We start from the raw sequence: 223675 nt of genomic DNA on the forward strand, positions 1-223675 counted from the left end.
TGTCGGAAACGGCATCGAGGGTCCGCAGTACGTAGGCAACACGCCCACCGTCCGGAGAGAGTGCCGGCTGTTCAGGAACCGCAAGATCCAGCAGATCGTCAACGCAAAGCCTCCGGGTCACAGCAGTCCCGCCTTCCCAGCCATCAGCGATCCATCAGCGAAGTGGCATGCAGCTGCCTGGCTGTGGCCCTCCGGCTCAGGATCGGCTTCCCGGCAGACGTCTCGGCCCGGGAGCACCAGTGGCCCTATGGGGCAGCGCAGATGGTACCGGCATCCGGTGGGTGGATGATGCGGGTCCGCCGGCTCGGCGTCGCTGACAGCCTGCACCGCCGGGTCGGACATCCCAGGACTCAGGCCGGTGCTGCCGTTTCCGGGCACTGCAGCCAACAAAGCCTTGGTGTACGGATGCTGGGGATTCGAAAGGATCTGCTCGGCGGGACCTTGTTCGACGATCCTGCCCAGATACATCACAGCGATGGCATCGGCCACGTATCGGACCACCGCCAGATTGTGCGAAATAAACAGCATGGACAAGTTCAGTTCCCGTTGCAGGTCCCTCACCAGGTTCAGGACTGTTCCTTGGACAGAAACGTCCAACGCAGAGGTGATCTCGTCGGCGATGATGACCTCCGGCTGCCCAGCCAAGGCCCTGGCCAGGGCCACGCGCTGAAGCTGGCCCCCGGACATCTGCCCGGGGTAGCTGGAGGCACGCTGGGGATCCAGGCCCACCAAACCGAGCAACCGTTCTACCTCTGCGCGTCGGCTTGCGGCGTCTCCCCTGCCGGCGCGTGGGATGCCTTCCGCTATGGAGTCACCGATGCTCATTCGCGGATTCAGTGACGAGTGCGGGTCTTGGAACACCATCTGCAAAGGTCTGTGCTCGCCCCTTTTGGGCCGGAGGGGCCGGCCATTGAAAAGTATCTGGCCAGCGGACAAGGGGGTGAGGCTTGCCGCAGCCCTGGCCAGCGTGGACTTGCCGGACCCCGACTCGCCCACCAAGCCCACCACTTGTCCCTTGGGCACTGTGAGGTCAACGCCATCCACTGCCGTCATCCCGCGGCGGCCACCGAATCGTACTGATACCTGCTCAAAGCGAAGTTCGCTCATGATGCCTCTCCTTGCAGTGCCGCAGCGGGTAGTTTGAGTTCCACCGAGACCCGCTGGCCCGTCCCACGCGACGGGTGCCAGCACGCCACCCGATGCCCGTCCTCCTGCTGGACGAGCTGCGGATCCTCGCGGGTGCAGTGGTCGTCCGCCTTCGGGCAGCGGGACGCGAACGCGCAGCCTGCGGGAACATTGGAGGGGTCTGCGGGGCGTCCCGGGACCACCGCCAGGGGCTGGTTGCGATCCGTTTCCATGTCGGGGACGGCGGCCAGGAGGGCCTGTGTGTAGGGGTGCAGTGACCTTTCAGCCAAGTCGGTTGCCGGCAGGTCCTCCACGATCCGCCCGGCGTACATGACCAGGACGCGCTCGCAAACCTCGCCCACCAACGTGAGGTCATGGCTGATCAGGAGGATCGCCACGTTGTTCTCTTCCTTGATGGTCGACAACAGCCGAAGTACTTGTTGCTGGACTGTCACATCCAACGCGGTGGTGGGCTCGTCAGCCACAATCAGTGCCGGGTTTCCCATGATTCCCATTCCGATCATGGCCCTTTGCCGCATGCCGCCGGAGAATTCATGGGGATATTGCCGGAGGCGCCGTTCCGCGGCAGGGACCCGGACTGCCCGCAACCGGTCAGCTGCGCGGGCGAGTGCTTGCCGACGGTTCATTCCTTGGTGCCGCTGCGCTACTTCAGCGAGCTGGGTGCCGATCCGCATGGTGGGGTTGAAAGATTTCATGGGGTCCTGGAACACCATTGCGAAGGACGTGCCCAACAGCTGACGCTTGGCAGGCGAGGGGCTGGACAGTTGGTCCTGGCCGAGGAACTCCAGGCGTGATGCCGTGACGCTTCCCGGGTACTCCACCAGTTGGGCAAGGGCAAGGGCGGTCTGGGTCTTGCCGGAGCCAGACTCCCCCACCACGCCTACGGCTTCCCCCTGAGCCAGGCTGAAACTGACACCGCGGACGGGAGTGATGGGTCCGGCAGGTCCAGGGAAGCTCACAAAAAGGTCGCTGACGGTCAGCACGGCGCTGCTTTCGCGGCTGCTGGTGGAAGGTTCGACGGCGGCGGAGGACTCGACGGCGGTTGGCCGCACCCGCTGAGGTGCTGCGCCCTTGCCGGCGAAGGGTGTGGGTGCGCCCAAGGTCTTGGCAACGGCTTCACCGAAGAGGTTGAAGGCCAGGCCCGCAATGACAACTGCAAGGCCAGGTGCCAGCGCCGCCATGGGGTGAAGGTAAATATCGTTGAGACCCTCGTTCAGGAGCCGACCCCAGTCATACGCAGGTGGTTGGACGCCCAGTCCCAGGAAGGACAGTCCGGCGAAGGCCAACAGCGAACTGCCCGCCCCAATCGTGGCGGTAACCACCAACGGTTCGGCGATGTTGGGAAGGATATGGCGGATCAATCGCTGCAGCCGGCCAACACCGGCCAGTTTCGCCGCGGCGATGAAGTCCCGTTCCGACTGCGTGGCAATCAGGGTCTGGGTCAACCGGGCAAAGGATGGGGCGGTGGCAAAGCCTATGGCCAGCACAGCGCCGGTCTGGCCGACTCCGAAGATGACCGCGAAGAACATGGCCAGCAGCAGCCCCGGAAATGCCACTGCGATATTCACGAAAGCGGTGACCAGCCTGCCAATCCTCCGGCTCAGGAGAGAAGGGACAGCACCAAGCACCAAGCCCACGCAAACACCGATGCCGGTGGCTGCAAGGGCCAGTTTGACCGAAAGGCCGGTAGCCACCAGCAGCCGGAAGAAGAGGTCGCGTCCCAGGCTGTCTGTACCAACCGGATGTTCGGGCGAAGGTCCTTGGAGAATGGCGCGTGTGTTGATCTCCTCAGCCTGTCCTGACCACAGGATGGGTGCCAGAACGGCCAAGGTAAGGACTGAAAGGAGCATGGCGGCAGACACAGCCCCGACGGGTGTCTTCAGCGCCGCCAGCCATCGTGCCGCCATCCCTGCTGTGGCAGCCGTCTTTGAAGTGCTCATATTCAGCTCTCTTTAATCGTTGAACGGGGATCGAGCATGCCCAGTGCGATGTCCACCAAGAGGTTCACCAGAAGCACTCCCAGCCCGTACACCAGCACGACGCCCTGCACTACCGGGTAGTCCTTGGCCAGGATGGAGGAGACGATGGTGCTTCCCAGCCCGGGCCAGGCGAAGACATTTTCCACGAGGACCGTGCCTGCAACCATGGCGCTCAGCATCAGTCCACCGATGGTCAGGGTGGCGGTCAGCGCGTTTGGCAGGGCGTGCCGGAAATAGATCATCCAGTTGGGAAGACGTTTGGCGCGGGCGGTCCGGACGTAGTCCGCGCCGAGTACTGAAAGCATCTCCACCCGAACAATGCGCGACAGTATGGCAGCTGAGCCAAGGGCCATGGACACCACGGGAAGGACATACGAGCCCGCGTCGGAACGACCCGCCACGGGAAACCATCCCAGTTGCACGGCGAAGAAGTACACCAAGCCAACCGCAAGGAGGAACTCCGGAATGGCGGCCACAACAATGGAGGTGGAAGTGAAGGCAAGTTCGGTTCGGCGCCGACGACCGCCTCGGGTGAGGACGCCCATCAGCGCGCCCACCGGCACGGAGATCAGGACTGCGAGCAGGAACGCGAGTCCGGCCAGCTCGAAGGTGGCAGGAAGGCGGTCCCCGATGACCTGCGCCACCGGCAGGTCCGAAGTCATGGACGTTCCGAGGTTCCCGCCCACCAGGCCTTGGAGGTAATGGAGGTATTGAAGCCAGAGGGGATCGTTGAGGCCCAGGGCCTCGCGGCGCGCCTCGATCAGGGCACCCGGAGCGGAGTTGCCCAGTGCGGCCCTGACCGGGTCGCCCGGGATGAGGTGGATCATGAGGAAGGACGCCGTGACCAGCACCCAGAGGGAGACCACCAGACGGCCAATTCTTCGCGCTACAAAGCCGGCCCACGGGCTTTCCGATGCATCCGTGACTGCATCCGCGACGAAACGTGTTGCAATGCTCAAAGTTCTACTCCTGCTTCTTGGGAGACCACACTGGACCTCCACGAGACCGGCGTCATCTATTATCTGGCTCACACCCTTCTCAATGCTTTGTCCGTTCCAATCACTCATGGAGCCCGGCATGGTCGAATCGGACAATGCACGGAAGAATGACTGAGATTGTCCGCTCCGCCGCATCGGACGGCCTTGTCGTAATGGACCACAGCGTTGGAAGGACGTCGTCGTGATCGACAAAATCGCTCCGCTGCGGGCGCCGTAGCATTGCCGCATGACGAACATGAATGAACTCCGCACGTGGCTGGAAGGCCGTCTCCCATCCCTGCTGGCCGAGCATCAGGTGCCCGGTGCCGCAGTAGCTGTTTCCGTCAGGGGTGAAGTGGTCGACGCCGCGGCAGGCATCCTCAGCAAGAACACCGGCGTCGAGGCTACCGTTGACTCCCTGTTCCAGGTGGGTTCAATCACCAAGCTGTGGACTGCCACCCTGATCATGCAGTTGGTGGACGAAGGCACCTTGGACCTGGATGTCCCGGTTCGGAGGTACCTGCCGGAGTTCCGCCTCATGGACGAGTCCGCCGCGGCCTCCATTACCACTCGCCAGTTACTGAGCCACACCGCTGGCTTCGAGGGGGATATTTTCACCGACACCGGCCAGGGAGACGACGCCATCGCCAAGCTGGTGGACCTCTTCGCGGACGTTCCCCAGCTGTTCGCCCCGGGAGAGATGTTCTCCTACAACAATGCCGGATACGTCGTCCTGGGACGGATAGTGGAAGTGTTGCGGGGCAAGTCCTATGACGAATGCATGCGGGAATACCTGTTCACACCACTGCAACTGACCCACGCGGCCAACGGGCCATACGAGGCGATCCTCTACCGGACCGCGGTGGGGCACATTCTGAACGAGGATGGCGGAGAACCCGAACCCAGCCCCATCTGGGCATTGAGCCGCTCAACCGCCCCTGTAGGCTCGATGCTCAACATGCGGCCCCGAGACCTTCTCAAGTTCGCGCAAATGCACATGGATGCAGGGCGCGGTCCCGCGGGCCAGCAGATTCTCAGCGCCAAGTCGGCGGCGGCCATGCTGGAACCGCAGGTGAAGCTCCCGGACCTGGGCTGGATGGGTGAGTCCTGGGGCCTGGGCTTCTCGCTCTTCGATTACGACGGCGGCACGGTAGTCGGTCACGACGGCGGCACTATCGGCCAAACGGCTTTCCTGCGGATATGCCCCGAAAAGGATGTCTCCATTGCTCTCTTCTGCAATGGTGGAGATCCGCTTGCTGTCTTCACCGAGATAGCAAAACATGCGCTCGGCGAGTTCGCCGGCATCACGTTGCCGCAGCTTCCCGTCCCGGCCGGCTCACCCCCGCCCGTGGATGCTTCTCGGTACGTGGGCGAGTACTCCTCGCGTGTTGCCAGCGTGGTGGTGAGCCAGGATGCCGAGGGCCGGATCTGGCTGGAGCGGACTCCCATGGGAGTCTACGCCGAGGTCGGCGACAGGCCCGAGAAGATCGAGCTGGTGGCCATGGACGGGGATACGTTGTTGCCCGCGCAAAAGCAATTCGGAATGCATCTGCCGCATGCCTTCGTTGGTGACGATGGCCAGGGCCGGGCCTTGTTCGTCCACACAGGCCGTGCAGATCGTCGCGTCAGCCCATGAGCATGGGATCTGAGGAACTCGCCGAAATCTTCGCGGCGGTGGGTGCTACGGGCTACGTGCATGCCCGCGAGGTGGGAGTCGTCGGTGGCCGCGAGGTGTCCCTGAATCCTGACGAGGCTGTTGTCCTGGCCTCCGTTTTCAAGGTGCCCTTTGCCGTCGCCTATTCGCGGGAAGTTTCCGCGGGCCGGTTGAAGGAAAGCGAAAGGACCACAGTGACCTCCCGGTACCGGGTGGGAGGCCTGGGAACAGCAGGCTGCGCGGACGACGTCGAAATGAGTTGGCGGGACCTTGCAAAATTCATGATGACCATGAGCGACAACGCCGCCACTGACGTCATTTTCCATCGCATAGGCCAGGCCGCAGTGGACGCCGTCCTTGACGATCTGGGCTTACAGAGGACACGAATCATCGGCTGCGGCGAGGATATGGATCATCAGATGGCGGCCGACCTCGGCCTTGATCCAAGCGCTGCGACCACCGACGTGGAAGCCATGCTGGCTGCGGCTGCTCCAGAGCAGGTCTGGGCGCTCGGAATCATGGATCCTGCACGGACACCCTCTTCCACTCCCCGGGACATCGTTTCACTGCTTGACGCCATCTGGACCAACTCAGCAGGCTCTCCTGAGACGTGCGAGCGTGTGCGCTCCATGATGGAGCAACAAATTTGGCGGCACCGGATGGCGACGGGTTTCGATGACGGCGTGGTGGTGGCAGGCAAGACGGGAACCCTTCCTGCCATACGCAACGAGGTCGGCGTGGTCACGTACCCCGACGGCCGTCGCTACGCCGTCGCGGTCTTCACACGGGCCACGACGCTTTCCGATACGCAACCAGGCATCGACGCATCCATTGGCAAGGCGGCACGCTTGGCCGTTGACCTGCTGCGCGGGGCATAGTCGGACCCGCCAAACCTTGATCCCTGCAGTTGTCCGCCAAGCCAATGGCACGGGTCACATTTGCCGAAAGAATAACACCATGAAGACACAAGGCACGATCAAGGCGGCGCTCGGCGTCGCCACCGTGGGCGCGCTCTCACTGACGATGGCCGCCTGCTCCGGTTCTGCACCGAAGACCGGGGGCGAGCTGGCAAACGGCAAGACGTTCACCATGAGGCTGAGCGTGGACCCCGGATCACTGGACCCTCTTTTCGCATCGAACTCCATCACCCAGCAAGCCACCAAATTCCTTTACGACTCGCTGATCAACCTTGATCCGGACAGCAAAGTGGTGTCGGGTTTGGCGGAGTCCTGGGAAGGTACTACCACCGAGGCCACCTTTACCCTGCGCAAGGGCGTCACGTGTTCGGACGGCACTGCCCTGACCCCGGACATCGTGGCAGCCAACATCAACTTCGTTGGCGACCCCGGCAACAACTCCACCCGAACAGGTGTCTTTGTTGCTCCCGGAGCCACCGCCGTTGCGGACAACGACAAAGGAACGGTCACGGTGACCACGGTCTCGCCGGAACCGTTCCTGGTCCGGAACGTGGGCAGCCTGCCGATCGTCTGCGCCGCAGGCACCAAGGACAGGAGCCTCCTTGCCCAAGGCGCCGACGGCACGGGCATGTACACAGTTGCAGAGGTAGCTGCGGGCGACCACTACACCCTCACCCGGCGCAAGGACTACGCCTGGGGTCCCGGTGACTGGAAAACCGAACAGGAGGGCTTGCCGGACAAAGTGGTCCTGAAGGTGATCTCCAATGAGACCACTGCGGCTAACCTGCTCCTTTCCGGTGACGTGAACGCTGCCACCATCGTGGGGCCAGACAAGCAGAGACTGGAGGCCAAGAAGTCGTTCCAACGGGACCTGGTCACGGCGCTGGGACAAATCTGGTTCAACCAGAAACCGGGCTTGCCCGGCGCGGACGAAAACGTTCGCCGCGCATTGACACAGGCAATGAAGCTCGACGAACTCGGTCAAGTGATGACGAGCGGCAGTGGCAAGCCTCCCACCAGCCTGATTGCACCGGTACTCAGCCCCTGCAAGCAGGACACACTGAGCGGCAACCTCCCCCAGCACGATCTTGAGGCCGCAAAGAACGCCTTGGATACCGCCGGATGGAAGGTGGGCCCCAACGGTGTTCGAAGCAAGGACGGCGCTCCGCTCAAAATAGAGTTCTTCTACCCAAGCACCATGGGGCCGACGTTCGCAGCAGGCGCAGAGCTGATCAAGGAAGTTTGGTCCGGGATTGGGGTTGACGTTCTCCTTCGGCCCGTCACGGATGCAGAAGGCAGCTCACTCATCCTGGGTGGTGAAGGCGGGTGGCATGCAGCATTCGTGCCCATCGGCGTTGCCTTGCCCAACGAGCTCGTACCATTGGTGTCCGGCCCGACGCCCCCCAACGGCAACAACTTCGCCTACATCAACAATGCCGGCTATCTGGAAAACGTCCAGAAAGCCGCCGCCGCCACTGGTGAAGCAGGATGCGAGCACTGGGCAGCCGCTGAAAAGCAGATCATCGAGCACGTCGATGTGGTGCCTTTCGTCAATTCTGCAACGCCGACCTTCGCCGAAGGGGCCACCTTTGAACTGGCCGACGGACAATTGGCCCCGTCTTCCGTTCGCATGCTTCGCTAACCGTCCTCTCAGAGGAATGCTCCGTCCTGCTCATGGCAGGGCGGAGCATTTCTCATTTGGGCTGGTTCTCCCGGACAAAGCCGGACGGTAAGGCTTCGTCCTGGCCGACAAAGCCAAGAGCACCTAATCGAACCAAGATTGAATCATGTCACTCAATCTCGATGCCCTCTCCCTTGCTGAGCGGGCCCAATTTACAGCCGTATCTGCGGCCGCCAAGGCCAATGTCCGAGTAGTCGACGAACACCGCCGTGAGAGTCTCAAGGATATTGAAGGGCTGCTGGTGGCTATCTGGGGGATGTCTCCGCAAGGAGCTCCCATTCCGTTTGACCTGCTGCGCAGCATTTCCCACGCCGGGTGCAATGTTTCTGCGGCCTACACCTCGGAGGGAGTCCTGTGCGGGGCCGCGGTGGCCATCGTCTCTCCGGACGGATCGACGTATTCGCTGATTGCCGGAGTCCTGCCCGGCGTTGCGGACAAGGGCGTGGGATTCGCCCTCAAACAACACCAAAGGGCTTGGTCCCTGGCACGTGGCATAGAAACCATGACATGGACCTTCGACCCCCTGGTCAGCCGGAACGCCCGCTTCAACCTGTCCAAACTCGGTGCCGTGACGTCCGAGTATGAGAGGAACTTCTACGGCGCGATGCAGGACTCCATTAACGCCAATGATGAATCGGACCGGCTAGTGGTGTTGTGGCCGCTTTCCTCAACCCGAAGCAGCAAATGCAGCGAGGGCTCGGTGCATGAGGTGAGCCTGCCACCGGGTGCGCTGAACAATGCCCGTGAATATGGACCTGACGGCCAACCTGCACTCCTCGAATCGGCAGGCTCCCTCTGGTGCCGGGCGCCGCAGGACATCGTCGCGCTGAGGAAATCCAACCCCCAGGAAGCGGCCATGTGGCGGTTGCAGCTCCGCGACATCATGGAAGGCGCGTTTGCGTCCGGGTTCATCGCTTCCGGCGTCACCCGGACCGGCTGGTACAAGCTCACCCCGGCTGCAAGCCTCACGAAGGAGACAGCATGAAGGTCTACATATCCGTTGACATGGAGGGTATCTCCGGAGTAGCCACCTACGACCAAATCATCCGGGGTGGCAGCGGTTATCCCCGGGCGCAGGCCCTCATGACAGCTGAGACCAACGCAGCCGTGGAAGGGGCCTTCGAAGGTGGCGCCACCGAGGTCCTGGTCAATGACAGCCACGGAACAATGAACAACCTCCTGCACGAGGACCTTGACCCCCGCGCCCGAGTTATCTTCGGTACTCCCACGGCGTTTTGCATGGCCGAGGGCCTGACGTCGGACTTCGACGTCGCCTTCTACATCGGATATCACGCCCCAGCGGGTGTGGAGGGCCTGCTGGCCCATAGCTTCTCCGGCCTCTTTACGAGCTTCAAGCTCAACGGCGAGATCGCATCGGAAGCGTCCATCAATGCCCTTTTCGCGGCCACTCGCGGCGTACCAGTAGGCCTGGTAACGGGCGACGACGTCATCTGCGACATCGCCGAACGTGAATTCCCAGGCGTGCTGACAGTGCCCGTCAAGGTCGCCCACGGATTCCAGGCAGCCAACAGCCTCTCCCCCACGTTTGCCCGTGCGGCCATTCGCAAGAGTGCCCGTGCTGCTGTCCAGGGCGTAGAGAAGACCCGGCTGCTGCCCGTACCGGACAGGCTCAGGCTCGAGATCGGCTTCCAGAACCCCCTGGCGGCAGAGCTCCTGGAAGCCGTCCCAGGGGTATCCCGGGTCAGCAACATGGTGATCGCCCGGGAAGTCGAAACCGCCGAGGATCTTTTGGGGATGGTCGGAACCACGTACGAGTTGGCAGCAGTCGCTGCCAAGACAATGTTCCTCCGCGAGTCCCTCAGGTAATTTCCTTGCCGGCATTAAGCAACAACCCTGCAGGAGCCTGGACGGGCTCCTGCAGAGTTGTTTAAAGGGTGCTCGACCGGTTGAATGCTCGACCGGGTTGAACTAGTAACGGATCCGCGGAATCGACTGCAGAAGCGTCTGGGTGTACTGGTCCTTGGGTTCAGTAAAGAGACTTTCAGTTTCCCCGTCTTCGACGATGTTGCCGTGGTACATCACGGCGACGTTCTCACAAAGATTCCGGACCACGGCCAAGTCATGGGCTATGAACACCACAGAAAGGCCCAGTTGGTCCCTCAGGTCTGCCAAGAGGTTGACAATGCCGGCCTGCACCGAAACATCCAAGGCACTCACTGCTTCGTCCGCGACCAACAATGAAGGCTCCAGTGCAAGGGCCTTCGCAATGGCCACCCTCTGGCGCTGCCCTCCGGACATGGAAATCGGATAGCTGTCCAGGGCCCTGGCCGGCAGCTGGACTTGTTCCATCAGTTCAAGACACCTTCCACCTACATCCCGTGGTTCCACGATTCGGTGGACCCGCAGCAGCTCGGCCAAGGATTGACGAATGGTCATCCTTGGATCCAAGGACGAATACGGGTCTTGGAACACCATCTGGATATGGCGCCGCTGCTCTTTGGTGCGTCGGACAGGCAACTCTTCACCGTTGAACACCACGGTTCCCGTGAATGATCGCTCCAAAGCCGTGAGAACACGGGCCAACGTGGACTTACCGGATCCTGATTCACCCACCAGTCCATGGATCGTGCCCCTGCGGACGCTCAAGTTGACGTCGTTCAAGGCTACGACTTTGCGGCGATTCCGGCCCTTGCCCGCGGAGAATTCGACTCGTATGTCCCGCATCTCGAGGATGTTCTCGGACGCCGGCTGAGTCGGCTGGGTGTTGGACATCGTTAGAGCTCCTGAAGGATCGAAGGCGAGTCCGGTGCGTGGTCCGCAACCCGCATCGCGAATGAATACCCGGCCGGCCTGTCCCGAAGAGCCGGTGTGGTCCCCGGTATCGATCGAAGTCGTTGGCCGGGTTCGTCGATACGCGGAGTAGCGGCCAGAAGTGCACGAGTGTAGTCCTCCCGCGGGTTTCCCAACACTTCTGCAGCGGTGCCGGATTCCACCAGCCGGCCTGCGTACAGGACGCTGATGGTGCTGCAGAGTTCGGAAACCACAGCCAGGTCATGCGTTACGTACAGGATGCCGGCGTTCAGTTCGGCCCGCAGCCCGTCAAACAGCGCCAGGACCTGCGCCTGCACGGTCACATCGAGCGCGGTGGTGGGTTCGTCGCAGAGAATCAGCTCAGGTTCGCAGGCCACACTGGCGGCGATCATGACACGCTGCCGCATTCCTCCGGACAATTGGAACGGATAAGCGTCCACCCGCAGCTCCGGGCTTGGTATTCCTACCAAACCCATCATATGAATGGCGTAATCCCTGGCCTGCTTTCTGCTCAGGCCTTTCCGTTGGGCGATACCGTCCGTGATCTGGGTACCAACGCGGGCAATTGGATTCAATGCCACCGCAGGTTCCTGGAACACCATTGAGATACCAGCGCCCCGGATCCTGCGGAAATTGCGGCCGCTGTTGGCAAAGAGATCCGCGCCGTTGAAGTATGCGCTCCCCGAGCTGACGCGGGCGTTGGCCGGCAGCAAACCCATGAGGGACCGCAGGGCCAGGCTCTTTCCGGAGCCCGACTCCCCTACCAGTCCATGGGCTTCAGCCCGCTGGACCGTAAAGGAAACGTCCTTGAGCGCGGCATAGTCGCGGCCCTGGATGGTCACGTCGACGCACAATCCCTCCACCTTCAGGAGTGGCTGCTCCTCTGATGCCGCGTTCATCGCTTTGCTCGCAGGGCATTGGCGATTCCGTCGCCCAGGAACGTGAGCGAGAGGCTGGCGAGAATAACGGCTGCGCCCGGAATCAACACCAGCGTGTAGTTTCCGGAGGCCAGGAACTGCTGGCCGTCACTGATCATCTGTCCCCAATCAGGAGTCGGCGGGACGATGCCCAACCCGAAGTAGCTCAGCGTGACGATCACGCCGATGTTGGATACGACGTCGCTCATGGCGAACACAACTGCTTGCGTCATGGTGTTTGGCAAGACGTGCCGGACCACGATCCGGGCTTTGCCCAGCCCACCCGTCTCACAGGATTGAATGAAATCCCTGTCCCTGACCACGAGCGTTTCGGCGCGCACTATCCTTGCGTAGGAAACCCAGCTCACAATGCTGATCGCCAGGAAAATACTCATGGGACCGTTGCCGAAAACGAAGACCAGCGTGATGACCAGGACGAAGAACGGGAAAGCGGAAACGACGTCCGCAATGCGCATGATGAGGGTGTCGAACCAGCCCCCGAAATATCCGCACAATGCGCCCACAATCGTCCCCAGGACAAAGGGGAAAAGGACAGCCAGGACCGCTATTCCCAAGTCGCTGCGGGCACCGAAAAGAAGGCGGCTCCACGTGTCCCGGCCCAGGTTATCTGTTCCGAGCGGGTGCGCGGCCGTTGGCCCCGACAAGGCATTGGCCAGGTCCTGGGCTGTTGGATCGTAGGGGGTAAGGATCGGGGCAAACACTGCCGCCAGGACCATCGCACCGAAGACGACACCCCCGATGAGGAGCTCGATGTTTGATCCACGGCCCCATGGCCTTATCCGCGAGCGCCACGGAGGTTTGCTGCCACCGAGTCCGGTTGCGGGTGCAGTTGGGGGAAGAAGCGTCTGTGTCATGCCAGTCTCGCTCTCGGATCAAGCAGTGCATAGGAAAGATCAGTGACCAGGTAGACCACAACCACGATGCCGGCAAAGACAAGGGTGGTTGCTTGGACCACTGGGAAGTCCCTTCCGAGGATGCCGGCCAGCATAAGGCTTCCCATTCCCGGAATGGCAAAGACCTTCTCCACCACCAGCGCCCCTCCAGCCAGGACACCGGCTTGGATCCCCAGGATGGTTACCCCGGAGATGCTGCCGTTGCGGATGGCGTAGGCGGCCAGCACGGTAGCTGGCTTCAGGCCCTTGGAGTGGCCAAAAGCCACAAAGTCACTCTGCAATGCGTCCGTCAGCGACGCCCGGAGGCTGTTGACCAGCATGGGCACAATTCCCAAGGCGATCGTCAGGGACGGCAGGACGAGTGAGTGCAGGTGTTCCGCCGTCGTCCTTCCGTAGCCCCCCACGGGAAACCAGTGCAGCTTGAGGCCGAAGACAATGACCAAGAGAGTTCCGGTCAGGAACGCAGGAGTTCCCTGCGCAACGGCTCCGAAGATCCGCACCCCGATGTCGGCGCCTCCGCGGCCGCGGACTGCGACCCACGTTGCGAGCGGGAGGGAGATGACGACGGCGAAAGTCACCGCCATCAGCATGAGCAGGAGCGTGGTGGGCAGCCGATCGGCGAGCAGCGACACTATGGGCGACCGGTACTGGAACGATGTTCCCAAGTTGCCGCTGATCAGGTCAGTCAGGAAATGCCAATACTGTACGGTCAGGGGCTGGTCCAGTCCCCACTCGGCTCGAAGGGCTTGAACGGCCGATTCGGAGGCTTTGTCGCCCAGGGTTGTGCGGGCTGGATCTCCAGGGGTGGCATGGACAAGCACGAACGTCGCCGTGACGACGCCCCAGACCACCAGGACGAGCAGGCCCAGCCGGCGGGCCAGGAACCGGATCATCTGTCCTCACCCCATTCCCGGAGGTTCTCGGCTTCCGGCTGGGTTCCCGGGACTACTTCGACAGCCACGTGTTGACCAGGTTGTAGTTACCGGTGATGGACGGCTGGAAGCCGTGGACCCTGTCGCTGTAACTGTAGAGGCTGGGCAGGTAGAACAGCGGCACCAGTGGTTGGTCGTCGTCAACCTTCGCCTGGATGGTGGAGTAGACCTTTTTCCTCTCAGCCTGGTCACTAAGGCCTGCCGCCTGGCTTATCAAGGCGTCGACGTCCTGGTTTTCATATCCTGTGTACAAGGAGTTGGAGCCACCGGCTTTCGACACGATGAACCGCACCATTTCGTCGGGGTCCGTGATGTCGGTGGTGGCCACACTGATCGCCATGTCGTAGTCCATCGACTTCCGGGCGGCCCGCTGCGCTGCCGGCTCCATCTGGTTGATGGTCAGCGTGATACCTATTTCGGCAAGCTCACCCTGCAGGATCTGGGCAATGGTCAATTGGGTTGCGTTGCCACTGCTCACCAGGATGCTCGCATTGAAGCCCTGCGGCTGGGACGACAACGTCATCTCCTTCTTCGCTTCGTCGAGGTTGTACTGCCGGCCCTTCACGTTTGCGTCGTACGCCCAGTACGCGGGGCTGAGGAATGACCCGGCCGGGGCCCCCTTTCCGAAGTAGGCGGCTTTGAGTATCGCCTCGCGGTCAATGGCATAAGCGATGGCCCGCCGCACGTGGAGATCCGAGAAGGGAGTCCTGGTGTTGTTGAGCGTGAGGAAACTGGTGAGGCTGCTCTCAAATGCCGACGCCTTCAATCCCGGAGTCGACGACAAAGCATCGAAGCTGCTCGCGGCAGGCGTCTCATTGATGCTGATCTGACCACCCTGCAGTTGGGTTGCCCGGGTATTGGCATCTGCCACGGCAACGAAGGTCACGGCGTCAAGGTACGGCTTGTCTTTCCCCCAGTAGGACGTGTTCTTGACGAGCTCCAACTGTTGCCCCTTGGTCCAGCTCTTGACTTTGAAAGGCCCCGATCCCACCGGGTCCTTGGCGAACTCTTCCTTGGACTTGCCGCCATAGTTCTCGGGAACTATGGAGTTTGCGAACAGGGCAAGCACCGACGGCAGGGGTGTCCATGCAGCTTTCGTCTTCACCACTACGGTCTCCGGCGACGGAGCTTCGATCACGGCGATCTGCTCATTCAGGAAACCGGACGGGAGATCCGGGTCCGAGGCGGTGTCCAGGGAGAACTTCACGTCCGCAGACGTGAGCGGGGTGCCGTCCGAAAAAGTGATTCCGGGTCGCAGCGTGAAAGTCCAGGCCAGCTTGTCTTCGGACTGGACCCAGTCCGTCGCGAGGGCGGGCTGGACGCTTTCGCCGTCCACCGAAGGAACAAGAAGGGTGTCGTAGATTTCCTCAACTGTCCAAATGGACTCGTTGTCGGTGGCGTCCGTCGGCATCAGCGTCGCAACGTCCGCCTCCCGGGCCATGACAAGGTGCCCACCCGGCTGCGGGGTTCCTGGATCATCCGAGGATGAAGAAGGACCCGGGGAACACCCCACCAGTAGCAGTGACGAGATGACAGTCGAGGCGGCCAACGCTGGCAGCCATTTCTTTTGAATCATTGTTTGTCCTCTTAAATGCGGGCCTCGGCCCGAGGGTGATGTACTGCAGCAGTGCTGCGGGTTCAGGTCCGGTTGACCAGCGAGTACACAGTGCGGGCCGCGACGCCCGCCAGGTTGTAACTGGTTGCGATCATGCCGAGCAGCTCATCCGCCGATTCCACTTCCCGCGAAATCGACAGGTTGCTGGTGCGGCGCACCCCAGGCACTGCCTCCACGAGTTCTGCCGCCAGAGCTGTTTGGAATCCGATTTCCAGGTGAAGACGGTCCGGGACGGGCAGGAGGCGGGTGCCGCCCACCCCACGCACGGCAGCAGTGGCGGTCTCACGGATCCGCCGTCGTGCCTCTTGCGGGGACAAGCTGTTGGCAGCCATGACGCCTCTGGCGTCCTTGACCTGAACGGTCCGGACACCGGGGAAAGTGCTTTGGGCCAGTCCGCAGATCACGTTGTCCCCTGTCACGAGGCCAACGGGCACTCCCCTGGTGGCAGCAAACATGGCATTGACTGATGCCTCGGATGCCACTGCACCGTTGACGTGGAAGCTTGCGAAGTACCCTGAAAACGAATGCGCCAGCACGCCCTCGGAGCCGGCCGGCGCGTGGTATCCGACATACAGCGCCACATCAAAATCCGGGGTGAGTCCTTCGGCCATACAGAACGCTTTGGGCGAACCGAAGATGACGCGGGCGCGCGGGTCCAGCTGCTCGTGAAGGAGATTGTCCATGGTGCCGTGGCTGTCGTTGACCAGAACCTCGGTGGCGCCGCCGTGGAAAGCACCCTCAATGGCGGCATTGGTTTCTGCAGTCATGAGCTGTTGGGCACGGGGGTACCCGCTGCCGCCGCGAATGACTTGGTCATATGTCGCGATTCCGGCAATTCCCTCCATGTCCACTGAGATATAAACCCGCATAATGAATCTCCTTAAGATCGGCCGTAGTGCCGTTGGTGTCAGCCGATCCTTCGACTGTTCCGCCCAGAGTGGACGGTTCTAGAAATAGGTCCTGATGGCATTCATGACTCTGTAGGAGTCATCGACAAGTGGAATGAGAGTCCACCTGTCGAAGGCGGAGCACGGGTGGGATATCCCGAGGCAGACCAGGTCGCCCACTCCGATGCGGTCCTGGGCGGAAAAAGACAGGAAGAGGTGCTGGTCATTGAGGGAGGTGACTTGGGCGTTGATGGGAGGCCGATCGACGCCGCCGCTCCTCACCAGCAAGGGAATCGGCATGCCGGCGTCGTACGGAACGTCCCGCCGCCCACAGCCAACAATGGCCAAGCCTGGAGAGGGGACAGACAGGACAGTCGCCCAAACCTCCAACGCAGGAATGAAAGGCTCCGCTTCGTCGCGGAACGGCGAGGTCAGTTGATAGAGGCCATGATCGTGCGTGATGTAGCAACCGCTGCGCAGAACCACCCGGATGGACGGCCCCTCCCAGTCGCCGATGAATACCCGGACCACTTCGTCAAAGTAGGAGCTGCCGCCACACGTCACTATCGCGTTCGTGGGCAGCAAGGCAGCGCTGTGGAGGTCCCTGACTGTCGCAGCAAGGTGGGCAAGGAATGTCCGTGCGGCGATGAGCCGGTGAAGGGCGGTTTCCCCGGGGACAAGTCCCTCGAATCCTTCAACTCCCACCAAATCCAGATGGGAGGAGCCGTCGATGGCATGAGCGACCGCCAGAGCCTCCTCTGTGGTCCTGCATCCGGCCCGTCCCTGGTGGTAGCCAAGCTCCAGCAGCACGGGAAGGGGCCGTTCCACATCGCCAACAATTTTCAGTTCTGCGTCCATCAGTTGCACGCCTGCATGGGAATCCACCAGCACGTACACTTCCCTGGCTTCATCTTCCCGCCGGAAAGCGCAGATCCACTCGAGGTCACTCCTGGCAAGAACCTGATTGGCGATGATCATCCGCTCCACGCCGAACTCCGCCAGGACCCGCGCTTGCGAGACAGTGGCGACGGTGACGGCCCATGCTCCCGCCTCCAGCTGCCTGTGAACGAGTTGTGGGCTCATGGTGGTCTTCGCGTGCGGGGCAAGGAAGACGCCGCGTTTTTTGCACCAGCCGGCCATCCGCTCAATGTTGTGGGCCAGCTCTTTTTCTTTGAGCACCATCACCGGCAAAGAAAAATCACCATTAAGCGCATTCCATTGGCGCTCCGGGATTTCAGCCAGGGACATTCCGGAAATGCCTGCGGGAAATGCCTTGAAATGGTAGTCCACGGGGTTGGTGGGAATTGTTCGCTCTGCTGATGCGGGCAGGGTTTCTGTTGCCATGAAAGAAGTTCTCCTCGATGTCACTTCGAAGATTACGCGGTGCTGAATGCGATCCCTTAGTGCCACAGGCAGAGCCGAAGGCCGTTGTTTCGTCCTTTTGGACAATGAGTTTTGGCCGGGGTGCGCCTCGCTCCGGGTGTTCGGCGGCGCGCTCTTGACGATCGTCACATGACTGATACGTTTGCCGTCATGGCCAACGCGGATCCCCGAGCACTCCAGAACTTCGACGGAACAGACAAAGCCGTTTTCAGGGCGCTCGACGACGACCCTCGGGTTCCCGTCCTCTTCCTCGCCCAAAGGCTGGGGTTGGCACGGGGAACTGTCCAGGCACGACTCGAAAGGAAGATGGCAGCCAACTGCCTTCGGCCGAACAGCACCCGGATTACCCCTGATTCACTGGGACTGCCCATATCGGCACTCGTCACGGCGGAGGTGGAGCAATCGTCACTTGCCGCAGCCGTTGAGGCCCTGAGCGGAATCCCGGAAATCATCGAGGTGTACGGGATGGCAGGAGAAGCCGACCTCGCCATACGGGTCGTGGCGAAGGACACCGAAGACCTCTTCCGGCTCGGACAACAGATCACCGATTGCGCGGGAATTCGGCGAACCACCACGTCACTTCTGCTGAAAAAGCTGGTCCCGTACCGAATCAGCCAGCTGCTCCACGACTAACACCCCGCACGGTGAACAATTTCCGGCCTCCGGACCATGGCGAATGAATCACCGTGTTCACCCGGATGACGCTGCATTGTCCACATTGACTCGGCTGCGTAGCGTCCTTCGCAACTATTCCTGTGCGCTCAAATATGCGCTCTGGAAAAAGCAAGGAGTTGTTCAATGAAGATCATCGTGCTCGTGAAGCAGGTTCCAGATACATCGGAAGAAAGAACGCTGGACACTGAATCAGGATTCCTTGAGAGGGATCCGCAAGGAAATGTACTGGACGAAATCAGCGAACGCGCGTTGGAAGTGGCACTTCGCCATAAGGACTCGCACAAAGGCACGGAAGTCGTGGCCCTCACCATTGGCCCTTCGGATGCGTTGAAAGCCCTCCGGAAGGCCCTGTCCATGGGAGCGGACTCCGGGGTGCATGTGGCTGATGATGCGTTGGCAGGGGCCGACGCGATGTGGACATCCCGGGTGCTTGCGGCGGCCGCCAGCGCCGAGGGATTCGATCTTGTCATTACCGGCAATGAATCCACCGACGGCAAGTGCGGGGTTGTGCCGGCAATGCTTGCCGAGCACCTGCGCCTGCCGCTTGTTGGCTCCCTCGACTCCCCCGGTATCAGCGCCGAGTCGGTCAGCGGGCGGCGTGAGTGCGGGACGGGAACCATGACCGTCCGCGCTGGGCTCCCGGCGGTAATGAGCGTCACTGAACGTTCCGCAGAGGCACGTTTCCCCACCTTCAAAGGCATTCTGACGGCAAAGAAGAAGTCAGTGAAGAACGTGGCCTTGGCCGAGCTTGGACTCTCTGGGGCCACGGTATCGACGGCGGGACGGTCAGTCATCCTCTCCGTCGCCCGGGTGGAGGGCCGTTCAGGCGGCAGAAAGATTGTTGACCACAATGGCTCGGCCGCCACGGAGCTCATGGAGTTCCTCGCCGACCGCCAACTGCTGTAGGAGGAATCACCCATGTCGAACATCGTGGCATTCATAGAATTGTCCCAGGACGGCGGGCCTGGTCCCGGAGCCCGCGAAGTCCTCAAGGCGGCTTCACAGCTGGGCGATCCCATTGCTGTCTTGGCAACCAGTTCCCTTAACGGCTCTACCGTTCGGCAATTGGCCGCACTTGGAGCCAAAGGCGTCTTCGCCGGTGAAACGGAACTGACGTCGTCGTGTCTCCAGGAACCGGAGGTGGAAACACTCGCCAAGGCAGTCCAGGCGCTCGACCCCGCGGCCGTGCTGGTTGTGAACACCACTTCAGGACGCGAGATCGCGGCCCGGTTAGCGGTCCGGGCCAGCGGAGGACTCACTGCCGATGCGGTGGCCGTCCGAAAGCAGGACGGGATGGTGGTTGCCACACGGCTCGTCCTCGGCGGCACTTACTCAGTGGATTCGACGGTCGAGGATGGACTCCCGGTCATCACTCTCCGGCCAGGCGCCTTCGAAGGCCATGCGCGTCCTGCGGAGCCTGTGGTGACCAGCCTTGGACTGAAGGTTGACACGCGGGCGGCGGCCGCCGTCGAAGCGTTCACTCCGGGTGCCGATTCGCACCGTCCTGACCTCCGGACGGCGGAACGGGTGGTGGCGGGCGGACGAGGGTTGCTCTCCAAGGAGAACTTCGTCCTGGTCGAGCAGCTCGCCGACGCCCTCGGCGCAGCCGTAGGTGCTTCCCGCGCTGCAGTGGACAGCGGCTTCATCGCTTCCGGAGCACAAGTGGGCCAGACGGGAGTCAGCGTTTCACCCGAGCTGTATGTGGCGCTCGGTATCTCCGGAGCCGTTCAGCACCGGGCGGGAATGCAATCGTCAAAGACCATTGTGGCGATCAATAAGGACGCGGATGCTCCGATCTTTGATATCGCGGATTTCGGCATAGTGGGCGATGCCACCACCGTGGTGCCGCAGCTGCTTCATGCGATGGCAGTCCGCACGCCCTGACGGTCAAGTGCCAGCTGTCCCGGACCGGGGCATAACAACGGCGGGCCGCTCCGGGTTTCGGAGCGGCCCGCCTTCCGTCGACCCATAAGGCTCGCGGTTTCCTGCGTTAGGTCATGGCAATGGCCATGCTGGGGTCCGAGACGATGGAACCCACGTCCGCCAGGAACTTCGAGCCCTGCTCGCCGTCCACCAACCGGTGGTCGAAGGAAAGGCTAAGGGTCATCACGCTGCGCAGCGCCACCTGGCCTTGGTGCACCCAAGGCATCTGCCGGACTGATCCGATGGCCAAAATGGCCGCTTCCCCGGGGTTGAGGATGGGCGTTCCAGCATCAATTCCAAAGACACCAATGTTGGTGATGGAAAGAGTACCGCCGGAGAGCTCAGCCGGGCTCGTCTTGCCTGCTCGGGCAACCTCCGTCAGTTCGCTGAGGGCGGCGGACAGCTCTTTGAAGGACATCGCATCAGCGTCTTTGATGTTCGGGACCGTGAGACCCCGGGGAGTCGCAGCGGCAATTCCGAGATTGACGTAGTTGAACTGCACGATCTCCTGCCTCGCCTCATCCCAGGTGGTATTCAGCGAAGGGTTGCGGCGCAGGGAGATGAGTACTGCTTTCGCCACCAAGGTCAGTGGCGTCAACTTGTACCCGGCGTATGCACGATTCCCCTTCAACCTCGCCAGCAGGTCCATCCCGTTCGTAACATCCACCGTGAGGAATTCCGTGACGTGGGGAGCCGTGAACGCACTCGCAACCATCGCGGAGGCCGTGTGCTTCCGCACACCCCTGATGGGTGTCCTGGTTTCGCGAGGGGCAGCAGTCTGCTGTGTCCCGGCGCCCACGGGATGCAGCAACGGCTGCCGGCTTCCGGCTGACTTCGCGGCGGCCGCCTGAACGTCGTCGCGAGTGACCAAGCCACTCCGACCTGTCCCCTGGATGGAACCCAAGTCCACGCCCAAGTCACGTGCCAGCTTGCGGACCGGCGGGGTTGATCGTGGTCGCTCCGGAACGCCACGAAGGGCAGCGGGGAGCGAACCATCCTGCGTGCCAGGATTGGCTTTCCGCGCCTTCCGCGTGGGCCGGCTGCTTCTTTCCACCTCCGCCCCGTATCCAACCAGGGTGGGCACGCGCTTGCCCTCGCCGCCATCGGGGGTTCCATCGGAGGGAAGCCCGCCGGGAAGCTCGAACGAAACAATGGGGGTACCCACCTCCACCACCGTGCCCGGCTGTTCGTGGAGGACGGCAATAGTGCCTGCATAGGGAGATGGAAGCTCCACCACTGCCTTGGCTGTTTCCACCTCTGCGATCACCTGATTCAGCGTGACGATGTCCCCCACGGATACTCTCCAGTGGAGAATTTCGGATTCTGTGAGGCCTTCCCCCAAGTCCGGCAGCCTGAATTCCTTCAACATTCCGTTCACGCTCCCAGACCGGACAGGGAGTTCCGGCGGCCCAGTGCCCGGTCCACACCGTCCAGGATCCTGTCCAGGTCCGGCAGGTGGTGCGCTTCCAACTTCGACGGTGGGTAGGGAATGTCGAAGCCGGCGATCCGCACCGGAGCGGCTTCCAGGAAGTGAAAACATCTCTCCGTAATGGTGGTGGCGATTTCCGCACCCAGACCGCCCGACTGGGAGGCTTCGTGTGCGACCACCAGGCGACCCGTCTTCCGGACCGAGGCTTCCACTATGGAGTAGTCAATGGGAGACAGGCTCCGGAGGTCAATGACTTCCACCGACACGCCGTCGTCGGCGGCAGCTGTCGCTGCGTCCAAAGCCGTCCGAACCAGCGGTCCGTAGGCTACCAAGGTCACGTCCCTGCCCTCGGTGACCACCTGTGCACTGCCCATCGGCAGGCTTGGTTCGGCGTGTTCCTTCACCTCGCCCTTGATGTGATAGCGGCGTTTCGGCTCGAAATAGAGCACCGGATCATCTGAAGAAATAGCCTGCCGCAGCATGGAGTAGGCGTCCTGTGGGTTGGAAACAGCCACCACGCGCAGACCTGACGTGTGCGTGAAGTACGCCTCGGGCGACTCGGAGTGGTGTTCGGGGGAACCGATGCCACCGCCGAACGGCACCCGAATGGTAATTGGCATGGTGACCTTGCCTTGGGTCCTGTAATGCAGCTTTGCCACCTGGCAAACGATCTGGTCGAACGCAGGGTAGATGAATCCATCAAATTGGATCTCCACCACCGGCCGGTAGCCGCGGTACGCGAGGCCAACGGCGCAGCCCATGATTCCGGCTTCGGCCAGCGGTGTGTCCACCACCCGATGGCTTCCGAAATCCTTCTGGAGTCCGTCCGTTACTCGAAAGACGCCACCGAGCTTGCCGATGTCCTCTCCCAGGAGGATGACTTTCGGATCATCCTCCAACGACTTGCGCAAGCCGGCGTTGATCGCCCGGCCGAAGGTCATGGTGCTCATTGGGTGATCCCTTCAACGCTGTCCGCTGGGAACGATTGGAGGTAGCGGGCGTAGTTTTCCTTCTGTGTGTCCAATGTTGAATTCGGCTCGCTGTAGACGTGGGAAAAGACATCCATGGGGGCTGGGGGCGGCATGGTGATGCAGGCGTGGCGCATCTCCTTGGCGACAACGTCCGCTGCTGCGGTGACCGACGATTCAAGGGCCTCAGTGAGGACTCCCCGACTCTTCAGCAGCGCACCAAGCCTGGAGATGGGGTCCTTCGCCGCCCACTCTCCCATCTCTGCCTCGTCACGGTAGCGGGTGGGATCGTCAGCGGTGGTATGCGGACCCATGCGGTAGGTAACGGCTTCTATGAAGGTCGGTCCTCCGCCTGTTCTGGCTCGGTGCAGGGCAACCCGGGTGGCCGCGAGGACGGCGAGGACATCGTTTCCGTCCACGCGCATGGAGGGGATGCCAAAGCCCGGAGCGCGGGAAGAGATGGGCACCCGGGCCTGCAGGCCCACGGGCTCGGAGATAGCCCACTGGTTGTTCTGGCAGAAGAAGATGACCGGCACTTGAAAACTGGCGGCAAATATCATGGCTTCGTTGACGTCGCCCTGGCTTGTTGCGCCATCACCGAAATACGTCAGGGCCACAGCTTCGCTGTCGTCGTTCTTGAGTCCCATGGCATAGCCGGTGGCGTGCAGGGACTGTGCGCCGATGATGACCTGGGGTGTGGCCATGTTCAGCTCGTACGGGTCCCATCCTGAATGCGCATTGCCGCGCCAAACGCGAACGATGTCCCCGAGGTCCACGCCGCGGCAATATGCCACGCCGTTCTCCCGGTAGCTGGGGAACACGAAGTCGTCTTCACGAAGGGCCCGACCGGATCCGATCTGGGCGGCTTCCTGCCCCAGGAGCGGCGGCCAGAGTGCGAGTTCACCTTGACGCTGAAGGTAGGTGGCCTCCGTGTCGATCCTCCTGATGACCACCATGTCCTCATACAGCGAGGCAAGCTGCTCATCGGTAACGTCCAGCACCCAGTCGTCGAACTCCGGACTCTCCCGTCGCTTGCCGTCAGGGGTAATTAACTGGATGAGGCCTTCTCCCCCCGTCCTTGGAAGAACCTCATGTTCTGTTGAAGGGCATAGCTCATCTACAAACAAACTCCACACACCTTTGTCATGTCGTCTCCAGCGGCGGTTGGGGCTGGTCCCCTGAACCGCGAAATGGGCAAGGAGGCCCCTTTTTGTGTGACCGTACTCACGCCCCTCGAAGCAGCACAACCTCGCCGTTTCGTCTTGGGCACCGTGCGCATTTGGGTGGCCGATTCCTCGGAAATGCTGGGCATGGTGCCGCACCGCCGTAGTCACCGGTGTCCGATGCGGCCCGTTGCCCACCCGCGGCACGGATGACAGGATGGGCGGCATGGGAATCGAAGTTCGCCCCGCCACGGTGTTCGATGACGTGAAGACCATGGTTGGTCCTAAAAGCCCCGACGCCAATGTGTGCTGGTGCTTGAGTTATCGAATCCCGTCGAAGCTGAACAACGAGCTCCAGAGGCAGGAGCGTGGGAAGTTCGTGAAGAAACTGGTGGCGGAGGAGCCGCCTCCCGGGGTTTTGGCGTACGACGGCGACGAAGTAGTTGGGTGGGCAGCGGTGCACCCGCGCGCGGACACCAGTTTCGCGAAGAACCGGAAGATCCCCCATGTGGACGACTCCGAGGTGTGGTCCGTGTGGTGCCTACGTGTGCGGCCGGGGCATCGTGGAAAAGGCATCTCGCATGAGCTGTTACGCGGGGCCATCGAGTTCGCGAAGAGCCACGGTGCCCCGGCGCTCGAGGGGTACCCCGTAGACAACAAGGGCGGCAAGGTGGACCTGACCATGGCGTACGTGGGCACGCGCAGGCTCTTTGAGAAGGCCGGGTTCAAGAAGGTCGCCGAGACGACGTCCGTACTCAACGGTTTCCCCCGGGTGCTCATGCGCCTGGACCTGCGCTGAACACCACCCAACTAGGCGCCCTGCAACCGCGCCGTCATCCGGTGCGCTTCCTCGAGCAACAGCTTGCCCAGGAACTCCTGACGGTCCGGCCGGAACCGAGGCTCAATACCGGTCAGGGATAGAGCCCACGCAGGCCTTGCCTGTTGGTCAAACACTGCAGCACCCATCCCCCAACTGCCCTCAAGAATCAGTCCGGGATTCACGGAGTAGCCGGTCAAACGGGTCTGCTCCAGGTTGTCCCGCACCACGTCCGCAGGATGTCCCGCAGCAAAATCGGCTGCGTGCGCCGACCAATCGGCCAACAGGGATTCCTGCTCCTTGGGAGGCAGGAACGCCATGATGGCCGTGCCCGCGGAAGCCACCCCCAGCGGGAAGCGAACGCCCTCGTGCAGCACGAATGACCTCACCGGGAATGACCCTTCTTCGCGCAGCACGCACACGGTCTCGTTGCCCCGTCGAATCGAAAAGAACGCGCTCTCGCCGGTCTCGGCAGCCAACCTTCGCAGGGACGGCCGGGCAATGTCCTCCATGGGGAATCGAGCCGCCGCTACCGACCCCAACAGAAAGACCTCGGGCCCCAGCACCCATTTACCGGAACTCATATCGTGTTCCAGCAGCCCCTCCGCAGCCAGCGAGGTCAGTAGCCGGTGCACAGTTGGCCTGGTCAGCCCGGATTCACGAACCAAACCCGCCAACGAGGTGCCCTCGGGCTTCCGTCCCACCAGCCGAAGCAGCAGCGCTACGCGCCCCACCACTTGCGCTCCCTGTACCGCCATAGTGGCCTCCCGAAGATTTCATCCACAATATGGACACCATCCACCATAGCGTCCATAGCGTGAGTAGCCAACGGGATGGCCCGTTGACCCACACCCTGAAGAAATCTAGGCTCCAAGGAAAGAACGGATCGTCCACAAAGTGGATGCCACTCACTAACACTCAACGAGGAGTCCACCATGTCCAAGATCCACGCGAGCGCAGCCCAAGCGCTCCATGACCTGATGGCAGACGGTTTGACCATCGCCGTCGGAGGTTTTGGCTTGAGCGGCATCCCCGCCGACCTGATCGACGCCGTCCGCGAGTCGGGCGCCAAGGACCTCACCATCGTCTCGAACAACATGGGTGTGGATGGCAAGGGCCTGGGCGTGCTGATCGAGGCGGGCCAGGTCCGCAAAGTCATTGCTTCCTACGTGGGCGAGAACAAGCTCTTCGCTGAGCAATACCTGGCTGGCCAACTCGAAGTCGAGTTCACCCCGCAGGGCACGCTGGCCGAACGCCTCCGCGCCGGCGGCGCGGGTATCCCGGCCTTCTACACCCGGACCGGCGTGGGCACCCTGGTTGCCGATGGCAAGCCGCTGGAAGAGTTCGACGGCGTCACGTACGTCCGCGAGCGCGCCATCACCGCCGACGTCGCACTGGTCCACGCCCACACCGCGGACACGGACGGTAACTTGCTCTACCGCTACACCGCACGGAACTTCAACCCCGTGGTGGCTACCGCAGGCAACGTGACCATCGCCGAGGCCGAGGTGATCGTGGAGCCGGGCCAGCTGGACCCCAACCACATTGTGACCCCGGGCGTCTACGTCCAACGGCTTGTCCAGGCGAACAACAGGGTCAAGGACATCGAACAGCGCACAGTCCGCCAGCGTGCTGAAGCGCACCACACCGAACCCCTTACGGTCTGAAGCAGAAGGAGCAAACCATGGCTTGGACACGAGACCAGATGGCCGCGATTGCGGCAGAAGAACTGAACGACGGCGACTACGTCAACCTCGGCATCGGCATTCCCACGCTGGTGGCCAACAACCTGCCCGATGGCGTGCGGGTGGTCCTCCAGAGCGAGAACGGGCTACTGGGCATGGGTCCGTTCCCTTATGAGGGCGAAGAAGACGCCGACCTTATCAACGCAGGCAAGCAAACAGTCACCATCACCCCCGGCGGGAGCATCTTCGACTCTGCAACGTCATTCGGCATGATCCGTGGCGGGCACGTGAAGGTAGCCATCCTTGGCGCCATGCAGGTGTCCGGCAGCGGCGACCTCGCCAACTGGACCATCCCCGGCAAGATGGTGAAGGGCATGGGCGGTGCCATGGACTTGGTGGCCGGGACACCGCGCGTCGTCGTCCTGACCGAGCACAACGCCAAGGACGGTTCGGCCAAGATCGTCACCGAATGCACCCTCCCCCTCACGGGACTGCGCTGCGTGGACCGGATCATCACGGATCTGGCCGTATTCGACATCGAAGAGACGCACGACGGCGACACTCGCCTGCTGCTGACACGTCTCGCCCCGGGCGTCACCGTGGAAGAGCTCCGCGAAAAGACCGGGGCCGGGTTCGCGGTAGCGCTCGCCTCTGTTGAACACACCCTCGAAGGAGCCAACGCATGAGCCTCAAAGACCAGTTCGGCAAAGACATCCTGCTCACGGGATGGGGCCACAGCAAGTTCGGGAAGTTGACCGATGAGACGCTGGAATCCCTGGTGGTCCAGGTGGCCGGGGAGGCCATCAGCAACTCCGGGCTGGACCCCAAGGACATCGACGAGATCTACCTCGGCCAGTTCAACTCCGGCATGCAGCCGCTGGGTTTCACGTCATCCCTGGCACTCCAGCTCTCCGCGGACCTGGCCAACGTCCCCGCGACCCGGACGGAGAACGCCTGCGCTTCCGGGTCCGCCGCCGTCCAGCAAGGCGTCAAAGCCGTGCTGGCCGGGACTGCCCGGAACGTGCTGGTGATCGGTGCGGAAAAGATGACCGATGCCGGAGCCGACGTCGTGGGGGCAGCGCTGCTCGGCGCTTCCTACGAAATGGCTGGTAAAGCCTCCAGCACCGGATTCACGGGCCTCTTCGCGGAGGTCGCCAAGCATTATGACAAGCGCTACGGCGCGGGCATCACCGGTCCCGGTGTCCAAGGCCTCGGCGACGTCCTGGGTTCCATCGCCGCCAAGAACCACCGCAACGGCATGGACAACCCTTACGCCCAGATGCACCGCGACTTCGGCGAGGAATTCTGCCGGACCATTTCGGACAAGAACCCCATGGTGGCCGAACCCTTGCGCCGCACCGACTGTTCGCCGGTCTCGGACGGAGCTGCCGCCGTCGTGCTGTCATCGTCGGCGACCGGGGGCGCAACCGCCCCCGTGCGCCTGGCTGGGTTCGGCCACGCGAACGATTTCTTCCCCGCAGAACGCCGCGATCCCACCGAATTCGCCGCTACCAGGGCGTCGTGGGAGCGCGCCTTCGCCATGGCCGGCGTCGGCATTGAGGGGCTGGACTTCGCCGAGGTTCACGACTGCTTCACCATCGCCGAACTCATCATGTACGAGGCCATGGGCCTGGCTCCCCGCGGTGAAGGATCGCGGGCCATCACGGAGGGTTGGGTCTACAAGGACGGCAAGCTCCCCATCAACGTCTCCGGCGGCCTGAAGGCGAAGGGCCATCCTGTGGGCGCCACCGGTGTGTCGCAGCATGTCATCGCCGCGATGCAGCTCAGCGGCACAGCCGGCGACATGCAGTTGCCCCACGCCCGTCGCGGAGCCGTCCAAAACATGGGCGGCGTGGGAATCGCCAACTACGTGAGCGTGCTGGAAGCCGTCTAGCCCATCTACGTCAGCGGGACCGGATCAGCGCCGCGATCTCCGTAAACCCGAGCCGCTCTGCATTTTGCAGGGCGGTTCGGCCTTGCGGATCACGGATGTCCGGGTTGGCTCCGGCCGCGAGGAGTTGCCGGACCACGTCCTGCTGCTTGGGGCCGCCGTTATTGAGCAGGATGGCTTCCTGCATGGCGGTCCAGCCCAGGTTGTTGACGTGGTCCACGGGCACACCGGCTGCGATAAGGATCCGAACGGTGTCCGTGTGTCCGTGTTCGCTCGCCGGGATCAGGGCAGTGCCGCCGTAGCGGTTGGTGCTGCGCACGTCCGCCCCCGCTGCCAAAGTCAGCTCCAGGACTTCGTTGAAGCCCTCCGCGCCGGCATACAGGAACGCGGAGTCCTGGATGTCGTCCTTGGCGTTCACGTTTCCGCCGGCCGCGATCAGCTCCCTCAACTTCGCAACGTCGTTGGCCTTCGCGGCAAGGATCAGGAGTCGGTCGGTTTCCATCTGGGCCTCCGGTGTCAGTGTGGGCGGCACAGCAGCCGACGACGCCGGGCCGGGAACGGCGCCTGATGGTTCGGCTGACGTGGGGGCTGCCTGGGTCGGCGCTTGGTCGGAAGGCGAGGCGTCGGAAGGCGAGGCGGCCGCCGTCGAGCTTGAACTGGCAAGGTCAGAGGGCGACGACGGCGCGCACCCGGCCACGAGCCCGACCAGCACCAACCCCGCCCCCACCACCCGAGTTTTTGTCCAGATATCGCCCTTAAGACGCTCCCATAAGGGCATCACCTGTACAAAAACGCGGGCGCGGGCGCGGGTGCGGGTGGTCATGAGTCGAGGCTACTTCGCCGCAGTGGCCAAGGCCTCGGCACCGGCGGTGGCGCAGGCCTCGTCAAGTGCACCGTCGGGAGCGCCGCCAACACCGATCCCGGCCACAGAAACGCCATTGACCTTCAGCGGGACTCCGCCGGCCAGGAACAATGTGCCGGGGAGGTCGGCGATGGAAGGCCCGTTGCCGTTGATGCGCTTGGCCAGCTCGCTGGTGGGAGCACCGAACGCGGCAGCCGTGTAGGCCTTCTGCTTGGCGGCCTCGATGGTGTGCTCGGCGGCGTTGTCACCACGGAGGATTGCCTGGACGGTGCCGAAGCGGTCCACCAAAGCAACGGTAACGAACGGCAGCTTGTCCGCCTGGCACTTGGCCAGTGCAGCATTCACGGCTTTGCTGGAGGCGCCCACGGTGATGCGGTTCTGCGCCACTAAATTCTCGGGGGCGGGCTGCACGTCCGCGGCAACCTTCGCTGAGGCCGTTGCAGGCACGGCCGCAGGTGCCACAGCGTTGGCCACCGCCGTGATTCCACCGGTGAGCAACAATGCTCCGGCAGCGGCGGCGGCAATCATCTTGTTGGACTTCTTCACGGAGTTCTCCTCGTAGTAAGCATCGGGTACATCTCCATGCTTCCGTGACTGTCCCGTTGCCACATCGGCCCGAAGCAGACCCCGGGCTCATCCCTTCCGCCGGCCGTATCAGCCAAAAGGTGGAGAGACCAACAACCGCCTGTGGTGTCAGCCGAGCGGCTCGGTGTCGATCTCCTGCAACCGCAACTGCAGGGCCAAGGCAAGCCGCACGTCGGGGTCTTCGATGTCCACCACTTCGGCCATCCTGCGGAGCCGGTGGCGGAGGGTGTTGGGGTGCAGCACCAGCGCTTCCGCCGCCCGCGCGACATCGTAGTGGGCCGCGATCCAACAGCGGAGCGTCCTCACGTAGTCGGTGCCCTGGCGGCTGTCATGATCCGAGACCACGGACAGCGGTTCGGCGTCCAGGGCCGAACGCGTCTGTAATGCGTCCAGCACCTCAAGCAGAAACAACGGCGCGCCCAACACCTGATGTTTGCCGATAGTGCCGTGCCCCAGCGGCCCACACACCACACCGAGCGCCTGTTTCGCCTGGCTGTAGCCGAGGGGCACGTCCGCTACGCCCGCCAGGGAGCGGCTGACACCTGCCCGCCAGCCCCCACCAACGCTTTCCTCGGACCGGGCCAAGACGGAGGCGATGATCGTTTGCAGTACCGGAGAATCTGCCGCCGTGCCGATCACCGCAACCGTCTGTCCTTCCAAGGATCCCACTGCGGCCGGAAGCCGGTACGAGGACAGCGCCATCCTTAGCAGGACGCTGACATGCACAGCGGCCGATCCCGCCGACATTCCCCGGGAATGCGCGGGCGGGTTCTCGTCCCTGCCGATCACCACCACGGTGGCACCGGCGTCAAACCGTAATCCGAAAGACTCGGCAATCCGCCGTCTTGGGCCTGTTCCGCGGAAAAGCTGCCCCAACCGGTCGGCCCGTTCCCGTCGATCGGCGTCGGCAGCGACGTTGAGTCTGGCCAAATGCGGAGCGGCAAGGCGAGCAGCTTCCACCAGTACCTCCGAGGCTTTGTCGGTCAGCGCCTTCTCGCCTTTGATGACCCAGATACTTCCCAGGGGTTCGCCGCCGTCGCGGACCGCAATCGCAAGCCGGGGCCTGAAATCCGGCTGGTCACTGATCCAGACAGCAGTGTCAGCGCGCAGCACAGCGGAATAGTCCTCTGCATTGGTCGGGTGATCCGGGACTCGACGCCCCAGGATCCCGTCCCTCCGCAGATCATCCACTTCCTGGCCGGGAATCGTCGAATATGCCAGCACCCGCATGGACAGGTCTTCGATGGCCACCGCCCCACCCGCGCGTAGGGCAACGTCATTGGCCAACGAGAAAAGGTCTGCCGCCCGATCATCCTCTTCGAGCACCGGCCCGGTGACCGCCCGCAGCGCATCGATCAGCAGGTAAAGCTGCCCCCAGGAGAGTTCTTCGCTGCACTCCAGCAATGACACGCCCGCACGGTTGGCCGCCGCGGTGAGGGGTTCCGGGTCCACCGCCCCGGCACGCACCACGACTGCAGCGACGTGCGCTTCCACGGCCCAGTCCAGCAGCTCGACGCTTGGACCGCCCGGAACCAGCAATACAGCCTCGGTCAGGTCAACGTGGGCCTGATCCGTGTCATGGATCGACGGCGAGCCGATGGCTACTGATGGGCCGTGCGGCAACGCCAGGGGGCGCACGACGTCGGGGCCCAAGCTGTCAAGCAAAATTCCAACCGTGATGCCGTCCCATGGCATAGACGCGGCGTTGACCTGGTCAACTGGTTTCATCGACGGCGGTGTCCTCTTCTGGATGGATTGCTTGCTCTTCCGCTACTTGTATCAGCCAAAAGGTGGAGAGACCAACAACCGGCCGGGACCTAGCATGGAAAGAACGCCTCCAACGGATACGGAAACGGGAACCACCCATGCCAACTGCTCCTCCACAGCCCGCGCAGGGCAGCCGGATCGACGGCCGCATCGACGCTGTGGTGCACTTGGGCTTTGCCGTGCTGATGGTGGCATCGGCGGTCCGGTACGTCATGCGGCACTCCCCCGCAGACAACCTGTGGACGGTGGCTCTGGCCGCCGCAGTGTGTGCACTCTATGCCATGACCGCAGTCTTGGCACACCGGTGGCCAGGCCGGGGACGCCGGCTGTGGATGCCGTGGATGGTCGCCTTGGTGGCGGCCTGGGCGGCATTGGTCATCGTCGCCCCGAGCTTCGCCTGGTGTTCCTTCGCCATCTTCTTCCTGGCACGCACGGTTTTCCGCGGGTGGGCCGGGTATGTGGCGGGCGGGGCGACGGCGGCGGCCACCGCCGTCGGGCTCTTCCGGATGAGCGACTGGACGGACGTGGCCATGTTGCTCGGCCCGCTGGCCGCGGGCGCCCTGCTCACCTTGATCTACGACAAGATCGAGCGCGACCAGGAGCGACTCGCCGCCAGCGAGCGGGAGGCGGGGATCGCCGCCGAACGCGAGCGCGTTTCACGTGAAATCCACGACACCGTGACCCAAGGCCTCGCCAGCAGCCTGCTTCTCCTGGAAGCAGCACAGCGGTCCTGGCCCGCCGAAGCTGCCCATGACGACGTGCGCCGGGCTGCCGATCTGTTGAGGCGGAACCTCGCCGACACCCGGAGCCTGGTACACGAACTCTCCGCCCCCGGCCTGGAATCCGGGCCGCTTCCTGAGGCCCTGGAGCACGCGGCACGGCAGTACGTGGACTCCATCCGCGTCCAGGTCACCGGTGATGCGCGGCCGCTTCCGTCCGAGGTGCGGCACGCCCTGCTCCGCGTCACCCAGAGCGCCGTGGCCAACATCAAACTGCACGCCCGCGCGGACCACGCCAGCGTGACGCTCGGGTACCTTCCGGATGCCGTCACCCTGGACGTGTTCGACGACGGCCGCGGCTTCGACCCCGGAGCGGTACCTCCGCCGTCGGAAACCGGAGGATACGGGCTGCGGGCCATGCAGCAACGCGTGGAACAGTTGGGCGGAGAATTGTCCGTGGAGAGCACTCCCGGTGAAGGCACCATCATCGCGGCGCAGCTCCCACTGCCGGCGGCCGGCACCGAGACCGCCCTTAAGGAGGCCCCATGACCACCATCTCCGTGCTGCTGGTGGACGACCATACCGTCGTCCGTAGCGGTCTCAAGGCGCTGCTCGGCACCCAGCCGGATATCGCCGTCGTCGGTGAAGCATCCTCAGGTGAGGAAGCGCTGGACGCCGCCCAGCAGCATTCGCCCGCGGTAGTCCTGATGGATCTTGCGATGGGCGCGGGGATGGACGGCATCGAAGCCATCAAGCACCTCCGTCAGCGCAATCCCAAACAGGCGATCATCGTGTTCACCACCTACGATTCCGACGCCGACATTGTTCGGGCAGTGGATGCCGGCGCCATGGGTTACCTGCTGAAGGATGCGGCGCCGGAGGAGATTTTCGCAGCGGTGCGTGGTGCAGTGCAGGGGAAGAGCGTCATGAGCGCACCCGTGGCGTCGCGCCTGTTCCAACAACTACGGAACCCGGACGAGGTCCTGACTCCTCGCGAAGCCGAGCTGCTCAGCCTGCTGACCGAGGGTCTCAGCAACCGCGATCTCGGTAAACGGCTGTTCATTTCCGAAGCAACGGTGAAAACCCACCTCGCGCACATCTACGCCAAGCTCGGTGTCGAGACGCGCGCGGCGGCCATTGCAACAGCCATACGGCGCGAGGGGATGCGGTAAAGGCGCGTGGTTGGTTACGCTGACCATATGTCGGACGTAACGGATCGCAAGATGTTCAAAACCCCGGGAACAGCTTTGTTGGTTCGGGGTGTCCTGGCCATTGTTTTTGGCCTGTTAATCCTTCTGCTGCCCAGCGCCACAGCGTTAGTGGTGGTGGTCATGTTCGGGTTCTTCGCGATCATTGACGGCATCACCAGCGTGGCCCACTACTTCTACGACCCCGCAGTCCGTTCACGCTGGACCGTGGTGGGTGGCTTGATCTCCATTGCGGCTGGCATCGTGGCGATTGCCTGGCCTGGGTTCACAGCGGCTGCCGTTGGCGTCCTCATCGGGCTGTGGGCCTTGGTGCTTGGGCTTTCGCAGCTCGTCCTGGCCTTCGCGGCGCGGAGCTTCATCCGGAGCTGGGGTATTTGGTTCCTGATGGGCCTCATCACCACCGTGTTCGGCATCGTGGTGTTGGTCAACCCCGGAATCGGAATCCTGGGCCTGGTGGCGATGTTGGCGGCTTTCGCGATCGTGACGGGACTGCTGTTGATCGCCTCCGGCGTTGGGCTCCGCAAATTGGCCAGTGCACCGTCACTGTACGGGCACTGATCCTGCACGGTAAAACCCGGTAGGGGGATGCGCTCAGCGCCAAGTTCGGTAAGTTAGTGGCTGTGAAGATAGCTACCTGGAATGTGAACTCCCTCCGCGCCCGTGCCGACCGCGTTGAAGCCTGGCTTGAGCGCAGCGACTGTGATGTCCTGGCCATCCAGGAGACCAAGTGCAAGGACGAGAACTTCCCGTGGGAGCTCTTTGAGCGCATGGGTTATGAGGTTGCGCACTTCGGTGTGAACCAGTGGAACGGTGTTGCCATCGCTTCCCGGGTTGGACTGGAGGACGTCCAGCGCACCTTCATGGACCAGCCGGCATTCGGCAAGGCAGGCAAGGACCCCGCCCAGGAAGCCCGCGCCATCGCGGCTACCTGCGGCGGCATCCGTATCTGGAGCCTCTACGTTCCCAACGGCCGCTCGCTTGACGACGAACACATGCCGTACAAGATCAAATGGCTCGACGTCCTGCAGGGTCATGCAGCAGAGTGGGTCGCGTCGGATCCGACAGCCCAGATCGCGCTCATGGGTGACTGGAACATCGCCCCGTTCGACGACGACGTCTGGGACATCGAGCTCTTCCGCACCAACAACTACACCCACGTCAGCGAACCCGAGCGCGCTGCGTTCCACGCGTTCGAAGCCGCCGGATTCACCGACGTCGTCCGTCCCTACACCCCCGGCCCCGGCGTCTACACCTACTGGGACTACACGCAGTTGCGCTTCCCCAAGAAGGAAGGCATGCGGATCGACTTCTGCCTGGCCTCCCCCGCACTGGCCTCCCGGGTCACGGGAGCTTCCATCGACCGCGAGGAACGCAAGGGCAAGGGTGCTTCGGACCACGCCCCTGTGATCGTGGAGCTGGCAAACTAACCACACGCTCATCGACGAAAGGGCCGGCCGGACATGACTGGAAACCTGTACAGGGGCCAGGCAGGATTGCCGTTCTCCTCGTCGCTGCGCATTTATGAGCCGCTTGAGGCCTTCCCGCCCGAGCAGCAGCGGCAGCTCGTGGCGGAGGGCGGCAAGGCAGGTTCCCGGGCCGCCGTCGAGAATGCGGAGCTTCAAGCGTCGCTGGGGCGCATCACGCGCTCGGGTGGCGATCCCTTCCCCACCGGTCGTACGGACCTGGTGCGGATGACCCGCGTTCCCGGTGGCCGCCACGCCGCCAAGGACAAAGACGGAGACGACGCCGGACACCTCCTTTACTGCCCCAGCCAGCTGGTGATTCGGGCCGGCTTGGCGGCCAACGCGCTCATGGATGGCGTCCACAGTCCGCTGGCCGATCTCCTGATCCCTGTATCGCAACGGGATAAGCACCAGGCCCGGATTGACCGCATCAACGCCCGCGAGGACGCCAAGCGCGTCCACACCCGGGCGTCCACGTGGGGCATCCCGTTCAGCTGGTTCTCGCTCTTCGCCGAGTCGGACCGCAAGGATGTGGTGGAAGCCGAGGGGCGTATTCTTACCGTCCGCGTGTGGACGCCGCTCACTGAAGCCTTGGAACGGGCACGATTTGCCGTGGCCCACCTGGCGCTGGCTGCGCCGGACCTGGACATGCTGGACGACCTGACGCAGCTCACGGAATGGTTGGAACTCTTCCATGCCGCATCCATGGTGGAGCTGGATTACGGTGCCGTGGCGGACAAGGTGTACCCCGACGAATCCCCCATGGACGTTCGCTTGGGTATTGAGTGCTTGGCCGAGGGCGACATGACGGGGGCGGCCGCTGCCTACAGGCGACTCGCTTCGCGGTGGATTCCCATCCGGCAGCTGGCTCGCGCTTCCTAGCCAGTTCTAATTGCTGCTGGCGCCGTTGGGCGGGGCTGTTGTCTCACGCACGATCAACTGGTGGGGGGCCACCTCGGAATGCACTGCCCCCGCGTTGCCGTCCAGTTCATCCAGCAACATCCTGGTGGCGAGTTCGGCCTGGTTGTCAGGGCGTTGACCCACAGTGGTCAGGCCCAGTGACGACGAGAAATCGTGGTCGTCAATGCCGATCACCGAAAGATCCTCCGGCACTCTGACTCCGTGGCGGCCGGCCTCAAAGATGACGCCCATGGCCATCTCGTCCGACGAACAGAAGATGGCCGTTGGTTTGCGGCCGGGTTGGCTCCACAACCGGTTGAACGCTTGCTGCCCGCTGGCTACGGTGAAGTCACCCCATTGGTCCCACTCGGGACGGACCTCCAGGCCGGCGTCGGTCATGACTTCCTGGAAGGCGCGTATCCGCACACGGGGAACGTCGAAATTCAGGTCCGTCTCGTCGTCGCCGTGGAGTAAGGCAATGTCCGTGTGTCCCAGATCCAGCAGGTGCTTTACCGCCGTGGACGCGGCGTCGTAGTCGTTGATGCCGATGTAGGGGCAATCCTCAACGTGGCCACCCACAACAACCAGCGGTATGTCGATCTTGTGCAAGTGCTCCAGTTCTTCCTCGGTCAAGGACATACACAGCACCAACAAGGCGTCGATCTGCTTGTAGACCATGGTGGAGCTGAACAGCCGCTCGCGGTTGCTGCCGTGGCCGCCGAGGTTGAACAGGGAAAGATTGTATTTACGCGAATGCAACTCCCGGTCCGCGCCTTCGATGGCCTTGGAGAAGAACCACCGGCTGACGAACGGGGCCAGGACCCCGATGGTACGGGTGCGGCCCGTCGCCAAACCGGAGGCGGACGACGACGCCACATACCCCAAGGAACTCGCTACTTCGAGGATCTTCTCCCGGGTTGCGGGAGACACCCGGGGCAATCCCCTGACTGCCCGGGAAACGGTCGCCGTCGAGACGCCCGCTGCTGCGGCAACGTCCTCAATACTGACACCCGTGTGGCCGCCGCGTTGGGACCTACCCGTTGTTCGTGACACAGGCTCCCCTCTCCGGCCGCCGTTGCTCCGCCTACACCTTATTTCGGGGCTTGCTGAGTGCGGCCCTCGGTTACGCAGCGGCGTAATGCGCTGCGCAACCGAGGGCGCGCTTCCTAGCCCTTGAGACCGCCGGACAGCAGGCCTCGCACGAAGTACCGCTGAAGGCCAAAGAACACCAGCAGCGGAATAATGATCGAGACGAATGCTGCGGCCGGGTTCAGGTAATCCCTGGCGCCACGGGTACCGGAAATCTCTGCCAAACGCTGCGTAATCGGAGCCACGTCCGCCGTACCTCCGGAGAACACCAGCGCCACCAGCAGGTCATTCCATACCCAGAGGAACTGGAAGATGGCCAACGAGGCCAAAGCCGGAACGGACAGCGGGAGGATAATCCGCCAGAAGATGGTGCTGTGTCCGGCACCGTCCACCCTTGCTGCCTCGATGACTTCACCGGGAATCTCTGAAATGAAGTTGTGGAGCAGGAAGATGCCCAGCGGGAGGCCGAACATGGTGTGGGCGATCCACAGTTGCGCGTATGAGCCTGCAGGAAGCTGCAGGGTCTGCGTGAAGAACTGCAGGAGCGGAATCAGCGCCATCTGGAGCGGGATGATCTGCAGGGCGAAGACGAAGATGAAGAGTGCGTCGCGGCCCTTGAACTTACCCCACGCGAAGACGTAAGCGGCCATGGATGCCAGAACCAGCACGAAGATGGTGACCGGGATGACGATCGCTATGGAGTTCACGAAATACTGCGAGAGGTTGGCGGACTGTGAGCCTGCCGGTGTGAGGACATCCACGTAGTTCTTGAATGTGAAGTCCCAGTCAACGAAGGCATTCCACCAACCGTTGGAGCGGGGGCCCACCTGCTTGGCGGCCGGACGGAACGAGGTAACGAAGAGGCCGAACGTCGGCACGGACCATACGACGGCGATGATGATCGCTGCCGCTGTAGCCCACTTGGACGTGAGCTTGGTCTTGACCCGCCGCATGATCGGCTGGGCGTCCTCCGTGGGGTCGGATCCAGGACGCTGCCGGGTGGCCTTCGAGGCCTCTTTCGGGGCTGGCGTGGCTGTCAATGGATCTCCCTTTGCTTGCGAAGGACACGAGCGTTGTACACAACGATTGGCAGCACCATCAGGAACAGGACCAAGGCCAGGGCGGCACCGCGTCCCGGCTCACCGGCGCGGAAGGCCTGCGTGTACATTTCATTGGCAACGACCGACGTGTCGTAGTTACCGGCGGTCATGGTTCGGACGATGTCGAAGACCTTCAGCGTGGCGATGGTAATGGTGGTCAGCACCACCACCAAGGCCCCACGGATACCCGGAACCGTGACGTTGCGGAACTGCTGCCAGGCGTTGGCGCCATCCAGTCGGGCTGCTTCGATGAGTTCCACCGGAACACCCTTGATGGCCGCCGACAGGATCACCATGGCAAAGCCGGTCTGGATCCAGACCATCACGATGATCAGGAAGATCGTGTTCTCCGGGGCATCCAGCAAGAACTGCTTGGGATCCATTCCCAAGGCATCCCGGAAGAAGTTAAGGACACCGGTCTGCTCGATGCCGGGGCCCCGGTAGTCATAGACGAGTTTCCAAATGATGCCGGCGCCCACGAAGGAAATGGCCATGGGCATGAAGACCAGCGACTTCAGAACCTTTTCGCCCCTGGCCTTATCGATGAACACCGCGTATGCGAGTCCAAAGCTGGTGGACAGCAGGGGGACCAGCACGGTCCAAATGACCGTATTCCGCAGCGTGGTCAACGCTTCGGGCTGCGTGAACATCCAGACAAAGTTGTCCAATCCGTTGCCATTGCCGCTGGCATCGGTGAAAGCCAGCATTGATGTCCGGGCTGCCGGATAGACCAAGCCCACCAGCATGAGGATCGCGGCGGGAGCAAGGAAGCCAACAACGGTCACTTTGTCCTTGACCGACTTGGGCGCCCTGTCCACCAGCAACATGATGAGGCCGATAACCGCTGAGAAGATCGCCAGGGCTATCACTACTTGAAGGAGTTTTTCTCCGATAAATTCCATACCCAACCTCCGGGGCGTGAGTGAATCACTAGGTTCCGGGAAAAGCGCTGCCTCCCCGGCTGGGCAAACCAGTCAGGGGAGGCAGCACTTTGGGAGTTAGCTCTTAGGCCAGCTGGATTCGATGCTGTTGGCTACATCCTGGGAGGACGTGCCGTTGATCCACTGCACGATGCCCTTCCAGAACGAGTTGGAACCCACAGCACTCGGCATCAGGTCCGAGCCATCGAAGCGGAAGACAGTCTCGGGATCCTGGAGGATCTGGACGGTCAGCTTGTCGAGGTCGGACTGTGCGTTGTTGGGGTCAAGTCCCTTGTTGGCACTCACAACGCCGCCCAGCTTGACGCGGTTGTTGGCGAAGTCGGCGCTGGCGAGGTAAGCCAGGAACGACTGGACCTCAGGGGTGTCCTTGTAGGCGCCCACCATCTCGCCGCCACCGGTGACTGCCTTGCCCTTGCTTTCGTCAATCGGCGGGGTGATGAATGCCCACACGTCGCCGTCCTCGGCAACGTTTGTTCCTGCGGGCCAGTTGGCGGCCTGGAAGTTGGCCTGGTGGTGCATCGCGCAAGTGCCATCCAGAACAGGCTGGCCAGCCTGGGCGAAGCCGGTGCTCAGGATCGAGCGGACGTCACCGAAGCCACCGTTCACCATGTCCTGGTTGAGCAGGATGTCGCCGGCCTTGTTGAAGGAATCGACGATCTTGGGGTCGTTGAACGGAATCTGGTGGGCTACCCACTGGTCGTAAACTTCGGGTCCGTGGGCGCGAAGGACAACGTCTTCAATCCAGTCCGTGCCGGGCCAGCCAGTGGCCTCACCGGATTCGAATCCGGCACACCACGGCTTCATGTTCTTGTCATCCGCTGCGATCTTCTTGGACAGCTCGATCATTTCGTCCCACGTCTTGGGAACTTCCCAGCCCTTGTCCTTGAAGGTCTTGGGCGCGTACCAAACAAAGCCCTTGACGTTCGCAAGCATCGGAGCGGCGTAGTACGTGCCATCTACCGTGCCGTACTTCTTCCAGTCCGGGGACCAGTTCTTGTCCACCAGGTCGGAGACGGTCTTCGGAGCGGGCTTCAAGTATCCTGCCCGTGCCTGCGTGGCAAGAAGACCGGGCTGCGGGAAGATCGCCACATCAGGGGCGGTGCCGGACTGAGCACGGACACCGATCTGCGTTTCGAATTCCTTGCTGCCTTCGTACTTAACAGTGATTCCCGTGCAGTCCTCGAACTGCTTCCAGGATTCCTCGAGGTTGGTTGCTTCGATATCGACGATCGTCGAGTAGACGGAGACGGTCTTGCCGTCGTGCTTGCCATAGCTTTCGTAGGCGGAGCAATCATTGGAGCCGGCGGTGGATCCCCCACCGCCTCCATCTCCGCTACAGGCGGAAAGGGTAAGTGCCAGGACACCGGCGGCTGCGACCGGTAGCAGGTACTTGGTTTTCTTCATGCTAAAGACTCCTCGCTGAGTACAAGTGATTCGGCGGCGCAATTGATGTGGTGACGCTCACACTAGCCATGTTCTCAAGGTAAATGCAAGCGCTTACACCGACCGTAATCACACTGATACCAAGTAGCCTGCTTATTTCGATGCGGCATACCCATTGAGCCTGTGATGACGGTGCGCGGGGAAGCTTTCGATCCCACCTGAGCATGCCTGCGATTTGTTTACCCAGTGTTGCCTATGGAAAAGTGGGAAGCGTGGATGAACTAGAAGCACTCCAGACCATCGGCCGCCTGATCAAGGAAGAACGCCTGGCCCAAGGTCTGAGCCAGGTGCAGTTGGCCAAGCAGGCGGGTACGGCCATCAAGACAGTGCGCACGTTGGAATCAGGAACGCGGCGTACGCAGGAAATCAACCAGCGCAAGCTTGAGCACGCTCTTGGTTGGCGCGCTGGATCCGTCTCGGAGGTCCTCAAGGGAAAGTCCACCTTCGCCCCGGACATGATCACTCCGGATGACATGCGCTCCAGCGATGAGTCGCGTCAGGGGCCACCCCGTGTTTCCGTTCCCGCAGCTCCCGTGGCCCGGGCTTCACACCTTTCCGACGAAGAGCTCCTCGCAGAGCTCACCTACCGCATGATGCACCGCAACAGAGGCTGAACCGCCCCGCTACAGCGACTTGCGCCGTACCATCTCGTTGATCCAGCTGGGCGCGAACGGTGATGTGCAATTGGGCGGCGTTGGGTAGTCCTTGAGGACTTCCAAACGCTCACCGATATCCAATGCGCGGGTCCGAAGCTCCGGGTATTCAATTCCGATCTGCGCCAAGCAGTGGTTCATGGCCCACTGAAGCCGGTCCGGAGCGTCCTTCATGTGGGCCTCGATGATGTCCAGAAGCGCGCCCAAATCCAGTCCTTCCGGCTTCTTGACCACACGTTCCGACGTAAGAGCCCACCCGGCACTCGCAACCACAGGGTCGGGATCGGCAAACCAGGCAACGCGCAGCACCTCGGCGTGCGGGCTCTTCTTCACCACGTAGTTCACCAGCCAGTCATGGACCTTGGGAGCCCGGGCTTCCCGCAGCATGCTGTCCAGTTCATCCCGCTCGAAGGCCTTGGGACGGCAAATCAGCAAGGACAGCAACCTGGCGGCGGTATCCCCGGTGTCCCACAGCTCACGCGAAAGATCCTGCTGTGTCTTCAACCTCTTCGCGACGGCACGAAGTTTACCCAGGTTCACGCCATGGTCGTCACCGTGTTTCTCGTTGACTTCGCGGGCACGGGGGTCCTCCAGCGAAGCCAGTTCCGCCATCAGCTCGGCCACGGACGTTTCCAGCACTGTTGTTCCAACCACTAAGGCCTCCTCGTGTCCATCGTGTGTGGACATCAGGCTACTAGTTAACCGACAGCGGGATGGCAGCCCGTGCCAGTGCGGTCTTCCGCTATCAAGGCGAGCTGCCATCCCGTTGGGGTCGGTGGAGGGATCCTACTTTTCGCCCTTGAACAGACCGGCGATCTTGGAACCCAGGCCCTTGACGTTTTCAGCAACGTCCCCAGCGATTTCCTTTGACTTTTCCGCGACGTCACCCGCCAATTCCTTGGCATTTTCTCCTACGTCACCAGAGAAAAATTCCTTGACGTTCTCGGCAGCGTCTCCGGCGAACTCTTTGACATTCTCGGCAGCTTCGCCAGCAAATTCCTTGACGTTCTCCACAGCCTCGCCAGCAAATTCCTTAGCGTTTCCCAGGGCTTCGCCGGCCGCATCCTTGGCGTTCTCCGCCGCGCCATTAACCGCCTCGGCGCCCGTGGTTTCTTCACTCATGCTGCTCTCCTCTGTGACGATTGGATCTGTAGCAATGCGTGCCAAAGGAGGGATTCCCCCTTTGCCTTTCAAACTATTGGCAGACGCCCGGATTGTGCAATGTCAGCGGACATATACGACGTCAGCGGACCCTTTCGGCCCGGGTAAACCTGGACCGTGCACCGGAGACCATATGCACCAGCACGGGGGTCTTCTGACCAATGACAAGGTCCAAGGCTTCCACCAATTGCGACACTTCGGCCGCAAGGAGGTGGGGCGCCACTCCTTGCCGCGGTTGGATGCGGATCCGCAGGCCTGGCCTGCCCTTCACTTCGAGGGTTGTCACGGAGGCGCCAGCGAGGTCTGTCCTCTCGGCGAGGGCGGCCCGCAGTGCCTGTTCAGCTACGCCGCCACCGATCCTCACTTCGCCATCAACGTCGCTGTCGTCGTCGCTGGCCACCAGAAGGTTGGCCCTGCCTTTGCCTTGCTGCGACAGCCAGGCAACCATCCCGATGATGACCGCCACCAGGACCAGCCCGGCCACAATCCACAGCCAGCTCTCTTCGCGTTCGGGGAAGCGCGTCTGCCGGAAAGCATTTTCTGCGCCGGCCCACACTCCCGCGGACCAACCGTGCCACCACGTTGCCACAGCAGGGACGGTGGCCAGCAGCAGGAGTAGAAGTCCCACGGCCAAAAGCTTCACGCCGATAATGAAGAGCAATACCCGGTTGACTCCACGCGGTGTTCCGTTCACGCCCCGATCACCCCCGACGTCGCAAGGTTGACCCGAACTGCTGGCATCGGCACCGGTGACATTTCCTCAAGTTCCGCTTGCACCGCAGTCAGCACGGCCTCTTCGCTCACGCGGCTCCCCGATGTTGGCCTTACATTGACCACTACCAGCTGCCGCGAGACAACCACCATGACTTGTTCCGGGGTCACGTTCGCAGCCGTCCGTGCACGACGTGCCAGCGCGGACGCCAGGACTTCGTCATCAACCACGACGGCGGTGCGCGGGTCCCGGAGCAGATGCCGGGCACGCCTGCCGGGGAGCACTGCGTGAAGCAGGAAGAAGAGCCCCACCATTGCTATGACCGCGCCACTCGCGCCGAGGAGCAAGGGCGAGATGCCATCCGGGAGAGCGATGATTCGCTCCGCAGCCGTGCTCGGGTTGATCAACCACGGCGGCTGCCCAATGGCGCGGACCCCCGCTTCAAGCAAGGCGTAGACGCAGAGGACGATCACCAACACAGCCGCAATCGAGGCTGCCCCGGCGCGGGATGAATGCGTTTCCCGGCGCAGAATGCGGCTCATATCCGGGTCTTCACCTGCTACGGGGACGGCGTCCGGGCTTGTGCCATTCACTTGCTGTGTTTCCTGGTCCTGTGTCACTGAACGCGGCCTCCCTCCGTAACGTGCGCTCCGCTGATCCTGATGTCCACCCTGCTTAGCTGCGAGCCGCTGAGCCTCGTGACGGTCTCAAGGATGGTGGCCTTGGCGGCGACGGCCCTGTCCCAAATTGAGCCACCGAAGCCTTGGACCCGCTGCGGATCGCGGAGGACGTCGGTCAGAGCCGGGATGCTGATAGGCGCCACGATGGACAAAGCCAGGAGGCCGTCGTCGTCCGCCCAATCTGCGCGGATGTCGCTGGCCTCCACGCCGAGAGCTTCGGCGGCCGCGGCACGGGCCAAAGATGTTAATGCCTGGGTACTGATCCGGTTGTGGCCGGCCAGGCTGGTGGTGGATTCCACAGCCTCAGCCACGCTCATGACGAAGAGCGCCGGCCCGTAATAGCGTCCAGGACGCCGCGGAGATCCAGCTTGCCATCAGCCGCGCGGCCAAGCAGTGCCCCGATGCCCATGAAAAGCAGTGAGACCAGGAAGCCCCACAGCCCGAACGCGAAAGACATGAACGCCACAAAGGCGCCGATCGCGATGCCCACCACGGTCATGCTCACTGAAGTGCCTCCCTTTCCACTAGGACAGTCTTGGCACCGGCGGGTTTGGTCGGCGGGGCCACGTAGACGTCGTTGATCTCGATGTTGACTTCAATGACCTGGAGACCGACGAGTTCTTCGACCGCCCGGAAGACAGCGGACCTGACCTGGTTGGCCACGCCATGCAAGGGGTGGCCATACAAGGCGACCAGGTTGATGTCGACGGCCACCTGGGTCTCACCGACCTCTGCGCGGACGCCTGCTGCGTGGTCCGAGCTGCCGACGGCGTCGCGGATCGCGCCGAGGGCTCGGGACGGGCCTGACCCCAAGGAGTACACGCCGGGCACGGTGCGGGCAGCGATGCCGGCTACTTTAGCCACAGCCGCCTCGGAGATGATAGTGCGTCCGGTACCGAGGATCTCGCTGCCCCCAGGCACGGGATCAAGCTGCACGTTCTGGTCTTCCATGGAGCACTCCCCTTCTCTTGAGTACCACCCTAGCGTCTAGCTCCGACGCTTTGGGAGAAGCATCCTGCCAGAAGGGAATGCGCGCGGCGCTGCTCAGTTCCTGCGCGGAGCTACTTACAGTTCTTGTCAGTCCAGTCCTGAATGGGCTTCATCAGTTCTTCGAACTTCCCGTCACCGTATTTGCTGAAGTCCGTGCCTGCGGACTCCGTGAAACTGCGGAGCTCCTCGAAGGCCGGCTTCAGCTCTTCCGGTACTTTGCCCTGCATTTGGGACAGTTCCTGCTTGGCCTTTTCTATGTCCTCAGGCTTTCCGCCCACCATCGCCGACAAAGGCAGGATGGTGACACTCAGCATCGTGGCACTCACCGACAGGCAGGCCTCCGACATCGACGTGAAATCGCCGTAGACCCCGCCGGTTCCTCCTGTCGTGCCGCTTGTGGGGGTCGTGCCGCTTGTGGGGGCGGTTGGCTCGGAGCTTGTACCGACTTCCGCTGCCGGCGCCTCCGACGACGCTGCAGGCGTGGGCTGGGCGACCGGCGCCGGGGCCGAGCACGCACTGAGCGTCAGGGCAGCGGCCACCAAGGCCACTGATAGAAGGCGGGCCGGATTGGACGTGCTGGTGAGCGAGATGTTGACCATGGTTCCCCCAATAGGATGCGTGCGAAGACGAGCCGGCGAGGCAAGAATAACGCCCATCGCACTGCGGTGAACAGAGTGAGTTATCCACATGCCTCAGTTCGTGACTGGGTTGCCGTTGTTGGCCCAACCTAGACTGGCCGACACATCGCCACATCACTGCCGGGGAGTCTGTCATGCCACGCCGTTCATTCTTGTCTGCTTCTTTTGGTCGTGCCCGGCCGGCGGCCTTGTTTCTGGCAGCCGCGATGCTCCTGAGCGGCTGCCAGAGCGGCGGCTCCCCCACCGCAACAAGCTCGACGACGGCGACACCCGCCCCCAGCGCTTCGTCGCCTGTTGCTGCGGCCACCCCGGCTGCATCGGCTGCGTACAAGCCGGCAGATGCGAAGGGGAAGGCGCAGAATGTGCCGGTTCCTGTGATGCCGGAGCTGGCGAAGGAGAACTCAAAGGCCGGGCTGGAGGCGTTTATTGGGTATTACTACTCGGTCAAGAATCATGCGAACGAAACCGGGGATGTCTCCACCCTGAGTACCTTGAACTCCCCCGAATGTGTTGCCTGCAGCAAACTCCTAGCAGGGACGCGTGACAGCTACGTCGGCGGTCGTTGGATGGTTGGTGGAAGGATCAACATCCCGGTACTGGACCTGGACTGGCAGGAAGGCGCCGCCTCTCACTCGGCAAAGCTGCAACTCGTTCAGGGCGCCATCACTTACTACAACGCAGATGCTACAGAAGGTCGGTCCCCGAGCGCAGCAACCAACGGAGCCTTCATCTTTGTAGGCCGCTATGAAAGTTCCTGGAAGGCGGTAGAGATTGCTGTCCTTCGCTAGCTCCCGACTGACTGTCGCAGCTCTTCTTGCATTCGGGCTTCCGCTCGTACCTGCTTCTACCCAATTGCCGCCCGGAACCCCATCCACGTGGGGCAGTGCCAGCGAAGAAGAGGGAACGATCGATGCCGGAGTTTTTTGGATTTTTGACCCCAGTACTGGTGAATCCTCGCCCCGGGGCGTCGACGGAAGTTCAGCTGCCGGTCTACTTGCCGAGGATCCGAATCAGTACATGGCCGATACCCACTGCCGCGCCGACGGGCCGGACACCAAAGACCCCGGCTGCGACGCCCTCGACTGCCCCGCCACCACACCCGGCGGACAACAAGGCACACCGGTCATCTGGAAAGAAGCACCCAAAGCCATCACCAACCCCGGCTGGACCGACTGGATCCCCACCACCGGACCCACCTGCCTCTACGACCCCCAACCCGAAAACGTCCTGGCCAACATCGCAGCCAGAATCCTTAACGACTTCCGCCAACTCCCCGTCAACCCCGGAACCCTCCAAGTCCAGCCCTTCCCCCACACCCTCAAAGGCGGACCCACCAACTTCTACACCACCGCCGGCGAACAGGCCTTCGACATCACCATCCTCGGCCAAGCCGTCCACCTCACCGCCACACCGGCCAGCTACACCTACACCTACGGAGACGGCACCACCCTGGGCCCCACACCAGCCGCAGGCTACGCCATCCCCGAAACCGAATGGCTCACCACCGAAACCCGCACCAGCCACAGCTACACCGAAACCGGAAACTACCCCGCCACCATCACCACCAACTTCACCGGCACCTACTCCGTCAACAACGGCCCACCACTACCCATCAACGGAACCCTGAACCTGACCACACCCACCAAAACCATCCACGTCTGGAAAACCGAAAGAGCCCTCGTCGCCGACACCTGCCAACAAAACCCCAACTCCTGGGGCTGCCCCTTCCCAAAGGGAATTCGTTAGGCGAAGCCAACGCGGCAACAGCACACGGCTTGTGCGCCGCCGCCACCCACTTTGACGGACGACGGGCAATGACTGAGCCTGAGGATGGCGCGTCAAGGCCATCCGAGATTCAAGTGGGTGGTGGAGGTACGCCGTCAAAAGCCAGACAGCCCTGGAAGCATCACAGGACCTCTGTTGAAGAAGAAGGCTGTTAAAGAAGAAAAGCACCAGTTCCAAAGAACTGATGCTTCCCAGTGGTGGCTCCGACCGGCGTCGATCCGGTGACCTTTCGATTTTCAGTCGAACGCTCTACCAACTGAGCTACAGAGCCTAGGTGACATGTCACCTTGAGAACCGAATTTCTTCGGCGCTCAGAGCGACCCTGACGGGACTTGAACCCGCGACCTCCGCCGTGACAGGGCGGCGCGCTAACCAACTGCGCTACAGGGCCTTGCGTTTGCAGTATCTTTACCGCGTTTTTTTCAAGGCTTCTAGCTTACCAGACTTTTTTCATCCGATTTACCACTTCCTTGCGTACCCCCAACGGGATTCGAACCCGTGCCGCCGCCGTGAAAGGGCGGTGTCCTAGGCCGCTAGACGATGGGGGCCTGAACTCAATTCGGATTTCGCAAGGAAAAGCGACGCTTTACGCGTTCTTTCCGTGTCTCGCTCGTCCGAACTGGACTCTAAAACTTTAGAGCATAGATGGCGATATTCCCAAATCGAGGTCTACAGCCCTTCCCGAGCACCGAAGGAGCGTCCCTCAAACATTGGCAGGATCTTGCCTTGACGCGTCCGAAAACCGCCAGCCGTTCAGGGCCCGCCACGGCTAGATTGGCTCTATGACAACCACCTCCCCGGCCGAACCCGGCCAGCCCTCCCCGGGCCTGCCTCCGCGCACCACCCCCGCGCCGGGAGCGGCCATCAGCAAACTCGGCATCGCCGCCGTAATCGTCACGGTCGTCCTCTGGGCTTCGGCGTTTGTGGGCATCCGCGCCGTCGGCCCCAGCTTCTCCCCCGGGTCTTTGACGCTCGGGCGTTTGGCGGTTGCCGCCGTCGTGCTTGGCATCGTGGTGCTGCCGACGCTGAAAGTTTGGCCGAAAGGCCGGGAATGGTTGCCGATCGTGGCGTACGGGGTGATGTGGTTCGGCGGCTACAATCTTGCGCTGAACGCGGCTGAGCACATGCTCGACGCGGGCACCAGCGCCATGCTGATCAACGTCTCGCCCATCCTGATCGCGATCCTTGCCGGCATCTTCCTCAAGGAGGGCTTCCCCAAATGGCTGCTGATCGGCAGCGCAGTGGCGTTCTGCGGCGTCGCGATGATCGCCCTGGGTTCAGGGCAACGTTCGACGGCGGACGTGGCGGGTGTGCTGTTGTGCTTGCTTGCCGCCGTGCTCGCCTCAGTGAGCGCCATCCTGCAAAAGCCCGTTTTGCGGAAGTTCACGGCGGGACAGGCTACGTGGTTTGGCATCATGGTTGGCGCGATCTGCTGCCTGCCGTGGACGGGCCAGTTGATCTCCGAGGTCCAGGCCGCGCCGCTCCCGGCAACCCTCGGCTTGGTGTACCTGGGCATTTTCCCCACGGCCATCGCCTTCACCACGTGGGCTTACGCCTTGTCCCTCATCTCCGCGGGCAAACTGGCCGCGACGACGTACCTGGTACCGGGCACCACCATCCTGATTTCGTGGGCCGTCCTCCAGGAAGTCCCCACCATCTGGGGACTGATCGGTGGCGTGGTGTGCCTGGTCGGCGTCGGACTGACACGGCGCAGGAGTCGCTAGCGGGCCATTCCCGCCAGCAGTTCGCGGTGCGTGGGCGGATTGGCGCCGGGGCGGCCCACAGTGATGGACGCCGCCATCGACGCAATGGTGCCGATCCGTTCCAGCACCGTGGGGGCCAGCCCGTCGCTGCCACGCAGGAGCAGCCCCATAATCAACGCTGACATGTAGGAGTCACCCGCGCCGATGGTGTCCGCCACCGTGGAAGGTACTGCGGGGACGCGGAGCTGTATGTGGCGCGTAGCCATCAGCGAGCCCTTCGCTCCCTCAGTCATCACGGCCAAGGTGGTGCCAAGCGCCAGGAGATGGCTAGCGATGTCCTCCAATGCCTTGCCTGGGTAAAGCCAATTGGCGTCGGAGGCACTCATCCTCACGACGTCGGTCAGCGGCACCATCTCTTCGAACAGGCCAAGTGCCTCATGGTGGCTTCCGAGGAGATCGGTGCGGATATTGGGGTCGTACGTGACCATGCATCCGCCTTGGGCCTGTTCCAACAAGCTCCGGACAACTCCGGCACCCGGCTCCAGGAAAGTGGCAATGGAACCGGTGTGTAGGATCCTCGGCGCGTAAGGCAACGCAAGCGGGGCAAGCGCCCACTCGATGTCGAAGGTGTACGCGGCCGAGCCGTCGGCAGCAATCCGGGCTGTCGCCGTCGCTGTCTTTCCCATCGATTTGGAACCCGGCAACAGAACCACTCCGGCGCTTTGTAGATGGGCTGCGATGGCGTCCCCACGCTGGTCGCGACCGATGGCGGTCAGCAAGCCTGCTTTGACGTCCAGACGGCCCAACCCGTAGGCGACATTGGTCGGCGATCCTCCGGGGTATTCGGCTTGCCCATCGGGCGACTGCACGATGTCGATCAGGGCCTCACCGACGACCACGACGTCGAGGGGCTCAGGCATGAGGGAAGCGGTGGAAGTCATGCGGTTCCTGTGTCTGTCGAAAAGGGATTGAGTTCAGTATCCCCCATCACACACCGCGCCAATACTGCCATCGCAGACTAAAGTCGAGTCATGCCCGCGAATCTTCCTCCCGGCCTTCCCATCGTTCCCGACGGCGATCGTCCGTCGTCGCGGCTGCCGGAGCGGAATGCCGGGGACGCTCCCCCGTTCATGATGTCCCCCGAAGATTTCGAAGAAGCCGTCAGCGATGCCTTGCAGCTGATCCCGCCCAAGGCAGCCAGCGCCATGGATAACGTGGCCATCTTCATTGAGGACGACTACGTCCCGCATCCGGATGAAGATCCGGACACAGTGCTGTTAGGCCTCTACGAGGGCGTCCCGTTGACAGAGCGTGATTCGTGGTGGGATGCGGGATCACTGCCGGACCGGATCACTATCTTCCGCCAGCCGATCCTGAACATCTGCGGCACTCGTGAGGAAGTCATCGACGAGGTGGCCATAACCGTGGTGCATGAGATTGCTCACCACTTCGGGATTGACGACGACCGCTTGCATGAACTCGGCTGGGGCTAGCCTTATAACCATGGGGCACGACCACAACCATTCGCACGGAGTCACGGCGACCGGCAAGCATCGGAAGCGGCTCATCGCCGTCTTGGCCATCACCTTGGGCGTGGTGGGCATCCAGGTGGTTGGCGCCGTCGTCTCCGGATCCTTGGCCCTGCTGGCTGATGCCGGGCACATGCTGTCCGACGCCGCAGGCGTCTTCATCGCGCTCATGGCGGCGTGGATCGCCACGCGCCCGGCAAGCGACCAACGAACTTACGGCTACCAACGGGCCGAGGTGCTGGCAGCTTTGGCCAACGCCCTGATCCTCATTGTCATCGCCGTGGTCATCATGATCGAGGCAATCCGCCGCTTTGGCGAAACCACTGAAATCCGCACCGACATGATGCTCTGGGCCGCCATCCTGGGTGCCGTGGCCAACCTGGTCTCCCTCTTGATCCTGCAGGGAGCGCAAAAGGAGAGCCTCAACGTCCGCGGTGCCTACCTGGAGGTCCTGGGAGACCTTCTCGGTTCCATTGCCGTGATCGTGGCAGCCATCGTCATCATGACCACCGGGTTCGACGCAGCCGACCCCATCGCCTCCGTGGTGATAGCCCTGATGATCATCCCACGCGCCTGGCATTTGCTCCGCGACGTGGTGGATGTGCTGCTGGAAGCCACTCCCAAGGGCGTGGACGTGAACATGATCCGCGAGCATATCCTGGCCGTGGAGGGTGTGGTGGAAGCCCACGACATCCACATCTGGACCATCACCTCCGGCGTGCCCGTGTTCTCAGCCCACGTTGTGGTGGAGGACGAGGTCCTCAACGCCACCGGTGCGGACAGCATCCTGGATCAGTTGGGGTCCTGCCTTGGCCGGCATTTCGATACCGAGCACTGCACCTTCCAGCTGGAGCCGGTGAGTCACTCGGAGCACGAATCACACCAGCACGCCTAGTCGGCTAGTCCGTCCGGGTCCACAGTGCTGACCGTTCCGGCCGCCCCGTCCACGGTGATGTGCTGGCCTGACTTGATCCGTGTTGTGGCATCCGGAACACCGACCACCGCAGGGATGCCGTACTCGCGGGCGACTACCGCGCCGTGCGAATTGGGCCCACCCATCTCCATGACCAGTCCACCGGCCGTAAGGAACAACGGCGTCCAGCCAGGATCCGTGGACGGCGCCACGAGGATCTCCCCCGGTTCCAAATGCGCGCCAACAGGGTCCATGATGACGCGCGCAGGTGCGGTCACCAGACCTGCCGACGCCGGGCTGCCGGACAACGTGCCTGCGCGCAGTTTTCCGTGAGCCCCGGCCGTGGCCTCGGGCTCCGTGCCGTCAGACAAGAGGACCCTCGGAATATGCCTGCGCCGAAGTTCCTGATGGTAAGCGGCCCGGCGCTCGGCAATGACTTTGTGGAGGGCATCCCCTGCCAAGGCGGCTTCGATGTCGTCGAGGCTTAGGAAGAAGATATCCTCAGGCTGGTCAATCCGCTGAGATGCCGCCAGTTCGCTGCCAACCAGGAGCAGTTGTTCCCGTACCGCCGCGAGCCCCAGGACGAGGTTGTACTTAGGCAACTCCCGCAAACCAGCGAACCTCCGGGTGCGATCCAAGGCGGTCCGCACCATCGCGGCATGGAGCGGGCTCTTGCCCCTTGCCCTGGCTACGAGGCGTGCGATCTGTTCATCGGCCTCCCGGGCTGCTTTCGCGAATTGTTGCTCCGGTGTCTCCGCGCCGGGCTCAAGCCGCAAGTAGTTGGCCACGACTCCAAGGATGTGTGTGGGGTCATCGGACCAGCGGGGCATACCGAGGTCAATCTCTGCAACCGCCCTGTGGCCGTAAATGCGCAGAAACGCCTTCAACGCTGACTGTGCAACGGGAGGAAGCGTGCCGTCCCGATACCGGTCCGCCAGCTCCGCCGCCGTCTGCCCAGCCATGGAGGCAACGGCGTCGGGGTCGTGTCGGATATCCGAGGCCAGGTGCCAGAGAGCCAAATCCATCTCTGTGGTCACGTTGTTCGGGAGACCGCGAATCACAGTTTGGAGCTCGTCATAGGAAGCCTGCTCACCGAGCAGCCGCTGCACCAACGCCAGCATCGCGAAGCCAAGGGCCGGCAAGGGCAGGATCTGCGGCACAGTGGCGAAGACTTCCGTTCCGAGGATTCTCTGCACGTGGGCGATCCGCTGGTGCGCGGTGGCCTGGCCGGGGACCATGAAGGTGGTGCGAAGGTCCGCGTTGACGCGCTCCACGCTTTTCATTGCCGCGGCCGGACGGAACAGTCCGCGGAGCAGGGATTCGGGAACGCGATACTTAGCTGCAACCGGAGCCACGTGGCGAATCAACTTAAAGGGCGTTTTGATGGTCACCGAAAAGCGGGGGTCATCAAAAAGTCCACGCATCACCGTGGCTGATCGGGCCTCCATAAAGTCGAAGACCCGCGGCACGATGACCCGCCCGATCCGACTCCGCAGCACCGCCGTGAAGTCGAAAAAGATGCGCTGCCCGGCCTCGTAGTACGGCGGCGGTCCAGAGCGGGGATCCGGGACGTTAAAAGCCGCGGCCTTGGCTACACAGGATGCTACGAGCCGGATGCCAGCCAACCCCATGGGAGTCAGAGGCCTGGTGAGGCCTTGGGCGAGGCTGAAGTTCAAGAATGCGTGGTCACCGGGCAATGGAGGGTTTCGCGTGGTTTGCGGGTACAACGTGGTGATGGGACGGGCTTGGGTGAGCCACAGCTTTCCGGCGTCATCGATGGCCCACTCAGTGTCTTGGGGAGCCCCGTAGTGGTCCTCCACTCGCCGTCCCAGCTTCGCCAGTGCCTGGATTTGCTGATCGGTGAGGCACGGCTGCGGACTGGCGTCGCCGGACCTGTCACGGCTGGACAACTCAACACGTTCGGTGCCACCCCCAGGGAGCGGGCGGATCTCCACCTGCCGGTCACCCAAGGTGGTTTCCAGAATGGCGCCGCGGTGGCTGTCCACAACATAGTGGTCCGGATTCACGGCTCCGGATACCACGGCCTCCCCTAAACCGGGGCTGGCATCTATCACCACTTCATGTCGTTTCCCCGTCACCGGGTTGGCTGTGAACATGACGCCAGCCACTGAGGAGTCCACCATCTCCTGAACCACGACGGCCAAGGCCACCGAGTCATGATCGATCCCAGTGCTGGTCCGGTAGCTCACGGCACGGTCCGTCCAGAGGGAGGCCCAACAGCGTTTCACCGCGTCCAGCACCGAGTCCACGCCCACCACATTCAGGAACGTGTCCTGTTGGCCGGCGAAGCTGGCGAAAGGCAGGTCCTCCGCGGTGGCCGAGGACCTGACGGCGACAGGTACGTTGTCTCCCAGGGCCAGATAGGCCGCGCGCACTGCTTGGACGACGTCGTGGGGCATGGCGGCGTCGAGGACCAAGGACCGCGCGCGGGTGGCATGGCGGTTCAGCTGTTCAAGCCCAGAAGCGCTGACGGCGCTCAAGGCCGTAAAGACTTCTTCCAATCCGGCAGCTGACAGGGCGTGCCTGTAGGCAGCCGTGGTGAGGCAGAAGCCGGGCGGCACGGGCAGGCCAGCACTCGCCAGCTCACCCAGGTTGGCCGCCTTTCCACCCACTTCCGGGAGCATGCCTCCCCGAATGTCGGCGATGTCCAGGATAAACACGGTGCAGGCCGTGGCTTACGCTGCGCCGAGCATCGGTCCAAACTTGGGACGATCGGCGAGCCGGGGATCCTCACGGTCCGGAACGACCAACACCGGGCCCTTGGCGTGGTGGAGGACGCCGTCAGAGGTGGAGCCAAGGAGCATCCCCGCGAAGCCACCCCGGCCGCGCGTGCCGAGAACCACCAGCTCAACACCACGGCTGGTTTCCACGAGGACATCCACCGGCGAACCGTCCCGCAGCTCAGTTTCGATGGGCAAGGCCGGGAAGTGGCTCCTCAACCAGGCCACACCAGCATCAAGCTGAACCCTGATGTCAGCAAAGAGTGCATCGCGATCCAAAGGAGCGGGCACCCAGGCCAATGAGCCGCTGTACTGCGGCACAGCACAGATCACTCGGAGCTTGGCTCCCATGCGCTGCGCCTGCTCGGCTGCTTCAAGCACTGCCACGCGGGCCTGCTCGGAGCCGTCAACGCCCACAGCAACCACGTTCTCCACGGTTCGTGGGCCGGCCTTGGCGTGCTCGGCCTTGATGTGTTTGTCCTCGGTGTTCTCACCAAGGCGGTCGGCGCAATACAGCGGGACAGTCACTGTGGGGCATTTGGCGTGGGCAGGCAGGGCGCTGCTCACCGAGCCCAGGAGACGTCCGACGAAGCCGCCGCGACCCCTGCTGCCGAACACCAGGAGCGAAGCGTCCGCCGAAAGGTCCAGCAAGACACCTGCGGCGTCACCGTTCTCCACGGAAGCATCGACGTCGATGGCATAGCCGGAAACCTTGTCCATGGCCTGCTTGACGATGGCGTCGGCACCTTCGCGGATCACCGAATCGTCCACCGTTGCGTAGCCGCCATCCAGTCCGGAAGCGGCGAAGATCGGTACCGAGTACGCAGTGACGATGTGCAAGGGAAGCTGCCGACGTTCAGCCTCCCGGGCGGCCCACACCAAGGCACACTGGCCGTGTTCGGATCCGTCCACTCCAACGACGATGCCACCTGGTGCGACAGCTTGGTCCTCGCCGTCGAGTGGCTCTTCACTGTGTCTGCCGTGCTGGTCCATGGGGGCCTGCCTCTCCACCTACTGCTTGATGTTCCGGCCATTCTGCCAGAGGTTCTCCGGGTCGGATTCCCTGACGGCCTGAATGTCAATGACCGGGGCAGGAGAAACCAGGAAATTTCTCCTTCCAATGCCCACTATTCTCGGTCGGCAATGACGAATCAAGGCGACTTTGGGCTATGTGTATAACGGTCCGGGCTCGGTTCCGGAGCACCCTTTTTGCGCTGCGGATGAACACGCAAAACACGCGGATGCGCGAGGCTATCCATGGCCGAAAAAGTTCGGTAGTGTTCGAGTCACCGAATGGCCGGCAAACGTGTTTCGCGACACACTCCGGCCATTTATTTGCGGCCGCTTGGGGAACTCGGACGCGATCCCACGCGCTGCCTCAGGGCACACACGTCAAGGAGGAACCAAGCAGTGTCACCCACGCCTGATTCCGCCACGGAACGCACCACCACCGTGGTCATCGGAGCCGGCCTGTCCGGCCTGGCAGTTGCCAGTGAGCTCAGCCGCTATGGCGTGGGCTCGATCGTTGTGGACGGCTTCGGCGCCATATCAGCCGCAGGCCCTTCAGTCCACACCGGAATGCTTCAACGATGCGACGTCGCCGATCCCGCAGCAATGAAAGAACGCACTGAGATCCTCCGTCACCTGCGGAACTATGCCGCAAGCCATCATCTGGACGTCCGCAACACCACCCGTGCCGTCCGCCTTGATTTCCTGGGCTCTGATCCCTCTCAGCAGCTGGGATTCGGAATGGCCGCGAGCATGACCACAGCCGGGCTCCGGACCGGCCTCCATGTGTCCGGCCCACTCGAATCCATGCCGCGCCAGTGGGCTGTCCACACAGCCAACGGCGTTCTCCTGGCCGACCACATCGTGGTGACCCGCTGTGCCCAGAGCCAGCTGCGCCGAATGCTGGCAGAACTGGGAATCTCCATCGGCCAGAACCTCGTAGCCGCCATGCGTGCCGTCGGAATGCACCTTGTGGGCGTTGGGGAACTCATCACGCCCACCCCCAAGGAAGTGCTTCGACAGGCCAAGGCCGTGGGCCAGGCGATCTCAGCCAAGGTGGCCCTGCCGGCAGGACCCGGCATCGCCACCGTTTAGGAAGTCCACGTCCCGGGAACCTCACGCCGCAAACCCCGGCACGCCACCCAACAAAGACGCGCCGAACCGCCGTCGTGCCCTAAGGCTGGAACTTTAACGCACAGAACTTAACGCCAAAGGCCGGTACCTACGAAGAAAAGAATCTTCGAAGGCACCGGCCTTTGTTGGTGCGTGAGGCTTATGCGCCTGCGCGTACGTAGGTCAGGGGACCCGTTGCGGTCAACCAGCTGATCGGGTGGATGCCCGTCTGGTTGCCGTTGATGCCACCACTGATGGCCTGGCCGTTGCCGATGAAGATTGCAACGTGGCCGGACTGGACGATCATGTCACCGGGCTGGGGGTCGCTGACAACCTTGCCGTAGTTCATGAACTGCATGGGGCCGAGGTCACCAACGGGGATGCCTGCGGAGCCGAGGGCCTTTTCCACCATGGCGGTGCAGTCCTGCATGATGCCGATCTGGGCGTAAGCCGAGGCAACCATGGCTGCGTTGACGCCACCGACGGCGGGAGCAGCTGCAGGAGCAGCGGCGGCCGGTGCGGCGGGAGCAGCAGCGGCAGCCTTGGCAGGGGCTGCTGCAGCGGCGGTGGTTACTGCTGCCTTCTTGGCAACGGGAGCCGGAGCAACCGGAGCCGGCTTTTCGATGACCGGTGCTGCAACCGAAGCAACAGCAGGGCGCTCGAAGTTGACGGTAGCCGTCGACAAGGCGGTAACAACCTGGGTGGGAGCCTCGGATGCGGTCTCGGCGACCGTGGCGGGGCTGGAATCCCGCTGTACCGGAGCCTCGGCTGCGTGGGCAGCAATGGAGCCGGTCAGAACGAGACCCGAAGCTGCTGCGATAACAGCTGCCTGGCGACCAGCGCCGGAAGCGTTGCTGGCAACAGCCTTGGAGATGGAGATGAACGGATTAGGACGTACGCTGTCCGCCTTACGACGGCCGCGAAGAATGCGTGAAGACATGAAAGAGCCTCTCCCGATGCCTGCGAGGTTAGCTGTCGGATTCGGATGGGAGTCACCCGGTCACTATCCCCCGCTGTTCAGCGGAAGCATCGTGACTTCACCCCAAGGCACGCTCGAAAGCGACCTAAAATGGGTTCCCCGTCTCTGCCGTAAGGTTTGTCTGCGAACGGATTCCGGACTGCGGCAGAGCTAGGCAATCAGGCCGGAAGTGCCCGCTACGTGGAACAGGCACAGGTACCACCGTACGCGAAGATCACCCGGAAGTCACATTTAAGTAACGAGAACTACCCTTTTGGCGTGTCGTGGTGACCGTTTCGAGATCTTCGCAGGTACGTAGAAAACCCCGTTATTCCGCGGGAGTTTGGCCGTCCGAGTCGTTTGAGGCCGCCAGTTTCTTCCGCGCGGTAACGGCCAGGTAAATAACGAGTCCGATAGCCACCACCGCCAGTCCTACGATGCTCCAGGGGAAGGGCTGCGATGCGTCCGCCGCCGGCTCGCTGGTACCCGTTCCCGGCGCCGCCGTTCCCGCCGAAGGTACCGAAGCTGAAGGAGCCGAAGCTGACGGTGAGGCAACCGCAGTGCCGCCTGTCGTCGTCGTGCTCCCTGCGGTGGCCGTGAAGGTAAACGTGCCCTCAATAGGGTGGGAATCGGAGCTGACCACGCGCCAAACCACTGTGTATTCGCCTGCCGGCGCGCCGTCGCGCAGCTTCTGAACTGCCTGGTTATCGATGATTTCGACGGGTCCATCCGCCCAGTTTTCGCCGCCCGCGGTGACAGTGACGCCCGAACCGATCGCCAACGGGCGGTTGTTGAAAGTAATGGAGACCGACGCCGGAACTTCCGCCACGTTGGCACCGTTCGCCGGCGCCGTGGACTCGGCGACATCATGCGCGGACGCTGGAGCCGCAGAAAACAGCAGGGCGGACGCGAAGGCAAGAGCAGCGACGACGGCGGCCAGAAGCGGGCGGATGGTGCGCATGGGGCGGTTTCTCCTAGTGTTGGCTTCCTTACAGACTAGGCGAATGGTCCGGTGCGCCCATATCCGACCGCATAGGATTTGAGAGCACACTCCCCTCGATCCCCGGAGTCCTTCATGCTTAAACAAGGTTCTGCAGTCGACCGCTACTTCAAGATCTCCGAGCGCGGCTCCACCTATTCGCGGGAAATCCGTGGCGGTTTCGCAACCTTCTTCGCCATGAGCTACATCGTGGTGTTGAACCCACTGATCCTCTCCGGAGCCGACTCGAGTGGAGCATCGCTCGGCTTCACCGCTGTCGCCGCCACCACTGCGTTCGTGGCGGGCATCCTGACCATCCTCATGGGCGCGTGGGCCAAGCACCCGTTCGCCGTGGCAACGGGCCTGGGCGTCAACGCGTTCGTGGCCGTCACCGTTGCCTCGCACCCGGGGCTGACGTGGCCAGACATGATGGGGCTCGTGGTCCTCTCCGGCGTCACGATGCTCATCCTGGTCCTCACGGGCTTCCGTACCGCCGTCTTCAAGGCAGTACCGGAGGCCCTCAAGACCGCGATCGTGGTGGGCATCGGCCTGTTCATCGCCCTGATCGGCCTGGTCAATGCCGGATTCGTCCGCCGCATCCCGGACGCCGCAGGCACCACAGTTCCGCTGGGACTTGGCGTGGACGGCAAGCTGATGGGCTGGCCCACCCTGGTGTTCGCGGTGGGCCTGATCCTGACCATCGCCTTGGTGGTCCGCAAGGTCCGTGGCGCCATCCTGATCGGCATCGTGGTCTCCACCGCCCTGGCTGCGATCCTCGAATTCACGCTCCACATCGGCCCCAGCTTTGATGGCAAGAACGTCAACCCCCGCGGCTGGTCGCTCGTGGCCCCCACGCTTTCCGAGTGGGGCGCCCCTGACCTGTCCCTGATCGGCAAGGCCAACCCCTTCGGCGCGTTCGAACACCTCGGCTTTATCGCTGCCGCCTTGCTGGCCTTCGTGATCCTCCTCAGCATCTTCTTCGACGCCATGGGCACCATGGTGGGCCTGGCCAACGAGGCCGGAACCGTGGACAAGGACGGCAACATCCCCAACGTGGACCGGGTCCTCCAGGTGGATGCCCTCGGTGCAATCGTGGGTGGCGGCGCTTCGGTTTCCTCCAACCAGATCTTCGTTGAATCCGGCGCGGGGATCGGCGAAGGCGCGCGTACCGGTCTGGCCTCGATCGTGACCGGCGTGCTCTTCCTCATTGCCATGTTCTTCACACCGCTGATCAACCTGGTGCCGTTCGAAGCCGTGGCCCCCGCGCTGGTGGTCGTGGGCTTCATGATGGTTTCCCAGGTGGGGAAGATCGACTGGCAGGACTGGGGAGTCGGGATTCCCGCGTTCCTGACCATCGCCTTGATGCCGTTCACGTACTCCATCGCCAACGGCCTGGGTGCCGGGTTCATCTCGTTCGTGCTGATCCGCACCTTCCAGGGCCGCGCCCGCGAAGTCCACCCCTTGATGTGGGCTGTGGCCGCTGCGTTCCTGCTCTTCTTCGGCATCGGAACCGTTGAGGAACTCCTGGGCGTCAAGTAGGCATTCCGGTATTTCAGACACCCCGGACCCGGAACTGCTGGTATTGGCAGTCCGGGTCCGGTCTGCTTAAAGCATGGAAACACGCGCCGTAACTGTAGACGTCAGCCCTACCCCGTGGACCGGCCGCTTTGACGGCGACGGCGCCGAGCACCGCCGTTGGTGGCAGGCCATCACCCCGCACACGGCCGAAGCAGCCGCGGTTGCCTCGCGTCCCGCCGTCATACTTGGTTTTTGCAGCGATGCCGGGGTGCTCCGCAACAAGGGCCGTGTGGGGGCGGCCAAGGCCCCGGCCGCCATCCGTTCGGCGCTGGGTCCGCTGGCCTACCACCTTGACCGTGACGTGTTCGACGCCGGCGATGTGGTTGTGGAGGACGACTCACTGGAAGCGGGCCAAGAGCGTGCCGGGCACGCCATTTCGGGACTGCTCGACGCCGGAAACCTCACCGTGGTGCTGGGCGGCGGCCACGAGACCGCCTTTGCCAGCTACCTTGGCGTAGCCGGTTCTGACGCCGTCCGCGGCAAGCGGCTGGGCGTGCTGAACCTGGACGCACACTTTGACCTCCGTGACGAGCCGACGCCAAGTTCGGGCACGCCGTTCCTGCAGATGGCCCACGCGGAAGCTGCCGCCGGACGCGAACTGCAGTACGCCGTCGTCGGCATTTCTGAACCCAACAACACGCGGACCCTCTTCGACACCGCGGACCGGCTGGGCGTGAAATACCTTCTTGATGAGTCGTGCTCGCCGGAGGCCGTGGAGGTTTTTGTTGCCGACTTCCTGGCTGGCGTGGACGTCCTGTACCTGACGATCGACCTTGACGTGATGCCTGCCTCGGTAGCTCCCGGGGTGAGTGCGCCTGCCGCGTATGGCGTTCCCCTTCCGGTGATCAGCACGATCTGCCGCCAGGTGGCCGCGAGTGGGAAACTCCTCCATCTGGACGTCGCCGAGCTGAACCCGGACTTCGATATCGATGCACGAACCGCGAAGGTGGCTGCCCGGTTGGTGAACACGCTGCTGGCGTAGCCATCCCGGGGCCTTTTCGCGGCCGCCATCCTCCGTTTAGCCTGTGGGGAGGGAAGGATGGCGATGCGCGCAGCTCCTGTGCAGGACAAGTGGGCCTGGGTGGCCGGGCCGGCCGCCGTTGCCCTTGGGCTCACGGCGCACATGATCGCGGGCGGCAGTGCTCCCGCCATCCCGGTTCTCCTGGCCTTGGCCGCGCTGGGCTGTTTGGCCGCGCAATTGATCGCACGCTGGGTGCACGGGCCTTTGTTGCTCCTGCTGTTTGCCGGGCTGGCGCAACAACTGCTGCACTTCGGACTGGACGCCTTCGGCGGCTTCTTCCCGGGCGGCGGGCTGTTGGACCATCTTCATGGAGGGCAGGTCCTGGCGGACGTGCCCGCCGGGACCGCACCAAGCGGCGGTTCGGTACACCTCATGCTGTACACGCACATGGCCGCAGCCATCCTCACACTGCTGGTCGCCGCGGGTGTTTCGAAGCTGGCCCGACGCGCGTCACTGACGGCAACCAAAAGCAACATCGCGTAGCCCGGCGCAAGGTGGCGTAGCCCTGCGAAAGCCTGGGAAATGAACTTTGATCCGCCCCCGGCAAGGCGCCTAGTGTCGTTTCCACGTGGTGTACCCGAGAGGCCAGGGAGCTGCCTGCAAAGCAGCGCACGCGGGTTCGAATCCCGCCACCACGTCTTGGGGGCGCAACCCCCCGCGAGTTGGCACTTAATGCCGATGTTCCGCTCAAACATTGGTATTAATTGCCAACTCGCGTCGGGTATGGCCTTCCGCACACACGTCGTGATCCCCTGCCGCAACTGGCCCCGTGAAACTGCACGCCCCTTGGCCCACGGATGAGACCCAGGTCACGAGCCTGCCAGTCATCTTACAAATATTCCGTTCACTCCGACTATGATTGATGGGTCGCCCTCGCATGCGGCATGTAATAGGAGGCCCCCAAATGACCCCTGCAATGGTTGCAGAACGCGAAATTCGCCTGTCTTTTTCCAAGGCAGACGAGATCCACGACGGACTCGACCGCGCTGTGGATGCCCTGATTGAGAACGCAGCAGCAGACGCTAACTGCGGCATTTTGGTGACCCGGCACGAGCCCGGCACCTACACCGTGGCTCTGGACGAATCCGTTCCCTTCGGTCAGACCCACGAAGTACTCGCTGCCTGATACCCCAACGTATTTCCTGGCAGCGACGCCAAAAACCGGGGCCCGTCCCCTTCCGCATCTACTACCCGCGGAAGGGGACGAGCCCCGGTTTCTGTTTAACCTGCGATTCAGTTCGGTTGCTACGCCCGGCGGAGAGTGACGCCGTCGGACTTCATGAACAGTTCCTTGCCCTCTTCGGTGACGCCCGGCCCCGAGTGCTCAAGCCACACCACGTTTCCGCTGCTGGAAATTTCCTCCACCAGGCCGGCGGCGATGACGTGGGCGTACTTGACCACTTCCACCCGCTCGCCAACTTTCAGCGTCTTCCAATCGGAAACCGTAGCCGAGTGAGCGTTTCGCCTGGACAGGACTGCTCCGCGTGCCTTCATTGAACTTCTACCCCTTTGTGGATGTTCTCTGTTGTGTATTGAGTTGTTGAACGGTTGACCGCCAAGCCCACGACACCGTTGTCGCGGACGTGACGTACACCATAAGTTCTACTACATTTGCCACGCCCCGGAGATTGCGTTGCGAACAAAGTCCGGGGCGTGACAAATCTGCCCATCAAATGAGCGTTTTATTCGACGTCAGGCCAAAATCCCGACGGCGGATTCGGCGGCCGCACGGACCGCGCCGGAGCCAACCAACCGGTCGGCCGCTTCGAGTTCGGGCGACAGGAACCGGTCGGTCCCCGGTCCCTGGACCACTTCGCGAAGCACCTCAAGCACTGCCGTACCGGCAGGACCCGGGGTGAGTTCGCCGTCGGACATCTGCGTCCGCATGTCAATGGCGCGGGCGCTGGTGACAAGTTCGACGGCGAGCACGCGGCGAAGGTTCTCCACGGCCTTGCGAAGCTTCCGGGCTGCGTGCCAGCCCATGGACACGTGGTCTTCCTGCATGGCGGAGCTCGGGATGGAGTCCACCGATGCCGGAACGGCCAGGCGCTTGTTGTCCGAGACCAGGCCGGCCTGCGTGTACTGGGCGATCATCAGGCCGGAGTCCACGCCGGGGTCTCCGGCGAGGAAGGCCGGGAGTCCGTGCGAGCGGGCCGGGTCCAGCATGCGGTCCGTGCGGCGCTCGGCGATGGAGCTGAGGTCCGCAACGGCGATGGCCAGGAAGTCCAGGACGTAGGCCACGGGGGCGCCGTGGAAGTTGCCGTTGGACGTGACGCGGCCGTCGGGCAGGACCACGGGATTGTCGATGGCCGCAGCGAGTTCGCGGGACGCCACCAGCGCGGCGTGATCTACGGTATCGCGGACGGCACCGGCAACCTGCGGGGCACAACGCAGCGAGTAGGCGTCCTGCACCTTGGTGTCGTTGATCCTGTGGGAGGCAACGATCGGCGAGTTGGACAGCACACGGAGCATGTTGTCGGCGCTGGCAGCCTGGCCCGGGTGCGGACGCAGGGCTGCGTGGAGCTCCGGGAGGAACACCTGGTCGGTGCCCAGCAGTGCCTCGACGCTGAGCGCTGCGGTGACGTCCGCCGTCGCGAGCAACAGGCGGATGTCGGCGATGGCCATCAGCAGCATGCCGAGCATGCCTTCGGTGCCGTTGACGAGGGCCAGGCCCTCCTTCTCAGCCAGCGTGACGGGCTCGATGCCGTGCTGGGCGAGCAGCTCCGCGACCGTTGCCTTGCCGGAAACGCCGTAGAGCTCGCCGTCGGGACCCGTTGCTTCTCCTTCGCCCATGAGGACCAGCGCGCAGTGGGACAACGGGGCAAGGTCGCCGGAGCAACCGAGCGAACCGAACTCGCGGACCAGCGGAGTGATGCCGGCGTTGAGGACGTCCACCATGGTCTGCAGGACCACCGGACGGACGCCGGTGCGGCCCGATGCCAAGGTCTTGGCGCGGAGGAACATGATTCCGCGGACCACTTCGCGTTCCACGGCCGGGCCCATGCCGGCGGCGTGGCTGCGGATCAGCGACTTCTGCAGCTGCGTGCGGAGGTCGTTGGGGATGTGGCGGTTGGCCAGGGCGCCGAAGCCCGTGGAAATGCCGTAGGCGGGAACGTCGCTGGTGGCGAGGTCATCGATGTGGGCGCGGACCTTGGCGACGTTGTCCAGGGCTTCCTGGGAGATGGTCACCTTGGCGTCGTGGCGTGCGACGGCGACCACGTCTTCCGGGGTCACGCCGCTGGAGCCGAGGGTGACGGTCAGGGGTTCGTGGGTAGTAATAGTCACTTTTGTTGCCTACTTCTCGTTCATGGGGATGCGGACGCCGCGTTCGTTGGCGACGTCGACGGCGCGGTCATAGCCGGCGTCGACGTGGCGGATGACGCCCATGCCGGGATCGTTGGTGAGGAGCCGTTCGAGCTTCTCAGCGGCCAGATCGGTACCATCGGCCACGGAAACCTGACCGGCGTGCAGGGACCGGCCAATACCAACCCCGCCGCCGTGATGGATCGACACCCAGGTAGCACCCGAGGAAGTGTTGATCAGCGCGTTCAGCAACGGCCAGTCAGCGATCGCGTCCGAACCATCAGCCATGGCCTCGGTCTCCCGGTACGGGGACGCCACAGACCCGGAGTCCAGGTGGTCACGGCCGATCACGATCGGGGCCTTGACCTTGCCCTCGGCCACGAGCTGGTTGAACAGCAGACCGGCCTTGGCGCGTTCGCCGTACCCGAGCCAGCAAATACGTGCCGGCAGGCCCTCGAACTCCACCCGGTCCGCCGCGGCGTCAAGCCACTTGTGCAGGTGCTTGTTCTCCGGGAAGAGCTCCTTGATCGCCGCGTCCGTCACCGCGATGTCTTCCGGATCACCCGACAGGGCAACCCAGCGGAACGGGCCCAAACCCTCGCAGAACAACGGACGAATGTACGCCGGGACGAAGCCGGGGAACTCGAACGCCCGCTCGTAGCCGCCCTTGCGCGCCTCATCACGGATCGAGTTGCCATAATCGAACACCTCGGCGCCGGCGTCCTGGAACTCCACCATCGCCTGCACGTGCCGGGCCATGGAAGCCTGGGCCTTCTTGGTGAACCCTTCCGGATCCGCCTCGGCCTCGGTGTGCCACTCAGCCACCGTGATGCCCTCAGGCAGATAAGACAACGGGTCATGCGCACTGGTCTGGTCAGTGACCACATCGAAGGTGATCTCCCCGGCCCTATGACGGCGAAGCAGTTCCGGGAACACCTCCGCGGCGTTACCCACAAACCCCACGGACCAGCCGCGGCGCTCATCCTTAGCCTTCTGGACCTTCGCAAGGGCGGTGTCAAGATCGGTTTCGACCTCGTCCAGGTAGCGCTTGCCGGCACGACGACGCAGGCGGGTCTCGTCGACGTCGACGATCAGGCACGCACCATCGTTCAGGGTCACCGCGAGCGGCTGGGCACCGCCCATGCCACCACAGCCACCGGTGAGGGTGAGGGTCCCAGCCAGCGGCCCCTCAGTAGAACCCTCCGAGGCCGGGGCCGGGTGGCGCCCCTCAGCAGCGAGCTTGTTCCCCACGGCAGCGAACGTCTCATAGGTGCCCTGAAGAATGCCCTGGGTGCCGATGTAGATCCAGGACCCGGCAGTCATCTGCCCATACATCATCAACCCCTCAGCCTCGAGGCGGCGGAACTCGGGCCACGTCGCCCAATCCCCCACAAGGTTCGAGTTCGCCAACAGAACACGGGGAGCCCACTCATGAGTGCGGAACACACCCACCGGCTTACCGGACTGGACCAGGAGGGTTTCGTCCTTCTCCATGGTTTCCAAGGTCCGGGTAATCGCATCAAACGCAGCCCAGGAACGCACCGCACGGCCGGTGCCGCCGTAGACCACCAGATCATCCGGGCGCTCAGCGACCTCCGGATCCAGGTTGTTCATCAGCATGCGCAACGGCGCCTCGGTCTGCCACGACTTGGCAGTAAGCTCAGTACCCCGCGCGGCCTTGACCGGACGGGCACCAGTAGTGAAATCGGCGGGTGCCATGGTGACTCCTTCGTCTGTGGGAAGTGTGTGGTGGAAAGATCTTCTGCTTCTACTAAAGCCCCTTTATGGCGCGGCGGAAACGGCTTTTCGACTGGTGCTGTCCGGGATTACAGACGTACGCAAACCCCTCGCATTCGCGCTGCAAAGAGCGCATGCTGGACCCATGGCAACGTTCCGTGTATCTACGTTTGTCGCGGCGCCGCCCGAACGAGTCTTCGCCGCTTGGACGGATCTGGACCGGTTCCCGGAATGGATCGGCGGGGTCACCCGCGTGACCGACCGCATCGGTCCCATCGACCAGGCCGGCAGCCGCTACACCGTGTGGTTCGGACGGATGGCAAGCCCCACCGAGATCCTCGCCGTAGAGCGCCCCTGGCACATCCGCACACGGTTCGGCAATGCAATCCTGAAGGGCGAATCAGAGGTGACGTTTACCGCCGAGGGTAAGGGCACGCGCATCCACCAGGAGTTCATGACCCGAGGCTTCATCGCAGGGATCTTCGGGCGGCTTTTCGCCATGGGATCATACCGGGGCAGCTTCCGCGGCGAGCTGGAGACCTTCCGCAAACTCGTCGAGAGCGAAGCGCCGGAGTCGAGCTAGCCTGCAGGAGGAGGGGCTAACCTGCCGGGCGTCCGTGGATCCGGACGGACAGTTCGTCCGCCGCCTTCTGGATGCGGGCAGCGAGCACCGGCCATTGCTCGGCCGGCACTTTGTCCTCCAAGAACGTCACGGCGACTGCCGCCGTCGGCCACCCCACATGGTCCGTCACAGCGGCGGCAATGGAGCCGAACCCCGGGGTGATTTCGCCGTTTTCCGTGGCGTAGCCACGCTGTCGCACCTGATCCAAGTGGGACGATAAAGCCGAGTACTTCATGATGGGGAACTCCACCTCATGCCGGGACGTGAAGGCGGCGGCGTTCGGATACAAGGCCCGGACCTGCGACTTTGGCAGGGCGGCCAGGATTGCTCGGCCGGACGCCGTGAGGTGGCTGGGAAGGCGGACCCCGACGTCGGTGACCAAGCTGGGGCGGTTCTTGGCGCGTTCCTCCACGATGTAGAGGACGTCCCGGCCGTGGAGTACCGCCAGATGGGCGCTCTCGCCGATCACGTCAACCAGCGAAGCGAGCATGGGCCGGCCCAGACGGGACAGCGGTTCCTGCCGTGAGTACGCCGAGCTGAGTTCGAAGGCGCTGATGCCCAACCCGTAGCGCTGTTCCTCGTGCAGGTGCAGGACGAAACCGTTGGCCTCCATCACGCCGAGCAGATGGTAGACACTGGAGCGCGGCAAGCCGAGCGCTGTTGCAATGTTCGACGCCGCCATGGGACCACGGCGCGAGGCCAACAGTTTCAGGATTCGCAGGGTGTTTTCCGCGGCCGGGACTTTGGACGTGGCTTTGCCGGGGGCGGTTGGCGTCGTTGTCATGGTTCCTCGCTGCTCGGGCTGCTGACGGGATCACCGGGCACAACTGTCCGGTATCCCGTACTCAAGCGTGCACCCTCCGCAAGGCCCACGCCAGACCACCACGCCGTTGCGATGTCTGAAATACCAGACTTAACCAGCCCGCCCGAATGGCCGGCAGCAGGGCAGGGCGCACGCGGTCATTGGTTTGGCTTGCTAGGACTTGGGCTTGGCGTCCGTGGAGGCCGTGGCCCTGGCCGGCACCGGCGTGCCGCCCTTTCGGCGCAGCAGGAACGTGATGGCACCAGCGGCAGCGAGGACCAGCGCGGCGATGAGGCCAAGGGTCCATCCGTTCAGCCCGGTTGAGGAAGCAGCCATCGGACTTGCCGCCTCCTGGGACAGGGACTCCGTTGACGCCGCCTCCGGCCACGTACCGGCCGGAGGGACGTTGACATCGGTGATTTCCGGAACTTCGGTGGCGGGTTCGGATGAGCCATCAGGCGCCTCGCCGGTGACGGCCAAGGCGACTGGAGGAACCTCCGCCTGCGGCCAGGGCACAGCGGCAGGGGCTATCCCGGTCAGCTGGGAAGCATCGACCATGGGCACGTTCAGCGGCAAGTTGCCACCACGGGCCTGGGGGGCGCCTTCGGCCTTGGCAGCTTCCGCTGCCTTCGCAGCTTCCGCGGCTTTGGCAGCTTCGGCGGCTTTGGCAGCTTCGGCGGCTTTGGCAGCTTCCGCTGCCTTCGCAGCGTCAGCCGCCTGGCCGGCGTCGACTGCTGCCTTGTCAGCCAGCCCGGCGAGTTCGGTGATCACGCCGTTGATCGACGCTACGTGCGCGGCGGTTGTTTCGTCACGCTTGGCAGCGGCGAACTGTCCGACGCTGGCGAATGCCTGCAGATCAGCGCGACTGCCATCCAGGGCCACGTTGGCGGCTGCGCGCAATTCCGGCCCGGCCTTGTCCATGGTTTGGAAGGCCAAAATCCGGTTGTCCAACTCCCGAGCAACAGCAAATCCGAACTCAAGGAAATAGCGGATATCGGCGTGGTTGGTGGAACTCAGCGCAATGTCCGCCGCTTTGTTCACGTGACTGCCGCCCGCGTCCAAGAGTTGGTAAACGCGCTGCCGATCCGCGACGAACGCCGATGGCTTAGCTGAATCGAGCGTGCTGGCTTCAGCGTGGCCGTCCGTGACAAAGGACTTGATGGCAGAATCCCCACCCAGCAGGGCAGCTTCGGCTGCCTTCCGCACTTCGGGAGTGCCTACAAGCGCCAGATCCAAGGTGGCCTGGCGGGCTTCCTTGCTTAGCGCGTCCAGGTTGGCACCGGATGCCGTCAAGGTGGACAGTAGCCCGGGCAGTTCCTTTGCCGCTTTTGCGAACGCCTCCCTGGCGGGCTTCTCGGCGGCCAACGCTAAATTGTCCCTGACATTGCGCGGAGCAGCCTGCGTCGACAGGAAATCCCAGTCGGCATCCAGCCTGGCGGCGTCAGCTTCCCGCGCGGCGGCCGCAGTGGACTTGGCCTGCTCCACGGCGTTCTTCGCCCGGTCAGCTACTGCAGCGGCGCCGACGGGGTTGGCTTTGATGTCGTCCCTGACCTGCTGGAGCAGCGCGGTCACCGCGGCGGACTCAGTGTGATGGTCTGCGGCGACGAACTGGCCGTAGCGAAGGAAAGCAGCGACGGTTTCATCGTCGTCAGTTGCCAGCGATGTCTTGGCAGCAGCAGAAACAGCAGGGTTAGTGGAGGCGACGAGCCCAAAGGCGGCTTGCCGATCTGTCATCTTCGCTTTGCCCCGCCAGCCCGTAAGAACGAACTGCTCGATAGCTGCCTCGCCGGAGTCCAAGCTGTCGGACGCGGCTTTCTCGACGTGGTCGTTGCCGTACTCCAGGAAATACGTGGCTGCGGTCCGGAGATCGCCCTTCCATGTGTCGGCCCAGCCTTGCGACAAGAAGGTGATGCTGGCCGCATCGGATGCGAGGGCTTCCTTCGCCGACGACCTCACATGAACGCTCCCCCGCTCCGTCAGCTCGGTGACCAGTTGCTTGCGGTCCGCTGCCAGCGGTACGTCCTGTCCGCCGTCGAGAAATGCCTGCAGCGTTTCCGGTCCGCCCACCAAGGCGGCCGCAGCCGCAGCGCGCGTCGCAGGACCACCCGTCTTCCACAGCTCCAGCACTCCGGCTGCATCAGCAGCGCGGTTGATATACGGCACAGGAGCCTGCGCGGCGTCAGGGACCTCAAATTGGGGGACGTCATAAGCCTGTGCAGGAGCGGCAAAGAGCAGGGAAGCTCCAGCCACCACGGCAACAGCAGCAGCGGTCCAACGGCGTCGCGTACGACGAAGTGCAGAGATCAAGGGTCCCCCAAATATGGATGCGATGGCAGCGCCTATTTCCACTGGGGGCGACGCTGGAAGCGAGGGATGCCTGACCGGTTTGATGAGCTGTCCGCGGTCATCATATCCGACCGGAAGCTATGACTTTGACCGCCCAGAAAACGGCCCTTCCGCCCACTGTCTGCGATCAAAGACACCAAAGCCCCGTGAGTCCGATCACAAGGGCCGCAAAAGTGATCTGCTGGATAGCGATCCCCTCCCAAAGACGAGAAGGTTTACTATGCAACAAACCAAGCTGGCTGCGGAGAGCTCTGTCCTCCAAGCCGCGGGTACGGCGCTCAGCCGAGGCCTCAACGTCCGTCACATCCGCTTCATGGCGCTCGGATCGGCGATCGGCACGGGCCTCTTCTACGGCTCCGCCTCCGCCATCCAGAAGGCCGGGCCGGCTGTACTGCTGGCCTACATCATCGGCGGCGCGGCCGTCTTCATGGTGATGCGAGCCCTCGGCGAAATGGCCGTCCGACACCCCGTGTCGGGTTCCTTCGGCCAGTACGCCAGCAAGTATCTGGGGCCGTTTGCCGGCTTTGTGACCGGCTGGACGTATGTGTTCGAGATGGCGATCGTAGCCATCGCCGACGTCACCGCCTTCAGTATTTATATGGGCTTCTGGTTTCCGCAGGTGGACAGATGGATCTGGGTGCTGGCGATCATCCTGTTCCTGGGCGCCATGAACCTGCTCAGCGTGAAGGTTTTTGGTGAACTTGAGTTCTGGTTCTCGCTGATCAAGGTGGTGGCGATCATCGCCATGATCGTGGGCGGTGCGGCGATCGTCGTGTTCGGTTTCCAAACGGGCGACGGCGGTGGCGTGGCACCGGGGCTGGGGAACCTCGTCAATCACGGCGGTTTGTTCCCGAACGGTTTCGAGGGGCTGTTGGCCGCGTTCGCCGTCGTAATGTTTGCGTTTGGCGGGATCGAAACGATTGGTATCACCGCCGGTGAAGCCGCCAATCCCAAGAAGGTCATCCCGCAGGCCGTTAACACTGTGCCGGTACGCGTTCTGCTTTTCTATGTTCTGACCCTGGGTGTGCTGATGAGCATCTTCCCGTGGAACGAGATCGGCAGCAGCGGCAGTCCGTTCGTGCAGATCTTCGACGGACTGGGCATCCCGGCCGCTCCGCACATCCTCAACGCGGTGGTCATCACCGCCGCGCTCTCCGCGATCAACAGCGATATCTTCGGTGCCGGGCGCATCCTGTTCGGCCTGGCCCAGCAGGGCCACGCGCCCAAGAGCTTCAGCAAGATCTCCCGGCACGGGGTTCCCTGGATGACCGTAGTGATGATGGGCGGAATCCTGCTGGTGGGCGTCGTTTTGAACGCCGTCATCCCCGAGGATGTGTTCGTGCTCATCGCCTCGATCGCCACCTTCGCCACCGTGTGGGTCTGGGTGATGATCCTCGCCTCGCACGTAGCCATGAAGCGTGAGATCAAGCGCAAGGGACTGCCGGCGTCGGAATTCGGCTCACCGCTGTGGCCCGTTGCGTCCATCATGACCATGGCGTTCATGGCGATGGTCATCGTGATCCTTGGAGTCTTCGAGGACACACGGGTTGCGCTTTATGTTGGCGGCACCTGGCTGGTCCTGCTGTTCGTGGCCTACAAATTGTGGGTTCGCGGGGGTGGCCTGCGCCGGGCAGAGCTGGTGGACGAGACCGCTTAGCTTCCCGCGCCGAAGTGACAGTTAATGCCAATGTTCGCGGGGAACATTGGCATTAACTGTCACATCGCGGGGGCGAGGGAGGACTACCGGGCCGACCAACCACCGTCCATGGTGTAGCTCGCGCCGGTGACCATGCCGGCGTCGTCGGAGGCCATCCAAGCTGCCAACGACGCAACCTCCTCCGGCTCCACCAACCGCTTCACCGCCGACTCCGTGAGCATCACCTTGGCCAGGACCTCGGCCTCGGGGATGCCGTGAAGCCGGGCCTGATCGGCGATCTGGCGTTCCACCAACGGCGTCCGGACGTACCCGGGGTTGATGCAGTTGGACGTGACCCCGTGCTCGCCGCCCTCCAACGCAGTGACCTTGCTGAGTCCCTCAAGGCCGTGCTTGGCGGACACGTACGCGCTCTTGTAGGCCGAGGCCCGGAGCCCGTGGACCGAGGAGATGTTGATGATCCGGCCGAAGTTGTTGGCGTACATGTGCGGGAGGGCGGCACGGATCAGGAGGAACGGCGCCTCCAGCATCAGGGCCAGGATCCGTCGGAACTCCGCTGGTTCGAACTCCTCGATCGGCGCGACCTTTTGGATGCCGGCATTGTTGACCAGGATGTCGCAGTCAAGGCTCAGTGCGGCCAACGCCTCAGTATCCAAGAGGTCCACCGTCCAAGCTGTGCCGCCCAGCTCATCGGCGAGGGCCGCGGCTCCGGAGGCATCGACGTCGGCCACTACTACTTTCGCGCCGCGTGCGGCGAGCGCACGGGCACAGGCAGCCCCGATACCGCTCGCGCCGCCGGTCACCAGTGCTTTGCGTCCGTTCAAGGAGTTGTCCATCAAACTATCCCTTCGAAGCTGAAGCAGTGGTCAGTCCGTGCCGGATCGCATCGGCCTGGTCCACGTCCTGCAGCGCGATGCCCTTGGTTTCCTTCAGCGAAACGACGGCGACGACGGTGATGGCACATGCGACCACCAAGTAGATCGCGGTGGGAACCCACGAGCCGGTGTCCTTGAGCCACTGGGTTGCCAGCAGCGGCGCGAGTGAGCCGGCGAAGATCGAGGTGACCTGCGAGCCGAGCGAGACGCCGGAGTAGCGCATGCGGGTGGGGAAGAGCTCGGACATGATGGCCGGCTGACCGGCATACATGAAGGCGTGCAGGCAGAGTCCAATGGTCACGGCAAGCACGATGATCACGGCGTTCTTGGTGTCGAACATGGGGAAGGCGAAGAACGGCCAGGTTGCGCCGGCAATCGCGCCGATGAGGTAGACGGGCTTGCGTCCCCAGGAATCCACGAGGCGGCCGACCTGCGGAATGACCAGGAAGTGGATGACGTGGGCGATCAGGAGTGCCAGCAGGAGCGAGGACGTGTCGTACTTGTGGACGCTCTTGAGGTAGACGATCGCAAAGCTCACCACGAGGTAGTACATGATGTTCTCCGCGAAACGGAGGCCCATGGCCTGCAGGATGCCCTTGGGGTACTTGCGGATGACCTCGCCGACGCCGTAGCTGATGGCCTTGGACTCTTCCACCTGCGCCTTGGCTTCGAGGAAGATCGGGGCTTCGGTGACGTGGGTACGGATGTAGTAGCCCACGAACACGATCACTGCGGAGAGCCAGAATGCAACGCGCCAGCCCCAGCCGAGGAACGCTTCGCTGCTCAGGGTGGTGGACATAACGAACAGGACCAGTGTGGCCAGGAGGTTGCCCACCGGCACAGCGGCCTGCGGCCACGAGGACCAGAAACCACGCGACTTGTTGGGGCTGTGCTCTGCTACCAGCAGCACAGCGCCACCCCACTCACCGCCGAGCGCGAAGCCCTGGATGAAGCGCAGTGCCACCAGCATGGCCGGTGCCCAGTAGCCGATTTCCATGAAGCCGGGGAGGCAGCCCATCAGGAATGTTGAGACACCGACGATCACAATGGTCAGCTGCAGCGTGGGTTTGCGGCCCAGCTTGTCGCCGATCTGGCCGAACACGATGCCACCCAGGGGCCGTGCCACGAAACCAACGGCGTAGGTGATGAAGGCCTGGATGATGCCGTCCAGTTCGTTTCCTGTGCTCGGGAAGAAGTACTTGCCGAAAACCAGCGTGGCGGCTGTGGCGTACAGGAAGAACTCGTACCACTCCACCACGGTGCCAACCATCGACGCCGCGACGATCTTCTTCAGCCCGGAACCTTCGCCGGCGCCTTTCCCTGCTCTTGATGCGGAGCGCTGCTCTACGCTCATATCCATCTCCTCAGTGTCCTCTTTGACCCTTTTGAACGTGATGTGATCCACAACACGAAATGCTCCACTGAGTATTGCCGCAGATTTGCCGCGCCTCAATGACCAAAGAGGCACCACATGTGTGCAAAATTGCAGATATGAAGCCGAATCCCGATGACCTCCTCATCTTCCTTGCCGTCTCACGTTCAGGAAAATTTACGACGGCGGCACAAGCCTTGGGACTGAACCACACCACCGTTTCGCGCAGGATAGCGGCCCTGGAGAAGGCATTGGGCGGCAGGGTCCTGGCGCGTGCGGCCGGCGGGTGGGAAGTGACGGATTTGGGCGCCGAAGTGGTCGAGGTGGCTGAGCGGATCGAAGCTGCGGTGGGTGCGCTGGGACCCAGCGACCGCGCACCCGACCCCATTACCGGCGTCGTACGCATGACCGCGACTGACGGCTTCAGCGCCTATATCGCGGCACCGGCGGTGGCCCGGCTGCGGCGCGAGCACCCCGGACTCAGCGTGGAGATCGTGACGGTGACCCGTCGGGCGTTGCAGCAGCGCTCAGGTCTCGACATCGAGGTGGTGGTGGGAACGCCGCAAGTGCACCGGGCCGAAGCGATCCGGCTCGGCGAGTATCGGCTGGGAATGTACGCCTCCCGCGCCTATCTGAAAGACAACGGGACGCCTTCCAGCATCGAGGAACTGACGCAGCACCAGCTGGTGTACTTCGTGGACTCAATGCTGCAGGTGGATGACCTGGACGCTCCCCGGCGGCTGGTTCCCACCATGCGCGACGGGCTGAGTTCAACCAACGTGTTCGTGCATGTCGAGGCCACCAGGGCAGGTGCCGGCGTGGGTTTCCTTCCGTGCTTCATGGCGGACCGACACTCGGATCTGGTCAGGCTGCTGCCATCGGACTTCGCGGAGCTGCTCCCCTACTGGATGGTCCTCCGCCCGGACTCCATGCGCCGCCCCGCGGTAGCCGCCGTCGTGCAGGCTTTGCGGGAGGAGACGGAGCAACGGCGGGAGGAGCTGCTCGGGGCCGGATGAGTCGCCGAGATGGCACTTAATGGCAATGTTGCAGCAAAACATTGTCATTAAGTGCCACCTCGCGGGTCGGGGGCGGGGGAATCAACGGGGGAATCAGGACCCCAGCGGGATCACCAGCGGAGTGTGGCTCACGGGGTCGTCGATCACGATGCACGGCAGGCCGAACACATGTTCCACCAGCTCTGCGGTGACCACATCCGCGGGCCGGCCCTCGGCAACCACTGCGCCGTCCTTCATGGCGATGAGGTGTGTTGCGTAGCGGCAGGCGTGATTGAGGTCGTGAAGGACAGCTACCAGGGTGTTGCCTTCCCCGTTCAACCGCCGGAACAGTTCCAGCAGTTCGATCTGGTGGGCGATGTCCAGGAACGTTGTGGGCTCGTCCAGCAGGAGCAACGGGGTTTGCTGCGCCAACACCATGGCCACCCACACGCGCTGCCGCTGCCCGCCGGAGAGCTCGTCCACCAAACGCCCGGACAACGACGTGACGTTCGTAGCTTCCAAGGCGGACACCACCGCGGCTTCGTCAGCCTCAGACCACTGGCGGAGCAACTTCTGGTGCGGGTACCGGCCACGGGCCACCAAGTCCGCCACGGTGATTCCGTCGGGCGCAATAGAGGTCTGCGGCAGCAACCCGAGGCGGCGCGCGACTTCCTTGGCCCCATAAGAGGCGATGCTCTTGCCATCCAAAAGCACCGACCCGGACGTAGGCTCCAGCAGCCGGGACAGCGCCCGCAGCAACGTCGACTTACCGCAGGCGTTGGGTCCCACAATCACCGTGAACCCGCCATCTGGGATACGCACGTCCAGTGATGAAGACACCGTCCGTCCCGCATAACCCAGGCTCACGTTCTCCGCCCTGAGTCGGGCGCCAGAGGGGCGGGTACCAGAGGGGCGGGCACCCGTGGGGCGGGCACCCAGCGCAACGCCAGAAACGGGATCAACCAACACATCAGTCACAGCAAACTCCTTCACTTCTTCGCTCATTGCCGCTTCACCTCACGGGCAAGAAGCCACACGAGGTAGCAGCCGCCGATGCTTACGGTCACCACGCCCACGGGCAGTTGGATTGGCGCGAAAAGGTTCTGCGCCACGATGTCGCTGGCCACCAAAAGGAAGGCACCCATGGCGGCCGAGGGAACCATTCCCACCGACGCTGACCGGGTGAGGCGGCGCGCCAGCTGGGGCGCCGCCAGGGAAACAAAGGCAATCGGCCCGGCAGCAGCGGTGACCATCGCCGTCAAAGCCACGCCCACCACTGCCAGGACCAGCCGCGAGCCTTCCAGCCGAACGCCCAAGGCGCGGGCGGCGTCGTCGCCCATCTCCAACAGGCCCAGCCGCCTGCCGTACAAAGACAGCACAGCCAGCAGCACCCCGAACACGATCACCACCGGCAGCACTTGGTCCCACGTGATCTTGTTCAGCGAACCGGCACCCCAAACAGCCGCGGACATGGCCTGCTCCAAGGACGCCTTGAGGATCATGAACGTGTTCACCGAGGCCAACATGGCGCTCACGGCGATACCCGCAATGATGAGCCGGAAGCCCTGTATGCCCTTCTTGTAAGCGAACACGTACACCAGCGCGGCAGTTACCAGACCACCCACCAGCGCACCGGCCGACACCGCAAAGTAGCCGCCACCCATCAGCAGGATGACCACCAGCGCACCCGTATAGGCGCCCGTGTTGAAGCCGATCACATCGGGACTTCCCAGCGCGTTGCGGGTCAGCGATTGGAAGATTGCCCCGCTGACCCCCATGGCCGCCCCCAATAACAGGGCCAGGAGGACGCGGGGCAATCTCCACTCCACCACCACCATGTGCACGGCGCCGCTGGACTGTCCCAGCAGCGCCGAAACAACGTCCGGCACCGCAACGCTGAACTCACCGAGGCCAAGGGCGACGACGGCGAGCGCCAGGGCGGCGGTAAACAGGACGGCGGTGACAACCAAGGTCCGGACGTCGAGGCGAAGGGAGACGCGTCCGCCAAAGCGCCGGATGGCGATGGTCCGCCGGCCGAAGTCGATGGACGTCGTCCGGGCAAGGGAAGCCACTTGGTCAGACGAGGTCATAGCGTGCTCACTTTCCGGCGTCGGATGAGCCAGATGAGGACCGGCGCGCCAACGAATGCGGTGATGATTCCTACCTGCATTTCACCGGGACGGAGGACCAGCCTGCCAAGGGTGTCGGACACCAGCAGCAACACGGGCGAGAGCAGCAAGGTGTAGGCCAGTATCCAGCGCTGGTCCGGCCCAACGATCCATCGGGCTACGTGCGGAACCATAAGTCCCACGAATCCGATGGGGCCGGCGGCTGCCGTCGCGGCGCCGCACAGCAGAGTTACCGCGACGATGGTCCAGATCCGGGTGCGCACAATGTTGGCACCAAGCGACCTGGCGGTATCGTCGCCCATGGCCACGGCGTTCAAGGGCCGGGCCATGGCAAGGGCAATAAGCGTTCCTGCAAGAATGAAGGGGGCCACCGTGGTGAAAATGTCCCACGTGCGGTTGCTCAACGTTCCGGCGCTCCAACTGCGCATGCTGTCGAAGACGGCAGGGCGCAGGAGGGTGATGCCGGAGGAAATGCCGCCGAGGACAGCCCCCAAGGCAACGCCGGCAAGGGTGAGGCGGAGCGGCGTGGTCCCGCCCCTCCCCCGCGAACCGATGAAGTACACCGCCACAGTGGCCGCCACGGCACCGGCGAAGGAGAACCAGATGTACTCCTGGATGCTGGTGACGCCAAAGAGCGCCACTCCGAGGACCACGAAGAAGCCGGCGCCCGCGTTGACGCCCAGGATGCCGGGGTCCGCCAACGGGTTGCGGGTCAGGGCCTGGATCAGTGCCCCGGACAGCCCGAGGGCAATGCCAACCACTACGCCCGTGACGGTTCGGGGCAGGCGGAGGTCATGGATGATCACGTGTTCCGGTGAGCCATCGTAGGCGGTGATGGCCGGCCACAGGTTGGCCACGTCGACGTCCTTGGAGCCCACCACCAAACTCAGCCACAGCACCAAAGCCAACGCGGCAATCGCTGCGAGCAATCCCAACATCCGGTACCGGTTTACGCCCACCAGGCCCGCTGGGCGTACTTCCTTGGCTGAAACCGGCGCCGCGTCCTGCACTTCAGTGACGGCAGAACGCGGCGCCATGGTTCCGGACGCCATTTAGAGGCCCAGCAATTCGAACTTGGCGTCCTGCAGGTCCACGATTTCCTCGCGATCCCGCTTCTCGTTGGACCAGAGATCGTCGAACCAGCGCCGGGTTTCGGCGTCGAGGTTTTCCCAACGCTCTTCCCAGGCTTCGCTCTTGTCCGTCCAGTAGCCGATCAGCTTGTAGGACTCGGGCGTGAGCTTCTTGTGGTGCCGAAGGTACTTGCGGATCCCGCGCAGCACCTTGGTCTCGCCGGCCACCCAGATGTAGCCCACTCCGCCAGGCAACTCCATGGAGCGCAGGACCTCCTCCAATCGGGACTGGCTGTGTCCGTTGCCCCCGTAGATCCAGGCCACTTCGGTTCCAGCGCCGAGGACCAGCTCCTGCTGGTGCGAGGGATCCTCTACTTCGATCAGGACACGGGTCCGGACACCCGGCGGTGCCTGCTCCACGAGCCGCGCTACGGCCGGAAGTCCGGTGGCATCGGCCAGAAGGATCTGCCACTGCAGTTCTGCCGGCGGTTCGTACAGTCCCGTGGGCGAGTTAAGCCCGACGACGTCACCCACCTGGGCGCGCTGCGCCCAAGCAGCTGCCAACCCGCCGTCGTGAACGACGAAGTCGATGTCCACGGTGCCAGCGACGGCGTCCACCGCACGGACTGTGTAGGTCCGCATGGCGGACGGCTCGATTCCAGGTTCCCAGTCCCAGGAGTCCCCTGTGGAGATGGGCAGTCTGGCCTCATGGGTGCCCGGATCCGGAAGGAACACGCGCAGGTATTCGTCGCCGACCCCCGTGGTGTCAAAACCGGCCAGCCCGGGACCGCCGAAGGTAATCCGGATCATTCCGGGCGTAATCAGGCGCGTGGATATGACCTCTGCACGGTAGATCCGCATCATGACAGGAGCGCCTTTTCAAACTTCTCCAGCAGGGCGTACTGGCCGCTGGGAGAGCCGTAGATCATTTCGAGGTCGTACGTGTGGATCTGCTTGTTGGCCACGAACGGCAGCGAGGTCCACAGCTTGTTGTTGGCCAGCGGAGCGAAGGCATCCGGGTTGGCGCCGTCCTTCTCGGGAACTTCGGTGGTGATGATTGCATCGATGCCGTTGAGCTGCTCCAGCTGCTCGGCGCTCAGTTTGGCGCCTTCACCGTCCGCAAGCGGGGACACCTTCAGGCCCAGATCCTTGATGACCAAGCACGGCGTTCCGTAGCAGCTGACCGATACCTGGTCCTCGTAGTAGTCCACGGGGCCAATCACCAGGTTGCTCTTGCCGGCCTCGGCCAGGCGCTTCTTTACGTCGTCAACCTTGGCCTGGTACTTGTCCATCCATGCTTGGTACTGCTCGGTCTTGCCGAATGCCTCCGCCACGGTCTTGAACTTGGTGCGCCAGTCGCTGCCGTCGAAACCGTTGAAGGTGTAGGTCGGGGCGATGTCGGAAAGTTTGGCGTCCAGCTCCTTCTCGTAGCCCAAGCCGTTCAGGATGACATCGGGCTGAGCCTTGAGGATGGCCTCGAAGTTGAACTCGGGGTAGTTGGTGAAGGGCGTGATTCCTTCCAGCGCCTTCTGGTCGAAGAAATACGGGAAGCCCTTGTAGCCGCTGTCCCGAATGGGCTGCTGGCTTGCGAGCGGAATGCCCAGCGTGATGAGCATGTCCAGGTCAGTGGTGTACATGCCCAGCGCCTTTTGGGGCTCGGCCGGCATGACGACTTCTTTGACCTCACTTTGGACCGTGCGGGTCTCCGATTTGGCGCTGGCACTTGCGTCGGTGGTGGCGCAGCCACTCAGAAGGAGTGCTGCGGATGCCAAGGCCGCAACGGCGGCAGACATGGTTTTAGAGCGTGAAATCACTGCGGTCCTCTTGATTCTCAGGGGAGACGGAGAGCTCCCGGTAGCGGCCGCAGGTATCTCGGTAGGCCGCCGAAGTTAGGTATACCTACCCTAACAATGGCGAGGTATGGAAAACCGCTGGATTCTATTCGGAACCGGCCAAAGAGTGATGGTTTCCGGCCTTAAGCGAAGACACGTACCAGCCCGGAGTGTGCCCCATCACCTTCCGGAACACTTGAACGAAGGCGCTGGGATTGTTGTAGCCCACCCGCCTGCTGACCGAGGAAACGGGGTAGCCCGCCGCCAGCAACCCCAGCGCCACGCGGACGCGGGCATGGATCCGCCACTGCGCAAAGGTCATGCCGGTTTCCTTGTGGAACAGGCGGGAGAGGTTGCGGACGCTAATGGCAACTTCCACGCTCCACTCCTCCAGCGAGCGGTCCAAGGCCGGATCATCCAGGAGGGCACGGGCAATGAGCTCCAGCCGTGGATCGGTGGGCATCGGCAGCAGCATCGGGCGGGCATCCACCACGTCCAGCAACCCCACCACCACTTGCTCCGAACGCGTCCGCAGGGCATCGTCCATGTCGAACATACTCATGTGGCGCAGCAGTTCCTGCGCGGCGGAAGGCACAGTGACCGCCACGGTGCGGCTTTCCAGATGTGGCGCAACCCGGGCGTTGATGTGCGAGCAGTAGAACCCCGTCCCTTGCGTGGACTTCACGGCATGGACCACGCCCGCCGGAATCCACAGCCCCAAGGTTGCGGGGACAGCATAGAAGCCCCCATCAGCCTCCACCGTCAGCACGCCGCGGGCCCCCCACAGCAACTCATGGGTATCGTGGACGTGTTCAGTCCACGTGGCAGGTGTGGCGCACTCGAAATATCCCGTGTAGACGCCATAGACCTGCGGCGACGTTTCGCCCTCGACGGGGGCATCCGGCACCTCTTCCAGCTGTACTTCCGGCTGGGGGGCGGTCTGTCCGGATTGCGATATAGCTTGGCGGGTCATCTGGCCTTCTCGAAGTTAGGTGAGCCTTACTATGGTAAGCATGCCCTCCAGTTCCGCCATTCCGTCCTGCCCTCCCGGGCGAAACAAGCAAGCGCCATGGAAGGTCTCCCGACTCTTCAACTACGCCCTGTTGGCCAACGGCCGCTGGAAGCTCTTGCTGGCGGGCTGCGCCGGACTCGCCCTGCATCAGGTCAGCGAGGCCTTGGTCCCGGCAACCATTGGCGCTGCGGTGGACAACGCCATTCAACCGAACGATCCCGGCGCCCTCCTCGGATGGCTCGGTGCCTTGGCGGTGGTGTTCGTGGTGCTCGCACTGTCCTGGCGGCTTGGCACCTTGGCCACCGAACGCTCCTTCCTTTACAGCTCCCACGACCTCCGGCAGCTCGCGGTGGAGCGGACCCTCCACCCCCGCGGCATGGAGGCCAGGCGCGCCCCGGGCGAAATCGTGGCAATCGCCTCCTCCGATGCGGACAGGGTGGCAGGCTTGTCATGGCTGATCGCAGGTGCCCTCGCGGCAGCGGCCGGCGTCATCACGTCAGCGGTCACGCTGCTCCTGATCTCCGTTCCGCTCGGTCTGGCGGTCCTGGTGGCAACCCCCGTGATGCTGTTGATCATGCGCCGGCTCACTAAACCGTTGGAGGACCGAAGCGACGTGGAGCAGTCAACGGCGGCCCGCGCCGGCGCTCTGGCAACGGACTTCATTACCGGGTCACGCCCCCTCAAAGGCTTGGGCGCCGAGGACGCAGCCGTGACCCGCTACCGGACTGCGAGCCGGGCATCCCTGAAGGCAGGATTGCGGGCAGTACGTTCCCGATCGGCCTACAACGGAGCCAGCACCGCACTGTCCGCGGCCTTCCTGGCCGGCATCGCCTTCTTCGCGGCGTGGTTCGCCGTCCAAGGAAGCATCACCGTGGGTCAACTCGTGGCCGTCGTTGGCGTCACCCAGTTCGTTCAGGGCCCCATGGCAGCCCTTGGCTACCTCAGCGTGGAACTCGCGCGCAAACGCGCCTCGGCCGCCCGCATAGCAGTCCTGCTCGCTGAACCGGAGGCGGTTCCAGCACCGGAGGCAAAACGTTCGACGGCGGCTGCCGGCTCAGCGGGGACGGTCCCCTCCCGGGGTGTATCGGCACCGTTGCTCGAACTGCGCGGCAACACCGGCAACAGCACCTTCCCGCCCTTCACAGCCTCGGCCGGGGACATCGTGGGCGTCGTGCTGCCGGACGGCACACAGGCCAGGCTCCTGGTGGACACCCTCGGTTTCCGAACACCCGCACCGCGTGGCCTGGTGTCCATTGACGGCCAGGACGCCGCTGACCTGGACCCGGTCCACGTCCGTTCAAGGGTGTTCGCGGACAGCCACGACGGCGTCCTGTTCCGCGGCAGTGTCCGTGAGAACGTCGCACCAGCCGACTCCCACCTGGAGGAACGCGCCATGGCGGCTGCCGCCGTCGAGGACTTTGTCTCGCAACTGCCCGATGGCACCGAAACGGTACTCACCGGGCACGGCCAAAGCCTGTCCGGCGGCCAGCGGCAGCGGCTGGTGCTTGGCCGCTCACTGCACCAAAAGCAAGCGGTGCTGGTCCTGCACGACCCCACCACCGCCGTCGACACCGCCACCGAAGCCGTCATTGCCGACGGTCTGCGGAACTTCCCGGACAAGGCCTTGGTGCTGGTAACCACGAGTCCCACCCTGCTGGCCGCCTGTCATCGGGTGGTGATGGGAGGAGCGGACGGACCGCCCGAAACCGGCACGCACCACGAACTCCTTGCCACGTCCGCCGGCTACCGCGAAGTGGTGGGCTCATGAGCGCCGAAATCCTTCCCATTGCCACGCCCCGCGAGACCCGAAAGGCCATGTGGCGCCTGCTGGCGCAGCGGCCCGGCAAGCTCACACTGACCATCCTTGTGTTGCTGGCGGCGTCCTGCTGCGGACTGGCTGCACCGGCCATCCTGGGCATGATGGTCAACATCGCGGCCTCCGGCGGGGACGTCATGTCCTTGCTCTGGCTGGCAATTGGGTTGCTGGTTGCTGGGGGGCTGGGTGCCTTGCTGGGCATCCTGGGCCAAAACCTGTTGGCACGGATCTGCGAGGAAGCCCTGGCAGGTCTGCGCGAGGAGGTGTTCGCTGCAGCCGTCAGGAAGCCACTGGCCCAACTCGAGAAGGCAGGCATCGGAGATGTCGTGGCCCGCGTGTCAGGCGACGTTGAGGCCGTCAGCGAAGCAATCTCCGGAGTCCTGCCGGCGTTTACCAGTGCGGCCTTCACCATCGCCGTGACGCTGTTGGGCTTGGGCGTGATCGATTGGCGCTTCGCCGTCGCCGTGCTCATTGCTGCGCCGTTGCAGGTCTTCACCCTGCGCTGGTTCCTCAAACGAACAGCCCCGATCTACCGGACGGTCCGGATCACCGAGGCCAATCGGACCGAGCAGATCATCGAGACGGTTCACGGCTCACCCTCAGTCCTGGCTTTGGGTCTTGGGTCCCGTCACGCGGACCTGGTGGCAGCTGCATCCCGGGAGAACATCGGCCACGCCCTTAAGGGCGTCAACTACCTGACCCGCTTCTACAACCGCCTCAACCTGGCTGAACTCATCGGCTTGTCCGCGGTCTTGGTGGTGGGGTTTTGGCTCCATGCCGAGGGGGCAGTGACCATCGGTGCGGCCACGGCTGCAGCCCTGTATTTCTACCGGCTGTTTGATCCGATCGGCCTGGTCCTGGGTCAGTTCGACGAACTCCAGAAAGCCGCTGCCGGGTTGGGTCGAATGTTCGGCCTGACCATGTCCGCGGCGCCGACCATTCCCCCGGCCGCATCCCCGGTCACAGGCGCCGGCATCGTCCTTGACGACGTCACGTTCTCCTACCCCGGCCAACGCCCCGCACTCCACGGTGTCTCCCTCACGGTGAACCACGGCGAGCGTGTGGCGATTGTGGGAACCTCAGGCGCAGGCAAGACCACCCTGGCCAAGGTGATCATGGGCTTGGAACATCCTCAGACCGGGACCGCGTGGGTGGGCGGCTTGGACTCCACAGCTGCCGCTCCCGAAGACCTGCACCAGCGGATCGCCATGGTCAGCCAGGAGGTGCACGTCTTTGCAGGGACGCTCGCCGAGGACCTCCGGCTCGCCAAACCCGACGCCACTCCGGAGGAGCTCTCTCTGGTCCTGCGGTCCGTAGGGGCTGCATGGCATGAAACGCTCGACGACGGACTGGAGACTTCCGTAGGCGCCGGCGGCCACCAGCTCACCCCCGAGCAGGCGCAGCAACTGGCGCTGGCACGGCTGATGCTCAAGGACCCGCCCATCGCGGTCCTGGACGAAGCCACAGCTGAGGCGGGAACAGGATCAGCCACCATGCTGGATCAGGCCGCTGAAGCCGCTTTGGCCGGAAGGACCTCGGTGGTGATTGCCCACCGGTTATCCCAGGCAGCGTCTGCGGACACCGTGGTGGTAATGGAGCACGGACGGATTGTTGAGTCGGGATCGCACCAGGCACTCCTGGCTAACGGCGGCCGGTACGCCACCTTGTGGGAGGCGTGGAACAGCTCACTCAGCCGGAGCTGACGCAGGTTCGGCCGTGGTCACCACAAGCGGATCATGCCGCACCGGGGTCCCGGCCGCGAAAGCCCGCACCTGTGCGTCATCCCAAATATGCGCGGGGACACCACCGCCCAGGAGCGTGCGGGCAAGCGTGGGGTCATCGCCGAAAGGCTCATGACTGCCGGCCATGATCATATTGCCGTAGCGACGACCCTTGAGCATGGCAGGGTCGGCGATGATCATGGTGTGCCCGAAGGTGTCCGCGATGGTGGCCGCATCCGCCCGGGCGTTCCTGAGGTCCGGGGCGTCGCCCGAGTTGACCACATACAAGCCATCCGGGGCGAGGACGGAATCCGCATGCGCCGTGAATTCGCGGGTGGTCAGGGCGCGGGGCGTGAAGGCCCCCGCGAAGACGTCGCGGATGATGAGATCCCGGGTGTCAGGGGTGAGGGATTCGGTGACCTGCCGGGCCTCGCCCACTCGGATCCGCAGGAGGGGCGCCTTGGGCAGCTCGAACCACCCACGGACGTAGTCGGCGAGCTTGCCATCCAACTCCACCACCACTTGGCGGGCCTCGGGGTAGGCAGCGTGGAAGTACCGCGCCATGGAGCACGCTCCCCCACCCAGGTGCAAAGCGCGCAGCTTCGGCCTATGGGCGCGGGGCCATCTCGATTCCACCAAAGCTGCGATCCAGCGCATGTATTCGAAATCCAGGAACAGCGGATCGGCGAGGTCGATGTGCGAACTCATGACGCCGTTGATCTTGAGCAGCCAGCCGTTGGAGTTGTCGGGGTCCGGAACCAGTTCGCAATCGCCGGTATCGATGTAATAAATGCCCGCCACCGGACCATCAGGACGGGTGCCGGCAGGCACCTCGACGACTCCCGCCGTCGACCTCTGGGATCTACCTGCCCTGCTGGATTTTCGGGGTTTTGCCACTACTTCCGCCCTGCCTGAGTCATGCTTCAAGACTAGTGGAGCCACAGCCACACCAGTAGTAAGGATACTTACAGTTTGGCTGCTGGGGCCATAGGATCACATCATGGAGCTTGGTGAATTGGTGTGGGCTGAGGTGTTGACCGTCGCGGTCGCATGGCTGACGGTGGTCTGCCTCCTGCTGGCCCGGGTGCCCAAGCCACCAAGCATCCTCGACTCGCCGCTGGACATGGACCAGCCCGACGAGTCGGAATCCGGTTACGAGGATTTCCGGCGAAGCCTGCGGTCCACGGGCGTCAGGTTTCGCGGATGGAAGTGGGCTCGTAGACCATGACCGACCCCACCGACGGTGCCAGGCACGTCAGCTGGCACGGGGGCGCGCAGTGGGCCTGCAGTCCCACATCGATCTGCGCCGGGTGGGGCGGGCGGCCGGTGATACGGATGCGCCAGCGGTCCCCCTCGCGCAGGGTTTCAGTGACCGAATAGTCATTCCGGCCAGCCGGGCCGAAACGTCCCAGCACGGCCGCGACGGCAGCCTGTTGCGGTGGTAAGAGATCGGTATATCCGCGCAAATACTCTGCGCTGATGCGGCCGGCGAAATGGTCCTCGATCGCAGCGACGGAGGACTCTACATCGAGTCCGCCGTAGTACACACCGTCGGGAGCGACCACCGCGGTTGCTGCGAACCTGTCACCGCCGACGTGGGAACACTCCCACACCAACTCGGGCCAATTCTCGCTGAGCGCACGTCCCACGGGACGACCCCGCACTGCGCAGCAGGGGTCATGCCGACCATGAGCGCAGACCAGGATGACCGGGGGAAAGCCGGACTGGCCGGGAGATGCCAGGGCTGAAACCACCGCCGCAAGGTCCTCGTCCCGGTCCCACGTTCCCCACAGCTGTTGATACGCGCCTGAGCTTTGATGTCTCAGTACGGCCCAACGGCTGGGACCGGGGCGCCGGCGAGGGCCGGGGCGCCGCACCAAGAGAATCCGGGCCCGCGCCTGCCGCGCGGCGGAGGACACGAGGGCTTTGGTCCCGGCCTCCAGGTCAAGGCCGTCGAAGCCATTGGGCGGCCAACCGCCCCGGTACTCTACGAGAACCCACACCACGCCAGGTGACGCCGTCCCTGCCATCGGGTCGCCGCGCGTCCGAGCGCTTTCCGCGCAGAAAAAGCGTTCTGCAGAGGCCACCGGGGACATCATTGCGCAGCGGGGACGAGGACTCCTGCGCGCAACAGCCTTTCGACGAGTTCAACCCCCAGATCAGCTGCGAGGTGCTCCTCGCCGTCCAGCAGGCGCCTTACAGACCACAGATCAGCCTCCGGGAAGTCGAGCCAACCCACTCGGGTACTCAAGCGTGAGCCCTCAAGCCGCGGTTCGAGTGCATCACGGAGCCGTACCAGCGAGCCGGCACCGAGGCTGTCAATGGCCGCGAGCTGGGCCACTGGACCAAGCGGGGCAGGGCGCCCCTGCCGCCTGCGGGTGCGGTGGAAAAGCGACGTCGTATCAGCTTCCAAGACGGCCGCGGCCAGCCGTTCACGGACGGCGTCGACCTCCGCATCGGGTCCATCCACACCCAACGGCAGGGAACGGCGCATCTCGGGATCGTCGCACAGTGCCGCAAGAGCAACCTCCACAAGGTGCTCCGCCAGTGCATGACGGGTCCAGTTATGGACCCCCAAGGTGAGATGGATCGAAACCTTGCCCTGCGCCTGGGCTGCATGCAACCAACCACGCGGCAGGTAGAGGACATCGCCCGGCTCCAAGACCGTGTCGATGTAGGCCTTGCCTTGCGCGGCCTCAGCCACCGCGGAACGGCGATCGGTCCACGGCTGGCTGCGCAACGGGTCCTGGTGAACCGGCTCATGGATGATCCAGCGCTTCGTCCCCTCGATCTGCAGGACGAAGACGTCATGAACATCGTAGTGATCGTCGAAACCGCGGTTCTGAGGCGGGGTGATGTAGGCATTCGCCTGCACAGGATGCCCGAGCTCGGTGCTTAGCTGGGTGCTGAGGCTCGAAACCGGCTCCCACGTGCGGTGCAGCGCCTGCAGGACGAGCGTTGCACCATCGGCAAACTTGCGCCACAGCTCAGTGTCATCGAGCTGATCCGAGATAGTGGCGCCAACGCCCGCCGGGGAAGTGAACGAGGATTCCGGAAGCGTTGAGCCGCCCTTGGCAACGCGAAGGAAAGGTGTCCGCAGTCCGCGGCGCGAAATCAGCTCGTCCACCGCGTCGGCCGAGAACACATCGGAGAAGTCGCTGACACCACGGGTGAGCAACGCGGCCCTCCCCCAGACGTCACTGGCGAACCTCTCACGGCCAATGTCAATCAGGCGTGTTTCCAGGACACCGGCGCCCATAACCGCGCCGGGGTCCTGGAAATCAGTGCTGGTGGAGCTCAAACTCAGTTGCCCTGTTGTCCGGCACCGCCGTCAGCGCCACCATCGGCACCGCCGTCAGCGCCACCGTCCGCGCCACCGTCAGCACCACCATCAGCACCACCATCGGCACCGCCGTCATGGACACCAGGGGTCCCGTCCGCGCCACCGTCCGCGGGGCCTTCAGCACCACCATCAGCGCCGCCGTCAGCACCGCCGTCCGCGCCGCCGTCATGGACGCCGGGGGTTCCGGCCGCGCCACCGTCCGCGGGGCCTTCCTCCTGGCTTGGATCCTGCTCTGGATTGGACATGCTTCCTCCCGAGAATCGAATGGCGTACCCAGGCCCCGATAATCGGTACCTGTTTCCAAACCGGGCGATCTTCGTCGACACCGCCCGTGATCACCATATCGAGATGAGTCAGCTCTGGGAACAGTTCCCGCGCACTCAGCTACGCACCATCCGATGTTCCGGCAGCGAGTACCACGAGGGGTCGCACAACTGCCGTTTACCGTCCGGCAGGAAGCCGTTGCGGCGGTAGAAAGCCTGCGCCCGGGGATTGTCATCGAGAACCCACAAATAAGCGGGACGGTCGCCAATCAACGCATCCACCAACGCCTGGCCCACACCACGGCCATGGATACTTTCCAAGGTGTAGAGCATGAAAAGCTCCGTACCGCAGGGGCTGTCCTCGTCCCTCCCCGGTCCGGCCGCACCAATTCCCACGAGGTCGCCGTCCGGACCATGCGCCAGCATGCGCGAATGGCCGGCTGCTATAGAGGCCCGGTACCTATCGATGCGATCCGGCAGCGCAGCTTCCTGCTTTTCGAAGAACTCCGCAGGCAGCAGCCGCCCGTAGCTCTCTCGCCAGGACTGGACATGCATGACGGCCATGGCCTCGGCGTCGTTCACCGTTGCCGGACGAAGCGTGAAGTCCATCCGCTACTGCACCCGTGCCATCGCGAAACCGTCCCATCCCTTGCTGCCCACCGTCTGGATGGCAGTGGCATCGAGGCGTGGGTCCTGCCCCATCATTTCCAGCATTGCCACAATGCCGGGTGCGTTGACCTCGTCCCGCGAGGGTTCCAGGATGGCGCCGTCCCAGATGACGTTGTCCACCACGATCACCGTTCCCGGATGGCCAAGCCTGATGGCCCAATCGAGGTAATTCGAATCGTTCTCCTTGTCCGCGTCGATGAAGACGAAATCGAACGATTCCTGAGCTGCCAGCGTAGGAAGGACGTCCAAGGCAGCACCCACCCGGATATCCACCTTGTGGCCGACACCCGCCGCGTCCACGTTGGCGCGCGCAACGTCCGCGTGTTTCTGGAGGAATTCGCACGTGACCAAGCGTCCGTCGTCGGGCAGTCCTTGAGCCATCCAGATGCTGCTGAACCCTGCCAGGGTGCCAATCTCCAGGACGCGCCTGGCACCGGACATCTGCACGAGCATCCGCAGGAGCTTGCCTGCGTTGGGCGCCACTTCGATGGGAGGCATTCCTGCCTCAAGGGCGGAACTCAAGGCGCGCTTGTGGGCAGGATCAGGACGCACGACGACGTCAGTCAGGTAATGCTCGACGTCGACCCAACCGGGTTCGGTCACGTGTTCAACCATGGGCCCCAGTCTTGCACTGGAGGGACACCGAGGGAAGGAACTACTCCGTGCCGGAAATGGCGTCTTCCAGGCGCTCCACCTTGCCGGTCAGCTCGCCGCTGTAACCGGGCCGGATGTCAGCTTTGATCACCAAGGAGACCCGGCTGCCGTAGCGGCCAACGGCCTCGGTGGCACGTTTGACGACGTCGAAAACCTCATCCCATTCGCCTTCGATGGTGGTGAACATGGAGTCCGTGTGGTTGGGCAGTCCGGACTCGCGGACGATCTTGACGGCGGCGGCAACGGCGTCGTGCACAGAGGCATCGGGGGTGGGACCGCCGTGGGTGGCGGATGCGGGCTGGCCGGAAGGGGCGACTGAGAATGCAAGCAACATGAAATCCAGTGTTTCATGTGCTGGTTTGTCATATAACAACGTACTCCCGCGTAACAACGGGCCAGCACGCCTGCGTTGCTACTCTGACAAGCATGGAACAGCCCTCTGAACGCAAGCCCCTCAGGGCAGACGCCGCACGCAACGTGGACAAGATCATTACCGCCGCCCGGCAGTGCTTCCGTGAACACGGTCCCGACGTACCATTGCAGACCATTGCCGCCACCGCTGGAGTTGGCCCCGCAACGCTGTTCCGCAACTTCTCGGACAAGGAGCAACTGGTCCTCGCGGCTCTCTCCCGCCAACTGCGTAAACACGTGGACCCGGTGGCAGCAGCCGCCCTGGACGGCATGGACGCCGCCGAAGGCCTGATCAACGTCATCGATGCCGTGATGCAGGTAGCCAGCGAGGACGCGAACCTCCTTGACGCCGTCGCCGGCCGACGCGGACTCCTCATGGGCATCACCGGTGGCCTCATCGGTTCCATGGCTACGCTCCTGGAACGCGGACAGGGCCAGGGCTCGCTGCGCCGCGACATCACCATTGAGGACATGGTCCGGTTGGTGGCCATGCTGATCGGCGCCGTGGACACCATGGAACCAGGATCCGAGGCATGGAAGCGTCCCGTGGCCCTGATCGAAGACGCTATCCGAACCGAGCGCCCGTCACGGCCGCTGCCGGATCAGTCCGGCATCCCGGGCGTGACGTTCACCGAGGCTGTCTAAGCACGCGCTGCCAGTGGGCCGGCGACCGATGGTGAGTCCTGCCCATCGCGGTGCGGCCGCAGCCCACGTAGTGTCAACCGTATGAATATTCCCTTGAGCTCATACTCTTCCAGCGGCGCCGAGTCCGCTGCTACGGCCGGCCTGGTCCTGCTCTTCATGCTGATCTATTTCGCCGTGATCTTTGCGATTGTTGGTGTGCTGTACATGGGAATCTTCACCAAAGCAGGCCGTCCCGCCTGGGGCGCCTTCGTACCGGTCTACAACGGCATCAAACTCCTGGAGATCGCAGGCCGTCCCTGGTACTGGTTCCTGCTGTTCTTCATTCCGTTTGCGGGGATCTACTTCAGCATCGTCTCGCTGAACGACCTCGCCAAGTCATTTGGCAAGGATGCGGGCTACACGGTTGGCTTGGTACTGCTGCCTGTCGTCTTCGTGCCGATGCTGTCCTACGGCTCCGCGCAGTACCTCGGACCCGCTGCGGGGCGGCAATTCGTGGCCTACCCGCCGTCGTACCCGCAAGGTTACGCCCAGCCGCCGGTCCAGCAGCCCAACGGTCAGCAGTACCGCTAGCCCCAACCCAGCAGCCGCAGCAATGCTGCGGCTGCTGCGCCCGAAATCACTACCACCAGGAACGGCGCCCGAAGCCACAGCGCGACGGCGGCTGCCACCAGCGCGCCGATGCGGGCGTCGAGAACCAAGCCCTGCCCCGACGCAACCGCGTTTACCACCGTCAAGGACGCCAGCAACCCGATGGTCATGGTGCCGGCGACGTGCATGATCCGGGGACTCTCCAACAGCTTGGCGGGGACAAAATAGCCCACAAGCTTGGTGGCGTAGGCCAATGCGCACGCGATGAGGATCCACAGCCAGAGGTTCATTTCCTGCCTCCGTCGTGATGCTTGTGCTTCTCGGCATAGGGGTCCAGGTCCGGCTCCAGCCCTTCGTCCATGCGTGCGTGGCTGAACCAGCCGATGACACCTGCCACCACTGCCGCCACCAGGATGGGGACTCCTGACGGGACGAACGGCACGGCCAGGATGGTGGCCAACGCGCAGGCCGCTGCAATGGCCCAGGGTTCGCGACCCTTCAGGCGGGGCCACAACAAGGCCAGGAACGCTGCAACGGCGGCTCCGTCCAAACCCCACTGTTTTGGATCTCCCATGGCGTCACCAGCCAGTGCGCCGATCGCCGTGAAAATATTCCACAAAATGAATATGCCAATTCCGGCCGTCCAGAATCCGCGGCGCTGTTCGTCGGGGTCGGACTGGCCGGACGCCGTCGCCGTCGACTCGTCGATAGTGACATGGGCCGAGACGTAACGCTTCCAGCCGCCGGGACGCAACATGGCATTGATCTGCATGCCGTAGATGCCGTTGCGCAAACCCAGCAGTGCGCTGGCTGTCATGGCCGCCACGCCGGATCCGCCGCCCGCGACGACGCCGATGAAGGCGAACTGCGATCCGCCGCTGAACAGCAACAGGCTCAGGACCATGGTCTGCCAGAAATCGAATCCCGACGCCACGGAGAGCGCACCGAAAGACACCCCGTAGAGGCCGGTGGCAATGCTCAGGGATAGGGCAACTTTGAACGCCGGTGAGTCCCGCAGCTTCATGGGAACAGCACTGCTGCTCATTTCCGCAGGCTCCACGACCAGAGGATCAGGGGGATCTGCAGCGGCAGGCGAAGAGTGTGGATGCGTCGCTCGGTTGCGGTGCCTTTGGGCCCATAGGCCCGGCGAATCGCATCAATATGCCCCGCAAGGAATGCAGCGAACATCGCCGTGGTCGCGTCCGCGGCTACCTTGCGCGTGGCAGGAATCAGAAGCCCGACGGCGGCAGTCACCTCCAGCAGGCCCGACGATGCGACCCATTCCTCACGGGACATAACTGCCAGGGGACCGTTTGGGCGACTCCCCGGCTCATCCTTGCGGCACAGGTAGTCCGGCACAACGGGGTAGTAGAACTTGGGCGTACGGAAGTGCTTCGCGGCGCTGGCCAAGAGCAACGCGCTCAAAGCTACTGCGGAGGTGGTGCGGGTTGCTTGGGCTGACCAGCGAAATGACATGAGACAACTCAATCACAAGCGGGGTGGCCCCCAAAGTTCGTCCAATCCGAGTGAAGCTAGTTGGACACCATTAGCTGGGCAAGGACCTGCGCCGGCTTGTTGGTGGTGATCTCGTGGATCCCCAGGCCTTGGCACAGGGCAACATCCTTCTCCGAGTCCACGGTCCACACCCGGAAAATGCGGCCGGCCTCCAACCAACGCTGGACGTTCCTGGCGTGTTCACGGACGTAGTCGATGCCGGGACCGGCGATGCCTACCTGGCCCTCGTCCAGGACCCTCTCGGCATCCTGCTGTGTCGCCCTCATGACGTTGGCTACTGCCCCACCCGTCAGGAAGCCCAAACCAAGTTCCTGGCGGATCTCCTGGACCGTGAAATCGTCCACCAGCTGGCAGATATGTTGCCCGGGAACGGACTGAAGCAGGCGCTGGACGGAGTCTGAGTCGAAGCTCATGAAAGAGATCTGGATGTTCTCCAGCCGTGATTCCTCCGGCGTCCAGCCCTCCGCTTCGAGCAACGCCAACACCCTGTCCTCAAGTTTTAGGCCGTAGGGGCTGGGGTGCTTGAGCTCAATGGCCAGGCCGATCCCGCGTCCGGCTCCACGCAGGATGTCCAGCAGTTCCGGCAGCGTCAGGAACTGGTCTGCCACTCCCCCGTAGGCTTCCGGGATGCGTGCGCCCTTCCATGAGGAGAAGTCCAAGGCCCGGAGCTCCTCCAAGGTGTGCTCCGCGACTGGTCCGGTGCCGGTGGACGTCCTGTCAAGGTTGGCATCGTGCAGCAGGACCACATGTTGGTCCCGGGTCAGGTGGACGTCGCACTCCACGCCGTCGGCACCGTCCGCGATTGCCTTCAAGTAGGCCGCACGGGTGTGCTCGGCGAAGGCTGCGCTGGCGCCACGGTGGGCATAGACCTTGGGCCGGCTTGGGGCGAAGTCGTCGCTAGTCATGCAGACACGGTAGCCCACCTCGCTGTCCTAACGGGGGCTACGCTGGGCTAATGCAGGTGAACTCTGAACAAATCCCAACCGAAGACGTCACCAAGCCCACTAAGCCGGCAACAGCGGCAGGTTCCGCCCCAGCACGCGGCCGTTCCGCCGTCGTCGAACTTTCCCCTGGCGACTTGGAGAAGGCGGCCGCGCTGCAACGCATGAAGCGGTTGGCACTGGCACTCCTGATCACCATGGCCGTGATCTTCACGGTCGCCTTCGCGTTCCAGAAGCAGTACCCCTGGCTTGAATATGTTCGGGCTGCGGCCGAAGGCGGCATGGTGGGCGCGCTTGCCGACTGGTTTGCCGTCACCGCCCTGTTCAAGTACCCCATGGGCCTGAAGATCCCGCATACCGCCATCATCCCGCGGCGCAAGGACCAGATCGGCGAATCCCTCAGCGACTTCGTGGAAAGCAACTTCCTGTCCCAGGAGGTGGTGCAGGAGAAGTTGGCCAGCATCGACATCGCCCGCAAGGCCGGCACCTGGCTGTCAGCTCCGGGCGGCGCTGAACGCGTTGCCAAGGAGGGCGGCGCGGTGATCCGCGGTGCGTTCACGGTCCTTAATGACGACGACGTACAGGCCGTCATCGAGGGCATGGTCCGCAAGCACCTGCTCACCCCGCCGTGGGGACCGCCGGTTGGTCGCATGGCTGAACGGATCTTCGCCGATGGTCACCACCACAAACTCGTGGACCTGCTGGTTGACCGTGCTGCGGACTGGGTGGACGCCAACCATGCCACGGTGAACCGGCTTGTCTCGGACCGGTCGCCTCTGTGGGTGCCCACCTTCGTGGATGGCCTGGTGGGAGACCGGGTCTACGTGGAACTCTCCAAGTTCGTGCGTGCGGTGCAAGCCGATCAGAACCACCAAGTTCGGCAGTCGATCGACGCCTACCTCACGGACCTGGCTCAGGACCTACAGCATGATCCGGCGATGATCGAGCGTGCCGAGGCCATCAAGTCGCAGATCCTGGGCGACCCCGAGGTCCGCGAACTCGCCTCCCGCACCTGGGGAACGGTGAAAACTGCCCTGCTCAACGCCGTCGACGATCCCGACAGCGACTTGAGTCTCCGCTTCAAGAGCGCCGTCCGCGACTTCGGGGCGCGACTGGTCAACGACGCCGAACTCGCCGGCAAGGTCAACGCCTGGATAGGCGATGCTGCCGGATACCTGGTGAATACGTATCGATCGGACATCGCCGGCGTTATCTCGGACACCGTGGCACGTTGGGACGCCGAGGAGACGTCGCAGAAGATCGAGCTGCAGGTGGGCAAGGACCTCCAGTACATCCGGATCAACGGAACCGTGGTGGGTGCGCTGGCGGGACTGGCGATCTTCACGGTGGCGCACCTGCTGTTTGGGTAGGGCGGGGCTGCACCTCAATGGCGGATGCGGCGTCCGGCCCGCGCGGCGAAGTCGTCAAGGGCAACGATGATGTCGCCCGCAATCCACACGCTGACACCTCGTACCTTTCCGGCAGGCGTGAGGATGCCGACACCCGCCAGTCGTTGCACCGCACGGTACGCCGTTGCCGTTGAGACCCCCGTGTACTCAGCCGCCATCTCCGCTGTGATGGCCGGTTCCCGAGGCAGGAGCTCCACGAGTCTCAGCACCGACTCCTGGGCTGCCCCAACCTTGGACCGATAGTCCAACTGGGCGGCCGTGATGTCCTCCACGAGGATTCGGCCGTTGTCCACAGCCAGCATCGCGGACTCAGCGAACAACTCCACAATGGGTAGGATGTCACCTCCACGATAGGCGCCCAAGGCGTCGAAATACCGGCGCGTGTCCGTCAGGAGTCCTGAGGAAACGGGGATGGTGACGTTCGCCGTGACTCCCTTGGCTCGGAGCATGGCACTGACAATCGCCCGGCCTGTCCGTCCGTTGCCGTCGGCAAAGGGATGGATGGTCTCGAACTGTGCGTGCGCCACTGCTGCCTGTGCCAGGGCCGGAATGTCATCCCGTTGCATGAACTCCACCAGATCTGCCATGGCGCCCATGACGCGATCGTGATGGGGTGGCACAAACTCTGCGGAGTGCGGCGAGTTCCCGCGGATCCAGACCTGGGAGTTCCGGTATTCGCCGGCAATGACTTGGTCCGAAGTGGATAGAAGTGTGTGGTGCAGCGTTCCAACGTTGTCCACGCTCAGGTCCTCGGACAGATTGATGGCAGCCTGCATCGCCTCTACGTTGGACGCAATGAGGGAGGCGTTGGTGCTGCTGCGGTCACCCAGTTGGGCCAACACGATTTTCCGGGCCCCGGCAGTGAGGTTCTCGATCTGCGAGCTCGATGCCGATTCACTGCGCAGCAGCAAGGCAGCAAAGGGAGTTGAGTCCTGCCCTAATTCGGCGTCAAATCGGACCATTTCCACGGTGGCTGTCTCAACCAACGATTGCGCCCGGGAATCGATCACGGGGTCAAGGGTGGCGATGCGGGCCGGTATGGCAGCCTCGTAAGGCCCTCGGGCCAGCAGCCGTTGCCGCCTGGACACGCCTGCGCCAGGCTCTGCTGACCAGGGGCGCTCCTCGTAGCCAATCGGCGGCCACCCGGTTTGCGTACTCATGGCGCTCCTCGCGAGAAAGGTAATACCCCAATCTTCTTACAAACGGACGTTCATGAGAAGATGCGGAGGAACAATTCTCATAGAGAGCATTTGGTGAGAAAATCGCCTCAACTCTTCTCAGCCCAGCAGATGCACCATCTGCCCCGGCCTCGCTTGGCCAATCAGGTCCAGGTCTTCGTCGCGCACCACCGCGATGACCGGCGACACCGCAGTTTCCGGATGTCCGGCCAAGGCGATGACGGGAAGGCCCGACGGCGGCAACAGGACCGACCCCGTTGCCAAAGGTTGTGGCTGGGGTGCTGGAGTCGACGTCACCTCGAGGGGCCTGCCCACCAACCGTGCGCCAACACGGTCCGACTCGGGCGAGAGAATCCATGGTTCCGTGGTCAACCGAAGCCAAGTGCCGGCGTCGTCATTCCGAGCCTGTGGACCTCGGGTTACGCGGGCTACCACGGGCCGTACCGGGTCTACGGCGCGCCGTGCTGGTGCATGCTCGGACGGATCCCCGTGATTTTGTGGCTTTCCGAAGGTGAGGTTGGAACCGGAGCGCAAGGGCTCGTCCGGAGCAAGAATCCCACCGTGGACTGCCACGTAGTACCGAACTCCGAACAACGCCGGACCAAACTCCAGCACTGCGCCCGGCGCCACCCGGACGGCCTTGTTCATCGCCAACTCCGAGCCGTTAATGGTGACGAGGCCTTCGGCGCCGGTAACGGCAACAGCAGTTCCCGTCACGAAGCGCAGCTTCAAGCCACCCACCAAAACCTCCAGGCCAGCCGCGGACTCCGGGTTGCCCAGCAAGGCATTGGCCAAGTGCATGGACGCGCGATCCAGGACTTGGTCAGGACTCAGCACAAGGCTCAAGGACCCCGAATCCACCACAACAGCACCCATCAGGAACTCCTCTACAGGGAACTACGCGAACGCCTCGATCTGCACGCCGGCCCGCTCAAGACCTTGGCGAACAGCAGCAGCCATCTCCACGGCCCCGGGCGTATCGCCATGGATGCACAAGGAATCGGCCTGAACCGGAACCACTGATCCATCCACGGCCACTACTTCCTTCAGCGTTGCCAAGCGCACGGCCTGGGCCACAACCGCGGCGGGGTCGTGCAGGACGGCGCCCTCCTCGGTGCGGGGAACCAGCGTGCCGTCCGGCCGGTAGGCCCGGTCCACGAACGCTTCGCGGAACACCGGGTGTCCTGATTCCTCGGCCAATGTCAGCCATGACGAACCAGGGAGGCCAAGCACGGGCAGCCCGGGATCGTAAGCGTGGACGGCAGCCACCACGGCCTCGGCTTGCTCGGCGTCGTGGACGATCCTGTTGTAGAGCGCACCGTGCGGCTTCACGTAATCCACGGAAGCTCCCACGGCGTGGGCCATGCCGTCGAGTGCGCCCAATTGATACAGCACGTCCCCGAAAAGTTCGTCGAACGTCATGTCCAACGAGCGCCGGCCAAAGCCGGCCAGGTCCCGGTACCCCACGTGGGCACCGACCCGGACGTCCAGTTCGAATGCCGCGCGGCAGCTGTCCAGCATGGTGAGCGGATCTCCGGCGTGGAAGCCGCAGGCCACGTTGGCACTGCTCACGATGCGGAACATCGAGGCGTCGTCGCCCATGGTCCACGAGCCGAAGGACTCTCCCAGGTCAGCGTTCAGGTCCACTGTTACCGCCTTCCAGCGTCGTGTTTTCGGGTGCCACCTTGGCAGTGACAACGTTCTTTGGGGCGCTCGGGAGCAGTTCGCCCGGCACGGTATCAGGCAGCGGACCGAATGCTTCCTTAGCGGTGGACACCACGGCGCGGCCCATCATCAGGTTGCCGGCACCACCCACCACGGCGCCCACGCCAAAGGGCAGGGCGCGGCCCAGGAATGCGGTTCCTTGCCGCTTCACGAGGTTCTTGAGGAATGCGCGCTGGATGGAGTCCCGAATGACTCCGAAACCACTTCCGGGGATCTTTTTGGTAAGGGTGCGGCCCCATGCGTTGGTGACGCCCTTGCCTCGCCCGAGCGATTGCCCACTCAGGGCACCCAACATGGACGTGCCTTCTTCGCCCAGCATGATGGCCATGACCATGGTTTGGGCACGCACAGGATCGGTGAGCCGGATGCCGTGGAGTTCCGCCAAGGACGACGCATACAGCGCGGTGGTCTCCAGGAAGCCGACGGTCGCAAGGGCGGAAAGTCCCAGCGACGCCGCGGTTCCAATACCCGGCACGACGGCGGTTGCGCCTACGGCCGCGCCCCCACCCGAGATGGCCAGCAGATAGTGGCGCTCCAGTTTGGCGGCAAGCTGCGCCGGGGTGTCATGGGGGTGCTTCCGTTGCAGCCTGCGCAGGTTGGCCAGGACCAAAGGGCGCTGGACTTCCACCGCTTTCAGCAGCACATTGTGCACGCCGGGCTTGGTGTTGCCTTGGTCATCGAACACAGCATTGTGGGCTGTTTCCTGGGCGATCTTCACCGCCGGGTTGGGGCGCTTGGGCATCTTCACCTCTCCTTGGCAGTTAGTCGTTGAAACGGGGAACTGCTGGGTTCAGCCTATGTCACGCCCCCGTAGTGCGAGGCCCGTTGTTCTCCGTATGTGGACAGGATTCCGCGCAGAGCGGACCTCACAACAGACCCCACCCGGCGTAGACTGGGGTCATTCACGGAAGCAGTCCAGCAAGGACAGGAAGTATCCGTAATGAAGGCGACAGACAAGACCGAACATGCCATCCGGCACCACACCGATGCTCCGGCGGAGGGTGAGACGGAAGGCTGGGTTTCGCACGATACCGGCATTCACAGCCAGGACCCGGCGGAAGGTCCGGACATCGACGACGACGACGCACCGCCGTCGGGCGCCTCATAACTTAGGTTCCTCCCGCCCTTCGTTTCCGCCCCACGGGCGGCCCCCACGGCCCAAGCGCGCACAGGCTCGCCCTCCACAGCACCCGCAGCCAGGCTTAGGCTAGTGAAATGGCCGCTTTGAGGGCGCTGCGTCCCTTTGCGCACCGGGAATTCCGGGTGTTGATTTCCGCACTGTCCATCTCGATCTTCGGGTCCGGAATGTGGGCTGTGGCGATGGTCTATGAGGTGATCCACCTTGGCGGCGGTCCGCTCGAATTGTCGCTGGTGGCCACTGCGGCCAGCATCGGTTTGGTGGGATTCGTGCTGGCCGGCGGCATCGCGGCCGACAGGCTCCCGCAGCGACTCCTGATCATCGCAGTGGAGGGTGCCAACCTTGCGGTCATCGCCTCCGTCACCGCGCTGGCCATGTTCAATGTGCTGGAACTGTGGCACTTGGCGATCGGTGCTTTCGTGCTGGGCGTCGGCCAAGCTTTCTTCTTTCCGGCGTACTCCGCGATCCTGCCCAGGATCCTCCCTGCCGACGATCTCTTGGCGGCGAACGGCCTGGAAGGAACAGTCCGGCCGGTTTTACAGCAGGCGGCCGGCCCCGCCCTGGCGGGGATCCTGGTGGCGGCATTGTCCCCGGCATATGCCGTCGCTGGAGTCGCCGTCTGCCATTTGCTGGCCTTCGGGATCGTGAACTTCCTGAGCCGCCAAACGCTGGCCCCGGACTCTGTCGATTCGGACTCTGTCGGCTCGGACTCTGTCGGCTCGGCCGCGGAACCAGCCACATCATCCCTGTTCAAGGACCTCCGCGAAGGCTTCAGCTACACCATCCGTACGCCGTGGCTCCTGTGGACCCTGATCTGGGCCTGCCTGTCCGTGCTGTTCCTCATCGGACCCATCGAAGTCCTGCTTCCCTTCGTTGTCCAGGACCAGCTGGGAGGCGACTCGAGGATGTTCGGTTTCCTGCTGGCCATCATGGGCGTAGGCAGTGCCATAGCCGCGCTGGCAACGGCGTCCTTTCGCCTCCCCCGCCGCTACCTGACCGTGATGGTGGTGACATGGGGTTTGGGGAGCCTGCCGGTTGCCGCCATTGGTTTCATGGACAGCTTCTGGATGCTCGGCGTTGCCATGCTCATCTTCGGAGTCACTGAGGGGGTGGGCACAGTCATCTGGGGCACGTTGCTGCAACGACGAGTGCCCAGGCATCTGTTGGGCAGGATTTCCAGCCTGGACTTCTTTGTTTCCCTGGCATTGATGCCGGTGTCCATGGCCCTGGCCGGGCCCCTTGCCGAGGTGGTTCCCATCTGGCTCATCTTCTTCATCGGTGGTTTGGCCTGCCCCATCATGGCCTTCGTGGCTCTCTTCGCTGCTCGCATGATGACCGACGAGATCCAGAACCCGCTGAGTTCTGGCGCCACGGAATCTGCAGACGCAGAGCCGGGCACTGTGTAGCGTACAGGTCATCAGCCATCAGCAGGAAGGACACACCCATGGCCGCGGGAACCAAGGACGATCCCTGGCAGCTCACCACTCCCCCAGGAACGTCGGACTACACCATGTACAAGGACCAGGCCGCGGATCTGCCCACCCTTGTGTGCCAAGTGGGCTCCACCAAATTGCTCTACCAACTCCGTGCCATTGAGGATCTGCACGCCTGGCTCTTGGAGCAGGGCGATTGGGTCCCGCTCGGCGCCGCGGATGAAGGCAAGGACGCTGCCGACGGCACCGTCGAAGCGTGGGGCCGTAGCGAGGACAACCCGGTGGGCGGTTGGTACGGGCTCCGCAAGGGCTACCGTGGCCGGTTCGGTATGTATATGCCGCCGCTGCTGGAGGCCCTGGGCTTGGCCGAGCTCACGCACGAAAAGCGGAACAACAGCATGCGGGGAATTCCGCAGTAGCCCGGCGTCAGGCGGACGCCGGCCCTGTGGTGCGGCGAGCGACAAGGTGCGGTGTCCGCACCAGGTGCGCGGCCGACGTCGAGCCTTCCAACCGGTCGACGGCGCGATCCACTGCGGCGCGCGCAAGAAGCGGTGCGTCCTGGCTGATGGACGACAACTGGACATAACTGAGGCGGGCGAACTGGCTGTCGTCGTAGCCCAGGACGGACACGTCCTCCGGCACGCGAAGGCCCGCGGCCCGGAAGCTCTCCCAGACGCCCAGCGCGCAGCGGTCGTTGAAAGCCACGACGGCGGTGGGCAGCTCGGCTTGCAGCTCGTGCCCGGCGCGCAAACCGTCTTCTTCCGTGGGACCACCGGAGATCACCCGCGCGTCCAAGCCGTGGCGGACCATCTCCTCACGGAAAGCTGCCCTGCGTTGCGGGCCGGAGACGGTTTCTCCGCCGTCCACGTGGGCGATCCGCCGGTGGCCCAGCGATGTGAGGTGCTCGATCGCGATGCGGATACCGGCGTGATCGTCGCTGCTCACGGAGTCCAGGGTGTCGCCCACGTCGTCGCGGAGGAGGCTTACAACGGGCAACCGTGCGGCGTAGGCCGCCAACTCCTGCTCTCCGAGGGTTGGGGAGATCATGATCAGGGCCTCGCAGCCGAGGTCCAGCAGCGACTCAACGGCCCGCTCTTCCGGCCGGCCCTTGGCCACTGCGCTGAGCGCGATATCGTAGCCGCGCAATGTGGCCCCGGCGTAGGCGGCGTCGACTATTTCGGCGTGAAAAGCATGGGCTGTGGAGAAGCTGACGCCCAGAAGCCGAGTTCGGCTGCTTCGGAGGAGTCGGGCCCGGCTGTCCGGTCTGTAGCCCAGCGTCCGGGCGGCTTCCCGCACCTTGAGCCTCGTGGCATCGGATGCGCCCGGAGCATCCCGCATGACGATGGAAACGAGGGCACGGGAGACACCAGCGGCTTCCGCCACGTCCATCAGCGTGGGCCGTTTCCCGGTCATGGCTCTCCTCTGCTCGGGAGCCAGTCTATAGAACGATCTACCTGTCCGAGGGGTCCGGGATCTCATGCGGCCGGTACTTGGGCAGCCGGGTCGCCGGGAGGATAGCGACGGCGCTCACGCCCGCCAGGATCAGGAGGCCGGTCTTCAGCGCCCTCAACCGGGCGTCAGTGTTAATGGCGACGGCGGTCTCCACCTGGGCTTCTGTGGCGTCAGTGTCGTTGAGGACTGCGCGGAGGTTGTCATTGCTCACGAAGTTGACGTTGTCCAGGTTCACCTGCTGCCTGAGCGACTCCGGGAGGTCCACGTTGTTCATCACAGCCTGGCCCACGTTGAGGCTGAGGATGGTCACCAGCAACGCGCCGGCAAGTGCCGTGCCCACGGCCGAGGCGAGGTTCTGGGTGGTTCCGCGGATCGATCCAACATCGCCGGCCAACTCCTTGGGGGCGGCGGTGACCAGGACGTTGAAAACCAAAGTAACCAAGGCGCCCTGCCCAACACCGAACACGAAGAGACCCAGGATGGTTGGCAGGGTCTCCCAGTTGTTGTTCACCACCAGGGCGAGCCACGCCAGGGCGGCCGTCGTGAGGATGAACGAGAAAACTGCGATGGTCCGCGGGCTGTAGCGCTTGTAGAACCGGACCACCAAGGTGGCCGTGATGAACACCGTCAGGTTGAACGGCATCATGGCCAATGACGTGTCGAATGGGGTGCGGCCTTGGACGATCTGAATGTACAGCGGAACAGTGAAGTTCAGCGCGGCCTCCAGGGACACCACAATGAACATGGCGTAGACGGCGGCCCGTTCACGGGAGGAGCCCAACACCGCCAGGCTCACCAACGGCACCTTGCCGTCCTTGGTCCTTTTCCGTGTCCACATGAAGAACGTCTGGCCCAGGACCACGCCGATCAGGATCAGCAGCGGCGCGGGCGATACTCCGAGCACATCGAACGGCGCACCTTCGGTGGCAGCGAGCGGGCCCCAGGCGTTGAGGTTGTTGAAACCGATCGTGAGCGAGACGATGCCGCCACCGATGAGGGCGGCAGCAACGACGTCGATCTTTACCTCCGGGTTCCCGCGATCAGAGCGGAGCTTGAAGCTGAAGCCAAACACCGCCACGGCCAGCGCCAAGACGATTCCGAAGACCGGCCGCCAACCCACCAAAGTCCCCAGGGTTCCACCGATGAGGAAGGCGCTCACTCCGGACAGCGCCCGGGCCGAACCGAGCGACCCGATGGCAGTGGCCTGCTGGCTGCCGTGATAGTTCTCCGCGATCAACGCCACCAACGAGGGGACGATGATGGCAGCAGAGGCACCCGCAAATGCTTGGGCCGCAATGGCCCAGCCCACCGTCGGCGCGAAAATCATCATCAACGCCGATGCTGCGAAGAGTGCCACGACTACCCGGAAGATGACCACCCAGCCGATGCGTTGCCCGAGCTTGGCACCGACCATGACCAGCGCGGCCACCACCAAGCCGTAGGTGACGATGACCGTGCTGACGGTAGTGGGCGGAACACCGAAATCCTGGACCATTCCACCCAGGGAGACCGGCAGGGCTGCGACGTTGAAGGACATGAGCACCTGGGCGAGAAACAATCCAACCATCGGGATCCAGGAAGCCCGCTGCTCCACGGCTGAAATGGGCGCTGTACTAGTGGACATTCGTGGACCTTTCGCTGGGTGCGTAGGCTTGGGAAGCGAAGATGTTCAGGCCCAGGACCCGGGATAGATAGGCGGTGGCCTGCTGCCCGCGGACGCTGTTTCCTGCAGGGTCAAGGCGTGGCGAGAATGCTCCGATCCCGGCCTTGCCGGGCGAGACGGTGAGGAGTCCGCCTGAGACGCCGGATTTCCCGGGCAACCCGATCTCGAACAACCATTCTCCGGACCGTTCATACAGTCCATTAGCGGCCAGGATCGCCAGGGTGTCCCGGCAGACCTCGGCTGAAACAACGCTCTGACCGGTGACGGGGTTGACACCGCCGTCGGCCAGGGTGGCGCCCATGATGGCAAGGTCACGCGCACTGACACGCAACGAACATTGCTTGGTGTAGACGTCCACTACCTCCAGCGGGTCCCGGTTGATCCTGCCGTAACTTTCCAGGAGGCGGGCTATGGCGCGGTTGCGGGTGTTGGTGGCTGCCTCGGACCGATAGACCTCTTGGTCCAGTTCCAATTCACGGCCGGCAAAGGCGGACAAGCCTTTGCGGATGGCATTCCATTGCTCATCCGGCGTAGCACCGGGCATGAGCGCCGTGGTGGCCAAGGCGCCCGCGTTCACCATGGGATTCATGGGGTGGCCGTCGTTGAGCTCTATGGCAATTACAGAGTTGAATGCCAACCCGGTGTTGTTCACGCCCACGAGGTCAGCCACGGCGGCATGTCCGAATTCTTCGCAGACCAGCGCGTAGACGAAAGCTTTGGAGATGGACTGGATGGAAAACTCCACGTCCGCGTCCCCGGCAAGGTGTACTCCGCCGTCCACCTCCACCACGCAGACTCCGAACAGCTCCGGGTCGGCTTGGGCCAGGACCGGAATGTAGTCGGCCACGGCACCGTCCTGGCATGCGCGGTTCCTCGTGTGGGAGGCGACCACCAGCGAGTCCACCTGTTCCCAGCCCGGCAGTGATCCTGTTGAAACGGACTGTTCCACGCCCTCGACGTTCGAATCCAACACTAAACCCCCAATAATGCCGTTTCCGCGCGGTTATTTGCCGGAATTGAGTGTGCCGATCTGGCTTCCATCCTGACCAAACACCGCCAACTTGCCGTCCTCCTGGATCTTGGCGGTGGCTGCGTTGGAAAGCCATGTGTCCACGCCTTCACATGCCATGCGTGAGGACGCGAAACCACCAAAGGTTATGGTTTTGGCATCCTCCTTCCACGAGCCGATCAGCCTGTTGCAACCGTCAGTTCCTGTGGCGTTGCCGTCAGCCTTGAGATCGAGGGAGGGCTGCTTGGTGTCGCTGGTGTCACCCCACACGCCGACGAAAGGACTGCTTGACCCCGCACAGCCCGCCAAGAGGGCAACGGCCACGAAAGCAGCAGCAACAACGCGGAAAATACGTGGCTGAGTCGGCACCATGCGGTCAGTCTAGGTTCGCCTCGGCGCAAATCACCAGAGTTTTGGACCGGTTGTTCACCGAATCGTGTTGTTCACCGAATCGTGCGGCCGGTCGCGACTCAGACGACCGACCGCACTAGCCCGGTCTACGCAGCGACGGCGCCCCGGGTGGGCCCCAGAACCCACCACACCCGCCGCTGCTAACTCCGTCGATGGACCGCAGCGCAGCCGAAAAGGGCAACGGCGCAGGAAGCAGTTCAACGACATGGGCACTGGATATGTACTCTGACCCGCGGAAACGTGACGCAGTGTTGTGAAGAATTTTTTGATGCAGCCATCCTTCATATGGCAACGAAGGCTCAGGGCCTGAACCCAAGCAATAAACAACGACACCTTCTGCTTCTTCCGCGCACTCATAGGTCGAGCCGAAATCAACTGTTGAGCCACAGGAGCACCATGTGAAGTCCCTTGCCAGTTTTGCCACCCCAGCGCTTCTTTCGCTGACGGAGGCCCCCGATATCCATCTCCTATTGATGGCCGGCCTGGTCCTGTTGGCTGGCCTTGTTGCGGCGGGAACCATCTTTCTACTCCTTTTGCTCGGGCCGATTCTCACGGTGGCACTGGGCTGCAGAGCCCCCGGTTCCCGTCGACGACGCCGCGATTAGAACGATCTAGACGTGGACCACACGATCATGCGAGCATTGTGTGACTAGAACGATCTAGAAGCGTGAATCGAGGAGCCCCATGACATACCTTCACCATCCGGTCACCGAGGACCGGCCTGTCCGCATCGCGGTGATCGGCGCGGGCTGGATCGGCAAATTCCATGCCGAATCCATCGCGCTCCGTATCCCCACTGCACGAGTGGAAGCCATCGCCGATCCTGTACTGCCAGCCCTCGAAGCACTCGCTGACAAGCTCGGAGTCACCAAGATCAGCACGGACATTGCGGATGTCTTGGCTGACCCAGACGTCGATGCCGTGCTCATCGCAACTCCCCTGCGGTTCCACTCCGAGCTGATCACCTCGGCGGCGAAGGCCGGCAAGGACATCTTCTGCGAGAAGCCCGGCGGACGAACCGTGGAGGAACTGGACGCTGCCATCGCCGCAGCGGAAGAGGCCGGCGTCGTGCTTCGCTTCGGTTTCAACCGCCGCTACTCCGCCGACTTCGCCGCCGCACGGAAGCTGATCGATGACGGCGCCATCGGCGTACCGCAACTGCTCCGCTCCCTCACCCGCGACCCCGGAACGGAAGACGGCATCAACAACCCCGAGCGCATCGCCCCGGGCACCATTTTCCTGGAAACACTGATCCACGATTTCGATACCCTCAACTGGCTCAACCCGGGCGCGGTCCCCGTCAAGGTCCATGCCGTGGCGGACGCGCTGGTGGCCCCGGAGGCCAAAGCGGGTGGACTCCTGGATACGGCGGTTGTCACTGTCACCTACAGCAACGGTGCCATCGCGGTGGCCGAAGCCAACTTCAACGCCCTCTACGGCTACGACGTCCGCGGCGAGGTCTTCGGCTCAGCAGGCATGGTCACCGCCGGCGGCCCGCAGGCTACCAACGCCACGAGCTACACCGCGGCCGGCATCGGCTCGGACACCACCCGACTGAACATCGACCTCTTCCGCGACGCCTATACGGCTGAACTCGCCCACTTTGCGGACGATGTTGCCGCTCGCCGCGGTACGCAAAGGGAACGCACGACGACGACCAACTCACCTTCCGCTGTGGCAGCGCCGGGTGGGGTAGACGCGCGCAACGCGTTGGCAGTGGCCCTGGCTGCGTTCAAATCCTCGGAAAGTGGCCTGCCGGTTGAGGTGTCCGAGGTAGCTGACTTGCAGGCGGCAGGAGCATGAGCTTCCGCCTGGCCGTTTGCGCCGAAATGGTCTATGGGGAGCTGCCCTTGATCGACCGCGTGCGTCGGATCCATGAGCAAGGCTTCGAGGTTGAGCTCTGGGACACCCGGGGCCGGGACATCTCGGCACTCGCAGCAACCGGCGCCACCTTCTCCTCCATGAGCGGGTACTTCGGCGGCAGCGTGATCGATCCCGCAACTGCCCACGAGGTGCTGGCCTCGGCGGAGAAGCTGATCCCCACGGCGCTGGAGCTGGGGGTCGAGCGGATGGTGGTCCACCCTGCGGAACTCGGCGAGGGCGGGCGGGCTGTGCAGCCCACCCATCGCTCCACGGGTGAGATGTGGCTGACCGGCCTGCGGACCCTGGAGGGCCTGGCCGGCTTGGGCGAAAAACACGGCATTACGTTCGCGTTGGAAAACCTGAACACCATCCTCGACCACCCCGGTATTCCCCTGGCTCGCGCCAAGGACACCCTCGCCCTGGTCCAAGCCGTCAACCATCCCCATGTGAAGATGATGCTGGACCTCTATCACGCACAAATCGGCGAAGGGAACCTGATCGAGCTTGTCCGGGCAGCCCAGCCGTTCACGGGCGAGATCCAAGTGGCCGACGTCCCCGGACGCTTCGAGCCGGGCACCGGTGAGATCAACTATCCGGGCATCGCCAGGGCACTCCGGGACGCCGGGTACACCGGCGTAATCGGCCTGGAAGCGGGCGCGGTGGGCGGCCAGAGCATCGAAGCGGGAGACACCGCCTTGGCGGCCTTCCGCGCCGCGTTCTCTCCCAACTGAGTCGCAGTAGTGCGCGTTCTGACCATTCATAACGCGCACTACTGCCACGTACTTGGGTCAGTACTTGATGGGCTCCATGCGCCCGGAGCGAAGGGAGAGCACCGCGGCTTCCGCGATGGCTTGGGCTTTCAGGCCATCCTCCAGCGAAGGAGCAGGGGGCGTACCGCCCTCCAAAGAACCGCCGTCCACGCAGGCAACGAAAGACGCGAGTGCTGCCGCGTACGTTGGCTGCACTCGTTCGAACCAGCCCGGGTGCAGACCGTCATCCACCACGGATCCCCCGCTGTAGCGCGAGACAGCACCATTGCGATGCCGCCGGGCTTCCACCATCCCCTCGGATCCCATGACCTCGATACGTTCGTCATACCCATACCCGGTGCGGCGCACGGAATCGATCTGGACCAAAGCACCTCCGGGCAGCCGCAGGGTGACCGCGGAAGTGTCAACGTCGTCGTACTTCACGATGTTGGGCTCCGCCAGGGCCGAGCCTGCGGCGAAGACCTCCACCGGATCCAATCCTGAAAGCCAGCGCGCGAGGTCGAAGAAGTGCACGGCCTGGTCACGCATCTGGCCGCCGGACGTCGCAACGTAGGACAGCGGCGGCATTGACGGACCCCTCGAGGTGAGCTGGATCAGCTCCACCTTGCCGATCCCGCCGGAATCCACCACGCGCTTGAGTTCGGCATAGTCGCGATCGAAGCGCCGGTTGAAGTCCACCATCACGGGAACCCCACTCTCCTGTGCAAACGCGGCAACCTCCCGGGCACGGTCCAAGTCCAGGTCGATCGGTTTCTCGCAAAGGACAGCGATCCCGGCCGCGGCCGCCCGACGCAGGTGCGCGGCATGGGTATCCGTTGACGAGGCGATAAAGACGGCGTCAATGGCCGAGGCATCAAACACCTCTTCCAGGGTGCTGGCCACAGCTGCGCCATGAGCGGCGGCGATCGTCTGCGCGCGCTGTGAGTCGACGTCGTAAACGAGGCGGAAGTCGATGCCTGGGTTGGCCGCGAGGTTGGTGGCGTGGACGGAACCGATGAAGCCGGCTCCAATGAGGGCGAAACGGAGCATGGTCAGACTGCTGCTTTCTCGACGCGGGACGGGGCAAAGGAGGCCGGGACTTTCCAGGCGGAGTCGTCATAGTGCGACGCAGCGACGGCTTCGACGAATTGGACGCCGATCAGGCCGTCGATTCCCGTAGGGAAGGACAACTCCCGCTCCGGCATCGCGGTGCCGTCGCGGCGTGCGCGGAGTACTTCGGCGAGGTCGGAGTAGAAGTTGGCGAAGGCCTCGAGGAAGCCCTCCGGATGACCGAGGCCGACGCGCGTCAGGCGGGAGGCGTCGTGGTGCAGTGTGCTGAGCCCTTGCGAGAGAACGGTAGTGGCACCGGCCAGGTCCTGGACTTTGAGGTGGTGCGGATCCTCGTGCCGCCATTCAAGGCTGCCCTTTTCGCCGTAGACGCGGATGCGGAGCCCGTGGTTGTGGCCGGTGGCGGCCATACTGGCCCAGACGCGGGCGGGCACCGAGCCGGTGAGTTCCAGTTCCACCGTGGCGTGGTCGAAGACGCGCCTCCCAGGCACCAGGGTCTGCAGACGGCCGGAAAGGCGCTCGGCTTCCAGGCCCGTGATGGCGCGGAGCAGGTGGAAGGCATGCGTTCCCAGGTCACCCACCACACTGGGGAACCCGGCGATATCTGGATTCGTGCGCCATTTCGCCTGCTTGTGGCCCAGCTCTTCCAGGGGCGTCGCCGCCCAGCCGGAGGCATGCTCGACGTCGACAAACCGGACGGCGCCCAGCTCACCATTGCGGACCATTCGGGCAGCTTGGCGAACCATCGCGTAGGACGGATAGCAGTGCGGCACCGCCAGGACAACATCATTGGTAGTGGCGATGCGCACCAGTTCAGCTGCGGTTTCCGAATCCTGCGTCAGCGGCTTCTCGCACACCACGGAGATCCCGGCTTCCAGGAAGGTACGCGCGATCTCGAAGTGGCTGTCATTGGGCGTTGCCACCGTCACCACGTCCACGCCATCTTCACGAGCGGCCTCGGCGGAGGCCATCTCACGGTAATCCGTGTAGCTGCGTTCTTGCGGCACGCCGAGTCCGGCCGCGATGTCGCGGGACGCAAGCGCGTCGCGGCCGAAGACTCCGGCCTGGAGTTCGTACTGGTCATCCAGTCGCATGGCGTAGCGGTGCGACTTGCCAACATCGGCGCCAGCCCCGCCGCCCACCATCCCGGCGATCAGCCGCCGGCTATTCCGTGCACTCATGAAGATCCTCTTTGTCTCTCTTTGGAATTTACTTGGACCGGTCCATAATGGCTAGGAGAGGGGCAGCGCGTCAACCCCTCTAAGCTTGGATGGAATCGCCCGGACCGAAAGGAGACGCCGCCATGACCGACGCGCCCGCGTCCGGCCCCAAACCGACCATCCGTGATGTCGCCAGCGCCGCCGGCGTCTCAAAATCCTTGGTCTCCCTCGTCTTACAGGGCTCCGCCAACGTCAGCGATAGCCGTCGTCGTGCCGTCCTGGAGGCCATGGAGCACTTGGGCTACCGGCCCAACCGCCTGGCGCAGCGGCTTTCCGGCACCCGCAGCGGAACCATCGGCGTGGTACTCAATGACATCCGGAATCCGTGGTTCGTGGAGCTGCTCGAAGGGCTGACGGCGTCCCTCCACGCAGCAGGCGTCTCCCCGGTCCTCGCTGACGCCTACACAGACCAGCGCGTGGGCCGCAGTTCCGTGGAAACCCTGCTGGAGCAGAGGATCGATGGCTTGGTAATGGTCGGCACCACCAACGAGTCCGCAGCCATCGAAAACGCCGCCCGAAGCCTCCCCGTGGTCCTGGCCGGAACCCGCGAACCTGCCCTTCCCGGCGTCGACATCGTAGTCAATGACGACGACGCCGGTGCGCGCCAGGCGACAGAACATTTGCTGCAGTTGGGGCACCGCCGGGTGGCCCACCTGCAGGGCCCGGGTGAGGTGGGGAAATTGCGGCGGTTGTCCTTTGAACGGACAATGCGCGACGCCGGGCTGGAACCCACGGTGGTAGCCGGCGGAGTGAGCGAGGAAAGCGCCTACAGCGCGGCCAGCCGGCTCCTTGCCGCCCCGGCCAAGCCCACGGCCATCTTCGCGTACAACGACATCGCCTGCATCGGCGCGCTGTCGGCGGCCGATGACCTCGGCCTCTCAGTGCCCCAAGACCTGTCCTTGGTGGGCTACGACAACACCTATCTGGCCAAGATCCGACACCTGTCCCTAACCTCCGTGGACAACGGAAACCTGGCCGTCGGCGTCGAGGCGGGCAAATTCATTCTGGAACGGCTCACCACTCCCAGCCTGCCTGCGCGGCTCCACCAGGTTCCGTCGCAGCTTCAGGTCCGGGGGTCAACGGGGCACGTCCCCTCTCCCTAGCCCTGCTTCCCGCCGCGTCCCCTGACCAGCAGCACGCCGACGTTCGCGGCAACGATCAGTCCGATCCCCGCCCACTGCCCCACGGCCAGTTCCTCATGCAGGGCCACGGCACCGATGATGGCGGCGAACACCGGGTTGATGCTCATGAGCACGCCGAACAGGTTCGCCGGGACCCGCCGCAGCGCAATCAAGTCCGCCACGTACGGCAACACCGAGGCGAGGATGCCCGCACCCACCGCGCACAGGACCGCGAAGCCATCCACTGGCTGGCTGATAAAGACCACGACGGCGACCGGCAGGAACAGCGCCGCCGACACCCCTGCTGCGGCTGCGGTCCCTTGGATCCCCTGGATGCGTCGTCCCACCGTTCGGTTCAGGAGAATGTAGGCGGCCCAACTGCAAGCGGCGATCAACCCCAAGCCAATGCCCACGAAGTCCATGGATGCTTCCGGCTGCGTAATCGCGACGACGCCGACAGCCGCGGCCACGGCACAGAGGGCACTGCTCTTCCGGCGGGAGCTGATCAGCGCCACAGCCAGAGGGCCGAGGAACTCCAGGGTCACGGCGAGCCCGAGTCCGATCCTTTGGATCGACGCGTAGAGGCCCAGGTTCATGGTGCCGAATGAGACCGCCAACAGCAGCACCGGCCACCACTGCGCCCAGCTGAGATCCCTGAGCCTGGGCCGGACCATGGGCAGCAGGACCACGGCGGCAACCAACTGACGGACCGCCACTACGCCAACCGGTCCCAGCACAGGGAAGGCCAGAGATCCTGTGGCTGCACCGAGCTGGTTGGAGAGGGCACTCGCCACGAGGGTGGCGGCCCCGCCTGCCTTACCCTGCGGTTGCGTGGAACCGCTCACCGGAATGGACTCGATCATGCTGAAATTCTGCGCGCGTCCAACTCTTCCGCTAAATGCATGGACGCTGCTATTTATACGCTCTGCGCATGAATAAGATGACCGCATGGACGTTGAACTGAGGCAGCTGCGATGCTTTGCCGCCGTGGTGGACGAGGGCACCTTTACCGACGCCGCTATCGAGCTCCGAATGTCCCAGGCGGCAGTGTCCCGAAACATCGCCGCGCTGGAGCGAACACTGGGAGTTCGACTGGTGGAGCGCACCACTCGCAGCGTTGCGCTGACTCCTTCCGGCGAGCGCGCCCTGACCAAGGCACGCAGAATCCTGGCACTCCTGACCGATCTGGAACGGGACGCCAGGGCCGGCACCGGCAAGGTCAGGATCGGCTATGCGTGGTCCGCATTGGGTGAGCACACCACCGAGTTCCAGCGTCAGTGGGCAGCAGCCTTCCCCAGCGTGGAACTGCAGCTGATCCGCTCCAACTCCCCTACCGCGGGCCTCACCGACGGGACCACCGACTTCGCCATCCTTCGCCGCCTCCCGCAAGCTGCCGCCGTCGAACATGTCCGCGTAGGCGAGGAAAAGCGGTACTGCGCCATGGCTTCGGACGATCCTTTGGCATCGAGGAGGTCGGTGACGCTCGCCCAGATCGCGGCGAAGCCGGTGGCCATGGACCTCCGGACGGGCAGCACCACGCTGGAGCTTTGGCCCGAGGATGGCCGGCCCCCGCAGGTTGTCCCCATCCAGGACGTGGACGATTGGCTGACGGTGATCGGCAGCGGCGCAGCGCGGGGCATTACGGCCGGGTCCACGGCTCACCAGTATCGACGGCGGGGCGTCACCTACCGCCCGGTCCGGGACGCGCCCCCGGTGCCGGTATTTGCCGCGTGGGCGAAGAAGGATCCGCCACAGGAACGTGAGCGGATTGTGGAGCTGCTGATGGGGTTGTACCGCTAGCGGCTGCCCACTACCTTGGGCACATGGAATCGGCGCTGGCCTCGTGGGGCGAGTTCAACGTGGCGATCGCCGGGGCGGGTGCGGCGCTGGGAGGGCTCCTGATCGTGGCCCTCTCCGTCAACATCAAGCAGATCGCGGAGTCGCGCGGCCTTGCGGCGCGCGCGGGGGCCGCCATTTCGGCGCTCATCCTGGGTGTGGTCCTGGCCTGCGCAGCGCTCATCCCGGGCCAGGAGCTGTGGGCCTTTGGTATCGAAGTCCTGGTGGGGACGCTGGCAGGCGGGGTGATCGCCTTCCTTGCCGCCCGCGCCATTGTTCAGGATGACACCCCGGGCCATCCCCACCGCTGGGACGCCCAACACATCGTGTCATTCGTGATCCCGCTGGTGATCTACGCCGTGGGTGGCGTGCTGCTGGCCCTGTCCGTGCCGGCCGGACTGGTGGTGGTAGCCCTGGGGACCATCGTCGCGTTGATCGGTGCCGTGGTGTTCTCCTGGGTGGCCCTCGTGGAGATCCTGCGCTGACCTTCGCCTCCCAGCCTGTGGGCTGGCGACACCCAAGGCGTTAAGAACGCGTCAAGATTCACCCCACCCGCATTAAGGAACCGTTAGGAACGCCTTTTCGCCCATTTCACGGGAGTTGACTGTCATCAGCCCCGCGAACGGGGCGTAGATGAAAGGACGTTCCAGTGGCCGACGTGGCTGTTGTGGCGATTCTCGTGGTGAGCATGGGAATCGTGATGTGGATAGCCCACCTTTTGGGCAAAATGAGCGACGGCGATGGTCCGGTGAGTGGTCAATGAACTTGGACACCATCATCTGGATCGGTTTGTTCCTGACTGCCCTGGCATTGGTTGGATATCTGCTGGCAGTGCTGCTCAACCCGGAAAAGTGGTGACGGCAGGTGGTCTTCAGCACTGCATCCTTCATCACGCAGCTCGGGGTACTGATTTTGGTCCTTGCCCTCCTGCACAAACCCTTGGGCCTGTACTTGGCGCGGGTCTTCTCGGGCACCACGTCATCCAGGCCGGAGCGGGTGTTCTACCGCCTGGCTGGCGTGGACGCCGGAACCGAACAGAGCTGGCCTGTCTACCTGCGCAGCGTTCTGGTCTTTTCGGCCGTTTCCATCCTCGCGATCTTTACGCTGCAACGGCTTCAGGGTGTGCTGCCGGGAAGCAACGGACTTCCTGGGGTCGATTCCTGGATTGCCATGAACACGGCGATCTCCTTCGTCACCAATACCAACTGGCAAACGTATGTGCCGGAAGCCACCGTGGGCATCTTCGTCCAGATGTGCCTTCTGGCGGTGCAGAATTTCCTGTCGGCCGCCGTCGGAATCGTGGTGGCCGTTGCCCTGATCCGCGGCATCGCACGAACAAGAACGGACCGGTTGGGAAATTTCTGGGTTGACGTCACCCGGGCCTCTTTCCGGGTCCTCCTGCCCATCGCTACCGTGGCAGCGATTTCCCTGGTGATCGGTGGCGTGGTGCAGAACTTCTGGTCCACGGAGGTTGTCAACCAAACAGCCGGAATGACGCAGGTCATTCCCGGTGGACCAGTAGCTTCCCAGGAAGCCATCAAGGTCCTTGGCACCAATGGCGGCGGCTACTTCAACGCCAACTCCGCCCACCCCCTCGAGAACCCGAACGTGTTCACCAGCCTGTTCCAGGTGTTCCTGATCCTGCTCATCCCGTCAGCCCTCCCCTATACGTACGGGCGGATGGTTGGTGACCAGCGCCAGGGCTACACCGTGGCCGGCGTGATGGCCGCGCTATGGCTGACATCCACGGCGTTGATGGCATGGGCGGTCGCCTCCGGGCAAGGCACGGCGTCGACGGCGGCGGGCGGCTTGGGTGAGGGCTTCGAACAGCGCATGGGGCCGGCAGCGAGCTCGATCTTTGCCGCTTCCACCACCCTCACGTCCACCGGAGCAGTGAACATGGCGCACGATTCCCTTCCGCCGCTCGCGGGCGGAATCGCGATGCTGAACATGATGCTGGGCGAGGTAGCTCCGGGCGGCACCGGTTCCGGCTTGTACGGCATGTTGGTCCTGGCCATCATCGCTGTATTCATCGCCGGCCTGATGGTCGGCCGGTCCCCCGAGTATCTGGGCAAGAAGATCGGGCCCCGTGAAATGAAGCTCGCGGCCCTCTACATCCTGGTTACGCCCACCCTGGTTCTCACCCTCGCAGGCATCACGGCCTTGCTGCCCGATGTCATGGCCAATGCGCCCGCGTCCGGACCCCATCAATTCAGTGAGCTGTTGTATGCCTTCACGTCCGGAGCCAACAACAACGGATCAGCTTTCGGTGGTATCACCAGCTCCGGCCCCTATCTGTCCGTCATGCTCGGACTCGCCATGTTGCTTGGCCGGATCCTACCCATTGCCTTGGTCCTGGCCCTGGCCGGCTCCTTGGCGCGGCAACAAAAGATCCCGGCATCTTCGGGAACTGTACCCACTCACGGATTCCTGTTCGGATCGCTCCTGCTCAGCGTCACGGTGATCATGACCGCCCTGAGCTACTTCCCTGCCCTCGCCTTGGGCCCACTCGCAGAAGGACTTATCAAATGACCCGGTCCAGCACGGCTACCGCCGCGGACACGTCAGCGCTTACCTACGCTGATGGCAACCCCTTGGGCACTCCCGGGGAGCACAAACACCACACCAAGGCGCCGGCGAAACTCACCCTTGCCACCATCCGAGCCGCCCTTCCGGTGGCCTTCAAGAAGCTTGATCCACGGCAGATGGTCAATTCGCCCGTCATGTTCGTGGTGCTGGTGGGTGCCGCTGTCTGCACAGTGATCTGCGGGTTCAAGCCCGCCGTGTTCGGCATCGCGGTGACTGCCTGGCTTTGGCTCACGGTGCTCTTCGGAACGCTGTCCGAAGCCATTGCCGAAGGACGCGGAAAGGCCCAGGCGGACAGCCTCCGCGCAAGCCGCAGGGGTGTGCTGGCGCGGCTGCGTTTGGACGACGGAACCACCAAGGAAGTGCCCGGTACGGACCTCAAGGTCAACGACGTGGTGATCTGCGAAGCGGGCGATGTGATCCCCTCCGATGGCGAGATCATTGAAGGCCTGGCGAGCGTGGATGAGTCGACCATTACGGGCGAATCCGCACCGGTCATCCGCGAGTCCGGCGGTGACCGTTCCTCCGTAACCGGTGGCACCAAGGTCCTCTCGGACCGGATTCTGGTCCGCATCACGGCGGAACCGGGCGCGACCTTCATCGATCGGATGATCAAGCTCGTTGAGGGAGCCGTCCGGCAAAAAACTCCCAACGAAATCGCCCTCCACGTGCTTTTGGTGTCCCTGACCATCGTGTTCCTGGTGGTCACCATGGCCCTGGCACCGTTCGCATCGCTGGCGGGAGCAACGCCGTCGCCCATTGTCTTGGTGGCCCTTCTGGTCTGCCTTATCCCCACCACCATCGGCGCGCTGGTCCCTGCCATCGGAATCGCGGGCATGGACCGGCTGGTGCAGCACAACGTGCTGGCCACGTCCGGAAGGGCAGTGGAAACGGCCGGCGACATCACCACGTTGCTGCTGGATAAGACCGGCACCATCACCTACGGCAACAGGCGAGCGGTGAACTTCTTCCCGGCCAACGATGTGGAACGGAATGAACTGATCACGGCGGCCCGGCTGTCGAGCCTTGCCGATGAGACCCCTGAGGGCCGCTCCATCGTGGAACTCGCCAACGACAAAGGTGTGAACGGCCCGGAACTTGCAGATCTCCGCCTGGGTTCCAAGGACATCACCATCGTCGAGTTCACGGCCGGCACCCGTATGAGCGGCTTGGACCTCAAGGGGCGCCGCATCCGAAAAGGTGCTGCATCCGCCGTCGGGAATTTTGTCACTGACGCAGGCGGCCGCCTGCCTGCCGAGGTGCAGCGGCGCGTGCAGGAAATCTCCGCCCAGGGCGGTACGCCACTGCTGGTCGCCGAACACACGCCCGACGGCGGCGCACGGGTTCTGGGAACCGTGCACCTCGCGGATGTGGTCAAGCCCGGCATGCACGCCCGGTTCGCGGAGCTGCGCAAAATGGGCATCCGCACGGTGATGATCACCGGCGACAACCCCGTCACCGCCAAAGCGATCGCGGCGGAGGCCGGCGTCGACGATTTCGTGGCGGAAGCCACGCCCGAGGACAAACTGGACGTGATTCGCCGCGAGCAGGGCGAAGGGCGGCTGGTCGCCATGACAGGTGACGGCACCAACGACGCCCCAGCGCTCGCTGCAGCGGACGTTGGCGTGGCAATGAATTCCGGAACGCCGGCGGCCAAAGAAGCGGCCAACATGGTGGATTTGGATTCCGATCCCACCAAGTTGATCAACATCGTGGGCATCGGCAAACAGTTGCTCATCACGCGCGGCGCCCTGACTACGTTCTCGGTGGCCAACGACGTAGCGAAGTACTTCGCGATCGTGCCTGCGCTGTTTACGGCCGCGTTCCCGGGGCTCGGGATGCTGAACATCATGGGCCTGGCGAGTCCGTCGTCGGCCATTCTTTCCGCGGTGATTTTTAACGCGCTCATCATCATGGTGCTGGTTCCGCTGGCGTTGCGCGGCGTGAAGTACCGGGCAGTATCGGCCAATCAGGCGCTGGGCAGGAACCTGCTGCTTTACGGCCTGGGCGGATTGGCGGCCCCGTTCCTCGGGATCAAACTCATTGACCTGATCATTTCCCTCATCCCCGGCATCGGCTAGGACACCACCATGAATGTGTTTCTCGGTTATCTTCGTCAGACGGGCACCGCAGTGCGGTTCCTTCTTCTCGCCACAGTGGTCCTCGGGCTCCTGTACCCACTCGCGATATTCGCTGTGGGCCAGGCCGTGGTGCCCTTCCAGGCCAACGGTTCCGTGGTCAAGGACTCATCCGGCCAGCCTGCTGCGTCAGCCTTGATCGCGCAGGTGTCCGCGGATGACGCCGGTGTGCAGGACCCACGGTGGTTCCACGCCCGGCCTTCGGCTGTGGGATGGGATCCTGCATCGTCCTCGGCAAGCAACCTGGGCCCCAACGACGCCAAGCTTCTCGACGCCGTCGCCTCCAATCGCGCAGCAGTTGCCAAGGCAGAAGGCGTCCGCGAAGCCGACGTGCCGGCCGATGCCGTCACGGCCAGTGGCTCCGGCTTGGATCCACACATCTCACATTCGTATGCGGACCTTCAGGTGGCACGGGTCGCCAGCGCGCACGGGCTCAGCCCTGATGTTGTGCAGAGCCTGGTGGACAAGCACACCACCACCGGGCTCGAAGCGTTCTGGGGCCAGCCGTCGGTCAACGTGACGCTGCTGAACCTGGACGTTGCAGCGGCCAGCAATCTTGATTAGGCGTCCGTTTCCGAGTGGAAGAATGACGTTATGGCGCGGGCAACACTGAGAATCTTCCTGGGGGCAGCCCCGGGCGTCGGCAAAACCTACGCCATGCTCGAGGAAGCCCACCGACTGCTTGGCCGCGGCGAGGACGTGGTGGTGGCCTTTGCCATGCACCACGGCCGCGCCGACACCCGCGCCCTCATGGACGGTCTGGAGGTCATCCCCTCCCGAAGCATCGAATACCGTGGCAGCACGTTCGAGGAAATGGACTTGGGCGCCGTGCTGGCGCGGCGGCCGCACACCGCCATCGTGGACGAATATGCGCATACCAACATCCCGGGCACCAGAAACCTTAAGCGTTGGGAAGACATTGAGGAACTCCTGGAAGCCGGCATCAACGTCCTGTCCACCGTCAACGTGCAACATCTGGCGTCATTGGGCGATGTTGTCAGCGCCATCACGGATGTGCGGCAGGCAGAAACAGTTCCGGACGACGTGGTTCGTCGTGCCGAACAGATCCACTTGGTGGACATCTCACCGGAGCTGCTGAGGCAACGGCTGGGTGACGGCAAGATCTACACCCCGGATAAGATCGACGCCGCACTGTCCAACTACTTCCGGCTGGGCAACCTGACGGCGCTGCGTGAGCTGGCATTGCTGTGGCTGGCGGACCGGGTGGATGAAGGCCTGGCGCGCTACCGCGCGGAGAACCAGATCGAGGAAAGCTGGCCGGCGCGGGAACGGATCGTGATCGGACTGACCGGTGGCCCGGAAGGCGAAGTCCTCATCCGGCGGGCCGCCAGGATCCTCAAGCGCGTCAACGGTGGCGACCTTTTGGCGGTCCATGTCCGCGCGGCTGACGGCGTGGCTGCCGAGTCCCCGCAAGCATTGGACGCGCAACGCGTGCTCGTCCGCGATCTCGGCGGCAGCTACCACATAGTTGCCGGCGAAGACCCCGCCACAGCGTTGCTCGACTTCGCCCGAAGCGTCAACGCGACGCAGATTGTGGTGGGCGTATCGCGGCGCAAAGCCCTCGCCGGACGGCTCACGGGCGGTGTGGGTAACAAAGTGGTCAGGGACTCCGGTGACATCGACGTCCACATGGTGTCGCACCCCCTCGGAGGCCGCGGCAAGGAAACTTCGAGGCCGCGGGACCTCGGGCGGGTCCGGGTGCTGGTGGGCTTTGGCATGGCCGTTGTGGTGCCCGTCCTGCTGCAACTCCTGCTGGCGGCGAGCCCATCGCACAACATTGCGACGGCGGTTCTGGTCCAGTTGAGCGGCTCTGTTGCCGTGGCCCTGGTAGGAGGCCTGTGGCCGGCCTTGCTGGGTGCGCTCTGGAGCAGTGCCCTGGTGAACTTCTTCTCGGTACCTCCCCTTGGCACCCTCACCATCAGCGATCCGCAAAACCTGTTGGCGCTGCTGGTCTTTGCAGGTGTCTCCTCTGCAGTGGCCGTGGTGGTGGACCTCTCCGCCCGGCGGTCCAAAGAGGCCGCCCGTGCCCGCTCGGAGGCCACCACCCTGGGTGATCTCACGCGTGGAGCCACCACGTCCGAGGACGCCGTAGTGGGACTGCTGGAACAGGCTGTGGATGTCTTCCGGGTCCGCAAGGCTGCCCTGTACGAGTCCACTTTCAACGACGATGGCTGGCGACTCGTCGCGGCAGCCGGAGAAGAATCCCCCGGTGAGGGCGAAAACATCGAACAGATCGACGCCACCACGCGATTGGTCCTCACTGGCAGGGTGCTCCCTGCCAGCGATCGCCGCATGATCGGAGCCTTCGGTTCACATCTCTCGGCCCAGCTGGAACGCCGGCAGTTGGCCGCGAGTCGTCGTGAAATGGTGCGATTGGCCGAAAGCAACACCATGCGGACCTCCATTCTCCGTGCTGTTTCCCACGACCTCCGCACTCCTTTGGCGGGCATCAAGCTGGCCGTCGGCGGCCTGAGGCAACCTGGAGTCCACTACACGGAACAAGAGGAACAGGAGCTCCTGGCCACCATCGAAGAATGCTCGGATCGCTTGGACGTGCTTGTGGGCAACCTGCTGGATATGTCCCGTATTACCTCCGATTCCGTGAACGCCCTGATCAAGCCGACCCGTTGGTTTGACGTCATTCCTGCAGCACTCCACGGGATCCCGGAGGGAAGGGTCCGCGTGGACCTCCAGCCCAACATGCCGGAAGTTGACGCGGATGCCGGAATGCTTGAACGCGTTGTGGCCAACATCGTGGAAAATGCCGTGAAGTACGCACCGAACTCCGACATCGTGGTGGTGGGCAGCGGCGGTGGGCTGAGCAACACGACTCTGGACGGGCAGCCCGCCAGTGAATTGCGGATCATCGACCACGGCCAAGGAGTCCCGGCAGCCAGCGTGCTCCAAATGTTCCAGCCCTTCCAGCGACTTGACGACGTGCCAGCCTCCACGGGGGTTGGCTTGGGCCTTGCCGTGGCCAAAGGCTTCACCGAGGCGATGGGCGGCACCCTCACGGCCGAAGAAACCCCCGGTGGCGGACTCACCATGGTGATCCGGCTTCCGTTGTCCACGGGCGTGTACTCCCTGCCCGTCCCGAAGGGCCCTAGTGAACGGCACCCGGCATGAGTAGCGTCCTGGTAGTGGACGACGACCCCCACATTGTCCGGGCACTTGCCATCACCCTCAAGGGGCACGGATACACGGTGACCACCGCCTCGGATGGAGAATCTGCACTTCTCGCGGCTGCACAACGGCCCGCCAAGGTGGTCATCCTTGATCTGGGCCTGCCGGACATGGACGGCACAACGGTGATCACGCGGCTCCGCGAGTGGAGCAACGTACCCATTCTGGTCCTGTCGGCCCGGCATGGCTCCAGTGACAAAGTTGAAGCGTTGGACGCCGGAGCGGATGACTACATCACCAAGCCTTTCGGCCTGGATGAACTGTTGGCCCGGCTCCGGGCCATCCTGCGGCGCACCACCGAATCAACCGAAGAAACCACCATGATCGAGACCAGTTCGTTCACCGCGGACCTGGCGAAAAGGCAAATCACCAGGTCCGGCCAGGATGTCAGGCTGACACCCACAGAGTGGAGCATCCTGGACATCATGGTGCGTCATCCGGACAAGCTGATCACCCAGCAACAACTCCTTAGCGAAGTCTGGGGCCCCGCTTACGCCAAGGAAGCCAACTATCTCCGCGTGTACATGGCCCAACTCCGCCGGAAACTGGAAGTTGACCCGGGCACCCCGCGTCACTTCATCACCGAACCCGGGATGGGCTACAGGTTCGTTCCGTAAACAAAAGCCGCCCACCGCCGTCGATGAAGCACGACGACGGCAGGCGGCATATGCGCGGAACGGCGCCTTAGAGGTTTTCCACCAGCGAGACGTCGCGTACGGCGCCCTTGTCCGCGGACAGAGCCATGGCGGCGTAGGCGCGCAGGGCCGGGGACACCTGGCGGTCGCGGTTCTTGGGCTTGTAGCCACCGTTGACCTCGAGCTTTTCGCGGCGTTCGGCGAGGATCTCATCGGAAACATTCAACTGGAGGGAGCGCTGGGTGATATCGATGCTGATGATGTCACCGTTCTCCACCAAGGCGATGGCGCCGCCGGAGGCAGCCTCCGGGGAAATGTGCCCGATCGACAGGCCGGAGGTACCGCCGGAGAAGCGGCCGTCCGTGATGAGGGCGCACTTCTTGCCCAGGCCGCGGCCCTTGAGGAAGCTCGTTGGGTACAGCATTTCCTGCATGCCCGGGCCACCCCTGGGGCCTTCGTAGCGGATGACCACCACGTCGCCTTCCTTGATGGTCTTGTTCAGGATCATTTCCACGGCTTCGTCCTGCGACTCGCACACTACGGCGGGCCCTTCGAAGGTCCAGATGGACTCGTCGACTCCGGCGGTCTTCACCACAGCGCCGTCCACTGCCACGTTGCCGCGCAGCACAGCGAGGCCACCGTCCTTGGAGAACGCGTGCTCCACGGAACGGATGCAGCCGCCCTCTGCGTCGGTGTCCAGGGAGGTCCACTGGTTCGACTGCGAGAACGCGGTGGAGGAACGGACGCCGCCGGGGGCCGCGTGCCACAGCGCCTGCGCTTCCTCGGTTGCTTTGCCACCGCGGATGTCCCAGTCGTCCAGCCAGCCGTCCAGGTCCGTGGAGTGCACGGAGTGGACGTTCTTGTGCAGGAGGCCGCCGCGGTTCAACTCACCCAGCAGGGCGGGGATGCCACCGGCGCGGTGTACGTCCTCCATGTAGTAGGTCTTGTTTCCGGCGACGTTCGGGGCCACCTTGGCCAGGCAGGGCACCTGGCGGGACTTGGCGTCCATCTCGGCCAGTCCGTACTCCACGCCGGCTTCCTGGGCTGCAGCCAGCAGGTGGAGGATGGTGTTGGTGGAGCCACCCATGGAGATGTCCAGGGCCATGGCGTTGTCAAAGGCCTCAGCGGTGGCAATGGAGCGCGGCAGCACGGAGTCGTCGTCGCCGTCGTAATAGCGCTTCACCAGCTCGACGACGGTGGCGCCGGCCTTCTCATACAGCGCCTTGCGGGCGGTGTGGGTGGCGAGCACGGAGCCGTTGCCCGGCAGGGCCAGGCCGATGGCTTCGGCGAGGCAGTTCATGGAGTTGGCGGTGAACATGCCCGAGCAGGAACCGCAGGTGGGGCAGGCGTTCTCTTCGATGAGGTTGATGTCCTCGTCGGAGATGGATTCGTCCACGGCGTCGGCAATGGCGTTCACCAGGTCCAGGGAGCGCACGGACCCGTCGGTCAGGGTCACGCGGCCGGCCTCCATGGGGCCGCCGGACACGAAGACAACCGGAATGTTCAGGCGCAGCGCGGCCATGAGCATGCCGGGAGTGATCTTGTCGCAGTTGGAGATGCAGACCAAGGCGTCGGCGCAGTGTGCGTTGACCATGTACTCGACGGAGTCGGCGATCAGGTCGCGGGACGGCAGGGAGTAGAGCATGCCGGAGTGGCCCATGGCGATTCCGTCGTCCACGGCGATGGTGTTGAATTCGCGGGGAACAGCACCGGCGGCGAGGATCGCGTCGGAGACGATCCGGCCCACGGGGGCAAGGTGGGTGTGGCCGGGGACGAATTCCGTGAAGGAGTTGGCGACGGCGATGATCGGCTTGCCGATGTCCGTGTTGGCGACGCCGGAGGCGCGCAGCAGCGCGCGGGCGCCGGCCATGTTGCGGCCATGGGTGACTGTTCGTGAGCGTAGTGCAGGCATGATTACCATCCTGCTGTGTCTGTGCACGGCGTGGAAGACGGCGCTGCTACTAGTAGTGAAAGTACCAGAGTAATAGTGTTATCAGAGTGAAAGATGAAAGACGCAAGGAGTTGGGTCTCTACCTCAGGACCCGCCGCACCCAAGCCCTGCGATCGGACTACGGGCTGCCGCCTGTAGGCCGTAGCCGCGAGCGCGGCCTCCGCCGGGAAGAGATCGCTTTCCTCTCCGGAGTCAGCGTTACCTGGTACACCTGGCTCGAGCAGGGCAGGGATATCAGCCCATCACGGCAGGTCCTGGAATCCATTGCCCGCGCTCTGCATCTCTCCGACACCGGGCTGAGCTATGTGCTGTCCCTGGGCGGTTACTCGTCCGCCCCGCCCAAGGGCCCCGTGGCCGCCGATGCTCCCGCCCACGTCCAGCGACTGCTCGAGGCACTCGACCCCAACCCCTCCTACGCGTTGTCCCCGGACTGGGGCATTGCCGGTTGGAATCGCGCCTATGAGGCGCTGTACCCCAACATCGGCACCTTCGACGCCTCGGACCGGAACCTCCTCTGGCTCGTGTTCACCGATCCCTACATCCGTGATCTGCTCCCCGACTGGGACGTCACCAGCAAACGGTTCCTTGCCGAATTCAGGGCGGAGACGGGGCAGCGACTGGGAGATCCGGACGTCGAATACCAAGTGGAGCGGCTCAAGGAAGCCAGCCCGGAATTCCAGGAAAGCTGGGAGCGCTACGACATCCTGGGCTTCGAGTCCCGCGAGCGCCAGTTCCACCACCCCGCCGTTGGCGTGCTGCACCTCGAGCACCATCAGGTGTCGCCGTCGGACCGGCCGGACCTTCACATCGTGGTCTACACCCCGGCGCCCGGCAGTGATGCGGGGGCACAGATGCAGCGGTTGCTGGGGATCTGACGTCAACAGGTCCCGGTCTTAGCTGGGCTCCTTCGGGTTGACGACGAAGTTTGCAGGCACCGATGCGATGCCATTTGCCTGGACCACCACGTAGTGCTGCCCTGGGTAGTACGTGCGGGTTGTGATGGGGCGGAAGGAATGTGACTTGGTGACAGTGACCGTCTCACCGGGTGCGATCCGGCGGGATGTGAGCTTGAAAGTCTTGGCGCTTACCGTTCCGTTGGCGCGCTGGAAACCGATGGAATAGTCAATCGCTGCCGTTGCGGGCTCGGAGCCCTCATTCGATACCTCCGCTGTGAATTCCACGGTTCCGTCCCATGGGATGGCCGCGTGGAGGATCCGGGGCTCCATGACCACGAGCCGGCCACCCGAGTAGCCAAGGAGCGCGAGTGCCTCTGGGTTGCCTTGTTTGACCAGGGTCCTGAGGCCGTGACGGACAACCTTGGCCGTGGAGGCATCCGGCTTCCCTGACCAACGGCGCGCCGTGGCCACCACCAGCAGTGGATCAATCCGGCTTAGATCGTTGAGATGGTTTGCCGCGGACCGGCGAACGTAGTCGGAATCGTCCTGGAACGTGGCATCGAGGATCCCCTGAGTCGCCGCTGGATTGGCCACCAGCCAAGGAACTCTCTTTGCCCATGGCAGGTAGGCCCGGGAGCCCTCCGTTGCGAGTCGGCGGACGTTGTGGTCGTGGTGGGTCGTCCACGTTTGCATGGTCGCGATGGCTCGTTCCGGCCGGGCAGCTATGAGGTCACGGATGGCGAACTCTCCAGTGAGCCGGACAGTCAGGCGGGAAAGCACGGCGAGTGCGGCGTCGAAGTCGTCGGGTGCCCCGGATTGGAGGGCCCTGCGGGTCACCACTTCGGAAGCCGGCCAGACCATCCACCCTGTAAACCGAGGGTCGTCGAGGGCATCGAGAAAGATCTGCTCAACCGAGGAGTAGCCTGCCGGAAGGTCTTGGAGCAGCGCGTCCCTGACGACATCTACGCGCTGCCGGAGGCGTTGCCCGTCAAGGGACTGGCGTGAGAGCTCCATTGTTGGCAGGTCCACGCCGGGCCCGGTGCCCATGAGGATGGACCGCAGTTCGCTCACCACACTGGAATTGATCAGCTCATCCATCGCGCCCATATTTTCTCCTTCGCCGGTGCTGTCATCGTAGGCGATGGGACGGACACCCAAGATGCGCACAAGAGCGTCAGGCATGGCGCAGCGCGATGAGTAAGCGCACTATGGGGGGATGAACGCCTCCAGCGCCGATGGTTGGGCGCAGGGAGGTTCCGGTAGCTTCGGGCCTGGCCTGCACCCCTGGAGCCGCTATGTGGCGATGGGCGACTCGTTCACCGAGGGCGTGGGTGATCCCGAGCCGCGCAGCCCCGGCGGCCTGCGTGGCTGGGCGGACCGGGTGGCAGAAGAACTGAGCGTCGGACACCCGGATTTCGCCTATGCGAATCTCGCCATCAGCGGCCGGTTGCTCCGGCAGATCCTCGATGAACAAGTGGCTCCGGCACTGGCCCTGCAGCCCGATCTGATCACCCTCAACGCCGGTGGCAATGACCTGCTCTTCCACAGGACCGATCCGGACAAACTTGCCTTGGAGTTGGACGCCGGGGTGGGGACCTTGGCCACCACAGGGGCGACCATCCTGCTGTTTACCGGTCCGGACTGGGGCGCCACGCCGGTGCTCGGCCGCACCCGGGGCAAGGTGGCGATCTACAACGAGAACATCCGGGTGGTGGCCGCCCGGCATGACGCCATAGTGGCGGATCTGTGGGCGTTGCGTGAGCTCACGCACCCGCAGATGTGGGACGCGGACAGGCTTCACTTCTCCCCGTTGGGCCAGCACGCCATCGCCATCATGGTCCTCAACGCCCTGAACGTCCCGCACTCCCTCGAACCAAAGACCCCCAAGATGTGGCCGGCGCGGAGTTGGCGAGGGGCAAGAACGGACGACATCATCTGGGCCCGTGAGCACTTGGTCCCGTGGGTACTCAGGCGGCTCACCCAGAGGGCTGATGGGGACCGGCAACCCAAGCGACCGGAACCAGGACCGGTCTTTGGGGCCGGCATGCCTCCGGGGACCTACGTTGGCCACGATCCCCGCACCATCGTTGAACCGGACGGCTCTCCATAAATTGGCCTGATTGGGTGCCCGCGCATATGCAGTCCGTCACCCTTTGCCGCGCCTGTGGTGGTGTCGACAGGATCGACGCTAAAATTTCACTTGCCGCAAGTACAAGCTCTTGGGCATCAACCGCGCTCCTTTTCTTGAAGCGCCATACCTTGAGTGGGGGAACCGACCAGTCATGACGACAGGCAGCACCCCCGGTCCCGGTACTTCTCCAGCGACCAACGAATCATTCTCCCCCGCTACCAAGGCCGCAAAGCCTGCAGCCACCGCGGGAAAGCCCGTGGCGTATCCTGCAATCTGGCAAGGATTCCTGGGTTCCCTGTTCATGTTTGCCGGATCCATTGGCATTGGATGGATTGCCAACGGATCCCCCATGATCCGCCACCCCATAGTCATTGCCCTGCGCACCGAGGGTTGGGGCGTGACGATCTCAGCTGTCCTCCTGACCGTGGGAGCCATGCTGCTGGTCCGCTCGTGGTTGCGGTTGGGTCAAAGGATGGGCAGCTGGGAAGGGAATTCCCTCAAACCTATTGTTGCCGCGATTGGAGCCTGGTCCCTGCCGCTCCTTTTCGCCGTGCCTGTCTATTCACGGGACGTTTACGCGTACATAGGCCAGGGCCGGTTGATGATGGAGGGGCAGAATCCCTACGACGTCGGCATCTCAACACTGAGCAACTGGTTTTCCCTCGGCGCAGATCCAGCATGGGCGGAAGCCCGAACCCCGTACGGGCCCTATTTCCTGTGGATGGCGCACGCCGTGGTTGGCATTACGGGCGCACAGCCGGACGTATCCGTGCTGTTGTTCCGGCTCCTGGCAGCAGGCGGAGTGCTGTTGTGCGTCCTGTACGTGCCCAAGCTGGCCGAACTCCACGGAATCAACGGCGCCCGCGCGCTGTGGATTGCCGTAGCCAACCCGCTCTTCCTCATCAGCTTTGTTGCCAGCGCCCACAACGATGCCCTGATGGTGGGCCTGGCTGTGGCAGGCACGTACTTCGCCGCCACCAAACGGCCGATCCTGGGCATCCTTTTGGTTACCGCTTCCATTGGGATCAAACCGGCCACAGTGCTTTTGCTGCCATTCATTGGACTCATGTGGGCGGGCGCTGGAGCGTCGTGGCCGCGCAAGTTCGGCATCTGGGCCGCCACCGCGGGCATCAGTTTCGCTGTATTGGCAGTCAGTGGACTCCCTTACGGGCTGAGCATGGGCTGGGCATGGGCCATCACCGATCCAACGCCCGGGTTCACAGGCTACTCACCGTCGGGCTTCCTGGGCCAACAGATAGAGTTCCTCGGCAACGCCTTGGGGCTGCCGGGCAACGCGATGGCAGACATCCTGCGCGCAGCCATGAAGTGGGGCGCCGTGGGGCTGGTCCTGCTGTTGATGTTCCGGGGAGACCATTCCCACGTGGTGCGGCGCATGGCGCTGGCCTTCGCAGCCATGGTGCTGCTCTCCCCGATCATACAGCCGTGGTACATCCTGTGGTTCGTACCGTTCCTTGCCGTGACGGGGATCAGGGACGATTGGCAGATGCGGTGCCTCTACGTTGGCGTGACCTTCTTTGTGGTGTTCGGCGCGCAGGACCAGCTGTCGGTATGGTCGTTCGTTGAGGTCTCCGTAGACTTGTCATCCCTGGCGTTCGCCATTGCCCTGCTGTTCGCGTTCTACCTGGTGTTCCTGGACATCCATACACGCAGGCTGCTGGTGCAAGGGAAGATATCGCGCTGGGTGGGGCAGACCGACCGGCGGTTGCTCCACCGGCCCCCGAACCTCCGCTAAGCTCCGAACCTCAGCTACAGGGCTTTCTGCTCCACCGGTTTGCGTCGTCCCAGCTCCACGGTCCGTTGCACCGACCACCACAGCAGCACCACCAGCAGGACATTCCGGGTGGTGAGCACAGCGGCCATGACCGGGTGCGCGTGGATGAGCGGGGTGTAGAACAGCGGATAGATCACGAACGTGGTCATGGCAATGGCCATCAGCAAGGTGGCAGGCACCTTCCAGCGGTTCCAGTCGTGGGTCAGGCCGGCGACGATCACCGGGGCCAACCAGATGATGAACTGCGGCGAACCCACCTTGTTGAACACGATGAACGCCGTGGTCATCATCAGTGCACCTTCAAGGAAAAGTTCCTCGCGCTCCGCACCGCGGTTGAGCGCACGGATCAGCAGGATCGCACCGGTGATCGCAGCCACAATCAGCAGTGGCTGCATCAGGAACGCTGCGACGTCGGCGCCGGGCCCGTAGACCTCCGTGGAGTTGATGGCTACGTTGTCGGCCATCTTGGAACCGGCGATGTTGAAAACGCTGAGCCATACCCAAGGAGTGGAGAACGTTGCCTCCAGTTGCATGCCGCGTTCGCCCTGGTTGATCAGGAAGTCCAGGATGTGGCTGAAGCCACCGGTGAGGTACGTTCCGAAAGCCACGACGGCGGTGACGCCCGCCCCGGCGGCGACCATCTGGAGTCGGTTACGGCTTGCGATGATCATCGGCGCCAGGACCGCTGCGGGCCATACCTTGATCCACGTCGCTACGCTCAGCAGGACGGAGGCGATCACTGGCCGTTGGGCGGCACACAGCAACGCGATCAACACAATGGGCGCTGTGATGCCCTCAACACGGGCAAAGCTGAGGTAGCCCATGAACACGGTGAAGAACAGCAACCACCATGCCGGCGCAATCCCGCTGACCCGCCGGGGCCCCCGCGTCAGGTACCAGAGCCCCAGCGCGTTGAGGGCCGTGATAATCAGCGTCCACACCAACAGGTACAGGTCCGGTCCGGCAATGCCGGCCAGGAAGATGGGGATCTGTGCCAGGACCGGGTACACCCAGGGGCTGATCTTTCCCGTGAGGCTTTCCGGGTGGTAACCCTCCATGGCCCACTGGCGGTACTGCTCAGTGTCGCTGAAGGTATCGCCGTGGAGGAAGAACGAGGCCATCCAGCACAGGAAGAAGATGTGCACGGCGGCAAAACCCCACCACACGCTGGCGGGCCGGGCGAACCACTCTACGACTGCAGGTGGCAGGACGCGGCTGCGGATACGGACCAGTCGGTCGAAAAACGTCGCGGAAATCTTACGGCTCCTTGACCACTGGCTGGGCCACAGGGGACGGCTTCCTGCCCAGCGAATACAAACGGCGGGCGGACCAGAAGAGGAGCACCACCAGCAGCGCATTCCGGATGGTCAGTACTAGCGCCATCCAAGGATTGTTGTGGCTCAACGCATCGTAGAACAGCGGGTAGATGAAGAACGTGGCGCCGGCGATGGCAATCAACATGGTGGCCGGGACGCGCCACGCTTTCCAGTTGTGCGCCAGGCCCACAGCCACGGCCGGGGCAAGCCACACCATGAACTGCGGTGATCCCACTTTGTTGAACACGATGAAAGCGGTCACCAAGGTGAGGGCACCCGACAGCAGGAGTTCCGTGCGGTCCACGCCTCCGCTGAGCTTTCCCTGATGGAGCGCCCAGAACGTCAAACCGGCCACGGCGGCCGCAGCCAGCAGCAGCAGGGGCTGCATCAGCACGGACATGAACGCCGTGCCGGGCCCGTCAACCTGCATGGAGTTGATGTCGGTGTTCATGTACATGCGGGAATCACCGATCCCCAAGACCGACAACCACAGCCAAGGCGTGGTGAACGTGGCTTCAAGCTGCATGCCGCGATCGCCCTGCTGTGTCAGGAAGTTCAGCAACTTGGGGACGGCACCTACGGTAGCCGCGAGCGCCACCACAACCGCCGTCGTCGCGATTCCTGCGGCCACAACGAGCAAACGGTTCTTGACCACGGCGAACAAGGCCAACATGACAGCAGCGGGCCATACCTTCATCCACGTGCCAATGCTCAGCAGGACGGACGCCACGAATGGCCGGGCCACACCATAGACCAGTGCCACGAGGACGATGGGAGCCGTCAAACCATCAACGCGGGCGAAGCCAAGCCAGCCCATCAGGAGGACGAAGCTCAACCACCACCATCCGGCAGGGATGGCTTCACGGCGCCGGCCGCGGTCAGTGAGTTTGAGCATGGCCCAGCCGTTGAGGACGGTGGTCAGCAGTACCCAGAGGAAGAAGAAAGGCCCGGGGCCGGCCACTGCGGCCAACCCCATGGGAATCAGGGACAGGATGGGATAGACCCAGGGGCTCGGGCCACCTGAGAGGTTGGCGTCGTTGAAACCAGCCAACGCCCATTCCCTGTAGATAAAGGTGTCGCTGAACGCTTCACTCCTGAAGGACAGCAGCGCTGCGAACACCAAGAATCCCAGGTGCACAACGATGAAGCCCCACAACAGACCCTTCGGGGAATTGATGCGTGCCGCCAACCTCGCTGGGATTGTTCTACCGCGAATTTCCGCGAGCATGCTGAAAAAACTATCCATCAACGTGGAACTTCCTTGCTAGGTGGGTCCCTGCTCAGCAGTCCCCAGATTTCTTGGGACCGAAAAACCCCCGCATGCTACTTTACGCGAGTCATCCAAAAGCAGTGGCAGCTAGCCTGCGGGCTGGGCCTCCGATTGCGCCCGGATGCTCCACGCCGACCAATCCAGCGGATGGACGGAGGGCCGTCCCAGGAGGTATCCCTGCGCCGCCGTGACCTCCAACGCCGTGACTTCCTGGAGTTCCTCCGTGGTTTCGATGCCTTCGGCAATGACATCGGCGCCAATCTCCCGGGCAAGCTCAACGATGGCCCTGGCCCGGATCTTCTGCCCTTCGTTGCCTTCGATGCCCTCAATGAGATGGCGGTCCAGCTTGATGATGTCCGGCCGCAGTTGCTCAATCCGGTCCAAGGAGACCAGGGCTGCTCCGGATGCACTGATGGCCAACCGCAGCCCCAGTGCCCGCAAGGGTCCCAGTCCGTCGCGTCCGGTTTGGCCTTCCACGCCGGCCAGGCTGCCGGTCAGTTCAACAATGATCCTGTCCGGGGCGAGGGCCGCCGCAGCCAGCAAGTTCCGTACCCGCCGGTCGCTGGATGTTTCCGGGGTGAGGTTCAAGGCAACCGACATGTCCTCGGGAACATCGTGCGCAGCCGTCAGTGCACAGTGCAGCGCAGCGATCTCCAGCTCGGTCCCCAGGCCGGCTGCCGCAGCCTCGCTGAACCAAACATCGGCGCCGGCACCATCTTCACCGACGAAGCGTGTCAGCGCCTCCACGCCAACCACGTCGCCCGACGGCAGCGCATGGACTGGCTGGAAAGCAGTCAGCAGGAGCTTGTCCGCGAGGATCGCCTGGATGCTCTCCCGCACTTCATGGCTGACGGGGATGGAAACGGTTCGGGCTGCGTCCGAGGATTCCAGGTGCAGGCTGGCTGGCTCAAGCCCTACAGCGACTTTGGGTGTTGGCGCCGGATTCTTGCGTGTTTCAAGGAGGTGCTCCAACAAGGCGCCCTCAGGATCGTCGGGACGGGCCTCAACCAACTCGCGGAGCTTGTTCCTGACGTCCTCGCTGCCGGGGTCGGAATCGGCCAGGATGGACTCGATGATGTCCGTGACCTGCTCGCGCATGGTCATATCCTCAGCGATCGGCAGCGCTTCGCCGTCACCAGCGCGCGCGTGGTCCGCACCGTCGCGCGGTGAAAGGGAGCCCTCTTCTTGAGCCATCGACTATTCCTTTATGTGTATCCCCCGCTGGCTGCGCCAGACAACGACCACCCACGAACATGTGGGCCTTGTCACGAATCTTACAGAGTAAAAGTTGCGCGCCGGTCACCATGGAGCCTTCCCGGCTCCGAAACCGTGTCGCTGGGGGCTTCGCACTGACATGCTGGAGGGGTGACATCCCTTTCGACGGAAACACCCCGTACCGCGCTCAGTTGGAAACTGTTGCCAGCAGTGTTGCTGTCGCTGTCCGGCATTCCGCTCTTTGCCCTTGGCAACGAGACGCTGGGCTACGGCCTCTTGGCCCTCAGCGTGGTGACCGCCGCCTTCATTGACCACCGCCTGATGCGGCACCTCATCCTGATCGCGGCCGGCATGACCATCTTCAGCTTGGTTCCGCTGAATGCCGACCTGAGCACCGGGCATATGGCCCTCATGGGTGGGGCCTTGGCCCTGGCCGTCTTGGTTCCCTGGCTGGTATCGCGGTTTGCCTACAGGGAAGACATCATCAAGTTCCCGGTGAACACCGGCCGCAAATGGCCCCTCGCCGCAAAGCTCTACCTGATAGGCGTCGTGGCGCTGGGTTACTTCATCCTGCCGTTCTATCTCATCAGCACTGGGGTGTACCAAAACTGGCCAGACGCCTCCGATCCTGAGATCTTCTGGCGGCTCTTCCTGGGCGTCAACGCTGTGGGGATCTGGGATGAACTGTTCTTCATCTGCACCACGTTCACGCTGTTGCGGCAACACTTCCCGGATTGGCTGGCCAATCTCCTGCAGGCGGTGGTTTTTTCGTCATTCCTGTGGGAGATCGGATACCAATCGTGGGGTCCCCTGCTGACCTACCCCTTCGCACTGCTGCAGGGCTACACCTTCAAACTGACCAAGTCGTTCACGTATGTGGTGTCCGTGCACCTGCTTTTCGACTTCGTGCTGTTCCTTGCCCTGGTGCATGCGCACAACCGTGACTGGCTGCCGATCTTCCTGTACTAGCTCTTCCCGTACCAGCCGGCTGGGCCTTACGAGCCCGCCCAGGCTTCCTCGGAAACTTCAATTTCCTGTGCCATGTCGTCGAGGAACCGCATCACAGTTTCACGTTCCGCGGGCGTCAACCGCGCTGCCGCCAGGAAGCGCTTGGCCTGTTGACGCCCGACGGTACGGACGGCAGCCTCATGCGTTTCGGTGGTGATGGCTATCGCGAGCGCCCGACGGTCGGAGGGGTGGGCGTGTCGCGTGATGTGTCCCGCGCGTTCCAGCCGGTCGAGCAGCTTGGTGGTTGACGCCGTCGAAATGTGAAGGTGGGCGGCTATGGCGCCTGGGGTGGCGATGACGTCATGGTTGGCGCAGACGATCAGGTAATGCAGCGCTCGCATGTCCGATTGGTTGAGCTTCATGTATCGGAGGGAGGCGTCGGAGAGGCGTTGTTCGGCTTCGCGCAGCCTCCCCAGCGCTGCCATCACGTCGCTGATCTGCTGGATGTCGGCGTCCGAGAGCCCTGACCGGTCCACCAGTTCCTGATGCGGATCATTGGAGTCCAGGTGATAGATGCCCGAGGAGACCGAGGCGTCGATTTCTTCAGAACTGGACATGCTGAGTATGTTACACCTAACTTCCTACATGGTAGCCTTTCTTCTAGCTTATCTAGCAAAGTTTGAGGGAAGGCGAAAAGTGAACGCGACAGAGATGGTCGTCCTTCTTGACGACGCCGGGAACCCTATCGGTGAAGCTTCCAAAGCGGGGGTGCACACCCTGGATACCCCACTGCATCTGGCTTTCTCCTGCTATTTGCTCAACGACTCCGGAGAAGTCCTCCTGACCCGCCGGTCACCGGAGAAGAAGACGTGGCCAAGCGTGTGGACCAACAGTTTCTGCGGTCATCCCGGGCCGGGCGAAGAGTTCGAAGACGCCATCATGCGACGGGCGCAGTTCGAACTTGGCGTGGATGCCAACAGTATCGAACTGGTCCTCCCCCACTTCCGGTACCGGGCCATTGATCCCACCGGAATTGTTGAGAATGAGATTTGCCCTGTCTATGTTGCCCGGATCAGCGGAGCACTGCAGCCCAATCCCTCCGAGGTTGCGGACTGGGCCTGGATTTCACCGGCGGTGCTCGCAGATGCCTTGGAGCACTCTCCCGCCGCCTTCAGCCCATGGCTCGGACTGCAGTTCCCGCAGCTCCTTGAGGCGCAGGCACTCCCGCTCGTCGCGGGAGCCGGGGCATGACCGTCACCTCAGGCTCACTGCGAAGCCGGACAGACCTCTGCACCGCCATCGAAACCGAGCTCACCGGACTGATGGGAAAGAGGGCCAGCATCGCCACGACCTACGGACCCGATTTCACCCGCCTTTGGGCCATTGCCGGCGAGAACGTCCTGGGGGGCAAATTCGTGCGGCCCCTGCTCCTCATGGAAACGTACGACGCCCTGTACCAAGGAAGTTCCGGACAACGCGAGACCGCCATCAGCATCGCCGCCTCCATTGAGCTCCTGCACTATGCCTTCCTGCTCCACGATGACGTGATCGACGGCGACCTCGTCCGCCGCGGGCATCCCAACCTGATCGGTTCCCTGCTTGCCGAGGCCGGCGAAGTCCCCCGCCCCGACGGAGCCCTCCACTGGGCGCAGACCGGTGGCATCCTCATGGGCGACATGCTGCTCGCCGCGACGCACCAATCGTTCGCCCGAGTGGACCTGCCCCACGAACTTCGCCTGCGGCTCCTCGACCTGCTGGAACACACCATCAACGAAACCGTTGCGGGCGAACAGCTGGACGTCGGCCTCGGCGATGGAATCGTGGCTCCTGAACTTGAGACCATCCTGATGATGTGCGGCTACAAGACCGCTACCTACACCTTTGAGCTCCCGTTGCGCGCAGCCGCTGCCCTCGCTGGCGCGGATTTCGCCGTCGAGAACGCGCTCGCCACCGCCGGCCGGCATCTGGGGCTCGCCTTTCAGCTGCAGGACGACCTTCTGTCCACCTTCGGGGACCCGCAACGCCACGGCAAGGATCCCTATTCGGACCTGCGCGAGGGCAAGCAGACCGCCATCATTGCCCACGCCCGGTCCACCGCCTCATGGCCGGACATCGAGCCCTTCTTCGGCAGGCCGGAACTCAACGGTGCGGAGGCCGACCACGTGCGCCGGCAACTCACTGATTGCGGGGCTGAGAAGTTTGTCCAGTCCCTGATAGCAGAGCAGCTGCAGGCTTTCAATGACGTACTGGCCAGCGCGGAATCGCAGGTCCCACCCAACGCCCGCAACGTCCTGGTGGACCTCGCCGGGCAGCTGGAAGGACGGCAGTCATGAGCGTAGCCGCTGACACTTCCTTCATCCATTTCACCCGTACCGCCGAGCGCGCTGCGAACCAGGTCATCGCTGCGTACTCCACCTCATTCGGCCTCGCCTGCAAGCTGCTCGGGGCCAGGCACCGCCAGCACGTCCGGAATATCTACGCTTTGGTGCGCGTGGCCGATGAACTCGTTGACGGCGTGACGGCCGAAGCGGGCCTGAGCTATCAGGAACAAAGCGAAGCCCTGGACCACTTCATTGATGAGACGCACCGGGCAGTGAAGCTGGGCTACAGCAGCGACCTCATCATCCACGCCTTCGCCCAAACAGCCCGGGTTGCCGGAATCGAGCAAGACCTCATCGATCCCTTCTTCGCTTCCATGCGTACGGATCTCGGTGAGCGGAGCGCAGCGCCGGCGGCGCCCCTGCGCTTCGATTCCGAGGCGCACCAGGGCTATGTGCACGGGTCCGCCGAAGTGGTGGGGTTGATGTGCCTGCGGGTTTTCATGCGGGATGAAAACATCGACGACGGCGACTCCGCGGCTTTGGAGTACGGCGCCAGCAGGCTGGGCGCTGCTTTCCAGAACATCAACTTCCTCCGGGACCTGGCCGACGATACGATCCGGCTCGGACGCAGCTACCTCGGCACCACGGACCACCTTGAGGACCGGGAACGCATGGAGTGGGTCAGGACCATCCGGGCCCAGTTGGCCGATGCCAACGCCGTCATCCCGTTGCTGCCTCGTGACGCGCGCGCTGCGGTTCGGAGTGCACTGGCCCTTTTCGCCGCACTGACCGACAGGATCGAACAGACCACGGTGGACGAGCTGTACCGCTCCCGCGTCCGCGTTCCGGACAGGGTCAAAGCAGGCTTGGCCGCCCGCGCCGTTGCCTCAACCTGGATGGAGCTGCACCGATGACCCGGACAGTAGTGATCGGCGGCGGCATCGCTGGGCTAGCCACCGCCGCCCTCCTCGCCCACGAAGGACACGAAGTCCAACTCCTTGAGCAGCGTGACCGCGTTGGCGGGCGCGCCGGCAGCCTCGAGCGTGACGGATTCCGCTTCGATACCGGCCCCTCTTGGTACCTCATGCCCGGCGTCTTCGACCATTTCTTCGAGCTCCTCGGCACCAGCACCGCGGAACAGTTGGATCTGCGAACCCTAAGTCCCGCTTACCGCATCTTCAGCGAGCCAAACCACGACGGCGTGCGGCCGGATCCGCTGACCGTTCCGTTGGGCAGCGAACAGGTTTTGGACACCTTCGAACGGGTGGAGCCCGGCAGCGCAAAGGAGCTCTCCGCCTACCTTGCTTCTGCCCGGCACACCACCGACATGGCTGAACGCTTTTTCCTCTATAACCCCTTCACCAAATTGAAGGGGCTGCTGCATCCGGAGGTGGTACGAAGCTTGCCCAAGCTTCTGCAACTCCTTGCCACCCCACTGGACAGGTACGTTTCCCAGCGGTTCCAGCACCCGGTCCTCCGGCAGGTACTGGGGTACCCGGCGGTCTTCCTTGGTACCAACCCTTCAGATGCGCCGGCGATGTACCACCTGATGAGTGCGCTGGATTTGGGCGATGGCGTGCAGTATCCGATGGGTGGGTTCTGGGCTCTCGTCGAGCGGCTCGAGGCATTGGCCCTTGACGCCGGCGTGCGGATCCAGACGGGTGCGGAGGCCCTTAGGATCACCACCCGCGAAGCAACGCACATCAAAAAACTTGGACGCTTTGACGGCCTGAACCTTCCCGCCGGCATCTCCGGCAAGGACAGCCGGGAGGTCACGGGCGTGAAGTGGCGCGACGCCACCGGTGCCGAGCACTACAGCGTGGCCGACCTCGTGGTCTCCGGCGCCGACCTCCACCACACCGAAACCCAGCTGCTGGGTGTCAGGGACCGGAGCTACAACAACAAGTATTGGCAGAGCCGCACCAGCGGCCCGGGCGCAGTCCTGGTGATGCTGGGGGTCAAGGGCGAACTCCCCGAGCTACCCCACCATTCTTTGTTCTTCACCCGGGATTGGGAGGCAAACTTCGCCTCGATCTTCGGTGAAGAGCCGAGCATTCCGGATCCGGCATCCATCTACGTCTGTAAGCCGAGTGCAACGGATGCCGACGTCGCTCCGCAGGGACATGAGAACCTCTTCGTCCTGGTCCCGATCCCTGCCGACCCTGCCCTGGGAGCGGGCGGTCCTGAAGGCAGCGGCGATCTCCTCATCGAGCAGGCCGCCGACGCCGCCATCGACCAAATCGCCCAGTGGGCCAACATCCCCGACCTTCGGGAGCGCATCGTGGTCCGGCACACCATCGGCCCGGCCGACTTCGCCCGCGACTACAACTCCTGGCGTGGAGGCATGTTGGGCCCCGCCCACACGCTGCGGCAAAGTGCCATGTTCCGGGCCCAGAATGCCTCCAAGCGTGTTCGCGGCCTCTACTACGCCGGTGCCACCACGGCGCCCGGCGTCGGTGTCCCCATGTGCCTCATCAGTGCTGAATTGGTTCTGAAGCGGATCCGCGGCGACCACAGCCCCGGCCCTGTCGCCGCAAGGCCAGTAGCCAGCAGGATTGGCTGATGGGTGTTCTGTACCTGCTCTCACTGCTGCTCGGTATCACGTGCATGCTGCTTCTGGACCACCGCTTCCGTTTGTTCTTCTGGCGCGACGCCAAAGCAGCGGCGATCGTGACCGCCGTCGGGGTTTTGTTCCTCCTCGCCTGGGACCTGGCCGGTATCAGGCTGGGAATTTTCCTGCGCGGTGAAGGCACCATCGCCACCGGGCTGCTGTTAGCTCCCGAGTTGCCCATCGAGGAGCCGGTGTTCCTGATTTTCCTGGTGCTGTGCACGATGGTCCTGTACACGGGCGCCCGACGGCTCCTTGAACGGCTCCCCGCGCGGCAGGCCGAGCGGGAGCGGGAGAACGTATGACGTACTTATGGCTCGCGCTCGCTTTCATTGCGGCGGCAGTCGTTGCCGGCCTGGCCTTCGCCCGCCTCGGTGCGCGGCACGGCGAGACGGCCAAACACTGGAAAGCCGTTGGTATCGCGTTCGCCGCCTTGGCTGTGCTCACTGCGGTGTTCGACTCGGTGATGATCGGCATGGAGCTTTTCCACTACGACCCCTCGCACATCCTCGGGCTCAAGGTAGGACTCGCACCCCTTGAGGACTTTGCGTACCCGCTCGCCGGTGTGGTGGCGCTTCCCGGTTTGTGGATGTGGCTGACTCGCCGACGGGGTGCTGGAGCAAAGTCCAACCTCAAAGGCCTCGTTCCACAGGCAGTGCTCGCGTCCCGACCAGTCAGTTGGATCAATACCGCCTACCCGTTTGCCGCGGCGATGCTCCTGACCACCCGCGAGATCGACTGGGTCCTGATCGTGGGCACGTTCTATTTCCTGATTCCCTACAACCTGGCCATGTACGGCATCAACGACGTCTTCGATTATGAGTCGGACCTCAAGAACCCGCGCAAGGGTGGCATCGAAGGCGCGCTCCTCCAGCCGCACCTGCACCGGCCAATGCTGTGGCTCGCGGTCATCACCAACGTGCCGTTCCTGCTGGTGCTCGCCTTCGCGGGCGGACCCACCACATGGCTTGCCGTGGGTGTGAGCGCATTCGCTGTGGCGGCCTATTCCGTTGCGGGGCTCCGCTTCAAGGAACGCCCGGTCTTGGACTCGCTGACGTCCAGTACGCACTTCGTGAGCCCCGCCGTCGTCGGTTTGGCGTTGGCAGGTGCCGACGTGACGCCAGGGCTTCTCATCCTGCTGGCCGCGTTCTTCCTGTGGGGAATGGCCGCCCACGCCTTCGGCGCCGTCCAGGACATCGAACCCGACCGGCAGGCCGGCATCGGCTCCATAGCAACAGTCATCGGAGCCCGCCGCACGGTGCGGCTCGCCGTCGTGCTCTGGCTTGTTGCCGGGCTCGCCATGTTGGCGACGCCATGGCCCGGGCCGTTGGCGGCCATCATTGCCGTCCCCTACATCGCCAACTGCGCACCCTATTGGAACGTAACGGATACGACGGCGGCACGCACCAATGTGGCCTGGCGCCGGTTTATCTGGCTCAACTACGGTTCAGGATTCCTGGTGACGCTCATCTTCATCCTGCAGTGGAGCCTCACGTCATGATTGGGACGGTTCCTCTGGCTCTTCATCGATGGTGTCCAGTGCTTCACGCATGTGCTGCAGGAAATTCACCACGATCTGCGACTCGTCCGGGCTCAGCGCACAGGCCGCGTCCAGCATCCGGCGGTGCATTCCACCCAGGGTGTGCCGCACTTCCTGGTCGGATCCCGGCGTCGCCTTCAGGATCAACGCGCGACGATCGGTGGGATGGGGTTCGCGGCGAATATGGCCGGACTCCACCAGGCGGTCGATCAGCGTGGTCATGGACGCCGACGTTATCCCGAGTTTGTCGCCCAGATCCTTCGGCTTCATCACTTTCCCGGCGGCCTCGGCTTCGAACAGGTAGCGCAGTGCCAGCAGGTCCTTCTCACCCATTCCCATGGAAGAGCGGGTGCGGCGACGCATCGCCTGCTCGGAGGCGCGGTAATCCCGGAGGGCGTTCAGCACGTCAATGGCAATGGCCTTCTGACCTGGGTCCTTGCCGTACCAGTAGCCCTTTGCGTGGCCTTCCGAGTCCATCCAATGTTCCTTCGATAAGCGTAAAGCTTGATTCACTAGCATTTTGATACTAGGTCACCTACCTCGCGAATGCATGACACCGCACATCCCACAAGGAAAGAGGCTCTGCACATGGGAACAGGAAGCTCGGATTTCGCCCGACAGATCACCGTCACGTTGAGCCTGGTGGTGTGCATCGTTGGTTCGATGATCGGCGTCGGAGTGTTTGGCGGAACCCCCATCGCCCAGGCCGCCGGCGGCGCCTTGGCTGCGGATTCCACCCTCCTGGCGCCCGCCACGCCGGCCTTCTCCATTTGGTCCGTGGTGTACGCCGGGCTTGTGGCTTACACGGTGTGGCAGTGGGTGCCGTCCCAGCGGGCCAATTCGCGCCAACGCTCGCTCGGGTGGATCGTGGCTGTGTCCATGATCCTGAATGCGGCCTGGATTCTGTCCGTCCAAGCTGGTTGGCTCTTCGTCAGTGTTCTGGTGATCCTGGCGCTGCTGGTGACCCTGGTGTTGGCGTTCCTCCGCTACAGCCAGACCCGAGCTGCTTCCTGGGTTGAGGCTGTGGTGGTGGATGGAACCTTGGGGTTGTACCTCGGCTGGACCAGTGTGGCCGTGTGCGCCAACATCGCGGCTGCTTTGAAGGCTTCTGGTTTCTCCGGGTTCGGCTTCCAACCTGAAATCTGGTCGGTTGCCGTGCTGGTGGTGGTCGCGATAGTGGGGACCGCCTTGGCTATCAAGGGCAAGGGGAGGCTGGCATTGGCCGCAGCCATCGCATGGGGACTGGTGTGGATCACGGTGGGCCGCAGCGCTGCCGCCCCTGAATCATTCCCGACGGCGATAGCAGCCGCCGTCGCTGCTGCTTTGGTCCTCGGCGCTGCGATCACCGTGCGGGCTCGGACAGTGCTGGCTGGGGTTGGGGCTGGGGCCGGGGCTGGGGCTGCAGCTCGGCGGTGACGCGGCGTCGGCGGTGACACGGCGGTGTTTGTTCCCCCGCGGTGTTTGTTTTCCGCAGTATCCGTTTTCCGCGCGGCGCAGGGGCGGGGACCTAGCTCCCGGTTGAGTCCCCGCCTTTGTTTGCCACACGCACCGTAGGGCGGCGGGCGGGGCGGAAACGGTCCGACTCGTCGACGGCTACGAGGCCCCGACGGACGCACCTGACTAGCTGCTTTTTCCTGACGTCTCGGGTTGTCCACATAGGTCGGTTGGGGTCTGATGGTGGCTGTTGCTGGCTGGAAGAGTTGGGGCATGGATCGGACTCGGGACGGGCAAGCGGGCGTAGACGCAACGGGCGCGGCGCTTGCTCATGTTGCGGGTTGTTGGTCCAGTGCTTCGCTGCCGCGGGTGTCTGATCTCATCACTCTCCTGCGCTCCGTCCCCCTGGGTGCGGGCAGTGGTGAGTTGGTGGATCAGGTCCGGGGGTTGGAGGAGTTGAAGTCTGCCATCACTGGGTTGCAGGCCCGGGCTGCGGTGCCTTTTGACCTTGCCCGGCGCGGGGAGCAAGAAGCCACCGGTGTCCCGGCGGCCGAGCGGGGCCAGGGGGTGGGTGCGCAGCTGGCGTTGGCGCGGCGGGAGTCCCCGAACAAGGGTTCCCGTCTGTTGGGGTTGGCGAAGGCGTTGGTGTCGGAGATGCCCCGCACCATGGCGGCCCTGGAATCAGGACAGCTCAACGAGTGGCGGGCCACCCTGCTGGTGAAAGAAACGGCCTGTTTGTCCGTCGAGGACCGGTCCGCGGTGGATGAGGAACTCGCCGCCGATACCGGGACCTTCGACGGCGCCGGGGACAAAGCCATCACCGCCGCGGCGAAGGCCGCGGCGTACCGGCGGGATCCGCGCTCGGTGGCCCAGCGCGCCGCCCACGCCGCGACCGAGCGGACCGTGAGCCTGCGCCCGGCCCCGGACACCATGACCTACCTGACCGCGCTGCTCCCCGCCGCCCAGGGAGTGGCAGCCTACGCCGCCCTGACCCGGGCCGCTGATACTGCCCGGACCGGTGGTGATTCGCGGTCTGGTGGTGATTCGCGGGCTGGTGGTGATTCGAGGTCCCGGGGCCAGGTCATGGCCGACACCCTCGTTGAACGGATCACCGGTAAGAGTGGCGGGATCAGCGGCGTTGAGCTTCAACTGGTCATGACCGACCGGACCCTGTTCCAAAGCGATTCCGAGCCCGCCCGGCTCCAGGGGTACGGGATCGTCCCTTCGGAATGGGCCAAAACACTCGTCGGCACAGGCGGGGAGTTTGCCGTCTGGGTCCGGCGGCTCTACACCGCCCCCGCCACCGGCGAACTCCTGACCACGGATTCGAAGGCCAGGTTCTTCCCGCCACGGCTGCGGCGCTTCATCGAAACCCGGGACGCCACCTGCCGCACCCCCTACTGCGACGCGCCCATCCGCCACATCGACCACATCAACCCCTGGCACGCAGGCGGGGCCACCACCCTGAGCAACGGCGCCGGGCTCTGCGAAGCCTGCAACCACACCAAAGAAACCCCCGGCTGGAGAAGCAAAACCACACCAACAGACACACCAGGCACCCACACCCTCGAAATCACCACACCCACAGGCCACAGCTACCGGTCAAAAGCACCACCCCTGCCGGGGCAAGGTCACGCTCGAGGAAATGTCCGAGATCTAGGCCAAGACGCCCAAGCGACCTCACCCAAAGCGCCGCCGGAGCCACTGCCGACGGTGGCAGCTACAGCACCCAAGCCAGGCGCGTCCACAACTGAACACCAGGACCTCGCCCGTGTTTAGGCACCAAATAAGTCCGGCAGCCTTCGAAGGTGCGTCGATCGCTACGGCGTGCAGGCATCTTTCAGTGCCTGAACTGACTCAGCCGGCACTTCGTCCCCTGCTTCCGCGATCTGGTTCAACGGCGTCGTAATTTCTGCGGGGACACCGGCAGCGCTGGCGGCCGAGACCAGTCCGGCGAGCAGCTGCTTGTCCTGAACGCTGACCAAGCCGTCCTGGACCACAGCGCAAACCTGCTTGGTCACTTCGTCGGCGGCGGCAGTGGCCACCTTTGAGGCTGCCTCACTGGCTGCGTTCGTGGCTGCTTCCTCCACGGCTCCGCAGCCTACGAGCATCAGCAAAAGGGGGACGACGGACAGGGCAGCAAGGCGACGGGTCATGACCCCAGCCTAGCAATCCAGTGTCCAGCCCAAATTGCTCTGGTCCGTCATTGTCGAGATTGATACGCTCGCCGAATGCGGCTCCGTCCGATCGATCTCGTGGATGTGTTCGTCTACCTTGTGGTGCTGGGCGTATTCATTCAGCTGTTCCCCGCCGTTATTTCCGAATCCTTCCTGCTGGCGCTCCTCACGGCCATCCTGCTCAAGGTCGTCCTGGAGATAGTGCTGCTGGCAAAGAAGAGAATCGTTGCTCGCATTCGAGGTGGAAAGACGGCGGCCGTACGCATCATCAGCATCGTGGCGCTGCTGTTCGTGATGCCCGGAAGCAAGTTCCTGGTTCTTGAGTTGGTCCATTTCGCGTTCGGCGACGCCGTGCAACTCGGCGGGTTCCTCCCGGTAACGGCCCTGATCATTGTCTTGATGCTGGCGCGCGGTGGCATGCGGCGTTTGTTCGCTCAGACGGACCAATGAGTTCGGCTGCGCGAAGTGAGTTGCCCTAGCCCCCAATAAGCTCCTTCACCGGACCTTCGTGCAACGCCAGGTAGACGTCGTCCCGGAGCTGGTTGGCCTCGGGACCGGTCAGTGTGCCGTCCAGGGGCCGCAGGACCAATCTGATCAGGGCGTTGGCCTGCCCCGCATGGAGCTGAAGCCGCTGCCGAGCTGCCAAGGGAAGCTCGTCGTAGGGACTCAAGGCCACCAGCTCGACGCTTTCCAAGTCCTCGTCTCGGCCTGCCAAAGCTGTTCGGACCCTGTCTCCGAGCAACTCACCGTCCATGTCCGCGGCTACGACGATGGAGATGTCCCTGCTGATGGAGGGCTTTTGGGAGACAGGTTTCCAAGGTGACAGATCCAGCATCTGTTGTTCGATCCTTGGGTCCGCAGACCTGAGCAGCCGTATGTCCGGGAGTCCCTTGCGAAGCATCAGGGCACGGTCCAGACCCATGCCGAGAGCCAATCCCGACCATTGCATGGGATCCAACCCGGCGTCCAGGAAAAGTTGTGGCGCCATCAGCCCGCACTCCGCGAGTTCCAGCCACTCCCCATCCATCCGAACATCCAGCTGCAGGCCGTTTTGGGTATAGGGGTGGACCGCCGGAACTGCCCGCCAGTCTGCGTCCGGCAGCACCGCATTCACCAGCGAGCCGACCATCTCTTGAAGATGGCTGGAGTTCAGAGCGTCCATGGAAGACACGCGCCACAAGTCCACTTGGTGGGGTGTCCCCACATGGGTGCGGTCAATGGAGTCGCGCCGGTAGACCAGACCGGGAACAGCCCAGAGCTCGTCGATGGACCCGTTGGGATCCAGCGAGCGCAACAGCGACGGGATGGACGCAGAGGTGTGGCTCCGCAACATGACGCCAGGACTGACATAGCGGGAGTATCTTTGGTCGCGCGTGACGTCTGCTGGGCTGAATCCCAGCCGATCGTAATTGTCGGCCACGCTGACCAAGGGACTGTGGCGAATGATCCGTGCCGGCACGTCCCAATGCTCGCGCAGGCCCCGCACCATGTCGCGGAGTAGGTGCTGCATCGTGTGCGGGCCATCGTGCGGATTGGAGAGGTCCCTGATGGTCAGGGCGGCATGAAGTTCGGCGGGGCTGAGGTAGTTGGGCATTGCGAGTCCTTGGCTTGCGGGAAGTGGGTGGAGGGTTCCTCCCCCGACTTACTCCGGTGCCAGGACCTAGGCGCGCGCCAACCAGCCCTCGCGACCGGAGACCGGTCGGGGGCAAGTAAATCGACGCATTGCGAGCATGGGCCGACTATACCCTTGTCCGCCCCATCGGGACTACCTGTTGATCGGCTTGTTCAAAGCGAGGCTGATGGTTTGGCCCGCCACCAACTCCCCGACGGAAACATCGGTGAATTCGTACCAGATCCCGCCGGTCCCCGTGAGCGGCCTGTTCGCTGATCGGATGTCAACCACACTGAAGCGGAAGGAGACTTGGCGCTCGGTGTCTCCAGCCGCCGTCGTGTATGTCAGCGGGATGCCGTCCGCGTCTGCGGTGAAGTTCCCACGGGCGCCGTCGATTGGCAACTCGCCGGGGATCAACCGTACTTTGGTGCCGGCGGGGATGGGTTTGCCTGCCGACAGAGACGGGTTGTACATCAGCAACTGCTCGGTGGTGGACCTGAATTTGTAGCCGAGGCTATCGAAGGAATCACCGTCCACTGTGGTGTAGAAGATGGCCTGTCCGAAGGAGTTATTGATGGTCGCTCCGGCACCGGACCGGCTGTCCACCGGGTTCTTCTGCAACTGGATGAGGTGCCCTTCACGGATGAAGTAGGTGTTGCCTTGCTCGTACACATATGGGACCTTGTTCGCTTCAGCCAACTGCTCGCCAGTGAGCCCGAACCGGTAGCTGATCCCATCCAGGGTGTCGCCGGCTTCGATCTTGTAGTTCACCGGAAGGCCATTCGCGTCTTCGGTGAACGCGCCCTTGGCACCGGTGATCGGACCGGGCGCGGGAATCAGCCGTAGCCTAGTACCCGTTGGGACGGGGTCCGTGGCCTTGAGCCCGTTGAACTCGGCGAGTTTCGCCGCGGACAGCTCGAAGGCCTCAGCCACGTTCGCAAGACTGTCGCCGTCGACGGTGGTGTAGAAATCCGCATTTCCGAACGAATCAGCGACGATGGCACCTTTGGGGGACGCATTTTCGACGGCGGCAGTTGACGCGTGTGCGGTGGGCGCCGGAGGTAGCGGGTCGGGTGAGGGTTCCGTGGCTGTACAGGCAACTAGCCCGGTAGACAGCACTGCCGCGAGCAGGCCAGATCGAACCGCAAACTTCATGACTTCCCCCAAAAAGCGCCCGCGTTGCAGCGGGGTGAGCATATCTCAAAGAACAACCATAAAGACCCTAACGTTCACTCAGCCGGTAGACCGACACGTGGCTACGGGACTCTGCGGTGAATTCGCTGCGGTCCCAATCCGCCCAACGAGATTCCAGTTCGAACCCGGCAAGCCTGGCCATGAGGTCCAGCTCGCTCGGCCAGATGTAGCGGTGGGGCGTCCGCCCGATCCGCGCAGCCCGCCCGTCCGAAAGGTCCGCGCCGAACTGCACGTGGTGGGAGATGACGTGTTGGCGCAGGACGTCGTACGTGTCCACCAGCAGATACCCGGGCCGGCTCACCTCGACAGTTCCCCCATGCCCGGGCGGGAGTGAACGCAGTTGCGGCACCCAAAGCTCCACGACGAACCGCCCATCAGGGGCCAGGTGTCGGGCGGCGTTCTGGAAGCACCGGACCTGCTCGTCCTGTGTCAGGAGGTTGGAGATGGTGTTGAACACGAGGAATGCCAGCGAGAAGTTTTCACCGGCGAGCGCCTCGGACATGTCGCCCTGCACGACTGGGATCCGCGACTCCCCCACTTTCTCGCGGAGGCGGGAAATCATGGCGTGGGACAGTTCGATACCGCTTACCCGAACCCCTGCCGCAGAAAGGGGGATGGCGACACGACCGGTACCTATGGCGAATTCAAGGGCCGGACCATCGCCCGCGAGCTGGGACAGGACCTCAACGGTGGGGTCCAAGACCTCCGGGGAGAACATCCCCTCACCTGGAGTGTCATAGTTCCTGGCGGCGTCATCGTCCCACAGATGTTGCTGGTTGATCATCGTTCCACTATTGCAGGCAGGCAGCGGCGGCTCGGCGAGGCGCCCCCACCTATGCTTGACGGATGGGAGAAAAGCCAGTGGACCATGCGGCGTTGGCCGTCTGCATGATCGACATCTCGTCTGACATTCGGCGTAAGTCGCTCAACGAAACGGGCCTCCGACCCATCTCCAATGGCGTGCTGGAGATCCTCCGGGTGGTGGAGAGCCATCCCGGTGTCACGGTTGCCGAGGTGGCCTCCCGTTTGGGCCGACAACTGAGCAACGTCAGCGTCCAACTGCGTGAACTGGTGGCGGCAGGTCTGGTGACGCGGGTCAAGGATGCAGCGGACAAACGTTACGTCTCCCTCCACCCCACCGACGAATCCAAGCGGATCAAGGCACTCCTGGAAGGCGCGTGGGCTGAGGCACTGACCAAGGCCAGCAACCGCCTGCTCCCCGAAGAACGTGAACAGATTGCGGCGAGCCTCCCTGCGCTGCAGCGTTTGGCGTCGTTCCTCGCGGAACCAGAGCGGACAGCCAACAACTAAGCCCACCCGAGAACCGGGTTTCCGGAGTACGACGCACGTCACTCCCCGAATGGCTTACACGCATCCTGAAAGTACTTATACTTTTATAAGTATTACTACTTCCAAGAATGGGTGACGCGTGGCATCACAACTGCTCGAGACGACGGGCTCCACAGCCCAAGGGCGCAAACAAGGAAAGAAGGTGGGCCGCGGCTGGCGCGCCCTCCCCTTCCTGGCCCTGGCGCAATTCATGGTGGTCCTGGACGGCACCATCGTGAACCTGGCACTCCCCCGCCTCCAGCTGGAGATGGGCATCAGCGACTCCACCCGGGCCTGGGTAGTCACCTCCTATGCCCTCGTATTCGGCGCCTTCCTGCTGCTGGGAGGCAGGATCGCGGACTTCTGGGGGCGGAAGCGCACCTTCATCACAGCCGCGGCAGGCTTCGCCATCGCCTCACTCATCGGCGGCCTCGCCCAGCAGCCATGGGAACTCATTGGCGCCCGCGCGCTTCAGGGCATCTTCGCGGCATTGCTTGCCCCGGCCGCCCTTGCGCTCCTGACAGTCGCCTTCCCTGGCGGCAAGGACCGTGGGACGGCGTTCGCCATCTTCGGTTCCATCAGCGGCGTGGGCGCGGCAGTCGGCGTGTTGCTCGGAGGCTTCCTCACCCAGTACGTTTCATGGCGCTGGTGCTTCTTCGTTAACGTCCCCATCGCGATCATCGCGCTCATAGGCGTGTGGGCGCTGGTGAGCGAAAGCAAAGCCGGCGGCTCCACCAAATACGACTGGCCCGGCGTCGTCCTCGCCGCCCTGGGCCTGGGCTCCCTGGTGTACGGCTTCGCCAACGCCGAACACGGCTGGGGTGCGATTGAATCCTGGGGGTTCATCGCGGCAGGCGTGCTGATGCTGGTACTTTTCGTCGCCGTCGAACGTAAGGTCAAGAACCCGCTGCTGCCGTTGCGCGTCGCCACCGAACGCAACCGCGCCGCAGCCTTCCTGGCGTCATTCCTTGCCGGAGCGGTGCTGATCGGCGGCATCCTGTTCATCAACTTCTACCTCCAAATCATCCTCGGCTTCGCGCCCTTTGCCGCCGGAATCGCGTCCCTCCCAATGACCGTGGTGCTGATCATCACCGCTGGAGTCGTTGCGAAAAACCTGCCCACCTTGGGCGCGAAGGTCCCCAGTGCGCTCGGCCCCATCCTCATGGCCGCAGCCATGCTCTGGCTCACCCAGGTCACCCCGGACGGCACCTACGCGGTGAACATGCTGCCAGCACTGGTGCTGATGGGAATCGGACTCGGGATGGTCTTCGTCCCCATGCAGAACCTGGCGTTGTTCGGCGTGGATAAGGACGACGCCGGCGTGGCAAGCGCCCTGGTCAATGCGTCGCAGCAGATCGGCGGCTCGCTGGGGATCGCACTGTTCAGCGCCGTTGCGGCAGCAGCCACAGCCACAGCCGCGGCCAGCGGTGGGGCGCTGGCTGCATTGACGTCAGGCTATTCACTGGTGTTCCTCTGGGCCGCCGGCGTGGCGGTAGTGATCGCACCCATCGCGCTCCTCCTCATCAGGATCGACCGCAAGACGTTCAGCGGATCTGACCACACGCCCCACGTCCACTTGGGTTAGTAAAAGCCGGAGGCGCCGGCACCCTTGCGGGGTGGCGGCGCCTCTGGCTGTGGCACGGAGCGATGAACGACGACGGCGGACGCCTCACGTAAACATTGGCGTGATATAACTCACATTCTGTAAGCTGAATTGAAAGTCACGCAGCCGGCTTTCCTCGCTCCACATTTGGCAGGTCCCCCATGGCACCCAATTCCCTCAAGGCCGAAATCCTCCTGGCCCATGGTGTCGGGCCCTCCGCGGCCAGCGTTGCTCGACGAAGAGCGGCCGAAAGCCATGGCCACCATCGGGCCGCCAACAAACCTGATGCCCTCCTGGGAGCCATAGCAGTACGGCAACTCTTCCATCGCTGGCCGTTGGTACCCTCCCGCGAACTGGAACGCATCCGTCACGTCCTCCTCCATTGCGACCAGCTGGGCTCGCCGGACACCCATCACTTATCGGAACCGGCCCAAGCATTACTGGAGCTCATCAACTGCGAGTTGGAGCGGCGTCGTACCTCATCCAAGAACCGGGAAGAAACGGCGAGCAGCAACTAGCCACCAAGTAGTCCTGCAAAACCAGAGCTACCGGATGATGGGGAGTCCCGCCGTCGGGAAGACGCTGGGGAAGATCGACGGCGGCGGCACGGGGACGGTGTCCAGCGGCACCGTGACGCCGCCCGCGGCGACGGTGACGAGGTGGTCACGCACGTGTATGGCCAGTGGTTCGTCGCTGTAATCCTGGCCGGACACGAGGCCCAGCGCCATGGAGCCCTGCGAGAGTTCCACGGACAGCAAGCGCCCGTGGACCTTGAGCCGGAAGGACAATCCGTCCCATTCCGAGGGCAGGCGTGGATCGAAGCGCAGCACCTCACCCTGGTCCCGCATGCCTGCGAAACCGCAGACCAAGGAGCTCCAAATGCCACCGGTGGAGGCGATGTGGACGCCGTCGATGGTGTTGCCGTGCGAGTTGTCCAGGTCGATGAACAGGGCATCGGTGAAGTGCTGGAGCGCGACGTCGCCGTAGCCAACCTCGGCGGCCATGATGCCCTGCACGCACGCGGACAGGGTGGAGTCGCCGGTGGTGATGGGATCGTAGAAGTCGAACGCCCGTTGCTTTTCCTCGGCTGTGAAGTCCTGCCACTGAAGGAACATGGCCAGCACGGTATCGGCCTGCTTGAGGACCTGGTGCCGGTAGATCACCAACGGGTGGAAGTTCAGCAGCAGCGGGTACTTGGACCTGGGGGTGTTCCAATCCCACGGCTCCAGGGTCATGAAGTCGTTGTCCTGGCTGAAGACTTCCAGGTGCGGATCATAGGGGAGCGACATTCGCTCAGCAGCCTGGCGCCACACCATGCGTTCGGTATCCGCGATGCCCTCGTGCTCCAGGGCCGCAGCGGCACGCAGGTTAAAGCGGGCCATGACGTTGGTGTACAGGTTGTCGTTCACCACTGCGGTGTACTCATCCGGTCCGGTGACGCCGTGGATGTGGAACATGCCGTCCTTGCCGAAGAAGCCCAGCGAAGCCCACATGCGCGCAGTCTCGATCAGCAGGTCGGCCCCCAGTTCCCCACGGAACGTGTCGTCGCCGCTGGCCCACTCGTAGCGGTTGGCGGCGAACGCTATCGCGGCGGCGATGTGGAACTGGGCCGTTCCTGCCGCGTAGTAGGCGCTGGCTTCCAGGCCGTTAATGGTGCGCCACGGGAACAGCGCACCGTCCACGCTGAGCTCCTTGGCGCGAACGCGGGCGTCAGGCAGCATGGCATGGCGGGATTCCAGCACCTTACGGGCACCGCAAGGGTTGGTGTACGTCAGGTAGGGCAGGAGGTAGATTTCCTGGTCCCAGAAGTAGTGTCCCTCATAGCCTGAGCCGCTCACGCCCTTGGCGGGGATACCTGCCACGCCGGCGCGGGCAGTGGCCTGGGCCAACTGGAACAGGCCCCACCGCACCGCCTGCTGCATTTCCGGCTGCCCACCGATGGAGATGTCCGCGGTGGTCCAGTACTGCTCGTAGTGCGCTTTGCTCTGGGCCAGGATCTCGCCGAAGGACACCAGGTTGGCTTCCGCATCCGCGGCGAGGCTCTCCCCGCGGTCTTCGTCGTCCGAGGAACCGGCCACCACGTAACTGACCGACTTCTCCAAACGGAACGGGCCGCCGTCGTGAATCGCCAGAACGTAGCGGACGGACGATTCGTCCTCCGCCACCAGCGTTTCGAAGGGCTGCCCTTCGGCAGAAATCCAGTGGTCAACGGCCATCGCGACACGCTGCCGGGATTCGGAGGTCTCCCATGCGAGGCGCAGGGAACCGTCTGAACCCTGCAGGTGCAGCGGCAACAGGACCCGGCCGGCGTGGCGGCCGGAGCGGCGGGGATCGTGGACCGAGTGGTCCTCCACAGGCTGGTCCTGCCGGTTTACGACGCCGGACGTGATGTCCGCGGACACGTCTCGGTCAGCGGACACGGACAGTTCCAGGCCAAGACATCCGCGCGAATCGAACCCGACTGCACGGCGCTCTACCGTGGTGACTGTAGCGCCCGAGCGGCAGGCCCACGTGATGCTTTCCTCGTAGACGCCTGTGGAGAAGTCCACACTGCGGTGGTAGTCCAACACAGTCGATTCGGACAGGCTTAGCGCTTCGCCGTCAATGGAAACCGTGAAGTTGTTGGCGTCCGGAACATAGACGATCCGCTGGCCCGTACGGGCGAAGCCATAGGCATTCTCGGCGTGCTTGATGTCCCAGATCTCGTGGAAGCCGTTGATGAACGTTCCCGGAAGTTCGCCGTCGCCGGCTGTTGAGTGGGAGCCACGGATGCCAAGGTGGCCGTTGCCAAGCGCGAACAGCGTTTCCAGGGTTCCCTCGTCACCGGGGACGTGGATGTTTTCCACGAGCTTCCAAGGCTCGCAGGGGAAGCGCAGCCGATCGGAGCTGATGAGTGCCATGGGCTGATGAAGTCCTTCGAAAAAAGTAGGGTCAGAGAAGATCGTTGAGGTCGTCGACCACCAGCGTTGCGCCGGCATCGAGCAAGGTCTGGCGGCCCGCGCCGCGGTCCACGCCGATCACGGCGTAGAAGGGAGCGCCGGCCCCGGCCTGCACTCCGGATACGGCGTCTTCCACCACGATGCATTCCTCAACGGGCACGCCCAGAAGGCCTGCCCCATACACGTACGTGGCCGGGTCCGGCTTACCGGGAAGTCCGACGCCGGCAGCCACCTGGCCGTCGACGACCACCTCGAAGTGGTGGTCGAGTCCGGCGGCCTTAAGTACCGCAGGAGCGTTCCGGGAGGAGGACACCACGGCCACCTTGAGACCGAGCTCCACTGCCGCGTTGATGAACTTGACCGAGCCCTCGTACGGTTCAACACCGCGCGAACCCACGATCTCGTTGAAGATGGCGTTCTTCCGGTTCCCCAGGCCTTGGACTGTCTGGTGATCCGGGTGGTCATGGACCGGGCCTTCGGGCAGCGTGATTCCACGGGATGTCAGGAAGTCGCGGACGCCATCAAATCTCGGCTTGCCATCGATGTGATCGAAGTAGTCGCTTTCCTGGTAGCCCTGGGGGTGGCCAGCCTCGGCCAAGTAGCCGGCGAACAGTTCCTGCCACGCTTGCTCATGCACCACGGCAGTCGGTGTCAGCACGCCGTCGAGGTCGAACAACAGCGCTGAAGCGCCTGTCCAGGCATTACGAAGATCAGTCATGTGCATAGTTCCGTTCAGCGCTTGTGGCGCGTGGTTTTGCGTTCGATGAGCTTGGTATCGAGCAGGTGGTTGGAGGGCTGGTTGGGGGTTTCGTTATTCAACAGGCGGTCACACAGCAGGTTTGCCGCGAAGGCACCCTGGTCGGCCACGGGTTGGGCCACGGTACTCAGGCCAAGGAACCAACTCATGGGGTGGTCGTCTATACCGATCACGGACACGTTTTTTGGCACGGACAGGCCGTGTTCACGGAGCGCTGTCAACGCACCAAACGCGGCTTCGTCACAGTGGGCGAACACTGCCGTGGGCCTTGCGCCGCGGGTGATGAGTTCTGTCATTGCCCGGCGACCGTCGTCGATGCTCGGCCCTGCGCCCACCACAAAGTCCGGGTGGACGGTGAGGTGGTGTTCATCCAGCGCACGCCGGAAGCCGCGGAACCGTGGAGTCTCAGTCACAACGGGGTGTTCATTGCTCGAGAGAACGGCCAAGTCCCAATGGCCCAGCCCCAGCAGGTGTTGGGTTGCCTGCCAGGCCGCGTGTTCGTCATCGATACCTACATTGTCCCACGGAACATTTCGCATGCCCACGCTGGCCACCGCCAGCCCGGAAGCGTCCAACGCTTCCACTTCTCCGGGCGCGAGGTCAATATTGAGCAGCAGCAGCCCGTCCACCCTCTGCGCGAGGCTCTCAAGGTCCTCGAAGAACTGCTTCCGCACAGTGGCCTTGTTTCGCAGGCTGATCAGGACTGTGTCATAGCCGCTGTCACCGAAGACTTCCTCCGCTGATTCCACCGCCTGGGCAAAGAACCAGGCTGTGGCTGTAGGGGCGACGATGGCTACTGAACCGGTGGTGCCGCCTGCCAGCCTCGATGCTGCAGCGGAAGCTTTGTAGCCAAGTTTGTTGGCGGCTTCCGCCACTTGTCGTTGGGCTTTTTCAGAAACGTTGGGGAGGTTCCTGAGGGCCCGCGACACCGTGCAAATGGACAATCCGGAGAGAACGGCTACGTCTTGGATTGTCACCCTGTGAGTCCTAACCATGCAACACGGCCTCAACCCTTTCCCTACTCGCCTGACGCCTTGGCGTGTGCCCCGAATCGGGTCACCAGCCAAAAGTGTAAGCGCTTACAATTTTGTCATTCAATAGAGTGCAGTCGAATACGAAATTGTGACGCGAATCTCACCTGAAGGTTGATTCTGGGGCCTTGATGCCGTCTAATCCGCGGCCCTTATCCCAACGCTCCCTGCCCGTTCAGCACGTAGAACTTCAGGAAAGCACTCACATCCACCAATTCGGCCGGCTCAATCCTGTGTCCCATGCCCGGATAGGTCCGAGCCGTCAAGGCTACGTTGGCGTTCAACCATTCCTTGGTGTGAGCGATCGCGTCCTCGTTAATGACGGGGTCCGCCTTGTCCCTTCCCCAGAAGAACGGGGGCGGGGAATCGAAGGACTCGCTCAGGGCCAGGAGGTCGTTGTCCATCACAAATCCGGACAGGCCAACAGTGGCGGCGAACTCGTGGGGACGCAACCGCAGCAGCGTGCTGGCCATGGCCATGCCCTGCGAATAGCCCAGCAGGCTCACGCTGCTGTGATTCTTCTTTACGGAGTTGATCCAATCGAACACCCTGTTGGTGGAGGAGATGACGTCCGCGAAATCGTTGGTCAGGAAGTAGTCCAGCAGGAACCAGCCGTAATGGTCGCCGATGACTTTGGGGCCGCGCAGGGCCGCGCAGGTGAACTCGCTCGGCAAGTGCGGAAAGATATCCACCATGCGCTGCTCGCTGGTGCCGTAGCCGTGCAGCATCACCAACAACGGGGTGCCCGCGCGCTCATTTTCCGGCTTCGACCAAACCACTGAATCCATGGGATTGAGACTAGTAGACTTGCGGCATGACTCCGCAGGAACTGGCCAATCTGGCCCATCTGCGGCGCGCCCGCGACTTCATTGATCGCGAGTACGCGCGTCCGTTGGACGTACCCACCATGGCCGCCGGCGCCCTCATGTCCCCCGCCCACTTCTCCCGCCAGTTCAAGGCAGCCTACGGCGAATCGCCCTACAACTACCTCATGACGCGGCGGATCGAGCGGGCCATGGCACTGCTCCGCGGCGGCACAAGCGTCACCGATGCCTGCATGGAAGTCGGCTGTACGTCGCTGGGCTCGTTCAGCACGCGTTTCACCGAAATCGTGGGAATCACTCCCAGCGAATACCGCTCCCGCGAACACCACGCAGCGAAGGCCATGCCAAATTGCATCGCCAAACAGCACACCCGGCCTGACCGCAAGGGAACTCCAAACCTGAGCAGGATTGAAGAAGCGCCCACGTCATAGCTGCAATAGCGTGTGGTTCATGAACATTTCACTGAAGTACGCACATGTCACTGTCAACGATGTCGACGAGTCGCTGGCCTTCTACCGTGACGCTTTGGGCTTCGAGGTCCGCAACGACGTCGGTTCTGACGGCCAGCGCTGGGTCACCTTGGGCAGCGATGCCCAGCCTGATCTTGAGCTGGTCCTCTCCCCTCCGCACGCCGGCCGTTCCCAGGCCGACGGCGACGCCATCCAGGAACTGCTCACCAAGGGCGTCATGCCCATGCTCGTCTTCACCACGGACGATCTGGACGGCACCTTCGAGAAGCTACGCTCGTCCGGCGCTGAGGTCCTCCAGGAACCCATCGACCAGCCGTGGGGGCCGCGCGACTGCGCCTTCCGCGACCCTTCCGGCAACATGATCCGCATCAACCAGGGCTGATTTACCCGACGCCGGCCTGCCAGCGACAGCAACTGCCTGCTAGCGACTCAGCAGGCTGGCGTCGGATAACTCACCATCTTGATGGGTGGAGGCAATGGCTGCCGACACCACATCAGACAATCGCTGACGGCGACCGTAGGCCTGCCGTTGCAGCCGCTCGCCCGAGCCTCGGCGGAGGATGTTCGCCACCCCTGTGCGCGCGAGCGCCAGATCACCGGTTTCGGTCAACGAACGGCCTACGTGCCGCAGCAGGGCGGCCGCCACATCGGCAGCCGGGTAGGGGTTCTGTTCCAGCGGATGCAGCAGTTGGTTGTTGACACCAAAGCGGCTCGCCTTCCAGTTGGCCATGCGGATCACGGGTGTCACAATGCTCGACGGCGGGACCCCCTTGCGCCATTCGTCCGCCGTTGTTTCCACCAGCGCTCGTGCGATCACCGCGATGGTGAGGGCATCCTCGGCGTAAAGGCAGACGTCGGCTATCCGTAGCTCTACGGTTGGATGACCCCTGGACAGCCGCGCATCGAAGTAGATCATGCCCTCATCCAAGGGCACCCCGGTGCCCAGAAGCCCCGAAAGCACCGCCCGATAGCCGTCCGCGGAACCAAAAACGTCCATGGGGCCAGCCGTGGGCCATCTGTTCCAGATCTGCGTCCGGTAACTGGCAAAGCCAGTGTCCACGCCCATCCAGAACGGAGAATTGGCGCTCAACGCCAAAAGCACAGGGAGCCAATGCCGCATGCGGTCCAGGACGGCGACGCCTTCGTCAGGCGACTCGATGGACACATGGACGTGGAATCCGCAGGTGAGCTGCTCCCGGGCTATCAACCCGAACTCTGTGCCCATGGTGGCGTACCGCTGATTTCCCAACGTGGGAGTTGCGTGGAAGACCGGCGGCGTGGCCAGGGCCGCTACCCTCGCCCCCACCGCCCGGGCAGCCTTGTCCGACAAAGCCCGTCCCGCACGGATTTCGGCGCGAAGCTCGGCCGCTGTCCGGCAGGGGCGGGAATTGACCTCGATTTGCTCCTGCTTGAACTCGGACTTCAGTGCGGTGTCATCGTCCGGACCGGCTTCCGCGCCTTGTGGGGATGCCACGTCCAGGATGTCGGCGGCCAAAGCCAAGGGCTGGCCGTCGACGGGATCGGCAATCAACAATTCCTCTTCGACGCCAAATGTGCGCACAGCCACCCTCCCCACTATGAGTTATTCAGAGACGGCGGTCATCCAACGTGGCGTGGAACCTCCATTTGGAAACCGCAACGGCAGTGGAGCACCTGGGTCTGCAGGTACACCTCCAAGAGGTTGGGGACGCCCGGATCATCAGTGGTCCGGGGTGCCTCGATCACTCGTTCGGTGGGGCGTCCCAGCGTCATGGGTTCGCCACAGTGGGTGCAGCTGAACCAGAGTCCGGCTGCAGAAGTGGAAAGGAATTCCCGTTGGATCTCCGGTACCAAGGCATCCAAGCGAACTGTGTGGGCGTAGAACGTATCGCACTCGCTGCAGGTGTAGCTGACGTCGACCAGCACTGACTGATTCGGTTCTGCTTCTACCACCGTTTCCACAAAAACGTAGGAATCGGTATCGCAGACCGTGCACCAGGGGCGTTCTTCGATATCGCTTGTTGCGGGCGCCGACCCACTGACATGCTTCGGGGCGGGAAGAGGGGATCCAAGCGTCATTGCCATTCTCCTTTTGCTCCTTCAAGGAGCCTGCATGCATGCACGCGGCGAGCCGGCCGATGAGGGCCACGGCTAAAGGTGCAGTTCTTGGACCATCCGGGATGGCGCCAGGTCATGAGGCTCCAAGGGCTATCTGCTTAACCCACCTAAAATGTAGTTCACCAGTGGCGGGCGTCACAAGTCATGGAATCGCGTTGGGACGCTCCGCCAGGGAGCTCAGGGTTCGAAGTGCGCCACGGGCGCCTTGTCAGCCACGGACTTCACCAGCGACTCGGCCACGTCCCGAAGTTTCTGGTTTCGGCTGCTGGAAGCCTTCTTGAGGATCTGGAACGCCTCATCCTGGCTGCAGCGGTTCTGGCCCATGATGATTCCGCTGGCGAGGTCGATGACCGTCCTGTTCTGCATGGCATCCTGGAGGTCGTCGGCGTGCTGCTGCTTCACGCCGATCCTCACAGCCAACCGCAGTGAGCGCTCTGCCTGGCTTGCATAGAGCTCACAGTTTCGAATGGTGGCAGCGTCGTAGACATGGGCCTGGGGAGCGAAGAAGTTGAGGGCAGCCGTGGCGCCTTCATCCAGTTCCAACGGAACGCAGAGCGCTGACAGGTGGCCGCGCTCGGCAATGACGGAACAATATTCGGCCCAGCGCTCTTCGGTGGAAGTGTCCGGTACGTGCACGGTGGCATGGGTCCGCATGGCCTCCAGGCAGGGACCATCCCCGTAGGCCTGCTGCACTTCATCGATCAGCCTGGCCTCGTGGGTGCTTCCAGCCACTGTGGCCGTGCGGCGACGCCGGCTGAGGGTGATGCCGCAAAGCACGTCAAGACCAACAGCCTCGGAAACTGCGGCCGCGGAAAAAGCGGCCAGCTCTTGCAGGAAACCGCCAACGTCTTCGCTGTCAATGACCAGGTCCTGCAGCTTTTCCGGAACGGAAACATCGTCGGGCGCCGGAGCAGCTTCAGGCAGCGCTACGTCAACGTTCATTTCGTCCATGCCTTAGTTTAGGGTTGCCGGGGACATAAGTGTTGAGCCTTTTGGTGGCCGGAGGCAAATCCTTGCCTTCCGGGGACCCGGCAGGGCAGAATCTAGCTACGGTCATGCAACATTGGACCGGGATTCTCTCGCTCAAGCAGACGGGCGCCCCTCATTTCGATGCAGAGGTCACCCATGCCCGCCCAGCCCGCATCCCGCGTTCCGGACGAAGCGCATCAGCCACCCGACGAGCCGTTGTGGTGTTCGCGCTGCAATACGGACAAGCACCTTCTGGTTAACTCCATCCAGTCGCATTACCCTCCCGCGCCCAACATGGTGGACGTTGCCTACGAATGCCACGCCTGTAGGTACTCCTACCGGCAGATTGCTTCCGTCCAGAAGGTGGCGGTGGTACTGAACCGCCCCGGGATTGCGCAAGGAGTGCTCCAGTTCGGCGGGCAGTATCTCCATTGCGGAGAACCCATGAAGACCAAGAGCTGCGAGCTGCGGAGAATCCAGGCACCCCTGGCGTTGAGGCCCGGGGACAGTGAGCGGCTCTATGAGATCTATATCAACACCCGCATCCTCGGATGCCAATGCGGTTTTCGCATGGAGATCCCCGACTAGGGCGCGAAGACTGCCTGGAAGGGCAATAACAGCAACGTAGCTGGAACTACCGGAAGGGAAACGATGCACGCAGATTCAAAGAGGAATGAAACGCCTGCTCCAGAGCGCAAACCATCCACCAAGCACAAACTCCCGGACCCGCCCGATCCGGACAACCTGCCCATCGACTATCCGGGCACAGACCGGGATTCCGGCCGATACTCCGCCGGCACGGCCAAGAACCTGCGCCCTCAGCGCGAGGGCTTTTTGAGGAGAGTACGACCATGAGCGAGTTCCCGCCAGACCCTTCGCATCCGGATCCCACGCGGGAGCCAGGACCAACGCCCGAGCCCGTTCCACTGCCGGAGCCCGGGCCTCCACCCGTGCCGGATCCCACTCCCGGCCCGACGGTGCCCCCACCCCCGGGGCCAGCAGGACCGCCCCCGCTTTAGGGAGCAAGTCACCACCCAATAGACCGGATCCTGGCAAATCCCCCAGTCAGGATCCGAACGAGGGCATGTCGCGCTACAGGGAGCGCGGCATGCCCTTTTGCTGCGCCCGGACACCGGAACCCTGAATCTCGAAGGAGCCCAAATCTTTGTTTGTGTTGGTTTCTATTGACTTACCAACATAAACAAAGATAGAGTCAAGCAATTCCACATCGTTGTGACAGCAGTCACGGAGGTGGCTGCACTGAAAACTTGGCTTTACCGCAATGGAGGGTAAGTGTTCGCAGAAGAGCGCCAGCAACTGATCTCCGCACTCGTCGCAGAGCGCGGACGGGTGAGCGTCACGGACCTCGCCGACCGTTTCAGCATCACCACTGAAACCATTCGCCGCGACCTCGCGGCCCTTGAGGTCTCCGGAAACCTTCGTCGAGTACACGGCGGCGCGGTCCCGTCCGACCGGCTGAGTACCCGCGAGGAGAGCATCCTGGAACGCGCCGTCCAGCGCCCGTCGGAGAAGCTCCGCATCGCTCATGCCGCCCTCGCCCTGATCCCAGAGCTGACCACGGGCAGCATCCTCCTGGACGCCGGTTCCACCACCGAGACCCTCGCGGACCTGCTGGCCCAGCGGACTCCGCCCGCGAACGGCAACGACGAGCTCGTGGTGATCACGCATGCCATTCCCATCGCCGGAAAGCTTTCCTCCACCCAGGGAATCGCCCTCCAGATCCTTGGTGGCCGCGTCCGCGGACTGACCCAGGCCGCCGTCGGACAGTCCACGGTGGAAGCCGCCTACCGGCTCCGCCCGGACATCGCCTTTGTGGGAACCAACGGGATCCACTCCGTCTTCGGGCTCAGCACCCCCGATCCCGAAGAAGCTGCCGTGAAGGCGGCCTTCGTCAAGTCAGCCCGCCGCGTGGTGGCCCTGGCCGATTCGTCCAAGCTGGACGCCGAAACACTGGTCCAGTTCGCCACCCTGAAGGATGTTGACACCTTGATTACTGACAACGAACCCTCTGCGGAACTCGCAGCGGCTTTGGCCGAAGCCGGCGTCGACGTGGTGATCGCATGATCGTCACCCTCACCGCCAACCCCAGCTTGGACCGCACGGTGGAACTCCCGGGAGCCTTGGCCCGCGGCGAAGTTCAGCGCGCGGTGGCCGTCCACCAGGAGTCTGGCGGAAAGGGCGTCAACGTTTCGCGCGCGCTCGTCGCTTCCGGCCTCGAAACGTTGGCAGTCCTGCCGGGCGCCGACTCGGACCCTGTCCTTTCCGGACTGCACGACGGCGGTGTACCGTTCGCGGCGCTGCCCATCGGTCAGGCGCTGCGCAGCAATGTGACGCTCACCGAACCGGATGGCGTCACCACCAAGATCAACGAGCCCGGCCCGGAGCTGAGCGGCGAACAGCAGGAAGCCCTGATCGGGCTGCTGCTGGAGCGCTCCCGTGGCGCCAGCTGGGTGGTTCTCGCGGGCTCGCTCCCACCAGGGGTGCCCGCGGATTTCTACGCCACAATCGCGCGTCGACTCCGGTCGAACGCGGATGGAAGTGCCACCCCCGGCATCGCCATCGACTCCTCCGGGGCTCCGCTTGCGGCAGCCTTGGTGGGCGATGCCGCAGGAAAGCCCGACCTCCTCAAGCCGAATGCGGAAGAGCTCGCAGAGCTTGCCGCCGCAGCCGGTTTCGCCAACGTCTCCACAGCTGACGAGTTGGAAGCGGACCCGGCCAAAGCCGCCCAAGCCGCTGCCGCCGTCGTCGCCAGCGGTGTAGGCGCCGTTCTCGCAACACTCGGGTCCAAGGGCGCAGTCCTGGTGACCGCGGACGGAGCATGGTTCGCCACGCATCCGCCGATCAAGGCAGTCAGCACGGTAGGCGCAGGGGATTCATCCCTTGCCGGCTACCTGCTGGCCGCAACCCAGGGCGGTTCCGCACAGGACTGCCTCCGTCAGGCCGTGGCACATGGTGCCGCTGCTGCTTCGCTGCCGGGCTCCACTGTCCCGGCAGTCCACCAGACAACCCCCGACGCCGTCACCATCACGGCCCTCCAGAAGGATTCACAGTGACCCAGCTGATCACCCCCCAATTGGTCACCCTCGACCAAAACCTGGGCGACTCCCCCGCCGATGTCATCCGCGTCCTGGCAGGCAAAGTTGCCGCATCCGGCCGAGCTTCCGAGGTTGAAGGGCTCTTCGCTGACGCCTTCGCCCGCGAGCAGAAGACCGCAACCGGCGTCCCCGGCGGCATTGCCATCCCGCACTGCCGCTCGGCCGCCGTCACGGAGCCTGCCCTTGCCATGGCCCGACTGTCCCACAAGGTGGACTTCGGCGCCAAGGACGGCCCGGCCGACCTCATCTTCTTCATCGCAGCCCCGGACGGCGCGGACCAGGAACACCTGAAGCTGCTCTCCAAGCTGGCACGTTCGCTGATCAAGAAGGACTTCACCGCAGCGCTGCGTGCGGCTTCTTCCCCTGAAGAGATCGTTGAACTGGTTGATGGCGCCATCGGTGATGCTCCCAGCACCAGCGAAGCCGGGAACGGGGATCGCGGAGTGGCTGGGCATCGCGAAGCGGGTACGCCCGCCGTTGCCGGCGAAGCGGCGTCCACATCAGCACCCAAGCGCATCGTCGCAGTGACCGCCTGCCCTACCGGCATCGCACACACGTACATGGCGGCCGATTCGCTGGTTGCCGCCGCCAAGGAAATGGGCGTTGACCTGCAGGTTGAGACCCAGGGTTCCTCCGGCGCCAAGCCGCTGGACCCGGCAGTGATTGCTGCGGCCGACGCCGTGATCTTCGCCGTCGACGTCGACGTTCGCGGCAAGGAGCGCTTCGCCGGCAAGCCGGTCATCAACGCTCCGGTCAAGCGCGGCATCGACGAGCCCACCAAGATGGTCGAGGAAGCCCTGGCTGCCGCCGTCGACCCCCGCGCACGCCGTGTTCCGCACTTCGGTGCCGAAGAGCAGGCTGAGCGTGCCGAGGAGGAAAAGGGCGAGCACATCGGCCAGAAGCTGAAGCGCGCGCTCCTCACCGGTGTCAGCTACATGATTCCGTTCGTTGCGGGTGGCGGCCTGCTGATCGCCCTCGGCTTCCTGCTGGGTGGTTACGACATCACTGAAGTCGCGGACAAGGTGGTGTTGGAGAACAACTTCGGCAACCTGCCTGAGGGCGGCCTGACAATCTATCTCGGCGCTGTGCTGTTCAAGATCGGCGCCCTGTCCATGAGCTTCCTGGTCCCGGCGTTGGCGGGCTACATTGCCTACGCCATTGCCGACCGCCCCGGTATCGCTCCGGGCTTCGTCGCCGGTGCAGTCTCCGGCTTCATGGGCGCCGGCTTCCTGGGCGGCATCGTCGGTGGTCTCTTGGCCGGTTACATGGCGCACCTCATTGGCACCTGGCAGGTACCGCGCTGGCTCCGTGGCCTGATGCCCGTGGTCATCATCCCGCTGCTGGCCTCGATCTTCGCGTCCGGCCTGATGTTCCTTGTCCTTGGCGGCCCTATCGCCGGCCTCACGGTTGCACTGAACACCTGGCTCACGGGCATGAGCGGCGCATCCGCCGTGGTCCTCGGCATCATCCTCGGCCTCATGATGTGCTTTGACCTGGGTGGTCCGGTCAACAAAGTGGCCTACGCCTTCGCCGTGGCCGGCCTGAGTGCCGGCAGCGCAGACAACCAGGCTCCGTGGATGATCATGGGCACCGTGATGGCTGCCGGCATGGTTCCTCCTCTGGCGATGGCCCTGGCCACCGCGCTGGACAAGAAAGTCTTCACCCTCAACGAGCGCGAAAACGGCAAGGCAGCCTGGCTGCTGGGAGCGTCCTTCATCTCCGAAGGGGCCATCCCGTTCGCTGCGGCTGATCCGCTGCGCGTGATTCCCGCCAGCATGCTGGGTGGCGCTCTTACCGGTGCTCTCTGCATGGCCACCGGAGTCACTTCACAGGCTCCCCATGGCGGTTTCTTCGTCTTCTTCGCTATCGGGAATCTGGCGATGTTCGTGATCGCCATCGTCGCTGGAATGGTCGTCAGCGCACTGGCTGTCATCGCTCTCAAGCGCTGGGCCGTCCGGAAGCCGGTTGAGGCGGAACCCGTTCCGGCCACGGCCAGCGTCTAGACTTCCCACACAGCCACCGATCCCACCAAGCCACTTCTCTCGACAGCTACCCCTCGACAAAGGAGCACCAATGCCAGAACGTACAGCCACCATCGCAAGCCGCGTCGGCCTCCATGCCCGCCCGGCCGCTATCTTCGCCGAAGCCGCCGGCGACCTTGATCTCGACATCACCATTGCCCGCCAGGGCGAGCCGGCCGACGACGCCATGGACGCTGCCAGCATCCTTTCCCTCATGAGCCTGGGTGCCGCACACGGTGACGTTGTGGTGCTGCGCGCCGAAGGTGAAGGCGCGGACGCAGCCCTGGACAGCCTGGTGAAGATCCTCGAAACGGACCACGACGCCTAGCAGGACACGCAAACTCCTTAGGGACGCGGAAAGAGCCTGGTGCCACCCGAATATGGGTGGCGCCAGGCTCTTTACGTGTCCTTACGGACCGGCCAGCTCGTCGAGGTGGCGTGCGAGCATGCTGAGCATCGGACTCGCATCCGGCAGTTCCCCGCTCCACAGGCCATGCATCGCGATTCCGTCCAAGAGTGCGCGCAGCCGCTGTGCTTCATACTGGGGGTCGCGTCCCCTGGAGAACTGACCCGCTTCGGTCAGGATCTGAATGGCAGCGCCACATGCTCGATCGACTGCGTCGCTAAGCCTGATGGCAGCAGGGCGAAGCTCGCTGTCGGTCAGCGAAAGGACCCCGAGCTGGACTTGCGCCACCAATTCCATGCGCCGTTCCTTGTCGAGAGGGAGCAACTGCAGCAGCAGCTCATCAACCAGTGCCCGGCCGGTCAGCTCGAGGGCGGCCACCCTGGCAGTGACTCGGTCCTCAATGAGTTGCAGGCAGTACTCCCGAAGGGCATGCTGCGTGGCAAACGCACGGCGTAACGAAGCAGCGGCAATGCCGGCTTCCGCTGCAACCCCGCGCACGGACAGGCCCGCGAGCCCATCACGTTCCAGGACGCGTAAAGACGCCTCCGCAATCGCTTCCGTGCGTGCCTCTGCGTCGATTCTCCGCGGCATGGATTCAGCGCGAAGGGGTTGTAGCCGGCATGGCGCGGGCGGGTTTCTTGGGCCAAATCGTGTAGCTCACGGCCCACAGGAAGTCGATTGCGAAGATGATGCCCAGGATGCGAAAGAATCCCGCGAGGGCCGAGGTTCGTTCCGGGTCGTTGACCAGGAGGATGATTGCCCCCAGGGTCGCAGCGGCGATGACCACCGCCAGCGCTGTGAGAAGTACATCCCGCCAGCACTTGACCGTATAGCGGGTTCCCGTGAGTCGTTCCGGTGCAGGTCCGCCGGCGAATCGGTGCTGGAAGTGCGCATCGGCCCATGCCACCATACGTTTGCCGTAGGCGATGGAGACGCCAATGTAGATCGCCGCCAGCCCGTGCTGCCATGAGGCAGTTCCCCCACCGAGCAGATCGACGGCCACCAAGGCAAGCAGGACAGCATCGATCACAGGGGCAAGGATCAGGAGAGCTCCACCCAAACGGGGGCGCCGCAACAAATACCGCGCCGCAAGCCCGGCAAGAATCGCCACCCAGAACGCAACTTCACACACCACGATTGCGAACAGAATCATTTACGGCCCCCAGAAGCTATGCCCCGCCAATCCTTATTAGTACGAGTGTACTCATAAAATTCCCGGGACAGGCTCGAGGCACCTGGTCTACTTCGGCGCTTCGCCGTTCAAGTAGGCAGCAATCGACGCTTCCGTTGGCTTGACGTCCCTAAGCTCTTCCGACAGGTAGCCTTCAATGACCCTTGGATCCACATAGGACGAGCGCGCCACCGAGGGCGTATTGCCCAAGAGGTCCGAGGTCTCCTTGATGGCGCGCACAATGGCCTGCCGGGGAGTGCCCTTATGGCCTGACTTGATGAGGCTCATGGCCGCTGCCGCCGTCCCCTTCCACGTACGGAAATCCTTGGAGGTGTACGCCTCTCCTGCGATGCCGCGCAGGTATTCGTTGATCATGGACGCATCCACCGATACCCAGGTCCCATTGGCCTGGTAAGCCAATAGCCGCTCCTTGCCCGGCCGTTCCGCGAGGGGCTCGAGGAAGGCCGCCAACGCGGGGTCATGAATGGAGGTGTCCCACAGTTGGCCGCTTTTACCGGGGAACTTGAGGAAGACGTCCGGCCCCTCCACGCGCGCGTGGCGGCAGCGGAGGGTGGTGAGCCCATAGGAGCCGTTCTGCTTCATGTAGATCTCGGAACCCACGCGGAGCGCGCCGAGGTCCATGAAGCGCACTGCAGCGGCGAGGGTCTGCTGCCGCGGGTCTGCAGCGTCCTGGAGATGGACCGTCACGTTGCGGCGAACCGTTGGCAGCACCAAGCCCAGTTTGGCCGCGCGAATGAACTTCTCAGTGTCCTTCCGCTCCCGCCATCCGGGGTGGTAGATGTATTGGCTCCGCCCTGCGGCATCCACGCCGGTGGCCAGGATGTGCCCATGCTCGAATGGGCTGATCCATACATCGGTCCATGCAGGCGGGATCGCCAGCGCATTGATGCGCTGGCGATCCTCCTTGCTGACCAGGCTTCCGTCCGGGTGGCGGTAGCTGAAGCCCTTCCCTGCCTTGCGGCGGACAATGCCGGGCTTATTTAGGTCGCTTCGCTTCAGCCGGGGCACAGTTTCTTCGCCCTTTTTCGATCCGCGGAGTCCCGGTGACCGGCTAAGCCTCGTCCGGATCGGTTACGGCTGCACCGGCGTTCATGATCTCTGCGTTGATCATCCAGACCAGCTGCTCAAGGCGGGCGATAAACGCGTGCAGCAGGTCCGCCGTCGTGGGATCTTCCTCATCCACCTCGTCATGGACGTCGCGCATGGTCTGGACAGCGCGTTCCACGCGGTCGGTGACCAGCTTGACGGCGTTCTTGGTGTTGACCAGGCCCGCGGGGAATTCCTCCAAACGGGTGCCCTTGGCGATGGTTGCGCTCCGGCCGTCAGGCAGGGCGTGGAGGGCACGCATGCGCTCGGCGGTGTCGTCAGCGAACTGTCGGGTGGCCAGGACAAGCTCGTCCAGCTGGAGGTGAAGGTCGCGGAAATTGGGCCCCACGATGTTCCAGTGGGCCTGCTTCCCCTGAAGCTGAAGCTCGATAAGGTCTGTCAGGACAATCTGAAGGTTGTCTGCAAGCTGCTGTGACGCTTTCATGTGTTCCTCTCTTGGACGTTCATTTGAGCAAATAACGTATCGCCGAATATCCCGGCAACTGCCCAATCATCAAGTGACGACTTCAACAAGCCTTTCATAAGGGTGCTTAGTAGTACAATGAGGAGTGTCCGTGTTCACGACTGGCGAACTTCGCAACAGAGCGAAGGCCGGAGCGTGATAACGGCAAAGGCACTTTGAGGCCTCGCCGGCCTCAAAGTACTGGCATAACTAAATCGAAGTAAATCGGAATGCATAGTTGGGAATCTGCGATTCACCAAAGATTCCCCCAGAAAGGAATGTGCTGACCATGAATACGCTTCTGATCATTGCTGGTGTAGTAGCAATTGTTCTCCTTCTTGTGGGCGGTTTCTCGCAGGCCCTGAACTGGTTGCTGTGGGTAGGCGTCATCCTCCTCGTTATCGCAGCCATCGGCTGGCTGCTGAGCTTCATGTCTGGTCGCAGGGGACACACGGTATAAAGCGAGATAGAGCCGGCGCCCCACCCCTCAGAGGTAATCCTCCGGTGTCGGAGATCAGCCGCCGTCCGCAGCGCTGCCTGTAGCTGAGGGCGGCGGCGCCGCATCAGGATCCTTGGGCGTGGGGAACTCGTCGTCAGGCGCTTCAGGGACTCCCTGCGCGGGCCGCTCAGCTGTTTCGCGCTCGTCACCCTGACCAGGCATTTCTTGCTCTGGTGTAGGCGTACCGTAGCCGCCGGGCTCGCTCTCCGGGTCCACGCGGTGCTCATCCTGGCTCATGTTGTTCCTCCTTGGAAATCCGTTGAAGCCCCGACCAAAAGTTCGAGGAATGCTGACAGTCCGACCGTAGTCCGGCGCACCGTCGGCGTCCACCAATCGCTAGCGGAGGTGCGTGAATGGTCGAGCCGGAGCAGGCTCCACGAATCGGCAGGAACGAATCCACTGAAGAGCGGATGGACCGCAATTGGATGGAACTGATCCAGGAGTTGCGGGTACTTCAGACGGGCGTCCAGATTCTGGGCGGATTCCTGTTGACGCTGCCGTTCCAGGAACGATTCGAAAACCTGGACGACTGGCAACGGAACTTGTATCTCTTCAACGTGATGGTGGCCGCCCTCACTACCGTGCTCATTGTGCTCCCGGTCAGCGTCCACCGGCGACTCTTCCGCCGCGGGCTCAAGACCACCCTCGTATCCAGCGCTGATGTTGTCACCAAGTGGGCACTCGGTGGCGTCGCGTTGCTGATCACAGGCTCAGCCACGCTGGTCTTCGACTTTACGGCCGGGAGGACGGCGGGCCTCGTGGCCGGCGGTTTCATTGTCCTGGTCCTGCTCTTGCTGGTGGTAGGCACGCCCCTGTGGCTGCAAAGGCGGGCAGTGCGGATCAACGGACAATCCAAGGAAGGGTAAGCCATGCTGCGCCCCATCAAGGACCACCAAGCCGCCGGGAAGAACAGCGAGCCGAAACGCCACTGGGTCAAGGACCACGGTCTCCTCCTGGTGAACGTTGGCCTGTTCCTTGTGTTCCTGGGCGGAATGATCATCTCCGGTGCGGCCAGCTACAGCGAGGAGCAGCAAACCCACGGCGGGCCACCACTGGGCATCCTGCAGTACCTGGCCACGGGCCACTTCGTGGAAGCCGTCTTTGAGAACTGGGAATCGGAATTCCTGCAGATGGCCATGTACGTGGTCCTGACGGTGTTCCTCTTCCAACGAGGCTCCTCGGAGTCCAAACCGGTTGACAAGGACGCTCCCCAGGACGAAGACCCGCGCGATGCCAAAAAGACAGCCAAAACTCCTTGGCCCGTGAGGCGTGGCGGATGGGTCCTGAAGGTCTACGAACATTCGCTGTCGGGACTCCTTGCCCTGCTGTTCCTCGCGTCCTTCACCATGCACGCCATCGGTGGCACAGCAGCCATTAACGAAGAACAACTCAGCCACGGCCTGCCGGAGGTCTCGACCTGGGAGTACGTAGCCTCCGGCCAGTTCTGGTTCGAGTCGTTCCAGAACTGGCAGAGTGAATTCCTGGCCGTAGCCGTCCTGGTGGGAGCCTCCGTCTACCTCCGGGAACGGGGTTCGCCGGAGTCCAAACCCGTCGCCGAACCGCATTACGAGACAGGCGCATAGCCAGCAAAGAAAGGAAGATGAACCTTGCCGGAAAAGAAAAACCCCAGCATCAAGGACCCTGGACTGTATGAAGAACTGCGCGACGACGGCGCCTCCAAGGAAAAGGCCGCCCGCATCTCAAACGCCGCCGCTGCCCGTGGAAGAAAAGAAGTAGGCCGCAAAGGCGGAAAGTCCGGGGATTACGACGATTGGACCGTGGACAAACTGAAAGCCCGCGCCAAGGAACTTGGTTTGAAGGGCTATTCGGGCAAGAAGAAAACCGAACTCATCTCCATGCTGCGAAACCACTAGCAATCCACGACGCCGGGTCACGCCTTTTTCTTGGCCCGCGCCTTAGGCTTGCTGGCAGTTTTGCTGGCGGCAGCGTCGTCGTCGGACGCCTTTTCCTTGCCGCGCTTCTTGTCGAGGCTGCGCTTGAGCGCTTCCATAAGGTCGATGACGTCGCCGCCTTCGCCCTCGCCTTCGACCACGCCGAACGTGGCCTCCGTGTCCAAGGCCTCGCCCTTCTCCAGCTTGGCCTCGATGAGGGTTTTCAACTGCGCCTGGTAGTCGTCGGTGTATTCGTCGGGATCAAAATCATGCGCCATCGATTCCACCAAGGCCGAGGACATTTCGAGTTCCTTGTCTGAAATCTTGATGTCCGTCTCCAAGGACGGGAACTTGGCCTCACGGACTTCGTCGCCCCACAGGAGCGCCTGCAGCAGCAGCACATCGCCGCGCACGCGCAATGCCCCCAGCCGGGTCTTCTGGCGCAGCGCGTACTGGACAATGGCAATCCTGTCCGTGTCCTCCAGCGTCTGGCGCAGCAGCATGTAGGCCTTGGGGGATTTGGAATCAGGCTCCAGGAAATAGCTGCGCTCGTACATGATGGGGTCCAACTGCTCGGCGGGGATAAACTCCACCACCTCGATTTCTCGGCTGTTCTCCTCCGGCAGGGACTTCAATTCAGCCGTAGTCAGGACCACAGTGCGGCCCTCTTCCTCGTAGGCCTTGTCGATATCCTCGTAAGCCACCACTTCACTGCAAATTTCGCACTTACGCTGGTACCGAATGCGCCCGCCGTCCTTATTGTGGACTTGGTGCAGGCCAATATCGTGATCCTCCGTGGCACTGTAGAGCTTCACTGGTACGTTGACCAGACCGAACGCGATAGATCCCTTCCATATGGCCCTCATGCACCCAGTCAACAGCACAAGCCAGCAGAGGAGAAGAGGTGGCAGGCAAGCAACAGGAGCGGGTGAACGTGGAAGGCCACGAACTCACCCTCACCAACCTGGGCAAAATCATCTACCCGGAAACCGGCACCACCAAAGCCGAAGTGCTGGAGTACTACGCCGCAGTGGCACCGTTCCTCATTCCTGCTGCGGCCAACAGACCCGTCACCCGCAAGCGCTGGGTCAACGGCGTAGGCACGGCTGAGCACCCCGGCCAGGTGTTCTTCCAAAAGAACCTGGAAGACTCCGCACCCAAGTGGATACCGCGTGCCACCATCCACCACTCTGACCACACCAACGACTACCCCATGGTCAACAACCTGGCCACGCTCACGTGGATGGCCCAGATCGCGTCCCTGGAGATCCACGTTCCGCAGTGGCAGGTGGACGCGTCCGGGAAACCCCTCAGGCCCGACCGTTTTGTGCTGGACCTCGATCCCGGTCCCGGCGCGGGCCTCCCCGAGTGCGTCGAAGTTGCCACCCTGGCCCGCTCCATCCTGCAGGACATGGGCATGGATCCGGTCCCCGTCACCAGCGGCAGTAAAGGCATCCACCTTTACACAGGGCTGGATGGGACCCTGAAATCCGAGCAGGTTTCCGCCTTTGCACACGAACTGGCCCGCGCCCTGGAGTCCGACCATCCGGAGCTGGTGGTCAGCGACATGAAGAAATCCCTCCGCAAAGGCAAGGTCCTGGTGGACTGGAGCCAGAACAGCGGGAACAAGACCACCATCGTGCCGTACTCCCTGCGAGGCCGAGCCTTCCCTACCGTTGCCGCGCCCCGAACCTGGCGGGAACTCGGTTCCCCATCACTGGACCACCTCGACTACACCGCGGTGATGAAACGTGTTGCCACCGGAAAGGACCACTTCGCGTCCATTTCCGACCGTCACCTTCCGCCACACGGCGAGGATGCGGATGACGACGACGGCGGCGCTGACGGCGGCGGTTCGGGCAGCCTCGGCGGCGCCTCCCGGGAGCGGCTGGTGACGGTGGAGAACCGTCTCGCCAAGTACGTCGGGATGCGCGATCCGGACAAGACCCCGGAGCCGTTTCCGTCGTCGTCGGCTGCTTCCGGCACCACAACCGGCATAGCGCCGTCCGGAAAATCGTCCACGGACCAGCCGAAGCCGGGTGACCCTCCGCCACCCGGCGGCATCTTCGTGATCCAGGAGCACCACGCCCGCCGGTACCACTTGGACTTCCGGCTGGAGCACGAGGGCGTGCTGGTTTCCTGGGCACTGCCGCGAGGGGTCCCGGAAACGCCGGACCGGAACAATTTGGCCGTGCACACCGAGGACCACCCCATGGACTATGCGAACTTCGCGGGAGTCATTCCCAAGGGCGAGTACGGTGCGGGGACCATCAGCATCTGGGACCGCGGCGAGTTCACCTGCGAGAAGTGGCGCGACGGCAAGGAAGTGATCGCCACGCTCACGGGCGAGCCCGGAGGTGGACTGGGCGGCACCAAACGCTTTGCGCTGATCAACACCGGGGATCGCTGGCTCATTCACCTGATGAAGGAGCAACCGGGTGGGAAGCGGACTGCCAAGGCCGCCCCAGCCAAGCCCCCGCCCTTGGAGCCCTCACCCCAGCCCATGCGCGACTACGCTCCCATGCTCGCCACGTCTGGATCGATCTCCGACTTGCACGGCGACGACTGGCTGTACGAGCTGAAGTGGGACGGCATCCGGGCAATCATCACGGGCACGGAGGGCAAGATCCGGTTGATGAGCCGCAACGGCAACGACCTCACGGCTACCTATCCCGAGCTCACCGACCGCAGTTGTTGGCCGGAGGGCGACTTCGTGGCCGACGGCGAAATCGTGGCACTCGGCAAGGGCTCCCGGCCAGACTTTGGGCGGCTGCAACTCCGGATGAACTTGGTAAGAACCGCGGACATCGAGCGTGCGCGGGCATCCGTCCCGGTGCAGCTCATGTTGTTCGACCTCCTGCACCACGACGGCGCGGACCTGAGTGGCCTGCCGTTCAGCGAGCGCCGCGAGAGGCTGACGGGGTTCGCGGGGCGATTGCGCGCGGGATGCCCACTTCACCTTTCAGCAGTCTTGGACCACGATGTGGAGGACCTCATGGCCAGCGCTGCCGAGCTTGGGCTGGAAGGCGTGATGGCGAAGAAGGCCGACAGCCGTTATGTGGCGGGTCGGCGCAGCAGGTCCTGGATCAAGCTGAAGTTGGAGCGGAGCCAGGAAGTGGTGGTGGGTGGTTGGCGGCCTGGTGCGGGTGCCCGGAGCGGGACGTTTGGCGCGTTGCTGCTGGGCATCCCCGAGGGCGACAAGCTGCATTACGTGGGCAGGGTTGGCAGCGGATTCAAGGATTGGCAGCTGCGGGACATCATGGAAGAACTGGAGCCCCGGGTTGTGCCTGACTCTCCTTTCGCCGATATCCCCCGTGAGGACGCTGCGGGTGCCACGTGGGTGAGCCCTGATCTTGTGGCGGAGGTGACGTTCGGCGAATGGACCGGCCCTGGCCGGCTAAGGCATCCCGTCTGGCGTGGTTGGCGTCCGGACAAGTCCGCTGCGGACGTGAGCCAGCCCAACTGACTGGCATTAGTGGTTGTTCTGAGCGCTCAAAACAACCACAAGTGCTAGTCAGTTGGGCTGGCTGCGTTAGCCGAGGCGACTACGAGGAATGCGGCATTTGTGGACGGCTGGTCCTGTGGATCGCCGTCACAGCTGCTCCTTGGCCCATGCGGCCGTGGGCTTGGTCGCGTTCCTTCAGGTGGCGGCGTTTGCCGCTACCGTCCGGCCACTGCCTGCCCTGGTCCGCTCCCAGTGCAACAGCAATGGTGGCCGGTTCGGGCATGGGAGCCATACCCATGGACTCCACCAAGTGGCTTGCTACCTCGGGGTTGATGTTCTCTGCTGAGTTGTTGGCAGTCATGGTTCTTCCTTTCCGCAATGAAACGAAGGGATTTCAATACTAGGTGCGCCGGAGACCGTTGTCTGCAGGATTTACCTGGACCCAGGATTTACCAGCGGACCTTCTTCTCCGTCTTGGCTTGCTTGCCGCTGGCGGACGTGGGCTTATGGCCCTTGCCCGTGCTTTGCCAGCCGGCCGGAGCGCCGCCCCCGGATTTGCTGGCGAGCATCGCCCGCTGGGCGTCAGTCAGTTTGGACTTGATGCCACCGGAAGCCGGAGCTTTGGAGGTGCTCTCCGGCGCAGTGTTCTCCGGAGTGTTGTTGTTGGAAGGGTTGGCAGTCATACGTGGACTCCTAAAGGTGTGAGTCCTGAAGAGACACTTGTCCCATGACGTTTGCGGTGCGAAAAAAGGCGTCGACAACGGGAACGGCATGGAGGCATGGCCTCAACAGGCGTGGATTTTTGTCAGGTCAAACGGGCAGCATGCTCAATGGCACACGCCGGTCTACTCAAAAATCAGTGTTCCCATGAGTCATACCCTAACCAAGATCCAGCGGATTTGTGAACCCCTTGGCTAGCATGGCAACCGTGACCCGGAGAATGTCCATCGCCACCACCCTCCGAGCTGCCGGCTGTGTATTCGCCGACGACGAAGCCAGGATCCTGATGGACGCCGCCCGGACTCCAGAGGAGCTGGCCCGCATGGTGGACCGGCGAATCGATGGGCTACCCCTCGAACACATTGTGGGATGGGTGGACTTCTGCGGGAGTCGCATGGTGGTGGAACCGGGCGTTTTCGTTCCAAGGCGCCGCACGGAGTTCCTGGTGCGACTGGCAGCGACACTCGCCAAGCCAGGCGCCGTCGTCGTCGATCTCTGCTGTGGTTCGGGAGCGATCGGTGCGGCGCTTAGCGAACTGCTGGGAAGTGCCGAGTTGCATGCTGCGGACATCGATCCGGCCGCGGTCCAGTGCGCCCGCCGCAACGTTGAGCCCCGCGGGGGTCGTGTCCATCACGGTGATCTTTACGAGGCACTGCCGCTCCACCTCAGGGGGCGCGTGGACGTCCTCCTCGCCAACGCACCCTATGTACCCACAGGGTCCATCGGGTTGATGCCGCCGGAGGCGCGGCTGCATGAGCCGGTGATGGCGCTCGACGGCGGCGTTGACGGTTTGGACGTTCAGCGTCGGGTTGCGCTGGGGGCGGCTCAGTGGCTGGCGCCGGGTGGGTGGCTGTTGATTGAAACCTCGGAGTCGCAGGCACCGGAGACCGCCGACATCATGGCGGTGGCCGGGCTCCTGGCGAGGGTGGTCTCGGAGGAGGCGCTGGACGCCACGGTGGTGCTCGGATCGATCCGCGGCACCGGGTAATCCATCAGTTTTTGACCCCGTTTTGGCCCTGTTAAGTGGGCTTGGCTAAACAATTTGGTAACAACGTGCTTTAAGGGGGCAAAACAGGTCAGCATCCGCGTCATTGCGGGGCAAAAGCGGGCAATGAGATGCAACACAGCTAAGCAATTTGCACCCTCAAAGGACCCAAAAATACGATCTCAACTCGGGTTTTCGGTCCAAAACGCGTAAAATTGAAACCCTGCCCAGAGCGGGGCAGCAGAAGTCGCAAGCAAATGACCTCCCTAGGAGAAGCCCAAATGCCCACAGACCAAAGCAACACCGTCTCTCCGGATGGCGCAAGGAACGCCACCGGGAATCAGGTATTGGCAGGCCACACCCCGGCCGCCACGAACGCAGCAAACGCAGTTAAGAACGCCAAGAAAACGAAGCTTCGCCCGAAGCGCCGGCTCAAAGAGTCCGACGTCAACGTGGTGAACAAGCCGATGCTGCGCAAAGCACTCGGCGGCACCATCGTCGGCAACACCATGGAATGGTACGACGTCGGTGTTTTCGGCTACCTCATCACCACCATGGGCCCTGTCTTCCTGCCAGAAGCAGACAAGTCCGTTCAGACACTCTTCCTTCTGGGCACCTTTGCCGCAACCTTCATCGCGCGCCCCCTCGGCGGCGTCGTGTTCGGTTGGCTCGGCGACAAGGTAGGCCGCCAGAAGGTGCTCGCAGCAACCCTGATGCTGATGGCGGCAAGTACGTTCGCCGTCGGACTCCTTCCCGGCTACGCGCAGATCGGCATCTGGGCCGCCGCGTTGCTGGTGATTCTGAAGCTCATTCAGGGCTTCTCCACCGGTGGCGAGTACGCCGGTGCCACAACCTTCGTCAGCGAGTACGCCCCGGATAAGCGCCGCGGTTACTTCGCCAGCTTCCTTGATATGGGCAGCTACATCGGCTTCGCCCTCGGTGCAGCCCTGGTTTCCGTCCTGCAGCTCACGCTGGGACAGGCAGCCATGGAGGAATGGGGTTGGAGGATTCCGTTCCTGATCGCCGGCCCGTTGGGCCTCATCGCGGTGTACTTCCGTAGCAAGATCGAGGAATCTCCCCAGTTCCAGGCCACCCTGGACGCCCAGGAAGCTTCCGCCAAGGATGCCGCATCCCAGGATGCCGCCGTCGCCAAGGGACCCATCGGCATCATCAAGGCCTACTGGCGCCAGATTGTGCTGGCCATGATCCTGGCAGCCGCAGCCAACACCGTTGGTTACGCACTGACCTCGTACATGCCCACGTACCTCACGGACTCCAAGGGCTACGATCCCGTCCACGGCACCTTGCTGACCATCCCGGTCCTGGTGATCATGGCCGTATGCATCCCGCTGACGGGTAAGTTGTCCGACCGCATCGGGCGCCGTCCGGTTCTGTGGATCGGCGCAGGCAGCACCATCGTCTTCGCAGTCCCGGCCTTCCTGCTGATCGGCATCGGTGAAATCTGGTCCACACTGGCCGGTCTCGCACTGATCGCTTTCCCGGTGACGTTCTACATCGCCAACCTGGCTTCGGCCCTCCCGGCATTGTTCCCGACGTCCAGCCGTTACGGCGGAATGGGCATCGCTTACAACTTCTCGGTTGCGATCTTCGGCGGAACCACGCCGTTCATCGTGCAGGGTCTCATCGAAGGCACCGGCGATGACATGATGCCGGCGTACTACCTGATGGCCACGTCCATTGTGGGCGCCATTGCCATCTACTTCCTGCGTGAATCCGCCCAGCGCCCGCTGCCGGGCTCCATGCCCAGCGTGGACACCCAGGCTGAGGCACGCGAGCTTGTTGCCACGCAGGACACCAACCCGCTCATCAACCTGGACGAGATGCCGTTCGACGGCCAGCCCATTGATGACGCCGTGTTCGGCAAGAGCAACAAGGACTTGACCCCCGCTTAGGAACTCTTTGCCTGCAACTTCTGCGCAGTAACGACTACTGCAAGCGACACGGATAGTTCGCGGCACCTCGCCGCCAACCGCAGCCACCGCCCTCAAGGCGCTCTCCTTGATGGTGGTGGCTGCGGCCGTTAAGTCCCCATGAGGGATCGCACTGCCTCGCCAATGATCCGCGCACCTTCCGGGAAGGCGCCGGGGTTGGGGCCGGCATAGTTGAGCCTGATGTACGGGCCTTCGGGTTCCGCCGGGAACCACTCCGTTCCGGCAGCTATGAGCACCCCGGCCGATTCGCAATCCCTGGTGAGTTGCTCCACGTCGAACCCGTCCGGCATCCGCAGCCACAAGTTCAAGCCACCCTTGGGCAGGTGGCTGAGGTGCGCCTGCGGAACGTGTTCGCGCAGGCTGGTAACCAGGAGGTCGCGTCGCGACTGCAATTGGTGGCTGAGTCCGCGAAGGTGCGTTTGCCACCCTGGCTGTGTGACGACGTCGAGCGCTGCTGCCTGCAGCAGGCCGCTGACGTACATCGATTCTGCGGCCTGCGCACCCATGATCCGTTCCCGGGCCGGACCGCGTGCGATGATCGCCGCGACGCGGATGGACGGGGAGACGCTCTTGGTCAGCGAGCGGATGTACACCACATGGCCGGAGTCGTCCTTGGCGGCAATCGGGACCGATGGGGCGGTGATGCCGAAGTCGTGCGCCCAGTCGTCCTCCACAAGGAAGGCTCCGTGGCGCTGGACGATCCGGAGGACTTCCTCGCCGCGCTCGGCAGACCATTGGGCGCCCGTCGGATTCGCGAAGTTGGGTTGCGCATAGAAGAGACGCGCACCGGATTCTTCGAAGGCCCTGTCCAGTTCGTCCGGATCGGGGCCGTCCGGGCCGCTGGGCACAGGAATGACATTCACCCCCGCCTGGCCGGCGGCCAGCAGCGCGCCCCAGTAACTGGGCGACTCCACCAGCAGCGGCTGTCCGTGCCCCACCAACCCGCGGAAGATGGAGCTCAGTCCGCTTTGGCTCCCGGGAAGTACGACGACGTCGCTCGGCTGGGGTGGCGTGACGCCAACGGGCGTTGAGGTGCTGAGCTCCTGCGCGAACCAGGATTGCAGTTCCGGAAGGCCTTGCGCCGGCGGTCGTGACAGGGCGGCATCTCCCCTGGCTGCGCGTGTCAGTGCGGCGCGGACCAGCCTTTCCGGCAGAAGCTCACGGGCTGGATAGCCGGAATGGAACGCGATGAGGTCGTTGGAGGCGCTGCGCATGGCAGCCGAGTTAAGTGGTCGGGCAACTTGGGCTGCCCGCAAGGCTGCCGTCTGCCAGCCGTAGTCCGACGGCCTGGCCGTGCGATAAGCCCGGACGAAGGTACCAACACCGGGTCGACTCTCGATCAGGCCCTGTGCGGTAAGGGTCCTCAGCGCCTTTTGGACCGTGACCGGGCTTGCTTGGTATTCGGCCACGAGTTGGCGGGTAGATGGCAGTTTCGCCCCCGGAGCGGCTCCAGCGATCCATTCTTTTACTCGCGAGACGATCCGGGAACTGCTATCGTTATTCATGAGTCCTAATAGTAGCGCTACTATGCTTTCGCGGCCAGTGATATCCACCAAGACATCGACCGGTATCTGGTGGGGGCTCCTGGGCGTCTTCGCTTTCTCATTCACCGTGCCGCTCACCCGGGTGGCTGTAGAGGGCATGTCGCCATTGTTCATCGGCGCCGGCCGGGCAGTGGTTGCCGCTATCCTTGCAGCGCTTGCCCTCGGCTTGACCCGGCAACGGTTTCCCCGCGGCCGACAGTGGTTCCGCTTGGCAGTGGTAGCAGGTGGGATTGTTGCCGGATTCCCGCTGCTCACCACCTTCGCCCTCACCAGCACCTCCGCGAGCCACGGTGCCGTGGTGATCGCACTACTGCCCGCAGCCACGGCAACGGTAGCGGTAATCCGAGGCCGGGAAAGCCCCCGTCCCTTGTTCTGGGTCCTGACCGTTGTGGGCGTCGTGGCCGCCTTGGTGTTTGCGCTGGTCCAGTCCGGCGGCTTCGGTTCGCTCCACTGGGCAGACTTGCTGTTGCTCGGTGCTGTCCTGGCTGCCGCCCTTGGCTACGCGGAGGGTGGGCTGCTGGCCCGGGAACTGGGGGCGTGGCAGACCATCTCCTGGGCATTGATTGTCGCGGCTCCCGTGATGATCCTGTTGACCGCGGTTTCGCTTGGTTCGGGAATGCCTTCGGCAACACCCATCCAGTGGTTGTCCTTCGCCTACCTGGGCGTGGTGAGCATGTTCCTCGGCTTCTTCGCCTGGTACCGGGGTTTGGCCATCGGGCCCATGGCACAGGTCAGCCAGATCCAACTGGTCCAGCCCGTCATGACCATCGCATGGGCCGGCCTGCTGCTTGGCGAGTCGATGACATGGACCACCGTGGTGGGTGGCTTGGCGGTGATTCTCTGCGCAGGCGCCGCTGTCCGTGTGAGGCTCAACCCGCCGTCGAAATCCTGACGCACCAGCCCGTTCCGAACGCACCTGAGAGGAAGAAATCCCATGTACACACCCGCACACTTTGCCGCCTCCGATGAAGCCGTAGACGCGCTGCTCACTACGTCCGGCGCCGCCAACCTCGTCACCATGACTCCCCAGGGATTGCTCGCCACTCTGCTGCCCTTCGTTTACGAGCCCTCGATTGGTGAACACGGAGCCCTGCATGCCCACATGGCCCGCAACAATACGCAGTGGTCCTCGCCCGTCACCGGTGAAGCCCTGATGATTGTGCAGGGTTCGGATGCCTACATTTCGCCCTCCTGGTACGCCTCGAAAGCGGAGCACGGACGCGTCGTCCCCACCTGGAACTACTCCACGGCCCACGTATACGGCGAGCTGGTCATTCACGACGACGCCGAGTGGCTGGGCAACCATGTGCGGCGCCTGTCCAACCAGCATGAGGCCGACATGCCGCGGCCTTGGACCGTCGATGAAGCACCCGAGCGGTTCATCGCCGGGCAGCTGAGGGCAATTGTCGGCGTCGAACTCTTGATCTCCCGGGTGGAGGCGAAGACAAAACTCAGCCAGAACCGCGCTCCAGCGGATGTTGACGGCGTCATCACCGGGCTCCGTGCCGTGGGCGACTCGGCGAGCGCAGCCGATGTGGAACGGGCGCGGACCTCGTAGACTCGGCGCATGCGCGACGTTCCGGTAGGGTCCATCCGCCATCTTGAGATCTGGGTGCCGCACCTTGATCGGGCACGGGAGGAATGGGGATGGCTGCTGGGCGAGCTTGGCTATGAGCCGTTCCAGGACTGGCCCACGGGGTGCAGCTGGAAGCTCGGTGGTACCTACGTGGTGGTGGAAAGTTCAGACGCCATCACTGGAACTGCGCACCGCCGCACTGATCCGGGGGTCAACCACGTTGCCTTCCACGCCGGGACGCGGGAGAACGTGGACCGGATCCGAGCACTCGGCGCGGACGCAGGCTGGTACGAGATGTTCGAGTCCAAGTACCCCCACGCCGGTGGCCCGGACCACTACGCCGCGTACCTGGTCAACACGGACAGCTACGAGGTTGAGCTGGTGGCCGAGTAGTTACTTCGGCGGGACAACTGGACGCCACATGGCCACGCGCGGCCAGCGGGTCAGGCCCAACTCAGCCTCGTGCTCCATCAGGCGGGCCAGCTCAGGGCCCCAAGTGCCGGCGTCGAGCACTTCGAAGCCAAGGCGACGATAGTACGGAGCGTTCCACGGCACGTCCCTGAACGTGCTCAAGGTCTGCCGTTGCATCCCATGCCCACGCGCCCACACACGGGCGGCATGCAGCAGCTCGCGGCCCAGGCCTTGGTGTGCGTAGTCGGGATGGACGCTGACCTGCTCCACATGCCCGTTGCCGTCAACGACGTCCGCCAGCAAGTACGCCACCGGGTAATCGAGCCCGTCCACGTAGACCCACGCCCGGCCACCTGACACATAGGCGCTTAGTTCCCCGACTGAAAAGGGCTCGTCGTCGGCAACGGAGTCCATGCCCAACGACCTGAAGGCTTCGCCCGCGGCACGCTCGATGTCCTGCAGGATCAGCAGATCGTCCGCATGCGCGAGCCTGATCATTGCCGGGTGTCCAGGGCTGGAGGAGCCTGAGCCACCAGGAACTCGTTGCGCTTCTCGATCAGGTTTTGCAGGTACCGTGCCAGGATCAGCTTCTCAGCCAACCGCCCCAACGGGCCGAAGGGGGCAGCAAACTCCACAGTGTCCACCATGAGGGTCCCGCTGCCGTCCGACCGGAACTCGTGCGTGTGGCGGAGGTACTTGAAGGGGCCCTTCACCTGTTCATCAGTGAACGACGCCGGAGCGTCCATGCGCGTGATGCGGCTGGTCATGCGGAACCTGGCTCCGAGGTGCCACGCCTGCCACGTAACAGTCTCGCCTTCAGAGATGAGGCCGCTGGTGACACCGGCGATGGCCTTTTCCCGGCTCTTTGTCATGGAGCCCACGTGGGCATCGATGTTCCGCGAGAGATCGAACAGCTCCCGCGGCGGCATGGAGGAGCGGGTGCGGCAAACGAAGGCGACGGGCATACCTCGATCTTCCCAGACCTTTCCTGCTCCGTGTGCCCCAGCTCGCTACGGCTTGTGACCGGGCTAATGGCGGCCGTATCGCGGTCCTGATAATTTTCTAGGACAACCCTGAACGATTGGTGGTGTTCCCCCGTGCCCGCACTTATGGCGCATGCCCGCGAACTCCACCGCCTTGGTCCAGCCAACAACGATCGCCTTTCGGCCGTCCGGGTTGCCCTGAGCGTCGCGGTGCCTGGTCTGTTGCTCATTCTCATCGGCCGTCCGGACCTCATGATGTACGCCGTCTTCGGAGCCTTGACCGGAATGTACGGCCGCAACGAAACGCACCAACTCCGGATAAAGCACCAAGCCCAAGCCGCGCTGATCCTGGTGGGTGGGCTGACCATTGGCGTGTTCCTGTCGGTTAACCACATCCATTCCTGGTGGCTGGTGCTGGTGGCCACCCTGTTCGCCGGCGCAGGATCCCTGTACGCCGACGCCGTGCGCCTCAAGCCGATCGGCCCGTTCTTCGGCATCCTCGCGTTGGGCGCCTGCGCTTCCGTGCCCACCGATGTTCCCTTCGCGACGGCGGTACTCATCGGTGCGGCCTCGGCTGCCTTTTCCCTTGCGGTTGGCTTTGTGGGCTGGTTCCGCCACCGCACGTGGGTGGCCGGGGCAGCCCGCGACGTTCCGGTCCTCCGCGGTCCCCTCCGCCAGGCCGCTCTGGTCCATGCTGCGCGATACTCCCTGGCCGTGAGTGTGGCCGGAGCTGTTGGTGTGCTGAGCGGCAGCGGCCACCCGCACTGGGCCATGGCCGCAGCCGCGGTGCCCCTTGCCGGAGCCGACCTGCCAAGCCGCGTCCACCGCGGGATCCACCGCATCGTGGGGACGTTCCTCGGGTTGGCGGTGGTCGCCGTCGTACTTTTCCCCAGTCCGTTGTCACCGCTGCAGTACTTCCCGGGCCAAACCGCAGTGGTCCTTGCCGTACTGGTGGTCCTGTGCCAGTTCCCCACCGAGCTGTTCATGGCACGGCACTACGGGTGGGCCATGGTGTTCTTCACGCCGGTGATCCTGCTGATCGCGCAACTTGCGGCTCCCATGGATCCTGGCGTGCTGGTGATGGAGCGTGCTGTTGAGACGTTCATTGGTGCAGTGGTGGGCATCGCAGTCGCGGTGTTGGTGCGGGCACCGCGAGCGGCCGGGATGCAGTCCGCCCCGGTGCGCGCTCCCGGAGATCAGGGCGCCTAAGACATACTGGTTCAATGCAGGCGACGACTGTCTTGGTCGAAGGCGAGAGCGACCGGCTGGCGGTCGAGACGCTCGCCCTTCGCTGCGGCCATGACCTGCAAGCGGAGCATGTGTCGGTAGTGCCCATGGGAGGCGCCACCAGCATCGTCCGCTTCCTCGATATTTACGGTCCGGCGGGCGCAAACCACCGGCTCCTCGGACTGTGCGACGAGGGCGAGTCCCGTGGCGTTGCCCGCGCGCTGGGCCGGGCCGGACTGGGCTCGGGCCCCTTGGACGAACTCGGATTCCAGGTTTGCCGTGCTGATCTTGAGGACGAACTCATCCGCTGCCTCGGCATTGATGCCGTGCTTGGTGTCATCGACGCCCAAGGTGAGCTGGCGTCGTTCCGGCTGCTCCAGCGCCAGCCTTCGCAACGAGGACAGCCGGTTCCGGCGCAACTACGCCGGTTCTTTGGTGGACGCAGCGGGAACAAGATCCGCTACGCGCCCCTGTTGGTGGCAGCCCTGCCACCGGGCCAAGCTCCGGATCCACTCGCGCGGCTTGTCGACGCGTTGACGAACGGGAGTTAGGGCTCCAGCGGCCGGCGCGGTGGGCCGGAGGTCAGTTTCGCCGGAAGAACGCGAGCGAAGAAGCTGACCACTTTGTACCGTTTGGTGGGGATGGAAACGCCCTTCCCCTCGGCGTTGTCCTCCAAGCCTTCCCGCACCACACGCTCGGCGGTGAGCCACAGGAAGCGGGGGGCCACCGATTTGTCCATGCCCATGCGGTCGTGGAATTCGGTGTGGGTGAAACCCGGGCAGACGGCGGTGACCAGCACCCCGGACTTGGCATAGGTGGTGTTGGCCCAACGGCTGAACGTCACCTGCCATGCCTTGGCGGCGGAATAGGTACCCCGGTTGGCGAAGGCGGCAACACTGGCTACATTGATGATCCGGCCCTTGCCACGGGGCAGCATCACTTCCAGCGCGGCATGGCACAGTTCCATGGGCGTTTGGACGTGCAGCCTCAAATGGCGGCGTTCCTCGGCCAATTCGTTGTCCTCGAACGACTTCAGTAGGCCCACTCCGGCGTTGTTGACCAGCACGTCCACCGGCCTGGCTGCGTCCCGGAGGCGGTCCGCCACAGCCGAAACGCCGACGTCGGTGGTCAGGTCCGCGGGCAGCACCTCTGCCGAGATGCTGAAGTCGCGTTCAAGCTCCGCGGCTTTTTCCTTCAACCGCTGCCCGTCCCTTGCCACCAGGACCAGGTGGTGTCCCGACTCGGCGAGCTGGCGGGCGAACTCGGCACCGAGCCCGGCAGTTGCTCCAGTAACAAGTGCGGTGAGTTCATTGGCTCGATTGGTCATGCGCCCAGACTAGTCTCCGCTTCAGCCCTCGCCGAGAGGGCACTTGATGACAATGCCCGCGAGTGGGATTGCCACTATATGTCATCTCGGTGCGTAGGATGGATTTTGAAACGATGCAACGCCGCAAAGGATTCCCATGGACAACCACGCCCCATCCCCGCAAGAGCCACTGGTCCTCAACAACAATGGGGCTTGGTGCTGGTTCCAGGATGAGCGGGCTCTGATCGATCCCACCAACAACACCCTGCTGCTCGGGTCAGTCGCTTCCCCGGAGGGACCGGGAGGGCTGGACCGCGGGGGGAACATCGAGATCACGGTCCTGGACCTGGCAACGGGCGAGCGAAAAATCAACGTTCTCCATGAACGCCTGGAGTCGGATGACCACAACGCCCCGGCACTCCTGATCCGTCCGGACGGGCGATATGTGGCCATGTACGCCAAGCACAAAACGGACAATTACTCACGGTGGCGGATTTCCGTTCGCCCGCACGATGCTTCCGAGTGGGAGCCTGAGCAGCAGTTCGATTGGACAGAGCTGGCCAATGGCCGCGGCGCGACGTACTCCAACCTTCACGCTCTAACGGCGGAGAATCGGGTCTACAACTTTGTCCGCGCCATCAACGACGACCCCACCCTGATGGTCTCCGACGACGACGGCAGCACCTGGAACTACGGCGGTAAACTCTTCACGCGCCCCAAGATTGGCTACGTCAACGGGTACACGCGGTACGTCTCCAATGGCATTGACCGTATCGACCTCATCACCACGGACCACCACCCGCGCGACTTCAACAACAGCATTTACCACGGCTACATCCAAGGCGATGCGCTCCACGACGCCGAAGGCAACGTGGTCAGCAAACCCGTGATCGGAGCGGCCGGCATCAACCAGACCTCCCTCACCACCGTTTTCGAGGCCGGGTCAACGCTCGACGGCGATACCCTCACCCACGGCTGGACTACTGACCTTCGCAGGCAGGGCACGGAACTCGCCGCGATCGTCACTTGCCGGGCCAACGACGTGAACGGTCCGCTGCGGCGGGAGCAAATGCTCGACGTCGACGATCACCGCCTGCTGTACGCGCGCTTTGATGGCGCGGGCTGGAAGCTGCATCCACTCGCCGTCGCCGGTCCCGGCTTGTTGCCGCACGAGCAGGACTACACAGGGCTGGGCGCCGTGGATCCCAACAACCTGGACAGCGTGTACATCTCCACACCCGTGGATCCGCGGACAGGCTCGGCAACACCGCATTACGAGATCTACCGGGGCACCACGGCTGATTCCGGGGCCAGCTGGCGGTGGAAGGCAATCACCGAAGGGTCCATCGTGGACAACCTCAGGCCCATGGTGGTGCCCGGTGATCCGGCGGTGCATGCGGTGTGTTGGTTCCGAGGATCAATGAAGTCCTCGCAGGCGTACGAAACAGAGGTTGTTGTCCGCCGAGGTGACACTTAATACCAATGTCTGCGACCACGATTGGCATTAACTGTCACCTCGGCCGGACCTGACTACGCGAACTTGGCCAAGGGGTTGGCCAAGCGGCCAGCCATTTGCAGACCTCCGGAGGGGTCCGAGATGTCGAGCATCTGCTGGTTGTTCCGGAGCTGGAGACGGTTGAGGCAGGACAGCTCGAAGTCCGCCGCGAACAGGTCATGCATGGCGAACTGGTCTGCAAGCTCCGGATGGCGCTGCTGGTATTCGCGCAGCACAGCAGCGGCAGTCCCCCAGAACTCGTCCTCGCGCAGCGTCCCGTCCTCCACAAGGATTGCTCCGAGGAAACGGAAGATGCAGTCGAACACGTCGGTGAAGATGGCCAGAACCATTTCCTCGGCGGGGATCTCTGCCTTGACCCGTGAGACTTCCTCCGGCAGTTCCAGCCGGTCGCCCATGACCACAATTTCCTCGGCGATATCCTTCATGATCGCCCGGACCGGCACACCGTTTTCGAGGATCAGGATCACGTTCTCCCCGTGCGGCATGAAGGCAAGCTCGTACTCATAGAGACAGTGGACCAGCGGGACCAGGTAGGCCTCGAAGTAGCGGCGGAGCCACTCGGTGGGCGCCAGGCCGGACCGGGAAATCAGGGCCGACACCACGGACTCGCCGGACGAATCCACATGCAGCAATGACGCCATGGTGGCCAGCTGCTGCCCGTCCTCAAGCAACGGCAGCGGACTTTCCCTCCACAGGGCCGAGAGCATCTTCCGGTAGGGCGAACCCTTGGCAGAAGCCGCCTCGTAGTAGTGGTTGTGATAACCGATGGCCGCAGTTTCCCGGATCATGGCCAGGCCCCGGCTCTGGAGCTCCTGGTCGTTGTCGATCAGTTCCTGCAGCCAGTCATTGATAGCTGGGGTCGCCTTCATGTACTGCGGAGACAGGCCACGCATGAAGCCCATGTTCAGCACGGACATGGCCGTCTTCACGTACGCTTTCTCCGGTGACGTGGTGTTGAAGAACGTACGGATGGACTGCTGCGCCTGGTAGTTGTCCTCCCCCGTACCCAGGTTCACGATGTGTCGCTGGGCGATTTCTGCCGCGAACGTCACGGTGAGCTTGTTGTCCCACTGCCACGGATGGACCGGCATGAGGAGATAGTCCTCGGGATCCAGGCCGGACGCGGATAGCTCTGCGTTGAACCAGGCCAAGGTGGCGGGCCCGAGTTCGGCGTCGAAGTGGGTACGGTAATCCAGCCCCGCGCTCGAGGTGAAAACGGCCTTGCTGCGGTGCACTGCGATCCACTGCAGTTTCACCGCTGCACCGGTCTCCGGCGCGAACGCGTGGTAGTCGGCGATTCCGAAGCCCAAGCGGCCGTTGTTGGCCACGAAGCACGGGTGGCCTTCGGTCATGCTGTGTTCAATGGCCTGGAAATCCGCGGCGCGATCAGTACCACCGGTCACGCCCGCAGCCAACTGGGCCGAGCTGAAGGGCTTGCCCTGCTTGTAGGCGTGGCTGGCCAGCGTGCTGCTGATTTCCTCAAGGTACACCGGCAACATTTCCATTCGGATGGCCAATGCCTCGTGGAACTCTGCGATGAAGTCCAAGGCGTCAATAGGCAATTCCTCGCCATCGCGCAGGCGCTCTATGGAGTCGGCGAAGACAGACCAATGTTCAAGCTGGAGCACCCGGGCACGGAAACGGTATTCGGTTGCGTCATCGTCGCTCACAACCTTATAAAGCCCAATGCCGGCTCCCTCATCGCGGATCAGCTCCGGCACCAGGATGCGTTCGTGCGAGAACTCGGCGATCGCTTTGCGCACCAGATGGCGGTTGGCTGCTGCCCAGCGCTCGGGGGTCAGGTGCGACACGGAATCAACGGTGGTGGTAGTCGCGTTGTCGGCCGTGGTGGTCACAGGGATTCTCCTCTGGTCGCCGCGGCAGGCGCGGCCAGAATCGGGGTCAGGGTGGCGAGGAAGTCCTCGCGGGTGCAGAAGCTCAGAAGCCCCTGCTTATGGTCTTCGGCAGGATCGACGGCGGGAAGGGTCACCACGCCGTGCGGGCGGAAGCCCACTTTCTCGTTGAGGACATGGATCTTGTGGTTGCGGGCGTCAGGCTCGACGACGACACGCTCGGTTGCTGGGTCGTCGAAGAGTTCCGTCATGACGGACTGCATGACGGCGGTGGTGAAGCCCGGTTGCGGGGCACCGCTGGGTGGTGACACCAAGAGGTGCATGCCCACGTCACCAGGCTGGACCTCGTAGACGTCCGCCAGCGGCGAGGACTCCGGATGGTACCGCTCCATCAGGAAGGCGGGGACACCGTCGTCGAGTCCCAGGAACGCTTGGTGGTGTCCTGAGGCGGCGATCTTTGAGTATTCCTCCACAACGTCCTGCTCAGTGGCAGAAACCATGCCCCAGAACCGGGCGTACTCCTGACTCACCCAACTGTGGAGGACAGGTGCGTCGGCCACGGGGTCTACTGCGCGGAAGGTGAAGCTCATACGGTCGCTCCAGCAGCTGCCGGAACAGGAACGGATACGGCAGCGGGGGCGCCAAACTGCTGGAAGGCGATGCCGCGCTCGATCGGATAGACCTCGCGGCCGGTGATTTCGCGCAGGATGCAGGAGTTGCGGTAGGCGGCCATGCCGAGGTCCGGGGTGACGAAACCGTGCGTGTGGAGCTCCGCGTTCTGGACGAAGATTTCCCCGGGTTCCACGCCGGTTCCATAGTTGCGCTCCACGTCGAAGCGGCCCTTGGAGTCGCGGCGGATTCGGTCGTGGATGCCGGCCAGGAACGCGGGTTCCTTGTAGCTGTAGCCGGTTGCCAGGACCACGGCCTCGGACTCCAGGCTGTAGTCGCGGCCGTGTTCCTCGTGGTGCAACTGGAGCGTGTGGGTGCCCGCGGCGGGATCCCAGTCTGCTGCGGTGAGGGACGAGTGCGTGTGTAGCTGGGTGTCCACCATGCCGGAGAGGCTCTTGGTGTAGAGGAGGTCGTAGATGTCGTCGATCAGGTCCGAGTTGATGCCCTTGTACAGGTTCTTCTGGCTCTTGATCAGGGAATCTCGCTGCTCGCCCGGGAGCGAGTGGAAGTAGTCGACGTACTCCGGCGAGGTCATTTCGAGTGTGAGCTTGGTGTACTCCAGGGGGAAGAAGCGGCCGGAGCGGGTGACCCAGTTGAGCTGGTAACCGTAGACATCAATTTCCTGAAGGAGTTCGTAGTAAAGCTCCGCGGCACTCTGGCCGCTGCCCACAATAGTGATGCTGCGCTTGGACTGCAGCTCGCTCTTCCTCGACAGGTAGTCGGCATTGTGGAGGACAAGTCCCCCCGCGTCGACTATTCCTGCACAGGAGTCGGGAACGTACGGGGACGTGCCGGTACCCAGGACCAGCTTGCGGGCGCGAAGTACCTCGGCGCCGGCCGGGCCCTGTACCGAAAGGCGGTACACGCCGTCGTCGTAGGTCACATCCAGCACATCTGTGCTAAAACGCACTGACTCAAGCTGACCCGCAACCCACTGGCAGTACTGGTTATATTCGGCGCGCAGCGGGTAGAAATTCTCACGGATATAGAAGCGGTACAGTCGGCCCGTTTGCTTCAGGAAGTTCAGGAACGAGAAAGGCGACGTCGGGTCAGCCAAGGTGACGAGGTCCGCCATGAACGGGACCTGCAAGTGCGCCGGCTCCAGCATCATGCCGGGGTGCCAATCGAAGGACTCGCGGCGGTCCAGGAACACGCAGTCCAGGTTTTCCACCGGCTCGCTCAGTGCGGCCAAGCCAAGGTTGAAGGGCCCGACGCCGATGCCTGCGACGTCGTAAATCTTGCCGTTATCCGGGGTGCTCACGCGGCGGCCTCCGTGGTGTTTGCGAGGAGGCTGGCGCCGGTCCTGCGGATCAGTTCGATGATTTCCTGGATGTCCCGCAAGCTGGCTTCAGCGTTGAGGAGGGTGAATTTGAGGTAGTGGCGGCCAGCCACCTTGGTGCCGGCAACAACAGCCTCCCCGGAGGCGAAGATCGCCGCACGGATGGCGGGGTTGAGGACGTCTGCTGAATCTTCGTCGATGGCCACGCCGTCAACTGCCGGGCGGTATCGGAACACCAATGTGCTGAGCTGCGGGGTGGCAGCGAGCTCGAACTCGGCATCATCGGCCAGCAACGTGCCCACGCGGCCCGCAAGGTCGATCGCTTCGTCGAACAACGCACCAATGGCATCCGCGCCCATGATGCGAAGGGTCAGCCAGAGCTTCAAGGCGTCGAAGCGGCGGGTGGTCTGGATGCTCTTGTCCACCTGGTTGGGGATCTCAGCCTTCGCGGCGCTCTCCGGGTTGAGGTAGTCGGCATAGTAGGTGACGTGACCCATCATGGAGCCGTTGCGGACCAGGACGGCACTGGAGCTGACCGGCTGGAAGAAGGTCTTGTGGAAGTCCACGGTGACGGAATCGGCAAGATGGATCCCGTTCAGGAGGTGGCGGTAGCGCCCGGAGACGATCAAACCCCCGCCGTACGCAGCGTCGACGTGCAGCCAGGAATCGTAGGCGCGGACCAGCGCGGCCAACTCGGAGAGCGGGTCAACCGAACCGAAGTCCGTGGTCCCGGCAGTGGCCACTACAGCCATGGGTACCAGGCCGGCGTCGTGCGCTTCTGCCAAAGCAGCCGCGAGTTCGGTGGGGTCCATGCGGTGGTCTCCCGCCGTGGGAATGGCGATGACGGCGTCGAAACCGAGGCCCAGCATGGAAGCCGACTTCTGGATGCTGAAGTGGCTGTCCGCGGAGGTGAAGATCCGGAGCCGGTCCAGCAGGTGCGGCAGGCGTGCGTCCCCATTCGCCGCCCGCAGCTTGGCGACCGCGTGATTGCGGGCAATCAGCAGGGCCTGGAAGTTGGACTGGCTGCCACCCGATGTGAACACCCCATCAGCGTCGGCGTCGAAGCCGATGCGCTCCGCGGTCCAGTCGATGAGGCGGCGTTCGATCATGGTGGCACCGGCGCTCTGGTCCCAGGTGTCCATGGAGGAATTGACGGCCGAGAGTACGGCTTCGCCAACCAACGCCGGGATAACCACCGGGCAGTTCAGGTGTGCGGCGTAGCGGGCGTCGTGGAAGTAGATGGCGTCCTTGAGGTAGAGCTCGTCGAGTTCCTCCAGGGCAGCGGCGGTATCCGGAAGGGGACGCTCAAGGTCGACGGCACCAACTTTGGCCTTCAGCTCAGCATGCGCGACGCCGGTGAACGGCCGGGCGGTCCGCTGGACTTTAGTGGAGACGGCGTTGACTCCTTGGAGGACCTGCGCGACGTAGCTGGGCGAATTTCGTGCGTTGAACAGCTGGTTTGTGGCAGCGAGGGCCAGTTCCACTTTGGAGCCAAAGTCCTGCTCCTGAGCGATCCGCTCTTCGACACTAGGTGACGTCACGTCAGCTTCCTTCCATTGCGTTGGGGCGCTTATTAGCAAGGCAAGCCTTACTTAGGTAAGCCTTTCCGTCAAACTTTTGTGACCTATTTCGCCTAGAAGGCGGTTTCTCGCGGCCGTACCCTCCGGTAGCACGTCATTGACTTTTCTTAGGACCGCTTAGGGTGCAAAATGTGGCACTCTTTTCGGCCATGTAATGTCTTCTTTGGGCCACTGCCCTCCTCTCGCAGGCATCCTCGATGGACGGAGTAGAGTGCAAGGACTATCGAGTGTCAGCGGTTGGGGGACCAATGAAGGACCACGTTCACGAACGGATCGGTTTCCGCGAAATCGACGAGCATGGCAACGCAGTGCAGGCGGTCAGTCCGCACGTGCCTGAGCCTGCGGACCAGGGGCGGAAGCGGACTGCGGTCAACCCCTTCATCGTGGCGTTGTGGGTGATGGACGTGGGCGTGGTGTGGTTCTGCATGTGGGCGTTTACGTCTGCGGAATCCCTCATGGGCCCCTCATCGATGGGCTCCACGGCCCAAGTCAATTTCATGATTCTTTCCACGCTCCCCTATGGCCTGCTGGCCGCCATCCTCCTTACTGCAGGCCTGCTGTTCTGGCACGCTGTGCAGTGGCAAAAAAAGCGGCCAACCAGGTAGTGGATACCCGGTTGGCCGCTTTCCCAAGGAGCGACCGGTCCCCGCTGCTGGAGACCCGCCGCCGAAAGCCGAGCGCTACAGCACAGCGGCTCCGAGGACGCACTTGACGTCCACCCCTTGCTCGGGGACCTCCGCATTGACCGACCAGTCAAGGGCCTTGCCAGCTTTGGCATCCTTGAATGATTGCTCTCCGCGCGCCAAAACTGCGGAGGTCTTAGGATCTACCCAACTCACTGAAACCTTGACCGTTCCCTTGGTTCCTTCGGGCGGGGTAACAGTTCCCGTGGCGGTGACCTTGCCGGGCGCGGTGTCGCAGGAGCCCATAGTGGCGGCTTCAATGATGCCCGTGCCCGGGTTTGCGGGCTTGGCTTCACCCGTTGTGGGGGCTTTGGTTGTGGTGGACGACGGCGGATTGCCCGCCCCGCCATTTTCCGGCGAGGAGCAACCAGCGATTGCTGCTGCCGTGACCAGCACGCCCACAATGCACGCTACCGACTTCTTCATGTGTTGCATGGTTGGACTTTCTGGTGTGGAAGTGAATCGAAGAGCGGCGCGACAACCGGGGTTGGGGCCCCGGTTGCCGCGCCTTCATTCCCTATGCCTCTGAACGCTTACGGCGTCCTACGAGGAACAGGAAGAGCCCCGCACCAACTACCAATACGCTGATGGGCAACACAGTGAGGACAACTCCCGTGTTGGCCAGCGGACCGTCAGGTTGGTTCGGAACAGCCGGCGGGAAGGTCACAACAGCGCTTGCAGGCGGTGTGGTGATCGGGGGTCCCGTCGGAGGTGTGCCCCACCCTGTGGCCGTGTTCACGACCTTGCCGGCATTGATGTCGGCCTGGGTGATCGCGTACGTTGCCGTAGCAGTCACGGTCTGGCCGGGCAGCAACTCACCAGGTAGGCCCGGCCAGTTGTAGCTCAGCGCGGACAAGCCTGGCAGCGTGTCCTGAATGGCTACATCCGTCAGCGTGACGTTGCCGGTGTTCTTCGCCGAGAAGCTGTAGGTGACGAGGTCGCCCACCTTCGCGGGATCCCCGACGGCGGAAGCATCGGCCGTCTTCGAGAACTCCAGGGCGGCGTCCGGCGACAACGGGGTGTCCGTTCCGGCGGGCGGCGGGGTCACCGCAGGACCCGTGGGAGGCGTACCCGTGGTCGTCGCCAGGTTGGCGACGTGACCGGCGTCGATATCAGCCTGCGTGATCGCGTACGTCGCCGCAGCAGTCACGGTCTGGCCCGGAAGCAACTCACCGGGGGTGCCCGGCCAGGTGTAAACCAGGGCCGAGAGACCAGCCATAGGATCGTCGATGGACACATCGGTCAGCTTCACGTTGCCGGTGTTCTTGGCCGTGAACTGGTACTCAATCCGGTCTCCGACCTTGGACGGGCCTGTCTTTGCCTGCGCGGCAGCGGACTTGCTGAACTCCATGGCCGGAGCCGGGGTCAACGGGGTATCCGTCTTGCCCGGAGGCGGGGTCACCGCAGGACCCGACGGCGGAGTACCCGTCGTGGTGGCGCTGTTGGCCACGTGACCTGCGTCGATATCCGCCTGCGTAATCGCATACGTTGCCTTAGCAGTCACGGTCTCACCGGGCAGCAGGGTTCCTGCGGCACCGGGCCAGGTGTAAACCAGGGCAGAGAGACCAGCGAGCGGGTCATTGATGGCAACATCCGTGAGTGTCACGTTTCCGGTGTTCTTCGCCGTGAACGTGTAAGTGATCAGATCGCCTACCTTCGCCGGATTCTGAATCGCCGTAGCATCAGCCGACTTGGTGAACACCATGGCCGGAGCCGGGGTCAACGGGGTATCCGTCTTGCCCGGAGGCGGGGTAACCGGAGGACCCGACGGCGGAGTACCCGTCGTGGTGGCGCTGTTGGCCACGTGACCTGCGTCGATATCCGCCTGCGTAATCGCATACGTTGCCTTAGCAGTCACGGTCTCACCGGGCAGCAGGGTTCCTGCGGCACCGGGCCAGGTGTAAACCAGGGCAGAGAGACCAGCGAGCGGGTCATTGATGGACACGTCGGTGAGCTTCACGTTTCCGGTGTTCTTCGCCGTGAACGTGTAAGTGATCAGATCGCCTACCTTCGCCGGATTCTGAATCGCCGTAGCATCAGCCGACTTGGTGAACACCATCGCTGGAGCCGGGGTCAACGGGGTGTCCGTCTTGCCCGGGGGCGGGGTAACCGGAGGACCCGACGGCGGAGTACCCGTGGTCGTCGCCTCGTTCACCACGTGACCGGCGTCGATATCCGCCTGCGTAATCGCGTAGCTTGCCGTAGCCGTCACGGTCTGGCCCGGAAGCAACTCACCGGGAGTACCCGGCCAGTTGTAGGTCAGGGCAGAGAGCCCAGCCAGCGGGTCATTGATGACAACACCTGTGAGCTTCACATTGCCGATGTTCTTGGCGGTGAAGGTGTAGGTGATGAGATCCCCCACGACTGCCGGATCCTGGATCGCTGAGCCGTCTGAAGACTTGGTGAACTCCATGGCCGGGGCAGGGGTCAACGGCGTGTCCGTCGTTCCCGGAGGAGGCGTCACCGGAGGACCAACGGGCGGGACACCCGTGGTGGTTGCAGTGTTGGTTACGTGACCGGCGTCGATATCGGCCTGTGTGATCGCGTAGCTTGCCGTAGCAGTCACGGTCTCGCCCGGAAGCAACTCACCGGGAGTACCCGGCCAGGTGTACGTCAGGGCAGAGAGGCCAGCCAGCGGGTCATTGATGGACACGTCGGTCAGCTTCACGTTTCCGGTGTTCTTCGCCGTGAACGTGTAAGTGATGAGATCGCCCACAACAGACGGGTTCTGAATCGCCGAAGCGTCAGCGGACTTGGTGAACTGCATGGCTGCAGCCGGAGTCAACGGGGTGTCCGTCGTTCCCGGCGGCGGGGTCACCGCAGGACCGGTAGGCGGAGTACCCGTGGTGGTTGCCGTGTTGGCGACGTGGCCTGCATCAATGTCGGCCTGCGTGATCGCGTACGTTGCCGTAGCAGTCACGGTTTCACCGGGCTGCAGGGTTCCTGCGGCGCCGGGCCAGGTGTACGTCAAAGCGGACAGACCAGCCAAGGGATCGTTGATGGTGACGTCGGTCAACGGAACGTTTNGTTTCCGGTGTTCTTCGCCGTGAACGTGTAAGTGATCAAATCACCCACAACAGACGGGTTCTGAATCGCCGAAGCGTCAGCGGACTTGGTGAACTCCATCGCTGCAGCCGGCGTCAACGGAGTATCCGTACCAGCCGGCGGCGGGGTCACCGCAGGACCGGTAGGAGGAGTACCCGTGGTGGTTGCCGTGTTGGCGACGTGGCCTGCATCAATGTCGGCCTGCGTGATCGCGTACGTTGCCGTAGCCGTCACGGTCTGGCCCGGAAGCAACTCACCGGGAGTACCCGGCCAGGTGTACGTCAAAGCGGACAGACCAGCCAAGGGATCGTTGATGGTGACGTCGGTCAACGGAACGTTTCCGGTGTTCTTGGCCGTGAACGTGTAAGTGATGGTGTCACCCACAACAGACGGGTTCTGAACGCCGGAGGCATCAGCGGACTTGGTGAACTCCATGGCAGGGCCTGGAGTCAACGGAGTATCCGTACCAGCCGGCGGCGGGGTCACCGCAGGACCGGTAGGAGGAGTACCCGTGGTGGTTGCCGTGTTGGCGACGTGACCGGCGTCGATATCGGCCTGCGTGATCGCGTACGTTGCCGTAGCAGTCACGGTTTCACCGGGCTGCAGGGTTCCTGCGGCGCCGGGCCAGGTGTACGTCAAAGCGGACAGACCAGCCAAGGGATCGTTGATGGTGACGTCGGTCAACGGAACGTTTCCGGTGTTCTTGGCCGTGAACGTGTAAGTGATCAAATCGCCCACAACAGACGGGTTCTGAATCGCCGAAGCGTCAGCGGACTTGGTGAACTGCATGGCTGCAGCCGGCGTCAACGGAGTATCCGTACCGGCGGGCGGCGGGGTCACCGCAGGACCCGACGGCGGAGTACCCGTCGTGGTTGCCGTGTTGACCACATGGCCTGCCTCGATATCGGCCTGCGTAATCGCGTACGTTGCCGTAGCCGTCACGGTCTGACCCGGAAGCAACTCACCGGGAGTACCCGGCCAGGTGTACGTCAGGGCAGAAAGGCCAGCCAAGGGATCGTTGATGGTGACGTCCGTCAGCTTCACGTTTCCGGTGTTCTTGGCCGTGAACGTGTAAGTGATCAAATCACCCACAACAGACGGGTTCTGAATCGCCGAAGCGTCAGCGGACTTGGTGAACTCCATGGCAGGGCCTGGAGTCAACGGAGTATCAGTACCAGCCGGCGGAGGCGTCACCGCAGGACCGGTAGGCGGAGTACCCGTGGTGGTTGCAGTGTTGGCGACGTGACCGGCGTCGACATCGGCCTGCGTAATCGCGTACGTTGCCGTAGCAGTCACGGTTTCACCGGGCTGCAGGGTTCCTGCGGCGCCGGGCCAGGAGTAGACCAGCGTTGACAGGCCGGCCAAGGGATCGTTGATGGTGACGTCGGTCAACGGAACGTTTCCGGTGTTCTTCGCCGTGAACGTGTAAGTGATCAAATCACCCACAACAGACGGGTTCTGAATCGCCGAAGCGTCAGCGGACTTGGTGAACTGCATGGCTGCAGCCGGCGTCAACGGAGTATCCGTACCAGCCGGCGGAGGCGTCACCGCAGGACCCGACGGCGGAGTACCCGTCGTGGTTGCCGTGTTGACCACATGGCCTGCCTCGATATCGGCCTGCGTAATCGCGTACGTTGCCGTAGCCGTCACGGTCTGACCCGGAAGCAACTCACCGGGAGTACCCGGCCAGGTGTACGTCAAAGCGGACAGACCAGCCAAGGGATCGTTGATGGACACGTCGGTGAGCTTCACGTTTCCGGTGTTCTTCGCCGTGAACGTGTAAGTGATCAAATCACCCACAACAGACGGGTTCTGAATCGTGGAGGCATCAGCGGACTTGCTGAACTCCATCGCCGGGCCAGGAGTCAACGGAGTGTCCGTGGTTCCAGGCGGAGGCGTCACCGGAGGACCGGTGGGCGGATTACCCGACGTGGTAGCCGAGTTGGCTACGTGACCGGCGTCGATATCCGCCTGCGTGATGGCATACGTTGCCATGGCCGTGACGGTCTCGCCGGGAAGCAGGGTGCCGGGAGTTCCAGGCCATGTGTAGGTCAGGTTGGACAGACCAGCCAAGGCGTCGTTGATGACGACGTCGGTCAGCTTTACGTTGCCGGTGTTCTTGGCGGTGAAGGTGTAGGTGACGATGTCACCAACCTGGGACGGGCTCTGGATGTGGGAAGCGTCGGCGGACTTGGTGAACTCCATATCCGGGGCTTCCTGCGCCGTGTTGGTGAGGACGCAGTCAATGTCCGCGCCGGCAACCGGCGTTACCTGCAAAGAACCGTCAAAAACCGCGCCGGAGGGCAGACCCGCTTGGAGACCGTTGGCATCAGTACACGTAATGCTCTGCCCATAACCGGCCAGGTTGGAGCCGGACTCCGTCAGGAAGTAGGTGCTGCCGGCATCGGCTACGTACTTACCGGTGACACCCGTATTAGCGTCGACGGTGGAGCCGGTGCCTGTAGTGGTGGAGTTCCCCGTGTTGTTGACTACGGGACCCGTGGCAGAACCGGAGCGGATTTCCATGGTGAACTGGTCCGAGTCGGACAGACGCTGAGCATCCAGTGCCTTGCTCAGGGCCAGGCGCGGAGCGCGGACCACCAGGACGGCATCCGAAGGCGGGTTCAGGTTGGTCTTGATGTTGGCTGGACCGTTGACGTACGTCCCCTCGGTGTCCGAAGTGACGTCCACGGTGATGGTGCAGGATTCCATGCCATCAGCGAGGTCGCCGCCTGTGACGGAAATGGAGTTGCCACCTGCAGCTGCGGTCTTGACGAAGGGGTCGGTGCCCGCCGCCTGAACACAGGTGCCACCAATGTTCGGTGCATCGGCGATAACAAGGCCCGCAGGAAGGGAATCGGTGATGGACCAATCGCTCTTCGCCTTGATGTCGTCAGTGTTGGTGACTGTCAGGGTGAGCGTGGATGTTCCACCCGGCCCAATGAGGTCCGGAGCGAAGGACTTGTCCAGCTGCGGCGTGACGTCCACGATCTGCGGAAGGTCGAAAGTCACATCGTTGCCTGCGCCGGACGTTGCGTCGTTTCGAAGTTCCAGACCCAGCGAGGGTGACGAGCCTTCGGGGATCTTGTACGCGCCCGACTGCAGCTTAGTGACCTGGATTTCCGGCGACGTACTGCTGCCGCACGGATCGAGGTCGGTGCCCAACACGATCGGCGACCCGTTGACCAACAGGCTGAAAGTTTCGCTGGCGTGCGCCGCGTGACAGTTGACCTCGGCGAAGTAACCGGAGACTGCGTAGTAGTGACCGGCTATAGCGGGGATCGAGTTGTTTGACGTCCGGTACATTACACCGGGGGTGATCACTCCGGAGCTCGCGTTGGTGTATTCCGAGAGGGCCTGGTTGGTGGCGGCTTCGGCCGCCGATTGTCCTTGGGCCAGACCGAGCGCTTGGGCCATGGACCGGATCTGGTTCCAGCCGGCAGGCTGGTTCCTGTAGCAACCGAGGTCAGTGGGGGGCGTTGGTGTTGAAGGATTAAGGATCCACCCGTTGCACTGGGCGCCGGCAGGCGTATACGGCGTATCGGCCGTATACGTTTCGTTGGCGGCGGCGGCACCTCCGGTGTAGTTCAGCAGGCTAATTGCGTTACCCGTTGCGTTCTGGTTAGAAAAGTCCTCCGTGTAAACGGGGGTTCCAGGTTGGGTAACGCCCGGGGTACCGGGCACTGTGGCCAGAGCTGGCGGCGCTAACGCACCACCCACCCCTAAGGACATGATTGCTGTCGCGAGAACACCCGCTAACAGCTTTCGTGGACGTGAATGTTTCATGGACTCTCTTGTTCTTTCTGGATCGTGTAAGGGGCCCGGACTGAAAGACCGGCCTCAAACTCGGCTGTTCGCCACTCATCCAGTACGCGCAGCCGACGATTCGTGTCGCGGAAAACTCAACGTCTTTCAGCGAAGACGCGGAGACATAGCGACCCACCGCTTCAGTGCAGGCAGCTACCGAAACGTGACGCGAGAATTTGAGAGAGTTTGAAAAAGGTCTGAGACCTCATGAAACGGGACTCTAGTTAAAGGTGTTCACGAACGTCTTGGTGACGATGCCCGGCCCACTGAACTGGTAGTCCAGGGTTTCCCGATCAGTGTTCACCGGCACGGTAACTCCCAAGGTGAAACTGAGCTGCGTCGAATCCACCGGTCCGCTGGTACAGCGAATCTGGCGCGCACCCGATGCGCCGCAGTCCCAACCAGCAGGCGCGACGGTCTTCCCGGAGATGAACGTTGCGTCATCCGGAAGAGTGAAAACCGTCTCTGCAGTGGTAGAGGCGCTGTCGCCAACCAGCGAAAAATGTACGTTCAAATCCCGCTCCGTCAGATTGGACCCCTGAACGGAAGAAAACGTCGACTCCACCGTGCGGGCGCTCGGCGAGGTTGCCACCGTAGGCTGCGGCGCCGTCGTCGATGAGACACTGCCCGAATCCACCACCGCAGCGCGCCGCGGCTGCGGCAGCTTTTCCGGAACAACGACGGCGGGTGCTTGCGGCGCCGGTTCAGCCGGCACCTCGGTGACAGGTGCCGGGCGGGAATCGGATGGCGGAGTTGAGTTGGGCAGTGGCGCCGCAAGGGGCGGCACGCTCGGCTCCGGGGTTTCCCTGATTGGCGGCGTTGGTACGTTGGCCGAAGCGTCGGCCTTCACAGCGGACTCGGTGCCGGGCTGAAGGAACCAAGCCAGGAGCCCGGTAAGCGTCACGGCGGCCAGCACCAAGCCGGCCACGACTTTCCATAGGGCGGCTCCCTGCCATCCAGTGCTGGTAGCGGTTCCCAAGGCTCCTCCCCCTGCCGCTGCCGAACCTGCGGACGTAGCTGCCGAGCCAAAGGCAGCAGCGAGAGCGGGCGAAAATGCAACGCCGGTAAGCAGCGGGAACAGGACAGCGCGCATGCCGCCCTGGATGTCGTTGAGTTCGATCAGCAGGGCCGTACATTTGGAACAGGACTCCAGATGTCCGGCAACCTTCTCCATGGATGTCCGTTTCAGTGCGTTCCGCGCGTATTTGCCGAGCTGGGCGGCGAACTCATCGCAGGACTCGTCAACAGCCCGACTGATGTGATGCTGAAGATAGGCCTGCCGTAAGCCTTCTCGCGCCCGAATGGCCAATGAGGAAACTGCGTTGGGCGTCAAGCCAACAAAGGGGGCAACTGCGGCCGGTTTCAGCCCTTCGATGTCCAGATGCCACAGCACGGCCTGCCACCGCTCAGGCAATGACTTGAAGGCACTCGCCATGATGCTCGACTCGAGGTCGCTCATTACGGGGTCGTCATCCAGGACCGGCGAGTCCAGCAGCGCTGCGTCGGAAGCTGCCTGTGTGCGACTGGCCTTGCGGTTGCGATCGTGGGCCATCCGCCGCACCACCGTCAACAAGTAGGAGCGAAAAAACTCCTTTGGTCCTTTGCCGTCCTTGAGCGCCTGGAAGATGGTCGCAAAGGCCTCGGCGACGACGTCATCGGCATCGCTTGGGTTATCGGACTGCATTCGGGCCACACTCTGGGCGACCTGGAAATGGCGCTGATAGAGAATGTCGAATGCGTCTGTGTCCCCTTGGCGGACCAGGTCCAGAATGTGGGGATCGCTTTCCGCAGCCATCGCCACGGCCGAAGAAACACCGGCATCCGCGGCAATTACTTGATTCATAAACAATAGTGTGACATTACTTGACGCAATGACTTGAATCTCAGGTTACTTACGACTATAAGGACAAAGATTTCCTCGCTATTGGCGACACGATTCCTCTTATTAGGTCACTACAAGGCATGAAGCCCGATGCGCCCACATCGCCCCGAAAAGTCAAGACAACCCGACAGCCGCCGCTGGCGAAAATTGCACGCTCCGCAGGCGTTCAAGGCTTGTCCCGGCCGTGTGGTTCCCTGATTTCGGATGCTCGCAGAAGACGCCTGTTGAGGCTCGGAACGGCCAAGCCCATAACCTTGATTTACGGCGCTGACAAAGCCACAGCAACGCCAGGGGACACCGTCATTTTCACGGCTTGGATCAGCAACGATTCCCGAAGTCACCTTCGTAACATTCGTCTTATTCCACGTTCATTTACCAATGAGGCCATGGAGCCACTGGTTTACACCCACAGTCCGTCCCATGAAGAGCTGGCCGTTGCTGCACTTGCACCGGGCGAAACCTTGATGCGAAGTTTCTCCTACCGCGTCAGGACATCAGACTATGTCCACGGCGGCAGCCTCGTCAGTGCGATGCAGGTCAAAGCAATATGCCTGGGGCAACACATTACGGACGAACACGACGCAATTGTTTCCCTCTCGGGAGCGCAAAACGACTGGCCATCTCCCCCGGTCCGCCCTGGCCTGGGCTACTGGACCTCAACAGCAGTCACGTCTGTGTTGCCGCGGCGCCGCGCCCGTTCGCTGGCCAGGACGGACCAGTGAGATCAGTTCACGCTAATCGTTGTCCGGTTCGCCCACCGGCTTCTCGGCGGGCCAATCCACGTCCTGCTCATACCCCTCGTGCTTCTTCAGGTAGGCGGCGATGTAGGGGCAGTGCGGAATGATGCGCTTGCCGGAGGCCACCACGTCATCAAGGGCAAAGTGGGCCAGTACTTTAGCCAGGCCCTGTCCATTGAACTGGGGCTTGGTTTCCGTGTGGATGAAATCGATGTGACCGGGCCTGTCGAGGAACTGCGAAATCACCGCCAGCTCCCCGTCTACGTGAAGCTCATAGCGGTGAAATTTGTCATTGCGCACCGTAGTGACGCCAGCGCGGAACGACTCTGCCAGTGAATCCGTGTACTCGGTCATGTTTCGAGATTGGCACGTAAACCTGGCTCTGGCAACGTAGACGGCGGAGCCTCCCGCCGTTCCGCGCTTTTCTCATCCGACGGAGGCAGCACCGGCGTCGGAACCCTGCCGAGAAGCAGGACCGACAGTGCGAAGCAGGCCGCTCCCCCACCCAACAGAGCCAGTGTCAATCCATTGAAGGCGGCGTCCGCCACAGGGATCAAGACCACGACGGCGGCCGTCACCACAGCGGCACGCGACGGGCCGCGCGCGTGGCTGGCCGCCGTCGGACGGTTCTCCAAGCGCCCAAAAACCCACACGACCGGCAGCAGCAGTGTGATGACGGCGACGAAGACGGGTATCCGCGCCCACCACCACTCGGCTGTTCCGGCCATCGGCTTGGGAAGGTCCGTCAGCAACAACAACCCCGTCATCCCCACCAGCAGGGGAAGATGCCACAAATAGACCGTCATGGAACGGTGCCCGGCGATGGCAATCACTGACTGGATCCAACGGAGGCCGGCCAGCCACCGGATTCCCGGGTGGAGCAACTGGAGTGTCGCCGTCTGGGAAAGGCCCAGGAGAAGCAGGCACAGATTGGGTGGATTGATGTTCACCACCATATTTCCCGGATACACAGCCACACCGGTGACGAGTCCCAACAGGAGGTTGCTGGAGACGATGACACCCACCAACCACGTGCGGCTTCGGTGCTCGAAGAAGCCGTCGGCCAAGAGGAATCCCAACTGCTGGACGGCACACCAGACAAAGATCATGTTGGTGAACGCGAGCACGGGAAAGGCGCCGCGGAGGGAATCGACAGTGATGATCAAGGCCACCAACGCGCTGAATGTCCACAAAGGTGCGCGTTCATGCATCCGGGCCATCACCGGGACGCTGAGCTGCGCCGTGAGGTAGGCGGCCAGGAACCACAGGGGCATCGCAGCACCCGCGGTCATCAACTGGATGACTTGCGGGTGGACACCAAGCAGCAACGCGACCCACAGCCCGCCCCACATGAACGCGAGCAGGGCCATGGCCGGGCGGACCAGCCTCAGGAGCCGGAGTTGCGCGAAGTCGAACCCGGTTCCGCCACGCGCCTTCAAACGTCGCCACGACTGCAGCCCGGTGACGCCACCCACCACGAAGAACAGGGGGACGATCATGAGCACCCAGGCCACGGGGGTGAACCAGCCTTGCTCCATGAGCACGTTCTCCGTGGTGACCGTCCCGTCCTTGTGAAGGACCGGGCTGACCATCATGCAGTGGGCGGCCACCACCACGAGGAGGCAGGTGAAGCGGACAAGGTCGATCGCCGGATCCCTCTGCGCAGCCGTCGGCCGGCTGACCGCAGGAAACGTGTCCCGCTCCATGGCTCTCCCTACAAGGCACGCGCCCGCGTGCTGACTCCATTGTCCGCCCGGGCGGTCAATGGAGCCAGCAGGCTGGCCCTTGCGGCGGCTACGTTCGGAGGAGACGCTCCCTTTGAGCCGGGTCCAGGGCAGCGGCGCATGCTGCCGCCGCCAATCCGAAGGATCCGTCAAGAACCGCTTTATCGGCTCCCGCCGATGCCCCGAAGGCAGCGAACTCTGCAGTGTGATGCGCGGCGCCACGGACGTCGTAGCCGACCATGGGGTGGATGCTCGGTACAACTCGGGAGACGTTGCCCATGTCGGTCGAAGCCACGGGCTCGGCGCTGAAAGCGACTTCCCTGCCCCTGGCCGTCATGGCATCCCGGTAGGCCTCCGAGAGGAACGCATCCTGGCGCAGTTCGGCATACGCGTTGCCGGAGGGCGTCACTTGGAGCGTGCATCCGCTGGCGTGGGCTCCACCTTCCAGGCAACGCCGCACTTTGTTTTGGATGATCTTCAGGTTTTCGAGACTGGGAGCGCGCATTTCGATGTTCGCGCGGGCGCGCTCCGGGATAACGTTCACCGCGCTCCCACCTTCGGTGACCACCAGCGAAACGATGGATCCCGCAGGAAGTTGCTGACGAGCCAGGGCGATGGCCGTCTGCGCGATCACAAGGGCATCGAGGGCATTGACGCCCTCCGACGGAGCCGCGGCGGCGTGCGCGGGGCGGCCCTCGAAAAGTACATCCCACATGCCCATGGCAAGCGACGAACCGCCCACAACATCGCTTGCCGCGGCGTGCGCCATCATGGCCATGGACACGTCGCCGAAGAACCCTTCGTCGATGAGGTCCACTTTGCCGCCGGTGGTCTCTTCCGCGGGTGTTCCCAACACTTTCACGGTGATGTCCAGTCGCTCGGCGACGGCTGCAAGTGCGAGCGCCGCTCCCACGGCGCTGGCCGCATTCACGTTGTGGCCACAGGCGTGGCCGATGGCAGGCAGGGCGTCGTATTCCACGCACAGCGCCACCACCAACTCACCGGATCCGAAGCGGGCGCTGAACGCGGTGGGCTGCGCAGGCTGTATCTCGTCGAAACTGAAGCCCGCCCCCTGCAGCACCCTCCGAACGCGTTTGACGGCCCGGAACTCCTGGCCGCCGAGCTCCGGGTCGGCATGGATGGCGTGGCTGAGGTCGAGGATGTTCGGCTTCCAGCGCTGGACCGCGCTTTCCAGCAGGCCCAGGATTTCGTCCGGGGAAGCGGGTACGACGGCGGTGCCGCGGCTAACGCTGTTGAGTCCGGTCATCGTGCCGTCACCTCGGCGGCCTGGCGCTTGGGGTAGCTGGCGCTGGCTGCCGCAGCCACCAGGGCCGCAACTGCCAAGGCTGCCCAGATGGAGAACAACCCGGTTTCGGTGATGTGTCCCGCTTCAGCTGACGCCGAGGAGATCAGCTTCACCACGGCGGCCCCCACCGCGATACCCACGGACAACGCCAACTCGTTCAGCCCGGCCGCCGTCGAGGTTTCAGCCAAGGGAACGCCCTCAACGGACAGTGCGCGCGTGCCCGCCTGATACATGCCCAGGCTCAGGTTGAACATCGCGAATCCGAGGCAGTACCCCGCAAGCGAACTGTGGGCGAGCAACATCACGAGGAAACCGGCGGCCAGCAGGACGCCTGCGAAGACCAGAGTGGCGCGCTCCCCGTACTGCCGGAGGGCCCTCGCTGTGAGGAGCGAAGAAACCAGTGACAAAACCGAAGCCAAGGCCAGGACGATCGCGATCATGAGCGGGCTCAAGCCGAACCCGTAGCCCGTCTTGTCCGGGTTGGAGTGCAGGAAGATGCCGTTGGTTCCGAAGTAGCTGATGGACGCAAAGCCGAAAAAGAACGTGGCCAGCGAAATTGCGCGGATGCGCGGAAGGGCCAACATGCGCAGGTCCATGAACCGCCTGCCCCGGGTGGAGCTGAAATCGCGCCTAGCCCAGTAGGCCAACAGGGCAAGCCCCAGTAAACCGGCTGTGAGCGTGCGGGCGTCCAGCCAGCCCCATTCGGGCGCCATGGAGAGTGCAACCACAAACCCAATCAGACCGAGAGAGCAAGCCAACAACGGCGCAAGGGCGATGCCCTCACGAGTCGGGACCCCGGCGTCGGGCAGTAAGAACGAACAGACAAAGGCGACCACCGCGAACGGCACGGCGACCCAGAAGCCGAGTGTCGGATCGGTGACGCCCACAATCCCAGCCAGAAGTCCGCCGGCTCCCACCATGATCATGAGCATGCCGATCATGACGCTGACGCCGGTCCGGGTCTGTGCAGGGCTGGTGACGCGAAGGATTCCCATCATCAACGGGATGAACCCCACCACGCACGTGAGCATGACGACGCCCAGAGTCACTGTCCACAGCGACGGCCACAGCGCCATTTGCAGCACACCGAGCGTCACCACCCCAGTGGACCAGCGCAGCACCAGCCTGTAGCCGTAGCTGTCACCAAGCCTCGAAATGATCGGGGTGAGCACGGCAAAACTGACGTTGGAGATCAGGAAGATGCCGTTGATGGTGGGATCGTCGATCTCGAAGACCGGCCCCAAGGCGGGGAGGATGGGGTTGAGATAGCCCTGCGTGACGCCGCTGAGCGACTCAATCAATGCCATTGCCAGGATCATCCCTGCAATGGTGCGGCGAGACTTCGCTGACGTCGCTGGCGGTGCTGTGTTGCTTGCCATGTGCTTCCTTGGTGTCTTGAGCCTACGGGTTTTTGGCCTACGGGTCTTTGGCTTGCGTCTCTTCGGCCTGCGCGTGCGGCTGAGTGGTGATGCGAGTCACAACGTTATGACCGCCGTCTACACTGACTGTGGAATTGTTCAAAACCCACTTCAAGTAGGTAATGATGAACGAATCAGCCATGATTTCTGAGTTGGACCTCGAAATCGTGAACGCCCTGCAGATCAACCCGCGGGCCGAATGGAGCCGGATCGCGGACGCCTTGGGCCTGTCCGGACCGACGGTCGCACGGCGATGGAATGCCCTCGCAGCGCAGGGCCAGGCCTGGATCACGCCTGCTCCCGGCCAGCGCTACCTCAGTGCAGGCTGGTCGGCGTTCATCCACCTCTCCTCGGTGCCCAGCGACAGCGAGGCCCTCATCGAGCACCTCTGCGCAGAGCCGGCGTTTGGCACGGTCTCGCTGGTCACTGGTTCGCATGACCTCTTTGTGGACTGCTTTGCCTCCAGCCACGAAGAACTCATGGACATCGTCACTGGCTCCTTTCCGGGGTTGCCCGGCGTCACGCATCGCGAGGTGGTCTTTGTCACCAGGCTCTACCGCCAAGCTTCGGAATGGCGCAGCGGCACGCTGGAACCTGCGCGGGCACGACTGGTGCTGGCGGAGCCACTGCCTGAGCAGGCGGCTTACTCCCCCGACAACTTGGATGCAGCTTTGCTGGAGGAGCTTGCCAAGGATGGCCGCGCCAGTTGGGCGGAACTGGGAGCTTCTTGCGGCGTCTCACCCCAAACGGCACGGCGCCGGGTGGAGCGGTTCCTCGCCACCGGCTACATCACGCTGCGCTGCGATACCTCCACGTCCGCCCAGCAAGGACTGCGCGAAGTGACCCTGGTTCTCAATGTCCCTGCCCAGTACGTTGACGACGTCGGCCGCTACTTCGCCGCGCTGGGGAACTGCCGGTTGAGTGCACAGGTCCTGGGAGCACAGAACTTGCTGGTCACCCTCTGGGTCCGTGACTACCTGGAAGTTCAGGGGTACGAACGCGAACTGGCCGAGCGGGCACCCGGCAGCTCGGTCATCTCACGGCAAGCGGTGGTCCGGACGTACAAACGGCTTGGCCATGTCCTTGATGAATCCGGACGCAGCCTGAGGGTGGTGCCGCTGCCGCTGTGGAGGGACGACACCCCCAAAATTGACTCTGGACGAGGCATCGAATCACCGGCAGGATCAGACGCATGACTACGTCCATTTTCGTAAACCTGCCCGTCAGCGACCTTGAAGCGTCCAAGGCCTTTTACACAGCGCTTGGTTACACCATCAACCCGAACTTCACCGACGAAACCGCCGCCTGCGTGGTGTTCAGCGACACCATCTACGCCATGCTCCTGACGCACGCCAAGTTCAGCGAGTTCACCAAGCAGCCCATTGCGGACACCCGGAACTCGACGGCGGCCATCGTTGCCCTTTCGGCCGACAGCCGTGAAGACGTGGATGCGCTGGCCACCAAGGCGCTTGAGGCCGGTGGCTCGGAGACTTACGACGCCCAGGACCTCGGCTTCATGTACAGCCGGGCGTTCCGTGACCTGGATGGCCACCACTGGGAAGTCCTGTGGATGGACGAGGCCGCAGCCCAGGCTGGTCCGCCGGAACACTAGCCAAATTCACGTCGTTGGCCCGCTATTCCGTTGCTGGTTGGCAACGGAATAGCGGGCCTTCAACGTTGCTAATTATTCAGCGTCACGGCCAGCACGCCGAGCACGACGGCGAGCAGGGGCGTTGCGCCTTGGATGGTGGCCGCACGGAGGTACTTCTTGCCGCTGGCAGCAAGAACCAAGGCGGCCAGGAGCATGGAACCGCAGCTGCTGAACACCAGGGTCCAACCAACCTGGGGCGACCCAGCCCAGACGGCGATGATACCGACCAGCGCACCGATGGCCAGGAACAGGTTGTAGAAGCCCTGGTTGTACGCGAGTGATTTGGTGGTTTCCGCGTCGGCCTGCGAGGTGATGCTAAAGGTTTTCCAGGTTTTGGGCTTGGTCCACGTAATGGACTCCATGGTGAAGATATAGACGTGCAGCAATGCCGCAATCAGGGCAAAAATCAGGGAGGCCAGGATCATGGTTTGATCCTAGCCTCCCTGTGTTCCCGGGCTTGGGTGCCGCGCAGGACCTAGGCGGTGAGCAGCGCCAGGGTTGCGCCTGCGAAGGTACCCGCCGAACTGTTCCACAGGGCCAACAGTCCTTGGAGATTCTCCCCGTCGGCCCGGTGTGCCGCGGTTTCGGCCTCCAAGGTGGACAGGATTCCCGTGCGCAGCTCAGTGTTGAAGTTCACCTTGCCAACCTGCAGGGAGGGAGCCTTCGCCAACTCGTCGGCAGGGATGCCGGAAGCGCCGTGGAGCACCAGAGGCACCCCGGTCCGTGCAGCGACATCCTGCAACACGTCCCAGCGAATGTTGGGCTCGCCCTTGTACTTGCCGTGCACGTTGCCCACGGCCACGGCCAGCAACTGCGCACCCGTTCGCTCCACGAAGTCGGCCACCTGCGCGGGGTTGGTGAGCCCCGCAACCAAACCGCCGGCGTCGTGCGCTGCATCTTCGGTACCGAACGCCTTGTCCTCATCGCCCGCAAGGCCGCCCAGCTCCGCTTCAAGCACGACGTCGGCTGCACCTTGGGCGTCCAGCGCGGCACGGACTTCGCGGACCAAAGCGATGTTGTCCTCGTAGGGCAGCGACGACCCGTCAGCCAAGACCGCATCTGCGCCAGCCGCCACGGAGTCGCGGATGACGTTCAGATCCGAAGCGTGGTCCAGCTGGACGGAGACCGGGACGCTGGCGGAGTCCGCCAGACCACGGAGGGCCGCAATGAGGCGCAGTCCATTGGGTGTGGACGCGGTCTTCGGAGCCACCAACAGGATCACGCCCAGCCGGGCTTCCTCCGCCGCCGAAACAACAGCAAGCGCGGTGGTGAAGTCGTAGCAGGTAAAGGCCGGAACAGCGGAGCGGGAGGACAGGGCTGAGTTGACTAGCTGATCGAGTTTGGCGCGCATTAGTGGGCCAGCCCTCCTACCAGGATCCACGCCACGTAGGTCAGGGCGAAGCCAGCCAGGCCCAGGATGGTGGTGAGGACGGTCCAGGTCCTGAGGCCGTCGGAAACCGTGAGGCCGTAGTAACGGATCACGGTCCAGAAGCCGGCGTCGGTGACGTGTGACAGGCCGAGGGAACCAAAGCCGATGGCGATGACGATCACGGCGATCTGGGCGGGCGTGTAGCCACCTTCCATCACGGCAGAGGTCAGCAGGCCGGTGGTTGTCACGATGGCGACGGTCGCCGAACCCTGTGCTGCGCGCAAGGCCAGCGAGATGATGAAGCCGAGCACGATCACCGGCAGGCCGAGGCTGTCCAAGGTGTGGGAGAGTGCGGCTCCGATGCCGGAGGTGCGGAGGACTTCACCGAACACGCCGCCGGCTGCCACCACCATGAGGATGGACGCGATGGGAGGCAGTGCGCCTTCGAAGATTTCCCCGGTTTCCTTCAGGGACCAGTTGCGGCGGACGGCCAGCAGGAAGAACGAGAGTGCAACGGCCACGAGAAGGGCGAAGAACGGGTTGCCGATGAACGCGGCCACGCCGTACCAGTAGTTGTCCTTGGCGATGGTCAGAGTGCCGACAGTGCCGAGGAGGATCTGGACGATCGGAGCGGCGATCAGGAACATAATCAAGCCGGGACGCGGAGGGGCGATGGCACGGGCGCCGGGACCGTCGTGGCCCACGTGGACCAGGGAATCGGAACCAAACTCTTCAACCTGCTGCTTCACGCCGGGGAGAAGCTCGTAGTCCTTGCGGTTCATGATGCTGGCAACCCAGTAGGACAGGAAGCCAAGGGGGATGCAGATGATCAGCGAGATCATCGTGATGAGTCCGATGTCAGCGCCGAAGACGCCGGCGCCTGCCACGATGCCCGGGTGCGGCGGAACTGCAACGTGGATGGACAGCATGATGCCGGCCATGGGCAGGCCGAACTTGATCGGGTGGACGTTGGCGATCTTCGCGAAGGCATAGACGATCGGGACCAGGACGATCACGCCCACCTCGAAGAAGACGGGGATCGCCACGAGGAAGCCGACTGCGGTCAACGCGACGGCAACACGCTTGGCGCCAAGCTTCTCAGTGAAGTGGGTGGCCAGCGACTGCACACCGCCGGAAACTTCGATCATCCGTCCCAGGATGGCGCCGAGGGCAATCAGCAATGCGACCTTGCCCATGGTGCTGCCAACGCCGTTGGTTACCACGGTGAAGATGTCCTTGAGCGGAATCTGGGCCGCAACGCCCACCAGGATGCTGACTGCGAGCAGGGCAACGAATGCCTGGATCTTGAAACGGATGATCAGCACCAGCAACAGGGCGATGCCTGCGGCAGCGATGGTCAGCAGAAGGGGTGTTCCCAGCTCCACTGCGGGCTTGATGGCGGGGGCGTCGGCCGCCCGGACCATCAGCGAGTTCACGAGGGGATTCATTGGGGGGTGTCTCCTTTGACATACCAGTCTAGGGAAGACCGGCGGAGGTTACTTGTTGGGGGGTGTGGAGTTTTTGTACAGCTAATGCCCTTCAGAGGGGCTCATGAGGGCGTTAGGTGTACAAAAACTCCCGGGAGGTTAGGCGGTGCGCTTGGCGGGCGCGACAACCTTGATGACGGCGGAGTCGTCTGCAGCGGCGAGGCCCTGGGCCTGGCCGAGCAAGTACAGCTGTTCAGCGGCAGCGGCAACGGGTGCGGCGAGGCCGGCGGCGCGGGTTGCCTTGCCCACGATGCCCATGTCCTTGACGAAGATGTCCAGGCGGCTGAGGACCTCGGCGCCGTCTTCCGTGTAGGCCTCAAGGATGCGCGGGCCGCGGTTGGAGAGCATGAAGGATCCGGCGGCTCCGGCTTCGAGGGCGGCGAGGGTCTTCGCTTGGTCCAGGCCGAGGGCATCGGCGAGGGCCATGGCCTCCGCAGCGGCGGCGATGTGCACGCCGCATAGGAGCTGGTTGACGGTCTTGAGTGCCTGACCGTCGCCGGGCTTGTCGCCCACGATGCTCAAGGTGGAGGCCAGCAGTTCCAGTGCCGGACGTGCCTTTTCGAGGGCCTCGGGCTCGGCGCCCACCACGATCAGCAGGTCACCTTCACCGGCACGCTTGGGGCCGCCGGACAGCGGAGCGTCAACCAGAGAAACTCCGTACTCGGCCAGCTTGGCGACCGTTGCCGGGATGGCTTCGGTGCCCACTGTGCTGCCGAGAATTACGACGGCGCCCGGCTTCAGTACCGGGGCCACGCCGTTCTCGCCGAAGAGGACATCGTTGAGTTGCTCGCCGTTGCGGACCGCCAGGAGCAGGGCGTCGGCGTCCTGGGACGCTTCTCGGGCCGAGGCGAAGGTCTTGATGCCTGCTGCGGCGGCGAGTTCCAGACGGGGCTCTGCAATGTCGAAGCCGTGCACGGTCAGCTCGGACGCGAGCCGGGTTGCCATGGGCAGGCCCATGGCACCAAGGCCCAGGACGGTGACGGTGTAGTTGCTGCTGGTCATGGTGTTCTCCATTGAATTTTGGCTGTTAGAAGGTTGCGCTGAGCTTGCGGGTGACCTGGGTCAGGGATTGGTCGTCGCCCACGTTGCCGGCGAAGACGATGTACGGGATACCCTTTGCGGGACCGTCCACCGGCTCCCACAGTGAGACGATGCCCGGGAGCATAGGGCCGCGGACGATCGCGTGGCGGATTTCCAGGCCGTGGGCGGCCACGTCCGAGGATGTGATGCCGCCCTTGGCGATGACGAAGCGCGGCGGGAAGCTCTTCAGGGTGCGGTTTACAACGGCCACGACGGCGGCGGAGACGGTGCGGGCGATCTTCAGGCTCGCTGCGGCGTCGTCGGTCTTGATGAGCAGTCGGCTGGTGTGGACGATCACGTCACCGCTGCGGAGGGCGTCCACGACGTCGGACACAACGGTTCCGATGTACGCGTCGGCTTCTGCTTCGCCCTGGGTTTTGGTTCCGGCAATGAGCTTCTCGACGTCGATTTCGATGGTCCTCGCCGAGCTGTGCTGTGCCGTGAGGTCGTTGAGCTGCCGGGTGGTGACGCCCACGTGGGAACCTACCACGATCAAGCCGCCGGCTGCGGAGGGAGTGTTGCCTGCAAAGGCCTCTTCGGAGGTCAGCGCGGTGCGGATCTCCTGGCCGATGCGTCCACGCACGAACGGCGGACCTACGCGGTAGAGGAGCTTCTTGCCCCGGCGTTCCGCTTCTTCGAGGCCAAGGGCCAGTGCGCGGAAGTCGTTCTCGGTGACAATGTCGGCCACGATCGGCGTGGAGTCGGTGGCGGACTCGAGGGCGTCAGCGATGGCCTTCGCGGAGATGGCGGGGTCCTGGGCGGAGGCGCCCGCGCGGATGATGTTGAGGTCCAGGACGATCACGTCGCTGGCGGGGAATCGGCCCTGCGACTTTTCCTCCACGTACTTGGCCATCTCTGAATTGGCGAAACCGAAGCTCGCGTCCTTGGCGAATTCCGTTTCGGCCACGGGGGTGAGGGTGCCGGCGTCGCCCCGCATGTAGTGCACTCCGCCAATGGTGACGCGTCCGGCGTCGGGGAAGGCTGGAACGATCACCACGCCGTCGGTGGTTTCGCCGGTTTCAGCAGCCACGGTGGCGGCGATGACGTCCGGCTCCAGCGGGTAGTGTCCGCGGAGGGTGGAGTCGCTGCGGCTGACGAAACCCAGGCGCAGCCGAGGACCAGCACCGGTGCCGGCTGCTGCCTCAAGGGCGTTCCGCACGATTTCCTCGTTGCGGGCGGCGGCTTCTGCCGGATCCAAGCTGCGGGTGTTGGTGAGGACGTAGACAGCGGGCTTGGTCTGGTTCTCGCGGATATGGGTAAACGCCCACACAAAGTCCGCGACGTCCCAGCGGGTGAGGACAGCAAGATCCGCAACGGACTGCGTGCCGGTGGGGTCGTCGTCGAGGACTACCAGGACGCGGGGGGACGTTGCCGACGACGCCGCAACGGCGTCCGCAACCAACTGAGCAGGAATCTGGACTTCCGCCGGGAAAGCGGCCAGTACGTCGGCTTCAAGGGTCACTGTGCACTCCATCGTGGGAAATCTCTGTTGCGGTTAAGTGAATGTAAGATGTCAGACATCTAACATTTGAATGCTAGTGTGACACACGGCTCTTCGCCGCGCAAGGTGCCCCGGATCACTAGGCTGGGGGCATGGCTGACAGCGCGGTTCCGCTTCCGTTTGTGGACGTTCGAACGCCCACGCTTGTTACGGACGCTGTACCAGCGGTGCTGATCCACGGCTGGGCATCGGGTTCCGCTTATTGGGAACCGTTAGTGGAGAAGCTGCTCGACGGCGGCCGGACAGTGTGGATAGTCGACCTTCCGGGCTATCACCCAAGGCAGGAGCTGCCGCTGGATTTCGAATGGACGCTGGACACCGCGGCCGCTTCGGTAGCTGCAGCCCTGGACGCCCGAGGTGGCGGTCCCGTGCATTTGGTGGGACATTCCATGGGCGGCAGCGTCTCGCTGACCCTGGCCGCAGCCCGCCCGGAGCTTGTGGCCACGGTGACGCTGGTGGGAATGGTTCCGGCTCCTCAAAATGAGGGCTTCAAGAACCTCCTCGTGTCGCAGCTGGAACAAGGGTTCTTCGACGCCGGCACCAAGGCCAAACTCATGGGCGCCTGGTACGGGACCTTGCCGGACGAAGATATGGAGTTGCTCAGCAAGGGTTTCGACGCGCCCTTCCCGGTGCTGTCCGCCAGCGCATTGGCGGCCATGACCGGCGTCGAACCTTCAGTGCCCGGGCGCGTTCACGCGCCGCTGCTGGTCATCGCCGGAACCGGCGACCGCGTGCGGCCCATCGAGCAAATGGCCGCGTTCGTGGAAGCCAGCCCGAATCGGCAGCTCAAGGCCATTCCCGGGGCGGGCCACAGCGTCCACTGGGAGCAGCCGCAGGAAAGCGCCGAGGCGTTGCATAAGTTTTGGAGAACGAGCTGGCCACTGCCAGCGTAAGATGTCTGACAACCATTCGGTCCCGGGGGAAAATCCACGGGCCGCCGGGCGGTCTGAAGTACAGGGAATGGGGATATATGGCACGCAAGTCGCTGGTCGGCGTCGTAGCTGATGAGTTGCTGGACAGGATCGTGGCGGGCGAGTTTCCGCCCGGAACGGTGGTCCCGGGCGAGCTTGAGCTCAGCGCCAAGCATGAGGTGAGCCGCATGACCGTGCGTGAAGCCATGAAAACCCTGGAAGCTCAGCGAATCCTCAGCGTGGAGCGAGGCCGCGGAACATTCGTTAACCCCCTGAATCAGTGGGCTTCACTGGAAGCAGTCTTGCGCGCTGCCTCGGAGGGTACCAAAGACGCAGCCGCAGCCATACAGTTGATCGAGCTGCGGCGGATGCTCGAGACGGGAGCCTGCGAACTGGCCGCCGAACGCATCTCCGACGCTGAGCTCACGGCACTCAAAGAGCACGTGGAAAAGATGCAGTCCGCGCACGAAGTCAATGACCTTGCCGGGTTCGTGGAAGCCGACCTCGCCTTCCACGACGTGATCCTCCACGCTTCCGGCAATGTGTTTGTGGCCGTGCTGTTCGAGCCACTGCACCGCGTCCTGGAGGCCCGACGCACGGAGACCTCCGCTTTCCCGGAAATCCAGGAACATGCCATCGGCCATCACCGGAAGATCGCCGCGGCCCTGGAATCCCGCAATCCCAATGAAGCCCGGCTCGCGATGGACGCCCACATGCAGCAGACCCTGGACGACCTGAAGACGTACGTACTGGAGGCGTAGTTAGCGCCGCAGACTTTCCGACGGCAACTCCCCGAAGGTCTTCAGATACAGCGCGGAGAAGCGCCCCTGATGGGTGAAGCCGCACAGCTCCGCGACGGCCGTGACCGTCTGCTCGCGCGGGCTTGCTTCCAGCAGCATCTCGCGGGCTCGATCCAGCCGGATAGTCCGCAGCAACTCAGATGGCGTCGCACCAGCTTCCGCCCGTAGCGCGGTCTGAAGGGTCCGGACCGAAACCCCCAAGCACTCAGCGATGTCCGGCACGGTGAGTTCCTCCGTGGCGTGGCGCTCCAGCAGTTCGCGGCATTCACGGACCAGACGGCCCTCCGCTTCCGCGTTCCGGAGCTCCCCAGAGGGCGGCTGCATCGCCATTAACAGGCGGGACACCATGCTGTCCGCCAGCAACCCCTGTACAAACGCGGGGGCCGTGGACTGTGGCTGGCCAATCAGGTCGTCATGAAGCTCGACGACGGACCTCAGGAACGCGCGGCCGGCAGCGCCTGACAGGTCCATGCCGTAGCCAAGCTCCACAGCGCCGTCCCCGTACAGTTGCCCGGCAACCCGTTCCAGCGCCGTTCGCCGCACATAGACGATCAGGTGCGGGCTGCCGCCGTCCCAACTCATGGAGAAGGGCCTGTCGATCGGCGGAACAGTGGCCATGCGCGGGCTGGAATCCACCGTGCTGGTCCCTACCCGCATGGACGCATGCCCGGCGAGCGGGATCTGCACCAGATGGAAATCCTGCAGTCCTTCAGGCTCAATGCGGACGTCGGCGCCGTAGTCCAGGAACTCGATGCCCACGTCGCCCCGGTGCAGGGAACGCAGCTTCATATCCACTGCCGAGGTCCGGGTCCGCGGTGCGAGCTCGTGGCTGCAGAACAGCTCGGCGATCCTGGCGTGGGCTTCGTCCACGTCAGTTGTGGCCATCGTCGGCCGCCCCCGCAGGACATCGCGGGGAAGAATTTTCACCATTTGGGCACCCACTCCACAGTTCTGCGCTTTTCGGATGATCCCCGCGCTACGTGGATATTCCGGATTTCAACGGCCGCCTAGAGTCGCTTTCAGGACCAGTATGACGCAGCTCACATCACGATAACAGCACTGAAAGCGAGGTGGGACCAGTGAAGAACATCAAGCTCGTGCATGACCGGCGGGACGAGTGGGATCGACACCATTTCGAACTCTGGGCGGCGGAACTCCGAGCCAAAGAGGCTCAACTCACCTCCGCGGCTTGGGTCGGTTGGCACGAGGAAGAGGAAGACCCTGCGCAATTTGGATGACCCCTGCGCCTTGTGGATAGCCCGGTCTACAGCGGCCGCCTAGAGTCGCTTATGGAACAACCATGACGCACGTCACATTTCTTCAACATCACAGGTACGGGAAAGGCTTGGACCATGTCAGGACTCGACGGCAGGACAGCGATTGTCACCGGTGGGGCAACCAAGGTGGGGCAGGGCGTGGTGACCGCCCTGCGGGACGCCGGGGCCACGGTGGTGGTTGCGGATATAGCTCCCGACGGCGGCGCCCTCACCAAAGAGTTGGGGGAAGGAATCCACTACTCCCACGCAGACATCACGGATGACCACGCCGTGAACCGGCTGGTCAGCGCAACCGTCGCCGCTCACGGAAGCCTGGACATCCTGGTGAACCTCGCCTGCACGTACAAGGACGACGGCGCTGAGTCCGGTCGCGCCGATTGGCTCGAGGCGCTCAACGTCAACCTCGTGAGCGCAGTGATGGCCAGCAACGAAGCCCGGCCCTACCTCAAGGCCTCCGGACATGGCGCGATCATCAACTTCACCTCCATCTCCAGCTCGGTGGCGCAGACCGGCCGCTGGCTCTACCCCGCCAGCAAAGCGGCCCTCGTCCAGCTCACGCGCAGCATGGCCGTGGACTTCGCGGCGGACGGTATCCGGGTGAACTCCGTCAGCCCCGGATGGGTGTGGAGCAAAATCATGGACACGCTCAGCAACGGTGATCTTGCCAAGACCGATTCCGTGGCCGCCCCTTTCCACGCTCTCAAGCGCGTCGGCCGCCCGCACGAGGTTGGGGACGTCGTCGCGTTTCTCGCCGGCGACCAGGCAAGTTTCGTGACCGGCGCCGATTGGGCGGTGGACGGCGGCTATTCCGCCCTGGGTCCTGAGCGCGCCGAAGAAACCATTCCACTGCTGGCCGCCAACTGACGCCAGGCTCCACCACACTCCATAGAAGGGCACACCATGACGCAACGCCACATCACCATCGTCGGAGCCGGCCAGTCCGGGCTTCAGCTGGGCATCGGACTGCTGGATGCAGGATTCCAGGTGACCACTGTTTCCAACCGCACGCCCGAGGAAATTCACGAAGGCAAGGTTGCCTCCAGCCAATGCATCTTCCACAACGCCTTGGAACACGAGCGGGCGCTTGGCCTTGATTTCTGGCCAGATGCCCCCACGGTGGACGGCATCTCGTTCACCATCCCCCACCCCGAAGTGCCTGGCGAGAAGGTCATTAGCTGGGCCTCCCGCCTGGATAACCACGCCAAGTCCATCGACCAGCGCGTGAAGTTCCCGCGATTCATGGAGGAGTTCACAGCACGCGGCGGCGAACTGGTCTTCGAAGACGCCGGCGTAGCCGAATTGGAGAAGTACACGCAGAACTCCGAGCTGGTGATTGTGGCCGCGGGCAAGGGCGAAATCGCGCAGCTGTTTACCCGCGACGCCGAGCGCAGCGCTTACGACGCCCCACAGCGCGCCTTGGCATTGACCTACGTGAAGGGCCTCAAGCCCCGCGAAGAGTACTCGGCTGTCTCGTTCAATCTCATCCCCGGCGTTGGTGAGTACTTCGTGTTCCCCGCGCTCACCACCACCGGCCCCTGCGAGATCATGGTCTTCGAAGGCGTTCCCGGCGGGCCCATGGACACGTGGAAGGGGCTCACTCCCGAGGAACATCTGGAGAACTCCACGAACATCCTGAAGACCTTCCTACCCTGGGAGGCGGAACGCGCCACGGATGTGGAACTCACCGACCCCAACGGAGTCCTCCAGGGCAGGTTTGCGCCCACCGTCCGCCACCCGGTTGCCACGTTGCCGAGTGGCCGGCAGGTACTTGGACTGGCCGACGTCGTGGTGTTGAACGATCCCATCACGGGGCAGGGCTCCAACAATGCAAGCAAATGCGCGGCGTCCTACCTGGACAGCATCATCCGGCACGGCGAACAGCCGTTCGGCGCTGAGTTCATGCAGGCCACATTCGAGCGCTATTGGGATTACGCACAGCACGTTGCACACTGGACCAATGCCCTCCTGGCCCCGCCGCCGCCCCACGTCCTTGAACTCCTGGGCGCGGCCAACCAGGAGCCGGCCATTGCCCACCGCTTCGCCAACGGGTTCAACCACCCGCCGGAATTCCAGGACTGGTTCATGTACCCGGACAAAGCCGCGGACTACTTGGCAAGCCTCTCTGCCACCAAAGTTTCATAGCACACTCCTGCTAAGAAGGACTCAACCATGCGAAAGATAGCAATTGTCGGTGCCGGCGAATCCGGCGCCCAGTTGGCTTTGGGCCTGCAGCGGGATGGTTACGCAGTGACGCTTCTGTCCGACCGTTCCGCAGCCCAGATCCGCTCGGGCAAAGTCATGTCCAGCCAGTGCATGTTCTCCACAGCCCTGGACGCCGAGGCCCAACTGGGAACGGCGCTCACGGAATTTTATGAGTCCGGATCGGCGCCGGACATCAATTCCATCCGTTTGCGCGTGGACGCTGACCAGCCCATCGAATGGGAAGCGCCCTTGGACGGACCCGCCCGATCCATCGACCAACGGATCAAGAGCGCACTGTGGATCGAGACGTTCGTGGCGGGCGGCGGGGACTTCCGGATCGAAAAAGTCACCACGCGCATGCTCGAAGAGCTCGCCCACGACTACGAGCTGGTCATCGTGAGCACGGGCAAGGGCGAGATCGGCCAGATCTTCCCGAGGGACAAGGCAAAGTCGCCTTTCGATCGTCCGCAGCGCGTCCTGGCACTGAACTACGTCACGTCCTCCAACGGCACCGAAGCCCCCGCCGTCGCCATCCGCATGTCCATGGCACCCGGCGTCGGCGAGTTCTTCACGTTCCCGGGCCTGACCGTCTCGGGTCCCTGCCGCATGATGGTGTTCGAAGGCGTGGTGGGCGGCCCCATGGACCATTGGACCGACGTCGGGAGCCCTGAAGAGCAACTCCAGCGGTCGCTGGAGATCCTGCGCGAGCATTTCCCGCACGAGCTTCAGAATTTCGCCGACGCGGAGCTGACGGACAGCGGCGCGACGCTTCTGGGCCGGATCACGCCGACGGTGAGGTCCGCCGTCGGGGAGCTTGGGAACGGGAAACTCGTATTCGGCCTGGGTGATGCCGTGGTCCTCAACGATCCCCTCACCGGACAAGGTTCAAACAATGCGACGCTTGCCGCCAAGTACTACCTCGATTCGATCGTTCGGCGCGGCCAGCAGCCTTTTGACCGTGCCTGGATGGAGCGCACCTTCGACGAGTTCTGGCGTGGTTGGGGCCAGTGGGCTGTGGAGTGGACCAACGATCTCCTCAAGCCACGGCGGGATCACCAGAAGACACTGCTGAGCGAGGCCGCTGAGCACCCGGCGCTGGCGGCGAGCATTGTGGCCGGCTTTGACGATCCTCGGACGTCGTACCCGTGGTGGTTCGATCCCACCGCGGCCGCCGACTTCATGCAGGCCCGCAAGGAAGACGACACGGCAGCCTTCGACCTCCGGGACTTCAGGGGCGCCTTGGGCCAGTTCGCCACAGGCGTTACCGTGGTGACCACCGTTGCCGCCGACGGCCGAAAGGTGGGCATGACCGCGAATTCCTTCACGTCAGTCTCCATGGAGCCACCGCTGGTGCTCTGGTGCCCCAGCAAGCGCGCGCCCAGCTTGGGTGATTTTGAGGACGCCACGCACTTTGCCATCAACATCCTGGCCAGCGACCAACACGTCCTCTCCCGCCAGTTCGCCACACCCGCCACGGACAAATTCGCTGGGGCGGAGACTACCGAAGGCATCGCCGGGGTCCCTCTGTTGGACGGCGCGGTGGCCACCTTCCAGTGCCGCACGGTCTCGCGGCATGATGCCGGCGATCACGTCATCTATGTGGGTGAAGTAGAGAAATACACCTACGACGGCGGCGCTCCCCTGGTGTTCCACGGCGGCAAGTACCACGCCACTGCCAGCCACCCTGATTTCTGAGCACTCTTGAAAGGAACGGTTATGGACGAATCCTGTGAGGTCGCGATCATTGGCTCGGGAATCAACTCCCTGGTGGCGGCAGCCGAGCTTGCCCTGGACGGAAAGCGCGTGTGCATCATCGAGCGCTCGGACCGGCTGGGTGGGTTCATCGACTCCTCCGAACGGACCTTGCCTGGTTTCATCCACGACACGTTCTCCTCCTGGCATCCGCTGTTTGTGTCCGGCGGCGCCTACGCGGCGCTCGGCAAGGAATTGCATGCCAGGGGCTTGGAATACTGCAATACGTCCAGCGAGGTGACAGCGAGCGTTGCCGCAGATCCGGCCACGGGAGCGCACCGCGTGGTGATCGCGCACCGGGATCCGGCTGAGACCGCGGCAACCTTCAAGGAGCCTGGGGATCAGGCGGCTTACCTGGCCATGTTGGATGACCTCGGCCGTAACGCGGGCACGGTTTTCGGGGCCTTTGGGGCGGAGCTACGATCCTTCCGGGAGGTGGCGAAGATTGCCCTGGGGGCCGCGCGGCGCGGGCGATTCTCGGGCACGGAGGCTTTTGTCCGGGACTCCCTGATGAGCGGCCGCAATTACGTCCGCAGCCGTTTCGAGGGCTGGGAAACAGACCAGCTATGGGCGCCGTGGCTCCTGCACGCCGGGCTGGGGCCAGACCAGGCGACCGGTGGCGTGATGCTCCCGGTGATGGCCATGAGCATGCACGGCTTCGGGCTTCCTGTGGTCAAGGGCGGGGCCTCACAGTTTGTGGCAGCTTTTGAGTCACTGCTGAGGGACAACAGCGTCCGGGTCCTGTTTGATACCGAAGCCGAGGAGATCCTGGTTTCAGGCACAGCGGTCACGGGCGTCCGGACGTCACAGGGCAGTGTTTCGGCCGACACCGTGCTGGCCAACGTCTCCCCGCAGGCCCTTTACACGTCATTGCTTCACGAGCCCCCGGCCGCGGCTGCCCGGGCCGCCGAAAAGTACCAGAACGGCCGCGGAGCCATGCAGATCCACTTGGCCTTGGACAAGCCCGTTGAGTGGCTCGATCCCCGGCTCAACACCGTGCCGCTGGTGCACCTCAGCAACGGTTCGGACAGCACGGGAATTGCCTGCGCCCAGGCCGAAGCGGGACTGCTGCCGGCCGAACCAACGGTAGTGGTGGGCCAGCAGTGCGTGCTGGATCCATCCCGGGCACCGAAGGGCAAGGCCACCCTGTGGTTGCAATTGCAGGAAGTGCCGTTCACCCCGGTGGGCGACGCTTCCGGAGAGCTCGATGTCCGCGCCGGTTGGACCGAAGATCTGAAACAGGCCTACCTGGACCGGGTTCTTGCACGGTTGGAGCAGTTCGCCCCGGGCACACGGGCCGCTGTCCTGGCATCGGACGTGATCGCACCGACGGATCTGGCTGCCGCCAACCTCAACGCTGTGAACGGTGACCCTTACGGCGGTTCGGCGGAACTCTTCCAGAACCTCCTCTGGCGGCCCTTCCCGGAGGCCGCAGGTCACCAAACCGCCGTCAAGGGGCTCTGGCACATCGGCGCTTCAACCCACCCTGGTCCGGGTCTCTCAGGCGGTTCGGGACACCTCGTGGCACAGAAATTGACCGCGAAGCCTTCACGATTTTCCCGCATTCAAGCAGCACTGAAACCAAGCAAGCGATAGGAGAACAATGTCTGTTCTGGCCGGGCTCACTACAGCCCTTTCGAGTGGTTCGGTGGAGATCATCGACCTCACCACACCGCTCAGTTCCGAAACCCCCATCCTGAACCTGCCGCAGCCGTTCGCGAACACGGTGGGTTTGTCCGTCTCGCCGGTGAGCAATTTCGACGACGCCGGACCGGCCTGGGCGTGGAACGATGTCACCGTGGGAGAGCACGCCGGGACGCACCTGGATGCTCCGGTCCACTGGATTACGGGCAAGGACGGCAAATCCGTGGACCAGATCGAACCACACCGCCTGGTGGGCCCTATCGCGGTGATCGACAAGACCACCGAGGTCTCCGCGGACCCTGACTTCCTCCTGGAACCGGAGCACTTTGAGCAATGGCAGGAAGAGCACGGCGCGTTCCCGGAGAACTGCTGGGTGATCTTCCGGACCGGCTGGGCGGCCCGTGGCACTGACGCCGCGGCTTTCGTCAACGCTGACGACGCCGGACCGCACACTCCCGGTGTCTCTGCGGCGGGTGCCAAGTGGCTCGCCGGAAACGCTTCGATCAGCGGCTTCGGCGTGGAAACCGTGGGCATCGACGCAGGCCAGGCAGGCGGCCTGGATCCGATGTTTCCGGTCCACTCGTTCCTTCTCGGCGCGGACAAGTACGGCGTCACGTCGCTCCGGAACGTGGACCGGCTCCCCGTCACGGGTGCGACGTTGGTGGTTGCTCCGTTGCCGATCGTTGGCGGTACGGGCAGCCCCAGCCGCGTGTACGCGCTGGTGGAAAAGGCAACGGTGGAGACGGCATGAGCGGGCAGGTTCGGGTTTCCGCGCTGGTCGGCAGGACCTTGGCGAAGCTCGGTGTCGGACACGTTTTCGGGGTGGTGGGCTCCGGAAACTTCGATGTCACCGGAACGCTCATGGCCGAAGGCATCCCGTTCACGGCCACCCGGCATGAGGGCGGCGCGGCGACCATGGCCGACGCGTACACCCGGATGTCAGGCAAGGTCGGGGTGGTCACCACCCACCAGGGCTGTGGGTTAAGCAATGCCATCACCGGGATCGGTGAGGCAGCGAAGAGCCGCACACCCATGATCGTGCTCACCGCCGACACCCAGGCCGCGGCGATACGGTCCAACTTCAAGATCGACCAAGACGCCCTGGCCCGCAGCGTAGGAGCGGTGGCTGAACGGATCCACTCCCCGGCCACGGCGGTCGCTGACACTGTCAGGGCTTTCCGGACGGCTGTGAACGAGCGCCGCACGGTGGTTCTGAGCTTGCCGTTGGACGTCCAAAGTGGAGCCGCCACCGACGAGGTGAGTGCCGTCGTCGTGCCTCAACCGCTCAAGGTGCGCCCGGACGCTGCCGCCGTGGAGCAACTGGCCGCATTGATAGCGAAAGCTGAACGTCCCGTGTTCGTTGCCGGACGCGGAGGGCGCGGCGCCCGGGATCAGATCCTCGCACTGGCGCAGCATTCCGGTGCCCTGGTGGCGACGTCCGCAGTGGCGAGCGGGCTATTCAACGGCGACTCCCACAACCTCGGTATCTCCGGAGGATTTTCCTCGCCTGCCACGGCGGAGTTCATCAGCGGCGCCGACCTGATAGTGGGGTGGGGCTGCGCGCTGAACATGTGGACCATGCGGCACGGACGGCTGATTTCCGCCGGCACCAATGTGGTGCAGATCGACGTCGAAGATGCCGCCCTGGGTGCCAACCGGCCCATCACGCTGGGTGTGCTGGGAGACTCAGCGCTCACCGCTGGGGATGCTTTGGCGGCGCTGCGCTCGATGCAGCCAGAGCCTGCGGAGAAGTACCGCACCGAGGCCAACGCCCTGACCATCAAGCAGGGTTCACGGTGGCGGGATGTGGAGACCGAAGACCTGTCCACCGCCACAGCCATCGACCCACGCGTCCTCACCCGCGAACTCGACACCCTGCTCCCTGCCGAGCGGATCGTCGCGGTCGATTCGGGCAACTTCATGGGCTACCCCAGCCAGTACCTTGCCGTTCCGGACGAGTTCGGTTTCTGCTTCACCCAAGCATTCCAAGCCATCGGGCTGGGCCTTTACACGGCCATCGGAGCTGCCCTGGCCCAACCACACCGCCTGCCGGTACTGGGCGCCGGCGACGGTGGATTCCTCATGGGCATCAGCGAGCTGGAGACCGCGGCGAGACTGAAACTGCCCCTGGTCTGCATCGTCTATAACGACGCCGCCTACGGCGCGGAAGTCCACCACTTCGCTTCGGAGCACACAGAAGCAGAGCTGTCCAGCGTGGTGTTCCCCGACACCGACATCGCCGCCATCGCCCGCGGGTTCGGCGCCGAAGGCATCACCGTCCGGACAGTAGCCGACCTGGACGCCGTCCGCCCGTGGATAGCTGCTTACGAAGCCGGGACGCAGGACCGGCCGCTGGTCATCGATGCCAAGATCGCCTCCGACGGCGGTTCCTGGTGGCTGGCCGAGGCCTTCCAGGGCCACTAAGGGGAAAGCGCGGCGCTACGTGGGTGGCGCCGTGCTCCCCCGGACCACCAGCTCCGTGGCGACCTCCAGGGCCGTAGAGGAACCCACCGCCTGCTGCTCGATCTGCTCCGTCAACATGCCTACGGCCATCGACGCCAGCTGCGCCAGCGGCTGGCGGACAGTGGTCAGCGGCGGAGACGTAAGTGCCGCCTGGGCGATGTCATCGAATCCCACCACGCTCAGGTCTACAGGAATCTTCAATGAGCGCTGAGCTGCCGCGTTCATGACGCCCAACGCCTGCAGATCACTACCCGTGAAGATTGCCGTGGGACGCTCCGGCAAGTCCAGAAGCTCTCCGCCGAGCCGAAGCCCGGACTCGATACTGAAGTCGCCATCGCGCACGAATTCGGGAAGAACCGGCAGTCCTGCTTCGTGAAGGGCAGCTGCGTAGGCGGCGTAACGGGCGCGCCCGTGTCCCGGGCTGTGAACGCGGCCAGTGATGATGCCAATACGCTGATGCCCCAGTTCCAACAGATGGGACACCGCCCGCAAGGCCCCGGAAAACGACGCCGGGCTGACGCTGGGAATCTGAAGACCTTCGGACCCCTCGGGATCGATGGCCACCGCAGGAATGTTCAGCGTCCGCGCCTGACGGACCAGTTGGGAGCCTTGCCGGGGGGCCAGGAGCATCACGCCATCAAGACGGTTCGTGGAGGGCTCACGCAACCTCTGCCAATTCTCGGCAGTGGCGTTTTCGGCCCGCGTATAGGCGACGGTGTAACCCAGGCGCGCCGCCGCCGCTTCCACTCCCTCCATGGTTTCCAAGACCCACGGCGAATCGAAGTTGTTGACCACCAATTGCAGCAATCCGGGCTCGGTAGGCGGGTTCCGCTTGGTGTAGTCGAGCTCCTCCAGCACCTGCTGAACACGGGCTCGCGTTGCCTCGGAGACGTGGGAACGGCCGTTCAAGACCTTGGAAACGGTGGGCACTGAAACGCCCGCAGCGGCAGCCACGTCTGCGATCTTGGGGCGCGGAGTGGCGGTCAATGGAACGGTCCTTGAACTCATGAAGAAACGGGAGTGGCAATGCGCGGGACCGTTGCCCGGCGGACCGGCGCAGTTTCCACCCGCACGGGTCCAACGATAACATTGCCGCGTTCGCTCGAACCCAAGGGCGACGCAGCGAAAATCCCCAGCTCAGCGCCGATCCACCGGCCCTCCACAACGTCGAAATCCCAGATGGGAATCTGCCACGGATCCGCGGGACCAACACGCCATGCGAAGGTGGCCCGTGGGGTCTCGTCTGTTCGGATCTGGAGCTCAATGCGCGGCCCCGGAAGGGGAACAGCCCGCGCTACCGGCTGCTCGTGCGGACCTTCACTGCCAACACCGCTACCCAGCACGTAGCCGTCCTGGGTGCGCACGATCCCCAGCCAGGCGTATCGCTGGCCAAGAATCACGACGCCGGCCCTGGTACCTGCGGGCACGTCGTCCAGTTCCAGTGTGGTGGTGAAGGTGGACGGTTCACCGGGCAGAATCTGGCCCAGGACGTTGGGCAACTCGCGAAGGTTGATGGGATCGTTGGCTTGCGGACGAAGCAGCAGGTGGCCTCCTCCACAGGTGGACAACCACTCGTCGCGGGGGTTGGCCTGCCAGTGCCACTGCGGGCCGAGGCCGGGGGAAGTGAAGTTGTCGCTGGCGGGCGGACCAACATCAACGGGCGACGTACCGCGGGGATAAGGGTGGCTCAAGACGGGGGTCCCCGGTCCGCCGTCGTCCGCTGGTTTGCCCATCCAGGGCCAGCCGTCTTCCCTCCAACCCATGGGTTGGAGGTGGACGACGCGACCATAGGGCCCGCGATCCTGGAAATGCAGGAACCAGTCTTCGCCTTCGGGAGTAGTGACCCAAGCGCCTTGATGTGGACCGTTCACCGGCGAATCCCCTTGTTCCAGGACGCGCCTTTCCTCGTAGGGTCCGAACGGAGACCGAGAGCGGAAGACCGACTGCCATCCGGTGGCGACGCCGCCCGCTGGCGCGAAAATCCAGTACCAGCCGTCGCGTTTATAGAATTTGGGCCCCTCCAAGGTTGTGAAGCCTGGCAGCTCTTCGCCGTTGATGATGTGGGTTCCGTGAT

At 63.5% G+C, this 223675-nt stretch carries 218 protein-coding genes, 4 tRNA genes, 1 pseudogene and 1 riboswitch (2 of these 224 running past the window's edge); of the genes and pseudogenes, 101 read left to right on the forward strand and 122 right to left on the reverse strand.

What is annotated here, in order from left to right:
- The 4 genes in view from ACR30Z_RS09395 to ACR30Z_RS09410 are tightly spaced (at most 2 nt apart) and all read right to left on the reverse strand, a layout consistent with a single transcriptional unit that may run on beyond the window.
- On the reverse strand, positions 1-121 hold the start of the coding sequence (locus tag ACR30Z_RS09395) for a S9 family peptidase (protein ID WP_434372268.1). It extends 1865 nt beyond the left edge of the window; the window shows 121 of its 1986 coding nt (coding positions 1-121); its start codon is at positions 119-121; its stop codon lies beyond the left edge, outside the window.
- A complete protein-coding gene (locus ACR30Z_RS09400) occupies positions 118-1107 on the reverse strand; it encodes an ABC transporter ATP-binding protein (RefSeq protein ID WP_434372270.1) in 990 nt (329 codons plus the stop codon). The genes ACR30Z_RS09395 and ACR30Z_RS09400 overlap by 4 nt, the downstream gene beginning before the upstream one ends.
- Positions 1104-3086: a dipeptide/oligopeptide/nickel ABC transporter permease/ATP-binding protein gene (locus tag ACR30Z_RS09405; protein ID WP_434372271.1), complete on the reverse strand. Its 1983-nt coding sequence runs from the start codon at positions 3084-3086 to the stop codon at positions 1104-1106. Before ACR30Z_RS09405 ends, ACR30Z_RS09400 begins: the two co-directional genes overlap by 4 nt.
- 2 nt (positions 3087-3088) lie before the next feature.
- Positions 3089-4084 carry an ABC transporter permease gene (locus tag ACR30Z_RS09410; RefSeq protein ID WP_208760021.1) on the reverse strand — a complete coding sequence of 332 codons (996 nt, stop codon included), beginning with the start codon at positions 4082-4084 and terminating at the stop codon, positions 3089-3091.
- Between the two features lie 265 nt (positions 4085-4349).
- On the opposite strand from ACR30Z_RS09410, the gene ACR30Z_RS09415 reads away from it, so the two are divergent.
- From ACR30Z_RS09415 to ACR30Z_RS09435, 5 genes are all read left to right on the forward strand, one after another.
- Complete coding sequence (locus ACR30Z_RS09415; protein WP_434372273.1) at positions 4350-5738, forward strand: serine hydrolase domain-containing protein; 1389 nt, start codon at positions 4350-4352, stop codon at positions 5736-5738.
- Positions 5735-6634, forward strand: coding sequence for a serine hydrolase (locus ACR30Z_RS09420; RefSeq protein WP_434372274.1), 900 nt, complete (start codon positions 5735-5737; stop codon positions 6632-6634). Before ACR30Z_RS09415 ends, ACR30Z_RS09420 begins: the two co-directional genes overlap by 4 nt.
- Before the next feature lie 79 nt (positions 6635-6713).
- Positions 6714-8315, forward strand: coding sequence for an ABC transporter substrate-binding protein (locus tag ACR30Z_RS09425; RefSeq protein WP_434372275.1), 1602 nt, complete (start codon positions 6714-6716; stop codon positions 8313-8315).
- A 145-nt stretch (positions 8316-8460) separates the two neighbouring features.
- The gene (locus tag ACR30Z_RS09430) at positions 8461-9339 is read left to right on the forward strand and encodes a hypothetical protein (RefSeq protein WP_434372277.1); all 879 of its coding nucleotides are present in this window, start codon (positions 8461-8463) and stop codon (positions 9337-9339) included.
- The gene (locus tag ACR30Z_RS09435; protein ID WP_434372278.1) at positions 9336-10181 is read left to right on the forward strand and encodes a M55 family metallopeptidase; all 846 of its coding nucleotides are present in this window, start codon (positions 9336-9338) and stop codon (positions 10179-10181) included. The genes ACR30Z_RS09430 and ACR30Z_RS09435 overlap by 4 nt, the downstream gene beginning before the upstream one ends.
- 102 nt (positions 10182-10283) lie before the next feature.
- Here the strand turns inward: ACR30Z_RS09435 and ACR30Z_RS09440 are convergent, their stop codons facing one another.
- The 7 genes from ACR30Z_RS09440 to ACR30Z_RS09470 form a co-directional block, all read right to left on the reverse strand.
- Positions 10284-11087: an ABC transporter ATP-binding protein gene (locus tag ACR30Z_RS09440; RefSeq protein WP_144651908.1), complete on the reverse strand. Its 804-nt coding sequence runs from the start codon at positions 11085-11087 to the stop codon at positions 10284-10286.
- A 2-nt stretch (positions 11088-11089) separates the two neighbouring features.
- Positions 11090-12025 (reverse strand): ABC transporter ATP-binding protein, encoded by a 936-nt coding sequence (locus ACR30Z_RS09445; protein WP_434372279.1) that lies wholly within the window; start codon positions 12023-12025, stop codon positions 11090-11092.
- A complete protein-coding gene (locus ACR30Z_RS09450) occupies positions 12022-12918 on the reverse strand; it encodes an ABC transporter permease (protein WP_144651912.1) in 897 nt (298 codons plus the stop codon). Before ACR30Z_RS09450 ends, ACR30Z_RS09445 begins: the two co-directional genes overlap by 4 nt.
- Positions 12915-13850 (reverse strand): ABC transporter permease, encoded by a 936-nt coding sequence (locus ACR30Z_RS09455; RefSeq protein ID WP_144651914.1) that lies wholly within the window; start codon positions 13848-13850, stop codon positions 12915-12917. The genes ACR30Z_RS09450 and ACR30Z_RS09455 overlap by 4 nt, the downstream gene beginning before the upstream one ends.
- A gap of 52 nt (positions 13851-13902) precedes the next feature.
- Positions 13903-15465: an ABC transporter substrate-binding protein gene (locus ACR30Z_RS09460; RefSeq protein ID WP_144651916.1), complete on the reverse strand. Its 1563-nt coding sequence runs from the start codon at positions 15463-15465 to the stop codon at positions 13903-13905.
- Positions 15466-15527: 62 nt separating this feature from the next.
- The gene (locus ACR30Z_RS09465; RefSeq protein WP_144651917.1) at positions 15528-16373 is read right to left on the reverse strand and encodes a M55 family metallopeptidase; all 846 of its coding nucleotides are present in this window, start codon (positions 16371-16373) and stop codon (positions 15528-15530) included.
- A 78-nt stretch (positions 16374-16451) separates the two neighbouring features.
- Positions 16452-17735, reverse strand: coding sequence for an alanine racemase (locus tag ACR30Z_RS09470; RefSeq protein ID WP_434372280.1), 1284 nt, complete (start codon positions 17733-17735; stop codon positions 16452-16454).
- Positions 17736-17903: 168 nt separating this feature from the next.
- Here ACR30Z_RS09470 and ACR30Z_RS09475 point away from each other — a divergent pair, with 168 nt between their 5' ends.
- The 3 genes from ACR30Z_RS09475 (at position 17904) to ACR30Z_RS09485 (ending at position 20333) form a co-directional block, all read left to right on the forward strand.
- A complete protein-coding gene (locus ACR30Z_RS09475; protein WP_244296795.1) occupies positions 17904-18407 on the forward strand; it encodes an Lrp/AsnC family transcriptional regulator in 504 nt (167 codons plus the stop codon).
- Between the two features lie 165 nt (positions 18408-18572).
- Entirely contained in the window at positions 18573-19355 is a 783-nt protein-coding gene (locus tag ACR30Z_RS09480; protein WP_434372282.1) for an electron transfer flavoprotein subunit beta/FixA family protein, read from the forward strand.
- Positions 19356-19367: 12 nt separating this feature from the next.
- Positions 19368-20333, forward strand: a complete 966-nt coding sequence (locus tag ACR30Z_RS09485; protein WP_434372283.1) for an electron transfer flavoprotein subunit alpha/FixB family protein — start codon at positions 19368-19370, stop codon at positions 20331-20333.
- Positions 20334-20439: 106 nt separating this feature from the next.
- On the opposite strand, the gene ACR30Z_RS09490 is transcribed toward ACR30Z_RS09485, so the two are convergent.
- From ACR30Z_RS09490 to pdhA, 3 genes are read right to left on the reverse strand one after another with little or no spacing between them, the layout of a single operon-like run.
- A complete protein-coding gene (locus ACR30Z_RS09490) occupies positions 20440-21741 on the reverse strand; it encodes a dihydrolipoamide acetyltransferase family protein (RefSeq protein WP_434372285.1) in 1302 nt (433 codons plus the stop codon).
- Between the two features lie 5 nt (positions 21742-21746).
- Complete coding sequence (locus tag ACR30Z_RS09495; RefSeq protein WP_434372286.1) at positions 21747-22751, reverse strand: alpha-ketoacid dehydrogenase subunit beta; 1005 nt, start codon at positions 22749-22751, stop codon at positions 21747-21749.
- Complete coding sequence (gene pdhA, locus ACR30Z_RS09500) at positions 22748-23896, reverse strand: pyruvate dehydrogenase (acetyl-transferring) E1 component subunit alpha (RefSeq protein WP_434372287.1); 1149 nt, start codon at positions 23894-23896, stop codon at positions 22748-22750. The genes ACR30Z_RS09495 and pdhA overlap by 4 nt, the downstream gene beginning before the upstream one ends.
- A gap of 262 nt (positions 23897-24158) precedes the next feature.
- On the opposite strand from pdhA, the gene ACR30Z_RS09505 reads away from it, so the two are divergent.
- Positions 24159-24731, forward strand: a complete 573-nt coding sequence (locus tag ACR30Z_RS09505; RefSeq protein ID WP_144651929.1) for a GNAT family N-acetyltransferase — start codon at positions 24159-24161, stop codon at positions 24729-24731.
- A gap of 11 nt (positions 24732-24742) precedes the next feature.
- Here ACR30Z_RS09505 and ACR30Z_RS09510 read toward each other — a convergent pair whose 3' ends face one another.
- Positions 24743-25507 (reverse strand): IclR family transcriptional regulator, encoded by a 765-nt coding sequence (locus tag ACR30Z_RS09510; RefSeq protein WP_434372290.1) that lies wholly within the window; start codon positions 25505-25507, stop codon positions 24743-24745.
- 177 nt (positions 25508-25684) lie between these two features.
- Between ACR30Z_RS09510 and ACR30Z_RS09515 the strand changes: the two genes are divergently transcribed.
- From ACR30Z_RS09515 to ACR30Z_RS09525, 3 genes are read left to right on the forward strand one after another with little or no spacing between them, the layout of a single operon-like run.
- Positions 25685-26416 (forward strand): CoA transferase subunit A, encoded by a 732-nt coding sequence (locus ACR30Z_RS09515; RefSeq protein WP_434372291.1) that lies wholly within the window; start codon positions 25685-25687, stop codon positions 26414-26416.
- Positions 26417-26433: 17 nt separating this feature from the next.
- Complete coding sequence (locus ACR30Z_RS09520) at positions 26434-27120, forward strand: CoA transferase subunit B (protein WP_144651932.1); 687 nt, start codon at positions 26434-26436, stop codon at positions 27118-27120.
- Positions 27117-28328: an acetyl-CoA acetyltransferase gene (locus ACR30Z_RS09525; protein WP_434372292.1), complete on the forward strand. Its 1212-nt coding sequence runs from the start codon at positions 27117-27119 to the stop codon at positions 28326-28328. Before ACR30Z_RS09520 ends, ACR30Z_RS09525 begins: the two co-directional genes overlap by 4 nt.
- A 10-nt stretch (positions 28329-28338) precedes the next feature.
- On the opposite strand, the gene ACR30Z_RS09530 is transcribed toward ACR30Z_RS09525, so the two are convergent.
- From ACR30Z_RS09530 to ACR30Z_RS09540, 3 genes are all read right to left on the reverse strand, one after another.
- Positions 28339-29103 carry an ankyrin repeat domain-containing protein gene (locus ACR30Z_RS09530; RefSeq protein WP_434372567.1) on the reverse strand — a complete coding sequence of 255 codons (765 nt, stop codon included), beginning with the start codon at positions 29101-29103 and terminating at the stop codon, positions 28339-28341.
- Positions 29104-29157: 54 nt separating this feature from the next.
- Positions 29158-29733, reverse strand: a complete 576-nt coding sequence (locus ACR30Z_RS09535) for a GlcG/HbpS family heme-binding protein (RefSeq protein WP_434372294.1) — start codon at positions 29731-29733, stop codon at positions 29158-29160.
- Between the two features lie 147 nt (positions 29734-29880).
- Positions 29881-31500: a PucR family transcriptional regulator gene (locus ACR30Z_RS09540; RefSeq protein WP_434372295.1), complete on the reverse strand. Its 1620-nt coding sequence runs from the start codon at positions 31498-31500 to the stop codon at positions 29881-29883.
- 137 nt (positions 31501-31637) lie between these two features.
- Here ACR30Z_RS09540 and ACR30Z_RS09545 point away from each other — a divergent pair, with 137 nt between their 5' ends.
- The 5 genes from ACR30Z_RS09545 (at position 31638) to ACR30Z_RS09565 (ending at position 35811) form a co-directional block, all read left to right on the forward strand.
- Positions 31638-32807 (forward strand): sensor histidine kinase, encoded by a 1170-nt coding sequence (locus tag ACR30Z_RS09545; protein WP_434372296.1) that lies wholly within the window; start codon positions 31638-31640, stop codon positions 32805-32807.
- A complete protein-coding gene (locus ACR30Z_RS09550) occupies positions 32804-33430 on the forward strand; it encodes a response regulator (protein WP_144651936.1) in 627 nt (208 codons plus the stop codon). Before ACR30Z_RS09545 ends, ACR30Z_RS09550 begins: the two co-directional genes overlap by 4 nt.
- Before the next feature lie 27 nt (positions 33431-33457).
- Positions 33458-34024 carry an HdeD family acid-resistance protein gene (locus tag ACR30Z_RS09555; protein WP_144651937.1) on the forward strand — a complete coding sequence of 189 codons (567 nt, stop codon included), beginning with the start codon at positions 33458-33460 and terminating at the stop codon, positions 34022-34024.
- 62 nt (positions 34025-34086) lie between these two features.
- A complete protein-coding gene (locus ACR30Z_RS09560) occupies positions 34087-34893 on the forward strand; it encodes an exodeoxyribonuclease III (protein WP_144651938.1) in 807 nt (268 codons plus the stop codon).
- A 33-nt stretch (positions 34894-34926) separates the two neighbouring features.
- On the forward strand, positions 34927-35811 hold the full coding sequence (locus ACR30Z_RS09565) for a hypothetical protein (protein WP_434372298.1): 885 nt from the start codon (positions 34927-34929) through the stop codon (positions 35809-35811).
- Positions 35812-35817: 6 nt separating this feature from the next.
- Here ACR30Z_RS09565 and ACR30Z_RS09570 read toward each other — a convergent pair whose 3' ends face one another.
- The 4 genes from ACR30Z_RS09570 to ACR30Z_RS09585 form a co-directional block, all read right to left on the reverse strand.
- Positions 35818-36882 carry a LacI family DNA-binding transcriptional regulator gene (locus tag ACR30Z_RS09570; RefSeq protein WP_434372300.1) on the reverse strand — a complete coding sequence of 355 codons (1065 nt, stop codon included), beginning with the start codon at positions 36880-36882 and terminating at the stop codon, positions 35818-35820.
- Between the two features lie 113 nt (positions 36883-36995).
- Positions 36996-37958, reverse strand: a complete 963-nt coding sequence (locus tag ACR30Z_RS09575) for a carbohydrate ABC transporter permease (protein WP_144651941.1) — start codon at positions 37956-37958, stop codon at positions 36996-36998.
- Positions 37955-38920 carry a carbohydrate ABC transporter permease gene (locus tag ACR30Z_RS09580; RefSeq protein ID WP_144651942.1) on the reverse strand — a complete coding sequence of 322 codons (966 nt, stop codon included), beginning with the start codon at positions 38918-38920 and terminating at the stop codon, positions 37955-37957. Before ACR30Z_RS09580 ends, ACR30Z_RS09575 begins: the two co-directional genes overlap by 4 nt.
- A gap of 96 nt (positions 38921-39016) precedes the next feature.
- The gene (locus tag ACR30Z_RS09585; RefSeq protein ID WP_144651943.1) at positions 39017-40363 is read right to left on the reverse strand and encodes an ABC transporter substrate-binding protein; all 1347 of its coding nucleotides are present in this window, start codon (positions 40361-40363) and stop codon (positions 39017-39019) included.
- Between the two features lie 251 nt (positions 40364-40614).
- Here ACR30Z_RS09585 and ACR30Z_RS09590 point away from each other — a divergent pair, with 251 nt between their 5' ends.
- Entirely contained in the window at positions 40615-41016 is a 402-nt protein-coding gene (locus ACR30Z_RS09590; RefSeq protein WP_144651944.1) for a helix-turn-helix domain-containing protein, read from the forward strand.
- Between the two features lie 9 nt (positions 41017-41025).
- Here the strand turns inward: ACR30Z_RS09590 and ACR30Z_RS09595 are convergent, their stop codons facing one another.
- The 8 genes from ACR30Z_RS09595 to ACR30Z_RS09630 form a co-directional block, all read right to left on the reverse strand.
- Positions 41026-41667 (reverse strand): DNA alkylation repair protein, encoded by a 642-nt coding sequence (locus ACR30Z_RS09595; protein WP_244296803.1) that lies wholly within the window; start codon positions 41665-41667, stop codon positions 41026-41028.
- A 174-nt stretch (positions 41668-41841) separates the two neighbouring features.
- On the reverse strand, positions 41842-42177 hold the full coding sequence (locus tag ACR30Z_RS09600; RefSeq protein ID WP_434372302.1) for a hypothetical protein: 336 nt from the start codon (positions 42175-42177) through the stop codon (positions 41842-41844).
- Between the two features lie 121 nt (positions 42178-42298).
- Positions 42299-42910 carry a hypothetical protein gene (locus tag ACR30Z_RS09605; protein ID WP_434372303.1) on the reverse strand — a complete coding sequence of 204 codons (612 nt, stop codon included), beginning with the start codon at positions 42908-42910 and terminating at the stop codon, positions 42299-42301.
- Positions 42907-43548, reverse strand: coding sequence for a DUF6286 domain-containing protein (locus tag ACR30Z_RS09610; RefSeq protein WP_144651948.1), 642 nt, complete (start codon positions 43546-43548; stop codon positions 42907-42909). Before ACR30Z_RS09610 ends, ACR30Z_RS09605 begins: the two co-directional genes overlap by 4 nt.
- Complete coding sequence (locus tag ACR30Z_RS09615; RefSeq protein WP_144651949.1) at positions 43545-43925, reverse strand: hypothetical protein; 381 nt, start codon at positions 43923-43925, stop codon at positions 43545-43547. The genes ACR30Z_RS09610 and ACR30Z_RS09615 overlap by 4 nt, the downstream gene beginning before the upstream one ends.
- Positions 43922-44113, reverse strand: a complete 192-nt coding sequence (locus tag ACR30Z_RS09620; RefSeq protein ID WP_144651950.1) for a DUF2273 domain-containing protein — start codon at positions 44111-44113, stop codon at positions 43922-43924. Before ACR30Z_RS09620 ends, ACR30Z_RS09615 begins: the two co-directional genes overlap by 4 nt.
- Positions 44110-44559: an Asp23/Gls24 family envelope stress response protein gene (locus ACR30Z_RS09625; RefSeq protein WP_434372305.1), complete on the reverse strand. Its 450-nt coding sequence runs from the start codon at positions 44557-44559 to the stop codon at positions 44110-44112. The genes ACR30Z_RS09620 and ACR30Z_RS09625 overlap by 4 nt, the downstream gene beginning before the upstream one ends.
- 110 nt (positions 44560-44669) lie before the next feature.
- Positions 44670-45197, reverse strand: coding sequence for a hypothetical protein (locus ACR30Z_RS09630; RefSeq protein WP_144651952.1), 528 nt, complete (start codon positions 45195-45197; stop codon positions 44670-44672).
- A gap of 173 nt (positions 45198-45370) precedes the next feature.
- Here ACR30Z_RS09630 and ACR30Z_RS09635 point away from each other — a divergent pair, with 173 nt between their 5' ends.
- Together ACR30Z_RS09635 and ACR30Z_RS09640 are read left to right on the forward strand one after the other, a co-directional pair.
- The gene (locus ACR30Z_RS09635; RefSeq protein ID WP_434372307.1) at positions 45371-46024 is read left to right on the forward strand and encodes a DUF6318 family protein; all 654 of its coding nucleotides are present in this window, start codon (positions 45371-45373) and stop codon (positions 46022-46024) included.
- Between the two features lie 229 nt (positions 46025-46253).
- Positions 46254-46982, forward strand: coding sequence for a hypothetical protein (locus tag ACR30Z_RS09640; protein WP_434372309.1), 729 nt, complete (start codon positions 46254-46256; stop codon positions 46980-46982).
- Positions 46983-47216: 234 nt separating this feature from the next.
- Here ACR30Z_RS09640 and ACR30Z_RS09645 read toward each other — a convergent pair.
- From ACR30Z_RS09645 to ACR30Z_RS09655, 3 genes are all read right to left on the reverse strand, one after another.
- Positions 47217-47292: transfer RNA gene (locus tag ACR30Z_RS09645), tRNA-Phe, on the reverse strand.
- Between the two features lie 46 nt (positions 47293-47338).
- Positions 47339-47412 (reverse strand) — tRNA-Asp (locus tag ACR30Z_RS09650).
- An 84-nt stretch (positions 47413-47496) separates the two neighbouring features.
- A tRNA-Glu gene (locus ACR30Z_RS09655) sits at positions 47497-47569 on the reverse strand.
- Positions 47570-47803: 234 nt separating this feature from the next.
- Between ACR30Z_RS09655 and ACR30Z_RS09660 the strand changes: the two genes are divergently transcribed.
- Entirely contained in the window at positions 47804-48745 is a 942-nt protein-coding gene (locus ACR30Z_RS09660) for a DMT family transporter (RefSeq protein WP_434372310.1), read from the forward strand.
- Here ACR30Z_RS09660 and ACR30Z_RS09665 read toward each other — a convergent pair.
- Positions 48742-49665, reverse strand: coding sequence for a carbohydrate kinase family protein (locus ACR30Z_RS09665; RefSeq protein WP_434372311.1), 924 nt, complete (start codon positions 49663-49665; stop codon positions 48742-48744). The genes ACR30Z_RS09660 and ACR30Z_RS09665 overlap by 4 nt on opposite strands.
- 90 nt (positions 49666-49755) lie before the next feature.
- Between ACR30Z_RS09665 and ACR30Z_RS09670 the strand changes: the two genes are divergently transcribed.
- Positions 49756-50217 carry a metallopeptidase family protein gene (locus tag ACR30Z_RS09670; protein WP_144651956.1) on the forward strand — a complete coding sequence of 154 codons (462 nt, stop codon included), beginning with the start codon at positions 49756-49758 and terminating at the stop codon, positions 50215-50217.
- A gap of 10 nt (positions 50218-50227) precedes the next feature.
- Positions 50228-51148 carry a cation diffusion facilitator family transporter gene (locus ACR30Z_RS09675; RefSeq protein WP_434372312.1) on the forward strand — a complete coding sequence of 307 codons (921 nt, stop codon included), beginning with the start codon at positions 50228-50230 and terminating at the stop codon, positions 51146-51148.
- Here ACR30Z_RS09675 and ACR30Z_RS09680 read toward each other — a convergent pair.
- Complete coding sequence (locus ACR30Z_RS09680; protein WP_434372568.1) at positions 51145-53811, reverse strand: PEP/pyruvate-binding domain-containing protein; 2667 nt, start codon at positions 53809-53811, stop codon at positions 51145-51147. The two genes, ACR30Z_RS09675 and ACR30Z_RS09680, sit on opposite strands and share 4 nt — an antisense overlap.
- Positions 53812-53862: 51 nt before the next feature.
- On the reverse strand, positions 53863-54900 hold the full coding sequence (locus ACR30Z_RS09685; protein ID WP_144651958.1) for a universal stress protein: 1038 nt from the start codon (positions 54898-54900) through the stop codon (positions 53863-53865).
- A gap of 417 nt (positions 54901-55317) precedes the next feature.
- Here ACR30Z_RS09685 and ACR30Z_RS09690 point away from each other — a divergent pair, with 417 nt between their 5' ends.
- The gene (locus ACR30Z_RS09690) at positions 55318-56010 is read left to right on the forward strand and encodes an FAD-binding protein (protein ID WP_167510502.1); all 693 of its coding nucleotides are present in this window, start codon (positions 55318-55320) and stop codon (positions 56008-56010) included.
- Between the two features lie 178 nt (positions 56011-56188).
- On the opposite strand, the gene ACR30Z_RS09695 is transcribed toward ACR30Z_RS09690, so the two are convergent.
- Positions 56189-56968: a hypothetical protein gene (locus tag ACR30Z_RS09695; RefSeq protein ID WP_144651959.1), complete on the reverse strand. Its 780-nt coding sequence runs from the start codon at positions 56966-56968 to the stop codon at positions 56189-56191.
- A 3-nt stretch (positions 56969-56971) separates the two neighbouring features.
- Positions 56972-57140, reverse strand: a riboswitch (cyclic di-AMP (ydaO/yuaA leader).
- A 174-nt stretch (positions 57141-57314) separates the two neighbouring features.
- Positions 57315-57947 (reverse strand): copper resistance CopC family protein, encoded by a 633-nt coding sequence (locus ACR30Z_RS09700; protein WP_144651960.1) that lies wholly within the window; start codon positions 57945-57947, stop codon positions 57315-57317.
- A gap of 114 nt (positions 57948-58061) precedes the next feature.
- Here ACR30Z_RS09700 and ACR30Z_RS09705 point away from each other — a divergent pair, with 114 nt between their 5' ends.
- From ACR30Z_RS09705 to ACR30Z_RS09725, 5 genes are all read left to right on the forward strand, one after another.
- Entirely contained in the window at positions 58062-59504 is a 1443-nt protein-coding gene (locus ACR30Z_RS09705; protein ID WP_434372314.1) for an NCS2 family permease, read from the forward strand.
- A gap of 73 nt (positions 59505-59577) precedes the next feature.
- Positions 59578-60525: a formimidoylglutamase gene (hutG, locus tag ACR30Z_RS09710; protein ID WP_434372316.1), complete on the forward strand. Its 948-nt coding sequence runs from the start codon at positions 59578-59580 to the stop codon at positions 60523-60525.
- A gap of 63 nt (positions 60526-60588) precedes the next feature.
- Positions 60589-61047, forward strand: a complete 459-nt coding sequence (locus tag ACR30Z_RS09715; RefSeq protein WP_434372318.1) for a hypothetical protein — start codon at positions 60589-60591, stop codon at positions 61045-61047.
- 84 nt (positions 61048-61131) lie between these two features.
- Positions 61132-61202: transfer RNA gene (locus ACR30Z_RS09720), tRNA-Cys, on the forward strand.
- Positions 61203-61468: 266 nt separating this feature from the next.
- Positions 61469-61690, forward strand: coding sequence for a hypothetical protein (locus tag ACR30Z_RS09725; RefSeq protein ID WP_434372320.1), 222 nt, complete (start codon positions 61469-61471; stop codon positions 61688-61690).
- A gap of 119 nt (positions 61691-61809) precedes the next feature.
- Here ACR30Z_RS09725 and ACR30Z_RS09730 read toward each other — a convergent pair whose 3' ends face one another.
- From ACR30Z_RS09730 to ACR30Z_RS09740, 3 genes are all read right to left on the reverse strand, one after another.
- Positions 61810-62058: a hypothetical protein gene (locus ACR30Z_RS09730; protein ID WP_144651965.1), complete on the reverse strand. Its 249-nt coding sequence runs from the start codon at positions 62056-62058 to the stop codon at positions 61810-61812.
- 198 nt (positions 62059-62256) lie between these two features.
- Entirely contained in the window at positions 62257-63849 is a 1593-nt protein-coding gene (gene hutH, locus ACR30Z_RS09735; protein WP_434372322.1) for a histidine ammonia-lyase, read from the reverse strand.
- A 9-nt stretch (positions 63850-63858) separates the two neighbouring features.
- Positions 63859-65586: a urocanate hydratase gene (locus ACR30Z_RS09740; RefSeq protein ID WP_434372324.1), complete on the reverse strand. Its 1728-nt coding sequence runs from the start codon at positions 65584-65586 to the stop codon at positions 63859-63861.
- Between the two features lie 163 nt (positions 65587-65749).
- Between ACR30Z_RS09740 and ACR30Z_RS09745 the strand changes: the two genes are divergently transcribed.
- The gene (locus ACR30Z_RS09745; RefSeq protein WP_144651968.1) at positions 65750-66187 is read left to right on the forward strand and encodes an SRPBCC family protein; all 438 of its coding nucleotides are present in this window, start codon (positions 65750-65752) and stop codon (positions 66185-66187) included.
- Positions 66188-66203: 16 nt separating this feature from the next.
- Here the strand turns inward: ACR30Z_RS09745 and ACR30Z_RS09750 are convergent, their stop codons facing one another.
- The gene (locus tag ACR30Z_RS09750; RefSeq protein ID WP_144651969.1) at positions 66204-67010 is read right to left on the reverse strand and encodes an IclR family transcriptional regulator; all 807 of its coding nucleotides are present in this window, start codon (positions 67008-67010) and stop codon (positions 66204-66206) included.
- Positions 67011-67202: 192 nt separating this feature from the next.
- Positions 67203-69335, reverse strand: coding sequence for an ALF repeat-containing protein (locus tag ACR30Z_RS09755; RefSeq protein ID WP_434372327.1), 2133 nt, complete (start codon positions 69333-69335; stop codon positions 67203-67205).
- 259 nt (positions 69336-69594) lie between these two features.
- Between ACR30Z_RS09755 and ACR30Z_RS09760 the strand changes: the two genes are divergently transcribed.
- Positions 69595-71031: an amino acid permease gene (locus ACR30Z_RS09760; RefSeq protein WP_434372329.1), complete on the forward strand. Its 1437-nt coding sequence runs from the start codon at positions 69595-69597 to the stop codon at positions 71029-71031.
- An 83-nt stretch (positions 71032-71114) separates the two neighbouring features.
- Here the strand turns inward: ACR30Z_RS09760 and ACR30Z_RS09765 are convergent, their stop codons facing one another.
- Entirely contained in the window at positions 71115-71864 is a 750-nt protein-coding gene (locus tag ACR30Z_RS09765) for a 3-hydroxybutyrate dehydrogenase (RefSeq protein WP_144651972.1), read from the reverse strand.
- Positions 71865-71868: 4 nt separating this feature from the next.
- A complete protein-coding gene (locus ACR30Z_RS09770; RefSeq protein ID WP_144651973.1) occupies positions 71869-73257 on the reverse strand; it encodes an MFS transporter in 1389 nt (462 codons plus the stop codon).
- Positions 73258-73394: 137 nt separating this feature from the next.
- Here ACR30Z_RS09770 and ACR30Z_RS09775 point away from each other — a divergent pair, with 137 nt between their 5' ends.
- A complete protein-coding gene (locus ACR30Z_RS09775; protein ID WP_434372331.1) occupies positions 73395-74291 on the forward strand; it encodes a LysR family transcriptional regulator in 897 nt (298 codons plus the stop codon).
- Between the two features lie 93 nt (positions 74292-74384).
- On the opposite strand, the gene ACR30Z_RS09780 is transcribed toward ACR30Z_RS09775, so the two are convergent.
- The 6 genes from ACR30Z_RS09780 to ACR30Z_RS09805 form a co-directional block, all read right to left on the reverse strand.
- Positions 74385-75275, reverse strand: a complete 891-nt coding sequence (locus ACR30Z_RS09780) for an ABC transporter ATP-binding protein (protein WP_434372333.1) — start codon at positions 75273-75275, stop codon at positions 74385-74387.
- Entirely contained in the window at positions 75272-76360 is a 1089-nt protein-coding gene (locus ACR30Z_RS09785; protein WP_434372335.1) for a FecCD family ABC transporter permease, read from the reverse strand. The genes ACR30Z_RS09780 and ACR30Z_RS09785 overlap by 4 nt, the downstream gene beginning before the upstream one ends.
- Positions 76357-77451, reverse strand: a complete 1095-nt coding sequence (locus tag ACR30Z_RS09790) for a Fe(3+)-siderophore ABC transporter permease (RefSeq protein WP_434372337.1) — start codon at positions 77449-77451, stop codon at positions 76357-76359. The genes ACR30Z_RS09785 and ACR30Z_RS09790 overlap by 4 nt, the downstream gene beginning before the upstream one ends.
- Entirely contained in the window at positions 77452-78333 is an 882-nt protein-coding gene (locus ACR30Z_RS09795; RefSeq protein WP_434372339.1) for a siderophore-interacting protein, read from the reverse strand.
- On the reverse strand, positions 78330-79262 hold the full coding sequence (locus ACR30Z_RS09800; protein ID WP_434372341.1) for an ABC transporter substrate-binding protein: 933 nt from the start codon (positions 79260-79262) through the stop codon (positions 78330-78332). The genes ACR30Z_RS09795 and ACR30Z_RS09800 overlap by 4 nt, the downstream gene beginning before the upstream one ends.
- Positions 79263-79407: 145 nt before the next feature.
- Complete coding sequence (locus tag ACR30Z_RS09805) at positions 79408-80274, reverse strand: helix-turn-helix domain-containing protein (protein ID WP_434372342.1); 867 nt, start codon at positions 80272-80274, stop codon at positions 79408-79410.
- Positions 80275-80314: 40 nt separating this feature from the next.
- Here ACR30Z_RS09805 and ACR30Z_RS09810 point away from each other — a divergent pair, with 40 nt between their 5' ends.
- Positions 80315-82081, forward strand: a complete 1767-nt coding sequence (locus tag ACR30Z_RS09810) for an ABC transporter ATP-binding protein (RefSeq protein WP_434372343.1) — start codon at positions 80315-80317, stop codon at positions 82079-82081.
- Positions 82078-83832, forward strand: a complete 1755-nt coding sequence (locus ACR30Z_RS09815; RefSeq protein WP_434372345.1) for an ABC transporter ATP-binding protein — start codon at positions 82078-82080, stop codon at positions 83830-83832. Before ACR30Z_RS09810 ends, ACR30Z_RS09815 begins: the two co-directional genes overlap by 4 nt.
- Here ACR30Z_RS09815 and ACR30Z_RS09820 read toward each other — a convergent pair.
- Positions 83815-84747 (reverse strand): spermidine synthase, encoded by a 933-nt coding sequence (locus ACR30Z_RS09820; RefSeq protein ID WP_434372347.1) that lies wholly within the window; start codon positions 84745-84747, stop codon positions 83815-83817. The two genes, ACR30Z_RS09815 and ACR30Z_RS09820, sit on opposite strands and share 18 nt — an antisense overlap.
- Positions 84748-84850: 103 nt before the next feature.
- On the opposite strand from ACR30Z_RS09820, the gene ACR30Z_RS09825 reads away from it, so the two are divergent.
- Positions 84851-85078 (forward strand): hypothetical protein, encoded by a 228-nt coding sequence (locus tag ACR30Z_RS09825; RefSeq protein ID WP_144651981.1) that lies wholly within the window; start codon positions 84851-84853, stop codon positions 85076-85078.
- Here ACR30Z_RS09825 and ACR30Z_RS09830 read toward each other — a convergent pair.
- Positions 85041-85880 (reverse strand): sucrase ferredoxin, encoded by an 840-nt coding sequence (locus ACR30Z_RS09830; RefSeq protein ID WP_434372569.1) that lies wholly within the window; start codon positions 85878-85880, stop codon positions 85041-85043. The two genes, ACR30Z_RS09825 and ACR30Z_RS09830, sit on opposite strands and share 38 nt — an antisense overlap.
- A gap of 65 nt (positions 85881-85945) precedes the next feature.
- Positions 85946-87151 (reverse strand): cupin domain-containing protein, encoded by a 1206-nt coding sequence (locus tag ACR30Z_RS09835; RefSeq protein ID WP_244296800.1) that lies wholly within the window; start codon positions 87149-87151, stop codon positions 85946-85948.
- 14 nt (positions 87152-87165) lie between these two features.
- Between ACR30Z_RS09835 and ACR30Z_RS09840 the strand changes: the two genes are divergently transcribed.
- Positions 87166-87480 (forward strand): hypothetical protein, encoded by a 315-nt coding sequence (locus ACR30Z_RS09840; protein WP_434372349.1) that lies wholly within the window; start codon positions 87166-87168, stop codon positions 87478-87480.
- 93 nt (positions 87481-87573) lie between these two features.
- Here the strand turns inward: ACR30Z_RS09840 and ACR30Z_RS09845 are convergent, their stop codons facing one another.
- Genes ACR30Z_RS09845 through ACR30Z_RS09855 form a run of 3 tightly spaced genes read right to left on the reverse strand, consistent with a single transcriptional unit; the run spans position 87574 to position 89113 of the window.
- Positions 87574-88065: a GNAT family N-acetyltransferase gene (locus ACR30Z_RS09845; RefSeq protein ID WP_144651983.1), complete on the reverse strand. Its 492-nt coding sequence runs from the start codon at positions 88063-88065 to the stop codon at positions 87574-87576.
- Between the two features lie 3 nt (positions 88066-88068).
- Positions 88069-88740, reverse strand: coding sequence for an O-methyltransferase (locus ACR30Z_RS09850; RefSeq protein WP_144651984.1), 672 nt, complete (start codon positions 88738-88740; stop codon positions 88069-88071).
- 40 nt (positions 88741-88780) lie between these two features.
- The gene (locus ACR30Z_RS09855; RefSeq protein ID WP_144651985.1) at positions 88781-89113 is read right to left on the reverse strand and encodes a thiamine-binding protein; all 333 of its coding nucleotides are present in this window, start codon (positions 89111-89113) and stop codon (positions 88781-88783) included.
- Between the two features lie 92 nt (positions 89114-89205).
- Between ACR30Z_RS09855 and ACR30Z_RS09860 the strand changes: the two genes are divergently transcribed.
- Together ACR30Z_RS09860 and ACR30Z_RS09865 are read left to right on the forward strand one after the other, a co-directional pair.
- On the forward strand, positions 89206-89835 hold the full coding sequence (locus ACR30Z_RS09860; protein WP_144651986.1) for a TetR/AcrR family transcriptional regulator: 630 nt from the start codon (positions 89206-89208) through the stop codon (positions 89833-89835).
- An 81-nt stretch (positions 89836-89916) separates the two neighbouring features.
- A complete protein-coding gene (locus tag ACR30Z_RS09865) occupies positions 89917-90405 on the forward strand; it encodes a DUF5684 domain-containing protein (protein WP_208760025.1) in 489 nt (162 codons plus the stop codon).
- Here ACR30Z_RS09865 and ACR30Z_RS09870 read toward each other — a convergent pair.
- Genes ACR30Z_RS09870 through ACR30Z_RS09885 form a run of 4 tightly spaced genes read right to left on the reverse strand, consistent with a single transcriptional unit; the run spans position 90402 to position 92843 of the window.
- Positions 90402-90713, reverse strand: coding sequence for an AzlD domain-containing protein (locus ACR30Z_RS09870; RefSeq protein WP_144651987.1), 312 nt, complete (start codon positions 90711-90713; stop codon positions 90402-90404). The two genes, ACR30Z_RS09865 and ACR30Z_RS09870, sit on opposite strands and share 4 nt — an antisense overlap.
- Positions 90710-91468, reverse strand: coding sequence for an AzlC family ABC transporter permease (locus ACR30Z_RS09875; protein ID WP_144651988.1), 759 nt, complete (start codon positions 91466-91468; stop codon positions 90710-90712). The genes ACR30Z_RS09870 and ACR30Z_RS09875 overlap by 4 nt, the downstream gene beginning before the upstream one ends.
- Positions 91465-91899, reverse strand: coding sequence for a DoxX family protein (locus ACR30Z_RS09880; protein ID WP_144651989.1), 435 nt, complete (start codon positions 91897-91899; stop codon positions 91465-91467). The genes ACR30Z_RS09875 and ACR30Z_RS09880 overlap by 4 nt, the downstream gene beginning before the upstream one ends.
- A 56-nt stretch (positions 91900-91955) precedes the next feature.
- Positions 91956-92843 (reverse strand): glycerophosphodiester phosphodiesterase, encoded by an 888-nt coding sequence (locus ACR30Z_RS09885; protein ID WP_434372354.1) that lies wholly within the window; start codon positions 92841-92843, stop codon positions 91956-91958.
- A gap of 50 nt (positions 92844-92893) precedes the next feature.
- Between ACR30Z_RS09885 and ACR30Z_RS09890 the strand changes: the two genes are divergently transcribed.
- On the forward strand, positions 92894-94249 hold the full coding sequence (locus ACR30Z_RS09890) for a DUF445 domain-containing protein (RefSeq protein ID WP_144651991.1): 1356 nt from the start codon (positions 92894-92896) through the stop codon (positions 94247-94249).
- A 14-nt stretch (positions 94250-94263) separates the two neighbouring features.
- Here ACR30Z_RS09890 and ACR30Z_RS09895 read toward each other — a convergent pair whose 3' ends face one another.
- From ACR30Z_RS09895 to ACR30Z_RS09910, 4 genes are all read right to left on the reverse strand, one after another.
- The gene (locus ACR30Z_RS09895; RefSeq protein ID WP_434372357.1) at positions 94264-95448 is read right to left on the reverse strand and encodes a Fic family protein; all 1185 of its coding nucleotides are present in this window, start codon (positions 95446-95448) and stop codon (positions 94264-94266) included.
- A 117-nt stretch (positions 95449-95565) separates the two neighbouring features.
- On the reverse strand, positions 95566-96342 hold the full coding sequence (locus ACR30Z_RS09900; protein ID WP_434372359.1) for a biotin-dependent carboxyltransferase family protein: 777 nt from the start codon (positions 96340-96342) through the stop codon (positions 95566-95568).
- Between the two features lie 21 nt (positions 96343-96363).
- Positions 96364-97113, reverse strand: a complete 750-nt coding sequence (locus ACR30Z_RS09905; RefSeq protein WP_434372361.1) for a LamB/YcsF family protein — start codon at positions 97111-97113, stop codon at positions 96364-96366.
- Positions 97097-97933 carry a hypothetical protein gene (locus tag ACR30Z_RS09910; RefSeq protein ID WP_434372363.1) on the reverse strand — a complete coding sequence of 279 codons (837 nt, stop codon included), beginning with the start codon at positions 97931-97933 and terminating at the stop codon, positions 97097-97099. The genes ACR30Z_RS09905 and ACR30Z_RS09910 overlap by 17 nt, the downstream gene beginning before the upstream one ends.
- Positions 97934-98131: 198 nt before the next feature.
- On the opposite strand from ACR30Z_RS09910, the gene ACR30Z_RS09915 reads away from it, so the two are divergent.
- The 3 genes from ACR30Z_RS09915 to ACR30Z_RS09925 all read left to right on the forward strand — a co-directional run bounded on the left by ACR30Z_RS09915 (position 98132) and on the right by ACR30Z_RS09925 (position 100181).
- On the forward strand, positions 98132-98299 hold the full coding sequence (locus ACR30Z_RS09915) for a hypothetical protein (RefSeq protein ID WP_167510503.1): 168 nt from the start codon (positions 98132-98134) through the stop codon (positions 98297-98299).
- A 107-nt stretch (positions 98300-98406) separates the two neighbouring features.
- On the forward strand, positions 98407-99735 hold the full coding sequence (locus ACR30Z_RS09920) for an MFS transporter (RefSeq protein WP_434372365.1): 1329 nt from the start codon (positions 98407-98409) through the stop codon (positions 99733-99735).
- 38 nt (positions 99736-99773) lie between these two features.
- On the forward strand, positions 99774-100181 hold the full coding sequence (locus ACR30Z_RS09925; RefSeq protein WP_144651997.1) for a DUF6855 family protein: 408 nt from the start codon (positions 99774-99776) through the stop codon (positions 100179-100181).
- Between the two features lie 7 nt (positions 100182-100188).
- On the opposite strand, the gene ACR30Z_RS09930 is transcribed toward ACR30Z_RS09925, so the two are convergent.
- From ACR30Z_RS09930 to ACR30Z_RS09945, 4 genes are read right to left on the reverse strand one after another with little or no spacing between them, the layout of a single operon-like run.
- Positions 100189-101175 (reverse strand): LacI family DNA-binding transcriptional regulator, encoded by a 987-nt coding sequence (locus ACR30Z_RS09930; RefSeq protein ID WP_144651998.1) that lies wholly within the window; start codon positions 101173-101175, stop codon positions 100189-100191.
- 37 nt (positions 101176-101212) lie between these two features.
- Entirely contained in the window at positions 101213-102838 is a 1626-nt protein-coding gene (locus tag ACR30Z_RS09935; RefSeq protein ID WP_434372368.1) for an MFS transporter, read from the reverse strand.
- A complete protein-coding gene (glsA, locus tag ACR30Z_RS09940) occupies positions 102828-103850 on the reverse strand; it encodes a glutaminase A (protein WP_434372370.1) in 1023 nt (340 codons plus the stop codon). Before glsA ends, ACR30Z_RS09935 begins: the two co-directional genes overlap by 11 nt.
- Positions 103851-103880: 30 nt before the next feature.
- On the reverse strand, positions 103881-104258 hold the full coding sequence (locus tag ACR30Z_RS09945; RefSeq protein WP_434372372.1) for an META domain-containing protein: 378 nt from the start codon (positions 104256-104258) through the stop codon (positions 103881-103883).
- Positions 104259-104981: 723 nt separating this feature from the next.
- Here ACR30Z_RS09945 and ACR30Z_RS09950 point away from each other — a divergent pair.
- Together ACR30Z_RS09950 and ACR30Z_RS09955 are read left to right on the forward strand one after the other, a co-directional pair.
- The gene (locus tag ACR30Z_RS09950; protein WP_434372374.1) at positions 104982-106100 is read left to right on the forward strand and encodes a Gfo/Idh/MocA family oxidoreductase; all 1119 of its coding nucleotides are present in this window, start codon (positions 104982-104984) and stop codon (positions 106098-106100) included.
- Positions 106097-106891: a TIM barrel protein gene (locus ACR30Z_RS09955; protein ID WP_434372376.1), complete on the forward strand. Its 795-nt coding sequence runs from the start codon at positions 106097-106099 to the stop codon at positions 106889-106891. Before ACR30Z_RS09950 ends, ACR30Z_RS09955 begins: the two co-directional genes overlap by 4 nt.
- A gap of 57 nt (positions 106892-106948) precedes the next feature.
- Here ACR30Z_RS09955 and ACR30Z_RS09960 read toward each other — a convergent pair whose 3' ends face one another.
- Both ACR30Z_RS09960 and ACR30Z_RS09965 read right to left on the reverse strand, forming a co-directional pair.
- Positions 106949-107959, reverse strand: coding sequence for a Gfo/Idh/MocA family oxidoreductase (locus ACR30Z_RS09960; protein WP_434372378.1), 1011 nt, complete (start codon positions 107957-107959; stop codon positions 106949-106951).
- Between the two features lie 2 nt (positions 107960-107961).
- On the reverse strand, positions 107962-109158 hold the full coding sequence (locus ACR30Z_RS09965) for a Gfo/Idh/MocA family protein (RefSeq protein WP_434372380.1): 1197 nt from the start codon (positions 109156-109158) through the stop codon (positions 107962-107964).
- A 122-nt stretch (positions 109159-109280) separates the two neighbouring features.
- Between ACR30Z_RS09965 and ACR30Z_RS09970 the strand changes: the two genes are divergently transcribed.
- Positions 109281-110300: a LacI family DNA-binding transcriptional regulator gene (locus ACR30Z_RS09970; RefSeq protein ID WP_434372382.1), complete on the forward strand. Its 1020-nt coding sequence runs from the start codon at positions 109281-109283 to the stop codon at positions 110298-110300.
- Here ACR30Z_RS09970 and ACR30Z_RS09975 read toward each other — a convergent pair.
- Positions 110297-111181 (reverse strand): EamA family transporter, encoded by an 885-nt coding sequence (locus ACR30Z_RS09975; RefSeq protein WP_434372384.1) that lies wholly within the window; start codon positions 111179-111181, stop codon positions 110297-110299. The genes ACR30Z_RS09970 and ACR30Z_RS09975 overlap by 4 nt on opposite strands.
- A gap of 85 nt (positions 111182-111266) precedes the next feature.
- Here ACR30Z_RS09975 and ACR30Z_RS09980 point away from each other — a divergent pair, with 85 nt between their 5' ends.
- From ACR30Z_RS09980 to ACR30Z_RS10015, 8 genes are all read left to right on the forward strand, one after another.
- The gene (locus tag ACR30Z_RS09980) at positions 111267-112118 is read left to right on the forward strand and encodes a LysR family transcriptional regulator (RefSeq protein WP_434372386.1); all 852 of its coding nucleotides are present in this window, start codon (positions 111267-111269) and stop codon (positions 112116-112118) included.
- A 23-nt stretch (positions 112119-112141) separates the two neighbouring features.
- Positions 112142-112639 (forward strand): hypothetical protein, encoded by a 498-nt coding sequence (locus ACR30Z_RS09985; protein ID WP_434372388.1) that lies wholly within the window; start codon positions 112142-112144, stop codon positions 112637-112639.
- 274 nt (positions 112640-112913) lie between these two features.
- Complete coding sequence (locus tag ACR30Z_RS09990) at positions 112914-113012, forward strand: potassium-transporting ATPase subunit F (RefSeq protein ID WP_434372390.1); 99 nt, start codon at positions 112914-112916, stop codon at positions 113010-113012.
- 6 nt (positions 113013-113018) lie between these two features.
- The gene (kdpA, locus tag ACR30Z_RS09995; RefSeq protein ID WP_434372391.1) at positions 113019-114686 is read left to right on the forward strand and encodes a potassium-transporting ATPase subunit KdpA; all 1668 of its coding nucleotides are present in this window, start codon (positions 113019-113021) and stop codon (positions 114684-114686) included.
- The gene (gene kdpB, locus ACR30Z_RS10000) at positions 114683-116821 is read left to right on the forward strand and encodes a potassium-transporting ATPase subunit KdpB (RefSeq protein ID WP_434372393.1); all 2139 of its coding nucleotides are present in this window, start codon (positions 114683-114685) and stop codon (positions 116819-116821) included. Before kdpA ends, kdpB begins: the two co-directional genes overlap by 4 nt.
- Before the next feature lie 9 nt (positions 116822-116830).
- Entirely contained in the window at positions 116831-117442 is a 612-nt protein-coding gene (kdpC, locus tag ACR30Z_RS10005; RefSeq protein WP_434372394.1) for a K(+)-transporting ATPase subunit C, read from the forward strand.
- A gap of 30 nt (positions 117443-117472) precedes the next feature.
- Entirely contained in the window at positions 117473-120025 is a 2553-nt protein-coding gene (locus ACR30Z_RS10010; RefSeq protein ID WP_434372396.1) for an ATP-binding protein, read from the forward strand.
- Complete coding sequence (locus ACR30Z_RS10015; RefSeq protein ID WP_434372398.1) at positions 120022-120699, forward strand: response regulator; 678 nt, start codon at positions 120022-120024, stop codon at positions 120697-120699. The genes ACR30Z_RS10010 and ACR30Z_RS10015 overlap by 4 nt, the downstream gene beginning before the upstream one ends.
- A gap of 67 nt (positions 120700-120766) precedes the next feature.
- Here the strand turns inward: ACR30Z_RS10015 and ilvD are convergent, their stop codons facing one another.
- Positions 120767-122629, reverse strand: coding sequence for a dihydroxy-acid dehydratase (ilvD, locus tag ACR30Z_RS10020; protein ID WP_434372400.1), 1863 nt, complete (start codon positions 122627-122629; stop codon positions 120767-120769).
- 86 nt (positions 122630-122715) lie between these two features.
- Between ilvD and ACR30Z_RS10025 the strand changes: the two genes are divergently transcribed.
- On the forward strand, positions 122716-123543 hold the full coding sequence (locus ACR30Z_RS10025; protein ID WP_144652011.1) for a helix-turn-helix transcriptional regulator: 828 nt from the start codon (positions 122716-122718) through the stop codon (positions 123541-123543).
- An 18-nt stretch (positions 123544-123561) separates the two neighbouring features.
- Here the strand turns inward: ACR30Z_RS10025 and ACR30Z_RS10030 are convergent, their stop codons facing one another.
- On the reverse strand, positions 123562-124746 hold the full coding sequence (locus ACR30Z_RS10030) for a hypothetical protein (protein ID WP_434372402.1): 1185 nt from the start codon (positions 124744-124746) through the stop codon (positions 123562-123564).
- A 34-nt stretch (positions 124747-124780) separates the two neighbouring features.
- On the opposite strand from ACR30Z_RS10030, the gene ACR30Z_RS10035 reads away from it, so the two are divergent.
- Together ACR30Z_RS10035 and mptB are read left to right on the forward strand one after the other, a co-directional pair.
- Complete coding sequence (locus ACR30Z_RS10035) at positions 124781-125674, forward strand: SGNH/GDSL hydrolase family protein (RefSeq protein ID WP_144652013.1); 894 nt, start codon at positions 124781-124783, stop codon at positions 125672-125674.
- A 172-nt stretch (positions 125675-125846) separates the two neighbouring features.
- The gene (gene mptB / locus ACR30Z_RS10040) at positions 125847-127448 is read left to right on the forward strand and encodes a polyprenol phosphomannose-dependent alpha 1,6 mannosyltransferase MptB (RefSeq protein ID WP_434372405.1); all 1602 of its coding nucleotides are present in this window, start codon (positions 125847-125849) and stop codon (positions 127446-127448) included.
- Positions 127449-127462: 14 nt separating this feature from the next.
- Here mptB and ACR30Z_RS10045 read toward each other — a convergent pair whose 3' ends face one another.
- The 3 genes from ACR30Z_RS10045 to ACR30Z_RS10055 all read right to left on the reverse strand — a co-directional run bounded on the left by ACR30Z_RS10045 (position 127463) and on the right by ACR30Z_RS10055 (position 131267).
- Entirely contained in the window at positions 127463-128845 is a 1383-nt protein-coding gene (locus ACR30Z_RS10045) for a glycosyltransferase 87 family protein (protein ID WP_434372406.1), read from the reverse strand.
- Positions 128745-130049: a glycosyltransferase 87 family protein gene (locus ACR30Z_RS10050; RefSeq protein ID WP_434372408.1), complete on the reverse strand. Its 1305-nt coding sequence runs from the start codon at positions 130047-130049 to the stop codon at positions 128745-128747. The genes ACR30Z_RS10045 and ACR30Z_RS10050 overlap by 101 nt, the downstream gene beginning before the upstream one ends.
- A gap of 111 nt (positions 130050-130160) precedes the next feature.
- Positions 130161-131267, reverse strand: coding sequence for an EAL domain-containing protein (locus ACR30Z_RS10055; RefSeq protein WP_144652016.1), 1107 nt, complete (start codon positions 131265-131267; stop codon positions 130161-130163).
- Positions 131268-131438: 171 nt separating this feature from the next.
- Between ACR30Z_RS10055 and ACR30Z_RS10060 the strand changes: the two genes are divergently transcribed.
- Positions 131439-132257 carry a CPBP family glutamic-type intramembrane protease gene (locus ACR30Z_RS10060; RefSeq protein ID WP_434372410.1) on the forward strand — a complete coding sequence of 273 codons (819 nt, stop codon included), beginning with the start codon at positions 131439-131441 and terminating at the stop codon, positions 132255-132257.
- Between the two features lie 26 nt (positions 132258-132283).
- Here the strand turns inward: ACR30Z_RS10060 and ACR30Z_RS10065 are convergent, their stop codons facing one another.
- Positions 132284-132853, reverse strand: a complete 570-nt coding sequence (locus tag ACR30Z_RS10065) for a MarR family winged helix-turn-helix transcriptional regulator (RefSeq protein WP_434372412.1) — start codon at positions 132851-132853, stop codon at positions 132284-132286.
- Between the two features lie 79 nt (positions 132854-132932).
- Here ACR30Z_RS10065 and idi point away from each other — a divergent pair, with 79 nt between their 5' ends.
- The 6 genes from idi to ACR30Z_RS10095 are packed head-to-tail and all read left to right on the forward strand — an operon-like array spanning position 132933 to position 138666.
- Positions 132933-133487, forward strand: a complete 555-nt coding sequence (idi, locus tag ACR30Z_RS10070; RefSeq protein ID WP_434372413.1) for an isopentenyl-diphosphate Delta-isomerase — start codon at positions 132933-132935, stop codon at positions 133485-133487.
- Entirely contained in the window at positions 133484-134569 is a 1086-nt protein-coding gene (locus ACR30Z_RS10075) for a polyprenyl synthetase family protein (protein ID WP_434372415.1), read from the forward strand. Before idi ends, ACR30Z_RS10075 begins: the two co-directional genes overlap by 4 nt.
- The gene (locus ACR30Z_RS10080; protein WP_144652021.1) at positions 134566-135471 is read left to right on the forward strand and encodes a phytoene/squalene synthase family protein; all 906 of its coding nucleotides are present in this window, start codon (positions 134566-134568) and stop codon (positions 135469-135471) included. Before ACR30Z_RS10075 ends, ACR30Z_RS10080 begins: the two co-directional genes overlap by 4 nt.
- Complete coding sequence (gene crtI, locus ACR30Z_RS10085) at positions 135468-137120, forward strand: phytoene desaturase family protein (RefSeq protein WP_434372417.1); 1653 nt, start codon at positions 135468-135470, stop codon at positions 137118-137120. The genes ACR30Z_RS10080 and crtI overlap by 4 nt, the downstream gene beginning before the upstream one ends.
- Positions 137120-137470, forward strand: a complete 351-nt coding sequence (locus tag ACR30Z_RS10090; protein WP_434372419.1) for a lycopene cyclase domain-containing protein — start codon at positions 137120-137122, stop codon at positions 137468-137470. The genes crtI and ACR30Z_RS10090 overlap by 1 nt, the downstream gene beginning before the upstream one ends.
- Positions 137467-138666, forward strand: coding sequence for a prenyltransferase (locus ACR30Z_RS10095; protein ID WP_144652024.1), 1200 nt, complete (start codon positions 137467-137469; stop codon positions 138664-138666). Before ACR30Z_RS10090 ends, ACR30Z_RS10095 begins: the two co-directional genes overlap by 4 nt.
- Here ACR30Z_RS10095 and ACR30Z_RS10100 read toward each other — a convergent pair.
- Positions 138661-139182, reverse strand: a complete 522-nt coding sequence (locus ACR30Z_RS10100; protein WP_208760026.1) for a MarR family winged helix-turn-helix transcriptional regulator — start codon at positions 139180-139182, stop codon at positions 138661-138663. The two genes, ACR30Z_RS10095 and ACR30Z_RS10100, sit on opposite strands and share 6 nt — an antisense overlap.
- 111 nt (positions 139183-139293) lie before the next feature.
- Between ACR30Z_RS10100 and ACR30Z_RS10105 the strand changes: the two genes are divergently transcribed.
- Positions 139294-140121, forward strand: coding sequence for a tryptophan-rich sensory protein (locus ACR30Z_RS10105; protein WP_434372422.1), 828 nt, complete (start codon positions 139294-139296; stop codon positions 140119-140121).
- A gap of 291 nt (positions 140122-140412) precedes the next feature.
- Positions 140413-141918: an HNH endonuclease gene (locus ACR30Z_RS10110; protein WP_434372424.1), complete on the forward strand. Its 1506-nt coding sequence runs from the start codon at positions 140413-140415 to the stop codon at positions 141916-141918.
- A 41-nt stretch (positions 141919-141959) separates the two neighbouring features.
- Here ACR30Z_RS10110 and ACR30Z_RS10115 read toward each other — a convergent pair whose 3' ends face one another.
- Complete coding sequence (locus tag ACR30Z_RS10115; RefSeq protein WP_434372426.1) at positions 141960-142295, reverse strand: hypothetical protein; 336 nt, start codon at positions 142293-142295, stop codon at positions 141960-141962.
- Positions 142296-142370: 75 nt separating this feature from the next.
- On the opposite strand from ACR30Z_RS10115, the gene ACR30Z_RS10120 reads away from it, so the two are divergent.
- Positions 142371-142766, forward strand: a complete 396-nt coding sequence (locus ACR30Z_RS10120; protein WP_434372427.1) for a hypothetical protein — start codon at positions 142371-142373, stop codon at positions 142764-142766.
- A gap of 25 nt (positions 142767-142791) precedes the next feature.
- Here the strand turns inward: ACR30Z_RS10120 and ACR30Z_RS10125 are convergent, their stop codons facing one another.
- From ACR30Z_RS10125 to ACR30Z_RS10135, 3 genes are all read right to left on the reverse strand, one after another.
- Entirely contained in the window at positions 142792-143910 is a 1119-nt protein-coding gene (locus ACR30Z_RS10125) for a hypothetical protein (RefSeq protein WP_434372429.1), read from the reverse strand.
- Positions 143911-144081: 171 nt separating this feature from the next.
- Positions 144082-145083 carry a LysM peptidoglycan-binding domain-containing protein gene (locus ACR30Z_RS10130; protein ID WP_434372431.1) on the reverse strand — a complete coding sequence of 334 codons (1002 nt, stop codon included), beginning with the start codon at positions 145081-145083 and terminating at the stop codon, positions 144082-144084.
- Positions 145084-145150: 67 nt separating this feature from the next.
- Positions 145151-145906: a class I SAM-dependent methyltransferase gene (locus ACR30Z_RS10135; RefSeq protein ID WP_434372433.1), complete on the reverse strand. Its 756-nt coding sequence runs from the start codon at positions 145904-145906 to the stop codon at positions 145151-145153.
- Positions 145907-145968: 62 nt separating this feature from the next.
- On the opposite strand from ACR30Z_RS10135, the gene ACR30Z_RS10140 reads away from it, so the two are divergent.
- The 3 genes from ACR30Z_RS10140 to ACR30Z_RS10150 all read left to right on the forward strand — a co-directional run bounded on the left by ACR30Z_RS10140 (position 145969) and on the right by ACR30Z_RS10150 (position 148572).
- Complete coding sequence (locus ACR30Z_RS10140) at positions 145969-146433, forward strand: MarR family winged helix-turn-helix transcriptional regulator (protein ID WP_144653343.1); 465 nt, start codon at positions 145969-145971, stop codon at positions 146431-146433.
- Between the two features lie 118 nt (positions 146434-146551).
- On the forward strand, positions 146552-148036 hold the full coding sequence (locus ACR30Z_RS10145; RefSeq protein ID WP_434372435.1) for an MFS transporter: 1485 nt from the start codon (positions 146552-146554) through the stop codon (positions 148034-148036).
- Positions 148037-148215: 179 nt separating this feature from the next.
- The gene (locus tag ACR30Z_RS10150) at positions 148216-148572 is read left to right on the forward strand and encodes a hypothetical protein (RefSeq protein WP_144653340.1); all 357 of its coding nucleotides are present in this window, start codon (positions 148216-148218) and stop codon (positions 148570-148572) included.
- Between the two features lie 27 nt (positions 148573-148599).
- Here the strand turns inward: ACR30Z_RS10150 and ACR30Z_RS10155 are convergent, their stop codons facing one another.
- The 4 genes from ACR30Z_RS10155 to ACR30Z_RS10170 all read right to left on the reverse strand — a co-directional run bounded on the left by ACR30Z_RS10155 (position 148600) and on the right by ACR30Z_RS10170 (position 153569).
- On the reverse strand, positions 148600-150954 hold the full coding sequence (locus ACR30Z_RS10155) for a glycoside hydrolase family 65 protein (RefSeq protein WP_434372437.1): 2355 nt from the start codon (positions 150952-150954) through the stop codon (positions 148600-148602).
- A gap of 31 nt (positions 150955-150985) precedes the next feature.
- Positions 150986-151717 carry an HAD family hydrolase gene (locus tag ACR30Z_RS10160; RefSeq protein ID WP_434372439.1) on the reverse strand — a complete coding sequence of 244 codons (732 nt, stop codon included), beginning with the start codon at positions 151715-151717 and terminating at the stop codon, positions 150986-150988.
- 8 nt (positions 151718-151725) lie between these two features.
- Positions 151726-152727: a LacI family DNA-binding transcriptional regulator gene (locus ACR30Z_RS10165; RefSeq protein WP_434372441.1), complete on the reverse strand. Its 1002-nt coding sequence runs from the start codon at positions 152725-152727 to the stop codon at positions 151726-151728.
- Positions 152728-152933: 206 nt separating this feature from the next.
- Complete coding sequence (locus ACR30Z_RS10170) at positions 152934-153569, reverse strand: alpha/beta hydrolase (RefSeq protein ID WP_144653334.1); 636 nt, start codon at positions 153567-153569, stop codon at positions 152934-152936.
- Between the two features lie 26 nt (positions 153570-153595).
- Here ACR30Z_RS10170 and ACR30Z_RS10175 point away from each other — a divergent pair, with 26 nt between their 5' ends.
- The gene (locus ACR30Z_RS10175; protein WP_144653332.1) at positions 153596-154036 is read left to right on the forward strand and encodes a helix-turn-helix transcriptional regulator; all 441 of its coding nucleotides are present in this window, start codon (positions 153596-153598) and stop codon (positions 154034-154036) included.
- A 19-nt stretch (positions 154037-154055) separates the two neighbouring features.
- Entirely contained in the window at positions 154056-154457 is a 402-nt protein-coding gene (locus ACR30Z_RS10180) for a VOC family protein (protein ID WP_144653330.1), read from the forward strand.
- A 39-nt stretch (positions 154458-154496) separates the two neighbouring features.
- Here ACR30Z_RS10180 and ACR30Z_RS10185 read toward each other — a convergent pair whose 3' ends face one another.
- The 3 genes from ACR30Z_RS10185 to ACR30Z_RS10195 form a co-directional block, all read right to left on the reverse strand.
- A complete protein-coding gene (locus ACR30Z_RS10185; protein ID WP_144653328.1) occupies positions 154497-155642 on the reverse strand; it encodes a glutamate--cysteine ligase 2 in 1146 nt (381 codons plus the stop codon).
- A 32-nt stretch (positions 155643-155674) separates the two neighbouring features.
- A complete protein-coding gene (locus ACR30Z_RS10190) occupies positions 155675-156133 on the reverse strand; it encodes a hypothetical protein (protein WP_144653327.1) in 459 nt (152 codons plus the stop codon).
- Positions 156134-156349: 216 nt separating this feature from the next.
- Complete coding sequence (locus ACR30Z_RS10195; RefSeq protein ID WP_144653326.1) at positions 156350-157123, reverse strand: GAF and ANTAR domain-containing protein; 774 nt, start codon at positions 157121-157123, stop codon at positions 156350-156352.
- Between the two features lie 174 nt (positions 157124-157297).
- Between ACR30Z_RS10195 and ACR30Z_RS10200 the strand changes: the two genes are divergently transcribed.
- The 5 genes from ACR30Z_RS10200 (at position 157298) to ACR30Z_RS10220 (ending at position 162606) form a co-directional block, all read left to right on the forward strand.
- The gene (locus tag ACR30Z_RS10200; RefSeq protein WP_144653325.1) at positions 157298-157729 is read left to right on the forward strand and encodes a hypothetical protein; all 432 of its coding nucleotides are present in this window, start codon (positions 157298-157300) and stop codon (positions 157727-157729) included.
- Positions 157730-158434: 705 nt separating this feature from the next.
- The gene (locus ACR30Z_RS10205) at positions 158435-159226 is read left to right on the forward strand and encodes a DeoR/GlpR family DNA-binding transcription regulator (protein ID WP_144653323.1); all 792 of its coding nucleotides are present in this window, start codon (positions 158435-158437) and stop codon (positions 159224-159226) included.
- Entirely contained in the window at positions 159223-160215 is a 993-nt protein-coding gene (locus tag ACR30Z_RS10210; RefSeq protein ID WP_434372446.1) for a 1-phosphofructokinase family hexose kinase, read from the forward strand. The genes ACR30Z_RS10205 and ACR30Z_RS10210 overlap by 4 nt, the downstream gene beginning before the upstream one ends.
- Entirely contained in the window at positions 160212-162260 is a 2049-nt protein-coding gene (locus ACR30Z_RS10215) for a PTS fructose transporter subunit IIABC (RefSeq protein ID WP_434372448.1), read from the forward strand. Before ACR30Z_RS10210 ends, ACR30Z_RS10215 begins: the two co-directional genes overlap by 4 nt.
- Positions 162261-162330: 70 nt before the next feature.
- Entirely contained in the window at positions 162331-162606 is a 276-nt protein-coding gene (locus ACR30Z_RS10220) for an HPr family phosphocarrier protein (RefSeq protein WP_144652577.1), read from the forward strand.
- A gap of 81 nt (positions 162607-162687) precedes the next feature.
- On the opposite strand, the gene ACR30Z_RS10225 is transcribed toward ACR30Z_RS10220, so the two are convergent.
- The 4 genes from ACR30Z_RS10225 to ACR30Z_RS10240 all read right to left on the reverse strand — a co-directional run bounded on the left by ACR30Z_RS10225 (position 162688) and on the right by ACR30Z_RS10240 (position 165407).
- On the reverse strand, positions 162688-163275 hold the full coding sequence (locus tag ACR30Z_RS10225; protein ID WP_144652578.1) for a TetR/AcrR family transcriptional regulator: 588 nt from the start codon (positions 163273-163275) through the stop codon (positions 162688-162690).
- A 4-nt stretch (positions 163276-163279) separates the two neighbouring features.
- A complete protein-coding gene (locus ACR30Z_RS10230) occupies positions 163280-163837 on the reverse strand; it encodes a hypothetical protein (protein ID WP_434372451.1) in 558 nt (185 codons plus the stop codon).
- Between the two features lie 87 nt (positions 163838-163924).
- Complete coding sequence (locus ACR30Z_RS10235) at positions 163925-164884, reverse strand: DNA topoisomerase IB (RefSeq protein WP_144652580.1); 960 nt, start codon at positions 164882-164884, stop codon at positions 163925-163927.
- Positions 164885-164927: 43 nt separating this feature from the next.
- Positions 164928-165407: a Dps family protein gene (locus tag ACR30Z_RS10240; protein ID WP_014920468.1), complete on the reverse strand. Its 480-nt coding sequence runs from the start codon at positions 165405-165407 to the stop codon at positions 164928-164930.
- Between the two features lie 307 nt (positions 165408-165714).
- Between ACR30Z_RS10240 and ACR30Z_RS10245 the strand changes: the two genes are divergently transcribed.
- Positions 165715-165885 (forward strand): DUF4175 domain-containing protein, encoded by a 171-nt coding sequence (locus tag ACR30Z_RS10245; protein ID WP_143711595.1) that lies wholly within the window; start codon positions 165715-165717, stop codon positions 165883-165885.
- 54 nt (positions 165886-165939) lie between these two features.
- Here the strand turns inward: ACR30Z_RS10245 and ACR30Z_RS10250 are convergent, their stop codons facing one another.
- Positions 165940-166161 (reverse strand): hypothetical protein, encoded by a 222-nt coding sequence (locus ACR30Z_RS10250; RefSeq protein ID WP_144652581.1) that lies wholly within the window; start codon positions 166159-166161, stop codon positions 165940-165942.
- A 116-nt stretch (positions 166162-166277) separates the two neighbouring features.
- Between ACR30Z_RS10250 and ACR30Z_RS10255 the strand changes: the two genes are divergently transcribed.
- From ACR30Z_RS10255 to ACR30Z_RS10265, 3 genes are read left to right on the forward strand one after another with little or no spacing between them, the layout of a single operon-like run.
- Entirely contained in the window at positions 166278-166790 is a 513-nt protein-coding gene (locus ACR30Z_RS10255; RefSeq protein WP_144652582.1) for a DUF6328 family protein, read from the forward strand.
- A 3-nt stretch (positions 166791-166793) separates the two neighbouring features.
- Positions 166794-167507, forward strand: a complete 714-nt coding sequence (locus ACR30Z_RS10260; protein WP_434372455.1) for a DUF6766 family protein — start codon at positions 166794-166796, stop codon at positions 167505-167507.
- A gap of 24 nt (positions 167508-167531) precedes the next feature.
- Positions 167532-167798: a DUF7218 family protein gene (locus tag ACR30Z_RS10265; RefSeq protein ID WP_144652584.1), complete on the forward strand. Its 267-nt coding sequence runs from the start codon at positions 167532-167534 to the stop codon at positions 167796-167798.
- A gap of 17 nt (positions 167799-167815) precedes the next feature.
- On the opposite strand, the gene ACR30Z_RS10270 is transcribed toward ACR30Z_RS10265, so the two are convergent.
- Positions 167816-168682, reverse strand: coding sequence for a Ku protein (locus tag ACR30Z_RS10270; protein WP_434372457.1), 867 nt, complete (start codon positions 168680-168682; stop codon positions 167816-167818).
- Positions 168683-168720: 38 nt separating this feature from the next.
- Here ACR30Z_RS10270 and ACR30Z_RS10275 point away from each other — a divergent pair, with 38 nt between their 5' ends.
- Positions 168721-171282, forward strand: coding sequence for an ATP-dependent DNA ligase (locus ACR30Z_RS10275; protein ID WP_434372459.1), 2562 nt, complete (start codon positions 168721-168723; stop codon positions 171280-171282).
- A gap of 79 nt (positions 171283-171361) precedes the next feature.
- Here the strand turns inward: ACR30Z_RS10275 and ACR30Z_RS10280 are convergent, their stop codons facing one another.
- Together ACR30Z_RS10280 and ACR30Z_RS10285 are read right to left on the reverse strand one after the other, a co-directional pair.
- A complete protein-coding gene (locus ACR30Z_RS10280; RefSeq protein ID WP_144652587.1) occupies positions 171362-171622 on the reverse strand; it encodes a hypothetical protein in 261 nt (86 codons plus the stop codon).
- Positions 171623-171710: 88 nt separating this feature from the next.
- Positions 171711-171944 (reverse strand): hypothetical protein, encoded by a 234-nt coding sequence (locus tag ACR30Z_RS10285; protein WP_144652588.1) that lies wholly within the window; start codon positions 171942-171944, stop codon positions 171711-171713.
- A 236-nt stretch (positions 171945-172180) separates the two neighbouring features.
- Here ACR30Z_RS10285 and ACR30Z_RS10290 point away from each other — a divergent pair, with 236 nt between their 5' ends.
- A complete protein-coding gene (locus ACR30Z_RS10290) occupies positions 172181-172969 on the forward strand; it encodes a putative protein N(5)-glutamine methyltransferase (RefSeq protein ID WP_144652589.1) in 789 nt (262 codons plus the stop codon).
- Positions 172970-173247: 278 nt separating this feature from the next.
- The gene (locus tag ACR30Z_RS10295) at positions 173248-174879 is read left to right on the forward strand and encodes an MFS transporter (RefSeq protein ID WP_144652590.1); all 1632 of its coding nucleotides are present in this window, start codon (positions 173248-173250) and stop codon (positions 174877-174879) included.
- A 128-nt stretch (positions 174880-175007) separates the two neighbouring features.
- Here ACR30Z_RS10295 and ACR30Z_RS10300 read toward each other — a convergent pair whose 3' ends face one another.
- Positions 175008-176423 carry a PLP-dependent aminotransferase family protein gene (locus ACR30Z_RS10300; protein ID WP_144652591.1) on the reverse strand — a complete coding sequence of 472 codons (1416 nt, stop codon included), beginning with the start codon at positions 176421-176423 and terminating at the stop codon, positions 175008-175010.
- On the opposite strand from ACR30Z_RS10300, the gene ACR30Z_RS10305 reads away from it, so the two are divergent.
- Genes ACR30Z_RS10305 through ACR30Z_RS10315 form a run of 3 tightly spaced genes read left to right on the forward strand, consistent with a single transcriptional unit; the run spans position 176422 to position 178431 of the window.
- Positions 176422-177354: a DMT family transporter gene (locus ACR30Z_RS10305; protein ID WP_144652592.1), complete on the forward strand. Its 933-nt coding sequence runs from the start codon at positions 176422-176424 to the stop codon at positions 177352-177354. The two genes, ACR30Z_RS10300 and ACR30Z_RS10305, sit on opposite strands and share 2 nt — an antisense overlap.
- A 42-nt stretch (positions 177355-177396) precedes the next feature.
- Positions 177397-178020, forward strand: a complete 624-nt coding sequence (locus tag ACR30Z_RS10310) for an FMN-binding negative transcriptional regulator (RefSeq protein ID WP_144652593.1) — start codon at positions 177397-177399, stop codon at positions 178018-178020.
- A 9-nt stretch (positions 178021-178029) separates the two neighbouring features.
- Positions 178030-178431, forward strand: coding sequence for a VOC family protein (locus ACR30Z_RS10315; protein WP_144652594.1), 402 nt, complete (start codon positions 178030-178032; stop codon positions 178429-178431).
- Here ACR30Z_RS10315 and ACR30Z_RS10320 read toward each other — a convergent pair whose 3' ends face one another.
- Entirely contained in the window at positions 178432-178947 is a 516-nt protein-coding gene (locus ACR30Z_RS10320) for a GNAT family N-acetyltransferase (RefSeq protein WP_144652595.1), read from the reverse strand. It abuts the gene before it with no gap.
- Positions 178944-179414 carry an SRPBCC family protein gene (locus ACR30Z_RS10325; RefSeq protein WP_144652596.1) on the reverse strand — a complete coding sequence of 157 codons (471 nt, stop codon included), beginning with the start codon at positions 179412-179414 and terminating at the stop codon, positions 178944-178946. The genes ACR30Z_RS10320 and ACR30Z_RS10325 overlap by 4 nt, the downstream gene beginning before the upstream one ends.
- Positions 179415-179558: 144 nt before the next feature.
- Between ACR30Z_RS10325 and ACR30Z_RS10330 the strand changes: the two genes are divergently transcribed.
- Positions 179559-180641 carry an FUSC family protein gene (locus ACR30Z_RS10330; RefSeq protein ID WP_434372570.1) on the forward strand — a complete coding sequence of 361 codons (1083 nt, stop codon included), beginning with the start codon at positions 179559-179561 and terminating at the stop codon, positions 180639-180641.
- Between the two features lie 14 nt (positions 180642-180655).
- Positions 180656-181210 carry a TOPRIM nucleotidyl transferase/hydrolase domain-containing protein gene (locus tag ACR30Z_RS10335; protein WP_434372465.1) on the forward strand — a complete coding sequence of 185 codons (555 nt, stop codon included), beginning with the start codon at positions 180656-180658 and terminating at the stop codon, positions 181208-181210.
- Here the strand turns inward: ACR30Z_RS10335 and ACR30Z_RS10340 are convergent.
- Positions 181207-181986: an SDR family NAD(P)-dependent oxidoreductase gene (locus ACR30Z_RS10340; protein ID WP_434372467.1), complete on the reverse strand. Its 780-nt coding sequence runs from the start codon at positions 181984-181986 to the stop codon at positions 181207-181209. The two genes, ACR30Z_RS10335 and ACR30Z_RS10340, sit on opposite strands and share 4 nt — an antisense overlap.
- A 136-nt stretch (positions 181987-182122) precedes the next feature.
- Between ACR30Z_RS10340 and ACR30Z_RS10345 the strand changes: the two genes are divergently transcribed.
- On the forward strand, positions 182123-183442 hold the full coding sequence (locus ACR30Z_RS10345) for a BNR-4 repeat-containing protein (protein WP_434372469.1): 1320 nt from the start codon (positions 182123-182125) through the stop codon (positions 183440-183442).
- A 53-nt stretch (positions 183443-183495) separates the two neighbouring features.
- Here the strand turns inward: ACR30Z_RS10345 and ACR30Z_RS10350 are convergent, their stop codons facing one another.
- From ACR30Z_RS10350 to ACR30Z_RS10365, 4 genes are read right to left on the reverse strand one after another with little or no spacing between them, the layout of a single operon-like run.
- Entirely contained in the window at positions 183496-185337 is a 1842-nt protein-coding gene (locus ACR30Z_RS10350) for an IucA/IucC family protein (protein ID WP_434372471.1), read from the reverse strand.
- On the reverse strand, positions 185334-185924 hold the full coding sequence (locus ACR30Z_RS10355) for a GNAT family N-acetyltransferase (protein ID WP_144652602.1): 591 nt from the start codon (positions 185922-185924) through the stop codon (positions 185334-185336). Before ACR30Z_RS10355 ends, ACR30Z_RS10350 begins: the two co-directional genes overlap by 4 nt.
- The gene (locus tag ACR30Z_RS10360) at positions 185921-187264 is read right to left on the reverse strand and encodes a lysine N(6)-hydroxylase/L-ornithine N(5)-oxygenase family protein (RefSeq protein WP_434372473.1); all 1344 of its coding nucleotides are present in this window, start codon (positions 187262-187264) and stop codon (positions 185921-185923) included. The genes ACR30Z_RS10355 and ACR30Z_RS10360 overlap by 4 nt, the downstream gene beginning before the upstream one ends.
- Positions 187261-188823, reverse strand: a complete 1563-nt coding sequence (locus ACR30Z_RS10365; RefSeq protein WP_434372474.1) for a pyridoxal phosphate-dependent decarboxylase family protein — start codon at positions 188821-188823, stop codon at positions 187261-187263. The genes ACR30Z_RS10360 and ACR30Z_RS10365 overlap by 4 nt, the downstream gene beginning before the upstream one ends.
- A gap of 287 nt (positions 188824-189110) precedes the next feature.
- Between ACR30Z_RS10365 and ACR30Z_RS10370 the strand changes: the two genes are divergently transcribed.
- The gene (locus ACR30Z_RS10370) at positions 189111-189467 is read left to right on the forward strand and encodes a hypothetical protein (RefSeq protein ID WP_144652605.1); all 357 of its coding nucleotides are present in this window, start codon (positions 189111-189113) and stop codon (positions 189465-189467) included.
- A gap of 75 nt (positions 189468-189542) precedes the next feature.
- On the opposite strand, the gene ACR30Z_RS10375 is transcribed toward ACR30Z_RS10370, so the two are convergent.
- The 4 genes and pseudogenes from ACR30Z_RS10375 to ACR30Z_RS10390 form a co-directional block, all read right to left on the reverse strand.
- Positions 189543-189971 carry a hypothetical protein gene (locus ACR30Z_RS10375; protein ID WP_434372475.1) on the reverse strand — a complete coding sequence of 143 codons (429 nt, stop codon included), beginning with the start codon at positions 189969-189971 and terminating at the stop codon, positions 189543-189545.
- Positions 189972-190062: 91 nt separating this feature from the next.
- Positions 190063-192571, reverse strand: a 2509-nt coding sequence (locus tag ACR30Z_RS10380; RefSeq protein WP_434372476.1) for a DUF7507 domain-containing protein, incomplete at its 5' end; no start/stop codon positions are given.
- Position 192572: 1 nt separating this feature from the next.
- A pseudogene (locus ACR30Z_RS10385) lies at positions 192573-196376 on the reverse strand (DUF7507 domain-containing protein); the annotation flags it as partial.
- Positions 196377-196617: 241 nt separating this feature from the next.
- Positions 196618-198240 carry a sigma-70 family RNA polymerase sigma factor gene (locus ACR30Z_RS10390; RefSeq protein WP_434372478.1) on the reverse strand — a complete coding sequence of 541 codons (1623 nt, stop codon included), beginning with the start codon at positions 198238-198240 and terminating at the stop codon, positions 196618-196620.
- A 425-nt stretch (positions 198241-198665) separates the two neighbouring features.
- Between ACR30Z_RS10390 and ACR30Z_RS10395 the strand changes: the two genes are divergently transcribed.
- The gene (locus tag ACR30Z_RS10395; protein ID WP_244296856.1) at positions 198666-199001 is read left to right on the forward strand and encodes a hypothetical protein; all 336 of its coding nucleotides are present in this window, start codon (positions 198666-198668) and stop codon (positions 198999-199001) included.
- A gap of 12 nt (positions 199002-199013) precedes the next feature.
- Here ACR30Z_RS10395 and ACR30Z_RS10400 read toward each other — a convergent pair whose 3' ends face one another.
- The 4 genes from ACR30Z_RS10400 to ACR30Z_RS10415 form a co-directional block, all read right to left on the reverse strand.
- On the reverse strand, positions 199014-199370 hold the full coding sequence (locus ACR30Z_RS10400; protein ID WP_144652610.1) for a GNAT family N-acetyltransferase: 357 nt from the start codon (positions 199368-199370) through the stop codon (positions 199014-199016).
- The gene (locus tag ACR30Z_RS10405) at positions 199367-200722 is read right to left on the reverse strand and encodes an acyltransferase family protein (RefSeq protein ID WP_434372480.1); all 1356 of its coding nucleotides are present in this window, start codon (positions 200720-200722) and stop codon (positions 199367-199369) included. Before ACR30Z_RS10405 ends, ACR30Z_RS10400 begins: the two co-directional genes overlap by 4 nt.
- A gap of 88 nt (positions 200723-200810) precedes the next feature.
- Positions 200811-202007, reverse strand: a complete 1197-nt coding sequence (locus ACR30Z_RS10410; RefSeq protein WP_144652612.1) for an amidohydrolase — start codon at positions 202005-202007, stop codon at positions 200811-200813.
- Complete coding sequence (locus ACR30Z_RS10415; RefSeq protein ID WP_434372482.1) at positions 202004-203425, reverse strand: MFS transporter; 1422 nt, start codon at positions 203423-203425, stop codon at positions 202004-202006. Before ACR30Z_RS10415 ends, ACR30Z_RS10410 begins: the two co-directional genes overlap by 4 nt.
- Positions 203426-203604: 179 nt before the next feature.
- On the opposite strand from ACR30Z_RS10415, the gene ACR30Z_RS10420 reads away from it, so the two are divergent.
- Entirely contained in the window at positions 203605-204660 is a 1056-nt protein-coding gene (locus tag ACR30Z_RS10420) for an Lrp/AsnC family transcriptional regulator (protein WP_434372484.1), read from the forward strand.
- Entirely contained in the window at positions 204657-205076 is a 420-nt protein-coding gene (locus ACR30Z_RS10425; protein WP_144652615.1) for a VOC family protein, read from the forward strand. Before ACR30Z_RS10420 ends, ACR30Z_RS10425 begins: the two co-directional genes overlap by 4 nt.
- A gap of 68 nt (positions 205077-205144) precedes the next feature.
- Here the strand turns inward: ACR30Z_RS10425 and ACR30Z_RS10430 are convergent, their stop codons facing one another.
- The 5 genes from ACR30Z_RS10430 to ACR30Z_RS10450 form a co-directional block, all read right to left on the reverse strand.
- A complete protein-coding gene (locus tag ACR30Z_RS10430) occupies positions 205145-205540 on the reverse strand; it encodes a DUF1304 domain-containing protein (protein WP_144652616.1) in 396 nt (131 codons plus the stop codon).
- A gap of 50 nt (positions 205541-205590) precedes the next feature.
- A complete protein-coding gene (locus ACR30Z_RS10435) occupies positions 205591-206466 on the reverse strand; it encodes a class II fructose-bisphosphate aldolase (RefSeq protein ID WP_434372487.1) in 876 nt (291 codons plus the stop codon).
- Positions 206466-207932 (reverse strand): GntP family transporter, encoded by a 1467-nt coding sequence (locus tag ACR30Z_RS10440; protein WP_144652618.1) that lies wholly within the window; start codon positions 207930-207932, stop codon positions 206466-206468. The genes ACR30Z_RS10435 and ACR30Z_RS10440 overlap by 1 nt, the downstream gene beginning before the upstream one ends.
- A gap of 138 nt (positions 207933-208070) precedes the next feature.
- Positions 208071-208973: an NAD(P)-dependent oxidoreductase gene (locus ACR30Z_RS10445; RefSeq protein ID WP_144652619.1), complete on the reverse strand. Its 903-nt coding sequence runs from the start codon at positions 208971-208973 to the stop codon at positions 208071-208073.
- Between the two features lie 25 nt (positions 208974-208998).
- Positions 208999-210513, reverse strand: coding sequence for a four-carbon acid sugar kinase family protein (locus ACR30Z_RS10450; protein WP_144652620.1), 1515 nt, complete (start codon positions 210511-210513; stop codon positions 208999-209001).
- 131 nt (positions 210514-210644) lie between these two features.
- Between ACR30Z_RS10450 and ACR30Z_RS10455 the strand changes: the two genes are divergently transcribed.
- Positions 210645-211445, forward strand: coding sequence for an alpha/beta fold hydrolase (locus ACR30Z_RS10455; RefSeq protein WP_434372490.1), 801 nt, complete (start codon positions 210645-210647; stop codon positions 211443-211445).
- A gap of 77 nt (positions 211446-211522) precedes the next feature.
- Positions 211523-212224, forward strand: a complete 702-nt coding sequence (locus ACR30Z_RS10460; protein WP_144652622.1) for a FadR/GntR family transcriptional regulator — start codon at positions 211523-211525, stop codon at positions 212222-212224.
- On the opposite strand, the gene ACR30Z_RS10465 is transcribed toward ACR30Z_RS10460, so the two are convergent.
- Complete coding sequence (locus ACR30Z_RS10465) at positions 212225-213148, reverse strand: AraC family transcriptional regulator (protein WP_434372491.1); 924 nt, start codon at positions 213146-213148, stop codon at positions 212225-212227.
- 467 nt (positions 213149-213615) lie between these two features.
- Between ACR30Z_RS10465 and ACR30Z_RS10470 the strand changes: the two genes are divergently transcribed.
- From ACR30Z_RS10470 to ACR30Z_RS10495, 6 genes are read left to right on the forward strand one after another with little or no spacing between them, the layout of a single operon-like run.
- Positions 213616-214404: an SDR family oxidoreductase gene (locus tag ACR30Z_RS10470; protein WP_434372492.1), complete on the forward strand. Its 789-nt coding sequence runs from the start codon at positions 213616-213618 to the stop codon at positions 214402-214404.
- Between the two features lie 36 nt (positions 214405-214440).
- The gene (locus tag ACR30Z_RS10475) at positions 214441-215682 is read left to right on the forward strand and encodes a styrene monooxygenase/indole monooxygenase family protein (protein WP_434372493.1); all 1242 of its coding nucleotides are present in this window, start codon (positions 214441-214443) and stop codon (positions 215680-215682) included.
- 27 nt (positions 215683-215709) lie between these two features.
- The gene (locus ACR30Z_RS10480; RefSeq protein ID WP_434372494.1) at positions 215710-217437 is read left to right on the forward strand and encodes a flavin reductase; all 1728 of its coding nucleotides are present in this window, start codon (positions 215710-215712) and stop codon (positions 217435-217437) included.
- Between the two features lie 21 nt (positions 217438-217458).
- On the forward strand, positions 217459-219090 hold the full coding sequence (locus tag ACR30Z_RS10485; RefSeq protein WP_434372495.1) for a phytoene desaturase family protein: 1632 nt from the start codon (positions 217459-217461) through the stop codon (positions 219088-219090).
- A gap of 7 nt (positions 219091-219097) precedes the next feature.
- A complete protein-coding gene (locus ACR30Z_RS10490) occupies positions 219098-219889 on the forward strand; it encodes a cyclase family protein (protein WP_434372496.1) in 792 nt (263 codons plus the stop codon).
- Positions 219886-221562 carry a thiamine pyrophosphate-binding protein gene (locus ACR30Z_RS10495; protein WP_434372497.1) on the forward strand — a complete coding sequence of 559 codons (1677 nt, stop codon included), beginning with the start codon at positions 219886-219888 and terminating at the stop codon, positions 221560-221562. The genes ACR30Z_RS10490 and ACR30Z_RS10495 overlap by 4 nt, the downstream gene beginning before the upstream one ends.
- Before the next feature lie 15 nt (positions 221563-221577).
- On the opposite strand, the gene ACR30Z_RS10500 is transcribed toward ACR30Z_RS10495, so the two are convergent.
- Positions 221578-222588 carry a LacI family DNA-binding transcriptional regulator gene (locus ACR30Z_RS10500; protein WP_434372498.1) on the reverse strand — a complete coding sequence of 337 codons (1011 nt, stop codon included), beginning with the start codon at positions 222586-222588 and terminating at the stop codon, positions 221578-221580.
- A 17-nt stretch (positions 222589-222605) separates the two neighbouring features.
- Positions 222606-223675, reverse strand: partial view of a glycoside hydrolase family 43 protein gene (locus ACR30Z_RS10505; RefSeq protein WP_144652631.1) — the 3' portion only. Its footprint extends 511 nt past the window's final position; only the last 1070 of its 1581 coding nucleotides appear in the window; its start codon lies off the right edge, out of view — the gene reads right to left on this strand; the stop codon is at positions 222606-222608.

Source organism: Paenarthrobacter sp. FR1, assembly GCF_051106045.1.
Classification (GTDB): domain Bacteria; phylum Actinomycetota; class Actinomycetes; order Actinomycetales; family Micrococcaceae; genus Arthrobacter; species Arthrobacter nitroguajacolicus_A.

Bases quoted from the DNA above. Each gene is read 5' to 3' on its own strand.
- ACR30Z_RS09400 (WP_434372270.1), bottom strand. From the start codon at position 1,107: ATGAGCGAACTTCGCTTTGAGCAGGTATCAGTACGATTCGGTGGCCGC.
- ACR30Z_RS09405 (WP_434372271.1), bottom strand. From the start codon at position 3,086: ATGAGCACTTCAAAGACGGCTGCCACAGCAGGGATGGCGGCACGATGG.
- ACR30Z_RS09415 (WP_434372273.1), top strand. From the start codon at position 4,350: ATGACGAACATGAATGAACTCCGCACGTGGCTGGAAGGCCGTCTCCCA.
- ACR30Z_RS09420 (WP_434372274.1), top strand. From the start codon at position 5,735: ATGAGCATGGGATCTGAGGAACTCGCCGAAATCTTCGCGGCGGTGGGT.
- ACR30Z_RS09425 (WP_434372275.1), top strand. From the start codon at position 6,714: ATGAAGACACAAGGCACGATCAAGGCGGCGCTCGGCGTCGCCACCGTG.
- ACR30Z_RS09430 (WP_434372277.1), top strand. From the start codon at position 8,461: ATGTCACTCAATCTCGATGCCCTCTCCCTTGCTGAGCGGGCCCAATTT.
- ACR30Z_RS09435 (WP_434372278.1), top strand. From the start codon at position 9,336: ATGAAGGTCTACATATCCGTTGACATGGAGGGTATCTCCGGAGTAGCC.
- ACR30Z_RS09440 (WP_144651908.1), bottom strand. From the start codon at position 11,087: ATGTCCAACACCCAGCCGACTCAGCCGGCGTCCGAGAACATCCTCGAG.
- ACR30Z_RS09445 (WP_434372279.1), bottom strand. From the start codon at position 12,025: ATGAACGCGGCATCAGAGGAGCAGCCACTCCTGAAGGTGGAGGGATTG.
- ACR30Z_RS09450 (WP_144651912.1), bottom strand. From the start codon at position 12,918: ATGACACAGACGCTTCTTCCCCCAACTGCACCCGCAACCGGACTCGGT.
- ACR30Z_RS09455 (WP_144651914.1), bottom strand. From the start codon at position 13,850: ATGATCCGGTTCCTGGCCCGCCGGCTGGGCCTGCTCGTCCTGGTGGTC.
- ACR30Z_RS09460 (WP_144651916.1), bottom strand. From the start codon at position 15,465: ATGATTCAAAAGAAATGGCTGCCAGCGTTGGCCGCCTCGACTGTCATC.
- ACR30Z_RS09465 (WP_144651917.1), bottom strand. From the start codon at position 16,373: ATGCGGGTTTATATCTCAGTGGACATGGAGGGAATTGCCGGAATCGCG.
- ACR30Z_RS09470 (WP_434372280.1), bottom strand. From the start codon at position 17,735: ATGGCAACAGAAACCCTGCCCGCATCAGCAGAGCGAACAATTCCCACC.
- ACR30Z_RS09475 (WP_244296795.1), top strand. From the start codon at position 17,904: ATGACTGATACGTTTGCCGTCATGGCCAACGCGGATCCCCGAGCACTC.
- ACR30Z_RS09480 (WP_434372282.1), top strand. From the start codon at position 18,573: ATGAAGATCATCGTGCTCGTGAAGCAGGTTCCAGATACATCGGAAGAA.
- ACR30Z_RS09485 (WP_434372283.1), top strand. From the start codon at position 19,368: ATGTCGAACATCGTGGCATTCATAGAATTGTCCCAGGACGGCGGGCCT.
- ACR30Z_RS09490 (WP_434372285.1), bottom strand. From the start codon at position 21,741: ATGTTGAAGGAATTCAGGCTGCCGGACTTGGGGGAAGGCCTCACAGAA.
- ACR30Z_RS09495 (WP_434372286.1), bottom strand. From the start codon at position 22,751: ATGAGCACCATGACCTTCGGCCGGGCGATCAACGCCGGCTTGCGCAAG.
- ACR30Z_RS09505 (WP_144651929.1), top strand. From the start codon at position 24,159: ATGGGAATCGAAGTTCGCCCCGCCACGGTGTTCGATGACGTGAAGACC.
- ACR30Z_RS09510 (WP_434372290.1), bottom strand. From the start codon at position 25,507: ATGGCGGTACAGGGAGCGCAAGTGGTGGGGCGCGTAGCGCTGCTGCTT.
- ACR30Z_RS09515 (WP_434372291.1), top strand. From the start codon at position 25,685: ATGTCCAAGATCCACGCGAGCGCAGCCCAAGCGCTCCATGACCTGATG.
- ACR30Z_RS09520 (WP_144651932.1), top strand. From the start codon at position 26,434: ATGGCTTGGACACGAGACCAGATGGCCGCGATTGCGGCAGAAGAACTG.
- ACR30Z_RS09525 (WP_434372292.1), top strand. From the start codon at position 27,117: ATGAGCCTCAAAGACCAGTTCGGCAAAGACATCCTGCTCACGGGATGG.
- ACR30Z_RS09530 (WP_434372567.1), bottom strand. From the start codon at position 29,103: ATGCCCTTATGGGAGCGTCTTAAGGGCGATATCTGGACAAAAACTCGG.
- ACR30Z_RS09540 (WP_434372295.1), bottom strand. From the start codon at position 31,500: ATGAAACCAGTTGACCAGGTCAACGCCGCGTCTATGCCATGGGACGGC.
- ACR30Z_RS09545 (WP_434372296.1), top strand. From the start codon at position 31,638: ATGCCAACTGCTCCTCCACAGCCCGCGCAGGGCAGCCGGATCGACGGC.
- ACR30Z_RS09550 (WP_144651936.1), top strand. From the start codon at position 32,804: ATGACCACCATCTCCGTGCTGCTGGTGGACGACCATACCGTCGTCCGT.
- ACR30Z_RS09555 (WP_144651937.1), top strand. From the start codon at position 33,458: ATGTCGGACGTAACGGATCGCAAGATGTTCAAAACCCCGGGAACAGCT.
- ACR30Z_RS09565 (WP_434372298.1), top strand. From the start codon at position 34,927: ATGACTGGAAACCTGTACAGGGGCCAGGCAGGATTGCCGTTCTCCTCG.
- ACR30Z_RS09580 (WP_144651942.1), bottom strand. From the start codon at position 38,920: ATGGAATTTATCGGAGAAAAACTCCTTCAAGTAGTGATAGCCCTGGCG.
- ACR30Z_RS09585 (WP_144651943.1), bottom strand. From the start codon at position 40,363: ATGAAGAAAACCAAGTACCTGCTACCGGTCGCAGCCGCCGGTGTCCTG.
- ACR30Z_RS09595 (WP_244296803.1), bottom strand. From the start codon at position 41,667: ATGGCGGAACTGGCTTCGCTGGAGGACCCCCGTGCCCGCGAAGTCAAC.
- ACR30Z_RS09600 (WP_434372302.1), bottom strand. From the start codon at position 42,177: ATGAGTGAAGAAACCACGGGCGCCGAGGCGGTTAATGGCGCGGCGGAG.
- ACR30Z_RS09615 (WP_144651949.1), bottom strand. From the start codon at position 43,925: ATGAGCGTGGCTGAGGCTGTGGAATCCACCACCAGCCTGGCCGGCCAC.
- ACR30Z_RS09625 (WP_434372305.1), bottom strand. From the start codon at position 44,559: ATGGAAGACCAGAACGTGCAGCTTGATCCCGTGCCTGGGGGCAGCGAG.
- ACR30Z_RS09630 (WP_144651952.1), bottom strand. From the start codon at position 45,197: ATGGTCAACATCTCGCTCACCAGCACGTCCAATCCGGCCCGCCTTCTA.
- ACR30Z_RS09635 (WP_434372307.1), top strand. From the start codon at position 45,371: ATGCCACGCCGTTCATTCTTGTCTGCTTCTTTTGGTCGTGCCCGGCCG.
- ACR30Z_RS09640 (WP_434372309.1), top strand. From the start codon at position 46,254: ATGGCCGATACCCACTGCCGCGCCGACGGGCCGGACACCAAAGACCCC.
- ACR30Z_RS09660 (WP_434372310.1), top strand. From the start codon at position 47,804: ATGACAACCACCTCCCCGGCCGAACCCGGCCAGCCCTCCCCGGGCCTG.
- ACR30Z_RS09665 (WP_434372311.1), bottom strand. From the start codon at position 49,665: ATGACTTCCACCGCTTCCCTCATGCCTGAGCCCCTCGACGTCGTGGTC.
- ACR30Z_RS09670 (WP_144651956.1), top strand. From the start codon at position 49,756: ATGCCCGCGAATCTTCCTCCCGGCCTTCCCATCGTTCCCGACGGCGAT.
- ACR30Z_RS09675 (WP_434372312.1), top strand. From the start codon at position 50,228: ATGGGGCACGACCACAACCATTCGCACGGAGTCACGGCGACCGGCAAG.
- ACR30Z_RS09680 (WP_434372568.1), bottom strand. From the start codon at position 53,811: ATGCTCCCGGAAGTGGGTGGAAAGGCGGCCAACCTGGGTGAGCTGGCG.
- ACR30Z_RS09685 (WP_144651958.1), bottom strand. From the start codon at position 54,900: ATGGACCAGCACGGCAGACACAGTGAAGAGCCACTCGACGGCGAGGAC.
- ACR30Z_RS09695 (WP_144651959.1), bottom strand. From the start codon at position 56,968: ATGTCTTCACGCATTCTTCGCGGCCGTCGTAAGGCGGACAGCGTACGT.
- ACR30Z_RS09700 (WP_144651960.1), bottom strand. From the start codon at position 57,947: ATGCGCACCATCCGCCCGCTTCTGGCCGCCGTCGTCGCTGCTCTTGCC.
- ACR30Z_RS09705 (WP_434372314.1), top strand. From the start codon at position 58,062: ATGCTTAAACAAGGTTCTGCAGTCGACCGCTACTTCAAGATCTCCGAG.
- hutG (WP_434372316.1), top strand. From the start codon at position 59,578: ATGGAAACACGCGCCGTAACTGTAGACGTCAGCCCTACCCCGTGGACC.
- ACR30Z_RS09715 (WP_434372318.1), top strand. From the start codon at position 60,589: ATGCGCGCAGCTCCTGTGCAGGACAAGTGGGCCTGGGTGGCCGGGCCG.
- ACR30Z_RS09725 (WP_434372320.1), top strand. From the start codon at position 61,469: ATGACCCCTGCAATGGTTGCAGAACGCGAAATTCGCCTGTCTTTTTCC.
- ACR30Z_RS09730 (WP_144651965.1), bottom strand. From the start codon at position 62,058: ATGAAGGCACGCGGAGCAGTCCTGTCCAGGCGAAACGCTCACTCGGCT.
- ACR30Z_RS09740 (WP_434372324.1), bottom strand. From the start codon at position 65,586: ATGGCACCCGCCGATTTCACTACTGGTGCCCGTCCGGTCAAGGCCGCG.
- ACR30Z_RS09745 (WP_144651968.1), top strand. From the start codon at position 65,750: ATGGCAACGTTCCGTGTATCTACGTTTGTCGCGGCGCCGCCCGAACGA.
- ACR30Z_RS09750 (WP_144651969.1), bottom strand. From the start codon at position 67,010: ATGACAACGACGCCAACCGCCCCCGGCAAAGCCACGTCCAAAGTCCCG.
- ACR30Z_RS09760 (WP_434372329.1), top strand. From the start codon at position 69,595: ATGCAACAAACCAAGCTGGCTGCGGAGAGCTCTGTCCTCCAAGCCGCG.
- ACR30Z_RS09765 (WP_144651972.1), bottom strand. From the start codon at position 71,864: ATGGACAACTCCTTGAACGGACGCAAAGCACTGGTGACCGGCGGCGCG.
- ACR30Z_RS09770 (WP_144651973.1), bottom strand. From the start codon at position 73,257: ATGAGCGTAGAGCAGCGCTCCGCATCAAGAGCAGGGAAAGGCGCCGGC.
- ACR30Z_RS09775 (WP_434372331.1), top strand. From the start codon at position 73,395: ATGAAGCCGAATCCCGATGACCTCCTCATCTTCCTTGCCGTCTCACGT.
- ACR30Z_RS09780 (WP_434372333.1), bottom strand. From the start codon at position 75,275: ATGAGCGAAGAAGTGAAGGAGTTTGCTGTGACTGATGTGTTGGTTGAT.
- ACR30Z_RS09785 (WP_434372335.1), bottom strand. From the start codon at position 76,360: ATGACCTCGTCTGACCAAGTGGCTTCCCTTGCCCGGACGACGTCCATC.
- ACR30Z_RS09790 (WP_434372337.1), bottom strand. From the start codon at position 77,451: ATGGCGTCCGGAACCATGGCGCCGCGTTCTGCCGTCACTGAAGTGCAG.
- ACR30Z_RS09795 (WP_434372339.1), bottom strand. From the start codon at position 78,333: ATGATGCGGATCTACCGTGCAGAGGTCATATCCACGCGCCTGATTACG.
- ACR30Z_RS09800 (WP_434372341.1), bottom strand. From the start codon at position 79,262: ATGTCTGCCGCCGTTGCGGCCTTGGCATCCGCAGCACTCCTTCTGAGT.
- ACR30Z_RS09805 (WP_434372342.1), bottom strand. From the start codon at position 80,274: ATGACCCGCCAAGCTATATCGCAATCCGGACAGACCGCCCCCCAGCCG.
- ACR30Z_RS09810 (WP_434372343.1), top strand. From the start codon at position 80,315: ATGCCCTCCAGTTCCGCCATTCCGTCCTGCCCTCCCGGGCGAAACAAG.
- ACR30Z_RS09815 (WP_434372345.1), top strand. From the start codon at position 82,078: ATGAGCGCCGAAATCCTTCCCATTGCCACGCCCCGCGAGACCCGAAAG.
- ACR30Z_RS09825 (WP_144651981.1), top strand. From the start codon at position 84,851: ATGGAGCTTGGTGAATTGGTGTGGGCTGAGGTGTTGACCGTCGCGGTC.
- ACR30Z_RS09830 (WP_434372569.1), bottom strand. From the start codon at position 85,880: ATGGCAGGGACGGCGTCACCTGGCGTGGTGTGGGTTCTCGTAGAGTAC.
- ACR30Z_RS09845 (WP_144651983.1), bottom strand. From the start codon at position 88,065: ATGGACTTCACGCTTCGTCCGGCAACGGTGAACGACGCCGAGGCCATG.
- ACR30Z_RS09850 (WP_144651984.1), bottom strand. From the start codon at position 88,740: ATGGTTGAACACGTGACCGAACCCGGTTGGGTCGACGTCGAGCATTAC.
- ACR30Z_RS09855 (WP_144651985.1), bottom strand. From the start codon at position 89,113: ATGTTGCTTGCATTCTCAGTCGCCCCTTCCGGCCAGCCCGCATCCGCC.
- ACR30Z_RS09860 (WP_144651986.1), top strand. From the start codon at position 89,206: ATGGAACAGCCCTCTGAACGCAAGCCCCTCAGGGCAGACGCCGCACGC.
- ACR30Z_RS09865 (WP_208760025.1), top strand. From the start codon at position 89,917: ATGAATATTCCCTTGAGCTCATACTCTTCCAGCGGCGCCGAGTCCGCT.
- ACR30Z_RS09870 (WP_144651987.1), bottom strand. From the start codon at position 90,713: ATGAACCTCTGGCTGTGGATCCTCATCGCGTGCGCATTGGCCTACGCC.
- ACR30Z_RS09875 (WP_144651988.1), bottom strand. From the start codon at position 91,468: ATGAGCAGCAGTGCTGTTCCCATGAAGCTGCGGGACTCACCGGCGTTC.
- ACR30Z_RS09880 (WP_144651989.1), bottom strand. From the start codon at position 91,899: ATGTCATTTCGCTGGTCAGCCCAAGCAACCCGCACCACCTCCGCAGTA.
- ACR30Z_RS09885 (WP_434372354.1), bottom strand. From the start codon at position 92,843: ATGACTAGCGACGACTTCGCCCCAAGCCGGCCCAAGGTCTATGCCCAC.
- ACR30Z_RS09890 (WP_144651991.1), top strand. From the start codon at position 92,894: ATGCAGGTGAACTCTGAACAAATCCCAACCGAAGACGTCACCAAGCCC.
- ACR30Z_RS09895 (WP_434372357.1), bottom strand. From the start codon at position 95,448: ATGAGTACGCAAACCGGGTGGCCGCCGATTGGCTACGAGGAGCGCCCC.
- ACR30Z_RS09900 (WP_434372359.1), bottom strand. From the start codon at position 96,342: ATGGGTGCTGTTGTGGTGGATTCGGGGTCCTTGAGCCTTGTGCTGAGT.
- ACR30Z_RS09910 (WP_434372363.1), bottom strand. From the start codon at position 97,933: ATGCCCAAGCGCCCCAACCCGGCGGTGAAGATCGCCCAGGAAACAGCC.
- ACR30Z_RS09915 (WP_167510503.1), top strand. From the start codon at position 98,132: ATGAAGGCGACAGACAAGACCGAACATGCCATCCGGCACCACACCGAT.
- ACR30Z_RS09920 (WP_434372365.1), top strand. From the start codon at position 98,407: ATGGCCGCTTTGAGGGCGCTGCGTCCCTTTGCGCACCGGGAATTCCGG.
- ACR30Z_RS09925 (WP_144651997.1), top strand. From the start codon at position 99,774: ATGGCCGCGGGAACCAAGGACGATCCCTGGCAGCTCACCACTCCCCCA.
- ACR30Z_RS09930 (WP_144651998.1), bottom strand. From the start codon at position 101,175: ATGACCGGGAAACGGCCCACGCTGATGGACGTGGCGGAAGCCGCTGGT.
- ACR30Z_RS09935 (WP_434372368.1), bottom strand. From the start codon at position 102,838: ATGTCCACTAGTACAGCGCCCATTTCAGCCGTGGAGCAGCGGGCTTCC.
- ACR30Z_RS09945 (WP_434372372.1), bottom strand. From the start codon at position 104,258: ATGGTGCCGACTCAGCCACGTATTTTCCGCGTTGTTGCTGCTGCTTTC.
- ACR30Z_RS09950 (WP_434372374.1), top strand. From the start codon at position 104,982: ATGACATACCTTCACCATCCGGTCACCGAGGACCGGCCTGTCCGCATC.
- ACR30Z_RS09955 (WP_434372376.1), top strand. From the start codon at position 106,097: ATGAGCTTCCGCCTGGCCGTTTGCGCCGAAATGGTCTATGGGGAGCTG.
- ACR30Z_RS09960 (WP_434372378.1), bottom strand. From the start codon at position 107,959: ATGCTCCGTTTCGCCCTCATTGGAGCCGGCTTCATCGGTTCCGTCCAC.
- ACR30Z_RS09965 (WP_434372380.1), bottom strand. From the start codon at position 109,158: ATGAGTGCACGGAATAGCCGGCGGCTGATCGCCGGGATGGTGGGCGGC.
- ACR30Z_RS09970 (WP_434372382.1), top strand. From the start codon at position 109,281: ATGACCGACGCGCCCGCGTCCGGCCCCAAACCGACCATCCGTGATGTC.
- ACR30Z_RS09975 (WP_434372384.1), bottom strand. From the start codon at position 111,181: ATGATCGAGTCCATTCCGGTGAGCGGTTCCACGCAACCGCAGGGTAAG.
- ACR30Z_RS09980 (WP_434372386.1), top strand. From the start codon at position 111,267: ATGGACGTTGAACTGAGGCAGCTGCGATGCTTTGCCGCCGTGGTGGAC.
- ACR30Z_RS09985 (WP_434372388.1), top strand. From the start codon at position 112,142: ATGGAATCGGCGCTGGCCTCGTGGGGCGAGTTCAACGTGGCGATCGCC.
- ACR30Z_RS09990 (WP_434372390.1), top strand. From the start codon at position 112,914: ATGAACTTGGACACCATCATCTGGATCGGTTTGTTCCTGACTGCCCTG.
- kdpB (WP_434372393.1), top strand. From the start codon at position 114,683: ATGACCCGGTCCAGCACGGCTACCGCCGCGGACACGTCAGCGCTTACC.
- kdpC (WP_434372394.1), top strand. From the start codon at position 116,831: ATGAATGTGTTTCTCGGTTATCTTCGTCAGACGGGCACCGCAGTGCGG.
- ACR30Z_RS10010 (WP_434372396.1), top strand. From the start codon at position 117,473: ATGGCGCGGGCAACACTGAGAATCTTCCTGGGGGCAGCCCCGGGCGTC.
- ACR30Z_RS10015 (WP_434372398.1), top strand. From the start codon at position 120,022: ATGAGTAGCGTCCTGGTAGTGGACGACGACCCCCACATTGTCCGGGCA.
- ilvD (WP_434372400.1), bottom strand. From the start codon at position 122,629: ATGCCTGCACTACGCTCACGAACAGTCACCCATGGCCGCAACATGGCC.
- ACR30Z_RS10030 (WP_434372402.1), bottom strand. From the start codon at position 124,746: ATGCCTGACGCTCTTGTGCGCATCTTGGGTGTCCGTCCCATCGCCTAC.
- ACR30Z_RS10035 (WP_144652013.1), top strand. From the start codon at position 124,781: ATGAACGCCTCCAGCGCCGATGGTTGGGCGCAGGGAGGTTCCGGTAGC.
- mptB (WP_434372405.1), top strand. From the start codon at position 125,847: ATGACGACAGGCAGCACCCCCGGTCCCGGTACTTCTCCAGCGACCAAC.
- ACR30Z_RS10045 (WP_434372406.1), bottom strand. From the start codon at position 128,845: ATGCGCTGCTGGTGGTGCTCCTCTTCTGGTCCGCCCGCCGTTTGTATT.
- ACR30Z_RS10050 (WP_434372408.1), bottom strand. From the start codon at position 130,049: ATGGATAGTTTTTTCAGCATGCTCGCGGAAATTCGCGGTAGAACAATC.
- ACR30Z_RS10055 (WP_144652016.1), bottom strand. From the start codon at position 131,267: ATGGCTCAAGAAGAGGGCTCCCTTTCACCGCGCGACGGTGCGGACCAC.
- ACR30Z_RS10065 (WP_434372412.1), bottom strand. From the start codon at position 132,853: ATGTCCAGTTCTGAAGAAATCGACGCCTCGGTCTCCTCGGGCATCTAT.
- ACR30Z_RS10075 (WP_434372415.1), top strand. From the start codon at position 133,484: ATGACCGTCACCTCAGGCTCACTGCGAAGCCGGACAGACCTCTGCACC.
- ACR30Z_RS10080 (WP_144652021.1), top strand. From the start codon at position 134,566: ATGAGCGTAGCCGCTGACACTTCCTTCATCCATTTCACCCGTACCGCC.
- crtI (WP_434372417.1), top strand. From the start codon at position 135,468: ATGACCCGGACAGTAGTGATCGGCGGCGGCATCGCTGGGCTAGCCACC.
- ACR30Z_RS10090 (WP_434372419.1), top strand. From the start codon at position 137,120: ATGGGTGTTCTGTACCTGCTCTCACTGCTGCTCGGTATCACGTGCATG.
- ACR30Z_RS10095 (WP_144652024.1), top strand. From the start codon at position 137,467: ATGACGTACTTATGGCTCGCGCTCGCTTTCATTGCGGCGGCAGTCGTT.
- ACR30Z_RS10100 (WP_208760026.1), bottom strand. From the start codon at position 139,182: ATGGACTCGGAAGGCCACGCAAAGGGCTACTGGTACGGCAAGGACCCA.
- ACR30Z_RS10105 (WP_434372422.1), top strand. From the start codon at position 139,294: ATGGGAACAGGAAGCTCGGATTTCGCCCGACAGATCACCGTCACGTTG.
- ACR30Z_RS10110 (WP_434372424.1), top strand. From the start codon at position 140,413: ATGGATCGGACTCGGGACGGGCAAGCGGGCGTAGACGCAACGGGCGCG.
- ACR30Z_RS10115 (WP_434372426.1), bottom strand. From the start codon at position 142,295: ATGACCCGTCGCCTTGCTGCCCTGTCCGTCGTCCCCCTTTTGCTGATG.
- ACR30Z_RS10120 (WP_434372427.1), top strand. From the start codon at position 142,371: ATGCGGCTCCGTCCGATCGATCTCGTGGATGTGTTCGTCTACCTTGTG.
- ACR30Z_RS10125 (WP_434372429.1), bottom strand. From the start codon at position 143,910: ATGCCCAACTACCTCAGCCCCGCCGAACTTCATGCCGCCCTGACCATC.
- ACR30Z_RS10130 (WP_434372431.1), bottom strand. From the start codon at position 145,083: ATGAAGTTTGCGGTTCGATCTGGCCTGCTCGCGGCAGTGCTGTCTACC.
- ACR30Z_RS10135 (WP_434372433.1), bottom strand. From the start codon at position 145,906: ATGATCAACCAGCAACATCTGTGGGACGATGACGCCGCCAGGAACTAT.
- ACR30Z_RS10140 (WP_144653343.1), top strand. From the start codon at position 145,969: ATGGGAGAAAAGCCAGTGGACCATGCGGCGTTGGCCGTCTGCATGATC.
- ACR30Z_RS10150 (WP_144653340.1), top strand. From the start codon at position 148,216: ATGGCACCCAATTCCCTCAAGGCCGAAATCCTCCTGGCCCATGGTGTC.
- ACR30Z_RS10155 (WP_434372437.1), bottom strand. From the start codon at position 150,954: ATGGCACTCATCAGCTCCGATCGGCTGCGCTTCCCCTGCGAGCCTTGG.
- ACR30Z_RS10160 (WP_434372439.1), bottom strand. From the start codon at position 151,717: ATGCACATGACTGATCTTCGTAATGCCTGGACAGGCGCTTCAGCGCTG.
- ACR30Z_RS10170 (WP_144653334.1), bottom strand. From the start codon at position 153,569: ATGGATTCAGTGGTTTGGTCGAAGCCGGAAAATGAGCGCGCGGGCACC.
- ACR30Z_RS10175 (WP_144653332.1), top strand. From the start codon at position 153,596: ATGACTCCGCAGGAACTGGCCAATCTGGCCCATCTGCGGCGCGCCCGC.
- ACR30Z_RS10180 (WP_144653330.1), top strand. From the start codon at position 154,056: ATGAACATTTCACTGAAGTACGCACATGTCACTGTCAACGATGTCGAC.
- ACR30Z_RS10190 (WP_144653327.1), bottom strand. From the start codon at position 156,133: ATGACGCTTGGATCCCCTCTTCCCGCCCCGAAGCATGTCAGTGGGTCG.
- ACR30Z_RS10195 (WP_144653326.1), bottom strand. From the start codon at position 157,123: ATGGACGAAATGAACGTTGACGTAGCGCTGCCTGAAGCTGCTCCGGCG.
- ACR30Z_RS10200 (WP_144653325.1), top strand. From the start codon at position 157,298: ATGCCCGCCCAGCCCGCATCCCGCGTTCCGGACGAAGCGCATCAGCCA.
- ACR30Z_RS10210 (WP_434372446.1), top strand. From the start codon at position 159,223: ATGATCGTCACCCTCACCGCCAACCCCAGCTTGGACCGCACGGTGGAA.
- ACR30Z_RS10220 (WP_144652577.1), top strand. From the start codon at position 162,331: ATGCCAGAACGTACAGCCACCATCGCAAGCCGCGTCGGCCTCCATGCC.
- ACR30Z_RS10225 (WP_144652578.1), bottom strand. From the start codon at position 163,275: ATGCCGCGGAGAATCGACGCAGAGGCACGCACGGAAGCGATTGCGGAG.
- ACR30Z_RS10230 (WP_434372451.1), bottom strand. From the start codon at position 163,837: ATGATTCTGTTCGCAATCGTGGTGTGTGAAGTTGCGTTCTGGGTGGCG.
- ACR30Z_RS10240 (WP_014920468.1), bottom strand. From the start codon at position 165,407: ATGAAAGCGTCACAGCAGCTTGCAGACAACCTTCAGATTGTCCTGACA.
- ACR30Z_RS10245 (WP_143711595.1), top strand. From the start codon at position 165,715: ATGAATACGCTTCTGATCATTGCTGGTGTAGTAGCAATTGTTCTCCTT.
- ACR30Z_RS10250 (WP_144652581.1), bottom strand. From the start codon at position 166,161: ATGAGCCAGGATGAGCACCGCGTGGACCCGGAGAGCGAGCCCGGCGGC.
- ACR30Z_RS10255 (WP_144652582.1), top strand. From the start codon at position 166,278: ATGGTCGAGCCGGAGCAGGCTCCACGAATCGGCAGGAACGAATCCACT.
- ACR30Z_RS10260 (WP_434372455.1), top strand. From the start codon at position 166,794: ATGCTGCGCCCCATCAAGGACCACCAAGCCGCCGGGAAGAACAGCGAG.
- ACR30Z_RS10270 (WP_434372457.1), bottom strand. From the start codon at position 168,682: ATGAGGGCCATATGGAAGGGATCTATCGCGTTCGGTCTGGTCAACGTA.
- ACR30Z_RS10280 (WP_144652587.1), bottom strand. From the start codon at position 171,622: ATGACTGCCAACAACTCAGCAGAGAACATCAACCCCGAGGTAGCAAGC.
- ACR30Z_RS10285 (WP_144652588.1), bottom strand. From the start codon at position 171,944: ATGACTGCCAACCCTTCCAACAACAACACTCCGGAGAACACTGCGCCG.
- ACR30Z_RS10290 (WP_144652589.1), top strand. From the start codon at position 172,181: ATGGCAACCGTGACCCGGAGAATGTCCATCGCCACCACCCTCCGAGCT.
- ACR30Z_RS10295 (WP_144652590.1), top strand. From the start codon at position 173,248: ATGCCCACAGACCAAAGCAACACCGTCTCTCCGGATGGCGCAAGGAAC.
- ACR30Z_RS10305 (WP_144652592.1), top strand. From the start codon at position 176,422: ATGAGTCCTAATAGTAGCGCTACTATGCTTTCGCGGCCAGTGATATCC.
- ACR30Z_RS10300 (WP_144652591.1), bottom strand. From the start codon at position 176,423: ATGAATAACGATAGCAGTTCCCGGATCGTCTCGCGAGTAAAAGAATGG.
- ACR30Z_RS10310 (WP_144652593.1), top strand. From the start codon at position 177,397: ATGTACACACCCGCACACTTTGCCGCCTCCGATGAAGCCGTAGACGCG.
- ACR30Z_RS10315 (WP_144652594.1), top strand. From the start codon at position 178,030: ATGCGCGACGTTCCGGTAGGGTCCATCCGCCATCTTGAGATCTGGGTG.
- ACR30Z_RS10320 (WP_144652595.1), bottom strand. From the start codon at position 178,947: ATGATCAGGCTCGCGCATGCGGACGATCTGCTGATCCTGCAGGACATC.
- ACR30Z_RS10325 (WP_144652596.1), bottom strand. From the start codon at position 179,414: ATGCCCGTCGCCTTCGTTTGCCGCACCCGCTCCTCCATGCCGCCGCGG.
- ACR30Z_RS10330 (WP_434372570.1), top strand. From the start codon at position 179,559: ATGGCGCATGCCCGCGAACTCCACCGCCTTGGTCCAGCCAACAACGAT.
- ACR30Z_RS10335 (WP_434372465.1), top strand. From the start codon at position 180,656: ATGCAGGCGACGACTGTCTTGGTCGAAGGCGAGAGCGACCGGCTGGCG.
- ACR30Z_RS10340 (WP_434372467.1), bottom strand. From the start codon at position 181,986: ATGACCAATCGAGCCAATGAACTCACCGCACTTGTTACTGGAGCAACT.
- ACR30Z_RS10345 (WP_434372469.1), top strand. From the start codon at position 182,123: ATGGACAACCACGCCCCATCCCCGCAAGAGCCACTGGTCCTCAACAAC.
- ACR30Z_RS10355 (WP_144652602.1), bottom strand. From the start codon at position 185,924: ATGAGCTTCACCTTCCGCGCAGTAGACCCCGTGGCCGACGCACCTGTC.
- ACR30Z_RS10370 (WP_144652605.1), top strand. From the start codon at position 189,111: ATGAAGGACCACGTTCACGAACGGATCGGTTTCCGCGAAATCGACGAG.
- ACR30Z_RS10375 (WP_434372475.1), bottom strand. From the start codon at position 189,971: ATGAAGAAGTCGGTAGCGTGCATTGTGGGCGTGCTGGTCACGGCAGCA.
- ACR30Z_RS10390 (WP_434372478.1), bottom strand. From the start codon at position 198,240: ATGAATCAAGTAATTGCCGCGGATGCCGGTGTTTCTTCGGCCGTGGCG.
- ACR30Z_RS10395 (WP_244296856.1), top strand. From the start codon at position 198,666: ATGGAGCCACTGGTTTACACCCACAGTCCGTCCCATGAAGAGCTGGCC.
- ACR30Z_RS10400 (WP_144652610.1), bottom strand. From the start codon at position 199,370: ATGACCGAGTACACGGATTCACTGGCAGAGTCGTTCCGCGCTGGCGTC.
- ACR30Z_RS10405 (WP_434372480.1), bottom strand. From the start codon at position 200,722: ATGGAGCGGGACACGTTTCCTGCGGTCAGCCGGCCGACGGCTGCGCAG.
- ACR30Z_RS10410 (WP_144652612.1), bottom strand. From the start codon at position 202,007: ATGACCGGACTCAACAGCGTTAGCCGCGGCACCGCCGTCGTACCCGCT.
- ACR30Z_RS10415 (WP_434372482.1), bottom strand. From the start codon at position 203,425: ATGGCAAGCAACACAGCACCGCCAGCGACGTCAGCGAAGTCTCGCCGC.
- ACR30Z_RS10420 (WP_434372484.1), top strand. From the start codon at position 203,605: ATGATTTCTGAGTTGGACCTCGAAATCGTGAACGCCCTGCAGATCAAC.
- ACR30Z_RS10425 (WP_144652615.1), top strand. From the start codon at position 204,657: ATGACTACGTCCATTTTCGTAAACCTGCCCGTCAGCGACCTTGAAGCG.
- ACR30Z_RS10430 (WP_144652616.1), bottom strand. From the start codon at position 205,540: ATGATCCTGGCCTCCCTGATTTTTGCCCTGATTGCGGCATTGCTGCAC.
- ACR30Z_RS10435 (WP_434372487.1), bottom strand. From the start codon at position 206,466: ATGCGCGCCAAACTCGATCAGCTAGTCAACTCAGCCCTGTCCTCCCGC.
- ACR30Z_RS10440 (WP_144652618.1), bottom strand. From the start codon at position 207,932: ATGAATCCCCTCGTGAACTCGCTGATGGTCCGGGCGGCCGACGCCCCC.
- ACR30Z_RS10445 (WP_144652619.1), bottom strand. From the start codon at position 208,973: ATGACCAGCAGCAACTACACCGTCACCGTCCTGGGCCTTGGTGCCATG.
- ACR30Z_RS10455 (WP_434372490.1), top strand. From the start codon at position 210,645: ATGGCTGACAGCGCGGTTCCGCTTCCGTTTGTGGACGTTCGAACGCCC.
- ACR30Z_RS10460 (WP_144652622.1), top strand. From the start codon at position 211,523: ATGGCACGCAAGTCGCTGGTCGGCGTCGTAGCTGATGAGTTGCTGGAC.
- ACR30Z_RS10465 (WP_434372491.1), bottom strand. From the start codon at position 213,148: ATGGCCACAACTGACGTGGACGAAGCCCACGCCAGGATCGCCGAGCTG.
- ACR30Z_RS10470 (WP_434372492.1), top strand. From the start codon at position 213,616: ATGTCAGGACTCGACGGCAGGACAGCGATTGTCACCGGTGGGGCAACC.
- ACR30Z_RS10475 (WP_434372493.1), top strand. From the start codon at position 214,441: ATGACGCAACGCCACATCACCATCGTCGGAGCCGGCCAGTCCGGGCTT.
- ACR30Z_RS10480 (WP_434372494.1), top strand. From the start codon at position 215,710: ATGCGAAAGATAGCAATTGTCGGTGCCGGCGAATCCGGCGCCCAGTTG.
- ACR30Z_RS10485 (WP_434372495.1), top strand. From the start codon at position 217,459: ATGGACGAATCCTGTGAGGTCGCGATCATTGGCTCGGGAATCAACTCC.
- ACR30Z_RS10490 (WP_434372496.1), top strand. From the start codon at position 219,098: ATGTCTGTTCTGGCCGGGCTCACTACAGCCCTTTCGAGTGGTTCGGTG.
- ACR30Z_RS10495 (WP_434372497.1), top strand. From the start codon at position 219,886: ATGAGCGGGCAGGTTCGGGTTTCCGCGCTGGTCGGCAGGACCTTGGCG.